Source organism: Zwartia panacis, from assembly GCF_030410395.1.
GTDB lineage: Bacteria > Pseudomonadota > Gammaproteobacteria > Burkholderiales > Burkholderiaceae_B > Zwartia > Zwartia panacis.
On record NZ_JAUHHF010000002.1, the window covers coordinates 55,815 to 284,431 of the forward strand.

The 228,617-nt window shown below is 53.9% G+C and carries 228 protein-coding genes, 5 tRNA genes and 1 pseudogene (2 of these 234 cut by a window edge); 105 read left to right on the plus strand and 129 right to left on the minus strand.

Annotated elements, in window-relative coordinates; genetic code table 11:
- Both leuC and QWY30_RS02765 read right to left on the minus strand, forming a co-directional pair.
- Positions 1–789 carry the 5' portion of a 3-isopropylmalate dehydratase large subunit gene (gene leuC / locus QWY30_RS02760; protein ID WP_290238045.1) on the minus strand. 645 nt of this gene lie to the left of the window's left edge, so the window shows 789 of its 1,434 coding nt (coding positions 1–789); it begins with the start codon at positions 787–789; its stop codon lies off the left edge, out of view.
- Positions 786–1,691, minus strand: a complete 906-nt coding sequence (locus tag QWY30_RS02765) for an alpha/beta fold hydrolase (RefSeq protein WP_290238047.1) — start codon at positions 1,689–1,691, stop codon at positions 786–788. The genes leuC and QWY30_RS02765 overlap by 4 nt, the downstream gene beginning before the upstream one ends.
- Before the next feature lie 107 nt (positions 1,692–1,798).
- Between QWY30_RS02765 and QWY30_RS02770 the strand changes: the two genes are divergently transcribed.
- On the plus strand, positions 1,799–2,731 hold the full coding sequence (locus QWY30_RS02770) for a LysR family transcriptional regulator (RefSeq protein ID WP_290238049.1): 933 nt from the start codon (positions 1,799–1,801) through the stop codon (positions 2,729–2,731).
- Between the two features lie 17 nt (positions 2,732–2,748).
- On the opposite strand, the gene katG is transcribed toward QWY30_RS02770, so the two are convergent.
- From katG to QWY30_RS02795, 5 genes are all read right to left on the minus strand, one after another.
- Positions 2,749–4,893 carry a catalase/peroxidase HPI gene (gene katG, locus QWY30_RS02775; RefSeq protein ID WP_290238051.1) on the minus strand — a complete coding sequence of 715 codons (2,145 nt, stop codon included), beginning with the start codon at positions 4,891–4,893 and terminating at the stop codon, positions 2,749–2,751.
- Positions 4,894–5,040: 147 nt separating this feature from the next.
- Positions 5,041–5,766 (minus strand): glutamine amidotransferase, encoded by a 726-nt coding sequence (locus QWY30_RS02780; protein ID WP_290238053.1) that lies wholly within the window; start codon positions 5,764–5,766, stop codon positions 5,041–5,043.
- Positions 5,767–5,780: 14 nt separating this feature from the next.
- Complete coding sequence (locus QWY30_RS02785; RefSeq protein WP_290238055.1) at positions 5,781–6,794, minus strand: Bug family tripartite tricarboxylate transporter substrate binding protein; 1,014 nt, start codon at positions 6,792–6,794, stop codon at positions 5,781–5,783.
- A gap of 62 nt (positions 6,795–6,856) precedes the next feature.
- Complete coding sequence (metC, locus tag QWY30_RS02790; protein WP_290238057.1) at positions 6,857–8,023, minus strand: cystathionine beta-lyase; 1,167 nt, start codon at positions 8,021–8,023, stop codon at positions 6,857–6,859.
- A 51-nt stretch (positions 8,024–8,074) separates the two neighbouring features.
- Complete coding sequence (locus tag QWY30_RS02795; protein ID WP_290238059.1) at positions 8,075–8,431, minus strand: hypothetical protein; 357 nt, start codon at positions 8,429–8,431, stop codon at positions 8,075–8,077.
- Between the two features lie 254 nt (positions 8,432–8,685).
- Here QWY30_RS02795 and QWY30_RS02800 point away from each other — a divergent pair, with 254 nt between their 5' ends.
- Both QWY30_RS02800 and QWY30_RS02805 read left to right on the plus strand, forming a co-directional pair.
- Entirely contained in the window at positions 8,686–9,654 is a 969-nt protein-coding gene (locus QWY30_RS02800; protein ID WP_290238062.1) for a Bug family tripartite tricarboxylate transporter substrate binding protein, read from the plus strand.
- 121 nt (positions 9,655–9,775) lie between these two features.
- Entirely contained in the window at positions 9,776–10,762 is a 987-nt protein-coding gene (locus QWY30_RS02805) for a Bug family tripartite tricarboxylate transporter substrate binding protein (RefSeq protein ID WP_290238064.1), read from the plus strand.
- Positions 10,763–10,773: 11 nt separating this feature from the next.
- Here the strand turns inward: QWY30_RS02805 and QWY30_RS02810 are convergent, their stop codons facing one another.
- The 4 genes from QWY30_RS02810 to QWY30_RS02825 form a co-directional block, all read right to left on the minus strand.
- The gene (locus QWY30_RS02810) at positions 10,774–12,117 is read right to left on the minus strand and encodes a hypothetical protein (protein ID WP_290238066.1); all 1,344 of its coding nucleotides are present in this window, start codon (positions 12,115–12,117) and stop codon (positions 10,774–10,776) included.
- Positions 12,118–12,121: 4 nt separating this feature from the next.
- Positions 12,122–13,219, minus strand: coding sequence for a branched-chain amino acid aminotransferase (locus QWY30_RS02815; RefSeq protein WP_290238068.1), 1,098 nt, complete (start codon positions 13,217–13,219; stop codon positions 12,122–12,124).
- Between the two features lie 87 nt (positions 13,220–13,306).
- Complete coding sequence (locus QWY30_RS02820) at positions 13,307–14,158, minus strand: PA4780 family RIO1-like protein kinase (RefSeq protein ID WP_290238070.1); 852 nt, start codon at positions 14,156–14,158, stop codon at positions 13,307–13,309.
- The gene (locus tag QWY30_RS02825; RefSeq protein WP_290238072.1) at positions 14,155–15,507 is read right to left on the minus strand and encodes an amidase; all 1,353 of its coding nucleotides are present in this window, start codon (positions 15,505–15,507) and stop codon (positions 14,155–14,157) included. Before QWY30_RS02825 ends, QWY30_RS02820 begins: the two co-directional genes overlap by 4 nt.
- A 212-nt stretch (positions 15,508–15,719) precedes the next feature.
- On the opposite strand from QWY30_RS02825, the gene QWY30_RS02830 reads away from it, so the two are divergent.
- Entirely contained in the window at positions 15,720–16,025 is a 306-nt protein-coding gene (locus QWY30_RS02830) for a high-potential iron-sulfur protein (RefSeq protein ID WP_290238074.1), read from the plus strand.
- 151 nt (positions 16,026–16,176) lie between these two features.
- On the opposite strand, the gene QWY30_RS02835 is transcribed toward QWY30_RS02830, so the two are convergent.
- Complete coding sequence (locus tag QWY30_RS02835; RefSeq protein WP_290238076.1) at positions 16,177–16,614, minus strand: glycine zipper 2TM domain-containing protein; 438 nt, start codon at positions 16,612–16,614, stop codon at positions 16,177–16,179.
- A 128-nt stretch (positions 16,615–16,742) separates the two neighbouring features.
- On the opposite strand from QWY30_RS02835, the gene QWY30_RS02840 reads away from it, so the two are divergent.
- Together QWY30_RS02840 and QWY30_RS02845 are read left to right on the plus strand one after the other, a co-directional pair.
- Positions 16,743–17,114: a Rap1a/Tai family immunity protein gene (locus QWY30_RS02840; RefSeq protein WP_290238078.1), complete on the plus strand. Its 372-nt coding sequence runs from the start codon at positions 16,743–16,745 to the stop codon at positions 17,112–17,114.
- A 60-nt stretch (positions 17,115–17,174) separates the two neighbouring features.
- Positions 17,175–17,405 carry a YMGG-like glycine zipper-containing protein gene (locus tag QWY30_RS02845; protein WP_290238081.1) on the plus strand — a complete coding sequence of 77 codons (231 nt, stop codon included), beginning with the start codon at positions 17,175–17,177 and terminating at the stop codon, positions 17,403–17,405.
- Between the two features lie 74 nt (positions 17,406–17,479).
- Here the strand turns inward: QWY30_RS02845 and QWY30_RS02850 are convergent, their stop codons facing one another.
- From QWY30_RS02850 to fabL, 7 genes are all read right to left on the minus strand, one after another.
- Positions 17,480–18,730, minus strand: a complete 1,251-nt coding sequence (locus QWY30_RS02850) for an LpxL/LpxP family acyltransferase (RefSeq protein WP_290238083.1) — start codon at positions 18,728–18,730, stop codon at positions 17,480–17,482.
- Positions 18,731–18,735: 5 nt separating this feature from the next.
- Entirely contained in the window at positions 18,736–20,013 is a 1,278-nt protein-coding gene (locus QWY30_RS02855) for a beta-ketoacyl-[acyl-carrier-protein] synthase family protein (protein WP_290238085.1), read from the minus strand.
- A gap of 5 nt (positions 20,014–20,018) precedes the next feature.
- On the minus strand, positions 20,019–21,332 hold the full coding sequence (locus tag QWY30_RS02860; protein WP_290238087.1) for a beta-ketoacyl-[acyl-carrier-protein] synthase family protein: 1,314 nt from the start codon (positions 21,330–21,332) through the stop codon (positions 20,019–20,021).
- Positions 21,329–22,261 carry an ApeI family dehydratase gene (locus tag QWY30_RS02865; RefSeq protein WP_290238088.1) on the minus strand — a complete coding sequence of 311 codons (933 nt, stop codon included), beginning with the start codon at positions 22,259–22,261 and terminating at the stop codon, positions 21,329–21,331. Before QWY30_RS02865 ends, QWY30_RS02860 begins: the two co-directional genes overlap by 4 nt.
- On the minus strand, positions 22,239–22,667 hold the full coding sequence (locus QWY30_RS02870; RefSeq protein ID WP_290193741.1) for an acyl carrier protein: 429 nt from the start codon (positions 22,665–22,667) through the stop codon (positions 22,239–22,241). The genes QWY30_RS02865 and QWY30_RS02870 overlap by 23 nt, the downstream gene beginning before the upstream one ends.
- 99 nt (positions 22,668–22,766) lie before the next feature.
- A complete protein-coding gene (locus QWY30_RS02875) occupies positions 22,767–23,525 on the minus strand; it encodes a 3-oxoacyl-ACP reductase family protein (protein WP_290238090.1) in 759 nt (252 codons plus the stop codon).
- A gap of 5 nt (positions 23,526–23,530) precedes the next feature.
- Positions 23,531–24,289, minus strand: coding sequence for an enoyl-[acyl-carrier-protein] reductase FabL (fabL, locus tag QWY30_RS02880; protein WP_290238093.1), 759 nt, complete (start codon positions 24,287–24,289; stop codon positions 23,531–23,533).
- A gap of 131 nt (positions 24,290–24,420) precedes the next feature.
- On the opposite strand from fabL, the gene QWY30_RS02885 reads away from it, so the two are divergent.
- Together QWY30_RS02885 and queC are read left to right on the plus strand one after the other, a co-directional pair.
- Positions 24,421–25,944, plus strand: coding sequence for a CoA-acylating methylmalonate-semialdehyde dehydrogenase (locus QWY30_RS02885; protein WP_435433352.1), 1,524 nt, complete (start codon positions 24,421–24,423; stop codon positions 25,942–25,944).
- A gap of 14 nt (positions 25,945–25,958) precedes the next feature.
- A complete protein-coding gene (queC, locus tag QWY30_RS02890; RefSeq protein ID WP_290238095.1) occupies positions 25,959–26,654 on the plus strand; it encodes a 7-cyano-7-deazaguanine synthase QueC in 696 nt (231 codons plus the stop codon).
- A 33-nt stretch (positions 26,655–26,687) separates the two neighbouring features.
- Here the strand turns inward: queC and QWY30_RS02895 are convergent, their stop codons facing one another.
- From QWY30_RS02895 to QWY30_RS02910, 4 genes are read right to left on the minus strand one after another with little or no spacing between them, the layout of a single operon-like run.
- Positions 26,688–27,962 (minus strand): TRAP transporter large permease, encoded by a 1,275-nt coding sequence (locus QWY30_RS02895; protein ID WP_290238097.1) that lies wholly within the window; start codon positions 27,960–27,962, stop codon positions 26,688–26,690.
- Positions 27,955–28,425, minus strand: a complete 471-nt coding sequence (locus QWY30_RS02900) for a TRAP transporter small permease (RefSeq protein WP_290238099.1) — start codon at positions 28,423–28,425, stop codon at positions 27,955–27,957. Before QWY30_RS02900 ends, QWY30_RS02895 begins: the two co-directional genes overlap by 8 nt.
- 27 nt (positions 28,426–28,452) lie before the next feature.
- Positions 28,453–29,448 carry a TRAP transporter substrate-binding protein gene (locus QWY30_RS02905; protein ID WP_290238102.1) on the minus strand — a complete coding sequence of 332 codons (996 nt, stop codon included), beginning with the start codon at positions 29,446–29,448 and terminating at the stop codon, positions 28,453–28,455.
- A gap of 42 nt (positions 29,449–29,490) precedes the next feature.
- A complete protein-coding gene (locus tag QWY30_RS02910) occupies positions 29,491–30,372 on the minus strand; it encodes an amidohydrolase family protein (RefSeq protein WP_290238103.1) in 882 nt (293 codons plus the stop codon).
- A gap of 211 nt (positions 30,373–30,583) precedes the next feature.
- Here QWY30_RS02910 and QWY30_RS02915 point away from each other — a divergent pair, with 211 nt between their 5' ends.
- Genes QWY30_RS02915 through QWY30_RS02925 form a run of 3 tightly spaced genes read left to right on the plus strand, consistent with a single transcriptional unit; the run spans position 30,584 to position 34,543 of the window.
- Entirely contained in the window at positions 30,584–31,393 is an 810-nt protein-coding gene (locus tag QWY30_RS02915; RefSeq protein WP_290238105.1) for an SGNH/GDSL hydrolase family protein, read from the plus strand.
- Positions 31,394–31,406: 13 nt separating this feature from the next.
- Positions 31,407–32,912, plus strand: a complete 1,506-nt coding sequence (gene glpK / locus QWY30_RS02920) for a glycerol kinase GlpK (protein ID WP_290238107.1) — start codon at positions 31,407–31,409, stop codon at positions 32,910–32,912.
- 8 nt (positions 32,913–32,920) lie between these two features.
- The gene (locus QWY30_RS02925; RefSeq protein ID WP_290238108.1) at positions 32,921–34,543 is read left to right on the plus strand and encodes a glycerol-3-phosphate dehydrogenase/oxidase; all 1,623 of its coding nucleotides are present in this window, start codon (positions 32,921–32,923) and stop codon (positions 34,541–34,543) included.
- 8 nt (positions 34,544–34,551) lie between these two features.
- On the opposite strand, the gene QWY30_RS02930 is transcribed toward QWY30_RS02925, so the two are convergent.
- Positions 34,552–36,150, minus strand: coding sequence for a GMC family oxidoreductase (locus QWY30_RS02930; protein ID WP_290238686.1), 1,599 nt, complete (start codon positions 36,148–36,150; stop codon positions 34,552–34,554).
- Entirely contained in the window at positions 36,150–36,947 is a 798-nt protein-coding gene (locus QWY30_RS02935) for a shikimate dehydrogenase family protein (protein ID WP_290238110.1), read from the minus strand. Before QWY30_RS02935 ends, QWY30_RS02930 begins: the two co-directional genes overlap by 1 nt.
- A 50-nt stretch (positions 36,948–36,997) precedes the next feature.
- Between QWY30_RS02935 and QWY30_RS02940 the strand changes: the two genes are divergently transcribed.
- The gene (locus QWY30_RS02940; RefSeq protein WP_290238112.1) at positions 36,998–37,888 is read left to right on the plus strand and encodes an alpha/beta fold hydrolase; all 891 of its coding nucleotides are present in this window, start codon (positions 36,998–37,000) and stop codon (positions 37,886–37,888) included.
- Between the two features lie 11 nt (positions 37,889–37,899).
- Here QWY30_RS02940 and QWY30_RS02945 read toward each other — a convergent pair whose 3' ends face one another.
- The 8 genes from QWY30_RS02945 to QWY30_RS02980 are packed head-to-tail and all read right to left on the minus strand — an operon-like array spanning position 37,900 to position 47,392.
- Entirely contained in the window at positions 37,900–39,006 is a 1,107-nt protein-coding gene (locus tag QWY30_RS02945) for a hypothetical protein (protein WP_290238114.1), read from the minus strand.
- A gap of 52 nt (positions 39,007–39,058) precedes the next feature.
- Positions 39,059–40,396: a serine--tRNA ligase gene (gene serS, locus QWY30_RS02950; RefSeq protein WP_290238116.1), complete on the minus strand. Its 1,338-nt coding sequence runs from the start codon at positions 40,394–40,396 to the stop codon at positions 39,059–39,061.
- An 18-nt stretch (positions 40,397–40,414) separates the two neighbouring features.
- Positions 40,415–40,516, minus strand: a complete 102-nt coding sequence (locus tag QWY30_RS02955) for a DUF2474 family protein (RefSeq protein ID WP_290238119.1) — start codon at positions 40,514–40,516, stop codon at positions 40,415–40,417.
- A gap of 7 nt (positions 40,517–40,523) precedes the next feature.
- Complete coding sequence (gene cydB / locus QWY30_RS02960; protein WP_290238688.1) at positions 40,524–41,522, minus strand: cytochrome d ubiquinol oxidase subunit II; 999 nt, start codon at positions 41,520–41,522, stop codon at positions 40,524–40,526.
- 2 nt (positions 41,523–41,524) lie between these two features.
- Positions 41,525–43,003 (minus strand): cytochrome ubiquinol oxidase subunit I, encoded by a 1,479-nt coding sequence (locus tag QWY30_RS02965; RefSeq protein ID WP_290238121.1) that lies wholly within the window; start codon positions 43,001–43,003, stop codon positions 41,525–41,527.
- A gap of 4 nt (positions 43,004–43,007) precedes the next feature.
- On the minus strand, positions 43,008–44,324 hold the full coding sequence (locus QWY30_RS02970) for a replication-associated recombination protein A (RefSeq protein ID WP_290238123.1): 1,317 nt from the start codon (positions 44,322–44,324) through the stop codon (positions 43,008–43,010).
- Between the two features lie 39 nt (positions 44,325–44,363).
- Positions 44,364–45,011, minus strand: coding sequence for an outer membrane lipoprotein periplasmic chaperone LolA (gene lolA, locus QWY30_RS02975; RefSeq protein ID WP_435433353.1), 648 nt, complete (start codon positions 45,009–45,011; stop codon positions 44,364–44,366).
- 5 nt (positions 45,012–45,016) lie between these two features.
- Positions 45,017–47,392: a DNA translocase FtsK gene (locus QWY30_RS02980; protein WP_290238692.1), complete on the minus strand. Its 2,376-nt coding sequence runs from the start codon at positions 47,390–47,392 to the stop codon at positions 45,017–45,019.
- Between the two features lie 43 nt (positions 47,393–47,435).
- Here QWY30_RS02980 and trxB point away from each other — a divergent pair, with 43 nt between their 5' ends.
- Both trxB and QWY30_RS02990 read left to right on the plus strand, forming a co-directional pair.
- Positions 47,436–48,395, plus strand: a complete 960-nt coding sequence (trxB, locus tag QWY30_RS02985) for a thioredoxin-disulfide reductase (protein ID WP_290238125.1) — start codon at positions 47,436–47,438, stop codon at positions 48,393–48,395.
- Entirely contained in the window at positions 48,307–49,092 is a 786-nt protein-coding gene (locus tag QWY30_RS02990; protein WP_290238127.1) for a Smr/MutS family protein, read from the plus strand. The genes trxB and QWY30_RS02990 overlap by 89 nt, the downstream gene beginning before the upstream one ends.
- On the opposite strand, the gene QWY30_RS02995 is transcribed toward QWY30_RS02990, so the two are convergent.
- Positions 48,989–51,121 (minus strand): sodium:solute symporter family protein, encoded by a 2,133-nt coding sequence (locus tag QWY30_RS02995; RefSeq protein ID WP_290238693.1) that lies wholly within the window; start codon positions 51,119–51,121, stop codon positions 48,989–48,991. The two genes, QWY30_RS02990 and QWY30_RS02995, sit on opposite strands and share 104 nt — an antisense overlap.
- Positions 51,122–51,126: 5 nt before the next feature.
- Complete coding sequence (locus tag QWY30_RS03000) at positions 51,127–51,402, minus strand: DUF4212 domain-containing protein (RefSeq protein WP_290238130.1); 276 nt, start codon at positions 51,400–51,402, stop codon at positions 51,127–51,129.
- A gap of 281 nt (positions 51,403–51,683) precedes the next feature.
- Between QWY30_RS03000 and QWY30_RS03005 the strand changes: the two genes are divergently transcribed.
- The gene (locus tag QWY30_RS03005; RefSeq protein WP_290238132.1) at positions 51,684–52,112 is read left to right on the plus strand and encodes a DUF1841 family protein; all 429 of its coding nucleotides are present in this window, start codon (positions 51,684–51,686) and stop codon (positions 52,110–52,112) included.
- Positions 52,113–52,125: 13 nt separating this feature from the next.
- On the opposite strand, the gene QWY30_RS03010 is transcribed toward QWY30_RS03005, so the two are convergent.
- Entirely contained in the window at positions 52,126–52,488 is a 363-nt protein-coding gene (locus tag QWY30_RS03010) for a c-type cytochrome (RefSeq protein ID WP_290238134.1), read from the minus strand.
- Between the two features lie 12 nt (positions 52,489–52,500).
- Positions 52,501–52,845 carry a c-type cytochrome gene (locus QWY30_RS03015; RefSeq protein WP_290238695.1) on the minus strand — a complete coding sequence of 115 codons (345 nt, stop codon included), beginning with the start codon at positions 52,843–52,845 and terminating at the stop codon, positions 52,501–52,503.
- Between the two features lie 198 nt (positions 52,846–53,043).
- Between QWY30_RS03015 and QWY30_RS03020 the strand changes: the two genes are divergently transcribed.
- The 4 genes from QWY30_RS03020 to QWY30_RS03035 all read left to right on the plus strand — a co-directional run bounded on the left by QWY30_RS03020 (position 53,044) and on the right by QWY30_RS03035 (position 58,529).
- Positions 53,044–53,943, plus strand: coding sequence for an AAA family ATPase (locus QWY30_RS03020; protein ID WP_290238136.1), 900 nt, complete (start codon positions 53,044–53,046; stop codon positions 53,941–53,943).
- Positions 53,933–54,550, plus strand: coding sequence for a GNAT family N-acetyltransferase (locus QWY30_RS03025; RefSeq protein WP_290238138.1), 618 nt, complete (start codon positions 53,933–53,935; stop codon positions 54,548–54,550). Before QWY30_RS03020 ends, QWY30_RS03025 begins: the two co-directional genes overlap by 11 nt.
- Positions 54,540–55,709: a vWA domain-containing protein gene (locus QWY30_RS03030; protein WP_290238140.1), complete on the plus strand. Its 1,170-nt coding sequence runs from the start codon at positions 54,540–54,542 to the stop codon at positions 55,707–55,709. The genes QWY30_RS03025 and QWY30_RS03030 overlap by 11 nt, the downstream gene beginning before the upstream one ends.
- 69 nt (positions 55,710–55,778) lie before the next feature.
- Complete coding sequence (locus QWY30_RS03035) at positions 55,779–58,529, plus strand: M16 family metallopeptidase (RefSeq protein WP_290238141.1); 2,751 nt, start codon at positions 55,779–55,781, stop codon at positions 58,527–58,529.
- On the opposite strand, the gene dnaJ is transcribed toward QWY30_RS03035, so the two are convergent.
- From dnaJ to hrcA, 5 genes are all read right to left on the minus strand, one after another.
- On the minus strand, positions 58,530–59,654 hold the full coding sequence (gene dnaJ / locus QWY30_RS03040; protein ID WP_290238144.1) for a molecular chaperone DnaJ: 1,125 nt from the start codon (positions 59,652–59,654) through the stop codon (positions 58,530–58,532).
- Between the two features lie 101 nt (positions 59,655–59,755).
- On the minus strand, positions 59,756–61,693 hold the full coding sequence (gene dnaK, locus QWY30_RS03045; RefSeq protein ID WP_290238146.1) for a molecular chaperone DnaK: 1,938 nt from the start codon (positions 61,691–61,693) through the stop codon (positions 59,756–59,758).
- 108 nt (positions 61,694–61,801) lie between these two features.
- The gene (grpE, locus tag QWY30_RS03050; RefSeq protein WP_290238148.1) at positions 61,802–62,365 is read right to left on the minus strand and encodes a nucleotide exchange factor GrpE; all 564 of its coding nucleotides are present in this window, start codon (positions 62,363–62,365) and stop codon (positions 61,802–61,804) included.
- A gap of 86 nt (positions 62,366–62,451) precedes the next feature.
- The gene (gene hemH, locus QWY30_RS03055) at positions 62,452–63,519 is read right to left on the minus strand and encodes a ferrochelatase (RefSeq protein ID WP_290238149.1); all 1,068 of its coding nucleotides are present in this window, start codon (positions 63,517–63,519) and stop codon (positions 62,452–62,454) included.
- A 1-nt stretch (position 63,520) separates the two neighbouring features.
- Entirely contained in the window at positions 63,521–64,540 is a 1,020-nt protein-coding gene (hrcA, locus tag QWY30_RS03060; protein ID WP_290238697.1) for a heat-inducible transcriptional repressor HrcA, read from the minus strand.
- 63 nt (positions 64,541–64,603) lie between these two features.
- Between hrcA and QWY30_RS03065 the strand changes: the two genes are divergently transcribed.
- Positions 64,604–65,503 (plus strand): NAD kinase, encoded by a 900-nt coding sequence (locus QWY30_RS03065; protein WP_290238151.1) that lies wholly within the window; start codon positions 64,604–64,606, stop codon positions 65,501–65,503.
- Between the two features lie 3 nt (positions 65,504–65,506).
- On the plus strand, positions 65,507–67,150 hold the full coding sequence (gene recN / locus QWY30_RS03070; protein ID WP_290238153.1) for a DNA repair protein RecN: 1,644 nt from the start codon (positions 65,507–65,509) through the stop codon (positions 67,148–67,150).
- Between the two features lie 29 nt (positions 67,151–67,179).
- On the opposite strand, the gene fur is transcribed toward recN, so the two are convergent.
- Positions 67,180–67,599: a ferric iron uptake transcriptional regulator gene (gene fur, locus QWY30_RS03075; RefSeq protein WP_290238155.1), complete on the minus strand. Its 420-nt coding sequence runs from the start codon at positions 67,597–67,599 to the stop codon at positions 67,180–67,182.
- A gap of 88 nt (positions 67,600–67,687) precedes the next feature.
- Between fur and QWY30_RS03080 the strand changes: the two genes are divergently transcribed.
- Together QWY30_RS03080 and dapB are read left to right on the plus strand one after the other, a co-directional pair.
- A complete protein-coding gene (locus QWY30_RS03080; protein ID WP_435433354.1) occupies positions 67,688–68,266 on the plus strand; it encodes an outer membrane protein assembly factor BamE in 579 nt (192 codons plus the stop codon).
- A gap of 30 nt (positions 68,267–68,296) precedes the next feature.
- Positions 68,297–69,088: a 4-hydroxy-tetrahydrodipicolinate reductase gene (dapB, locus tag QWY30_RS03085; protein WP_290238700.1), complete on the plus strand. Its 792-nt coding sequence runs from the start codon at positions 68,297–68,299 to the stop codon at positions 69,086–69,088.
- Here the strand turns inward: dapB and murB are convergent.
- Positions 69,085–70,122: a UDP-N-acetylmuramate dehydrogenase gene (murB, locus tag QWY30_RS03090; RefSeq protein ID WP_290238157.1), complete on the minus strand. Its 1,038-nt coding sequence runs from the start codon at positions 70,120–70,122 to the stop codon at positions 69,085–69,087. The genes dapB and murB overlap by 4 nt on opposite strands.
- A 115-nt stretch (positions 70,123–70,237) precedes the next feature.
- Between murB and QWY30_RS03095 the strand changes: the two genes are divergently transcribed.
- Positions 70,238–70,313, plus strand: a tRNA-Gly gene (locus QWY30_RS03095).
- A gap of 62 nt (positions 70,314–70,375) precedes the next feature.
- Here QWY30_RS03095 and QWY30_RS03100 read toward each other — a convergent pair.
- Positions 70,376–71,359, minus strand: a complete 984-nt coding sequence (locus QWY30_RS03100) for a Bug family tripartite tricarboxylate transporter substrate binding protein (protein ID WP_435433355.1) — start codon at positions 71,357–71,359, stop codon at positions 70,376–70,378.
- A gap of 154 nt (positions 71,360–71,513) precedes the next feature.
- Here QWY30_RS03100 and QWY30_RS03105 point away from each other — a divergent pair.
- The 7 genes from QWY30_RS03105 (at position 71,514) to QWY30_RS03135 (ending at position 76,824) form a co-directional block, all read left to right on the plus strand.
- Positions 71,514–71,587, plus strand: a tRNA-Cys gene (locus tag QWY30_RS03105).
- A 12-nt stretch (positions 71,588–71,599) separates the two neighbouring features.
- On the plus strand, positions 71,600–72,853 hold the full coding sequence (locus tag QWY30_RS03110) for an MFS transporter (protein ID WP_290238160.1): 1,254 nt from the start codon (positions 71,600–71,602) through the stop codon (positions 72,851–72,853).
- Positions 72,834–73,508 (plus strand): DUF2946 family protein, encoded by a 675-nt coding sequence (locus QWY30_RS03115; RefSeq protein WP_290238162.1) that lies wholly within the window; start codon positions 72,834–72,836, stop codon positions 73,506–73,508. Before QWY30_RS03110 ends, QWY30_RS03115 begins: the two co-directional genes overlap by 20 nt.
- Entirely contained in the window at positions 73,505–74,083 is a 579-nt protein-coding gene (locus QWY30_RS03120; protein ID WP_290238164.1) for an NUDIX hydrolase, read from the plus strand. Before QWY30_RS03115 ends, QWY30_RS03120 begins: the two co-directional genes overlap by 4 nt.
- 33 nt (positions 74,084–74,116) lie before the next feature.
- Positions 74,117–74,866 carry a leucyl/phenylalanyl-tRNA--protein transferase gene (gene aat / locus QWY30_RS03125; RefSeq protein ID WP_290238167.1) on the plus strand — a complete coding sequence of 250 codons (750 nt, stop codon included), beginning with the start codon at positions 74,117–74,119 and terminating at the stop codon, positions 74,864–74,866.
- A gap of 114 nt (positions 74,867–74,980) precedes the next feature.
- Positions 74,981–75,703 (plus strand): arginyltransferase, encoded by a 723-nt coding sequence (locus QWY30_RS03130; protein WP_290238170.1) that lies wholly within the window; start codon positions 74,981–74,983, stop codon positions 75,701–75,703.
- A gap of 71 nt (positions 75,704–75,774) precedes the next feature.
- Complete coding sequence (locus QWY30_RS03135) at positions 75,775–76,824, plus strand: quinone-dependent dihydroorotate dehydrogenase (protein ID WP_290238173.1); 1,050 nt, start codon at positions 75,775–75,777, stop codon at positions 76,822–76,824.
- 108 nt (positions 76,825–76,932) lie between these two features.
- On the opposite strand, the gene phaP is transcribed toward QWY30_RS03135, so the two are convergent.
- From phaP to QWY30_RS03155, 4 genes are all read right to left on the minus strand, one after another.
- On the minus strand, positions 76,933–77,508 hold the full coding sequence (gene phaP / locus QWY30_RS03140; RefSeq protein WP_290238174.1) for a TIGR01841 family phasin: 576 nt from the start codon (positions 77,506–77,508) through the stop codon (positions 76,933–76,935).
- A gap of 127 nt (positions 77,509–77,635) precedes the next feature.
- Entirely contained in the window at positions 77,636–78,391 is a 756-nt protein-coding gene (locus tag QWY30_RS03145; RefSeq protein ID WP_290238704.1) for an IclR family transcriptional regulator, read from the minus strand.
- Positions 78,392–78,534: 143 nt separating this feature from the next.
- Entirely contained in the window at positions 78,535–79,347 is an 813-nt protein-coding gene (locus tag QWY30_RS03150; protein ID WP_290238176.1) for a competence/damage-inducible protein A, read from the minus strand.
- A gap of 84 nt (positions 79,348–79,431) precedes the next feature.
- On the minus strand, positions 79,432–80,241 hold the full coding sequence (locus QWY30_RS03155) for an EI24 domain-containing protein (RefSeq protein WP_290238179.1): 810 nt from the start codon (positions 80,239–80,241) through the stop codon (positions 79,432–79,434).
- An 89-nt stretch (positions 80,242–80,330) separates the two neighbouring features.
- On the opposite strand from QWY30_RS03155, the gene QWY30_RS03160 reads away from it, so the two are divergent.
- Positions 80,331–80,717, plus strand: a complete 387-nt coding sequence (locus QWY30_RS03160; protein ID WP_290238181.1) for a thioredoxin family protein — start codon at positions 80,331–80,333, stop codon at positions 80,715–80,717.
- 81 nt (positions 80,718–80,798) lie between these two features.
- On the opposite strand, the gene QWY30_RS03165 is transcribed toward QWY30_RS03160, so the two are convergent.
- The 3 genes from QWY30_RS03165 to QWY30_RS03175 all read right to left on the minus strand — a co-directional run bounded on the left by QWY30_RS03165 (position 80,799) and on the right by QWY30_RS03175 (position 83,438).
- Positions 80,799–82,325, minus strand: coding sequence for a DEAD/DEAH box helicase (locus tag QWY30_RS03165; protein WP_435433356.1), 1,527 nt, complete (start codon positions 82,323–82,325; stop codon positions 80,799–80,801).
- Between the two features lie 97 nt (positions 82,326–82,422).
- Positions 82,423–82,752, minus strand: a complete 330-nt coding sequence (locus QWY30_RS03170) for an AzlD domain-containing protein (protein ID WP_290238185.1) — start codon at positions 82,750–82,752, stop codon at positions 82,423–82,425.
- Positions 82,752–83,438: an AzlC family ABC transporter permease gene (locus tag QWY30_RS03175; RefSeq protein WP_290238706.1), complete on the minus strand. Its 687-nt coding sequence runs from the start codon at positions 83,436–83,438 to the stop codon at positions 82,752–82,754. Before QWY30_RS03175 ends, QWY30_RS03170 begins: the two co-directional genes overlap by 1 nt.
- 182 nt (positions 83,439–83,620) lie before the next feature.
- Between QWY30_RS03175 and QWY30_RS03180 the strand changes: the two genes are divergently transcribed.
- From QWY30_RS03180 to QWY30_RS03190, 3 genes are read left to right on the plus strand one after another with little or no spacing between them, the layout of a single operon-like run.
- Entirely contained in the window at positions 83,621–83,830 is a 210-nt protein-coding gene (locus QWY30_RS03180; protein ID WP_290238187.1) for a zinc-finger domain-containing protein, read from the plus strand.
- A gap of 29 nt (positions 83,831–83,859) precedes the next feature.
- Positions 83,860–84,282, plus strand: a complete 423-nt coding sequence (locus QWY30_RS03185) for a YybH family protein (protein WP_290238708.1) — start codon at positions 83,860–83,862, stop codon at positions 84,280–84,282.
- Positions 84,283–84,295: 13 nt separating this feature from the next.
- On the plus strand, positions 84,296–85,396 hold the full coding sequence (locus QWY30_RS03190; protein WP_290238710.1) for a YheT family hydrolase: 1,101 nt from the start codon (positions 84,296–84,298) through the stop codon (positions 85,394–85,396).
- Here QWY30_RS03190 and QWY30_RS03195 read toward each other — a convergent pair.
- Complete coding sequence (locus QWY30_RS03195) at positions 85,386–86,891, minus strand: M48 family metalloprotease (protein WP_290238189.1); 1,506 nt, start codon at positions 86,889–86,891, stop codon at positions 85,386–85,388. The genes QWY30_RS03190 and QWY30_RS03195 overlap by 11 nt on opposite strands.
- Before the next feature lie 116 nt (positions 86,892–87,007).
- Here QWY30_RS03195 and galU point away from each other — a divergent pair, with 116 nt between their 5' ends.
- Positions 87,008–87,844 carry a UTP--glucose-1-phosphate uridylyltransferase GalU gene (gene galU, locus QWY30_RS03200; RefSeq protein WP_290238201.1) on the plus strand — a complete coding sequence of 279 codons (837 nt, stop codon included), beginning with the start codon at positions 87,008–87,010 and terminating at the stop codon, positions 87,842–87,844.
- On the opposite strand, the gene QWY30_RS03205 is transcribed toward galU, so the two are convergent.
- Positions 87,826–88,689 (minus strand): cytochrome c oxidase assembly protein, encoded by an 864-nt coding sequence (locus tag QWY30_RS03205; RefSeq protein ID WP_290238203.1) that lies wholly within the window; start codon positions 88,687–88,689, stop codon positions 87,826–87,828. The genes galU and QWY30_RS03205 overlap by 19 nt on opposite strands.
- 131 nt (positions 88,690–88,820) lie before the next feature.
- Here QWY30_RS03205 and QWY30_RS03210 point away from each other — a divergent pair, with 131 nt between their 5' ends.
- Positions 88,821–90,167 carry an aminopeptidase P N-terminal domain-containing protein gene (locus tag QWY30_RS03210; protein ID WP_290238205.1) on the plus strand — a complete coding sequence of 449 codons (1,347 nt, stop codon included), beginning with the start codon at positions 88,821–88,823 and terminating at the stop codon, positions 90,165–90,167.
- Positions 90,168–90,183: 16 nt separating this feature from the next.
- On the opposite strand, the gene QWY30_RS03215 is transcribed toward QWY30_RS03210, so the two are convergent.
- The gene (locus QWY30_RS03215) at positions 90,184–90,627 is read right to left on the minus strand and encodes a hypothetical protein (RefSeq protein ID WP_290238207.1); all 444 of its coding nucleotides are present in this window, start codon (positions 90,625–90,627) and stop codon (positions 90,184–90,186) included.
- Positions 90,628–90,711: 84 nt separating this feature from the next.
- Here QWY30_RS03215 and QWY30_RS03220 point away from each other — a divergent pair, with 84 nt between their 5' ends.
- Genes QWY30_RS03220 through QWY30_RS03250 form a run of 7 tightly spaced genes read left to right on the plus strand, consistent with a single transcriptional unit; the run spans position 90,712 to position 97,339 of the window.
- Positions 90,712–91,872: an FAD-dependent monooxygenase gene (locus QWY30_RS03220; RefSeq protein WP_290238209.1), complete on the plus strand. Its 1,161-nt coding sequence runs from the start codon at positions 90,712–90,714 to the stop codon at positions 91,870–91,872.
- A 36-nt stretch (positions 91,873–91,908) separates the two neighbouring features.
- Positions 91,909–92,955, plus strand: a complete 1,047-nt coding sequence (gene dusB / locus QWY30_RS03225) for a tRNA dihydrouridine synthase DusB (protein WP_290238211.1) — start codon at positions 91,909–91,911, stop codon at positions 92,953–92,955.
- Between the two features lie 21 nt (positions 92,956–92,976).
- The gene (locus QWY30_RS03230) at positions 92,977–93,222 is read left to right on the plus strand and encodes a helix-turn-helix domain-containing protein (protein ID WP_290238213.1); all 246 of its coding nucleotides are present in this window, start codon (positions 92,977–92,979) and stop codon (positions 93,220–93,222) included.
- A gap of 7 nt (positions 93,223–93,229) precedes the next feature.
- The gene (gene purH, locus QWY30_RS03235; protein WP_290238214.1) at positions 93,230–94,819 is read left to right on the plus strand and encodes a bifunctional phosphoribosylaminoimidazolecarboxamide formyltransferase/IMP cyclohydrolase; all 1,590 of its coding nucleotides are present in this window, start codon (positions 93,230–93,232) and stop codon (positions 94,817–94,819) included.
- A 39-nt stretch (positions 94,820–94,858) separates the two neighbouring features.
- Positions 94,859–95,410, plus strand: a complete 552-nt coding sequence (gene ruvC / locus QWY30_RS03240) for a crossover junction endodeoxyribonuclease RuvC (protein WP_290238216.1) — start codon at positions 94,859–94,861, stop codon at positions 95,408–95,410.
- 16 nt (positions 95,411–95,426) lie between these two features.
- On the plus strand, positions 95,427–96,011 hold the full coding sequence (ruvA, locus tag QWY30_RS03245; RefSeq protein WP_290238218.1) for a Holliday junction branch migration protein RuvA: 585 nt from the start codon (positions 95,427–95,429) through the stop codon (positions 96,009–96,011).
- Positions 96,008–97,339, plus strand: coding sequence for an aspartate aminotransferase family protein (locus QWY30_RS03250; RefSeq protein WP_290238220.1), 1,332 nt, complete (start codon positions 96,008–96,010; stop codon positions 97,337–97,339). Before ruvA ends, QWY30_RS03250 begins: the two co-directional genes overlap by 4 nt.
- Here the strand turns inward: QWY30_RS03250 and QWY30_RS03255 are convergent.
- Genes QWY30_RS03255 through QWY30_RS03270 form a run of 4 tightly spaced genes read right to left on the minus strand, consistent with a single transcriptional unit; the run spans position 97,336 to position 101,260 of the window.
- Complete coding sequence (locus QWY30_RS03255) at positions 97,336–98,307, minus strand: Bug family tripartite tricarboxylate transporter substrate binding protein (RefSeq protein WP_290238221.1); 972 nt, start codon at positions 98,305–98,307, stop codon at positions 97,336–97,338. The genes QWY30_RS03250 and QWY30_RS03255 overlap by 4 nt on opposite strands.
- Positions 98,304–99,338: an NAD-dependent epimerase/dehydratase family protein gene (locus QWY30_RS03260; protein WP_290238223.1), complete on the minus strand. Its 1,035-nt coding sequence runs from the start codon at positions 99,336–99,338 to the stop codon at positions 98,304–98,306. Before QWY30_RS03260 ends, QWY30_RS03255 begins: the two co-directional genes overlap by 4 nt.
- Before the next feature lie 11 nt (positions 99,339–99,349).
- Positions 99,350–100,270 carry a complex I NDUFA9 subunit family protein gene (locus QWY30_RS03265; RefSeq protein WP_290238226.1) on the minus strand — a complete coding sequence of 307 codons (921 nt, stop codon included), beginning with the start codon at positions 100,268–100,270 and terminating at the stop codon, positions 99,350–99,352.
- 18 nt (positions 100,271–100,288) lie between these two features.
- The gene (locus tag QWY30_RS03270; protein ID WP_290238227.1) at positions 100,289–101,260 is read right to left on the minus strand and encodes a threo-3-hydroxy-L-aspartate ammonia-lyase; all 972 of its coding nucleotides are present in this window, start codon (positions 101,258–101,260) and stop codon (positions 100,289–100,291) included.
- Positions 101,261–101,360: 100 nt separating this feature from the next.
- Between QWY30_RS03270 and ruvB the strand changes: the two genes are divergently transcribed.
- Positions 101,361–102,431, plus strand: a complete 1,071-nt coding sequence (ruvB, locus tag QWY30_RS03275) for a Holliday junction branch migration DNA helicase RuvB (protein WP_290238228.1) — start codon at positions 101,361–101,363, stop codon at positions 102,429–102,431.
- A gap of 28 nt (positions 102,432–102,459) precedes the next feature.
- Here ruvB and recQ read toward each other — a convergent pair whose 3' ends face one another.
- Entirely contained in the window at positions 102,460–104,343 is a 1,884-nt protein-coding gene (gene recQ, locus QWY30_RS03280) for a DNA helicase RecQ (protein WP_290238229.1), read from the minus strand.
- 136 nt (positions 104,344–104,479) lie between these two features.
- Between recQ and QWY30_RS03285 the strand changes: the two genes are divergently transcribed.
- Genes QWY30_RS03285 through minE form a run of 4 tightly spaced genes read left to right on the plus strand, consistent with a single transcriptional unit; the run spans position 104,480 to position 108,271 of the window.
- Positions 104,480–106,246, plus strand: a complete 1,767-nt coding sequence (locus QWY30_RS03285; protein WP_290238231.1) for a glutamine--tRNA ligase/YqeY domain fusion protein — start codon at positions 104,480–104,482, stop codon at positions 106,244–106,246.
- A gap of 20 nt (positions 106,247–106,266) precedes the next feature.
- Positions 106,267–107,166 (plus strand): septum site-determining protein MinC, encoded by a 900-nt coding sequence (gene minC, locus QWY30_RS03290; protein WP_290238233.1) that lies wholly within the window; start codon positions 106,267–106,269, stop codon positions 107,164–107,166.
- A 32-nt stretch (positions 107,167–107,198) separates the two neighbouring features.
- Complete coding sequence (minD, locus tag QWY30_RS03295) at positions 107,199–108,014, plus strand: septum site-determining protein MinD (protein WP_290238235.1); 816 nt, start codon at positions 107,199–107,201, stop codon at positions 108,012–108,014.
- Positions 108,014–108,271, plus strand: coding sequence for a cell division topological specificity factor MinE (minE, locus tag QWY30_RS03300; protein WP_290238712.1), 258 nt, complete (start codon positions 108,014–108,016; stop codon positions 108,269–108,271). Before minD ends, minE begins: the two co-directional genes overlap by 1 nt.
- Positions 108,272–108,275: 4 nt before the next feature.
- Here the strand turns inward: minE and ettA are convergent, their stop codons facing one another.
- Positions 108,276–109,949, minus strand: a complete 1,674-nt coding sequence (gene ettA, locus QWY30_RS03305; protein ID WP_290238236.1) for an energy-dependent translational throttle protein EttA — start codon at positions 109,947–109,949, stop codon at positions 108,276–108,278.
- Positions 109,950–110,058: 109 nt separating this feature from the next.
- Here ettA and QWY30_RS03310 point away from each other — a divergent pair, with 109 nt between their 5' ends.
- Entirely contained in the window at positions 110,059–110,559 is a 501-nt protein-coding gene (locus QWY30_RS03310) for a hypothetical protein (RefSeq protein ID WP_290238238.1), read from the plus strand.
- Positions 110,560–110,758: 199 nt separating this feature from the next.
- Here the strand turns inward: QWY30_RS03310 and QWY30_RS03315 are convergent, their stop codons facing one another.
- Positions 110,759–111,982, minus strand: a complete 1,224-nt coding sequence (locus tag QWY30_RS03315; RefSeq protein WP_290238239.1) for a CaiB/BaiF CoA transferase family protein — start codon at positions 111,980–111,982, stop codon at positions 110,759–110,761.
- Positions 111,983–112,088: 106 nt separating this feature from the next.
- Here QWY30_RS03315 and QWY30_RS03320 point away from each other — a divergent pair, with 106 nt between their 5' ends.
- Genes QWY30_RS03320 through QWY30_RS03330 form a run of 3 tightly spaced genes read left to right on the plus strand, consistent with a single transcriptional unit; the run spans position 112,089 to position 115,071 of the window.
- The gene (locus QWY30_RS03320; protein ID WP_290238241.1) at positions 112,089–112,904 is read left to right on the plus strand and encodes an IclR family transcriptional regulator; all 816 of its coding nucleotides are present in this window, start codon (positions 112,089–112,091) and stop codon (positions 112,902–112,904) included.
- Positions 112,901–114,061 (plus strand): acyl-CoA dehydrogenase family protein, encoded by a 1,161-nt coding sequence (locus tag QWY30_RS03325; protein WP_290238243.1) that lies wholly within the window; start codon positions 112,901–112,903, stop codon positions 114,059–114,061. The genes QWY30_RS03320 and QWY30_RS03325 overlap by 4 nt, the downstream gene beginning before the upstream one ends.
- A gap of 44 nt (positions 114,062–114,105) precedes the next feature.
- Entirely contained in the window at positions 114,106–115,071 is a 966-nt protein-coding gene (locus QWY30_RS03330; protein WP_290238245.1) for a Bug family tripartite tricarboxylate transporter substrate binding protein, read from the plus strand.
- 42 nt (positions 115,072–115,113) lie between these two features.
- On the opposite strand, the gene QWY30_RS03335 is transcribed toward QWY30_RS03330, so the two are convergent.
- The 7 genes from QWY30_RS03335 to QWY30_RS03365 form a co-directional block, all read right to left on the minus strand.
- Positions 115,114–116,118 carry an ABC transporter ATP-binding protein gene (locus QWY30_RS03335; protein WP_290238247.1) on the minus strand — a complete coding sequence of 335 codons (1,005 nt, stop codon included), beginning with the start codon at positions 116,116–116,118 and terminating at the stop codon, positions 115,114–115,116.
- A complete protein-coding gene (locus tag QWY30_RS03340; RefSeq protein WP_290238249.1) occupies positions 116,115–117,089 on the minus strand; it encodes an ABC transporter ATP-binding protein in 975 nt (324 codons plus the stop codon). Before QWY30_RS03340 ends, QWY30_RS03335 begins: the two co-directional genes overlap by 4 nt.
- 10 nt (positions 117,090–117,099) lie before the next feature.
- A complete protein-coding gene (locus QWY30_RS03345) occupies positions 117,100–118,014 on the minus strand; it encodes an ABC transporter permease (protein WP_290238250.1) in 915 nt (304 codons plus the stop codon).
- Positions 118,014–119,003: an ABC transporter permease gene (locus QWY30_RS03350; protein ID WP_290238251.1), complete on the minus strand. Its 990-nt coding sequence runs from the start codon at positions 119,001–119,003 to the stop codon at positions 118,014–118,016. The genes QWY30_RS03345 and QWY30_RS03350 overlap by 1 nt, the downstream gene beginning before the upstream one ends.
- Before the next feature lie 62 nt (positions 119,004–119,065).
- Positions 119,066–120,637, minus strand: coding sequence for an ABC transporter substrate-binding protein (locus QWY30_RS03355; protein ID WP_290238252.1), 1,572 nt, complete (start codon positions 120,635–120,637; stop codon positions 119,066–119,068).
- A 127-nt stretch (positions 120,638–120,764) separates the two neighbouring features.
- Positions 120,765–121,820, minus strand: a complete 1,056-nt coding sequence (locus tag QWY30_RS03360; RefSeq protein ID WP_290193817.1) for a cyclase family protein — start codon at positions 121,818–121,820, stop codon at positions 120,765–120,767.
- 186 nt (positions 121,821–122,006) lie between these two features.
- Positions 122,007–122,138, minus strand: a complete 132-nt coding sequence (locus tag QWY30_RS03365) for a hypothetical protein (RefSeq protein ID WP_259662067.1) — start codon at positions 122,136–122,138, stop codon at positions 122,007–122,009.
- Between the two features lie 102 nt (positions 122,139–122,240).
- Between QWY30_RS03365 and uvrA the strand changes: the two genes are divergently transcribed.
- The 3 genes from uvrA to QWY30_RS03380 are packed head-to-tail and all read left to right on the plus strand — an operon-like array spanning position 122,241 to position 129,666.
- A complete protein-coding gene (uvrA, locus tag QWY30_RS03370; protein WP_290238253.1) occupies positions 122,241–127,850 on the plus strand; it encodes an excinuclease ABC subunit UvrA in 5,610 nt (1,869 codons plus the stop codon).
- Positions 127,847–128,995, plus strand: a complete 1,149-nt coding sequence (locus QWY30_RS03375; protein WP_290238254.1) for an aminodeoxychorismate synthase component I — start codon at positions 127,847–127,849, stop codon at positions 128,993–128,995. Before uvrA ends, QWY30_RS03375 begins: the two co-directional genes overlap by 4 nt.
- The gene (locus tag QWY30_RS03380) at positions 128,992–129,666 is read left to right on the plus strand and encodes an aminotransferase class IV family protein (protein WP_290238255.1); all 675 of its coding nucleotides are present in this window, start codon (positions 128,992–128,994) and stop codon (positions 129,664–129,666) included. Before QWY30_RS03375 ends, QWY30_RS03380 begins: the two co-directional genes overlap by 4 nt.
- Here the strand turns inward: QWY30_RS03380 and QWY30_RS03385 are convergent.
- The 5 genes from QWY30_RS03385 to QWY30_RS03405 all read right to left on the minus strand — a co-directional run bounded on the left by QWY30_RS03385 (position 129,637) and on the right by QWY30_RS03405 (position 134,555).
- A complete protein-coding gene (locus QWY30_RS03385) occupies positions 129,637–130,617 on the minus strand; it encodes a tripartite tricarboxylate transporter substrate binding protein (RefSeq protein ID WP_290238257.1) in 981 nt (326 codons plus the stop codon). The two genes, QWY30_RS03380 and QWY30_RS03385, sit on opposite strands and share 30 nt — an antisense overlap.
- Positions 130,618–130,653: 36 nt before the next feature.
- Positions 130,654–131,679 carry a hydroxyacid dehydrogenase gene (locus QWY30_RS03390; RefSeq protein WP_290238259.1) on the minus strand — a complete coding sequence of 342 codons (1,026 nt, stop codon included), beginning with the start codon at positions 131,677–131,679 and terminating at the stop codon, positions 130,654–130,656.
- A 106-nt stretch (positions 131,680–131,785) separates the two neighbouring features.
- Complete coding sequence (locus QWY30_RS03395) at positions 131,786–132,457, minus strand: RraA family protein (protein WP_290238261.1); 672 nt, start codon at positions 132,455–132,457, stop codon at positions 131,786–131,788.
- Positions 132,458–132,543: 86 nt separating this feature from the next.
- Positions 132,544–133,713, minus strand: a complete 1,170-nt coding sequence (locus QWY30_RS03400) for an alpha-hydroxy acid oxidase (RefSeq protein ID WP_290238263.1) — start codon at positions 133,711–133,713, stop codon at positions 132,544–132,546.
- Between the two features lie 5 nt (positions 133,714–133,718).
- A complete protein-coding gene (locus QWY30_RS03405) occupies positions 133,719–134,555 on the minus strand; it encodes a tRNA threonylcarbamoyladenosine dehydratase (protein ID WP_290238265.1) in 837 nt (278 codons plus the stop codon).
- A 110-nt stretch (positions 134,556–134,665) separates the two neighbouring features.
- On the opposite strand from QWY30_RS03405, the gene QWY30_RS03410 reads away from it, so the two are divergent.
- The 8 genes from QWY30_RS03410 (at position 134,666) to QWY30_RS03445 (ending at position 143,693) form a co-directional block, all read left to right on the plus strand.
- The gene (locus tag QWY30_RS03410; RefSeq protein WP_435433357.1) at positions 134,666–135,922 is read left to right on the plus strand and encodes an MFS transporter; all 1,257 of its coding nucleotides are present in this window, start codon (positions 134,666–134,668) and stop codon (positions 135,920–135,922) included.
- A 13-nt stretch (positions 135,923–135,935) separates the two neighbouring features.
- Positions 135,936–136,601, plus strand: coding sequence for a gamma-glutamylcyclotransferase (locus QWY30_RS03415; RefSeq protein ID WP_435433365.1), 666 nt, complete (start codon positions 135,936–135,938; stop codon positions 136,599–136,601).
- 103 nt (positions 136,602–136,704) lie between these two features.
- A complete protein-coding gene (pdxH, locus tag QWY30_RS03420; RefSeq protein ID WP_290238271.1) occupies positions 136,705–137,340 on the plus strand; it encodes a pyridoxamine 5'-phosphate oxidase in 636 nt (211 codons plus the stop codon).
- Position 137,341: 1 nt separating this feature from the next.
- The gene (locus QWY30_RS03425; protein WP_290238273.1) at positions 137,342–137,851 is read left to right on the plus strand and encodes a flavin reductase family protein; all 510 of its coding nucleotides are present in this window, start codon (positions 137,342–137,344) and stop codon (positions 137,849–137,851) included.
- Between the two features lie 23 nt (positions 137,852–137,874).
- Positions 137,875–138,984 (plus strand): NAD(P)/FAD-dependent oxidoreductase, encoded by a 1,110-nt coding sequence (locus tag QWY30_RS03430; RefSeq protein ID WP_290238276.1) that lies wholly within the window; start codon positions 137,875–137,877, stop codon positions 138,982–138,984.
- Between the two features lie 14 nt (positions 138,985–138,998).
- The gene (locus QWY30_RS03435) at positions 138,999–140,666 is read left to right on the plus strand and encodes an acyl-CoA dehydrogenase family protein (RefSeq protein WP_290238278.1); all 1,668 of its coding nucleotides are present in this window, start codon (positions 138,999–139,001) and stop codon (positions 140,664–140,666) included.
- An 81-nt stretch (positions 140,667–140,747) separates the two neighbouring features.
- Positions 140,748–142,436 (plus strand): thiamine pyrophosphate-binding protein, encoded by a 1,689-nt coding sequence (locus QWY30_RS03440; protein ID WP_290238281.1) that lies wholly within the window; start codon positions 140,748–140,750, stop codon positions 142,434–142,436.
- 66 nt (positions 142,437–142,502) lie between these two features.
- A complete protein-coding gene (locus QWY30_RS03445; protein ID WP_290238283.1) occupies positions 142,503–143,693 on the plus strand; it encodes an acyl-CoA dehydrogenase in 1,191 nt (396 codons plus the stop codon).
- 57 nt (positions 143,694–143,750) lie between these two features.
- Here the strand turns inward: QWY30_RS03445 and QWY30_RS03450 are convergent, their stop codons facing one another.
- The 5 genes from QWY30_RS03450 to fba are packed head-to-tail and all read right to left on the minus strand — an operon-like array spanning position 143,751 to position 148,515.
- The gene (locus QWY30_RS03450) at positions 143,751–144,788 is read right to left on the minus strand and encodes an L-threonylcarbamoyladenylate synthase (RefSeq protein WP_290238285.1); all 1,038 of its coding nucleotides are present in this window, start codon (positions 144,786–144,788) and stop codon (positions 143,751–143,753) included.
- 27 nt (positions 144,789–144,815) lie between these two features.
- Entirely contained in the window at positions 144,816–145,943 is a 1,128-nt protein-coding gene (locus QWY30_RS03455; protein ID WP_290238714.1) for a 5-(carboxyamino)imidazole ribonucleotide synthase, read from the minus strand.
- A gap of 26 nt (positions 145,944–145,969) precedes the next feature.
- Complete coding sequence (gene purE, locus QWY30_RS03460; protein WP_290238287.1) at positions 145,970–146,476, minus strand: 5-(carboxyamino)imidazole ribonucleotide mutase; 507 nt, start codon at positions 146,474–146,476, stop codon at positions 145,970–145,972.
- 38 nt (positions 146,477–146,514) lie between these two features.
- Positions 146,515–147,396 (minus strand): phosphoribosylaminoimidazolesuccinocarboxamide synthase, encoded by an 882-nt coding sequence (locus tag QWY30_RS03465; protein ID WP_290238289.1) that lies wholly within the window; start codon positions 147,394–147,396, stop codon positions 146,515–146,517.
- Positions 147,397–147,450: 54 nt separating this feature from the next.
- The gene (gene fba, locus QWY30_RS03470; RefSeq protein ID WP_290238291.1) at positions 147,451–148,515 is read right to left on the minus strand and encodes a class II fructose-bisphosphate aldolase; all 1,065 of its coding nucleotides are present in this window, start codon (positions 148,513–148,515) and stop codon (positions 147,451–147,453) included.
- Positions 148,516–148,652: 137 nt separating this feature from the next.
- On the opposite strand from fba, the gene QWY30_RS03475 reads away from it, so the two are divergent.
- A complete protein-coding gene (locus tag QWY30_RS03475) occupies positions 148,653–149,813 on the plus strand; it encodes a methyltransferase (RefSeq protein WP_435433358.1) in 1,161 nt (386 codons plus the stop codon).
- Here QWY30_RS03475 and mog read toward each other — a convergent pair.
- Genes mog through QWY30_RS03490 form a run of 3 tightly spaced genes read right to left on the minus strand, consistent with a single transcriptional unit; the run spans position 149,810 to position 151,718 of the window.
- Positions 149,810–150,433 (minus strand): molybdopterin adenylyltransferase, encoded by a 624-nt coding sequence (gene mog / locus QWY30_RS03480; protein ID WP_290238293.1) that lies wholly within the window; start codon positions 150,431–150,433, stop codon positions 149,810–149,812. The two genes, QWY30_RS03475 and mog, sit on opposite strands and share 4 nt — an antisense overlap.
- On the minus strand, positions 150,430–150,756 hold the full coding sequence (locus tag QWY30_RS03485; RefSeq protein WP_290238295.1) for a chaperone modulator CbpM: 327 nt from the start codon (positions 150,754–150,756) through the stop codon (positions 150,430–150,432). Before QWY30_RS03485 ends, mog begins: the two co-directional genes overlap by 4 nt.
- Positions 150,753–151,718, minus strand: coding sequence for a DnaJ C-terminal domain-containing protein (locus QWY30_RS03490; protein ID WP_290238296.1), 966 nt, complete (start codon positions 151,716–151,718; stop codon positions 150,753–150,755). The genes QWY30_RS03485 and QWY30_RS03490 overlap by 4 nt, the downstream gene beginning before the upstream one ends.
- A gap of 94 nt (positions 151,719–151,812) precedes the next feature.
- Here QWY30_RS03490 and QWY30_RS03495 point away from each other — a divergent pair, with 94 nt between their 5' ends.
- Entirely contained in the window at positions 151,813–152,142 is a 330-nt protein-coding gene (locus QWY30_RS03495; protein ID WP_290238298.1) for a DHCW motif cupin fold protein, read from the plus strand.
- Here QWY30_RS03495 and QWY30_RS03500 read toward each other — a convergent pair.
- Genes QWY30_RS03500 through tkt form a run of 3 tightly spaced genes read right to left on the minus strand, consistent with a single transcriptional unit; the run spans position 152,129 to position 156,442 of the window.
- Complete coding sequence (locus QWY30_RS03500; RefSeq protein WP_290238300.1) at positions 152,129–153,331, minus strand: phosphoglycerate kinase; 1,203 nt, start codon at positions 153,329–153,331, stop codon at positions 152,129–152,131. The two genes, QWY30_RS03495 and QWY30_RS03500, sit on opposite strands and share 14 nt — an antisense overlap.
- A 23-nt stretch (positions 153,332–153,354) precedes the next feature.
- A complete protein-coding gene (gene gap / locus QWY30_RS03505) occupies positions 153,355–154,368 on the minus strand; it encodes a type I glyceraldehyde-3-phosphate dehydrogenase (RefSeq protein WP_290238302.1) in 1,014 nt (337 codons plus the stop codon).
- Between the two features lie 28 nt (positions 154,369–154,396).
- On the minus strand, positions 154,397–156,442 hold the full coding sequence (tkt, locus tag QWY30_RS03510; protein WP_290238304.1) for a transketolase: 2,046 nt from the start codon (positions 156,440–156,442) through the stop codon (positions 154,397–154,399).
- A 102-nt stretch (positions 156,443–156,544) separates the two neighbouring features.
- Between tkt and QWY30_RS03515 the strand changes: the two genes are divergently transcribed.
- Positions 156,545–157,285, plus strand: coding sequence for a 16S rRNA (uracil(1498)-N(3))-methyltransferase (locus tag QWY30_RS03515; RefSeq protein WP_290238306.1), 741 nt, complete (start codon positions 156,545–156,547; stop codon positions 157,283–157,285).
- Between the two features lie 12 nt (positions 157,286–157,297).
- On the opposite strand, the gene QWY30_RS03520 is transcribed toward QWY30_RS03515, so the two are convergent.
- The 3 genes from QWY30_RS03520 to QWY30_RS03530 form a co-directional block, all read right to left on the minus strand.
- Positions 157,298–157,765, minus strand: a complete 468-nt coding sequence (locus tag QWY30_RS03520) for a barstar family protein (protein WP_290238308.1) — start codon at positions 157,763–157,765, stop codon at positions 157,298–157,300.
- A gap of 177 nt (positions 157,766–157,942) precedes the next feature.
- Complete coding sequence (locus QWY30_RS03525; protein WP_290238311.1) at positions 157,943–160,258, minus strand: NADP-dependent malic enzyme; 2,316 nt, start codon at positions 160,256–160,258, stop codon at positions 157,943–157,945.
- A gap of 23 nt (positions 160,259–160,281) precedes the next feature.
- The gene (locus QWY30_RS03530; RefSeq protein ID WP_290238313.1) at positions 160,282–161,130 is read right to left on the minus strand and encodes a hypothetical protein; all 849 of its coding nucleotides are present in this window, start codon (positions 161,128–161,130) and stop codon (positions 160,282–160,284) included.
- 113 nt (positions 161,131–161,243) lie between these two features.
- Here QWY30_RS03530 and QWY30_RS03535 point away from each other — a divergent pair, with 113 nt between their 5' ends.
- Positions 161,244–162,401 (plus strand): pyridoxal phosphate-dependent aminotransferase, encoded by a 1,158-nt coding sequence (locus tag QWY30_RS03535; RefSeq protein WP_290238315.1) that lies wholly within the window; start codon positions 161,244–161,246, stop codon positions 162,399–162,401.
- A gap of 27 nt (positions 162,402–162,428) precedes the next feature.
- A complete protein-coding gene (locus tag QWY30_RS03540; protein ID WP_290238316.1) occupies positions 162,429–163,973 on the plus strand; it encodes a UbiD family decarboxylase in 1,545 nt (514 codons plus the stop codon).
- Positions 163,974–163,977: 4 nt separating this feature from the next.
- Here QWY30_RS03540 and QWY30_RS03545 read toward each other — a convergent pair whose 3' ends face one another.
- The 3 genes from QWY30_RS03545 to dacB are packed head-to-tail and all read right to left on the minus strand — an operon-like array spanning position 163,978 to position 167,171.
- Complete coding sequence (locus tag QWY30_RS03545) at positions 163,978–164,985, minus strand: FecCD family ABC transporter permease (protein WP_435433366.1); 1,008 nt, start codon at positions 164,983–164,985, stop codon at positions 163,978–163,980.
- A 5-nt stretch (positions 164,986–164,990) separates the two neighbouring features.
- On the minus strand, positions 164,991–165,704 hold the full coding sequence (locus QWY30_RS03550) for a hypothetical protein (protein WP_290238318.1): 714 nt from the start codon (positions 165,702–165,704) through the stop codon (positions 164,991–164,993).
- 15 nt (positions 165,705–165,719) lie between these two features.
- Complete coding sequence (dacB, locus tag QWY30_RS03555; RefSeq protein ID WP_290238320.1) at positions 165,720–167,171, minus strand: D-alanyl-D-alanine carboxypeptidase/D-alanyl-D-alanine endopeptidase; 1,452 nt, start codon at positions 167,169–167,171, stop codon at positions 165,720–165,722.
- A 109-nt stretch (positions 167,172–167,280) separates the two neighbouring features.
- Between dacB and queA the strand changes: the two genes are divergently transcribed.
- The 11 genes from queA (at position 167,281) to QWY30_RS03610 (ending at position 179,505) form a co-directional block, all read left to right on the plus strand.
- On the plus strand, positions 167,281–168,321 hold the full coding sequence (gene queA, locus QWY30_RS03560; RefSeq protein WP_290238322.1) for a tRNA preQ1(34) S-adenosylmethionine ribosyltransferase-isomerase QueA: 1,041 nt from the start codon (positions 167,281–167,283) through the stop codon (positions 168,319–168,321).
- On the plus strand, positions 168,318–169,493 hold the full coding sequence (gene tgt / locus QWY30_RS03565) for a tRNA guanosine(34) transglycosylase Tgt (protein ID WP_290238324.1): 1,176 nt from the start codon (positions 168,318–168,320) through the stop codon (positions 169,491–169,493). Before queA ends, tgt begins: the two co-directional genes overlap by 4 nt.
- A gap of 32 nt (positions 169,494–169,525) precedes the next feature.
- Positions 169,526–169,867 (plus strand): preprotein translocase subunit YajC, encoded by a 342-nt coding sequence (gene yajC / locus QWY30_RS03570; protein ID WP_290238326.1) that lies wholly within the window; start codon positions 169,526–169,528, stop codon positions 169,865–169,867.
- Between the two features lie 66 nt (positions 169,868–169,933).
- Complete coding sequence (secD, locus tag QWY30_RS03575; RefSeq protein WP_290238327.1) at positions 169,934–171,802, plus strand: protein translocase subunit SecD; 1,869 nt, start codon at positions 169,934–169,936, stop codon at positions 171,800–171,802.
- A gap of 2 nt (positions 171,803–171,804) precedes the next feature.
- On the plus strand, positions 171,805–172,746 hold the full coding sequence (secF, locus tag QWY30_RS03580) for a protein translocase subunit SecF (protein ID WP_290238328.1): 942 nt from the start codon (positions 171,805–171,807) through the stop codon (positions 172,744–172,746).
- A gap of 125 nt (positions 172,747–172,871) precedes the next feature.
- Entirely contained in the window at positions 172,872–174,263 is a 1,392-nt protein-coding gene (gene miaB / locus QWY30_RS03585) for a tRNA (N6-isopentenyl adenosine(37)-C2)-methylthiotransferase MiaB (protein ID WP_290238329.1), read from the plus strand.
- Complete coding sequence (locus tag QWY30_RS03590) at positions 174,260–175,288, plus strand: PhoH family protein (protein WP_290238331.1); 1,029 nt, start codon at positions 174,260–174,262, stop codon at positions 175,286–175,288. Before miaB ends, QWY30_RS03590 begins: the two co-directional genes overlap by 4 nt.
- Positions 175,254–175,757 carry an rRNA maturation RNase YbeY gene (gene ybeY, locus QWY30_RS03595; protein ID WP_435433359.1) on the plus strand — a complete coding sequence of 168 codons (504 nt, stop codon included), beginning with the start codon at positions 175,254–175,256 and terminating at the stop codon, positions 175,755–175,757. The genes QWY30_RS03590 and ybeY overlap by 35 nt, the downstream gene beginning before the upstream one ends.
- 69 nt (positions 175,758–175,826) lie before the next feature.
- Positions 175,827–176,714 (plus strand): CorC family transporter, encoded by an 888-nt coding sequence (locus QWY30_RS03600; RefSeq protein WP_290238333.1) that lies wholly within the window; start codon positions 175,827–175,829, stop codon positions 176,712–176,714.
- Positions 176,711–178,360 (plus strand): apolipoprotein N-acyltransferase, encoded by a 1,650-nt coding sequence (gene lnt, locus QWY30_RS03605; RefSeq protein ID WP_290238335.1) that lies wholly within the window; start codon positions 176,711–176,713, stop codon positions 178,358–178,360. Before QWY30_RS03600 ends, lnt begins: the two co-directional genes overlap by 4 nt.
- A complete protein-coding gene (locus QWY30_RS03610) occupies positions 178,357–179,505 on the plus strand; it encodes a GNAT family N-acetyltransferase (RefSeq protein WP_290238338.1) in 1,149 nt (382 codons plus the stop codon). The genes lnt and QWY30_RS03610 overlap by 4 nt, the downstream gene beginning before the upstream one ends.
- Before the next feature lie 31 nt (positions 179,506–179,536).
- Here QWY30_RS03610 and QWY30_RS03615 read toward each other — a convergent pair whose 3' ends face one another.
- Positions 179,537–179,968 (minus strand): helix-turn-helix domain-containing protein, encoded by a 432-nt coding sequence (locus QWY30_RS03615; protein ID WP_290238340.1) that lies wholly within the window; start codon positions 179,966–179,968, stop codon positions 179,537–179,539.
- Positions 179,969–179,983: 15 nt separating this feature from the next.
- Complete coding sequence (locus QWY30_RS03620) at positions 179,984–180,295, minus strand: DUF4258 domain-containing protein (RefSeq protein WP_290238342.1); 312 nt, start codon at positions 180,293–180,295, stop codon at positions 179,984–179,986.
- A 254-nt stretch (positions 180,296–180,549) separates the two neighbouring features.
- Here QWY30_RS03620 and QWY30_RS03625 point away from each other — a divergent pair.
- The 3 genes from QWY30_RS03625 to QWY30_RS03635 all read left to right on the plus strand — a co-directional run bounded on the left by QWY30_RS03625 (position 180,550) and on the right by QWY30_RS03635 (position 180,853).
- Positions 180,550–180,625 (plus strand) — tRNA-Ala (locus QWY30_RS03625).
- Positions 180,626–180,653: 28 nt separating this feature from the next.
- Positions 180,654–180,729 (plus strand) — tRNA-Glu (locus QWY30_RS03630).
- Between the two features lie 47 nt (positions 180,730–180,776).
- Positions 180,777–180,853 (plus strand) — tRNA-Asp (locus QWY30_RS03635).
- Positions 180,854–180,910: 57 nt separating this feature from the next.
- Here the strand turns inward: QWY30_RS03635 and QWY30_RS03640 are convergent.
- The 7 genes from QWY30_RS03640 to QWY30_RS03670 form a co-directional block, all read right to left on the minus strand.
- The gene (locus QWY30_RS03640) at positions 180,911–182,152 is read right to left on the minus strand and encodes an MFS transporter (RefSeq protein ID WP_435433360.1); all 1,242 of its coding nucleotides are present in this window, start codon (positions 182,150–182,152) and stop codon (positions 180,911–180,913) included.
- A complete protein-coding gene (locus tag QWY30_RS03645; RefSeq protein ID WP_290238344.1) occupies positions 182,124–183,215 on the minus strand; it encodes a metal-dependent hydrolase in 1,092 nt (363 codons plus the stop codon). The genes QWY30_RS03640 and QWY30_RS03645 overlap by 29 nt, the downstream gene beginning before the upstream one ends.
- On the minus strand, positions 183,203–184,339 hold the full coding sequence (locus tag QWY30_RS03650) for an MFS transporter (protein ID WP_290238345.1): 1,137 nt from the start codon (positions 184,337–184,339) through the stop codon (positions 183,203–183,205). The genes QWY30_RS03645 and QWY30_RS03650 overlap by 13 nt, the downstream gene beginning before the upstream one ends.
- Before the next feature lie 118 nt (positions 184,340–184,457).
- On the minus strand, positions 184,458–184,961 hold the full coding sequence (locus QWY30_RS03655; protein ID WP_290238347.1) for a peroxiredoxin: 504 nt from the start codon (positions 184,959–184,961) through the stop codon (positions 184,458–184,460).
- Positions 184,962–185,153: 192 nt separating this feature from the next.
- Positions 185,154–185,627, minus strand: coding sequence for a universal stress protein (locus QWY30_RS03660; protein WP_290238724.1), 474 nt, complete (start codon positions 185,625–185,627; stop codon positions 185,154–185,156).
- A 92-nt stretch (positions 185,628–185,719) separates the two neighbouring features.
- Entirely contained in the window at positions 185,720–186,064 is a 345-nt protein-coding gene (locus tag QWY30_RS03665) for a protein tyrosine phosphatase family protein (protein ID WP_290238349.1), read from the minus strand.
- Positions 186,065–186,116: 52 nt separating this feature from the next.
- Positions 186,117–186,815 carry a formylglycine-generating enzyme family protein gene (locus QWY30_RS03670; protein WP_290238351.1) on the minus strand — a complete coding sequence of 233 codons (699 nt, stop codon included), beginning with the start codon at positions 186,813–186,815 and terminating at the stop codon, positions 186,117–186,119.
- A 124-nt stretch (positions 186,816–186,939) separates the two neighbouring features.
- On the opposite strand from QWY30_RS03670, the gene QWY30_RS03675 reads away from it, so the two are divergent.
- Genes QWY30_RS03675 through QWY30_RS03690 form a run of 4 tightly spaced genes read left to right on the plus strand, consistent with a single transcriptional unit; the run spans position 186,940 to position 189,911 of the window.
- Positions 186,940–187,551: a glutathione S-transferase family protein gene (locus QWY30_RS03675; RefSeq protein ID WP_290238353.1), complete on the plus strand. Its 612-nt coding sequence runs from the start codon at positions 186,940–186,942 to the stop codon at positions 187,549–187,551.
- A 4-nt stretch (positions 187,552–187,555) separates the two neighbouring features.
- On the plus strand, positions 187,556–188,803 hold the full coding sequence (locus QWY30_RS03680) for an MFS transporter (RefSeq protein WP_290238355.1): 1,248 nt from the start codon (positions 187,556–187,558) through the stop codon (positions 188,801–188,803).
- Positions 188,800–189,666 carry an alpha/beta fold hydrolase gene (locus tag QWY30_RS03685; protein WP_290238357.1) on the plus strand — a complete coding sequence of 289 codons (867 nt, stop codon included), beginning with the start codon at positions 188,800–188,802 and terminating at the stop codon, positions 189,664–189,666. Before QWY30_RS03680 ends, QWY30_RS03685 begins: the two co-directional genes overlap by 4 nt.
- A 26-nt stretch (positions 189,667–189,692) precedes the next feature.
- Positions 189,693–189,911, plus strand: a complete 219-nt coding sequence (locus QWY30_RS03690) for a SlyX family protein (protein ID WP_290238359.1) — start codon at positions 189,693–189,695, stop codon at positions 189,909–189,911.
- 37 nt (positions 189,912–189,948) lie between these two features.
- Here the strand turns inward: QWY30_RS03690 and QWY30_RS03695 are convergent, their stop codons facing one another.
- The 7 genes from QWY30_RS03695 to QWY30_RS03725 form a co-directional block, all read right to left on the minus strand.
- Positions 189,949–190,572 (minus strand): glutathione S-transferase, encoded by a 624-nt coding sequence (locus QWY30_RS03695; protein WP_290238362.1) that lies wholly within the window; start codon positions 190,570–190,572, stop codon positions 189,949–189,951.
- A 14-nt stretch (positions 190,573–190,586) separates the two neighbouring features.
- On the minus strand, positions 190,587–191,669 hold the full coding sequence (locus QWY30_RS03700; RefSeq protein WP_290238364.1) for an amidohydrolase family protein: 1,083 nt from the start codon (positions 191,667–191,669) through the stop codon (positions 190,587–190,589).
- Positions 191,670–191,705: 36 nt separating this feature from the next.
- Positions 191,706–192,182 (minus strand): ureidoglycolate lyase, encoded by a 477-nt coding sequence (locus QWY30_RS03705; protein WP_290238366.1) that lies wholly within the window; start codon positions 192,180–192,182, stop codon positions 191,706–191,708.
- Positions 192,179–193,429 (minus strand): PrpF domain-containing protein, encoded by a 1,251-nt coding sequence (locus tag QWY30_RS03710; protein ID WP_290238369.1) that lies wholly within the window; start codon positions 193,427–193,429, stop codon positions 192,179–192,181. Before QWY30_RS03710 ends, QWY30_RS03705 begins: the two co-directional genes overlap by 4 nt.
- Before the next feature lie 109 nt (positions 193,430–193,538).
- Positions 193,539–193,814 (minus strand): CREC-EF hand family protein, encoded by a 276-nt coding sequence (locus QWY30_RS03715; RefSeq protein ID WP_290238371.1) that lies wholly within the window; start codon positions 193,812–193,814, stop codon positions 193,539–193,541.
- A gap of 102 nt (positions 193,815–193,916) precedes the next feature.
- The gene (locus QWY30_RS03720; protein WP_290238373.1) at positions 193,917–194,648 is read right to left on the minus strand and encodes an alpha/beta fold hydrolase; all 732 of its coding nucleotides are present in this window, start codon (positions 194,646–194,648) and stop codon (positions 193,917–193,919) included.
- A complete protein-coding gene (locus tag QWY30_RS03725) occupies positions 194,645–195,868 on the minus strand; it encodes a pyridoxal phosphate-dependent decarboxylase family protein (RefSeq protein WP_290238375.1) in 1,224 nt (407 codons plus the stop codon). Before QWY30_RS03725 ends, QWY30_RS03720 begins: the two co-directional genes overlap by 4 nt.
- Before the next feature lie 130 nt (positions 195,869–195,998).
- Here QWY30_RS03725 and QWY30_RS03730 point away from each other — a divergent pair, with 130 nt between their 5' ends.
- Positions 195,999–197,051 (plus strand): glycosyltransferase family 4 protein, encoded by a 1,053-nt coding sequence (locus QWY30_RS03730; RefSeq protein WP_290238378.1) that lies wholly within the window; start codon positions 195,999–196,001, stop codon positions 197,049–197,051.
- Here QWY30_RS03730 and trxC read toward each other — a convergent pair.
- From trxC to QWY30_RS03745, 3 genes are all read right to left on the minus strand, one after another.
- Positions 197,040–197,465: a thioredoxin TrxC gene (gene trxC / locus QWY30_RS03735; RefSeq protein WP_290238380.1), complete on the minus strand. Its 426-nt coding sequence runs from the start codon at positions 197,463–197,465 to the stop codon at positions 197,040–197,042. The genes QWY30_RS03730 and trxC overlap by 12 nt on opposite strands.
- 64 nt (positions 197,466–197,529) lie before the next feature.
- The gene (locus QWY30_RS03740) at positions 197,530–198,435 is read right to left on the minus strand and encodes a DUF2950 domain-containing protein (protein WP_290238382.1); all 906 of its coding nucleotides are present in this window, start codon (positions 198,433–198,435) and stop codon (positions 197,530–197,532) included.
- A gap of 52 nt (positions 198,436–198,487) precedes the next feature.
- A complete protein-coding gene (locus QWY30_RS03745) occupies positions 198,488–199,765 on the minus strand; it encodes a DUF3300 domain-containing protein (protein ID WP_290238384.1) in 1,278 nt (425 codons plus the stop codon).
- A 191-nt stretch (positions 199,766–199,956) separates the two neighbouring features.
- Between QWY30_RS03745 and QWY30_RS03750 the strand changes: the two genes are divergently transcribed.
- Positions 199,957–200,937: a hypothetical protein gene (locus QWY30_RS03750; RefSeq protein WP_290238385.1), complete on the plus strand. Its 981-nt coding sequence runs from the start codon at positions 199,957–199,959 to the stop codon at positions 200,935–200,937.
- Positions 200,938–201,005: 68 nt separating this feature from the next.
- Positions 201,006–202,391: a TAXI family TRAP transporter solute-binding subunit gene (locus QWY30_RS03755; protein ID WP_290238387.1), complete on the plus strand. Its 1,386-nt coding sequence runs from the start codon at positions 201,006–201,008 to the stop codon at positions 202,389–202,391.
- On the opposite strand, the gene QWY30_RS03760 is transcribed toward QWY30_RS03755, so the two are convergent.
- Genes QWY30_RS03760 through QWY30_RS03770 form a run of 3 tightly spaced genes read right to left on the minus strand, consistent with a single transcriptional unit; the run spans position 202,392 to position 204,987 of the window.
- The gene (locus QWY30_RS03760; RefSeq protein WP_290238389.1) at positions 202,392–203,132 is read right to left on the minus strand and encodes a YdcF family protein; all 741 of its coding nucleotides are present in this window, start codon (positions 203,130–203,132) and stop codon (positions 202,392–202,394) included.
- A gap of 41 nt (positions 203,133–203,173) precedes the next feature.
- Entirely contained in the window at positions 203,174–204,094 is a 921-nt protein-coding gene (locus QWY30_RS03765; RefSeq protein WP_290238391.1) for a cyanophycinase, read from the minus strand.
- Positions 204,091–204,987, minus strand: a complete 897-nt coding sequence (locus QWY30_RS03770) for a LysR family transcriptional regulator (protein ID WP_290238394.1) — start codon at positions 204,985–204,987, stop codon at positions 204,091–204,093. Before QWY30_RS03770 ends, QWY30_RS03765 begins: the two co-directional genes overlap by 4 nt.
- Positions 204,988–205,072: 85 nt before the next feature.
- On the opposite strand from QWY30_RS03770, the gene QWY30_RS03775 reads away from it, so the two are divergent.
- The 9 genes from QWY30_RS03775 to cuyB all read left to right on the plus strand — a co-directional run bounded on the left by QWY30_RS03775 (position 205,073) and on the right by cuyB (position 213,725).
- Complete coding sequence (locus QWY30_RS03775; protein ID WP_290238396.1) at positions 205,073–206,017, plus strand: sodium-dependent bicarbonate transport family permease; 945 nt, start codon at positions 205,073–205,075, stop codon at positions 206,015–206,017.
- Positions 206,018–206,084: 67 nt separating this feature from the next.
- The gene (locus tag QWY30_RS03780) at positions 206,085–206,663 is read left to right on the plus strand and encodes a TMEM165/GDT1 family protein (protein ID WP_290238398.1); all 579 of its coding nucleotides are present in this window, start codon (positions 206,085–206,087) and stop codon (positions 206,661–206,663) included.
- A gap of 78 nt (positions 206,664–206,741) precedes the next feature.
- On the plus strand, positions 206,742–207,911 hold the full coding sequence (locus tag QWY30_RS03785; protein WP_290238399.1) for an ATP-binding protein: 1,170 nt from the start codon (positions 206,742–206,744) through the stop codon (positions 207,909–207,911).
- A gap of 99 nt (positions 207,912–208,010) precedes the next feature.
- Entirely contained in the window at positions 208,011–208,994 is a 984-nt protein-coding gene (locus QWY30_RS03790) for a Bug family tripartite tricarboxylate transporter substrate binding protein (RefSeq protein ID WP_290238401.1), read from the plus strand.
- A gap of 100 nt (positions 208,995–209,094) precedes the next feature.
- Positions 209,095–210,450 carry an acyclic terpene utilization AtuA family protein gene (locus QWY30_RS03795; protein WP_290238403.1) on the plus strand — a complete coding sequence of 452 codons (1,356 nt, stop codon included), beginning with the start codon at positions 209,095–209,097 and terminating at the stop codon, positions 210,448–210,450.
- A 3-nt stretch (positions 210,451–210,453) separates the two neighbouring features.
- Positions 210,454–210,810 carry an AtuA-related protein gene (locus QWY30_RS03800; protein WP_290238405.1) on the plus strand — a complete coding sequence of 119 codons (357 nt, stop codon included), beginning with the start codon at positions 210,454–210,456 and terminating at the stop codon, positions 210,808–210,810.
- An 86-nt stretch (positions 210,811–210,896) separates the two neighbouring features.
- Positions 210,897–211,889 (plus strand): Bug family tripartite tricarboxylate transporter substrate binding protein, encoded by a 993-nt coding sequence (locus QWY30_RS03805; RefSeq protein ID WP_290238407.1) that lies wholly within the window; start codon positions 210,897–210,899, stop codon positions 211,887–211,889.
- A 75-nt stretch (positions 211,890–211,964) separates the two neighbouring features.
- Positions 211,965–212,924 (plus strand): amidohydrolase family protein, encoded by a 960-nt coding sequence (locus tag QWY30_RS03810; RefSeq protein WP_290238409.1) that lies wholly within the window; start codon positions 211,965–211,967, stop codon positions 212,922–212,924.
- Positions 212,925–212,996: 72 nt separating this feature from the next.
- The gene (cuyB, locus tag QWY30_RS03815; RefSeq protein ID WP_290238411.1) at positions 212,997–213,725 is read left to right on the plus strand and encodes a cysteate racemase; all 729 of its coding nucleotides are present in this window, start codon (positions 212,997–212,999) and stop codon (positions 213,723–213,725) included.
- Between the two features lie 40 nt (positions 213,726–213,765).
- On the opposite strand, the gene QWY30_RS03820 is transcribed toward cuyB, so the two are convergent.
- Positions 213,766–214,332 carry a DUF4136 domain-containing protein gene (locus tag QWY30_RS03820; protein ID WP_290238413.1) on the minus strand — a complete coding sequence of 189 codons (567 nt, stop codon included), beginning with the start codon at positions 214,330–214,332 and terminating at the stop codon, positions 213,766–213,768.
- A 138-nt stretch (positions 214,333–214,470) separates the two neighbouring features.
- Here QWY30_RS03820 and QWY30_RS03825 point away from each other — a divergent pair, with 138 nt between their 5' ends.
- Positions 214,471–215,403 carry an AEC family transporter gene (locus QWY30_RS03825; RefSeq protein ID WP_290238415.1) on the plus strand — a complete coding sequence of 311 codons (933 nt, stop codon included), beginning with the start codon at positions 214,471–214,473 and terminating at the stop codon, positions 215,401–215,403.
- A gap of 58 nt (positions 215,404–215,461) precedes the next feature.
- Here QWY30_RS03825 and QWY30_RS03830 read toward each other — a convergent pair whose 3' ends face one another.
- The 5 genes and pseudogenes from QWY30_RS03830 to QWY30_RS03850 all read right to left on the minus strand — a co-directional run bounded on the left by QWY30_RS03830 (position 215,462) and on the right by QWY30_RS03850 (position 219,028).
- Positions 215,462–215,920 (minus strand): Ltp family lipoprotein, encoded by a 459-nt coding sequence (locus QWY30_RS03830; protein ID WP_290238726.1) that lies wholly within the window; start codon positions 215,918–215,920, stop codon positions 215,462–215,464.
- Between the two features lie 30 nt (positions 215,921–215,950).
- A pseudogene (locus QWY30_RS15920) lies at positions 215,951–216,262 on the minus strand (lysozyme inhibitor LprI family protein); the annotation flags it as partial.
- A gap of 129 nt (positions 216,263–216,391) precedes the next feature.
- Complete coding sequence (locus tag QWY30_RS03840) at positions 216,392–217,276, minus strand: nucleotidyl transferase AbiEii/AbiGii toxin family protein (protein ID WP_290238417.1); 885 nt, start codon at positions 217,274–217,276, stop codon at positions 216,392–216,394.
- Positions 217,273–217,872: a type IV toxin-antitoxin system AbiEi family antitoxin domain-containing protein gene (locus tag QWY30_RS03845; RefSeq protein ID WP_290238419.1), complete on the minus strand. Its 600-nt coding sequence runs from the start codon at positions 217,870–217,872 to the stop codon at positions 217,273–217,275. The genes QWY30_RS03840 and QWY30_RS03845 overlap by 4 nt, the downstream gene beginning before the upstream one ends.
- A 328-nt stretch (positions 217,873–218,200) precedes the next feature.
- Positions 218,201–219,028 (minus strand): cupin domain-containing protein, encoded by an 828-nt coding sequence (locus tag QWY30_RS03850; RefSeq protein ID WP_290238421.1) that lies wholly within the window; start codon positions 219,026–219,028, stop codon positions 218,201–218,203.
- A gap of 109 nt (positions 219,029–219,137) precedes the next feature.
- Between QWY30_RS03850 and QWY30_RS03855 the strand changes: the two genes are divergently transcribed.
- From QWY30_RS03855 to QWY30_RS03870, 4 genes are all read left to right on the plus strand, one after another.
- Complete coding sequence (locus tag QWY30_RS03855) at positions 219,138–219,686, plus strand: peroxiredoxin-like family protein (RefSeq protein ID WP_290238423.1); 549 nt, start codon at positions 219,138–219,140, stop codon at positions 219,684–219,686.
- A 14-nt stretch (positions 219,687–219,700) separates the two neighbouring features.
- Positions 219,701–220,579, plus strand: a complete 879-nt coding sequence (locus QWY30_RS03860; RefSeq protein WP_290238425.1) for an AEC family transporter — start codon at positions 219,701–219,703, stop codon at positions 220,577–220,579.
- Positions 220,580–220,585: 6 nt separating this feature from the next.
- Positions 220,586–221,074: a DM13 domain-containing protein gene (locus tag QWY30_RS03865; protein WP_290238426.1), complete on the plus strand. Its 489-nt coding sequence runs from the start codon at positions 220,586–220,588 to the stop codon at positions 221,072–221,074.
- Between the two features lie 719 nt (positions 221,075–221,793).
- Positions 221,794–222,063 carry a helix-turn-helix domain-containing protein gene (locus tag QWY30_RS03870; RefSeq protein ID WP_290238427.1) on the plus strand — a complete coding sequence of 90 codons (270 nt, stop codon included), beginning with the start codon at positions 221,794–221,796 and terminating at the stop codon, positions 222,061–222,063.
- 80 nt (positions 222,064–222,143) lie between these two features.
- On the opposite strand, the gene QWY30_RS03875 is transcribed toward QWY30_RS03870, so the two are convergent.
- From QWY30_RS03875 to msrB, 10 genes are all read right to left on the minus strand, one after another.
- Positions 222,144–222,635, minus strand: coding sequence for a DM13 domain-containing protein (locus tag QWY30_RS03875; protein WP_290238428.1), 492 nt, complete (start codon positions 222,633–222,635; stop codon positions 222,144–222,146).
- A gap of 8 nt (positions 222,636–222,643) precedes the next feature.
- A complete protein-coding gene (locus QWY30_RS03880) occupies positions 222,644–223,345 on the minus strand; it encodes a haloacid dehalogenase type II (RefSeq protein WP_290238429.1) in 702 nt (233 codons plus the stop codon).
- Positions 223,346–223,365: 20 nt separating this feature from the next.
- On the minus strand, positions 223,366–224,064 hold the full coding sequence (locus tag QWY30_RS03885) for a glutathione S-transferase N-terminal domain-containing protein (RefSeq protein WP_290238430.1): 699 nt from the start codon (positions 224,062–224,064) through the stop codon (positions 223,366–223,368).
- A gap of 3 nt (positions 224,065–224,067) precedes the next feature.
- Entirely contained in the window at positions 224,068–224,763 is a 696-nt protein-coding gene (locus tag QWY30_RS03890; protein ID WP_290238431.1) for a glutathione S-transferase family protein, read from the minus strand.
- A 33-nt stretch (positions 224,764–224,796) separates the two neighbouring features.
- Positions 224,797–225,672 (minus strand): AEC family transporter, encoded by an 876-nt coding sequence (locus tag QWY30_RS03895; RefSeq protein ID WP_290238432.1) that lies wholly within the window; start codon positions 225,670–225,672, stop codon positions 224,797–224,799.
- A gap of 70 nt (positions 225,673–225,742) precedes the next feature.
- The gene (locus QWY30_RS03900; protein WP_290238433.1) at positions 225,743–226,006 is read right to left on the minus strand and encodes a pentapeptide MXKDX repeat protein; all 264 of its coding nucleotides are present in this window, start codon (positions 226,004–226,006) and stop codon (positions 225,743–225,745) included.
- A 55-nt stretch (positions 226,007–226,061) separates the two neighbouring features.
- Positions 226,062–226,829: a molybdopterin-dependent oxidoreductase gene (locus QWY30_RS03905; protein WP_290238434.1), complete on the minus strand. Its 768-nt coding sequence runs from the start codon at positions 226,827–226,829 to the stop codon at positions 226,062–226,064.
- A gap of 1 nt (position 226,830) precedes the next feature.
- The gene (locus tag QWY30_RS03910) at positions 226,831–227,430 is read right to left on the minus strand and encodes a cytochrome b/b6 domain-containing protein (protein ID WP_290238435.1); all 600 of its coding nucleotides are present in this window, start codon (positions 227,428–227,430) and stop codon (positions 226,831–226,833) included.
- A 57-nt stretch (positions 227,431–227,487) separates the two neighbouring features.
- Positions 227,488–228,003, minus strand: a complete 516-nt coding sequence (msrA, locus tag QWY30_RS03915; protein WP_290238436.1) for a peptide-methionine (S)-S-oxide reductase MsrA — start codon at positions 228,001–228,003, stop codon at positions 227,488–227,490.
- Positions 228,004–228,007: 4 nt separating this feature from the next.
- The gene (msrB, locus tag QWY30_RS03920; protein WP_290238437.1) at positions 228,008–228,451 is read right to left on the minus strand and encodes a peptide-methionine (R)-S-oxide reductase MsrB; all 444 of its coding nucleotides are present in this window, start codon (positions 228,449–228,451) and stop codon (positions 228,008–228,010) included.
- 123 nt (positions 228,452–228,574) lie between these two features.
- On the opposite strand from msrB, the gene QWY30_RS03925 reads away from it, so the two are divergent.
- Positions 228,575–228,617, plus strand: partial view of an AraC family transcriptional regulator gene (locus QWY30_RS03925; protein WP_290238438.1) — the 5' portion only. Its footprint extends 791 nt past the window's final position; the window shows 43 of its 834 coding nt (coding positions 1–43); the start codon lies at positions 228,575–228,577; its stop codon lies off the right edge, out of view.

The window sequence follows — 228,617 nt, forward strand, 5'->3', positions numbered from 1 at the left end:
GAGATCCCATTGCGCGTCAGTCGGCACGCGAGGCTTTCCATGCAAATAGTTAAACAAACGATCATCCGGTGCCACAATACCGCCGCGCGCGGCGGCTTCCACGGCCATATTGCATAGAGTCAGACGTCCTTCGACATCCATCTGCTCGATGGCCGACCCCTGAAACTCAATCACATGACCTTGTGCGCCATCCGCACCAATGCGTGCAATCAACGCGAGAACGACGTCCTTGGCGCTCAAGCCCTGCGCCAGTCTTCCACGAACGGTCACGCGCATATTTTTCTGTGGACGATAGACGAGCGTTTGCGTCGCTAACAAATGTTCGATCTCGCTGCTGCCGATTCCAAATCCAAGCGCCCCCATCGCACCATGCGAGGTCGTGTGGCTATCCCCTGCCGCAATCACCATGCCAGGCAAGACAAAACCCTGCTCGCTCACGACGACGTGCTCAATACCCTGTCGAGGATCGAGCATATCGATGCATTCGATACCATAGCGTTTGCAGTTTTCAGCAAGCAAACTCACCTGACGGGCGCGCGCTTCGTCAACAATACGCATGGTGACCGCCGTCCTGAGCGGTGTCGTCGCATTGACATGGTCCACGACGGCAAGATGCGCTTCTGGCCTCCAAACAGGACGATCTTGCGCACGCAAGGCAGCAAAGGCCTGCGGGCTTGTATATTCGTTCAGGACTTGCCTGTCTATGTAGAGCAAGATCTGACCGCTGTTGCCGATATGTCGGACGGTGTGCGCGTCGACGATATGCTGGTACAGGGTTCGAGCGCTCATGAGTCTGAGCCCAAACCAGGCTGGCTAAAAAATGTATTCAGCTCCTGAAATGTTTGCTCAGGGGCCTGCTCGGTAGGGTAGTGGCCGCAAGTCAACTCAGCCATGCGCACGATGTTCGCACAATACTTTGGCCATTCCACGCGTGGATCATGATGATGCGCGGTGTGACTTTTCGCACCCCACAACACAAGCGCAGGCGGTTGCACTTTGCGACCCGCTTCAAAGTCAGCCGTATCCATGGGTAAATCAATCTTGAAGGCGGCTCTGTAATCCTCACAGACACTATGAATATTCTGAGGCGTACACACGCGGATGTACTCGAGTATTTCCGTTTCCGTGAACCCGCCCTTGCCAGGCCCCTGCTTCATCAGTTTGTCGCGGATGTAAAACTCCTCATGGCCTCGCAATAACGTTTCCGGAAAACCTTTACGTTGTGCCATGAACCACCAGTGATAGAGGTCCATCGCCATTTGAGCCTGAATATCTTTGAATACACAGTGCGTAGGCAAAATATCCAGAAATGCCACACGGGTGACTTTCTCGGGATGGTCCATCGCCAGGCGAAACGCGGTACGCGCACCGCGGTCGTGACCAGCGACTGCGAATCGTTCAAAACCGAGTTGCTGCATGACTTCGACTTGGTCTTGCGCCATGCGACGAAACGAATAATTACTGTGATCAGGCAGCCCCTCGGGTTTACTGCTATCTCCATACCCACGCAGATCAGTCGTGACAACGGTAAATTTTTCAGCCAAACCAGGTGCGATACGGTCCCAGCTCATCTGAGTCAATGGATTACCGTGTAACAACAATAATGGTGGACCCGAACCTCGTTTACGCCCAATGATGCTCACGCCTGGGTCAGACGTAGGGAGGAAAAAGTTTTCAACAAAGTCGGACATATGAGTCTCACTCAATACAAACAAGACCAACAATAACGTCTCATTACAGTTTTAACAATTGCGATTATCAGTTTGAATTGTGTGGATTAATCACATAAACTTTACGGATGGATATCGGTACCCACCTCAACTATCGCCTCCTGCACAATTTTGTTCAGGTGGCACAGTCATCAACCTTCAGAGACGCCTCCGGAAAGATTCATCGATCAACCTCGGTCGTGAGCGCCCAAATCAAGCAACTTGAACAACAAATCGGTGCCAAACTTTTTCATCGAACCACACGAAGCGTCGCACTCACCCCGGAGGGAGAACTTCTGCTGCAAGCCGTGCGCAATGGATTTCGTGAAATCGAGTCTGGACTGAGACAACTGCAGGAAACTCTTGATCTGCGGATCGGCCGCATTACAGTCGCCTCATCACCCATCATGGCTGCCACGCTGTTGCCGCCGTTGTTAGCGGAGTTCGAATCACACCATCCCAGCATTCGCATTTTGGTGCGCGAGCTGACACCATCTGAAATCGCCAACAGCATTAAAAATGGAGAGGCTGACTTTGGGATTGGTCCGCGCCCCGAAGACAAGGACCTGTCCTTTCAACCTCTTTTACAAGAAGAGGTCATGGCGCTCGTGCCAAAGAAATTTAAGTCCGGTGCCGCGGAGACGATCAGCTTGCGCGAGCTGTCACGCATCCCGACTTTGCAATTAAGTCAGGCGACAGCCCTCAGAAGTATCTTGCAAAAAGCTGCCGATCAACACGGCATCGAGCTCATACCAAAGTACGAAAGCACACAAGCCCAAACACTCATCGCCATGGCCGATGAAGAACTTGGCGCTGCGATATTGCCAGCCTCGATCATGCCAGCCCGTCCAGACAAGCGCGTGCAGGCATTACGTATCGTTCAACCAACGTTGAAACCTCCGATCGGATTGATCCAGTCACCTTTACGCGCGTTGTCTCCTGCTGCGGCAAGGCTTGCGGCCTTGAGCCTTAAAAAATTCGATGCAAAGTCATTGAGGCCAGCTTTAAACCGGTCTCAATGACTGACTCAAACAATCATTCAAACATCAAAGCGATCTGCGTTCATGACTTTTGTCCATGCTGCGATAAAGTCCAGAACGAATTTCTCTTTATTGTCATCCTGCGCATAGACTTCTGCATAAGAGCGTAAGACCGAATTTGAACCGAAAACCAGATCGACGCGTGTTGCTGTCCATTTGGTTTTGCCGGTCTTGCGTTCGACGATATCGTAACTATTGCGACCCGTGGGCTTCCACGAGAAAGCCATATCGGTCAGATTGACAAAAAAGTCATTTGTCAGAGCGCCTTCTCGCTCCGTCAAGACACCGTGTTTCGTTGCGCCATAGTTCGTACCCAAGACGCGCATACCACCGACCAGGACTGTCATTTCCTGCGCAGTCAATCCCATGAGTTGGGTGCGATCGAGCATGAGCTCTTCTACAGTGACTGCATAGTGCTGCTTGCACCAGTTGCGATAGCCATCATGGATCGGCTCGAGGACATCGAACGACTCCACATCAGTTTGCTCTGGTGTTGCGTCGCCACGGCCTGGCGTAAACGGGACTGTTACGACGTGACCCGCAGCCCGAGCGGCCTGTTCAATGCCTACGTTGCCCGCCAAAACAATCACATCGGCAATACTTGCGCCAGTGTCTTTGGCGATGACTTCCAGTACACCAAGGACTTTCGCCAAACGCTTCGGTTCATTTCCCTCCCAGTCTTTCTGGGGTGCCAAACGAATACGTGCACCATTTGCGCCACCGCGTTTATCCGAGCCCCGGAAGGTACGTGCGCTATCCCAGGCTGTTGCGACCATCTCGCTGATAGACAATCCACTCGCGGCAATCTTTGTCTTGACTGCATTGACATCGTAGCTCTTGTTGCCTGCGGGGACGGGATCTTGCCAGATCAAATCCTCTTTTGGCACTTCGGGTCCGATGTAGCGCGTCTTGGGTCCCAAATCACGGTGCGTAAGTTTGAACCAGGCACGTGCGAACACCTCAGCAAAATACGCAGGATCTTGATAAAAACGCTCAGAAATTTTGCGATACTCAGGATCCATTTTCATGGCCATATCCGCATCGGTCATCATCGGCTTCACGCGGATCGATGGATCCTCGACATCCACGGGTTTGTCTTCTTCCTTGATGTCGATGGGTGCCCACTGCCAGGCACCCGCCGGGCTTTTTGTCAGCTCCCACTCATGGTTCAACAACATGTGAAAGTACCCGTTATCCCATTGCGTAGGATGCGTGGTCCACGCACCTTCGATTCCACTTGTCACCGTGTCACGACCCACGCCTCGGGAGGTGTGATTGATCCAGCCAAGACCTTGCTCCTCGACATCAGCGCCTTCCGGCGCGGGTCCCAGGTTTGCTGCGCTGCCATTTCCGTGCGCCTTTCCAACCGTATGACCACCCGCGGTCAGTGCGACAGTTTCCTCATCATTCATGGCCATCCGCTTGAATGTCAAACGGATATCTTGTGCTGTACGCAATGGATCAGGCTGACCATTCACGCCCTCGGGATTCACATAGATAAGCCCCATTTGGACCGCGGCGAGTGGATTTTCGAGAGAGGCACGGTTGTCACCATCGTAACGACTGGAGCCCAGCCATTCTTTCTCAGCACCCCAGTAAATATCGAGTTCAGGTGCCCAGATATCCTCGCGACCAAAAGCAAATCCAAACGTTTTAAAACCCATTGATTCATAGGCAACGTTGCCAGCCAGAATCATCAGATCCGCCCAGCTCAACTTATTCCCGTATTTCTTTTTGATCGGCCATAACAAGCGACGCGCTTTATCCAGATTGCCATTGTCAGGCCATGAATTCAATGGTGCAAAACGTTGATTGCCCGTACCGGCTCCACCACGACCATCTGCGATTCGATAGGTGCCCGCCGAGTGCCAGGCCATACGGATCATCAGGCCACCATAGTGGCCCCAATCTGCGGGCCACCATTCCTGACTATCGGTCATCAGCGCAGTGAGGTCTTTTTTGAGGGCTGCGACGTCAAGCTTTTTGACCTCTTCGCGATAATTGAAACCTTTGAGCGGATGGGTCTTTGTGTCATGCTGGTGCAAAATTTCCAGCTTCAGTGCATTGGGCCACCACGCCATAGGAGACTGACTTTCGGTGGTATTACCTCCGTGCATCACGGGGCATTTCGCTTGATTCGACATGATTGACTCCTTAATCTGCTGAATCCTTAGATTAAAGCTATTCGAAACATAATCCTAATTGTTTTTATTGATTTGGATCATAGTCAGAACAACGCATGAACTGTACTTGACAATCATACGCCTCGCAGTCGAAATACAAGGAAGTTTTTATCGTGTGAAGGCTTGACGCAAGAATGCTTGCATCAAGCGGTGTGCCTCATGAGCTGGTTTGAGTTGCTGCACAATCTCCTCAACATCCAGTCCATTTCGACGTAAGGCGTCAGCGCGTCTGGTGACACAAGCTTTCATCAGAGGCGGGGTGAACTCTGGATGAAACTGCACGGAAAAAGCCGTGGGTCCATAACGCAAAATCTGGTGAGGATCGTGGTCTGAGTGTGCCAAGACCACTGCACCGGGTGGCGGTGACACCACGGTTTGCTCATGAGACAAATTTGCTTCGAAGCTTTGGGGGAAAGTCGACAGCAAGGGATCTTGGAGAGCGGCGTCAGTTAATGTGACGGTTTTTAAACCAATTTCTCTGCCCCGAGGGTGATAATCGACGTGCCCGCCCAAGGCATCGGCCATCAACTGATGACCGTAGCAGACACCCAGCATATGTTTACCAGTTGGCAACACTTCAAGAATCCATTTTTTGGTGATCTCGCTCCAATCCTCCCGATCAGTCACCATTGACCACGAACCACTCAGGATCGCGAGGTCGAAATCCTCCACATTTGGCAAAGTTTGTCCATCCGCAGGGCTGACAACAGCGATCTCAACATTTTCCGAGGCAAGCGCACGCTTGAACCACTCGCCCTGATCACCAAACACCCGAGAAATATCCTCGGGTGCCCGCCCCATCTGGATCACCACAACCCTGCAGCGTGAAGTCATATTGTTCAGACCCTTTAATCGACTTTGAGACCTGCAGCTTTAACGACTGCGCCCCAATCAGCGATCTCCTTGTCGACCGTTTGAATAAAATCCGATCGAGCACTTGCCACGACTTGAGAACCACTTTGATTGACCTTCAGTTTCATCTCAGCGGACGCCATGGCTTTGCGAACTGCTGCCTCAAGGTAACGCACACGATCTGTAGGCGTCCCTTTTGGAACAAATACACCATACCAGTCCGTCACCCTCATATCCTTGATGCCTTGATCCTCAAGGGTCGCTACACCTTTAAACACACCTAGAAGGTCGCTATTGGTCGAGGCAATGACGCGTAACTTCCCGCTTGCAACCAGTCCTTCCACGGATGACGGTGATGTGACCACCATGGCAACCTGACCACCCATCAAATCGGTCACCGCAGGACCCGCGCCCTTATAAGGAATATGTGTGAGCTGTAGCTTTTCCTGCGTGGCCATTCTCGATGTGGTCAGATGCGACAGCGTTCCGTTACCTGGAGTCGCGAAGGTCAATGTGCCAGGTTTGGCGCGCGCATCCGCAATGTAATCCTTCATCGTTTGATAGGGGCTATCGGCACGGACGACAAACACGACCGGTGCGCTCGTCAATTGGGAAAGAGGCTCAAAATCCTCCTTGGGCTTAAAGCCGGCATTCGCGTACAGCGCTGGATTGACACCAATGATGCTAGTTTGCGAAGTGAGAATGGTGTAGCCATCAGGTTTGGCCCTTGCAACCGAAGAGGTTCCAAGATTTCCGCCTGCCCCGCCTCTGTTTTCAACCACGACTGGTTGCCCCACAATCGGCGCCAGCTCTGCCGCGAGCAATCGGGAAATCTTGTCATTCCCTCCTCCCGGTGGAAAAGGCGAAACGATTGTGATGGTCTGTTTAGGAAAATCAGCCAAAGGCTTGAGTTCCTGTGCATGACTCTTCGTCACAATGGCACAGGCCAAAAGAGCCGCTGAAAATATGCCAAAACCCACGTGATGCGTCTGTCTTTTGAAATCGATCATTGCTTGTCTCCGATGCTTATATTCATCTTCATATTTCGATTTAAAAATAATTGTTATTTTTTTTAAAGGTGTAATGTTTTAAAAGCCTGGTCTAAATCCTCAATCAAATCATCCGAATCCTCTAATCCGATGTGCAACCTCACCACGACACCTCTCTGACTCCAATCACTCAAGACCCGGGTACTGGCAAGATCAGCAGGAATCACCAAGCTTTCAAAACCACCCCAGGAAGCGCCTAATCCGAACATGGACAACGCATCGATCATACGCTCGACAGCATCCCGGGAATGCTCACGCTGGAGTTCAAAAGATACAAGACCATTACTCCCCGAACAATATTTTTTCCAAAGCTCATGATTGGTATCGCTTTCAAGCTCAGGAAAGAAAACGTGACGAATCTCTGGTCGCGTCGATAACCACTTTGCAACTTTCAAAGCACCCTCGCCATGCGCTTTGAGACGCAGAGGCATCGTACGCAATCCCCTCAGTGCGAGAAACGCATCATCAGGACTTGTGGTTTGTCCCAGACCCACCACTGATTTCTGAAGCGCTTGCCAGGTACGTTTGTTTGCAACCGCCGCCCCCATCATCACATCCGAATGACCACCGACATATTTTGTGGTGGCCATCACCGAGATATCGGCGCCCAGCATGAGCGGCTGATACAGCCATCCTGAGCCCCAGGTATTGTCCGCGACGATCACCAGATCGCGGCCAGCGACCAGCTTGGCAATTTGCGGCAGGTCAACCATGTCGTAGGTCATGGTGCCGGGTGCTTCGACATACAGGACACGTGTATTGGGACGAAGCTGGCTGTTGATGTCACTGCCATCTGGAGCATAAAAAGAATACTCAATGCCAAAACCCGCTAATTGATGTTTGCAAAAATTACGGACAGGTTCGTAAACAGCGTCGCTGAGTAACAAATGATCGCCAGGCTTCAAAAATGCCAAGAGCGTAGCCGCAATCGCAGCTTGACCCGTCGGGAATAAAAAACACCGATATCCCTGTTCGAGCTCAACAAGCGCATCCTCAAGCGCGTGTCCCGTATCGTTTCCACGAGCGCCATACGAGGGCAAGCGCTCAAGATCTCTGCGTGCCCGCGTATCTTTCCAGTCTGCGACTGTTTTAAAAACATATGTGCTGGCCCGAGTGGGGGGTACATTGACCCAACCGCTTTTGGGTCGCCCAGAACGCAACAGTTGGGTGATTCGCTTTTTATTTCTCATACATTACCTTGAGCCCTTGAGCGTCCATGCCGAAGGTAATGTTAGCTTTCTTTACCCGTTTGAGGAACGCGCCACCCTCTCAATAATTCCCTCGACCCGAGGACTCAAGGACTTTTGATGAACGCCACAGCGCTCGAGCTCTTTGACCAGACCGAGATAATCTCCGTAGTATTTCATAAATAATTTGTGAGAGATCTCTATGGACATCGCCTCATCATGAAGCGCGCCAAAAGGGGGGCGGGTTTTTTGAAGCTCCTCCCAGGCAAAGTCCACATAACGCTGCAACGTCGCACACGACTCATCATAACGAGAGACGACATCAGCTGCCGACAGGTGACTGAAATCGGTCACGGCCACTTGTTCGAGGGATGAACGTAAACGAAATTTGGATAGAAGGTTTTTAAGCACGCACGAGTTCCATGCACATCAGTTAAGTAATTTTTGGGACGGCATTTTACTTAGAGAATAACCTTAACCAAGCCGCACCCCCACCCCGTTTTTATACGTAGGCACAATGGCGTACGAAGATTGCAACTCCTGATAAAAATGCCGAAATACGCAGTATTTTCATCACAAGGCATGCATGTCTTTACATAGGGGGACACGCGAGATCTAATTGGCTGATACACGTTAGTCGGTGTACGCTCATCTGTGGAGACCTTATGAAAATCAAACAATTCCTTGCAGCGCTTGCGGCGATCTGTCTGACAAGCATCGCTGCTGCACAGTCTTATCCGAACAAACCCATCAAAATCGTCGTGCCCTATCCCGCAGGCGGAAATGCAGACATTACTGGCCGCGTTCTTGCCAAAAAAATGTCCGAGATCCTCAATGTAGCGGTTGTGGTGGAAAACAGAGCTGGTGCAAATGGCGGGATCGGGACAGATGCTGTCGCCAAAGCTGCGCCAGATGGCTACACACTCTTGCTTGCTGCAAGTGGCCCCATCGTGATCAATCCGGTGCTCTACGCAAAAGTCCCCTACGATCCGATCAAAGATTTACGTCCCATCAGTCAAGTACTGACGTTTCAATATGTCTTGGTGGTTCCCACGACATCTTCGATTAAAAGCATTCAGGATATCGTGACACAAGCGCGTCAGCAGCCTGGCAAGTTGAGCTACGGCTCGACAGGCATTGGAGGTGGCGGTCATCTTGCAGGCGAAATGTTTGCCATGCTGAGCAATACCCAATTCAATCACGCACCTTATAAAGGAAGTGCGCCCGCACTCGTGGATCTGATGGGCGGTCAACTCACATTCACTTTCGATACCGTTCTAACCGCTTCACCCTTGATCAAGGACAATCGTCTGCGTGCATTTGCAGTCTCTGGCCCCAAGCGGGCGAGCTCATTGCCAGAGGTCCCCACCATGGCCGAGGCCGGCTTCAAAGACTTTGACGTGACGCAGTTTGTTGGACTATTCGCCCCCGCAAAAACAGATACTGCCATTATCCAAAAGCTCAACGATGCCGTCGTCCAGGCCGTTAAAGATCCAGAAGTCATTCAGGCTTTGCAAACCAAGGGGGGCAATGATCTTGTCGGTAACTCACCAGAAGAGTTTGCCACGATCATCAGTCGCGAACTCAAAATGTACGACGCCTTAATCCAGAAAGCCAAAATCAAACAAGAGTGACGATATCCAAGCTTGCCTTCAGATCGTCCAACGAACGATTCTCAGGCATGAAACTTGCTTAAGATTTATTCACCCCCATCATCGGGGATAGGATTTCATTCAAAATTTTTAAGGAATGCGTGTGAAAGTTTTATCGAAAATTTTTAAACTGACGCTGGCTAGCTTTGCGCTGTCATCCGCGCTCACCGCGACGGCTACCGCTCAAGATGCTTATCCCTCCAAACCCATCAAAGTCGTTGTTCCGTTTCCTGCCGGTGGTGCCACTGACATCCTGACCCGTGCGATCACAGAAAAACTTGCGCAACGCATCGGTCAATCTGTCATCATTGAAAATAGACCCGGTGCGGGTGCCAATATTGGTGCAGCGACAGTTGCCAAAGCTGCTCCGGATGGCTACACCTTGCTGATGGGCTCGATCGGCTCGCATTCGATCTCGGTGACTTACCATAAAGACCCAGGTTACAGCTTTCAAAAAGATCTGCTGCCGATCTCCATGGCAGGTACGCTGAGTAACATCGTAGTAGTTGGCAACGAAGTGCCGGCAAAGAATCTGGCTGAATTGGTCGCCTACGCCAAAGCCAATCCAGGCAAGCTGAGTTGTGGCTCCTCAGGGACTGGTGGACTCATCCACTTGACTTGCGAAATGTTCAAATCAGCCGCAGGCATCGATGTGCTGCACGTCCCCTACAAAGGCACCTCTTTATTGATGCCAGACCTCATCTCGGGTCGCGTGACCATGGCGCTCGACACACTGCCTCCATATTTGTCCATGCTCAAGGACAAGAAAGTCCGGGCTCTGGCCATCACGACCGCCAAGCGCTCACCTTTGGTACCCGATGTACCAACAGTCGCGGAGTCCGGGTATCCCGGATTTGAGTCGGTGGCAAGCTATGGCTTTTTCGCTCCGGCAGGAACGCCCAAAGCAATCGTCGACAAGTTGAACAAAGAAATCAACGTTGTCTTACTTGATCCGCAACTTAAGGAAAAACTGCTGGCTCAAGGCATTGAGATCGAGGGCAGCACACCTGAAGCACTACAAGCATTTGTCAAGGGTGAAATTGACAAGTGGGCACGCGTGATCAAGACCAGCAACATCAAGCCCGAGTAACACTCAGTTTTTCAAGCTGAGCGACTCTGCATCGTGGAGTCGCTCTTTTTATTTCTGGCCAGCAATACAAGAGGTGGCAATACAAGTAGCCAGGCAATACGCGTCTGATAACGATAATGCGGCTTAGACAACGCACCCGTTGCGAAAGCATTTGCCAACAAACCAATCCAGACCATCATAATCAACGCGAGCACCGTCCAATCGCGTCTGCGCCAGGCCTGTAACAGGAGATTGATGCTCCATAAAAAGCCTATCACCACAGCAACGGCCCCAGTCGCGCTCACAAAGGATACGCGCTCGAGCATTGTTCCCTGTACTTGCCTGGATTGGTTGTACCGCTCCAGCTCAGCGGGTGTGAAAAACTTTTCGATGCTTTTCGCGACAGTGAGATCAAGCCAATCAGAGTTGACCGTATCCCCGAGCTTGACCATCCAAAGCTGAGTCGCCGTATTTTGTATGGCAGACCACAGTACCGGGAGTGGTCTGTGACGGACAGTCAGTGCCACAATTTCAGATGCCTCAGGCGCCAGACCAATCGGGCCACCAGGATGACTCCATACTGGACCATTCGCATCCCACATGAATGAGTCGCTGTCTTGAGCCAGACGCTCCGTCCATGCACATAAATGCCAGGATTTCTCAGGGCAGTATTTCTCCAGGATACTTTTAACGTTACCGTCCGCTGACATACGCGCCAGCATGAATACTGAACCAAAAGGAGAAACGGCAACCTTGTTGAAGGCATAAATGGTCGTTCCAACAAGAGCCGCCAGAGCCAACACGAGAGGGATCAGCGCATAAAGCAGACGGCGCCATTTCAGCATCAGCACCACGAGTAGTGAAGCTGCCGCAATCACAAGATGTGAAAGATGCACGGAGATGGCGAGTGCTCCAACCAAACTGATCCAAACCGTCATAGCCCGACTGAGCTTGGTCGAAAAGCCCAGCACGAATATGCTCAACACCACCATGCCAGAAAAAATATCCGGCATGACGAGGGAGACAAACCAGGAGGCGCCCGTTAAAAGCGATACAGCGAAACAAATCAGTAGATGTCGAACAGCTGATGCGGGACGAACAGCTTGTTGTGTCAACCAGATGAGCTGTGAAAGGAGGATGCCTTGAACGAGAACCACACCCCAAAGAGATTGCCAGGCATGAAAGGGAAGCATCCAGGGGCCGTAAATGAACGGCTTGTCCCAGTTAAAGTGGCCGGGAGTGGGCTGAGTGATAAAGACATGGGTATCGCTGTAGAGCAGCGGGTAGCCATTCCAGAGGGCGGGCCAAACAAAGAGCACGCCCCCGCACAAAACGGCCAGAAGGTTCAGGACACGGGAGGACTTGAAAAAGTCCACGCGCCTAGACCAACCGCTTGAGCCAACCGTGGCGATCAGGTAACCGTCCGTACTGAATATCAGTGAGCTCTTGGCGTAATGCCATGGTCAGCTTGCCGGCAGGTGCGGACTCATCGCCGGCGATAAACCCACGACCTTTGAGGGCGGCGATTGGCGCAACCACTGCCGCAGTCCCGCAAGCGAATGCTTCGGTAAACTCACCCGAAGCCATTCCCTGGCGCCACTCGTCAATTGAAATCTTGCGTTCTTCGACTTTGTGGCCACGGTCTTTTGCGAGCTGGATGATGCTCGCACGCGTCACACCCTCGAGGATGCTACCAGTCAACTCGGGCGTCACGAGCGTTCCGTCTTTTTTGACCAGGAAAATATTCATCCCGCCCAATTCCTCAAGATACTTGCCTTCTTGAGCGTCGAGGAACAGAACTTGGGAACAACCGTTTGCATAGGCTTCTTGCTGTGGCAACAAAGAAGCGGCGTAATTACCACCGCATTTTGCCGCGCCTGTTCCACCATGCGCCGCACGTGAATAATCCTCGACCAACCAGATGGAAACTGGGGCGACTCCTTTGGCGAAATAAGGACCTACAGGACTTGCGATGACGTAGTACGCTGCTTTTTGCGCCGCACGAACACCTAGAAAGTTTTCATTGGCAATGCTGAAAGGGCGCAAGTAGAGACAGGTCTCTGGTGCCGACGGCACCCAGAGAGCATCCATGGTCACGAGTTGTTTAATGGATTCCAAAAATAGTTCGGTGGGTAACTCAGGCAACGCGAGCCGATGGGCGGAGCGTTGCATGCGGGCCGCATTTTGTTCCGCGCGAAAGGACCAAATTGAACCATCCGCATGTCGATAGGCCTTCAGACCCTCGAAAATTTCCTGAGCGTAATGCAGCACTGAAGCAGCCGGGTCAAGAGAAAGCGGACCATACGCCTTGACCTGCGGGTCATACCAACCCTTCTCGACGGTCCAGTCGATCGAGACCATGTGATCCGTGAAATATTTACCAAAGCCGGGATTCGCCAAAATGGCTTCGCGCTCAGCTGTCGAGCGAGGATGCGATGAGCGTATTGCCTTGAAAACCAGAGGTGTGTTCGCAGTCATGGAATGAATCGAGTGGTTGGAATGATAGAGGTTGATTATAGCCACGCCCGAGCGCTTGAGCGGGCCGATGGCAAGCATTCGTAGCGCTTAGTCCTGACGCTCTTGCAAACGTCTCAAAAGCGCCTCTTGTTCGCGCCGGGTTTCTTCGATTTCATGCATCAGCCCTGCCATATCCACTGGGGTGGTATCCGCCTCAAATTGGCCAGTCAGGGCATATTCAGGGGTCAACTCCCCTGCTTCGTAGAGCTTCCAGATTTCTTTGCCAAAATCCGTGGCCAGCAACTCCGGGGCGAATTGCCCAAAGTACACCGCCAGGTTCTGAACATCCCGCAACAACATGGGACGGGCCTCATTGTTACCGGCCGCGTCAACGGCCTGAGGTAAATCGATAATGACCGGGCCGTCCGCAGCCATCAGAATGTTGTATTCAGAAAGATCACCATGAATGATGCCGGCGCACAACATGCGAACGACCTGATTGATCAGATAGGCGTGACATTCGCGCGCACGCTCCGGTGTCAACTCGACATCATTGAGACGAGGCGCCACATCACCCTCAGCGTCGGTCACAAGCTCCATCAGCAACACACCATCGGTGCAAATGTAGGGCTGCGGGACTCGGACACCCGCATTGGCCAAGCGAAACAGTGCGTCCACTTCGGCATTTTGCCAAAGTTCTTCTTGCATCTGCCGCCCGTAACGCGTGCCCTTTTCCATCGCACGCGCCTGACGGCTATTTTTGACCTTGCGACCCTCAGTGTAGGAAACCGCGTTTTTAAAGCTGCGCTGTTTCGCGTCTTTATAGACCTTGGCGCAACGGATCGAGTCCCCACTGCGCACAACATACACAGTCGCCTCTTTACCACTCATCAATTGGCTCAGCACTTCATCCACGAGCCCCTCTTCCACGAGGGGTTTGAGCCTCTGAGGAACTTTCATCGGTGCGCACGCAAGGCGTCTTCGACCGCCAAAGCGACTGCCGACAATCGTGCATCGTCTCCATGCACAGACGACAACATGAGTCCCACAGGTAACTCATCATCGCGATGGCAAGGCAAACTATATGAACAGCCATCAAGCAAATTGATGATGAATGTATTGCGAAGCATCTGGCCATTGGCTTTGAAAAAAACCTCATCGGAGGCGACGAGTTTTTCAATCTCCGGGGCCACCGCTGGAACGGTCGGACACAAGAGCGCGTCATAACCTTCCATGGCACGCTCCACGCTGGCAATCCAGGCACGTCGCTTGTCCAGCAAGGCAATGTATTGCTGCGCCGTGACAGACGCCCCCATCATCACGCGAGCTGCTACGCGCTGATCAAACTGGGCCTGTGCGCGCGCCAAACGCTCATGGTGCACAGCGTAAGCCTCGATCGGGGAGAGTCCGCCGGGCGAATTCACCTTGGGGATATCTGCGAACTCAGTCAGCGCAATCTCAATAATCTGCGCGCCCGCCTCGGACAATATCGACAAACTGCGATCGAAGGCCTGAGAGACGGTTTTATCCAGCCCATCGAGCACAACCGTTTGCGGGACGGCCAAACGCATTCCCGTGAGAGGACGGCGACGCACGGGCAACATGGCACCAGAGAGCACGGCATCGACAGTGATGCAATCCTGAACACTTCTGGTCATCGCGCAGACGGTGTCTAGCGAACGTGAAAGTTCGAGCGCGCCTTCCAGGGGCACCCGATTTTGCGTGCTCTTAAAGCCCACAATGCCGCATAACGCTGCGGGAATGCGAATCGAGCCTCCCGTATCGGAACCCAGACCTGCGACCGACAACCCGAGCGCGACTGAAACGCCAGCACCCGACGAGGAACCACCTGGAATACGCGCCACATTCGAATCGGAAGGATTGACGGGCGTACCATAGTGAGGATTGATACCGATGCCTGAAAAAGCGAACTCAGTCATGTTGGTCTTGCCGACAATGGCAGCGCCTGCGCTACGCAGCCTTGCGACGACCGGAGCATCCTGTTTCTGTGGTGGTTCACCCTGACACACGATTGAACCGGCCATTGTGGTTTCCCCGGCGACCCCATAGAGATCCTTGATGGAAACGGGCAAACCCGCCAAGGCAGGCTGGACCACACCCGCTTTTTGGGCCGCATCGGCAGCGCGGGCCGCCGCAAGTGCAGCCTCCGGATACAACTTTGTAAAGACACTTTTAGCAGCCGGCTGCGCAGCCGCTTCGAGAGCACCCGAAACAAGTGCCTCGCGAGTGGTCTCACCTCGCGCCAAACGCTGATTTAACTGGTCAATTGTTTCTTGAATATAGATCATCAGAAAGACTCTTTGTTGAGGGCGCCTGCGCGCGAAGCTAATCCGACAATGTAAGGAACAACAGCTCTCGGGGTCAAGCAAGCTTTTGCGGACTGTTTGACCTACGCCCGACTATCCCCTATCGAAACAGGTCTATTCAGGCTCCCGTCCTGCCGGAAGGGGATAAAATGAAATGTGCATCGTTGGGATGCAACCTCATACAGGATACGACTATGCAATCATCACGTCGCCAGTTCATCATCTACTCGACAGCCGGCCTAGCCTCCCTCACGATGGCAAGCCAGGCGCAGGCACAGGCCATGCTGGGCGAAGCTGAGCCAACAGCCGTTGCTTTGGGCTACAAGGCTGACGCCAAGACAGTCGACAAGGCAAAATTTCCCAAATATGCTGACGGTCAGCTTTGTTCGAATTGCCAACTGTACGCCAGCAAATCGGCTGATGCCGGCACCTGTACCATCTTCCCAGGCAAATTGGTTGCCGGTCCGGGCTGGTGCAACGCCTACATCAAAAAGGCTTAACGCCTAGCATTTAAGTGAAGTTGAGTCAGTCAACTGAGTCAGTCAAGTTCGTCAATTTCACTTGAATCATTAAAAAAAGCTGCAACAGGAAACTGTTGCAGCTTTTTCACTTTACCCGAATTCACAAGCCGCAATAGCCGGCTCGAGTCATTTACTGGGCAACGACACGTGCTTCTGTGCCAGAACCTTCGATATAAACCTTCTGACCCACGCGCAAATTGCTGGTAGGCTGAGTCACGCTGACCAAGACACCGCCGCTCGTGCGAACGAAAATCTGCTGACCCTCGACTGGTTTGTCGTAGTGTTTCTGGATTTCATTACCCGCCACCGCACCGCCGATTGCGCCGAGCACCATCGCCACTGTCTTACCTGTGCCCGCACCGATCAGGGCGCCAATCCCGAGACCGCCCAAGCCACCCACCACTGCGCCCACGCCAGTTTCATGACTGCTCTTAATCTGAGCGGCATTAATCTGCTCAATCACGCCAGAGCGAATTTCCATCGGGGCACTGGGTCCTGTCGGCGCGCACGCAACCAGTCCGATCGTAACCAAAAGTGATAGCGCAATTTTAGAAATCTGTCTTAACATGTCCATTCTCATTAAATTTGTTAATCTTTGTAAAAAGATGCAGTTGGAGTGTAACGCCAAGCTGGTCATTTTGACTATCTCATGTCGTATCAAAGCACTTTCAACCTCTTCACCTTCAGGAGACTGATATGAAATTGACCTTTGCCGCAGCAGGAGCCTGTGTGGTGTTGTTGAGTGCAACAGCCCCCGCGCAGGCACAAGTTCCTCGTGCCTCAACAACGACACAAGAGTATGTCGCCATGTGCGCCAAAACAACCGATGTATCGGCACAAAACTTTTGCCATGGTTTCGGGCAAGGTGTGTATGAAACTTATTTGATCACTCGCCATCCAAAGAAAGCCCCACCATTCATTTGCGGGGAAAACTCCAAGAGCACTCGCCAGGATTACATTAACGGTTTCATTAAGTGGTCTGCCTCCAATCCTAAATTCAATCAAATGTCGGCTGCCGACACGATTTTGCGTTATCTGGCTGAAACCTTGCCATGTAAAAAAGGCTAATACGTACTTAAGCCTTTGAGCACAATATCGTTTGAATTCAAGCACTTTAGGAGCTTTATCATGAAAAGAACGCTACTCGCACTTCCTCTTGTTGCCGCACTGACCCTGACGGGCTGTTCGGGCATGACAACCACACAGCAACGTGAACTCTCCGGTGGCGCAATCGGTGCCGCGGCAGGTGCCGGCATCACTGCAATCGCGGGTGGGAATCCGATTTGGGGCGCGATCGGCGGTGCCGCAGTCGGCGCTGTTGGTGGTTTTCTCTATGACAAACATGAACAGGGCCAATAAGTCCTGATTGTTTTGTCAAGGATGCTCCCCAGGCACTAGACTGGGGCAGATATCCAGTTTTGCTCAAAGCCCCGCTATCTACGGGGCTTTTGATTTTTCCAGCGACGGTGCACCCACCACCATTGCTCAGGATGCCGAACGATGGAGAGCTCAATGGCCTGGTTATAGGCTCGGGTATTTTTGATGATTTCCTGACCGACATCGTCATCAAGCAGCGGCTTGAGCGGCGCGAAAAATTTAAGGACATGCGTACCGTCGGGCTCTCGCCACGAAGCGGCAGGGATGACGGGTGCGCCGGTCGCCATGGCAATCACAGCCATGCTTTTATAGGTGCCCGCCGCTTGCCCAAAAAACTCGACTTCGATGCCTTCAGGTCGGCGTGCGTATTGATCAAAAGGAAACACGATCGCATCACCGGCCTCAATGGTCGAGACGATTTCTTCGAGCGATCCGCGCCGACCGACCACTCCAAAACCCGCCTGATTAAAACGTCTGGTGAGCAAGTCACTCAACCATTTGGGTTTGATCGGGCGTCTGAGAAAATGAATCCGCCCTTTGACCTGCGGAAAGTGCTCGATTCCCGCAACGGTGGAAACTTCGAAATTTCCAAAATGTCCGGTCAGAATCAAGATTCCCCGACCGGCTTCGAAAGCCTCGATCATCCCCGGAACACCCTCGACACGAACGATAGATTTTTTACGTGCCGCCGATAAAAATCGAAACTGGATAAGCTCTTTGAGTAGCTTGAGCAAATGGCCGTAGTGCGCCTGGGCTAGCAAGTCTATTTGAGAGGCCTCTACATTGGCGCCATACACGCGATTGAGGTTTTCTAAAATCACTTTGCGGCGATACGGTAACCAGCGGAAAATAAAACGACCGCCCCAGGATGGCTTGATCGTGCGCTGAATACGCAAAGCGACAGCTGTTGCCGTCGTTTCGCTATGTGTGAGTGATATTTTGATTTCGGCCACAAGGTGGCGCCCAAGCACGATTTCAGCTGCGGGCGTCACAGATATATGAGGAGCCCCATATTCATCCTTGACGACGGAGAAATCCATCGCAGTGATGGTGTTCAAAGCCGTCTCGCGTGGAAAGAGCTTCAGACAAGCTTCTTTTGCCGCGAATCGCGCGGCCAGACTAGCGATGCGGCCAGGCCCCTGTCCAGCATCCTCAATCTCTTGATGCGAGAATAGCTTGTCGAGCTCGCCCGACATGGCCTCAACCAGACGCGCGACCCGCGCAATTTCAACGGTGTCGACTGCGCAACGATCGGGTGCAGTATCGCTGACAGCCTCAGCAGCAGACAGGTGATTAGGTGTGGTCACGCCATTCAACGCGCGCGCGCAGCGCGCAGCAAGACAGCGGCATTTGTGCCTGCAAAACCTCTGCACAACACCAAGACTACATCACTACGCGCGGGACGATTTTCTTTGCTGACATTGAGACCTGCGCAGGCAGGTGCGAGCTTGTCGAGCGTTGCGATACCTGGCACAACATTACGACTGCAGGCCTCCAGCCCTAAAGCCACATCGATGGCGCCAGAAGCTGCAAAGAGGTGACCAATCGACCACTTGAAACCAGTGACGGGGGGCATGTCAGAACCAAATACGCGCAGAAGCGCAGCGGCCTCTGAACTGTCTGAGCCCTTTGTGCCATTGGCATGCGCAACGATCATGCCGACATCGGCAGGTTTCAAACCAGCATCGGCCAATGCACACTCGATCGCACGACTCAAACCATCTCCATCTGTGCGCACATCAAAGATGCCCTCGCCCTCAGATGCGTCACCGCCACCGAGATATTCGCCCAACACCTTGGCACCACGTTCTTGGGCGGAAGCTTCTGTTTCCAGGACGAGCGAAGCTGCACCCTCACCCAGCAAGCAGCCATCATGGCGCTCATCGTAGGGACGCAACAAATCATTTGAAATCAGGCCGACTTTGTCGAGATAAAGAAGCGTTTGAGGTTCGATCGGCGCATCGTGTCCAATAGCCACGACGCGTTGTGCATCGCCCTCACGCAACGCCCAAGCACTCTCGATCACGGAGAGCACGCCACTCGTGGTGTGGTTAGTGATGCAACCGTTGGGGCCTTTGAGCTGGTTACGAATACTCACATGGCAAAGCACGTTGTTCGGCAAAGAACGCAGGAGCCACATGGGATTGACCATGTTCGACAACTCTTGGCCGAACTTGGGCAAACTCCCACCCGTCTCAGCCATCAAGGGGAAAAAATCATAGTTGACTTCAAACGCGCCACCACCAGATCCAACGTAACAGCCTGTCTGGTCTGCATAGTCATTTGCGGCTGACTCATCCAGCGTTTCGCGCCAGGCCGGCAACCCTGCCTGCTCAATCGCCTGGGTACCCGCGTAAATACCAAATACATCGGAACGTCTGACCAGCTTGAGCAACTTGCGATCGCCCAGCAATTTGCCGCCGTTGTAGTCCTTGACCTCAGCGGCCAGCTTGCCCACCCAGGTCTGGGCATCCCAGGCTGAAATGGGAGCCAGAGCAGATTGGCCCTCAAGCAATGCATCCACAATGCTGGCTGGATCTTGGCCTGCGCCACAAATCGCACTATTTCCGGTGATTACGATACGGGTCATCACTATTACCGTCCTGCAGCGATCAACGCTGCGGTTTCTTCGGGGTGACGGAAAGCCAGACAACTATTGCTGCCACCAAAGCCGAGTGAATTAGAGAGTGCCATGCCGATGCGCGCTGGACGCGGTACGTCACGAACGATATCGACATCGCAATCGGGATCGAGTTCTCGCAAGTTCGCGCTGGGAGGCATCAAGCCATCCCGAATCGCCAGCGCACAAAAACCCGCTTCAACGGCGCCAGCAGCGGCAATCAGATGACCCGTCACGCTCTTGGTCGAGCTCACACCCACTTGTTTGGCGCGTTCGCCAAATACGGCATGAACAGCCGCGCATTCGCTTCGATCATTCATCGGCGTAGAAGTGCCGTGCGCATTCAAATAATGAATATCTTGCTCCGTGGCACCCGCATCGTAAATAGCGCGACGCATGGCCTGAATCGGCCCATCACCCGAGGGGTGTGAGTCCGTGATCCGGTATGACGACAGGGAGTTTCCATCTCCTGCCAGTTCAGCGTAAATGGTCGCGCCGCGTTGAACGGCGCTATTCCATTCTTCGAGAACGAGAAAGCCAGCACCTTCGCCTAAAACGAAACCATTACGCGTCAAATCAAAGGGACGGCTCGCACGCTCTGGAGCGTCATTGTCCGGCGAAACCGCTGATAGCAAACAGAAGCCAGATAAACCAACGGGCGAAATCATTGAATCAAAACCACCGGTTAGCACGCGGTCCGCGACACCTCGACGAATCAACCTCAGCGCCGTGCCAATGGCTTGACCGCCTGAGGCACATGCAGTGTGAACAGTCGAGGCATAACCCCTGATTCCGAAACGACGCAAGAGCAGCGACACGCCAGCGGTCGAAAGGCTGCGGCTAAATGCCATCACATCATTGGCGACCGGCTCGGCCAAAATAGCGGAAGGCTCAAACTCACCCTGAGGTGCCGCGGCTTGTTGAATGGCGGCGATCTCTTCGTGCGCGACAGTCATCATGCCCGCACCCACCACACACCCCCAGCGGGCGGCATCTTGCTGGGTTGGACGGATGCCGGCATCTGCCATTGCCTGGTCTGCAGCACCGATCGCGAAACGATGTGCCCGGCTCGCATATTTAAGGAGCTTGCGATCATCCAAGGGAGGAAGATCATCAAATCCTTTCACCTCGGCGGCGATACGCGTGGAAAAACCAGACGCATCAAAAATAGTGATCGGACCTGCGCATCCCTTGGCGGCTTTGATACGCGCCCAAGTTGATGCCACATCCAGACCGGCTGGCGTGACCAGCCCAATGCCTGTAATCGCTACGCGACGTCTTGCGGTCATGCGGTGTCTCCGGTGTCAGGCACAAAAAACATCTTGGCGCCTGCAATCGTGCGGCCCTCAGCCTGAGCGCCGACTTTGATCATAATAGGTTCGGATTCTGTCTGGCCAGATTCAGTGTGCTCGGCAAACAACGTGAGTGTCGCGCCCGGGGCTGTGAAGGCTCTGACTTTGACGTTCGTAATACTCTGGACGCGAACAGGCCCTGCAGCCTGCGCACTGGCCAAACGCTGCGCCAACTGAAGTTGAGCGTCGAGCAAAAGGGTGGCGGGAAAAACAGGACGGCGGGGAAAATGATCCAGGAAAAAATCAGCCTGCGCAGGCACAGATAAATGCGCCTCAAGACGCTGCGGAGTCGAACCCGGAATATCCTCAAGCACAGGACGCGGCACGCCCTTGAACGCGCCAGGCGCGCGACCAGCATGTGTCAAGAGGTCGAAATCCGCGCGTAGCGCATCGGGCGCGTCAAACTCATGAATATCGAGCATCGAGCCCAAGGTATCGCTCAGCTCAAGGATCAGATTTCCGTCAACCAAGGCGCGTCCACGATACTGGATCGACTCGGCATCGCAAGATTCAATCTCGACCACGAGTTCCAGTGTGTCGCCTGCACGCGGCAAACGATGCATCCTGGTATCTCCGGCCAAAGCAGCGACTGGACGATGCGTAAAATCGACCACCGACATCGCCACCCAGGCAGCGAGTTGTCCGATCGCTTCAGCAACCAGACTGACAGGAAAGTGGGAGACTTCAGGCGGGATAGTGTAGAGACCGCAAACGCGAGAGGTCCCTTCGATCTGGGTGATGCGATCAACGAACGAGAAAGCCGCGAAGCGACTCGAGCGACCCAAGCAACCCGAACCATCATTTGGCGAGGCCGAAGCGGCCTGCGCCATGGACTCAACCATATCAGCCAGCGGCTTGTGACTCACGCTGAGCGCGGATCACGAGCTTGCAGAACGTTTCGGGTGTGTAGAGACGGGCGATGTGATCCACACGCATCGGTGTCTTGAAGCGAGAAGCGTCAATCTCAGACAAATACTCGCGCAAACGGGCCAAGCCCTTTTCAGTCAGAACACCATTTTCCTCGAACTCGGAAACGGGCATGTCGCCGCGTACATCCTCGATGATCTTGCCACGTGGCACTTTAATCTTAAAGGCACGCTCAAGACGGAAAACCATGTCTAGAAAGTCGATCGATTCGGCATCGAGGCCTTCGATCAGGGAGACATCGAGTTTGATGTCATCAACGTCACAGCCAAGTGCATCGGCCATCGTTTTTTGAACGGTCGGGAAAACCGCCATGATTTCTTCTTTCGAGATGACTGCTTCAGCCATGATTTACTCCGTATGTGTATCAGCGCGCGCTATTTTAACCCAACTATCAGGGAAATCCCGCCCCGCGAAACCGCTTAGACAAGAGTGAATTCCCCTGTTTCAGCCCATTTTAAAACCGCCATCGACATAAAGAATCTGTCCGGTGACGTAGCCAGCCATGTCTGACACCAAGAATGCTACTGCATTTGCCACATCCTGAGCCGCACCATACCGTTTTAACAGAATGTTGCCCTTTACCTCGTCTTCGGCCAAATCCCTGACTTGTTGGGACATTTCTGTCTCGATCACACCGGGTGCCACCGCATTGACCAGGATCTTGCGCGGTGCGAGTTCAACCGCCATCGCACGGGTTAAGGCATCGACCGCACCCTTGCTCGCGGCGTAATTTGCCTGCCCACGCCCAGCTTTGGCACCTGCGACAGAGGAAAGATTGACAATTCGGCCGGCGCGCTGCGACATCATGTAAGGAATCACCGGGCGCGTGACGTTGAACACGCCGCCAACATTGGTGTTGAGGACAGAAGAGATTTCCTCGTCTTCCATCGCGGCCATCAGGTTATCGCGCACAATTCCGGCATTGTTGACCAGAATATCAATCCGCTCGCAGCGGTCAGCAACGGCCTCGACCGCAGCAGCGCAGGCCGCCGCATCGCTGACATCGACTTGCACAGCCGTCGCCTGGCCACCTGCAGCAGAAACGGCTGCCACGACCTCGTCGGCCGCGGCTTGATTGCCTTTGAAGAAAAAAGTGACATTGACCCCTTCAGCCGCGAGTGTTTCCACGATCGCACGGCCAATTCCACGAGACCCACCGGTCACAATCGCGACTTTTCCCGACAAACCTGATTTGAACGTCATGATTTTTAACCCGAAATGGCGAAACCGCCGTCGACAACCAAAGTATGTCCATTGACCCAGGCAGCCTCGGGCAAGCACAACAGATAGACCGCATCCGCGACATTGGCAGGCAATAAACTGGGGCCTGCTGGCGTACGCGCCGCGAATTCAGACAGCACTTGATCGCGATTGGGAAAATGGCTCAACGCATCGGTATCGACCACACCGGCAGAAACGGTGTTGACACGGATACCGCGTGGACCCAGCTCTTGGGCAAGCGTGCGCACCAGGGACTCCAGTGCGGCTTTCGAGGCACCAATAAAACCATAATGCGGCATCGCGCGCTGGGCGCCAAGACTGGACATAGCAATAATTCGACCTCCGTTTTTCATCAACGGCGCGGCGTGCTGGGCCAGTAAATTCACCGCAAAGGCATTCGTCTCGAGACACCAGCGAAAATGCTTGAGTGTCATATCCATCGCGGGTTTGAGCACACCCGAAGCTGCATTGCTGATGACGATATCGAGATGACCAAACTCTTTGGTGATGACCTCGAACATTTCCGCCACGCTGTCTGGCACACCAACGCTCGCCTGAACCGCGATCGCGCGTCGGCCCATGGCGCGCACCTCGGCGCACACCGCCTCGGCTTCGTCAGAGCTGTTGTAGTAGTTGGCAACGATATCGCAACCGGCGGAGGCCAGTTTCAGGGCACATGCACGACCGATGCCGCGTGCGGCGCCGGTCACCAAAGCCACTTTACCTGACAGAGGCAGACTCATCATGGGGGGGATCACTTGTAAGAGAAAGCAAAAGTTTAACCAAGATCACAAAAAGCGACCAATCAGGACCGCAGAGACGATCCAGCCATCTTACAATGGAGAATTGACTGATCACTTACGCTAAAGGAACATGCATGTCCAAGCAGCCTCCAATGCCCGCCATTCCCGCCATCGTCTCCCAATGGATTCATGGCCAATCCGTCACGCACCCAGGGGCACGGACTCAGGATGTGTTCAACCCGGCGACTGGACAGGCCACCCGCAAAGTTGAACTTGCGACGCTGGAAACCGTCAACGAGGCTGTCGCGAGCGCAAAAGCCGCCTTCCCCGCCTGGTCGGACACCCCACCCATCCGCCGCGCCCGCATCATGAACAACTTTCTGGCGCTGCTCAATACTCACAAGGATGAGCTCGCCTCGATCATCACCCAAGAGCACGGCAAGGTCTTTACCGACGCCCAAGGTGAGGTGATGCGCGGCATCGATATCGTCGAGTTCGCTTGCGGCATGCCCCAGTTGCTCAAAGGCGACTTCACGGATCAGGTGTCGACCGGCATTGACAACTGGACTTTGCGCCAGCCTCTTGGCGTGGTTGCGGGCATTACCCCTTTCAACTTCCCATGCATGGTGCCTTGCTGGATGTTCCCGGTCGCGATTGCGGCAGGCAACTGTTTTGTACTCAAGCCGAGCGAACGCGACCCTTCCGCCTCGATTTTCATGGCTGAATTATTTAAAAAAGCCGGTCTTCCAGATGGCGTTTTCAACGTCGTCCAGGGTGACAAGGTCGCGGTTGACGGTTTGCTCGAGCATCCTGATGTCAAAGCCATCAGCTTTGTGGGTTCGACCCCGATTGCACAGTACATCTACCAGCGCGGCGCCGATCTCGGTAAACGCGTCCAAGCGCTTGGGGGTGCGAAAAACCACATGGTCGTCATGCCAGATGCGGATATCGAACAGGCGGTCGACGGACTGATTGGCGCGGCCTACGGTTCCGCCGGCGAGCGTTGCATGGCGATCTCCGTCGCGGTGCTGGTAGGTGATGTCGCCGACAAGATCGTGCCCTTGCTGGCCGAGCGCGCTAAAAAGCTCAAAATTAAAAATGGACTGGAGCTCGACGCTGAAATGGGTCCGATCGTGACTCGCCAGGCTCTCGAGCGTATCGAGGGCTATATCGACATTGGCGTGAAAGAAGGCGCCAAACTGGTGGTTGACGGTCGCGGCCTCAAGGTCCCCGGGCACGAGCAGGGTTTCTTTACCGGCGGTTCACTGTTTGACCATGTCACGCCCGAGATGCGCATCTATAAAGAAGAAATTTTTGGACCTGTCCTGGGCTGCGTTCGAGTCAAGGATTTTGCACAGGCTGTCGATCTCATCAACGCCCATGAGTTTGGCAATGGCGTGTCTTGCTACACCCGCGATGGAAACGTCGCGCGTGAGTTTGGTCGCCGCATTCAGGTCGGCATGGTGGGTATCAATGTTCCCATCCCTGTGCCCATGGCCTGGCATGGTTTTGGTGGGTGGAAAAAGAGCTTGTTTGGCGACATGCATGCCTACGGCGAAGAGGGTGTGCGTTTCTACACCAAGCAAAAATCCATCATGCAGCGCTGGCCCGAAACCATCGGCAAGGGCGCTGAATTTGTCATGCCGACCGCCAAATAACAACGGAAACAGGCATGACAAAAAGAGCAGTATGTTTACTCAGCGGTGGTCTGGACTCGACCACCGTACTTGCGATCGCACAGGATGAAGGCTATGAGGTCTTTGCCCTGAGCTTTCGTTACGGTCAGCGTCACTCCGTCGAGCTTGAAAAGGCGACGGAGTTTGCGCGAGCCCGTGGCGTGTCTAAACACGTCATTCTTGATTTGGATTTACGCAGTTTTGGCGGGTCTGCGCTAACGGCCGACATTCCCGTACCCAAAGGGCACTCTGTTGACGATATTAGTGCAGGGATTCCCATCACATATGTCCCCGCAAGAAATACGATTTTTTTAAGTCTTGCTCTAGGTTGGGCTGAGGTGCTTGGCGCACAGGATATTTTCGTAGGCGTCAATGCGATGGACTACAGCGGCTATCCGGACTGTCGGCCCGAATACATCGAAGCCTTTGAACACTTGGGCAACCTGGCCACCAAAGCAGGTGTCGAAGGCCGTCAGCGCCTCAAAATTCGAGCCCCGCTAGTCAAAATGACCAAAGCGGACATTATTCGACGTGGTATGGAGCTAGGGGTCGATTATGCTGAAACCACAAGCTGCTATGACCCCAGTCCACAGGGCGCACCTTGTAAACAATGCGATTCGTGCCTATTGCGCGCCAAAGGTTTTGCCGAGTTGGGCCTGACTGATCCGCTTGATTTGAAATTCTCGGCCTGACACCAAACCGCTCGGGCTCTGGCGAGCAAAAATCTAGCGGGTCTGCAAGGCAAGCGAAAATTCTGGCACGTAGGTCACAAGCATCAACACCACCAGCATGATCGCGATAAAAGGCCATATTTTCGAGGCCACTTCGCCAAGCTTCAGTCCGCTGATCGCCATGCCGACAAACAAGCAATAACCGATGGGAGGCGCAGCCATTCCAATCGCAACGTTCGTCACAATGATCGCGCCAAAATGAATCGGATCGATCGCAAAGCTCTTTGCAATCGCAATTAAAAGTGGGCCCAGAACGACCATGATGGCAATTTCATCCATCACGGCTGCCAACAAGAAAAACGCGATATTCAATACCAGCAGCATTAACCACTTTTGCTGAATATTTTCTGACAGCCAAGCCGCCAATTTCGGCGCAAGTTGCTCCTGCGCGATCAAGATGCCAAAACCTGCCGAAAAAATCACAATCGACATCACGATCGCCGTGATTTTGAGAGAACGCCAGATAATGGGTGAGAGGTCTGCAAACTTCAGCTGCTTTTCAATCACCATTCCTACAAATAGTGCATAGACACAGCTCACAACAGCCGCTTCAGTGGGAGTAAACACACCGCCGTAAATACCACCCAGCACGATCACCGGTGCCAGGAGCGCCCAGACACCCTCGCGCAAAGCGAGTCGAATTTCCTTGAGACTCGCACGCTTTTGAGTGGGGATCTTATTGCGCTTGGCATACCACCAGCACACAAGCGTCAAACCAAACGCCATCACTAACCCGGGAATAACACCCGCACTAAAAAGTCTAGAAATAGATTGCTCGGCGATCACCCCCCAAATCACAAAGGCGATAGAGGGCGGGATCAGGGGAGCTAACACACCGGCACTCACCGCGAGCGCTGTTGCGAAGGCTTTGCCATAACCACGCTCCGCCATCGCGGGGATCATGATCGCGCCAATCGCCGCTGTCGTTGCGGGAGCTGATCCTGAAATCGCTGCAAAAATAGCCGCGGCCAATACCGTGACATGGCCCAGGCCACCTGTTAGATGCCGTACAAAAACATCTGCAACCCTGATCAGGCGCGCCGATAAACCGCCGGCCGACATCAACTCTCCGGCCAGCATAAAAAAAGGAATGGCTAATAATGAAAAAGACTGCGTGCCCGCCAATACCGACTGTGGCATCAACAAAGGTTCAATACCGGCCACTAACAAAGATACCGCAACGACAATACCGATCGCAAAAGCAAACGGGACGCCGAGCAGCATGAGCACACCAAATCCGGCCGACAACAGAAATGCCACACTACTCATTGAGGGACTCCGCCCAAGGCATCAGCCTCTCAAACGAAAACAAAGCGATCAGTACGCCAAAAACAGGTGCGGCGGCATAGAGTAGCTCGATCGGGAAACCCACCGCAGCCGAGGTCGATCCTCGCGTTTCCTGCAGGTAACCCCAGCCGGAGTAGGCGATAAATAGACCCAGCGCGAGCAAGAGCAAGGCAATCAGTCGCTCCAGCCATTTGTGCATTGACACCGGCAAGACATTGATCAGCAAGTCCATCCGGGCATGTGTCATACGACGCACCCCGATGGAGGTAGAAATCACAATGACCCACGCAAACCCGAGCAGGGCAAGCTCTTCGCTCCAGCTCAGAGACTTGCCAAAAACATAACGCAAAAACACCTGCGCCGCCAAGGCTAAAAGCATCAGCATCACGAGTGTGACAGCAGTGAGCTTTAAAACCTTTTCGAGCAAATCAAAATAGCGGCGCATCGGTGTTTCCTAACATGTGCTCGAAGATTACTTCACGGAGTCGAGAGCCTGATTCACCATGGACTCGCCCACAGTCTTTTTGGCCTTTTCATACATAGGCTGAACAGACGCGCGGAAAGCACTGACGTCACCAACAGTATTGACTTTCATGCCCTTCTTTTCGAGACCGCTCAACAACGCTTTTTCATTTTTATTCACGGCGATACGTTGCGCTGCCGTCGCCTGCTTGCCCGCCTCGATCACCGCCGCGCGCTGCTCTGCATTGAGCTTGTCAAAGCTTCGCTTGGACATAATCAGCTCAATCGCCGAGTAGGTGTGATTAGTCAGAGAAAGGAACTTTGTCACCTCGTACATTTTGCTGCTGTCGATCACAGCGATCGGGATTTCAAGACCATCGATTGTGCCTTGCTGGACTGCGGTGAAAGTTTCACCCCACGCCATTGGCACGGCAGCACCACCCATCGAAGTGAACATATCAATGAACACAGGGTTTTGCATCACACGGTATTTCACACCCGATACGTCAGCAGGTGCGCTCACTGGTTTTTTGTTATTGATCATCTGGCGGAAACCACCTTCCATATAGCCTAGCACCATGATGTTTTTCTTGGCGAGCAAGGCAGACAGGTCCTGTCCGACTTTTCCGTCCAGAGCTTTCTGTGCCTGTGCCTCATTTGAATAAAGGAAAGGCAGGTCATTGATCTGGAAAGCAGGCTCGATCTGCGCGATCACAGCGTTTGTAATAATCGCTGAATCGACCGTACCAAAACGCACACCCTCCATCATCTGCTTTTCGTCACCAAGTTGGCGATTGGGATAAAGCTGCACCTGAACAGATCCTTTGGTCAGCTTTTCAACAGCATCTTTAAAAGCGTGCGCACCCACGGCGTACGGATCGGTTGGGCTATCTGCGGTGGTCCAGCCCAGTTTGAGCACAGTTTGAGCACTGGCGACAGTCGGCATGGAAAAAGTGAATGCAGCTGAAACAATAGCGGATAAGGCCAGCAAGTGACGACGTTTCATTTTTTATCTCCTGAATGAATTGAAAGCAATGACGATATGAAATTAAGCACGCGCACCAGAAAATGGGGCGAAACCGTACAGCACCTCGGGATTTTTAACCAAAATCTGCTGACGCAAAGCCTCAGTCGGTAACCAAGTAAAAACAGTGTCCGCAATATCGCCATCATTGGGCATCGGCGCGGGAATATTCGGATGAGGCCAGTCTGTCCCCCACACTAACCGGTCGGTGCGTGTATCCAGCAAGGTATCGACAAAAGGCTGAATCGCTGACCATTTATTAGCGGGTTCAACGACTCGGTATGCGCCTGACAATTTCACCCAAGCTGTGCCTTCCCGCACGAGTGCGCACATATTCTGAAAGCCCGCATCTTTGACATCCGGTTTCGAGGGATGTCCAAAATGATCAAACACCACGGGCACACCCAGCTTGGAGGCCCAAGCGGGGATATCGGGCTGCGCGGCGACATCGACCAAAAACTGAATATGCCAGCCAAAAGGTTTGATCCGGCGCGCAAGTGTTTCGGCGTCGCTCAACTGATTGCCGCCAGCGAACAAAATATTGACTCGTGTACCACGCGTACCGGCCTGATGCAGCCGCTCAATCTCTGCATCAGAGCTATCCACAGAGAGAACTGCCACTGCACGCAAACGATCTGCATGGGCACGCATCGTGTCATAGAGCGTGCTGTGATCATGGCCATAAACGGAAGGATGCACCAAGACTGCGCGATCCGCGCCGATCTTGTTGTTCATCGCTTCGAAAGCCGCCCATGGAGCAAGGGTAGGCGTATAAGAACGATTCGCCGTGTGGGGATAAATCGCCGGATCTTCAAAAACATGGAAATGGCAATCGACTGTACCTGCAGGCAAACGATTCCTCGGCGCCACCACAGGATCGAAAGGTAAATATTCTGAAGTCATCATGTCGCGCATTGTCCCCAATATATTTTTTATATGACTGATTTGTCTGTCCGTGATTTAAGCATTTCTAGCGCACAAATGCGATTGACACCTTCTTTGAACAGATCGAGAGGCTCTAAAACTAGGGTAAACGCTGAGATATTTTTTCTTGCATGCAAGCACCCTCCTCCGGATGCATAATCCACACATCATCTGCCCAACTTTGGAAAACATCATGAAAACTATGACAATCCGTTTACTGGCTGCCAGCTTGTTCGCTTTGGTTTTAAATTCGGCACAAGCCTATGAGGCGCCAAAAGTCACGCAGACCACGCCAAGCGTTCCGAAATCAGGCATCTTTATCGGAAATAGCTTTTTCTATTACAACAACAGCATGCATGGCCATTTACGTAACTTTCTCAATGCCGCCGACCCCAAGCTGCCATTTCGCGGCACCTCTGTCACGATCAGCGGCGCGGGTCTAGACTGGCATAACGTCGAGGCTTACTTTGCGCCTAATGCGATCGGTCGCTATTCCTTCATCGCCAACAACGAGGTGCGTTTCAACAAAAACGACAAGCTGTTCGACATTGCGATCATGATGGACTGCAGTCAATGCCCCGTGCATCCACAACTGAAATCCGTGTTTACCGAGTACGTTAAAAAGCACGGCGACACGATTCGCAAAAATGGGGCGGATCCCATTTTGTTCATGTCCTGGGCTTATGCGGACAAACCTGAAATGACAGAAACCCTCGCAGACGCCTACATCAAGGCCGGCAATGAAAACAACATGATGGTGATCCCGGCTGGAATCGCGTTTGCCAATTCCATCGCAGGTCGCAAGGACATCGATCTTTATGTCAAAGACAAGCGCCACCCCAGTCTCGCGGGCACTTACTTGGCCGCGGCAGTCACTTACGCATCGCTTTTCAAAAAATCGCCCATCGACAATAGCTACACTGCGGGGCTTGATCCTGAGGTGGCCAAATACCTGCAAACAGTTGCATGGAACACAGTAAAAGATTTTTATAAATTGCCATAAGCACTCAACGGACATGAAATATATCCTTGCGCTGGACCAGGGCACAACGAGCTCGCGGGCGATACTTTTTGATGCAAACGGTTCGCTGGTCGACTCTGCGCAACGCGAGTACGCACAACACTTCCCCCAGCCAGGGTGGGTCGAACATGATGGTCGGGATATTTGGACTTCGCAACTTGAAGTCGCACAAACGCTCATCAATCGCTGCCCAGATCCAGGCAGCATCGCCGCCCTTGCGATCACTAATCAACGCGAGACGACCGTGGTGTGGGACAGACTCACGGGGGAACCTGTGGGTCCGGCGATCGTTTGGCAAGACCGGCGCACGGCGGATCAATGTGCCGCCATGCGGCAAGAGGGCCTCACCGATCTGATTCAGACTAAAACGGGACTCGTGCTTGATGCCTATTTTTCTGGCACAAAACTGGCTTGGTTACTCGACAATATCGAGGGTGCGCGGTTTCGCGCCGAACGCGGCGAACTCGCCTTTGGTACGGTCGATACCTGGCTTGTCTGGAATCTGACTCGGGGCGCCTCGCATATTACAGATGTGAGCAACGCGTCACGGACGCTTTTGTTTAACTTGCACACCCTGGACTGGGACGACGATCTGCTGAGGTTGTTCAATATCCCTCGCGCCATTCTTCCAAAAGTTGTGCCAAGCGCTGGTCAGCTCGCTCAAACAAATCCTTCAGTACTGGGACGCTCTCTTCCAATCGCCGCAATGATCGGAGATCAGCAAGCTGCAACGTTTGGTCAAGGGTGTTTTCAGCCTGGAATGGCCAAAAATACCTACGGCACGGGATGTTTCATGCTGCTCAACACTGGTTCTGAACCGATCGCGAGTGGCCATCATTTATTAACAACGATCGGCTGGCAGCGCCCGGACGTATCGTCGGCCGGCTTACACACCACCTACTGTCTTGAAGCTTCAGTCTTTATGGGGGGCGCAACGATCCAGTGGCTGCGCGATGGTCTCAATATCATCCAAACCGCCGCGGAAGTCGAACCACTGGCGCTCAGCGTTCCGGATGTTGGAGACACCTATCTCGTGCCAGCCTTTACTGGCCTAGGCGCACCACATTGGGACGGACACGCGCGGGGCACCTTGATCGGCATGACGCGCGGCACAAGCAAAGCGCATATTGCGCGCGCAGCGCTAGAGGCGATCGCGCTGCAGGTCGCGGATGTCTTTGAGGCGATGGAAAAAGACGCGGGTCTGACTCTCACAGAACTACGGGTGGATGGTGGAGCATCGAAAAATAATTTGCTATTGCAAATGCAAGCCGACATTCTCGGCATACCTGTGACGCGTCCAAAAATTGTCGAGACGACTGCGCTGGGTGCCGCCTACCTTAGCGGGCTGGCGGTTGGCCTTTGGTCAAGCACCTCTGACATTTCTGCGCTGTGGCAAGAGGACAAGCGGTTTGAACCACAATGGTCAGACGCACAACGAAAGACTAAACGCGCACGCTGGCATCAGGCAGTCGAACGCGCCAAATCCTGGTCAGAGGACTAAACGATCACATGACCTCATCACAAGCGGATCTTTTTGACGATTCACCACTGGCGCCTTCAACGACCGAGCGGCGCGCATTACTTGCCAAGCTCGAACGGCCTGAGCCATACGATCTCGCGATTATTGGCGGAGGCGCGACAGGTCTTGGACTCGCTCTAGATGCTGCCGCACGTGGTTTTACGGTCGCCCTAATCGATGCCACCGATTTCGCCAAAGGCACTTCTTCGCGCTCAACCAAACTTGTTCATGGTGGAGTACGTTATCTCGCTCAGGGCAACATCTCACTGGTCTACGAAGCCCTGCACGAGCGCGCTACGCTTTTGCATAATGCGCCTCATCTCGCACGAGCGCTGTCTTTCGTGATGCCCTGTTATCGTTTCTGGGAAATGCCTTTTTACGGTGCAGGCCTGCTTTTATACGACTTGCTGGCTGGTCGCCGAAGTCTGGGCCGCACACATTTCCATGGCGTAGCTGCGACACAAACTGCACTTCCCAATCTCAATTCCAATCGACTAAAAGGCTCAATACAGTATTGGGATGGACAGTTTGATGATGCGCGACTCGCTTTAGCCTTGGCGCGAACTGCCGCCCAACACGGTGCCACGCTGGTGAATTATTGTCGCGCGGTCGAGTTACTGCATGATGAAAACAATCACGTATGTGGTCTCTTGGCCCAAGATGTCGAGAGCGGACTGCCCTATACGATTCGCGCCCGCTGCGTCGTCAATGCCACAGGGGTTTGGGTCGATGAAATACGCCAACTCGATGATGAGGCGCGCGGTGAGCCGAGCCAGTCAATCGTCTCGCCCAGCCAAGGTGTTCATGTTGTGGTTGACCGGGAGTTTCTTCCGGGCGATCAGGCATTGATCGTTCCCCACACAAGTGATGGCCGTGTCTTGTTCGCCGTGCCCTGGCTTGGCAAAGTCATTCTGGGCACGACAGATACGCCACGCCATGACTTGAGTCAGGAACCGGAGCCTTTTCACGAGGAGCTCGAGTTTATTTTGCGAGAGGCCGCAAAATATTTGCAACGTCCACCGACCAGGGCCGACATCAAAAGTATCTGGGTTGGACTCCGCCCTCTTGTCAAACCACCCACCGATGCGGCGGGTAATACTAAAAAAATCAGTCGCGAGCACACCGTACTGGTTAGCCCAAGTCAACTCGTCACGGTGACGGGTGGGAAATGGACGACCTATCGCGCCATGGCTGCCGATGTCCTCAAACACTGCTATGAAGCAAAACTGCTGGTCGAAAAAGCGCCCTGCACGACCGAAAATCTCTTACTCATCGGTGCGCAAACTGGTCAAGCCGTTGAGCACTCGCTGCATGAGATGCCGGGTTTGGCAGCCTATGGTGATGAAGCCTCTTTTGTCCAGACACTGCCTGGCGCAGGACAAGTACTCGGTGCGGGAATCACTGCCGCAATGGTCAGGTTTGCCGTACGTTACGAATATGCGCGTACCGTCGAAGATGTGTTGGCCAGGCGCTCAAGGCTACTCTTTCTCGATGCGCGTCTTGCCGCTTCGATTGCGCCCGCAGTCAGTCAAATCATCGCCGAGGAAACTGGTCAAGATCCAGGCCTTGCAGCTTTCTTGGCACTTGCATCACACTACACAACTTTGCCGTAGTGGATCGTTCAGGCTTTTGCAGCATCCTCAAGAATGAAATCCGCTGCACGCTCAGCCACCATCATCACTGGAGACTGGGTATTACCCGACACCATCGCGGGCATGACCGAGGCATCGACGATCCGTAAACCTCTCAAGCCTTTAAAACGCAATCTGACATCCACAACGGCTTGCGCATCAGAGCCCATGCGGCAAGTGCCGATCGGATGATAGATAGTCTGACCATTGGCACGTCCAAATTCCAACCATTGCTCATCGGTCTGAACACCTGGTCCAGGGCTCATTTCAAAATCAATGTAGTTGGACAGTGCGGGCTGCCCCACGATTTTGCGGGCAATCTTCATCCCGTCGATCAAAGTTTGACGATCCTCTGCTGTCGCTAAAAAATTAGGCCGGATCGCAGGTCCCTGGGTTGGATCTTTCGTTTTGCTGTGGATACTACCCTGTGAAGTCGGTCTTAACCCCGCAACACCTATCGTCATGCCGGGCGCATTGTCGAGCTTGCGGATTGCCGCATTGGCATAACTCGCATGCATGAAAAAATACTGTACGTCCGGCGTAGGCATGTGTGGTTGTGTTTTGACAAAACCATGTACCAGACCTGTTCCGAGAGTCAGCAAACCTTTGCGGCGAATAAAGTATTGAAGCGCTGCGACACCCACGCGCCAGCCCTGAGCAAGCTCGTTCAATGTCTGTGTGTTTTTGACACGCCAGTTCATCCGAGTGGCGAAGTGATCAATATAGTTTTCTCCGACTCGCGGCGCCGCACATACCAGCTCGATCCCTAAACGCTGCAACAGCGCAGGATCCCCTATTCCTGAAAGCTCGAGTAACTGCGGTGTTTGTACGGCACCCGCTGAAAGAATGACCTCACGATGCGCTCGCACAGTGAAAGTACCGGACGCAGTCCGATATGTCACACCGTCGCAGACGCCCTCGGTGACATTCACTTTTGTGACCATGGCGCCGGTACGGACAGTCAAATTTTTACGCTGCCGGACAGGCTTCAGATATCCCTCGACCACACTCCAGCGTTGTCCGTCTTTTTGAGCGACCTGATAGTAACCAAAACCTTCTTGCGTGCGACCGTTGTAGTCGTTCGTCAAAGGCTGACCGTCTTGTGCAGCCGCCTGCAAGAGAGCATGCGCCAAAGGATAACGCTCGCTGACTTGATGAATATGCATCGGACCATTTTTGCCGCGCATCTCATCACCAGGCAGGTAGGTTTCCATTTTTTTGAAATAAGGTGCGACATCCTGCGCGGACCAACCTGTCGCGCCAAGACGGGCCCAATGGTCGTAATCCTCTGGCTGACCATGCACATAGATCATGCCGTTGATCAGGCTTGATCCACCCAATCCTTTACCGCGCGGAATCGCGATTTTGCGTCCAAGCGTATTGTCTTCAGGTTCAGTTTCAAAACGCCAGTTGTAAACCGGATCGTTGAGCAATTTGGTAAAACCTGCCGGGATTTTGATCCACATGCTTTTGGGCTCGCCACCTGCTTCGAGCATCAGCACGCTCAAGCGTCCACTGGCCGTCAAACGATTGGCTAACACGCAGGCCGCCGTGCCCCCTCCGACAATCACGTAGTCGAACTGTTCCATTACTTCGCGACTCCCATAAAGTCCGCCATCAATTCGATCTGACACTCCAGCATCGGCAAACCATACTGTATCCGACAACCCATCTCCCGGGCAGCCGCCAGCAAAGGTGTGAGTGCAGGTGTCATAATGATTTCAGCCACCGTCTGCTGCGCGCTTAAACCCTTTACATCAAAGGGCATTGGATCGTCAGACTTCATGCCCAGCGAAGTCGCGTTGATCACCAAATCATAGCCAGTGGGACTCGCGCCGACTGCCGACATCGGCACTGACGGATAAACGCCTTGTAGACGGGTAATGATGTCTTGGGCTTTGCTTTGCGTACGGTTGTACAAATCCAGACGTGCAACACCCGCATCAGCCAGTGCAAAAGCGATCGCTTTCGCGGCACCTCCCGCACCACAGAGAAATACACTCAACCCTCGCGGCTCGATGCCATGTTGACGCAAACCGCCCACAAACCCCTGTCCATCCAGAATATCCCCTGACAGGGTTCCATCCTCATTACGTCGAACAATGTTCACAGCACCCACCAAACGTGCTGCGGGCGTGACGTCATCACACAGATCCAGCATGGCGGTTTTATGCGGAACCGTTGCGATCATGCCACCGAAATTCATCACTCCCCTTAACCCTTGCACAAAGACAGCCAAGTGCTCTGACCTGACATGCATCGGCACCAGTACGCCGTCGGTTCCTCTTTTTTCAAATACTTTGCGCATCGTCTGCGGGGTCTTGACCTGTGCAACGGGGTCGGCCACGATGCCATACAGTCGCGTGTGTCCTGTAATTTCCATCATAATGTCTGCTAGTGATTGTTTTTTTCAGGCTTAGATGCTGAAGTGTACCTATGAATCGTCTTAAAAGACTCGCTCGCATTCTGTCTATCGCACTCTGGCCGGCACTCTGGCCGGCGCTGGGATTGACTGCCCCTGTTCAGCACCATACTTTTAAAACCTCTGACGGTGTTCGACTCCACTACATCGAGGCAGGTCGTGGCGACAAGACAATCGTGCTGATCCCTGGCTGGCTGATGCCAGCCGCGGTTTTTGAAAAACAATTCGAAGCTTTGTCCAACTCGTATCGGGTGCTCGCCCTTGACCCAAGGTCTCAGGGGCTCTCTGAGGTCACCAAACGATCCCATGCACCCAAAAGACGCATTCAAGACATCGCGGAGTTTTTAAAGGCTGCTCAAGTCAAGGATTTTGTTCTGGCTGGCTGGTCTCTGGGCGTGCTGGAATCGCTGGACTACATTGCAAACTACAAGCCTAAGGGTTTGCGCGGCCTGATTCTGATCGACAACTCGGTCGGTGAGGGTCGGCCTCCCGCCTCGCGCCGCTCGAACTTTGCGCAAACCATGAACGATCCTGTCAAGCGTGAACAATACATGCGCACATTCAGTCAGGATATTTACCGCAAACCACCTCCACCTCTGGTCGCACAAGCAGTGCTCGACTCAGCCCTTCAGGCGGCGCCAGACGTCGCCATTCAGCTGTTGAATCAACCCTATCCTCGCACGTACTGGAGCGAGACCCTCCAGAAGCAGCAGATTCCGGTGCTATACGCCATCAGACCTTGGCTCAAAGAGCAAGGAGATGCCCTTCAAAAGAAACGTGCCCGAGACCTGATCACCGTTGAGATGTTTGACCAGGCAGGGCACGCTTTATTCGTGGACGAGGCTGAAAGCTTTAACCAGGCCGTTCTGAAGTTTAGTCAGCAAGCCTTCGCTCGCAAGCAATAGACAGCAAACCTTTAATTCTGACGACGCACGATCTGCACGCTACGTCGCTCATTTGTTTTGTTGTAACTGAATGCAAATGGCAACGGTTTGACGTTCTTGGATTCACGATACGCCTGCGCCAGGGATTCCTGCTTTTTGCGATTGAACAACTCATGGGGATACAAGAACCCGCCATAGAGGTCGACAGGGCCAATTTGAGCGAAATAGCTATAGTTCAAGCCTGTTTCATCTTGAACCACCATCGTTGCGTGTGCGACCAAAATGTCACGCAAAATTGAAAAGTATGTTTCTTGAAGCAAATGTGAAGCCGCTTTGATCAATACAGGATTGCTCGCTTCGCGTGCCAGCCATTTACGCATGGGTTCGTTTTTGCTCAGACTTGCATCGGACAAGTCCAGGCTCACATAGTCCAGCGTGACAGGCTTGCCCGCCTTGCTGAGTACCAAACGTACCGATTTCCAGGGACCTGTTTCGCTCTTGATGAAGTCGTCCGTCTTTTCGTCATAAACGATAGGATAGATTTCCATCACATCAAAACCAGAGTACAACGCGAAAGTGGACAGAATTGTGGTGACACCAATCGGTGCGAACTGATCACGCTGATCTTCGTTCAGATCATCCGTACGAAAAAAGGCAAGACGGCTGAATTTCATCCATTCGCGAATAAATTTCGACTGAAAACCCTGAACTCGGGCGGCAGGCATGGTCGCCAGTGTGACTGGAGCGCCAGCTGCCTGCATCGCGACCATTACGTAACGATCGGCATTCGGAAACGCATGCGCAACCGTCACAAAGTCAGGACCAGAAAAGGGATAAAAGACCGTGCCACCGGCTTTAGGAGCAATCTCTGCAGCCGCCCAAGTCGACAACGGCTGTCCGATCGTCTTTTGATAGAAGCCCCAGGCATCATCAGCCTGTGTTTTAAGCGCTCCCTGTAAAAACGGAAAGGCGGGCGCTGGCTGTTGCGCGGTCGGCAAGTAGAGACCTTGCGACTGAGCTTGCGACTGACCTTGAGATTGGGTCGTTGATGCAGCGCCGATGACCGGAAGCACGCTCAAGACCGTCAGTGCCGCAACAGCCGCTAGTTTGTTTGCAATACTCGTCGACCAAGACTTCATGACGCTATAGACCTTATTCAAACCACACTAGAACCAAAAAAAGTGACCCGGCTTATTTGAGCAAGCTCAAACCACCCATGTAGGGACGCAACACCTCGGGCACGACGATGCTTCCATCCTCTTGCTGATAATTTTCAAGCACAGCAACCAGCGCACGACCCACAGCCAGACCCGAGCCGTTCAGCGTATGCACGTACTCTGGCTTACCGCCATCGACGCGAGTGCGAGCCTGCATGCGACGCGCCTGGAAGGCCTCGCAATTGGAGACCGAAGAGATTTCACGCCAGGTATTTTGAGCGGGTAACCACACCTCGAGATCATAGGTCTTGGTTGCGCCAAAACCCATGTCGCCGGTGCATAACAACATCACTCGGTAAGGCAGTCCTAGAAGCTGCAATACTTTTTCAGCATGACTCGCCATTTCCTCAAGTGCTTGATAGGAGGCGTCAGCTGCGACTATCTGCACCATTTCAACTTTATCGAACTGATGTTGACGAATCAGTCCACGGGTATCGCGGCCACCGCTACCGGCCTCAGAACGAAAGCAAGGGGTATGTGCCGTCAGACGAATCGGCAACTCCGCAGCAGGCACAATGGTATCCCGCACCATGCTGGTCAGGGTGATTTCGGATGTCGAAATCAAGTACTGCTCCTCTCCAGCTACGACATTGCCTTGCTCGTCGAGCGTCGGTTCGTCACCACCACGCGTCACCCAGAACATGTCGTTCTTGAACTTTGGAAGTTGTCCGGTTCCCATCAGGGTGGAGGCATTCACAATGTAGGGCGTGTAGCACTCGGTGTAACCATGCCGTTCAGTTTGCAGATCAAGCATGAACTGAGCAAGCGCCCGGTGCAAACGCGCCATGGGGCCGCGCATGAAACTGAAACGCGCGCCGGAGAGCTTGGCAGCGACATCGAAGTCCAGACCAATCTTTTCGCCAAGCGTGACATGGTCGCGCGGCTCAAAGCCCAGAGGCTGAGGATCACCCGAGACAGGATCGGGGTGAGGCACCCACCGACGCACCTCGACATTACCCTCGCTGTCCGCACCCACAGGCACATCCTCGTGAGGCATGTTGGGAATCGACATCAGCATGTCGCTGAGTTGTGACTGAATGGTCGAGAGATCTTGCTCCAACGCTTTGAGTCGACCCGGAATCGCCTGAGACTCTGCGAGCACGGCTGAGGCGTCCTCGCCCCGCGACTTGAGCGCGCCAATCTGCTTGGCGAGCGCATTGCGCTGGGCCTGAAGATTTTCTGTTTCGGTCTGAACGGATTTGCGACGGGTTTCGAGACTGTTGAAGTCGTCCATCGGGAAGGCAAAACCGCGGCTGGCTAGTCGGCGAACAACGGAATCGAGGTCTTTACGTAACAACGCTGGGTCAAGCATGATCTTGGGGGAAAAAGACTAGTGAATTGCATATTGTATCCGCCGCAGCACCCACGCCACAGCCGATAACGCCCCCACACTTAATAACCAGATCAATAACAACCAGCCCCAGCGTTTCATGAATGTCCTAGTGATAATCGTGTGTCGGACCCACTTTGCCCCGGAACACCCAATAGGCGTATGCGCTGTAAGCCAAAATGATGGGGATCAGAAACACCGCGCCGACCAATAAAAATTTCAGACTATTGTCGGGCGCGGCAGCCTGCCAAAGCGTGACGGACGAGGGCACCATATAGGGAAAAAAGCTAATGACAAGTCCGATATAAGACAAAATGAACAGACCCTGAACCGCTAAAAATGACATCAACGGCCGATCCCGATGGATCCCGCGAAACAAAGCGATCGCACAAACGAGTACCAATACAGGCACTGGCGCGACAATTAGCATGGCCGGCCACGCGAACCACTTTTGCATGAAATGTTCGTGCAAAAAGGGAGAAATGAGGCTCACCAGAGCAATGAGGCCCAGCATCACGACGCCTAAATAAAAAGCTGAACTCTTGGCCCGTTTTTCAACGGACCCCTCAGTTTTGAGCATCAGCCAGGTCGATCCAAGCAAGGCGTAACCCACCACCAGGGCGACACCGGTCAGCAAACTAAAGGGGGACAACCAGTCCCACCAGCCACCGGCATAGGCGCGTCCGGAAACCTGTATCCCTTGCACCAAAGCACCCAAGGCAATACCTTGGGCAAAGGTTGCCACCAGGGATCCGCCGGCGAATGCCCAATCCCACAGGTATTTGCGGTGCTGACTTTTCCAGCGAAATTCGAAAGCCACACCCCGAAAAACCAGGGCAAGCAACATGATGATGATCGGCGCATACAGGGCAGGCATGATGATGGAATACGCCAGCGGAAAAACAGCGAACAATCCTCCGCCGCCAAGCACAAGCCAGGTCTCGTTGCCATCCCACACAGGGGCGACAGAATTCATCATCAGGTCGCGCTCTTGCTCAGTGCGCGCCCAGGGAAACAGTATGCCGACCCCTAAATCAAAACCATCGAGGACGACATAGGCCAATACTGCAAAAGCAATCAGTCCGGCCCAGACCAAGGCGTAATCGATTGTCATGTCCGATCTCCCCGTGAACCTGTCACACCTGTTTGAGTGGTTTTCGCAGCCAACGTCGACCCGGGCACAATACCAGCAGCGCGAACGGGCTCATGGATGGAAAGATCTGCCGCACCTGAGCCCACGCCAGGTGCGCTCCTCATCAAACGCAAGATGTAGTAGACCCCTGCGCCAAACAATGAGAAATACACGACGACAAACGCGGCGAGCGAAAACGCGATGGCCGTCGCATCAATCGGCGAGTGTGAGTCCGCGGTTCGCAGCAGGTTGTACACGGTGAAGGGCTGTCGACCGACTTCGGTCACAATCCAGCCAGACAACACTGCAATAAAGCCGGAAGGCCCCATCAGGACAGCCAATCTATGCATCAGCGGGGTGTCGTACAAGCGTCCGCGATAACGCAACCACAAACTCCAGAGCCCCACGCACAGCATCAACATGCCGATGCCCACCATCGAGCGGAAGGCGAAAAACACGATACCTAAAGGAGGACGGTCCGCCACAGGAAACTCTTTGAGACCTGGCACCACACCATCGAGTGAGTGCGTGAGAATGAGACTGCTCAGATAGGGAACCTTGACTGCGTAATCAATTCTCTCTTCCTTGGCGTTCGGGATGCCAAATAAAACCAGCGGAGCACCTTTTTGAGTTTCGTAGTGTGCCTCGATCGCCGCGATCTTGGCAGGCTGATGCGCGAGGGTATTCAGTCCGTGGGCGTCGCCCGCCATGATTTGAATAGGCGCCACGATCGCCGCCATCCACATCGCCATCGAAAACATCACGCGGGTCGCCTCGTGAGAGCCCGGTGAAGGCACTGCACCAGGCTCGCCCATGCGCTTGCGTTCTTTGAGTAAATGAAAAGCCGCGACGCTTCCCACCACAAAAGCAGTCGTCAGATAAGCCGCCAACAACATGTGGACCAGTCGATAGGGGAACGACGGATTAAAAATGACTTTGAACCAGTCTTCGACAATAAATTGTCCGACATCGTTGATCGCATAACCAGCAGGCGTTTGCATCCAGCTATTGACGGACAGAATCCAGAAGGCCGACATGAACGTGCCCAGCGCGACCATTGCGGTTGCGAAGAAATGCAGCTTGGGCCCTACCCGCGCCCGTCCAAACAGCATGACCCCCAGAAATCCAGCCTCCAGAAAGAACGCCGACATCACTTCGTAACCCATCAGGGGACCCAGTACAGGTCCGGTCTTGTCCGCGAAGACGCTCCAGTTAGTGCCGAACTCGTAACTCATCACGATGCCGGACACCACACCCATCCCGAAGGCTACGGCAAAGATTTTTTTCCAATAGTTGAAAAGAGTCAGGTAGACCTCTTTTCCAGTCCAGAGATGGAGACCATTCAAGACGGCCAGATAGCTGGCCAGCCCGATTGAAAACGCTGGAAACACAATATGAAAGCTGACTGTAAACGCAAACTGAATTCGGGCGAGCGTGACCGCATCTAACCATTCCATCGCACTACTCCTTGGTTTTCTTCCGAGCTTGTCGATCCATTTCACGCAGATGCGAAAGCTTTTCTGCAATCTTTATTTCCAGGCCGCGAGGGACTGGCTGATACCAGCCTGGTTCGCGCATCCCCTCCGGCAAATACGTTTCACCTGCCGCATACGCGTCAGGTTCATCATGCGCATAGCGATAAGCATGACCGTGACCAAGTTCTTTCATCAGTTTGGTCGGGGCATTTCGCAGATGAATGGGCACTGGCAAAGAAGCACTCTGTTTAATGAAAGCGACAGCTTGATTGTAGGCTTGATAACCCGCGTTACTCTTGGCTGCCACTGCTAAATATAAGGTCGCCTGCGCCAATGCCAGCTCTCCCTCGGGAGAGCCCAATCGCTCATACGTTTGAGCGGCATCATTGGCGATTTGCATCGCACGGGGGTCAGCCAGGCCGATATCCTCCCAAGCCATTCGTACGATCCTGCGGGCGAGATACTTCGGGTCGGCTCCACCATCAAGCATTCTCGTCAGCCAATACAGCGCTGCGTCAGGATTGGAGCCGCGCACGGACTTGTGAAGCGCAGAAATCTGGTCGTAAAAATTATCACCTCCCTTGTCGAAGCGACGCGCACTCATGCTCAATGCATTTTCAACAAGGCCGGCATCCACCCGAGTCGTATGTGCATTCTCTGCGGCAACGCTGGCTTGTTCTAGCAAGCTCAAAAACCTGCGCGCATCACCATCTGCGTAACCAATCAACGTATCAATCGCGGCATCTTCAAAGCTGAGGTCTTTGAGAACGGTCTGCTGCGCGCGCGCCAGCAACTCGCGCAACTCAGTTTCATTGAGCGATTGCAAAACATACACCTGAGCCCGCGACAGCAAAGCCGCATTCACCTCGAACGAGGGATTTTCCGTTGTAGCACCAATAAAGGTCACCAAACCCGACTCGACAAAGGGGAGCAAAGCGTCCTGCTGCGCTTTGTTGAAACGATGAATTTCGTCGACAAACAATAGTGTCCGACGATGATATTGGTCCAGGGTGAGTTGTGCCTCGTCCATCGCCGCTCGGATTTCTTTGACGCCGGCAAACACGGCGGAGATGGCGATAAAGGCACAATCGAAAGCGTTGGCGGTCAATCGGGCAAGGGTTGTTTTTCCCACACCTGGCGGGCCCCACAAAATCATTGAATGCGGACGACCGGACTCGAACGCGACACGCAAAGGTTTACCGGGTCCTAACAGGTGCTTTTGTCCAACCACCTCCTCAAGAGAGTGGGGACGCAGCGCCTCCGCCAACGGGGGTCTGGGAACGGCTTTAAATAAATCAGCCATCGTAAGAAATACAAATCTTGAACTTGGCTGAGCAAAACATCATTGCATCCTGACGACATCCGCCCCTTTGGGGGGAATGAAGTCGAAATTGCTCGTAGACAGTCCGGGATTACGGATCAACGCGGACAACTCGACATGCGTGGTCTGACCAAAAGCATCCAGCAAAATGATCCGGTGCGGAATACCGTCTCTAAATCCAAGATCGACGTGTACAAAACCAGCATCGGCCTGTTTGGGTTTAGCACGCAGCCAGACCAGCATATCTTTGTCCGGAAGTGGCATGACTTCGAACGACTGCTCAAGTGAACCTGAGCCGAACAAGATCGCAGCGGGTGAAGCCCCGATCGCCTGGTCCACCTTGCGCACGGTCACCTGGTTAAGATCAGGGTCAAACTGAAAAATTTCTTTTCCGTTCGACACGATCTGTTGTTCATAAGGCTTCAACACATCCCACTTGAAGCGACCTGGTCGCATGAATAAAAACTTTCCCCGTTGAGCAGGTTTGGTTTGCCCTTGCGGCCCAACGGTGTATTGGGAAAAGTCGCCACTGGCCACTTGCACTTGTTCGACAAATGCCCTGAGCTGTTCTCGGGCATTCTGCGCATGCGCAGGCAGCGACGCAAAGACCCCGGCCAAGGCAAGCGTACCCGCCATCGCAAGTCGCCGCACTTTAGAGAGCTGAAGCATTCGCGTTACTCCTCACGAGGAACGTTAGGGGCGAGAATTTCGCGATTTCCATTAGACTGCATCGTCGAAACCAAACCGGAATTTTCCATTTGCTCAAGCAAACGGGCCGCTCGGTTGTAACCAATACGCAAATGACGCTGCACCAGAGAAATCGAGGCACGGCGATGCTTGAGCACCACTTCGACTGCCTGATCGTACATCGGATCTGCTTCGGCATTCGCCATCCCGGTCACACTCCCCAGGCCGTCCCCGGTTTCACCCTCGGAACTTCCCTCAAGCAAACCATCGATATAGTCGGGCTCACCTTGTGACTTGAGTGATTCCACCACGCGATGGACTTCTTCATCCGAGACAAAGGCGCCATGCACGCGGACAGGTAATCCGGTACCGGGTGGCATGTAAAGCATATCGCCTTGTCCCAGCAAAGTCTCTGCACCCATCTGGTCAAGAATCGTACGCGAGTCGATCTTGGAAGAGACCTGGAAAGCGATCCGCGTTGGAATATTGGCTTTGATCAAACCGGTAATCACATCCACGCTTGGACGCTGTGTCGCCAGAATCAGATGGATTCCGGCGGCTCGCGCTTTTTGAGCCAAGCGCGCAATTAATTCCTCTATTTTCTTGCCGACGACCATCATCAAGTCTGCCAACTCATCGATCACCACGACAATCGTTGGCAATTCTTTCAGAGGCTCGGGGGCATCGGGGGTCAACGAGAAGGGATTAGGGATAGGCTCTTCACGTTTGATCGCCTCGCGGATCTTGTTGTTATATCCGGTCAGGTTACGCACCCCCAGTTTGCTCATGAGGCGGTAGCGTTTTTCCATTTCGCCCACGCACCAGTTCAGTGCGTTCGCCGCCTGCCGCATGTCTGTCACGACAGGGGCAAGCAAGTGCGGAATACCCTCGTATACGCTCATCTCGAGCATTTTCGGATCGATCAAGATCAGACGTGTCTGCGAAGCGTCTGCTTTGTACAAAAGAGACAAAATCATCGCATTAATACCCACAGATTTGCCAGAACCCGTAGTACCCGCAACGAGCAAGTGAGGCATCTTGGCCAGATCTGCCACGACAGGATTGCCGGCAATATCCTTACCAAGCGCCATCGTGACCACCGAAGCGCTCGAATGGTAAACCTGGGAGCCCAAAATCTCCGAAAGCTTGACCATTTGGCGACGCGGGTTGGGCAATTCAAAACCCATCAGATTCTTACCAGGTATCGTCTCAACGACCCGAATACTGACCAGGCTCAAGGCACGGGCCAGATCCTTGGCCAGATTGACAATTTGGCTACCCTTGACGCCCGTCGCTGGCTCAATTTCATAACGCGTAATCACTGGGCCAGCCTGAGCCGCCACGACCTGGACCTCGACACCGAAATCGGCCAGCTTTTTCTCAATCAGTCGGGAGGTGTATTCGATCGTTTCATCGGAAACCGTTTCGAAAGCTTCGCCCGGCTGATCAAGCAAGCTCAGTGCGGGCAAATCACCCGTCACAGTCGGCTCGACGAACAATGACTGTTGCTTTTCTTTTTGCACCCGCTCGGATTTTGGAACCGCGACAATCGCGGGTTCAATGCGAATAGGTTGCTCATGAACAATTTTTTCATGCTTGGCTTCGACCTGTTCGTGCCGCACGGCTTGCGCGACCTGACCCGCGCGACGATCCTGTCGGGCTGTCCTGCCCTCCTTGAGTTTGAACCACACCCACTCAAGGCCGGCGCCTACTTTTTCAGCGATGGCCAGCCAGGAAAAGCCAAAAAACAGACTGCATCCAAAAAGGATTAAAGCCAACAAAATCAATGTACTACCGGAAAAACCAACGGCTGCGGACAGGAAACTGGACCAAGCATGTCCAATCACACCACCCGCTCCGCTGGTGAAGTCCGTGCGACCAGGTAACTGCATTCCCCAGGAGCTCAGGCGGTAGGCCTCCAGACCGACCGAACCCAGCATCACCATAAAAAAGCCAATACCCTGCTCCCAGCGAACCCGGGCAAGTGTTTCCGGCTCTCCGCGAGTACGAATCTGATTCGCCAACCTGAGATAACCCGCGCGGACCCGGTGCAGCAATAAAATCACCAGCCACCAAGCGGAAAAACCAAATAAATACAACAAGACATCGGAAATGTAGGCACCAATCAGACCGCCGCGATTATGCAACTCGGTCGCATCACGTCCAAAAGAGTGCGACCAGCCAGGATCGCTCCCATTCCACGTCGCCAGGACGAGGGTTAACCAGGCGGCCAGGGCTGCAAAGACGATCCAGCGCGCCTCTCGAAGGATCGAGAGAATCCGGGTTTGCATCACCGAGGGCCCGTTTCGGGTATTTCGGGTCGTTCGCGAAGTCCGCGTAGTGGCTGGGGAAAGTCTAGGCATAGTCGCCATTATAATTTGCTGGTCAATCTAGAGGGAAAAACTGATGTCAACGCCAAAACATGCCAAAGTTCTCATTCTCGGCTCGGGACCTGCAGGCTACACCGCCGCAGTCTACGCTGCTCGCGCCAACCTGAATCCCGTCATGATCACAGGACTTGCCCAGGGCGGTCAACTCATGACCACCACAGAAGTTGACAATTGGCCTGCGGATGCCGCTGGTGTCCAGGGTCCGGAGCTGATGCAGCGCTTCGCAGCCCACGCAGAACGTTTCAATACTGAAATGGTGTTTGATCATATCGCCAGCGTCGATTTCACGTCCCGCCCCTTTCGGCTCACCGGTGATGGCGGCGCGCAATACACCTGCGATGCCTTGATTATCGCGACAGGCGCCTCCGCCAAATACCTCGGTTTACCCTCTGAACAAGCGTTTATGGGCCGTGGCGTCTCTGGATGCGCGACTTGCGATGGCTTTTTTTACAAGAACCAGGACGTGGTCGTTGTCGGTGGCGGCAATACCGCTGTCGAAGAGGCCCTTTATTTATCCAATATCTGCCGCTCAGTCACCGTCGTACACCGCCGTGACAAGTTCAGGGCCGAACCCATCATGATCGACAAGATGATGGACAAGGTCGCAAACGGCAACATGAAACTCGCGACCTTTCGCGAGCTCGATGAAGTGCTCGGCGATGACACCGGCGTCACCGGTGTGCGGTTGCGCGCAACGGATTCTGGCAAAACCGAAGAATTGTCTGCGACCGGGGTTTTTATCGCGATCGGACATCAACCTAACACCTCTATTTTCGAGGGCAAACTTGACATGGCGAACGGCTATATCGTCACACGCAGCGGTTTGTCCGGTCTGGCCACCATGACCTCGGTACCAGGTGTGTTTGCCGCAGGAGACGTCCAGGACCATGTCTACCGTCAAGCCATCACCAGCGCAGGCACTGGCTGCATGGCTGCGCTGGACGCCCAGCGCTGGCTGGAGAATGCGGAGCAATAAAGCCGGGCTAGCCGACCTCAAACGCCTTCACCAGAAAGCTATTGAGGAGCAGCGCGCCCGGCAAGCTCAGGAACAGGCCAGACTTCAGTCTCAACACAGGACTGTCAAATCCGGTCCTGCCTCAGTCATCTCAACTGAGGAGGCCAAACTGTTCTCGCGCGCGACACAAGCTGTCACGCCGCTGAGATCTGAGTCGCGCGTGCCACACCGCCCGACTGAGGCGCGGCAAAGCGATCTGATGGCACAACGCCGTCTGCGAGCGCTGGGTCAGGATCAACCACCCGCTCCTGCCCTGTCTGATACGTTCTCTCCTTTTGCGGATCATGAAGCAGAGCTTGCATGGCTTGCGCCGGGCATTGGCCCGGAGGTCCTGAGACAACTTCGCCGCGCCTTTTGGCCAGTTGGCGCGCATCTCGATTTGCACGGACTCAACAGCGACGAAGCAAAGCTTGCGCTGACCCGTTTCATTGACACCAGTCGAACCCACGGGACACGCTGCGTACGCATCGTCCATGGCCAGGGTTACGGTTCAACAAATGGGCAGTCTGTTCTAAAAGCCCGCGTCGCTCAATGGCTCACACAAATGAATGCGATCAGTGCTTTTGCGTCTGCTCCGACTGCTCATGGAGGGCGCGGTGCACTGCTGGTGTTGCTCCGACTGACTCAGGCTGACGCAAATAATCAACCAACTGATTAGTCAGGGCGACAGGTTTTGGGGTCAAGTACGACACCAGCACGATGACGATAAAAGCGACAGGCGCACCAAACACGCCCGCAGCGATTGGCTGAATTCCCCACCATAATTCGACGGGGGTGCTGCGCGGCACACCCAGCACGAGTTCGCGCAACCAAGCCTGGGTTTGCACCATATAGAAAACAGTCATCAACAAACCCGAAACCATCCCGGCGGTAGCGCCCCACTGATTGGCGCGTTTCCAAAAAATACCCATCACAAGCACTGGAAAAAAGGTCGAGGCGGCGAAAGAGAAAGCAGCGCCCACCAGGAACAAGATGTCAGCGGGTGTGCGTGTCGCAGCCCAGGCCGCGGCAAACGCCACCACCAACAACAAGACCTTTGACAAAATCACCTGTCGTCCGCCCCCCATGCGTGATGACACCACACGCAACAGCGTGTCATGAGACAACGCGTTGGAAAGCGTCAACAACAAACCGTCTGCAGTCGACAGGGCAGCCGCCAACGCGCCCGCAGCCACCAGCCCGGAAATCACATAAGGCAAACCACCAATTTCAGGTGCGGCCAGCACAATCACATCGCCACCGATTTGAATTTCTGAAAGTTGGACAATGCCATCATGGTTGAGATCCAGGATGCTGATGAGCGCCCGATCCACCGCCGACCAGGCACTCACCCAGGCCGGCAGATCAACAAACGGCATACCGACAAGATTGTTGTATATCTCCGACTTCACCAGTATCGCCAGTGCCGGAGCCGTCATATAAAGAAGCAAAATGAATAATAAAGACCAAAACACCGATTGCCGCGCCGCCCCGACGGACGGTGTCGTCAGGGAACGCATCAGTATGTGTGGCAAACCCGCTGTCCCCAGCATGAGACAAAGGACTGTCGCGAGAAAATTGTTTCTGATCGCCTGGGGTGACTCTTCTGTTTTGCTGGAAAAGGGTTCCGCTTGCGGCATGGGCGGTGCAGCTCGCGCCGCGAAATCATCTCGCGCCTTGGTCCAGGCAGTACGCGCCGCTTCCACAGATTTTGGATAGGCGGCGTACTCACGCTCAAGTGAACGAATCTCAACCATCGGCGCATCGTTGGCACGCGCACGCAGTAACTTGACGCTCAGCTGCTGCTTTTCAAACTCCCAAGACTCAGGCAGTTTGGAGATCCTGGACTGCATCAGATCAGCGCGACTTTGCCAGATATTTCTGACTTCCAGCTCAGCGGCGTCCTGGCTTAACACTTGCTCCCGTTCCACGACTTGGGTCAGCACTGAACTGGCGGCAAATTGCGGTATCGGATCGCCAGTTTGTTTGACGGCCAGCCAGATGACTGGAACGAGATAAGCGATGACAAGAATGATGTATTGCCCAACCTGCGTCCACGTAACCGCCCGCATCCCCCCGAGAAACGAGCAAACCAAAACGCCACCCAAACCGATAAAAATCCCAAGCTCGAATGAAATGCCAGTCATCCGTGTCGTAATGATGCCCACTCCATATATTTGGGCGACCAGATAGGTAAAAGAACAAAGCACTGCGCACATCACCCCCACCAGGCGCGGCATATTTCCATCAAATCTTGCTCCCAGGAACTCGGGGATGGTGTAGCCACCAAACTTACGTAAGTAGGGTGCCAGCAACAAGGCGACAAGCACATACCCGCCTGTCCATCCCAATATGTAAGCCAGACCGTTGTAACCGGACAGATAAAGGGTTCCGGCAACACCGATAAAGGAAGCGACGGACATCCAGTCCGCCGCGGTTGCCATGCCGTTGAAAATGGCTGGAACACGGCGGCCTGCAACGTAATATTCGACTGGATCGGAGGTGCGGCACATGATGCCAATACCTGCATACAGTGCGACCGTCGAAAGCAAAAAAGCGTAGCCAATCCACTGCCGCTCGAGTCCGAACACTTCGAGCATTGCCAGAAGGAGGACCAGGACCACAAAGCCCAACGTGTAGGCGGCATAACCGCGAAAGAGCTTCGCGTTAAACGCCTTTTGCCGACCCAGTCCGGTCGTGTCTGAAATCCGATTCAATTCTCTGCCGCCTGGGCAGCTCTGCGCTGCTGGTCCACACATTCCATCTTCCAGGCATACACACCCACAAGAATCAGAAATGCAGACGGCGCACCGAAAGCAGCCGCCCAAAAGGGAAACGGCCATTCTAAAAACGTGAAGTCAGAAAACGACAGGGCGTAATAAGCCGGTAGAAAAGTGACAAGCGCCCAGATCGCAAGCAAAATACCGACCAGTCGCAGATTACTGCGCCAGTAGGGTGTCGATCTGCCAGAGTCGGGCTTAGCAATCATGAAGTTGTCAGGCACGTAAAACTAAAGTCTGGGCCGCATGCGACAACGGCCGACACCTGAAGTGCCAGCCGTTGTGCGTTTCTTTTTTATTCTGAGTACTGCTTTTAACACTGCTTATTTTTATAATGCCGATGATGCTGGCGCGCCCTTTTTGAGCTTTGTCTCCTCACCTGCATGTCATGGATTCTGCACCACAGTTCAACACACCGCATCAGGGAATGCCCTAATTCAGGGCCAAAAGTATCATTTTCTTTTCACTCACAGAGGTTTTAGCCCCATTTATGTTCAATCCCTCGCGCGATCAGGTCCGCCAATTTTTCATCGATACATGGCGCAAACATCAAGAACTGCAAGTTTTGACTCCGCTTGAGGACATCGCACTGAATTGGATCGAACAACATCCCGAATACCACGACGTCCTCATACAACCGGATGCCATGACCCGCGAATTTAACGTCGAGGAAGGTCGGACCAACCCCTTTTTGCATTTATCCATGCACTTGGCTATCGCAGAACAACTATCGATTGATCATCCGAGGGGTATTCGTCAGGCTTTCGATAAATTGGCATCGCGCACCGATCCACATCATGCAGCGCATGAGATCATGGAGTGCCTGGGGCAAGTGGTTTGGGAGTCTCAACGCCTGGGGACCGCTCTGGATAGCGAGGCGTATATAGAACTAATCAGACAAAGGGTCAGCCGAGACTGACCCTCAGAGCGATTTAGCGACGGACGGACAACGGGCCTGGCTGGGCGGCGAGCCAAGCTGACACGTTTTTGATGTCCTGTGGGGACAATTGCTTGGCAAAAGCACCCATGATGGCATTTTTACGAACGTTGGCCGAAGCTGGAGCGCCAGAGGCGCCGCGCTGGTAGGCTTTGAGTGCGTGTACCAAAAAGTCGGCGTGCTGACCTGCCAGAATCGGGTAGGCGGGATCAACTGATTTCACTGCATCGGCGCCATGACAGGAGGCGCAGTTCAGCTTTTCCCAGACAGCTTTTCCAGCAGCCAGATCAGCAGCCTGTGCCAGCGTAGCCGAACCGAACAAAAGGGCCCCGGTGAGGGCGATCTTGATGTATTTCATATAAGCCCCCGATTATTTGAGATTTGCGTAGTAAGCAGCCAGATCGGCGATGTCCTGATCCGACAAGCTCTTGGAAATCGCATCCATCGTGGGATGAGTCCGCTCGCCTGTTGCATAGGCACGCAAAGCAACCTGAATGTACTTGTCATTTTGCCCGGCGATCTTGGGGACTGAATACACCTCAGGGAAACTGGCGCGGTAGCCAGGGATCCCATGGCAACCAATACACATTGACACTTTGGCCTTGGCGGCTTCGATGTTGCCTTTTGGGGGGTCTGCTGCGAGGACCGGAAAGGCCACTGCACAGGTGCCTGCAAGGGCCAATCTGGCGACCTTGGCCGAGAACGGCAGATGCATCGAGGCGCGCTTGGTCGTCGCACCAACAAACAGAGACTTCAAATTGTTCGGAAACTTCATAATCGACTCTTGGTCTGGCAGGGAAAAGTCCCGGGATCATCTCCCGGCCGCAAAACGTTAGGATTGTACGATAATTGGGAAAAATAGACTTTAAATATGTACTGCGACCGACCCTGATCACCTTCATTTTGGCAAATAATGACTTCCCAGACCCCTTCTCAAGCACAAACCACCCGCTTTGACGGTACCGAGCGCTATGTGGCCACAGACGATCTGAAACTGGCCGTCAATGCCGCACTCACTCTGCAACGCCCCTTGCTCATCAAGGGCGAGCCGGGAACTGGCAAAACCATGCTGGCCGAAGAAGTCGCCCAGGCACTTGGACGCCCTCTCCTGCAGTGGCATATCAAGTCCACCACCAAAGCTCACCAGGGCCTCTACGAGTACGACGCCGTCTCAAGGTTGCGGGATTCGCAGCTGGGCGATGAAAAAGTCAAAGACATCCGAAACTACATCATGCAAGGTGTCCTGTGGCAGGCGTTCGAATCACCCGAACCTGTCGTGCTCCTGATTGATGAGATCGACAAGGCTGACATCGAGTTTCCGAATGATTTGCTACGCGAACTCGACCAGATGGAGTTTCACGTTTACGAGACACGCTCGACGATCAAGGCACGCCATCGTCCTCTTGTGATCATCACATCGAACAACGAAAAAGACCTCCCCGATGCCTTCCTGCGTCGCTGCTTTTTCCATTACATCCGGTTCCCCGATCGCGACACCCTGCGCAGCATTGTCGAGGTGCATTTCGCCAATCTGCATGCCGACGTCCTGCGCGCAGCACTCGATACTTTTTTCGCCCTGCGCGAAGCGCCTGGTCTGAAAAAGAAACCATCCACCTCTGAGTTTCTCGACTGGTTGCGCCTGTTGATTGCCGAAGATGCGACCGCCGAGCAAATTGATGCCCACGCAGCCACTTCAATCCCGATGCTGGCCGGTGCGCTACTGAAGAACGAGCAAGATCTGCAGCTGCTGGAACGCCTTGCCGCAGTGACGCGCTCCACCCGCCGTCCTCCAGGATCCCCCAATGGCGCCTAATCAAGGTTTTTTACACCCCCCAAAACCCTGCACGCTGTCAGGGCATGGCGTGCGCCTGGAGCCTTTATCACTGAGCCACGCCGAGGCACTGACCCGCGCAGCCCGTGATGGAGAGCTCTGGAATTTGCGCGTCACCTCTGTGCCAGAACCTGACCAGACCGCAAATTACATTCAAGCGGCACTCGATGGGTATCAGGCCGGACACATGTTGCCTTTTGTTGTGATTCACGCGGGCACTGGGCAAATCATCGGCTCCACCCGTTATCACGACATCATTACCTCGGTCGCGCGGCTTGAGATTGGTTACACGTGGTATGCCAAAAGCCACCAACGCAGCCATGTCAACACCGCCTGCAAGCTTCTTCTCATGGAACACGCGTTTGATACGCTCGGCGCAGCGGTCGTGGGCTGGAGGACAGACAACTACAACTTCGCCTCGCAACGCGCCATTGAGCGACTGGGCGCCAAGCGGGATGGTATCTTGCGCCATCATGCGCTGCGACGGGACGGCACGGTCAGAGATACCGTGATGTACAGCGTGATCGCGGGCGAATGGCCCGAAGTGCGGGAGCACTTGAACTATCAACTCAAACGCCATGCTTGTTGACTTCTTCTATCACCTGCGCTCGCAAAAACTCCTGGTCTCCGTCAAGGAGTATCTGACATTGCTCGAGGCGCTGTCGAGTCCGATCATGCCACCCACGCTTGAGGATTTTTACTACCTCGCGCGCACCACACTGGTCAAAGACGAGACGCTATTCGACCGCTTTGACAGGGCTTTTGCCAGCTACTACCGCAGCCTTGAACAAAAGCTTCCCCCGGGCAAAAAAATCCCACTCGACTGGCTGGTAGCTGAGCTTGAAAAGCGCCTCACCCCGGAGCAAAAAGCCGAGTTGGAAAAGCACGGCTGGGACAAGCTCATGGAGATGTTCAAAGAACGACTCGAGGAGCAAAAAGGTCGCCACCAGGGGGGGAACAAATGGATCGGCACAGGCGGCACCTCCCCATTCGGCAATAGCGGCGCACACCCGGAAGGCATCCGTGTGGGTGGCTCGGGAGGCAACCGTTCTGCGGTTAAAGTCTGGGATGAGCGTAATTTCAAGGATTACGACGACTCGATCGAACTTGGCACACGCAACTTTAAAGTGGCTCTGCGCCGGCTCAGACGATTCGCGCGCGAAGGCTCAGATCTGGAACTCGATCTGGGCGACACGATCAGCAGCACGGCGCGCAATGCCGGTTACCTCGATATCAAAATGGTGCCCGAACGCCACAACAACGTCAAAGTCCTGATGTTGCTGGATGTTGGTGGCAGCATGGATGACCACATTTCGCGCGTCGAGGAGTTGTTTTCGGCAGCCAGCAGCGAATTCAGGAATCTCGAGGTTTACTATTTCCATAACTGCCCCTACGAACATCTCTGGAAATCAAATCGACGTCGACAGATGGAGCGCTTTGAGACGTGGGATGTCCTACGTAAATTCAACACTGACTGGCGACTGATTTTTGTGGGAGACGCCACCATGAGTCCCTACGAAATCCTGCAACCCGGCGGCTCTGTCGAGCATTACAACAAGGAACCCGGTGCGGAATGGCTGCAGCGCATGGTCAATGCCTGGCCCAAAGCCGTATGGCTCAATCCGGAACCACAGGCCTCCTGGCAATACCGTCAATCAATATCCATCATCCGCAATATTGTCCAGAACAAAATGTTCCCAGTGACCGTTGCCGGCATTGAACAGGCCATGCGTTTGCTTTCCAAGTAGCTTGTCAAAAGTGAACCATTTCGGGCGTCCGCGCTCCAAATGGTTCGTTGTTTCTTTCAGGACTCTCAAATGTCGCTGTTCACTGATGCCCTGAAGCGCGCCTTTCTAGGTGTCGCATTCGCCTTTATTGGAAGTCAATCAATGGCCTCTGCCATTCCAGCAGGTATCACCCAAGTCACGAGCGTCGAAGGCATCACCGAGTACCGACTCGACGCCAATGGCCTGCGCATTTTGCTCGCGCCCGATGAATCCAAGCCAACCACCACCGTCAATATGACCTACCTGGTGGGCTCTCGCCACGAGAATTATGGTGAAACGGGAATGGCTCACCTGCTCGAGCACATGCTGTTTAAGGGTACGCCCACGATGCCCAATGCCCTGGGTGAGTTCTCCAAACGCGGACTCCAGGCCAATGGTACGACATCGGTCGACCGCACCAACTACTATGCGAGTTTCGCTGCTAATCCAGACACACTGGCCTGGTATCTGAACTGGCAAGCCGATGCCATGATCAACGCCACCATCAAGCGCGAAGATCTCGATACTGAAATGACCGTTGTGCGTAACGAGATGGAGAGCGGCGAGAACAATCCTTTCCGCATCTTGTGGCAGAAAATGCTCAGCATCGCCTATGAGTGGCATAACTACGGAAAAACTCCGATTGGTGCGCGCTCCGATGTGGAAAACGTGGATATCGCGCAGCTTCGGGCATTTTATAAAACCTATTATCAGCCCGATAACGCGGTCCTGATCGTGACGGGCAAGTTTGACACGTCCACCGTCCTAGCCGATGTGATGAAGTCATTCGGTAAAATCCCTCGCCCCACACGCACCCTCCCACCCGAATACACCGTAGATCCTGTTCAGGACGGCGAACGCAGTGTCATTCTGCGACGCGTCGGTGGCGCGCCTTTGGTCGCCGCGATGTATCACGTGCCCTCCGCCGCCCACAAAGACTTTGCGGCGATCGATCTGGCCAGCATGATTCTTTCGGACACGCCATCCGGGCGTCTTTACAAAGCCATGGTTCCTTCCAAGCAAGCCGCAAGCGTGTTTGGTTTCACAATGGACCGCACCGCACCTGGTACCGTGATGTTCGGCGCAAGCTTGCAGCCCGGAATGGATCAGGCAGAATCGCTCAAGACGTTGACGAGCACGCTCGAGTCCATTTCCAAACATCCTTTTACTCAAGAAGAATTGGATCGAGTACGCAATCAGTGGCTCAAATCCTGGGACCAAATGTTCAGCGACGCCCAGAAAGTCAGTTCTGGTCTGTCTGAAGCAGTCGCAGTGGGCGACTGGCGCCTTTGGTTTCTGGCACGAGACCGTATTCGCGCGGTGACGCTCGCTCAGGTGCAACAAGCCGCTGATCAGTACCTGACCCAATCGAATCGGACTGAGGGCCAATATATTCCGACTGAAAAGCCGGTGCGCGCACCCGCTTTCAGCAAGCCTGATCTCGCCGCCGAGCTGAAAGATTACGTAGGAGACACTCAGCTCAAGCAGGCAGAAGCTTTTGATCCGGATCCGAAAAACATCGATCAACGTACACAACGTAAAACGGTCAAGCTTTCAAATGGCACGCTCAAACTGGCTCTGCTGCCTAAAGAGTCGAGAGGAGAACGCGTGCAGACTGTGATCCAGTTGCAGTTTGGTGATGTGGATTCACTCAAAGGTCAACGTATCGCCTCAATTGCAACACCTGATTTGCTCTTGAGCGGTACGGAAAAACTGACACGCCAACAAATCAAAGATCAAATTGACGCGCTGGGTGGTCAAGTCGGCATCTCCGGATCTGGCGGTTCTGTCAACATCAGCTTATCCACGACTCGCGCCAATATCGACTCTCTGGTGAAGCTCGTCCTGGACGTCGTGCGTCAGGCAAATTTTCCACAAACAGAAGTGGATGAGTACAAAGGCAAGTTGCTGACCTCGATTAAAAGTTCAATGACCGAACCCACGGCGATTGCCTCGCGCATGCTTGCCCGCCACGACAACCCGTGGCCCAGGGACGATATCCGATATCAACCGAGTTTCGAGGAATCGATCGAGGCTGTGTCAGAACTCAAACGCGAGACTCTTTTGGCATTTCACAAAAAGTTCTATGGCGCCAATCAAATCATGACTGCCGCAGTCGGCAGCTTCGATCCGGTCAGCCTGGAAAAGACGCTCAAACAATCGCTTGATCAATGGACCGAGGGTGTCGCCTACAAACGCATTCCCAATCCTTACCGTGACATCAAGCCTGCGCAAATGCAAGCACTGACACCGGATAAAGCCAATGCGTTTTATACAGCAGCCATGCCTCTGAAAATGCAGGATACCGATCCAGACTATGCTGCGCTTTCACTCGCGAACTTTTTACTGGGTACCTCAGAGACTTCCAGACTGTGGATGCGTGTGCGCGAAAAAGAAGGGCTGTCCTACAACGTCCGGACACGACTGAACGTATCGGCTTTTGAGCCCAGCGGCTCCTGGGGCGTGTATGCGATCTTTTCACCTGAAAATCGCAGCAAAGTCGAAGCTGCCATTCGCGAGGAGTTTGAGCGCGTGCTGAAGGAAGGCTTTGGTGAGGCCGAAGTGCAAGATGGCATCAAAGCGCTACTCAACTATCGCAAGCTCGCACGGGCTCAGGATAGCGGTCTGTCAGGCGCATGGATCAACTATCTCGATACCGGCCGCACATTTGCCTGGGCCGCGGAGCTTGATCACAAAATGTCCAAGCTGACTGCAGACCAGGTCAATGCGGTGGTTCGCAAATACCTCAAACCCGCAGAGTTCAGCAGTGTGGCTGCGGGAGATTTCGAGAAGAAAAAGTAATCATGAGAAAAAGTCCTTGACGCGATCCGTCCAGGACTTGCTCTGAGGAGAATGACGTTCACCACCCTCGCCCAGCGAAGCCTCGAACTGGCGCAGGATTGATTTCTGCTCATCCGTCAGCTTGACGGGTGTTTCCACCACGACGTGGCAATACAAGTCTCCTGGGTATGCGCCTCGTACACCCTTGATACCTTTGCCACGCAGTCTGAATGTTTTACCCGACTGTGTGCCTTCGGGAATGGTGATCTCGGCTTTGCCATTCAAGGTTGGCACCTGAATATCGCCGCCAAGCGCAGCGGTCGTAAACGGAATGGTGAGCTCGCAATGCAAGTCATCATTTTCACGCTGGAAGATCTTGTGCTCCTTGATGTGGATTTCCACAAACAAGTCGCCCGGGGGGCCGCCATTGATGCCGGGCTCGCCATTACCCGAGGAACGGATACGCATCCCGTCATCGATTCCCGCAGGTATCTTGACTTGCAAAGTCTTGTTGCGGCGTGTGCGTCCGACGCCATCGCAAGACACACAAGGATCAGTGATTTCTTTGCCGCTGCCGTGACACGTCGGACATGTCTGCTGCACGCTGAAGAAACCCTGTTGCATGCGGACCGCACCCGAGCCACCGCAAGTGCGGCAAGTTTTGGGCGTTGTCCCTGGCTTGGCGCCACTGCCTTTGCAGACCTCGCAATTCTCCCAGCTCGGTACGCGAATTTCAGTATCGAAACCGTTAGCCGCCTGTTCAAGGGTGATTTCCATCGCGTATTTGAGGTCAGCGCCACGATAAACCTGAGGTCCACCGCCGCCACCACGACGACCACCCCCGAAGATTTCACCGAAAATATCGCCGAAGGCATCGCCAAAACCAGCACCACCCGCGCCACCCATTCCGGCCGCGTTGGGATCGACACCGGCGTGCCCATAGCGATCGTAGGCAGCACGCTTGCTGTCATCAGACAAAATCTCATAAGCCTCTTTGGCTTGTTTGAATTTCTCTTCGGCTTCTTTGCTGTCCGGATTGCGATCCGGATGGTATTTCATCGCCAACTTTCGGTAGGCTTTTTTAATCTCATCATCCGAGGCATTTTTAGCAACGCCAAGGATTTCGTAAAAATCACGTTTTGCCATGATCTCAGGCTCTTTAAGTCAAACAGAAGGAACTAAGGCAAAAAAATGCGCCCGGGTTGCTCTGAAAGAGTCCCGGGCGAATCGCTTTGAAGGCTAGGCGATCACTTCTGATCGCGCTTGACTTCTTTGAACTCAGCGTCGACGACGTTGTCATCGGCTGGCTTGGCACCAGCTTCTGAACCTGCGCCGCCTTGCGCTGCAGCCTGAGCGGCCTGGGCATCGGCATACATCTTCTCACCAAGCTTTTGCGAGGCAGTCGAAAGTGCTTCAACCTTGGCATCGATGGCTGCTTTATCGGCACCGCTCTTGAGCACTTCTTCAACCTCGGTAATCGCAGCTTCGATGGCGGTTTTTTCAGCCGCATCGAGCTTGTCACCATACTCGGTCAAGGACTTGCGGGTGGCATGAACCAAAGCGTCCGCGCCATTTCGAGCAATCGCCAACTCAGCCATGCGGTGATCTTCCTCGGCATTCGCCTCGGCATCCTTCACCATACGCTGGATCTCTTCTTCGGTCAGACCAGAGTTTGCCTTGATCGTGATCTTGTTTTCCTTGCCTGTGCCCTTGTCCTTGGCGGACACATGCACGATACCGTTCGCGTCGATATCGAAGGTCACTTCGATCTGGGGTGTGCCACGTGGTGCTGGTGGAATACCCTCAAGATTGAACTCACCCAGCGTCTTGTTACCGGCGGCAATTTCACGCTCGCCCTGAAACACTTTGATGGTCACGGCCGGCTGATTGTCATCGGCCGTCGAGAACACCTGCGAGTGGCGTGTCGGGATGGTCGTGTTCTTGGTGATCATCTTGGTCATCACGCCACCGAGCGTTTCAATACCAAGCGACAAAGGTGTCACGTCCAACAACAACACGTCTTTACGATCGCCAGACAAAACCGAACCCTGAATCGCGGCACCTGCAGCCACAGCTTCGTCCGGGTTCACGTCTTTACGCGGATCACGACCAAAGAACTCTTTGACCTTCTCCTGAACCTTGGGCATGCGGGTCATACCGCCCACCAGAATCACGTCGTCGATGTCGCTGACCTTGACGCCTGCGTCCTTGATCGCGATGCGGCAAGGTTCGATCGTACGGGCGATCAGTTCCTCGACCAGCGACTCAAGCTTGGCACGTGTCATTTTCAGGTTCAAGTGCTTGGGACCTGAGGCATCCGCTGTGATGTAAGGCAGATTGATTTCAGTCTGCTGGCTGGAGGACAACTCGATCTTGGCCTTTTCAGCGGCTTCTTTCAGGCGCTGCAGCGCAAGGACATCCTTGGACAGGTCCACGCCCTGCTCTTTCTTGAACTCGGCGATCACATATTCGATGATGCGTTGGTCGAAGTCTTCGCCACCAAGGAAGGTATCGCCGTTGGTGGACAATACTTCGAACTGCTTCTCGCCATCGACATCCGCAATTTCGATAATCGAAATATCGAACGTACCACCGCCCAGGTCGAACACCGCGATCTTGCGATCGCCCTTTTCCATCTTGTCCATACCAAAAGCCAATGCGGCAGCGGTCGGCTCGTTGATGATGCGTTTGACATCCAGACCCGCGATACGACCAGCGTCTTTGGTTGCCTGACGCTGGCTGTCGTTAAAGTAGGCAGGAACCGTGATCACAGCCTCAGTGACCTCTTCGCCGAGGAAGTCTTCCGCTGTCTTTTTCATTTTGCGCAATACATCGGCTGCGACCTGCGAAGGCGCGAGCTTTTTGTTCTGTGCCTCAACCCATGCATCACCATTGTCAGCCTTGACGATTTTGTAAGGCATCAGGTGGATGTCTTTTTGCACAGCATCTTCAGTGAACTTGCGACCAATCAGACGCTTCACGGCGTAAAGCGTATTTTTGGGGTTAGTGACTGCCTGTCGTTTAGCAGGCGCGCCAACCAGCGTCTCGCCGTCTTCCATATAGGCGACGATCGAAGGAGTGGTGCGGGCGCCTTCGGCGTTTTCCAGGATTTTGACCTGACCGCCATCCATGACGGCCACGCAGCTGTTGGTGGTGCCAAGGTCGATACCGATAATCTTGCTCATGGTGAAAGTACCTTTAAAGAATCAGAATTAGATGAAATGCTTGGTTGAGGAACAGATGGGGCACAAATTGATGATTTCAAGCCCAAACCACCTGTTTTCTTCCTGAAATCAGGCCGCAACCGTAACTAAAGCAGGTCTGAGTACGCGGTCCGCGATGAGATAACCCTTTTGCAAGGTCGCCACCACCGTGTTGGCTTCTTGCTCGGCCGGAACCGTAGCGATCGCCTGATGGTGATGCGGGTCAAACTTAGTGCCCGGTGCTGGTGCGATTTCCTTAAGATGGTTGCGCTCAAAGCCGCTGACCAATTGCTTAAGGGTCATCTCGATACCCGCACGCATGTCCACTTGGGTTTGCTCGCCCTGGGACAACGCGGCCTCCAGACTATCCTTGACCGGCACCATGCTCTCGGCGAAAGACTCGATTCCGAACTTGCGCGCCTTGGAAACCTCTTCCTGAGCGCGTCGTCGGACATTTTCCATTTCGGCGTGCGCACGCAATACCTGGTCTTTGTGCTCGGCAACCTGAACAAGCGCTGCGGCCAACTCGGCCTCCAGTCGAGCGACAGGATCTTGATGTTCGACACCTTGGGTGGCTGAGGGATCGCCCGCAGGCTGTTGATCTTGAGGGGCTGTGTCGGGCTTAGAATCAGCCGAACCGTTTTGAGCCGTCATTGTGAACTTCTCCAGAAAAGTGCTTCATTAGCTATGCACTTGGGGACAAAATCCCCACTTTCAAGAGAAAACTGGAAAAATTTCACTCACTCCGGACGAATCGGCCAACCTTGCAAGTGTTCCTGGACCAGGTCGGCCAAACCGCTCAGCCAGGCTGGGTCATCATTTAAGGCCGAGATATAACGAAACTGCTTTCCACCGGCGTGTTTAAACGTTTCACCCACCTCGATTGAAATTTCCTCCAGAGTTTCCAGGCAATCCGCCAAAAAACCGGGACAGACAACATCGACCTCAGTCACGCCCTCTTTGGCTAAACGCTCAAGCGTGGGCTCGGTGTAGGGCTCCAGCCACTTGGCAGGACCAAAACGGCTCTGAAATGTGACCAGATACTGGTCATCAGAAAGACCTAAATGGGTGGCAAGTGCACGCGCCGTCTCGTAAGAGTCCCTGCAATAAGGATCACCCATGTTCACACATTGCTGAGGCAACCCGTGAAAACTCATCACAAGCTTCTGTGGTCGACCATGTTGAGCCCAGAAAGCTGCAATTTTGTCACCAAGCGGCTGGATAAAAGAAGCATGCGTGTGAAATCGCTTGATGAACCGCATGGCGGGCTGATCACGTAATCGGGCCGCCACCTGCGTCACCGCATCCACGACCGTTGCGGTCGTACTGGATGCGTACTGAGGATACAACGGCACGACCAGAATGTGTTCGCACCCTCGATCACGCAGGGATAACATGGCGTCCTTGATGGACGGATTGCCATAACGCATCCCCGTCTCTACCTCGACCTCAAGACCGCGCTGCGCAAATATCTTTCGCAAACCCTCTGTCTGTCGCTGGGTATAGACTAGGAGTGGTGAGCCTTCTTTCATCCAGATACTTTGGTAACGCGGCGCGAGCTTGCGGGGCCGTGCCAACAAAATGGGACCGTTCAGAATCGGCCACCATAGCAACTTGGGGATTTCGATCACACGCGGATCGGACAAAAACTCACGCAAATAACGCTTGATTGCAGGTGCAGTCGGCTCGTCAGGGGTACCTAAATTGACGAGTAACACCCCTACGCGGGCTGTTGTAAAAGGCTTTGGCCAAGGCACAAAACGTGTTGCAGGAGCGCTTGCACGCTTGGGTTGAGGCCAAAATCGCATGTTAGGAACGCTCGGAGGAGTTGTGGCTGAGCGCGTTGGAAAGCAAGCGCGCTGTAATGTCGACGATCGGAATCACACGTTCATACGCCATACGGGTCGGACCGATGACGCCAAGCGTCCCGATCACATGACCATCAATACTGTATGGTGCCGTGATGACGGAAAGATCGGAAGTGGGAACAAGGTCGGAGTCCCCGCCGATGTAAATCTGCACACCCTGCGCGCGGCTAGAAACCTCGAGCAACTGCAACAGGTCGGTCTTTTTTTCAAACAAAGAAAAAGTTTTACGTAAACGATCCATATCGGAGGCGAGCTCATTCACATCGAGAAGTCTGCGCTCACCGGAAATGACCATTGTTTCGACCTCGTCCGCAGCCTGCGCGCCCGCCTCGACGGCAGCCTGCATGAGCCTGGACATGTCTTCCTGAAGGCGGGCCAGATCCTGTGAAAGCGTCTGACGCACCTCCGCGAAAGACTTGCCCGCGAAGTTGTGATTGAAAAAATTAGCCGCTTCGATGAGTGCGGTGCTGCTGTAATCACGCGGCGTCAACAAGATACGGTTCTGAACGTCACCGTCCGGCGTCACGATGATCAGGAGAATACGCTTTTCAGAGAGCCGGATGAACTCGATCTGGCGAAAAACCTGAGCGCGCCTAGGGGATAACACCACGCCGGCAAACTGGGTCAAATTGGAGAGCATCGATGCCGCGGCATTGACCGCGCGCGATGGATCGGAAGCAGACTGGAGATCCCTGACGTTGGAAGTGGAGGCAAGCTCGAAAGGCTTGGCTGTCAGCATCGTATCGACAAATAAGCGGTAGCCCTTGGGTGTCGGCACACGGCCAGCCGAAGTATGGGGGCTGTGGATGAGTCCGAGTTCCTCCAGATCGGCCATGACATTGCGGATCGTGGCAGGAGACAGGTCGAACAACTTTGAAAGCGTACGGGAGCCGACGGGCTGGCCGTCATCAATGTACCGCTCGATTAAAGCTTTAAGAAGCGCGCGCGCACGATCATCCATCATGACCCTATTTTACCTTCCTCACCTCTATAATCGAATAGTTTTTCGTCGATTGGGCTTTGCATGCATTTTCCCATAATTGCTTTAGTAGGTCGTTATCAAGACTCGGGCTTGCATGCTCCGTTACGGGCGCTTGCCACCCTGTTGAGCGAAGCTGGCCGACAGGTCCTCATCGAAGCCGAAACCGCACGCCACACTGGGGTATCCGAATACCCTGCCGCCGACTTTGCCGAAATCGGCCAGCGAGCGGACCTCGCGATTGTGATGGGAGGCGACGGCACGATGCTGGGCGCGGCCCGGCATCTCGCGCCTTTTGATGTCCCTGTCGTCGGCATCAACCATGGCAGACTCGGATTTATCACCGACATTCCCGTCCACGATGCAAACGCGGCGCTCACGGATTTGCTTGAGGGCCGCTACGATACCGAGGAGCGCATGCTGCTGAGCGCGACCGTATGGCGTGGTCAGGAACAAATGTTTGCCGCGACCGCTCTCAATGACGTGGTGCTCAACCGTGCAGGCCGAGGCGGCATGATCGAGGTCCGCGTCGAGGTCAATGACGCTTTTATGTATACCCAGCGCGCTGACGGGCTCATCGTTGCCACGCCGACAGGTTCGACCGCCTACGCGCTCTCAGCGGCAGGGCCGATCTTGCATCCCTCCGTCAGTGCGATGCTCTTGGTCCCTGTCGCCCCCCAGACGCTTTCGAACCGACCGATCGTGATTCCCGCCGACAGCGTGCTCAACATGACGCTCAGCTCGATGAGCCGTGTCGAACTTGGCGCAAGCGTGCACTTTGACATGCAAACCTGGTCGGACCTGACATCCGGCGACCGGATTGTGGTGCGCCGCGCACCTCATACGATCCGCTTTTTGCATCCGGCTGGGTACAGTTTTTTTTCCACGCTACGACGCAAGCTTGACTGGAATCGACTCCCGCAGTCCGGCAACGAAGGAGAGTAAGCCATGCTGCGCGCGCTTCACATCCGGGATTTCGTGATCGTCACCGAAGCCGAAATCAATTTCGAAAACGGCTTTACTGTCTTTTCGGGCGAAACGGGCGCGGGCAAATCCATCCTGATCGACGCACTCGCACTGACTTTGGGTGAAAGAGCGGACTCCTCTGTACTTCGCAATGGGGCAGCGCGCGCAGAAATCAGCGCAGTGTTCGACCTGCCGCCTGAATTGACGAAATGGCTTGACGAGCATGACCTGAGCGGCGAAGGCGAGCTTGTCTTGCGACGCGTTGTCGATGCGCAGGGTCGCAGCCGGGGATATATCAATGGCTCGGCTGTCACCATTGCCCAGCTTCGCGAAGTCGGGGAATATCTGGTCGACATCCACGGCCAGCACGCCCATCAAAGTCTGTTACGCACCGAAAGTCAGCGTGACATGGTTGACGCGCATGGCGGACACCAGACGTTGAAACAGCAAGTCGCGCTGGCATGGAAGGCCTGGCGCAAAGTTGAAAAACAACTCTCCCTTTCCGAACAAGATGCGAGTGCCCTGAACGCTGCCCGCGAAAAACTCGAGTGGCAGCTCGCCGAGCTCGACCGCCTCGCGCTCGGTGCGAACGAATGGGATGAAGTGTCAGCCGAACAAACACGACTGGCAAACGCGCAATCGTTGCTGGATGGTGCCGCGCATGCTTTGGGGCGTCTGGACGAAAATGAAGACTCGGCCCATCACCAGATAGTCGGCGCACTCCAGAAAATTTCCCAGTTGCTGCGTCACGATCCCGCTTTGCAGGCAGTTCACGAATCTCTCGAATCCGCGCGCATCTCCGTCAGCGAAGCCGTGTCCGATCTCAATGCTTACCTTTCACGCGTCGAGCTGGATCCCGAACGACTGGCGGTTGTAGACGAAAGAATGCGCACTATCTTTGATCTCGCGCGCAAATTCAAAACTGAGCCTGAACAACTCTACGCATTGCATGCTTCCCTGCGCCATGAGCTGGAAGCACTCAGCGCATCGGCCGATATCGAAACGTTGCGCGCCACTGCGGCAACGCTCAAAGCAGAATACCAAGCCCATGCGAAAGCACTGACAACCGCGCGACGCAAGGCCGCTCTCGATCTTGGCAAACAAGTGACCAAAGCCATGCAGACTCTCGCGATGGAGGGAGGACAGTTTAGTGTTGCACTTTCCGAAGGTTCTGCCTCAGCGCAAGGTCAAGACAATGTCGAGTTTTTAGTTGCTGGACATGCAGGCACCTCGCCCAAGCCACTCGCAAAAGTCGCCTCGGGTGGCGAGCTTGCCCGTATTTCTTTGGCGCTGTCCGTCATTGCCAGTCGTGCCGCACGTGTGCCCACTCTGATTTTTGATGAGGTCGACAGCGGAATTGGTGGCGCCGTGGCGGAAGTAGTTGGCAATCTTCTGCGCGAATTGGGCGCACGCCATCAGGTTCTGTGTGTCACACACCTTCCTCAGGTCGCTGCGCGCGGGCAACATCACTTTCAAGTCAGCAAGCAGCAATCCAAAGGCAGCACCGAATCCTCCATTGCAAAACTGGATACTGAAGCACGCATCGAAGAAATCGCCCGCATGCTCGGGGGAATCAAAATCACCCCGACCACACTCAAGCATGCCCAGGAGCTGCTTGAAGCTTAAGCTTAAAAAATCGATTTTTGACTGCAATTTCAACTGCAGTTCTTACAGACACCGTACAAGACCATGTCATGGCTTTCGAGCGTAAAGCCGTTGTCGCGGGCGATTTTGTGCTGGCGTTTTTCAATCTCGGCGTCCGTGAACTCTGTCACTGAGCCGCAATGCGTGCAGATCAGATGGTCGTGATGATCGCCATCGTTGAGTTCAAAAATCGACTTGCCACCGTCGAACTGACTCCGCGCAAGAATCCCCGCCTGTTCAAACTGAGTCAGAACACGGTAGACGGTTGCCAGACCGATATCGATATTTTCAGCGATCAAGGAACGATAGACATCCTCGGCACTTAAATGTCGCTCATCCGACTTGCGAAAAATGTCCAGAATCTTCAAGCGCGGAAACGTTGCTTTCAAACCGACGTTTTTTAAATCACTCTGATCGTTTTCGAGATCCACGGATTGTCCTGTAGGGTGAAGACTTCAGCTCTGTAAAGCTTTATGATAACGTCTTTGGTCCTTTACCCATCAGAGGTTTGCATTGTTTATGCTTCGTCGATACACCTCTCCTTTGCGCGCCGGCTTGACTGTAGTTGCCCTGGCGGTTGGAATGGTCGCACTTACAGGTTGCACCTCCAGCAAATGGGGCTTCCCCTACAAGGTAGGGGTTCAGCAGGGTAACTGGGTCACCAAAGACCAGGTTGCACTTCTTCGTCCCGGCATGACGCGTGAACAGGTTCGTTTTGCGCTCGGAACACCGACACTGACCAGCGCTTTGCATGCCAACCGCTGGGACTACCCTTACTACTACCGCTCCGGAAACGGCAAAGTCGAGGAGCGCGTCTTCACCGTATTGTTTGATGGCGGACAACTCGCAAGCTGGAAGGGTGACGAACAACCGGATCTTCAACCGTTCCAGATCGCGAAAGATGAAGTCGGCATTTCCAAGCGTGAAGCCGCCCAGGACGCCCTCTTCAAAGAGCGTCAGGCGAATGACGCTGGACTGGGAGCACCGATTGAAGTGGCGCCAGGTTTAAGCCTGGGCCAAACAATTGGCGACACCTCGATTTCCGACCCGGCAGCGATTCCTGGCGCGCCAGACGACGCTCCCGCCCCACTGCAATAACCACTGTTTACAACTTAGAAAGAGTCCATGATGCGAATTGCAATTGCAGGAGCCAGTGGCCGTATGGGGCGCATGCTCATTGAAGCGGTCTCCCAGTCCTCTGATCTGAAACTCACCGCTGCGCTTGATATCGCTGGCGCCCCGATGCTGGGTCAGGATGCATGCGGCTTCCTGGGACAAAACAGCGGCGTACTCATCACGGATCAATTATCTGCCATCCAGCAGGCTGATTGTCTGATTGACTTCACCCGCCCGGAAGGCTCTCTTGAGCATCTGGCGGCCTGCGTACAGTACGGGGTCAACATGGTGATCGGCACAACGGGTTTCGACGAAGCCGGCAAAGCTGCCATCACCCAAGCATCTGAGAGCATTGGTATCGTTTTCGCACCCAACATGAGCGTGGGCGTCAATGCCACTCTCAAACTGCTCGACATGGCTGCGCGCATCCTGAATTCTGGCTATGACGTCGAGGTTTTTGAGGCGCACCATCGTCACAAGGTCGATGCCCCCTCGGGCACTGCCCTCAAAATGGGCGAAACAATCGCCCAGGCCTGGGGTAAGCCACTGGACGAAATCGCCACCTGGACACGTCACGGACATACCGGTCCACGCAAAACAGGTGAAATCGGCTTTTCAGTCGTGCGCGGAGGGGATATCGTGGGCGATCACACAGTATTCTTTTGTGGCACAGGGGAACGCATTGAGATCTCCCACCGGTCAAGCAGCCGCGCGGGTTACGCTGAAGGGAGTCTGCGGGCCGCTCGCTTTCTCGAGGGCAAGCGCAAAGGTCTCTTTGATATGCAGACTGTTTTAGGTCTCTAAACTCGCGGCCCGCTTACTCCGGGGACTACAACGGGTTCTATTTCGAGTTTGACCCCAAAAAGCGCCTCTACCGAGGCGCTTATTTTTTGAGCCAAGTCCAACAGCTCTGCAGCATTCGCTTGGCCATAGTTCACTAAGACGAGAGCCTGACGTTCGTGAACGCCAACATGTCCAAGACGTCTGCCTTTCCATCCGCAGCGCTCAATCATCCAGCCGGCTGCGAGCTTGAAACTTCCATCATTTTGGGGATAGGCAATTAAATCGACAAACTTTTCCTTGAGTTGTTGATGCAACGCGGCCGAGACAACTGGATTTTTAAAAAAGCTTCCTGCATTGCCTAACACCTCAGGATCCGGTAATTTGGCTCGACGAATCTCACATACGGCATCCAGAATATGCTGTCCCGTGACACGCTCGAGCTCCATTGTCGAAAGAACCGGATGATTTCTTAAGTCCGGGTAGGTCAATACGGGCACCCACCGCTTGGGTAACATAAATCGTACCGAGACAATCAGCCATGTTCCGGGTGCTGCGCGTTTAAAGATGCTGTCACGGTAAGCAAAAGCGCAGTCCTGGGCAGGCAGAGTGATCAACCGACCCTCCGGAATATTCCAGGCTGTCACGGATTCGATTCGATCCTGTAACTCGACACCATAGGCACCAATATTTTGGACAGGCGCGGCACCCACCGTCCCGGGAATCAGGGCAAGGTTTTCCAGTCCGAACCAGCCATGTCGGGTTGCAGTCTGGACCCAGTCATGCCAGTTCTCACCCGCGGCAACGTCAATTCGCCATGTCTGGGCAGAACTGTGATCAGGATCTTCAACTGGAGTCATTCCCTTGAGGGCAACACGTACAACGAGTCGGTCAAGCACCTCTGGCAAGATGACGTTACTGCCGCCACCCAGCACCACCACTGCTCCTCTGGTACGTGACCACTGCGTCACTTCGGGACACTGCTCGAGCGATGACAAGGTCAATACGTGCCGGGCCTGACAGACCAGACCCAGCGTATTTTGTCGGGTCAATGCCATTGAACATGGCGAATGGCCAAATTGAGGGGAAATCTGGGTTGGATTTGACATGCAGGTGGGTAGTTATGATATAGTTTTGGTCTTCGCACAAAACAACGTTTTTTGTGATGACCAAGCGGGAGTAGCTCAGTTGGTAGAGCGCAACCTTGCCAAGGTTGAGGTCGCGAGTTCGAGACTCGTCTCCCGCTCCAAATTCGGCAAAAAAAGCCTGACACAATGAAATTGCGTCAGGCTTTTTTCTTTAGTGCATGAATTAATCAAGCTTGGCACCAGAAGTTTTCACAACATCCGCCCAGCGCTTGATTTCACTGTCGACAAAGGCACCGAACTGCGCACCAGTCAAATCTGGAAACTCGGCGCCGTTTGCAGCCCAAACTTTCACGATCGTGTCATCCTTGGCGAGCTTTTTGATTTCGTCGATTAGCTTGGCCTGAACAGCTGGTGGTGTGCCCTTAGGTGCCCAAATGGCGTACCAGGTGCTGACTGTGTAATCAGGCAGGCCAAGTTCGGCAGCGCTCGGGACATCCGGGATAGCGGGATTTCGCGAGGAGCCCGCCACCATCAATGGCTTGATGCGACCGGACTTGATATGCGCAGACGAAGAACCCAGGCCATCGAACATCATATCGACATCACCCGCCATCAGGCCCTGCAAGGCCGGGCCTGCGCCACGATAGGGAATGTGCGCAATGTCGGTTTTGGACTGGATCTTGAAGAGCTCGCCCGCGAGATGATGGGAGGTACCACTGCCAGCCGAACCGTAATTCAGCTTGCCTGGATTTGTGTTGACCTGATTCATGAAGGCTTTAAAGTCGCCTGGAACCTTTTGAGGATTGACCACCAGCACTTGCGGGACGCGCGCGACCAATGCGATCGGCACAAAATCTTTTTGGAGATCGTAGTCGAGCTTGGGGTACATCGAAGGCGCGATCGAATGATGAACTGCGCCCATGAATAAGGTGTATCCGTCCGGAGCCGCCTTGGCTGCGATGCCCGCGCCAAGATTGCCGCCCGCGCCACCCCGGTTATCGATCACGATTTGCTTGCCGATGGATTTACTCAGTACGGCCGCCAATGGTCGAGCGAAGGCATCTGTACCGCCGCCAGCCGGAAAGGGCACGATTAACGTCACCGGCTTGGTCGGCCAATCGGTCTGAGCATGCGTGACCGTTGCGCACAATGCCAGCGCACACGCACCAACTTGCATCAGTATCCGACGCTTAATGATTGTTTTCATGGATGTCTCCAAATTGAATGATCAATTGAACCGTTGCCACGGGTCTGCTCGACACAGACACAAAGCGACAGGCGTGGGTGCGAGTATAGTTTGTAGTGGCGGCTAATAAAAAGCGCTTTTGTAGTATGATCTGCGCCTGCGTAAGCTTCGTGTTGGCGCAATGGCAGAGTGGTTATGCAGCGGATTGCAAATCCGTGTAGCTCGGTTCGATTCCGGGTTGCGCCTCCAACACACATAAAAATGACCCTCCCCCCCACTGATCCTCATCAAACTCCCAAAGGCTTTGCCGCCTTCAGGATCATCCTAGTATTCGCCTGTGGATACTTTCTTTCCTATGTCTTGCGCTCCGTCAATGCCGCAATCGCACCCCTGCTTGCGGATGATCTGAAACTATCGGCAGGTGAGCTCGGCTGGCTGACTTCGGCATATTTTCTGGCTTTTAGCGCGGTTCAAATTCCTGTCGGCATCTGGCTTGACCGCCACGGTGCAAGAAGAACGGAGTCCTCCTTACTATTGGTCGCCGCCCTAGGGGCGTTATTAATGGCCACCAGCGAAGCGCTTTGGTTACTGTCCGTGGGTCGCATGCTGATCGGTGTTGGTGTGTCGGCCTGTCTGATGGCTGCTTACTCCTATTTCAGACGCTGCTTCCCTGCGCATCAACAGCCACGGCTGGTGATGTATATGTTGGTCGCGGGCACTTCGGGTGCGCTTGTGGCGAGTCAGCCAGCTCTGGCACTGGCCGAGTGGATCGGCTGGCGTCATTCCTTCGGATTGATCGCGCTTTTGCTCGTGTTGAGCGCCTTGGCGATTTTTCTGTTTGCTGGCGATCTTGACCGAGCGCAGTCCACACCTGCGAACGCCAATCAACGAGAGGGGGGATTTTTAACCCTTTGTAAAGATCCTCTCATGGTGCAAGCAATCCCACCGACGATTTTCATTGTTGGCGGTTTTGGCGCCCTGCAAACACTTTGGGCAGGACCTTGGTTTACAGGTGTACTCGGTATGACGCCCGACCAGGCAGGTCAAACTTTGCTTTACCTGAATGCCACCATCCTCGTTGCCTACATTTTGATGGGCACCATTAGCCCCTGGCTGATCAAAAGAGGGGTGGCTCTTCTCACGCAATCACTTTGCGCGCTGATCTGGATTCCGATTTGCTTTGCCATCATCGTATTCTGGCAGGGTTCGCTATCGTGGATCGTCTGGCTGATTCTTTCGCTGATGGTACCTGCGATGTTTTTGCTACAGACCCAAATCGCGCTTGCTTTTCCCAAACACATTTCCGGCCGCATCCTGACAACCTATAACCTGATGGTTTTTGTGGGAGCGTTTGCGGTGCAATGGGGGTTTGGTTTAGTCACCGATATGTTTGTCGCCTTTGGCTATGAACAGTCCCAGGCACTGACCGGCGCGATGAGTTGCCTGGTCATTCTGCAATTTATAAGCGTTTTGTGGTTTATAGCGAGAAAACCTGATGGATCAATCCGTACTTGACGCAGTCAAGCGCTGGCCAAATGTGCCGGCAGTTTACGGCTGGCTCTCGCTCAGTGCTCGAGGTGAATGGAAACTCCATCCCCTGGGCGATGCTCAGCTTGGCGGTCCGGGTGAAGGCATCAGCAACATCCAGATTCTGGGATTCATCAATCGCAATTATGCGGATCAGCCCGACGGCGCATGGTTTTTTCAAAACGGGCCGCAGCGTGTCTATGTCCGTTTGGATGCGGCGCCCTTGATTGTGCATGTTGACCCGACCTCGCACACGCTCGCCACTCACCATCAAAAGACTGTTCATCGCGTCCTGGAGTGGCTATGCGACGAGACCGGGCAACTGTATGCCAATACGGACTGTGGTCCTGCTCGCATCGATGACCGTGATCTTCACACACTGGGCGAGGCGCTCCTGAGCCCCGAGGGCTCATCCTTGCTTGACTTGTTTGATCAGTTTGGCTCAAGCATTGTTGAAAACGCAAACCATCTCGAGACGGGCATCGCGCTCTCCGACCCCCATGAGTGCTATCCCGCTCTGACTCAGCCCGCACCGCTGAGTTTTAGGCGCTCAACGACAATTGCCCAAGCGATGCACTTTATCCCCAACCCTGGGCCCCCTTCTGTCGATCCCTCCTCGCTTGGCCGTAAAATAGAGCCATGAGCCACGATCCAAGTTTTTATTTTCCAGCGCCCCGCGAACAAAAGTTCTGCAGTCAATGCGGGACCCTCAACACCAATCGTTTACTCGAGGGTGACAACCGCAAGCGCGATGTTTGCGAAAACTGCGGCGCTGTTCATTATCAAAATCCCAGAATTGTGGTTGGGACACTTCCTGTATGGGGCGACAAAATACTCCTTTGTCTGCGAGCGATCGAGCCGCGCGCCAATACTTGGACACTGCCGGCTGGTTTTATGGAGCTCAGCGAAAGCATGGCACAAGGTGCCGAACGCGAAACACAAGAAGAAGCGGGCGTCAAAATTGCGCTCGGTAAACTCTACACAGCGATCGACATTCCTCAAATCGATCAGGTGCATGTGTACTTTTTGGCCGAGGCCTTAGGACCCGAACTTGATCCTGGTCCAGAGACACTTGAGGCCCGTTGGTATGGTCTGGACGATATTCCCTGGGATAACCTTGCCTTTCGCTCAGTGTCCACCACGCTGAAGCACTACATTCGCGACCGCTCCCATGGGCATTTCGACATGCACCATTACTCTCTTGCGTTTAATCGCTAGACGTGACAAGCGGCGCGTGACGCGGGCATCCTCGTGAAGCTAACCTGGCTCGACACTGATACCCCTTTTCCACCGGTCTCGCAGGCCCTGACGGATCCTCCTGGTTTACTCGCGGCTGGCGCCGATCTCTCTGTCGAGCGCTTACGTGCCGCCTACTCCCGGGGAATTTTCCCCTGGTTTTCTCAAGACGAACCTCCTTTGTGGTGGTCACCCGACCCCAGGATGGTGTTGAAGTGTGACGAACTTCATGTTTCACACTCACTCGGAAAACGTTTGCGTCAAATATCCCGCGCTCAGGCATCCGGAGATTTTTCGCTGGCAGTGACCGTTGATACGGCTTTTGGATCTGTGATTCGCTCTTGTGCCAGATCCGCGATCAATGGTCAGCCTGGCACCTGGATCACAGAGGAAATGCAACTCGCTTACGAGACATGGCATTTATTGGGGCAAGCCCACAGTATAGAAACCTGGATCAATGGAAAGTTGGCAGGTGGACTCTACGGTGTGAACCTGGGCAGGATGTTTTTTGGTGAATCCATGTTCAGCCGTGCCAACGATGCCTCCAAGATTGCGTTTGTTCATCTGGTGGCTTTTTTAAAACGTCGTGGCGTAGAGTGGATTGACTGTCAAATGCAAACGAATCATCTCGCCTCGCTAGGGGCTCGGACCGTTCCGCGTTCGGAGTTTCTCCAGCATGTCGAGGCACGTGTCCAAGAGCCTGATGTGTCATGGCAACCTGGACTGCTCGATCAGGAAGGTGGGTTGCACCCATTACCTGTTTGACATCCCTGACCACTGTAAAGTTTTTGGAGTCAGTCCTGTGGGCTCTCCCCTACTTCGCCCGGATCTGTAATATTCTCGGACAAATATATTTTGTTTTAAAACCGGGTGGCATCTATGAGCCAAATCAAGGAACTCCCTTTCGCCACGCTGCAGTTTTACGCCACGGCACCCTACCCTTGCAGCTACCTGCCGGGCAGACTGGCGCGCTCTCAAGTCGCAGCCCCTGGCAACTTGATTCACTCCGACACCTATTCGCACCTGATCGACCAAGGCTTTCGTCGCAGCGGATTGTTTACCTATCGTCCCCATTGCGATGACTGCAAAGCCTGCGTTCCAGTCAGAATTAATGTGGAGCAATTTGCCCCATCCCGGACGCAGCTGCGCGCGCTGAAGCGTCATCAAAATCTTCGCCCTCTGGTGGCTGAACTCGCCTGGTCAGAAGAGCATTACGACTTGTACACGCGTTATCAGGCACGACGCCACCCCAACGGGGGAATGGACGAAGACAGCCGCCAGCAGTATGGAGAGTTTCTCTTAGCCAGCAGGGTCAATACGCGGCTCGTCGAGTTTCGAGATCAAGAGGGCCAACTGCAAATGGTGTCTATCATCGACGTTCTGGAGCAAGGCCTCTCGTCCGTTTACACCTTTTACGATCCTGACACCCGAGGCAGCCTGGGCACCTACGGCATCTTGTGGCAGATCAATCAATGTCGACAACTGAAGTTGCCTTGGCTGTACCTGGGCTATTGGATCGAACAAAGCGAAAAAATGGCTTACAAAGCTCTTTTCAAGCCTGCAGAATACAGAGTTGACGGGCAATGGCAAGCAGCCCGTTAAAATGCTGCTGATTTCACTTTTAATCTTGTCCTCGACCCCAGTCGCGACACCTTTCGAGTAGCCACCGTCCCATGTCCATTCTTTTTCAAGCCTACCCTCTTGCTCGTCACGCGTTATTCGCGATGGACGCAGAAGCTGCTCATGAAGCGACCCTCGGCGCTCTTCAGCGCGCGTATGACTGTTCTCTGACCCGCGGCCTGATGCACAGCCAAGTTTTAGTGCCCACAAAGCTCATGGGTCTGTCATTACAAAATCCCGTGGGTCTTGCAGCCGGATTAGACAAAAATGGCGCGCATATCGACGCGATGGGCAACCTCGGTTTTGGCTTCATCGAAGTCGGTACGGTCACTCCACGTGCTCAGCCCGGCAATCCCAAACCGCGCATGTTCCGCCTGCCTGAATCTGAGGCGCTGATCAACCGGTTAGGTTTCAACAATCAAGGGCTTGACGCTTTTTTGGCCAATGTGCAACGCAGCACCTGGCGAAAGCGTGGTGGAATCATTGGTCTGAACATCGGGAAAAATGCGGATACACCGATTGAACAAGCGGCAGATGACTATCTGATTGGCTTATCCGGCGTTTATCCGCATGCAGACTACATCACAGTCAATATTTCCTCGCCTAACACCAAAAACCTGCGTGCACTGCAAGGCGAACACGAGCTGGATCAATTACTCTCGCAGTTGGCCACACGCCGTCTGGCGCTTGCGGAACAACATCAAAAACGCGTACCCCTTGCTGTCAAAATCGCACCGGATTTGTCTGAAGAACAAATAGACATCATTGCCGAGGTCTTACCGCGGCATGGGATTGATGGAGTCATTGCCACCAACACGACGTTGGCGCGTGACGCTGTGGCAGGTCAAAAACACGCCGAAGAAGCGGGTGGTCTTTCGGGCGCCCCCTTGCATGCTCGCTCGCTCGAAGTCATCAGACGACTTCGGTCAAAAATGGGGCCTGATTTCGCGATTATCGGTGTCGGCGGGATCATGTCAGGGCAGCATGCGGCAGAAAAGATTGCCGCGGGTGCCAATGCTGTCCAACTTTATACCGGTTTGATCTATCGCGGCCCGAGCCTAGTCGGCGAATGCGCTAAAGCGATTGGTCGACAGCGTACCTAAATTCGCACCTATTTCGAGCAAATTTCGAGCAAATAATGTGAAAAACCGCCTGGATGTTCTCCATCCAGGCGGTCTTTTTTTTAAACTGAACTGCGTGAGCGAGAAGGCTTAGGCAGCGCGTCGGCCACGTGCTGCTGACTTGGCGACTTCAGCGGCTTCACCAGCTGCTTTGAAAGTTGCGCTCGTAGCAGCTGCCAAATTCTTTTCAGCGACTTCTGCTGCCTGCTTGGCGGCTTTGGTCATCGAATCGAAGGCGGTATTGGCTTGTGTCAAACCACTTTTGAGCATGGCAACAGCGCTTTCCGAACCAGCGGGTGCGTTTTTAGTCAGTTGCTCAATCGCGTCCTGCATATGCTTTTGACCTTCAGCAAGCTGAGCTTCGCCGAGCTTGGCTAAATCAGCCTGGACGGCAGACACGATGTCATACACGTGCTTGCTGTAAGCCATTGCTTTTTCAGCGTTAGGCTGAACCAGACTCGAAGTCATGGCAACAGCTTCTTGCGCGTCTTTGACAGCGGCGACTTGTTGTGACTTTTCGGAAACTTCGTCGAGAGTGGCTTTGATCGCCTTGAGGTTCAAGTCGACCAGCTTTTCAAAGCCGCCGAAGACTGAGCCCTGGATTGAAACCAGTGCTTCGATTGCTGCTTTCTGGCTATTTAAAACTTGCTGAGGAATCGCTGACATGGTGTTCTCCTGAAATGGGTTGGGCATCTCTACATCTAGATTTGCTGCACTGCACAAGTTCTATTGTAGGCCCCTAAAACCCTATGTCAACACTTTTTTGTTGCAACGCACCAAAAAAGCAACAAAATCAGGTCGCCAGGCCCGCATCATAGCCAAGCGCCTCGGAAATCTTGGCTGCGGTCTCCACTAGCTGGGGAATCCAGGCATCCTCCAGCCGACCGGAAGGCGCCGAAATGGAAAGACCCGCCACAAGTTTGCCGGCATCATCATAAATACCCGCAGCGATACATCGAACACCGAGCTCAAGCTCCTCGTTATCGCGGGCATAGCCATGTTGACGCACCAGGGACAGCTCGCGTTCCAGCGCTTCGAGAGAGGTAATACTGTTGACGGTGCTGCCGACCAGTTGCGTACGTGCCGCGTAGGCCCGGACTTGGCGCGTATCGACGGCGGAAAGAAAAAGCTTGCCTGTCGAGGTCAGGTGAAGAGGTGCCCGGCCACCAATCGCGCGCACAACTTGCATCCCCGAGCGCTCACTCCAGGCGCGATCGATGTAGACAATTTCGTCACTTTGCTGGACGGATAAATTAACTGTCTGCCCGGTCAAGGCGTGGAGCGCTTGCATCGCATCCTGCGCGGCTTCACGCACATTGAGGCGACCTTTGACGAGTGAGCCGAGTTCGAGAAGACGCATCCCGAGCTGATACAGACCACTGTCCACGCGATCGACATAGCGCCCAAGGACCAGATCATTCAAAATACGGTGCGCCGTCGAGGCATGAAGGCCCGTGGCTTTGGATAAATCTTTCAACGCGACAGGATCAGGCTGTGCAGCCAAAGCGTCAAGCAAAGCCGTTGCGCGCTCGAGCACCTGGATCGCCATACCCAAACCGGCGTTTGGCTCCAAGGGCGACGGCGACTGACTCGTTGAAGATGCCTGCGGCCGTGCGGAATGAGATGCACTCATGGAACAAAAAACCTCTATTGCAATGCAACAGAATTTATTTTATCCCATATCGTGAAAAATCACTGACCCGGTGGGTCAAACCGAGCACCAAGCCTCAAAGCCTCATCCCGCAGAAACTCAAGCGCCTCGGCAGCTGCAACAGGTTCGCCCTTCACACCAAGTTCAATATGTGGAACGCCACCCCCGTCTCCAACCGAGGGCAAACTAAAGGCTTTCACGCTGGGCCACTTCTGCTCGAGTGCTTCGAGCGCTGGGGTGATCCGGGATTCAGGCATGCTGTAGACGACAAAGGAGTGCTCAGTACGAATTTCTTTGTTGTGCAAATGCGCATAACGCGTATCGAGAGTGGCCTCGAGCATCGGCCAAGCCATCACGGGAAAACCAGGCACGAACGTGTGGTTTTTAATAAAAAATCCGGGAATGCGATTGAAAGGATTCACCACGGCCTCACAACCCTGCGGGAAAAATCCCATCTGCAGGCGTTGCACGTTTTCGGGTGCGGTCATATCTGCCGTACCCTGACCTTTTGCGGCATTTTCCGCACATATCAAGGTGATTTGCTCTTGGGCAAAGGGATGGAGCACCAAAGGAAGGCCGAGAGCCGCCGCAGCGGCCTGCCGAGTGTGATCATCTGGCGTGGCACCAATCCCGCCACAACAAAACACGATATCGTTGCCGGCAAAACTACGCGTCAGCGCCTCGGTCAAAGCCGCGCGATCGTCTGACAGGATTTCGACCCAGGAAAGCTGGAGTCCCCGGGCGCCAAGTAACTCCACAACCTTGGGAAAATGCTTGTCCTGGCGGCGGCCGGACAAAATTTCATCACCGACGACAATTAATCCAAAACGGGCTTTTTCTTGAGAAACCGACATGTGTTTTCCATTAAAAACAGAGAAGTAATCCGACATTTCAGCACAAAAGAGGCTGGCTATCGAGACCGAACAAAGTTTAAAAGCCTAAATATCGAGGGTTCTTTCGGCACGCAGTTTTTGCAACGCCTCCAAACCATAGTGCGTGTATACCAATCCTGAAAAAACGGGCAGAAAAATCCACGCCGGCGGGACTAAATTCAAAACAGCGCAAATCATGCCGATCGTCCAAAAACCAGTGCTGTGACGTTGAATCAGCAAGGTTCGCTCCAGTGTCGTTGCGTGTTCGACAATCGCATCGATGCGCATGATGCGAGAGAAGGCGAACGTCCACCACAGCAATGACACGAGTAAGCCAAGCGGGGGAAACAACCAGAATGGCAGGGTCAATAGCCAGCCCAGAACAAACACCACGCTGACCCAAACTGCGTTCCAGACACTCACCACCAGCGCATTTTGTCCTTGAAGTGCAAGGCCGGGAAAATGTTGTCTGGAAACATGCGTCACCACCATCGGCATCACAAAAATCGCCGCCACCGTCAAACCCAAGATACCCGAAACAGGGAGCAAGACGATCGCGACAGCAAAAGGCACGAGCCAGGCCTGGACACCGTCAAGCGAAAACAAGCCTTTGGAAATCATCCACTCGTTGACTGTGATCAACGTCGCCGATTCGCTCAATTGTTGATTGAGCCATTGCGTCAGGGGACTGAGCGCAAATAAAAGTAACAGAATGGCACCGGCCAGCATGATTAAAAAAGGCAGCAATAACGCGAAGAGCATCCGCGGGTGCAACTGTGACACCAGTGCCCGCCAGAAGGCCTGACCGACGCCAGAAAGTCCGACAGACGTGACGGCAGTCGAGTGCGTCTGAGAAACTGAATACTGCTTTTGCATGGCGCCCATCCAATAAAGATCTGATCCAAGTCAACATGAAATTTGAATAATCCCGGCTATCATAGACAAACATTTTGTCTCATGCTGACATGACTTGTTATTTTCCTGATACCCCAGCCCTGACTGAACGCCTGACACGCGAAGATCTGACGCTTGTGCTCTGTTTTTGCGCGGCGTGGTGCGACACGTGCAAAGAGTATCAACCCAAGTTTGAAGCACTTGCCACGCAACATCCCGAGACTTGTTTTATCTGGATCGACATTGAGGATCACCCGGAGTTGTTAGGCGATGAGGATGTTGAAAACTTCCCTACGATCGCCATTATTCAGGACAGAGACGTACGCTTCATGGGGACGATTTTGCCGCACATCGAGCACCTTGACCGCTTGATCGCTGCCATGCAAGCTCCTGGAAAGGCTCAGCGTACGGAATTGCCTGACGACTTGTATGCGCTGTTGAAAGGTGCGCCCCGCTGAGGGCGCCTCGCTCAGGGCCCCATGCTCAGGGCATACGCCTGAATTCACAAATCACAAATCACATCACCAGACAACCAAAACTTATTCAGGCTTTTTAGATTTTCCACCAAGCAGCAACCCAACGGTTCGCTTGGTTTGAATCGCCGGCTTTTTCTCGGTTGAGGCGGAAGTGGACGCTGCAGCCACTGCAGCGGGGGAAGGCTCATAAGGCTTGAGAAAAAACTCGTCGATGGGTTTAGCCGGAGCGCTGTAGCGACTGGGACGGGCACTGCGCTCAGACCCGCGATCACCACCGGAACGTTCATTGCTATTGCGTTCGCTGTGGCTGCGGACATGACGCGCGGGGCGCGCCTCATCTCTGGACGATGCGCGGGCCAACAACTCGCCAGGGACCTGCAAGACTGCGCGCGTCACTGGCTTCTTGGTCAGTTTTTCAATATCAATCAGGTATTTCTCTTCGGCAGGCGAAAACAGTGAAATCGCCTCGCCGCTCGCACCCGCGCGACCCGTCCGGCCGATACGGTGGACATAATCTTCGGCGCTATGTGGCAAGTCGTAATTGATGACACAGGGCACTCCCGCGACATCGAGACCGCGGGCAGCCACGTCGGTCGCCACCAGAACTTCAAGTTCACCAGCTTTAAAGGCCTCGAGCGCTTTCATGCGATCAGCCTGCGACTTATCACCGTGTATCGATTCAGCTCGCACGCCGTCAAGCTCAAGCTGACGGGCTAAACGGCTGGTACCGATTTTGGTGTTTGAAAAAACAATCACTTGCTTGAGGCCGCGCGACTTGACCAGATGCACAACCGCCGCGCGTTTAGCTTCGCCAGACATCGCGTAGGCGATCTGGGTCACCGTATCAGCCGTCGCGTTGCGCTTGGCCACTTCTATTTCGACCGGATTTTTCAAATAGGTGCGACCGAGTTTGCGAATCTCGTTGCTGAATGTGGCAGAGAAAAGCAAAGTCTGACGTTGCGCAGGCAACATGCGCATGATGCGATCGAGATCGGGTAAGAAGCCCATGTCGAGCATGCGATCTGCTTCGTCGAGGACCAAAATACCGACTTGACTCAAATTCACTGTGCGTTGCTCGACGTGGTCGAGCAAACGACCCGGCGTCGCGATCAACACCTCACAGCCGTTTCGCAGCGCTTCTTTTTGAGGACCGATATCGACGCCGCCAAATACCACCGTTGATCGCAAAGGCGTTTTCAATCCGTAGCGCTTGACACTTTCGTACACCTGGTCGGCGAGCTCACGGGTAGGCGTCAAAATCAAGGCGCGTACAGGATGGCGGGCGGGCGAAGCACTGGAATTGGCCATTGGCATCAGGCGATGCAAAATTGGCAACGTGAATGCCGCGGTCTTACCTGTTCCTGTCTGAGCCGCACCCATGACGTCGTTACCTGCCATCACACTAGGCAAGGCCTGGGCCTGAATCGGTGTCGGAATGGTGTAGCCCGTATCGGCTACTGCTTGCAAAATAGACGGATGAAGTCCGATCTCGGCGAAGCTAGGAATGACCGCTGGAGAGACATCGTCTGCGGGTACCGCAGCGGTCTGTTCCAACTGGGGTTGAATTGTAGTTTGAGTGTTTGAAGTCATTGAATTATTTAAAGAAATCACCCACCAGTGTAACGCAGCCCGGCATCCTTCAGGCATTTTCGAACGAAATGAGAGGATCTTTCGGTGCTCAATCGGGTTAAAGCCCAAAAACCCAGCGGGAGATCCACAAAGCCGCCATTCCGGAGACGATGAGCAAAAAACCATTGCGCGTCCACAAAAAGACCCCGGTGGCAATCGCGGCGGCAAGCAAACGCAAATCGACTTGTGGTCCTTCTACTGGATGCCAGGGAAGCAACTCTGGAATCACGATTCCCGTGAGCGCCGCAAGTGGGGCGTACCGCAACGCGCTGCGTAAACCCTCGGGCAACGTGATGTGATGCCCAAACACAAAATACCCTGCCCGGCATATCGCCGTGCAAATCGCCAGCAAAATAATTGCGGTATAGAGGTATTCGGTATTGTCCATTAGCTTTTATCCTTGACCTTGAGGCGGCGCTCAGTCCACATCCCTGCTGCAATTCCAACTATCACGGCGGCAAGCAAGCCCAGCCTGAGCGGCCACAACTGTGTCAGCCAGGCTGTCAGACCCGAGGCCAGCACCGAAACAAAAACAGGCCAGGATGTGATGTGAGGCAACATCATCGCCATCAGCGCCAGCACCGCCCCGAACTCCAATGACCAGGAAACCGGTACGATCGCGCCAAGCGCAATACCGACCATTGAGGCGGCCTGCCAGACAATCCAGGCGGGCAGGATCGTGCCAATAAAAAACCAATGCTGCTCGAACGTCCCTTTTTTAGGAGCGTCCGCGAAACGTGACATGAACACGATAAAAGAGACATCGACGCTCAAGTACCCCAAAAACAAGCGCTTGCGCCAAGAGAGGTCGCGAAAAAAAGGATGCAGGGCTGCGCCGAAAATAAGAAATCGCAGGTTCACGATGATGCCCGCCGCGAAAATCAGCCAGATGGGTGCGCCCGCGGCCATGAGAGGCAGCGCGGTGAGCTGGGCTGAGCCTGCGTAAACAAGCAGTGACATCACAATCGCCTGGAACTCTGTCAGACCGGCTTTAACCATCGCCACGCCCGTGACGACTCCCCAGATCCCAAGTGCGATCAAGCCCGGACTGACGGCCTTGAGACCTTCGCGCATTGCGGCTTTACGCTGCGCGCTCAACGTGGGGGGAATGGGGGGAGAAGCAGAGGAGGAAGACAAAGTAATGACTGTCGGAAAAAGTGATGCGAATGGTCAGTAGAACTTCATGAAATTTTCACTATTGTAGACCTCGCGCATTGGTACAATGGAAAGATCAAATTCGAGTTTCGAGAAGACTGATGACACAAGCATCCAACGCTGGCAAAACTCAAGACCCGGTGATCGTCACCGCCGAAGATTTACCGCTTCACTGTCCCGGAGACAAGGCACCTCTCTGGAGCATGCACCCACGTGTGTTTCTTGACGTGGTCGATACGGGGTCGGTCAAATGCCCTTATTGCAGTACGGAGTACAAACTTGCCGAAGGGACCGTGGTCCACGGCCATTAAAAGCTTTAAAAAGACATCCTGTGCCCAATATTTTTGCCACCGCCGAAGAAGCAGAGCTCGCTTTTTATGACGCACTCGAACGTGCGGACTTGACGCGTCTGATGCAGGTATGGGCCGACGACGAGGAAATCGTGTGCGTGCACCCGGGCGGCCTTCGCGTCGTAGGTTTACATGCCGTCAAAGAATCCTGGCAAGAAATTCTGGCCAATGGTGGCTTGGCTATCCGCCCCTCCTCTCCAACCGTGCTGCACAGCATGATGGGGGCCGTCCATTCTCTGGTTGAACAAATCACTGTTCATGGCACGGAAAGCACAGAAGTCGCCCACTGCTATGCCACGAACATCTACCACAAAGGTCCAACGGGCTGGCGTCTTGTGATGCATCACGCTTCAGCTGCTCCAGCTCAGGTAGACGCATTTGAATTGCAAGACAGCCCGGGGCTTCTACACTAAACCTCAGCCTGCCGTGACCGTAGCCAAGCTCGACCTTGCCGCCTGCCCCGTACCCGCCTGGTTGCCTGAACGGCAAACACAAACACTGTTTGGTGCGCTCGCAGCCCCTGTCAATCGCATCAGATTTATTCGCGAGCGTGTCGATACGCCCGATGGCGACTTCATTGACCTAGACTGGAATGCTCCGGCTTTGCAGTTACGCTCTCGTCGCAATCAAGATCCAACGCTGGCGCATACGGCTGCCGTGCGCTGGATGACGCCCGCAGACCAGGCACTCCTCAATTCGGATACGCAACAGCCCGCACTGATTTTGTTTCATGGCCTCGAGGGCAGTAGTCAAAGCCGCTATGCGCAATCCATTACCCAGTATTTTCTTTCTCTGGGATGGCTTGTCGCCGTTGCGCATTTCAGAGGCTGTTCGGGATTTCCTAACCGTTTGGCACGAGCCTATCACTCCGGTGACTCAGAAGAAATCACCTTTATCCTGGAAACCGTTCGCCAACGCGCACCCCTCGCGCAGTGGTGCGCGGTCGGTGTCTCCCTGGGGGGGAACGCCTTGCTGAAAAGGCTGGGCGAAGCACCTGACCAATATCACTGGCTTCATGCCGCCGCCGCAGTATCCGCTCCAATTGATCTGGTGGCAGCTGGTAACCATCTCTCTGACAATCTCTTTAATCGTGAAATATATTCACGGCACTTTTTGCGCACGCTCAAACCCAAAGTGCTTGAAAAATCTCGCAGATTTCCCGGTGTGATCGATGTCATGCGCATCAATCAGGCCCGCGATTTGAGGGACTTTGACAATGCGTACACGGCGCCGATGCATGGATTCAAGGATGCCGCGGACTATTGGTATCAGTCCTCAAGCAAGCCCTGGCTCAAAAAGATTCAAATCCCGACGCTTGTTTTGAATGCCCGCAATGACCCGTTTTTACCGGAGCAAGTCTTGCCTGGACCGGAGTATGGAAGTCCAAGCGTTGTTTTTCATCAGCCTGCTCAGGGTGGCCATGTCGGTTTTGTCACGGGCATGTGGCCAGGCAATCTCACATGGCTGCCAAAGCGTCTAGCCCGGTTTTTTAGCGAATCGCAAAAAACGGAAACACTCAGGACCTAAAGCGCTCGAGCAATTTGCGATCCTCCGCAATTCGGCTGGAGAGTTCCCGCATCCTGACATCAATCTGGGACTGCACGTAAAAATCCGTAGAAATTGTTCTGGCCTGTTGCAGTTGTGTAAACGCCGAAGGCAAAGCGCCTAACTTCTCATAATAGGTTGCCATCGTTTGACGGGAATCGACGCGATCCCCCAAGCGATCCTGACTGATCGCCAGCATCTTATACAGTTCGGGCTCCTGGGTGGGCCAGCGCTTGAGTTGCGCCTTCAGAAACGTCACGGCTTCAGCATCCCTCCCCAACATTTGCTGACTCTGCGCGATTTTCAACACAAAAGAACGTCTTTGTGGCCAGCGTTTGTGCGCGGCTTGCGCCAGTCCCAGCGCGCTCGCCACCTGACGACGAGCCAGCTCAATGTCCACGCGCTGTAATTCAATGTAGGGTGAATTGCCCATCAGCCCCTGTGCCTGATCGAGTGCCTTGGAGGCGGCTGCAGGATCCTGGCGCGCGAGCGCGGCAAGGGACACCCCATACCAAGCTGCAGCGCGGCGTGCAACTGACGGTGGCGGGCCCTCGCGTTGCGTCGGCGCCCGCGCCTCGTCTTCCAACTGTTCGTGCGCTTGGCGCAGCGCGCGTGGATCCAGGGCCTGCAGGACACGCGATTTCGCACGGATAAACCAGTATTCGTCCTCATTCTGCGCTCCCGCCACGCCATACTGACGAATCCGGTTTTGCATATCGCTCATTCGTTGAAGACTCAGCGGGTGCGTCGATGCGTAGGCGCCCCCGCCCCGCCCTTCATTGAGACTCGACGCTTTGGCGAGTCTGCCAAACATGATGGCCATACCGTTCGGGTCGTAGCCGGCCTTGCGTAACATTTCAATTCCATTGCGGTCGGCTTCCTGCTCCGCCTCGCGGGAGAAACCCAACTGACGATCAATGGCGGCCGCTTGTCCAAACACCGCAATCCCCATTGCAGCCTGACCGGAACCTGGTATCAAAGCAGCCAACAACGCTGCAGCAATCGAAGCTAAAGCGATGTGCCCGCTCTGGCGCTGTTGCGTCAGTCCCCGGGCGATATGTCGCTGTGTCACGTGCGCGATTTCGTGGGCCACGACACCTGCCACCTCGGACTCGGAATGCGACCCAACAATCAAACCTGTGTTGACACCGATAAAACCACCCGGCATGGCAAAGGCGTTGATTTCAGGATTGCGCACGCCAAATACCTCGATCTGAGGCGCACCACCGGGTGCAAATGCACCCAGTTTTCGACCCATATTCTCCAGATACTGGCTCATATCCGGATCACCAATGTATTCGGGATCACGTCGACCCTGAACCATGATGGCTTCGCCCAGCTTTCTCTCAAGCGCAGGGGATAATTCAGCGGAAGAGGAGGAGCCCATGGAAGGGGCCGCGGAGGGCTGAGCCGAAAGTGGTGAGCAAGCAATGCTTAGTGATAGGGCACACACCACACTGCGTTGCAGGACGCTCATCCGGTGTCCCAGCCGAGGAGTCGAGGTCAATTTTGGATATTGTCTGGCCATACGCTTATGATAGCGGCAGTTGAGATTGGTTCCACCCCAGTCGTGGAATGCTTCAAGGATGATTCATGCGCCCCGTTCGTAAAGCTGTATTCCCCGTTGCCGGTCTTGGTACGCGTTTTTTACCCGCTACCAAGGCGATGCCTAAAGAAATGCTCCCAGTCGTGGATAAACCTCTGATCCAGTACGCGGTCGAAGAAGCCATCGCCGCGGGCATTACTGACCTGATTTTTGTCACGGGACGGCACAAGCGTGCGATCGAGGATCATTTTGACAGCGCGCCTGAAATGGAGGCCGAGCTGGCCCGCAAAGGAAAAAAGGAATTGCTGGCAATTGTTCAGGAAGTGCTGCCCTCAAATGTCAGCTGTATTTACATCCGACAATCCGCCCCCCTCGGTTTAGGTCATGCTGTATTGACTGCTGCGCCGATTGTGGGCGACGAGCCTTTTGCGGTGTTGTTGGCCGACGACCTGCTCGACGCGGACCGCCCCGTCATCGGACAGTTGATCGATGCTGCGCTCACCCACCAAGGCAGTGTGTTGGGTGTGCAAGAAGTGCCTCTGAATGACACAGACAAATACGGCATTGTCGCAACCGATCCAGTCTCCGCGCTCACCGAGCGCGTGCGCCATATCGTCGAAAAGCCTAAACCCGATGTTGCGCCCTCTACCCTTGCGGTGGTGGGTCGCTATGTACTGGATGCGAGAATTTTCGCGCATTTGCGTCAGACGCAGGCGGGTGCTGGAGGAGAAATCCAGCTGACAGACGGAATTGCATCGTTATTGAAAGAGCAGTCGGTGTTTGCCCACCGTTACGAGGGCATCCGCTATGACTGCGGCAATAAGGAAGGCATGTTCAAGGCAACCGTTGCGCTCGGCCGCAAATATCACGGCTTGATTCCTTGAGCGGTTCGCCCAGGCTTGAGCACGCGGGGCTTGGGTGAGCCCCAGCGTCCTTTTGCTGAAAGCCGCATCAGCGTCCGTAACGCGACAAGCAAGCCAATCACTTCTGTCATCGCGGCGGGAATCCACATCGTCAAACCGCCAATCATCTGATCAGTCTGGGGGCTCATGGCGATGGCGCGACCGCACAAATCAAAAAGCGGATAGAGATCACGTTCAGTGAACGCAATAATGGCCCCTGCCACCATCTGTGGCGCCATCGTCAGGATGGGTGAAATGACGCGCCCGCCGGGTGTCATCGCCGCAGGTGGGTTGGGGCGACGATCAAGAATCAGATTCCAATACATGAAGCCTGTGATCACGACCGACCAATTCATCAGTCTGTAAAGACGCCAGTCGAGCATCGAATAAAACTGGACAGAGGGCACCAGCCAGATCACGACCAGAAACACAAACAAGGTCGGCACGATAATCGGGTTGGTGAATACAGAGATCAGCGCACGACCCGCCGTGGTCTGATTGAAACGATGCAGGCGTACACGCCAGGAAAGAGGTAACCCCGCCCGCATGACAGAGCCGGGATAAGCGGCCATGATCACCAGAGGTCCCAGGTGATGCAACACAAGATGTTGCACACGGTGAATAAAAAACATCCGTTCAGCGTAGTAGTCCAGCAAGGTATGCATGGACAGATACAACATCACCCAGCCGAGCCAGAAAAACGTCTGACGGGTGCGAGAAACGGCGTGCACACGCTGACCGCGCACGAATAACCAGGCGCTGACGATAAAACACGCCACGAGCACTGGAGAAAATTCCCAAGGCTTAAACCAACCGAGCCAATCCATCGATACAGCCTTTTAGTGAATACGCTTTTCCGAACAAAACCACTTTTGAATTGTAGTATGTTGAGGATAGTGCGAATCAGATTCCCCTTGCCTGTCCTGACATTCAATTGACTTTTAAACGCTGCCAAACCATGCAAACCCCTGTTCAAACGCCTCAATGCTTCAAGTCACGTCGAGATCGGCTCTTGGACTGGATGAGCGACCAGGATATCGGGATTGCGATTCTACCTACGGCTATCCCGCGCAATCGCAATCGGGACAACTATTACACCTTCAGGCATGACAGTGACTTTTTTTATCTTACGGGTTTCAAAGAAAGCGAGGCCTGGCTGATACTTGTCGCGGGTGATACACGTCAAAGCATTCTGTTTTGCGAAGAAAAAAATCCCGAATATGAAATCTGGAACGGCAAGCGCTGGGGACCTCAGGCGGCCGCCGAGCATTTTTGTTTCGATCAAGCCTTTGACGTCGCAGAACTGAACGAGCGTATGCCTGAACTCTTGATCGGGCATCAAAAACTCCTGACGCCTCTTTCCAATTTTTCAAATCAACAACTGATCCAAAAAGTGCATGACTGGGTGGCTGCAGCTCAACGCAAAGCGCGCGGCGCGCGGGCCACGCCAACACAGTGGCTGGATCTGTGCGAGCCTCTGTCTGAAATGCGACTGATCAAAGATGCGACAGAAATCGCGATGATGCGCGAGGCTGCCAACATTTCTGCGCAGGCGCATGTACGCGCGATGCAAGCGACCCGCCCGGGGATGCGAGAGTACGAACTCGAGGCGGAGCTTCTCTACATGTTTCGCAAAAAAGGAGCACATGGCGTCGCATATGACAGCATTGTTGCGGCCGGAGCAAACGCCTGTGTCTTGCATCATCCCGCCGGCGACAGCATCATGCAAGAAGGCGAACTGGTTTTAATTGATGCGGGTTGCGAACTGGAAGGCTATGCGTCTGACATCACACGCACCTTTCCAGTCAACGGGCGCTTCAACGGGGAACAGCGCGCGCTCTACGAAATTGTCCTCGAGGCTCAGCGACAGGCCATTGCCCACACGTCCCCGCAACACCACTGGAACGCGGGACATGAAGCCGCAGTGCGCGTGTTGACGCAAGGTCTGCTGGATGAGGGTTTACTGAAGGGCACGCTTGAGCAAGCGCTGGACGCGAGCGCATATAGTCGTTTTTACATGCACCGCACCGGACATTGGCTGGGCATGGATGTGCATGATGTCGGCACCTATCGCACACCACCTCTGGGGGCTCAAGAAAAACCGTGGCGGATGCTTGAGCCCAATATGGTGCTCACTATTGAGCCCGGATTGTATGTTCGCCCGGCGGATGATGTGCCAGAGGCTTTTTGGAATATTGGCATCCGTATCGAGGATGACGCTGTCATCACTCCCCAAGGTTGTGAACTCATCACGCGCGGGGTGCCTGTCGAAATCGCCGAGATAGAAATGCTGATGAAACCATGAAGTTGTGGCTTAAAAATCAGCCTTGCAAGTTCAACCCTTCGAGCCATCCCAGTGCCGACCAGATGTAAATCACAATCATCGCGATCCCGAACATAAATGCGACGGTGCCGATCAACAAGGTAAATGAAGCCACCAAAATGGCACCCCAGCCGCTGGGATGCTCGCGCGTGAGTCCGGGATTGAAACGCGCATCGAACTTGGCGTCACTCATCAAACACCAGACAATCGCTTCGATAAAACCATTGAGTATCGGGATGAACAGAAGAAAAAATGCGGGATTTTCCCACCACACCTCGGCAAAAGCGCTTAGCACCATGAGCACGACACTGTAAGTGGTGACGAGCCAAGCGTAAGGTCTTTTGAGATACCACCATTGCGCGCCCACGACACCAAGCAAGGCGGCAAGCAATCCGACTGTGACTTTGTGGCGAAATTTAGGGGCAGCGTGTGTTGTTGTCATGGCGCGTGATCGATCAAATATTTCGAGCATACCCGATTCAGGGTCATCCTCCGGGCCGATTCGCCCCAGCGCTAAAATACCCCTATGTCTCGAACAGATTTCGATGTTGCCATTATTGGGGGCGGGCCAACAGGCTGCGTACTCGCTTTGCTATTGGCGCGCTATACCGCGCACCCTGAACGGATCGTACTGCTTCAATCCGGCACGGCTTCCCAGTATGGCTATGCCCCCGAAAAGGATCCCAGAGTCTTGGCTCTCAATCACGGGAGTCGGGTGCTGCTCGAATCACTGATGGCATGGCCCGCACACACTGCGCCGATCCAGACCATTCATGTTTCGCAAAAAGGTCGCTTAGGTCGAACCATCATCCAGCACCGAGACTTTAACGTCCCGCAACTGGGCTCCGTCGTACACTATCCCAGCCTCTACCAAAGCCTGATGCAGGCTGTTGAGCTTTCGGGCATCGAGATTCTTTCGGGACGTTCGGCCCAGGTCAGCCTACAAGACGACCATGGCGTCAGCATTGTTCAAGACGGGCGACTCATTCGCACTGCGCTCGCTGTCCAGGCGGATGGTCATCCAAATTCACCCGTTCAACGGGAATACCCACAGATGGCTCTGCTCACACGAGCCCGAGTCAGTTTGCCACGCAGAGGCTGGGCCTTTGAGCGTTTTACCCGGGAAGGCCCTTTAGCTGTGCTGCCGCACCCGCATGCCACCGATGCCCAATCGATTGTGTGGTGCTGCGCCCCCGAACGGGCACGTGCACTCTGTGCAATGTCGCCTCAGGATTTTTCAGCGGCTCTGACGGACATGTTTGGAACGCGTTTAGGCAAGTTCACGATCGACGGCACGCCTACGCCCATCCCGCTGCGTTTGAATGTGCGCGGCAGCACGGTAGAGGGTCGCTGTGTCGCGATTGGCAACGCCGCTCAAACACTGCATCCCGTCGCGGGTCAAGGTCTGAATCTGGGATTCAGAGATACCGCAGCACTCGCGATTGCTCTTCGGGACTGGATCGCGCAACCTCAACATGATGTCAGACCCGCCTTGAATGCCTTCCAAAACAGCCGCCAGGCGGATCGCCAGCTGACCGCCATGCTGACTGACAGCATGGCCCGTACGTTCACGTCCGGAATGGCGCCTGTCGAGCATCTCGCAGGGTTGGCGCTTTTAGGCATGGACGCTATTCCGTTGGCGCGCGCCCCCCTCGCACGCCACCTGATGCAAGGATTAAGACGCTAAACGCGTAAGCTTGCGGCGAACGATTACAATTTCGCCATGAAAATTGGCGCCTGGTCTCTTCCGAACAATGTCTTTGTCGCCCCAATGGCTGGGGTGACGGATCGCCCGTTTCGCCAGCTTTGCAAAAAGCTCGGCGCCGGTTATGCCGTATCGGAAATGGCGGCCAGCAACCCTCAGCTTTGGAAAACGGTTAAATCCTCGCGCCGTTTGAATCACGATGGCGAAATCGATCCCGTGGCCGTTCAGATCGCGGGCGCAGACCCCGAGATGATGGCGCAGGCCGCTGTTTTTAATATCGGCAAAGGCGCGCGCGTGATCGACATCAATATGGGCTGCCCGGTTAAAAAAGTCTGCAATGTCGCTTCTGGCTCAGCGCTGCTGCGCCACGAGGATCTGGTCGCACGCATCCTGTCCGCGGTCGTCGAAGCGTGTCTACCTCACGGTGTCCCAGTGACTCTGAAAACCCGTACCGGCTGGGACAGGGAACACCGTAATGCGCTGCGTATTGCCAGACTCGCGCAGGAATCCGGTATCGCGGCGCTCACCCTGCACGGCCGCACACGCGCAGACCTGTATCTGGGCGAAGCCGAATACGACACCATCCGTGAAGTAAAAGCCAATCTGTCCATACCCGTTGTTGCCAATGGCGACATCGACAGTCCTGCCAAAGCTCGCGATGTACTTGCCTACACGGGAGCCGATGCCGTCATGATCGGCCGGGCAGCGCAAGGTCGGCCCTGGATCTTTCGCGAAATCGATCATTTCCTGAAAACCGGAGAATACCTACCTCCCCCAACCTGGCTCGAAATGCGTGATTTATTACTGGCCCATTTGGCGGATCATTACCAGTTTTATGGCGAGCTCCCGGGTGTACGCACCGCACGCAAACACATTGGTTGGTATGTCAGCAGCTTGCCCGGCGGCAAAGAATTCTCGGACTTTATCAACACAATCGAGTCCACTCGCGCCCAATTTGATGCTGTGGATCAATGGTTTACGCATCAACACCATATTTCGCCAGACATCCCGGCAGCAACCTGCGACAATCAGATTCTTCGCGCAGGCCACCTTCAGGCAGCCTGAGTGCCTTATACCTGTCAATCCATGAAAAAAAACAATATTCTCGAAGAATCTGTCCGCCTGAGCCTGGAGCAGTATTTCAGCGACCTCGGCGACACAGATCCGAGCGATATGTACGAGATGGTCATTCGCTGCGTCGAACGCCCCATCCTGGAGGTCGCGATGGAACGGGCGAACCAGAATCAGTCAAAAGCCGCACAAATGCTTGGCATGACGCGCAATACGCTACGTAAAAAACTCATTTTCCATAAACTTATCCCTCAAGACTAACTCAGCAATGAATATTCAAACCGCTCTGCTTTCCGTTTCCGATAAAACCGGCATCGTCGATTTCGCCAAAGCGCTCGCCGCGCGCGGCGTGCGCCTGCTTTCCACGGGCGGGACCGCCAAACTTTTAGCCGAGTCGGGACTCGACGTCACTGAAGTGGCGCAGCACACCGGATCGCCCGAGATCCTGGATGGTCGAGTGAAAACCTTGCATCCAAAAATTCATGGCGGTTTGCTCGCACGACGCGACAGCGCCGAGCACCTGAAAACAATCGAACAGCACGGCATCGACCGCATCGACTTACTGGTCGTCAACCTCTACCCCTTTCGTCAAGCTGTGGCCAACCTGGATTGTTCATTCGAGGATGCGGTCGAGAACATCGATATCGGCGGCCCCGCCATGCTGCGCGCTGCTGCCAAAAACCATGGAACCGAAGCCGGCGGTGTCACGGTCGTGATCGATCCAGCCGACTATGCGGCAGTCCTGGCTGAAATGGATCAGACGGGCGGCACGTCATACGGCTTGCGTCTGCAGCTCGCCACCAAAGTTTATGCACATACCTCCGCCTATGACGGTGCGATTGCCAACTATCTCAGCAGCCTGAACGTCGCCGAACCTGCCCAAGAGACGGCGCCAGCCCGCAATACATGGCCCAATATCCTGACTTTGCAGGTGTATCAAAAACAGGTCCTGCGTTATGGTGAAAACTCGCAACAACGTTCGGCGTTTTACGTGGATCCCTATTGCCCGGCCGGACTACTTTCGAACTTTGTGCAACTTCAAGGCAAAGAGCTTTCCTACAACAATATCGCCGACTCCGATGCGGCCTGGGACAGCGTACGCAGCTTTGAGGCACCCGCATGCGTGATCGTCAAACACGCCAATCCATGCGGTGTCGCAACTGCCGAGGGTCCGCTCGAGGCGTATCTCAAGGCCTTCAAGACAGATCCAACCTCGGCTTTCGGTGGCATTATCGCCTTTAACCGCAAGGTCGATCTCGCGACTGCCCAGGCTGTCAGTGGTCAGTTTGTCGAGGTTCTTCTGGCGCCTGCCTATGATCAAGACGCGCTCGCCCTTCTCGCAAGCAAAAAGAATGTTCGTGTCCTGGAAGTCCCCATGGGCGACGGCCAGAACGATATCGATGTCAAACGCGTCGGTGGTGGCTGGCTTGTACAAACCCCCGACTTCGAGACCGTCAAGGCAGAAGATATGCGTGTTGTCACGCGTAAACAACCGACCGCCGAACAAATGCGCGATCTGATGTTCGCCTGGAAGGTCGCCAAATACGTTAAATCCAACGCGATCGTCTTTTGTGGAGACAGCATGACGCTCGGCGTAGGCGCCGGACAAATGAGTCGTATCGACTCCGCGCGCATCGCCTCGATCAAAGCTGAAAACGCTGGCCTGACCCTCAAGGGGTCGGCTGTCGCGTCGGATGCGTTCTTTCCCTTCCGTGACGGGCTTGATGTTGTTATCGATGCAGGCGCGAGTTGCGTCATCCAGCCAGGCGGCAGTATGCGAGACGACGAAGTGATCTCTGCCGCCAACGAACGCGGTATTGCGATGGTTCTGACGGGCATGAGACATTTCCGTCACTAAACCACATCACAACATGTCACGACCAACGGAGCAAAGCTGATGCGCATTCTTGGGGTCGATCCCGGACTTCGCCGAACAGGTTTCGGGGTCATCGACGTCAAAGGCGCAAAGCTGAGTTACGTTGCGAGCGGCACGATTGTCGTGCCGACTGATATCACCCTGCCCTTGCGTCTCAAGGTTATCCTGGACAATCTGCGCCAAGTCGTCCAGGACACACAGCCCGATGTCGCCGCGCTTGAAATCGTCTTTATGAATACAAACCCGGCAACCACGCTACTGCTGGGTCAAGCGCGCGGAGCGGCTCTTTGCGCCTTGGCCGACCGAGATCTGGCCGTGCATGAATACACGGCGCTGCAAATCAAAAAATCAGTGGTAGGTGCTGGTCGCGCCGCCAAAGAACAAGTGCAGTTGATGGTGCAGCGATTACTCATGCTTGATGGTGTCCCTGCGCCAGACTCCGCAGATGCCTTGGCTTGCGCGATCTGTCATGCGCATGTTGCACCCTTGACAGAAAAACTTGGTCAAATGAACTATCAGACGCGCACGTCGCGTGGCCGCACACGCGTGCGCGCAGGCAGATTGCTGGGCTAGCCCCAAAGGACTCAGAATGATTGGTCGCCTCACCGGTACATTGTTTGATAAAACGCCTCCTCGCATCGGACTCGATGTGCAAGGCGTCGGTTACGAGATCGATGTTTCAATGACCACGTTCTATGCCCTGCCGGAAGTAGGGGCGCAGGTCACGCTCCTCACGCATCTCACTGTGCGTGAGGATGCGCATATCTTGTTTGGCTTTTCCACTACCCAGGAACGCGCGACGTTCCGGGAGCTGATCAAGGTGAGCGGCATTGGCGCGCGAACAGCATTGGCGGTTCTGTCCGGCATGTCTGTCGAAGAGCTCTCGCAAGCCATCACACTGCAGGAGCCAGCCAGACTGATGCGGGTACCGGGCATTGGCAAAAAGACCGCTGAGAGACTGCTCCTCGAAATGAAAGGCAAACTGGGTGCGGACCTGGGGCACTCCCTCAGCGCCAATACTGCGGCCAGCTCCAACACACAAAGCGATGTCATCCATGCGTTGACTGCGCTGGGCTACTCTGAACGCGAATCCTTATCCGCCGTGAAAGGATTGCCAGAAGGGCTGAATATCTCCGATGCGATTCGTCATGCGCTCAAGGGGCTCTCAAAATGACTCACATTATTCATCGTTCATTGCGTCATACACCCTTGGTCGCTGCGCGCTCGCAAGGCATTCACATTATCGACGCGCATCATAAAAAATATATCGATGCCAGCGGTGGTGCCGCGGTTTCCTGTCTGGGGCATGCCCACCCTGATGTGCTCGCCGCCATGCACGCACAAATCGATCAGCTGGCCTATGCGCACACTGGTTTTTTTACATCGGAAGTCACGGAGGCGCTCGCCGATCACCTGATCGAGCACGCCCCAGGGGATCTGAGCGACGTGTATTTTGTTTCCGGCGGATCCGAGGCTGTTGAGGCTGCGCTCAAGCTTGCCAGACAATATTTTCTCGAAATCGGACAACCTGAACGTACGGTATTTGTTTCAAGGCGCCAAAGCTATCATGGCAATACGCTGGGTGCACTCGCCGTGGGCGGTAATGAATGGCGGCGTCAGCCCTTCGCGCCACTCCTCATGGATGTCCCGCGTGTGTCGCCTTGTTTTGAATACCGCGATCGGCTCGCGCACGAAACACAAGACGCATATACCCATCGTCTGCTGACCGAGATCGAAGAGACATTTATCGCGACAGGACCCGAACGCATTATTGCTTTCTGCGCGGAGACCGTCGTGGGTGCCACCACGGGTGCAGTACCGCCAACCCCCGGGTATTTGCAAGGCGTGCGCCGTCTGTGCGACAAATACGGAATCCTCTACATCGCAGATGAAGTGATGTGCGGAATGGGTCGGACCGGAACGCTTTACGCATTTGAACAGGACGAAACCCTGCCAGATATCGTGATCATCGCCAAAGGCTTAGGCGGCGGATATCAGCCCATTGGCGCGCTGCTTGCACGTGCGCACGTAGTGGATGCCTTGCGCCGCAAAAGCGGGATGTTCCAGCACGGTCATACCTATCTGGGTCATCCCATCGCATCTGCCGCCGCCCTGGCCGTGCAGCGCGTGATTCAGCGCGATCGACTGCTTGAGCAGGTTCGTGCGCGCGGGGAATATCTGAGGAAAGCACTCGTTGCCGCGCTCGGCGATCACCCCCATGTCGGTGATATTCGGGGACGCGGCTTATTCATGGCTGTTGAACTCGTGCAGGACCGCGCGACTCGCACCCCCTTCGATCACAACAAAAAACTTCATGCCGTGATTAAACAGCAAGCCATCGACAATGGTTTGCTGGTTTACCCAATGGGTGGAACGATTGATGGAAAAAGCGGCGACCACGTCCTCGTGGCGCCGCCTTTCATTGTGAGTGAGGCCGAGATCGATCAGATCGCTCAATTACTCAGACAATCGATCAATCAGAGCTTGCGTCAAATCGCTTAGTCGATACGGGCACCCGACAAACGAACAGCTTCGGACCAGTTTTTGACCTCAGCATCGATCACTTTCTGAAAACCCTCTGGGGTACTGTTGTTGACCTCGCCCCCCATGTCACGCAAACGCTGCGTCATCGCAGGTTCAGCGACGATTTTCTGGATATCCGCAGATATTTTCTGACGGAGCGCTTCGTTCATCGTGCCAGGGCCGTAGATCCCGAACCAGGTTGCTGCGCTGAAGTCGGGAACACCCGCTTGAGCCATGGTGGGCACTGAGGCGATCGCGTCCACACGCTTGGGATGGGCCAAGGCGATAGGCTTGAGCTTGCCAGAGTTGATATAGGGCAAAGCTGCAGAAAGGGTCACGAACGCCACTTGTACTTGACCACCAATCAAATCCGTCAACATTGGCGTATCACCCTTGTAAGGAACATGGGTGAGTGGTGTACCTGTTTTGGATTTGAACAGTTCACCCGCAAGATGTTGCGGGGTACCGTTGCCAGGCGACGCCATGGTCAATCCGTTTTTTTGTGCCTTGGCATATTGGATCAACTCAGGAAGCGTATTGACAGGCAGGCTTGGATTGACCAGCATCACCAAAGGAATCGTGGAAATCAGTGTGATCGGGGCAAAATCTTTGACAGGATCGTATTTCAGCTTGCCGTATAAGCTCGCGCTAATCGTATGTGCCGCTGTAGTGATGTAAAGGGTGTAGCCATCTCCAGGCGCGCGGGCAACCCCTTCGGCGGCAAGCGTTGTTCCAGCTCCGGGGCGATTGGTCACCACGACTTGCTGTTTCCACTGCGCGGGGAGTTTTTCAGCCACCATCCGGCCAATCACATCCGTCGCACCGCCGGCAGGATAAGGCACCACAAGTGTGACCGCTTTTTCAGGAAAATTCTGAGCGAGGGTTGGTACAGAAAAGCTTGCGCCCATCAGCAACGCGGCACCGATCAGTATGCGATTGATTTTCATTTTGTCATCTCCTTTTTTTCCTGTGCTTCGCGCCACGCGAGCAGTCGTGTCACACCTTCGCGCATCTGGACTAGGGGTTTCCAGCCGATCGCTTCACCCGCCTTGTCGTGCGGGATATGAAAGGCTCCGCCAGAGGTCAATCGAACCTTGCCTGGAGGATCGGGTCGAACTTCGGGCTTGAGGTCGCTCTTGCAGTACTCAAGCACCAATTCCACGAGTTCGCCAGTCGTGATGGGGGCAGGACCCGAAACGTTCACAGCCACATCAGTCGCCGTGCTTTGCAGAGCCGCCAGGTTGGCACGCGCGACGTCCGAGACATGCACGAAATGCTTGGTGTCCTTGCCGTCTCCAGGCAAAACCGGCGCCTGTCCTTTCCGCACCAGATCATAGGTCTCCATGATGTAGAGCGAATTCGCGGCGCGATAGTGTTGTCGTTCACCATAGACGGTCGAATAACGCAGGACGACATAATCCTGACCGAAGGTCTGGTGATAATGACGGCACAACTGTTCGCCCATGATTTTTGAAGCGCCATACAGGATCGCAGCGGGTGGCGCACCTACGGAATGGAAGGGGATTTCTTCGGACAACGCGCCCTTGATCCCTGAGCCATAGCCATAAACAGCATTCGAAGAGGCAAAGATCATTTTCTTGACCTTGTTCACACGGCAAGCTTCGAGCATATTTTGCGCGCCGCGTATGTTCACATCCACCGCTTGCCATGGCGTTTGGGAAAAGCCCAAGGTCATATAGGCGGCAAGATGCACCACGCCATCGACACCTTCGGTTGCCATCAATAAATCGGGCAATCTCATTAAATCCGCACGCACGATCTTGATGCGCGGATCGTCCTGGAGATGCTGGATCGCTTCCATCGAACCAAAGGAAAAATTATCCAGCAGTAAAACTTCTCGGGCGCCCTCCTTGAGCAGCAGATCCGCGGTATGCGAACCAACCAGGCTCGCGGCACCGGCGATCAAAATACGTGAGTCTCTAATGTTTAAGGCTTGACCTTTTTTTATCGTTGTCATCGTGCATCAACTCAGGCAGTGGGTTTCAAATAAACGGGCGCAATCGACTCCAGGGCCGTCGGCACAATACCGAGCATCGGATTGATGGGTGCCGAACTCGTATTGTCTACGGACAGTGAGGCCAGGTTGTCGCGAGACATCAGTGGCTCTCCAGGCAGACACTCGAAAAAGAATGCCTGCACGCGACCAATCGAGAGTGGCAGATCAATGACCGAACGGGGATGACCGCTCCACAAAGCCGCGAGTTCGACGAGCTGTCCAAGGGTATACACCCGCGGACCGGCCAAATCGAAAGTTTGACCGCACGCCCAGGGCTGCGACATCGCATTGAGGATTGCCTCGGCAACATCCATGACAAATACAGGCTGCATTTTGGCTTTCGCGCCCGCGATCGGCAAAACCGGGAAAAAACGGGCCAAACGCGCGAACATGTTCATGAACTGATCTTCAGGGCCGAACACCACTGAAGGCCTGAAAATCGTGAAGCTGTTGCTCTGGGCTGCGGCGTAAGCATCGTGGATAGCCTGCTCGCCTGCAGCTTTCGAGCGCAGATAGCCACTCGGCCCCTGAGCGTCGGCACCCAGGGCACTCACGTGGACAAAGCGCTTAGTGCCATGTTTCAAGCAAGCTTGAGCAATACGCTTAGGTAACTGGACATGCGCCCGGTCGAAATCAGGCCCATAAGGCTGACCGGATCGGCTGTGCAAAATACCGACCAGATTAATCACCACGTCACAACCGGATACCAAGCGATTCAACGTCTCATCGTCATTGATGTCAGCCTGCATGACCGTCACGGTAGGATGCACCAAGAGGGCTCGACCGTGTTGGTATTGTCTCGTCGGCACATGTACGACATGCCCTTGGGCAACCAGACGACCGACGATCTGTCGGCCCAGAAATCCTGCACCACCAATCACCAGTACACGCATAGGTCACTCCAAAAATACTTAAACTTGCGTCAAAAATCCTGCATAAGCTTGCAAGTCTACATTACCGCCACTAATGATCACGCCCACGCGCGCGCCCTGTTCGACTGGCAAAACACCCTGTAACAGTGCAGCTGCGCCCAGACAACCCGTCGGTTCGACGACAAGCTTCATGCGCTCGGCAAAAAACCGCATCGTTGAAAGCAACTGTGGATCCGTCACGGTCAAAATGTCCGTGACACGCTGTTTGATCACTCCAAAGGTCAATTGACCTAGATAAAGTGTCAGGGCGCCGTCGGCGATGGAGCGTGGCGGATCAATATGCACAACCTCGCCCTTGCGAAGCGATTGTTGGCCATCGTTCCCGGCTTCGGGTTCGACGCCGTAGACTTTGCATTTCGGGCTCAATGCCTGCGCAGACAACGCGCTACCCGCGAGCAATCCGCCCCCGCCCAGGCAAACGAGCAAATAATCAAGCTCGCCGACATCTTCGAGCAATTCCTTGGCGGCAGTCCCCTGTCCGGCAATGACGTGCAAATGGTCATAGGGCGGGATCAGCGACATACCGGTCTTTTTTTGCATTTCACGGGCGATGTCGTCGCGGTTTTCCTTGTAGCGATCGTAATTCACCACGGTAGCGCCATACTCTTGTGTCGCGGCCTTTTTAGCTGCGGGCGCGTCCTGAGGCATGATGATGGTGGTGGCGACTCCAAGCAATTTGCCTGCCAGCGCAATCGCCTGGGCGTGATTGCCAGAAGAGAATGTCAACACACCCGCGCGTCGTTGCTCCGGGGTCAAGTTGGCAATCGCGTTGTACGCCCCGCGGAATTTGAACGCCCCCATGCGCTGAAGGTTGTCGCATTTGAAAAAAACCCGCGCTCCAGTCATCCGGTCGGCTGTAGCCGAGGTCATGACGGGTGTGCGGTGGGCGACGCCTTTGAGCGTCTCGGATGCGCGGATCACATCTTCATATGTTGGCAACACGATAGACATTGCTTTCCTCTCATTATCAGATCCAAGATGCCGGATAGTGTACGATTGTCCGGGCATCATTGCGCAGTCCCCGCTTTTAATGGATTAAATTTTTACTTTCATGGCCATTCAGTCGGATTCCCTAAATTCACGCGCCGAGGCCTCGCGCCTCGTCACGCCCCAGGCCACGACGCCCAACGAGGAAACCATCGAACGGGCGCTTCGCCCGCGGGCGCTCGAGGAATACGTAGGTCAGCAAAGGGTGCGCGAACAACTGCAGATTTTTATCGCTGCGGCGCGCAATCGTCAGGAATCTCTGGACCATGTGCTGCTCTTTGGACCGCCGGGACTCGGTAAAACGACGCTTGCACACATCATCGCCCATGAAATGGGAGTGAACATGCGCCAGACTTCCGGCCCTGTTCTGGAGCGCCCGGGCGATCTTGCGGCCTTGCTGACCAATCTCGAACGAAATGATGTGTTGTTTATCGACGAAATCCACCGTTTATCGCCAGTGGTCGAGGAAATCCTTTACCCCGCGCTCGAAGACTTTCAAATCGATATTCTGATCGGCGAGGGTCCTGCAGCGCGCAGCGTCAAACTAGATCTGCAGCCCTTTACGCTTGTGGGTGCTACCACGCGGGCCGGCATGCTCACCAACCCGCTTCGTGACCGTTTCGGTATTGTGTCCCGTCTGGAGTTCTATACGCCCGACGAGCTCACGCGTATCGCCACACGCAGCGCGGGTTTACTCCAAGTCCCCATCACGCCGGATGGCGCATCCGAAGTGGCCAGACGCTCCCGTGGCACGCCGCGAATCGCCAACAGACTCTTGCGTCGCGTGCGCGACTACGCTCAGGTCAAGGCGAAAGGCACGATCGATGCGACAGTCGCCAACGCCGCCTTGTCCATGCTCGAGGTGGATCCGCAAGGTCTCGATCTGATGGATCGCAAATTGCTCGAAGCAATCGTGCACAAGTTCGACGGCGGGCCTGTCGGCGTTGACAGTCTGGCCGCGGCGATTGGCGAAGAGCGCGACACGATCGAGGATGTGATCGAGCCCTACCTGATTCAGCATGGCTACCTGCAGCGTACACCGCGTGGCCGAATGGCCACTCAAACAACCTGGCGACACCTTGGCTTGACGCCACCTAAGACACCCCCGACAGACGGACCGCTATTTGCCGAATAATTGTCGAGGCGCGAGCTTCGGTCCGTGCTCAGCGATCCTGGTGCTCTGCAATGCACGCCAGGATCGACTCGCCATATGACTCGAGCTTGCGAACACCCACGCCATTGACATGTCCCAGGGACGCAAGACTATCCGGTCGAGCCATCGCGATTTCACGAAGCGTTGCATCATGAAAGATGACATAGGCGGGTACACCATGACTGCGTGCGATCTCGGCGCGCCACTGGCGTAAAGCCTGAAAAATCTCTTGTGCACCCTCAGGTAAATCAGGCTGCAACACTTTGGATTTTGGCGTGGCGGTACGCGCGGTGCGCTCAGCCTCCCGGCGCAGCATCAACGTGCGCTCGCCTTTGAGCACCGCACGGCTTTCTTCGGTGAGCGCAAGCGTGCCATACCCCTCCTGATCCACCACCAGCAGTCCATGTGCGAGCAATTGTCTCAGCACACTGCGCCAGGCCTGATCAGACAAGTCCTGACCAATCCCAAAAACAGTCAGTTTTTCGTGTTCATTTTCCAGCACGCGAGGCGTGGCTTTACCGCGCAAGATATCGATCAGATGACCTGCGCCATAGCGTTGACCACGTTCTTTCATGAGACGATAAATCGCCGACAACATCTTTTGCGCAGCGACGGTTCCATCCCAGGCCTCGGGCGGTTGCAAGCAATTATCACAATTGCCGCAAGGCTCGATCCGCTGTCCAAAATATTGCAGCAAGCGTTGCCTGCGGCACGCAATCGCCTCGCACATTGCCAGCATGGCATCGAGCTGGGCACCCAGCCTGCGTCTGAAAGCATCATCGCCAGCAGACTCGTCAATCATGCGCCGCTGTTGCACCACGTCTTGCAAACCGTATGCGAGCCATGCTGTAGCGGGCAAACCATCCCGGCCCGCGCGGCCCGTCTCCTGGTAGTAGCCTTCCACGGACTTGGGCATATCGATGTGCGCGACGAAACGCACGTCAGGCTTATCGATACCCATCCCGAAAGCGATGGTCGCCACCATGACGATGCCGTCTTCACGCAAAAATCTGGACTGATTTTGCGCGCGAACCTGCGCGCCCAAGCCCGCGTGATAAGGCAAGGCCTCGATGCCGTTCGCACATAAGAATGCCGCAGTTTCCTCGACCTTGTTGCGCGACAGGCAATAAACAATGCCGGCATCGCCTGCATGCTCTTGTTTCAGGAGCTGTAGCAGCTGCTTTCGAACATCTTGTTTTTCAACGATGTTGTAACGAATGTTGGGTCGGTCGAAGCTGGCGACAAAATGCCTTGCATCGTCTAGTGAGAGACGCTCGGCGATTTCGCGTCTGGTGACATCGGTCGCGGTTGCCGTCAGTGCGATACGCGGGACATCCGGCCAGCGTTCGTGCAGCATGGACAAACCAAGGTACTCGGGCCTGAAGTCATGTCCCCATTGCGACACGCAATGGGCCTCGTCGATGGCGAACAGCGCGATTTTGCCCCGTTCGAGCAACTGGATACACCGGTCAGTCAGCAAACGTTCGGGGGCGACATAAAGCAAATCGAGCTGACCACTCAGAAATGCCTGCTCGACTTCTCGGGTGTCTTGCCAATCCTGAGTCGAATTGAGAAAGGCCGCACGCACGCCAAGCTCGGTCAGCGCATCGACCTGGTCTTGCATCAGCGCAATGAGCGGTGAAATCACTATCCCTGTGCCAGGGCGCACAAGCGCGGGGACCTGATAACACAGGGACTTGCCGCCTCCGGTCGGCATTAGCACGAGGGCATCGCCTCCCTGAATCACATGCTCGACAATGGCATGCTGATCGCCGCGAAACGATTCGTAACCAAACACCCTCGCCAACACGTCACAGGCGTCCGGCTGATGGACACCATTGGATACGCTGCGTGGGAGAGTGGGTTCTGAAGCGAAAGCGCTTGGCTTAAGCATGAGAGGCTTTTATTAACAACATGCCGAGATTGTAGAGGAACAAATTGGGGGTATTTCCATCTACCGCAGGTGATCGGGTGCTCCTCATGGCAAAATATGCCCTTATCGCTCGCAATGGCCGACCCAACATTCTTGTATGACCTCTGAAACCAACGCCCCCGTTACGACTAATTTTCTGCGCAACATCATCGAGTCCGACCTCGCCTCCCAGCGATTTGCGGGCAAGCGCTGGGCAGGTCACCCCGGTCCGGCACAGGTGCAAGCGACGGGGGCACTCGACTCCGCACGGATTCGCACGCGCTTTCCGCCCGAACCGAATGGTTACCTGCACATCGGACACGCCAAGAGTATCTGTCTGAATTTCGGTCTGGCGCGTGACTATGGCGGTATTTGTCATTTGCGTTTTGACGATACGAACCCCGAAAAAGAAGAGCAAGAGTATGTGGACGCCATCATCGATGCCGTCAAATGGCTCGGCTTTGACTGGACCGTGGATGGCAAAGAGCATCTCTATTACGCCAGCAGTTATTTTGAGGACATGTACGCCTTTGCCGAGGCGCTGATCGAAGCCGGACACGCCTACGTCGACGAGCAAAGCCCAGAGGAAATGCGCGCCATGCGCGGCACTCTTACCGAACCTGGTCAAAACTCGCCCTACCGTGATCGACCCGCAGCCGATTCAGTGCGCCTGTTGCGCGAAATGCGCGCAGGCAAGCACCCCGATGGCAGCATGGCGCTGCGGGCACGCATCGACATGGCCTCGCCCAACATCAACATGCGCGACCCCGTGCTCTATCGAATCCGTCATGCCGCGCATCACCGAACTGGCACGCAGTGGTGTATCTACCCCATGTACGCCTTTGCGCATCCGATCGAAGACGCCCTTGAGGGCATCACACACAGTATTTGCACACTTGAGTTTGAAGACCAGCGGCCCTTTTACGACTGGACACTCAACCGTCTGCAGGAGTTAGGCAAGTTTTCCTTGCCTTTGCCCCACCAGTACGAGTTCGCCCGTCTCAATATCAGTTACATCGTCACCAGCAAGCGCAAGTTATTACAGCTCGTCAAAGAAGGTCACGTGAATGGCTGGGATGATCCGAGGATGCCGACACTGGCGGGCCTGCGCCGGCGTGGTTACACTGCGGCCGCGCTCCGCCTGTTCTGCGAGCGCACGGGCGTCTCCAAATCCAATTCACGCATCGATTACAGTCTGCTGGATCAGGCTTTGCGCGAGGATCAAGACCCTCTGGCACCCCGTTCCGTGGCGATCCTGGATCCCCTCAAACTGGTGATCACCAATTTTCCCGAAGGACATGCGGAAATCTGCCATGCGCCTCGCAACCCGCATGATCCCAACGCCGGTCAGCGTGAATTTCCACTTACCCGCGAGGTCTGGATTGAGCGTGAAGACTTTGCCGAAGTTCCACCTAAAAAGTACTTTAGATTATTCCCCGGCAACTCGGTCAGATTGAAATATGGTTATGTCGTGACATGCACAGGCTGCGTCAAGGATGCCGCGGGCAATATCATCGAGGTTCACGCTGAGTACAACCCGGAGACCAAAAGCGGTACACCGGGCTCGGATGCGGTCAAGGTCAAGGGCAACGTCACCTGGATTAGCTGCGCGTCGGCTGTACCCGCGGAAATCAGGCTGTATGACCGGCTGTTCTCTGAGCCCTTCCCGGACGCCGGAGACCGGGAGTTTCTGGACTACCTCAACCCGCTATCTGTCCAAACCGTTCAGGCGTGGCTTGAGCCAGGCACTTCCCTTGAACCCGGCATCGTCTCCCAATTTGAGCGTCTGGGGTATTTTGTGATCGACACCAAGGACTCGACGCCCGAGCGTCCGGTCTTTAATCGCGTGACGACCCTCAAAGACACCTGGGCGAGCGCCAGCTAGGTAAGGTATGATCCTCGCCAATGACGACTGAACTCTCCCCCCTCGAATTTAAAAGCGCCACACTGTATGCGATACGTGTGGTGCTTCAGCACTCCGACACAAAAGTACTGATCAAAGCGCTCAAAAAACGCATGGCCGATGCGGGTGCGTTTTTTGAAAACGAGCCTGTCGTGATCGACGCCATGCGTGTGGAAGAATCGATCGACTGGGCGCCGCTCATCGAGGCGTTCAAAAAGCACAAGCTGCCCGTGATTGGTGTCGTGGCCCAAGGCGATAATTTGGTTCAGGCACAAGCCTGCGGCCTCACGCCCGTGGACCTATCCGCAGCGCCGGCGCGGCATGCGTCCGATACGCAAACCGCTGCCTCTGTAGCCGAGCCTGTTACAGCGAGCTTGCCCACACCCGCGGCATCTGCTGAACCGACCGATTCAGCCGATTCGCAGTCCCGGACTGAGACAAAAGCCACTGTGGCGAGTACCACTGAAGCGAGTACCACTGACTCAAGCACCGCTGAGGAAAGTACCGCTTCAGCCAGCACCCCACATGCGGCAGCTACGCCGCAAGTTGCCCAAAATGCCTCGGCTGCGCCCACCATGGTCATCAAAGGACCATTGCGCTCCGGACAACGGGTCTACGCACGCAACAGTGACCTGATTGTGATGGGTGTGGTGAGTCGCGGCGCCGAAGTCATCGCCGATGGCAATATCCACATTTATGGCCCACTGCGTGGCAAAGCCATGGCAGGTGCGCGCGGTGATGTCGCCGCAAGGATTTTCACGACCGGCTTTGATGCCGAACTCGTCGCGATCGCTGGTATTTATCGCGTGATCGACACTAAACTTTCAGCCGAACTGCATCAAAAACCCGTTGTGATCCAACTGGAAAAAGATGCGCTTCATATCAACGCCCTCGGGCAGTAAAATTAACATTTCCATTTAAAGGTTCTCGCGTCATGACTCGTATTGTGGTGGTGACTTCAGGCAAGGGTGGCGTCGGCAAGACCACCACGAGTGCCAGCTTTTCCTCTGGTTTGGCCATGCGTGGTCACAAAACAGCTGTGATCGATTTTGATGTGGGTCTGCGTAACCTCGACCTCATCATGGGCTGTGAGCGTCGCGTGGTGTATGACTTTGTGAATGTGATCCAAGGTGAAGCCACCCTGAATCAAGCGTTGATCAAGGACAAAAACCTTGAAAACCTTTTTATCCTCCCCGCCTCGCAGACGCGCGACAAAGACGCGCTGTCCCTCGAAGGCGTAGGCAAGGTCATCAACGATCTGAAAGAAATGGGTTTCGAGTACATCGTGTGTGATTCGCCAGCTGGGATTGAGACGGGTGCGCTGCTGGCAGCCTATTACGCCGATGATGCGCTCGTGGTCACCAACCCCGAAGTCTCCTCTGTACGCGACTCCGACCGGATTTTAGGCATCTTAGCGTCCAAATCACGCCGTGCCATCGAGTCTGACGAGCCCATCAAAGAATATCTGTTGCTGACGCGATACAACCCCAAGCGTGTCGAGGACGGCGAAATGCTGTCGCTCAAGGATATCGAGGATATTTTGCGGATCAAACTGATCGGCGTGATTCCAGAGTCCGAGTCGGTGTTGCAGGCCTCCAACCAAGGCTTGCCTGCCATTCACATTGAAAAAAGCGATGTTTCCGAAGCGTATCGCGATGTTGTGTCACGCTACCTCGGCGAGGAAAAGCCCCTGCGTTTCGTGGATTACGAAAAGCCAGGCTTACTCAAGCGCTTATTCGGAGGTAAATGATGTCATTTCTGTCGTTTTTGCTTGGTCAGAAAAAAACCTCCGCCAACGTTGCCAAAGAGCGTCTGCAGATCATTCTGGCCCACGAACGTGTCGGTGGCGGCAACAACTCCCCTGACTACTTGCCCGCACTCCAAAAAGAGTTGATGGCCGTCATTTCCAAGTACGTGCAGATCAACCCCGAAGACATCAAGGTCCAGTTCGATAGACAGGATAGCCTTGAAGTCCTCGAGGTCAAGATCGAGATGCCTCAGCGTTGATCGATTAACGCAGCGCCTTGTAGCGGATTCGCTTGGGCGCTGCGCCCGCCTCGCCTAAGCGGCGTTTCTTGTCCGCTTCGTATTCCTGATAATTGCCATCAAAGAACACCACCTGGGAGTCGCCCTCGAACGCGAGGATATGCGTGGCGATACGATCCAGGAACCAGCGATCATGACTGATCACCATCACAGAGCCTGCAAACTCCAGGAGTGCGTCCTCGAGCGCGCGCAAGGTTTCCACGTCCAGATCGTTTGACGGTTCGTCCAGCAGCAACACATTGCCACCCGTAATGAGCGTTTTGGCCAAATGCAGGCGCCCTCGCTCACCACCCGAGAGCTGACCGACCATCTTGCCCTGATCTGCGCCTTTGAAATTGAAGCGTCCCAGGTAGGCACGCGCAGGCATTTCAAAACGTCCAACCGTGAGCAGATCGGCACCGTCAGAAATCGTGTCAAACACAGTTTTGCCGTCAGGCAACGCGTCACGAGACTGATCCACAAAAGCGATCTTGACGGTCTGACCGATTTTGACCTCGCCACTGTCAGGTTTATCCTGGCCCGCGATCATGCGGAACAAAGTCGATTTACCCGCGCCGTTTGGACCAATGATGCCGACAATCGCGCCTGGTGGAACACGGAAACTCACGTTATCCATGAGCAGCTTGTCACCAAAGGCCTTGCTGACGTTCACGAACTCAATCGCCTCGTTACCCAGGCGCTCGGCCACAGGGATAAAGATCTCCTGGGTTTCATTGCGCTTTTGATATTCGTGCGAGGAGAGCTCCTCAAAACGCGTCATACGCGCTTTGGCCTTGGCCTGACGTCCTTTAGCGTTTTGGCGCACCCACTCCAGCTCTTTCTTGATGGTTTTCTGACGCGCCGACTCGCTCGCCTCTTCTTGCTTGAGTCGGTCGTTCTTTTGTTCGAGCCAGGAGCTGTAATTGCCCTTCCAGGGAATGCCGTGACCACGGTCGAGCTCGAGAATCCACTCTGCGGCGTTATCCAGGAAATAACGGTCGTGGGTAACACCCACTACGGTTCCGGGGAACTTGGCCAGAAACTGTTCCAGCCACTCGACGCTTTCGGCATCCAGGTGGTTGGTCGGCTCGTCTAGCAGCAGCATATCTGGCTTGGAAAGCAACAAACGGCAGAGCGCCACACGACGCTTCTCACCACCGGAGAGCTTGCCAACATTGGCGTCCCAAGGAGGTAGACGCAAAGCATCGGCGGCGATTTCCATTTGTGTTTCAGTATCGTCTGAGCCGCTTGAGGCCGCAGCGGAAATGATGGCTTCGAGCTCAGCCTGTTCGGCTGCAAGCGCATCAAAGTCTGCATCAGGTTCCGCATATGCGGCGTACACCTCGTCGAGACGCTTTTTAGCCGCAACGACTGGGCCCATGCCCTCCTCAACCGCCTGCCGGACAGTGTGATCGGGATTGAGTTTGGGCTCTTGCTCCAGATAGCCGATATTGAGCCCCGGCATCGGAACGGCTTCGCCCTCGATTTCCTTGTCCACACCCGCCATGATCTTGAGCAAGGTGGACTTGCCTGAGCCATTCAGACCCAGCACGCCGATTTTGGCACCCGGGAAAAATGACAGGGAGATATCACGAAGAATCTGGCGCTTGGGGGGAACAATTTTGCCCACGCGGTGCATGGTGTATACGTATTGAGCCATAGGTCCATCAAAGAATAAAAGTCAATGCGCTATTGTAGGGCTTGGAGGGCGCTATGATGACGGCTGGATCGATTTTTACCTGGCCTGAACTGCCCTGAACTCCACTCCTATGACGACACCTGACCACGCGCTTCGCTTTACCGAACAAGAACTCGCCATGCTGGGTAAAACCGCGGACGGCCTGAGTGCCTATATGGGCAAGTCTGTTTTGGCTGAAATCGGGATGGATGACGATGCTGAATGGGTCATTTTTGCCATTCCGCTCGGTGTCGACGAAACCCCCGATGAAAAAGCCACGCACGTTCAAATGGGTGGGCCAGGTGCGCGCTTTGTCGGAAACCGGGGCGGGCTCGATCTTGATACGGAAGTCTATGACTGTCAGTATCTCTGGGCCATCCAGATTACCGAAGATCCCGAAGCACGTTTTGTGCGTCTGGACCAAAACGGCGATGAGTTTGACTTTGCTATGGAGCTTTCAGAGCTCTTGCCGTTTGACCTGACGGACGAGGCGCTGCCGGACCCGGACCTCGAATTGCTCGAGGATCTGGACGATGATGAAGATGATGAGCCCTCGAACGACTCAAACGATGCCCCCCCCTCTATTCACTGAGTCGTCATCAATCATGGATATCCTGGCTCTTATCATTACAGGCCTTTTTATTTGTTTCATATTATGGGTTACAACCGCATCCTTGGGGTTCCCTCTTGGAACACTCGTTGGTGTCGCAGCTGTGGCCATCATTGCTGGTGGGTATTTCTTATTTTTTTCTTCTCTATTTTCACTAGCAAAAATATTAGGTCTTCAATAATCAGATCACGCCCTTTACTTTTAAGCGCTGGATATCGTTCGCGGACAAACCGAGCGCACCAAAAAACGATTCGTTATGCTCTCCCACTGAGGGGCCACTGCGATGCGCTTGGGGCGCAGCACCACTGACTCTCGGCACCACGCAAGGCGCGGGGATTGTCCCCAAGTCGGGATCCTCGATTCGCATCACTGACTGTCGATATTTCACCTGTGGATCAGCCAGCACATCTTTGATATTGAACACCTTGGTGTAGGGTACGTCGGCCTGACCCAAAATCTGCTCAATTTCACTGAAGTCGTGACAGGCGAACCATTCAGAAATGCCCTGATCGATCACCTCGACATGACGACATCGTCCCGGATTTGTCTCAAAGCGCGGATCAGATAACCACTCAACATGACCGATCGCGTGGCAAAGACGGCTAAAAATGGGATTGGAGGAGGCCACCAGGGTCACCCAGGTATGATCTTTACTGCGATACATGTTGGATGGCGCGGTGTAGTCGGCGCGATTTCCGACATGACTGCGGGTGTAGCCCAAGACTTCTTGCTCAACCGCGAGTGGATCGAGCAAGCGGAAAATCGCCTCAGTCGCGGACAAGTCAATTTCAAAACCGCCCAACTCAGGACGCGCGCGAAGTGATGCCATCGCGGACGCGATACTGAAAGCGCCGAACACACCTGTGATCAGATCACCAATTGGCAAGTTGGGATGCTGGGGACCACTTTCAGGTGTACCAATCAGATTCGTCAAACCACTCATGGCTTCAAATATCCTGGCAAAGCCCGGACGCTTGGCATAAGGGCCCGTTTGACCAAAGCCCGTGATGCGTAACACGACTAATTGAGGGTTGGCCGCATGCAATGTCTTTAAATCCAACCCCCACTTGTCCAGCGTGCCGGTGCGAAAGTTTTCGACGAGCACATCGGTGCGGGCAATCGCTTTGAGAAACAATTCGCGTCCCTCTGGCTTGCGCACATCGAGCGTGATGCCCCGCTTGTTGCGGTTGACGACTTTCCAATACAGCGCATGCTCAGGCGTCGTGGGCGCCAGCCCTCTCAATGCATCCGAGCCATCGGGCAATTCAACTTTGGTGACATGCGCGCCAAGATCGGCACAAAGTGTCGCGGCAAAAGGCGCAGCAAGGACAGTCGACAGGTCCAGGATATTGACACCCTCAAGCATGGGGCGGCGGGCGGGCGAATGATCAGTTTCTGGTTGCATGAGGATATTTGAGCAGATTCGCAGGCATCTGAGACGGCTGTTTCGCACAGCGAAACACTAGTAAATTTAGGTTGTTCCCCATTCGACAATCCCTCAAGATATGAACATGAACCAAGCGCCCCAATCGATGGAGACCGATCGTCAGTTTGCAATCAACCTGAGCCGCGGGCTACAGGTGTTGCGCGCCTTTACGCCTTCTGACTACCTGCTTGGCAATCGGGAACTCTGTGAAAAGACGGGATTGCCCAAAGCGACGATTTCGCGGCTGACCTATACCCTAGATCAGCTGGGCTATCTCACGCGCATCGATCGTTTGCAAAAATACAGACTTGGACCCGGCGTCCTGATGCTGGGTTATCCGATGCTGGCCAGCATGGAAATCCGCCACCTGGCGCGACCCCACATCGAAAAACTCGCTGCCCAGACAGGATGGACCGTCAATCTGGGCATGCTCGGTAAGCTAGAGGTGGTGTACATCGATGCGCTGCGTATTGATCGGGGAAATTTTTTAAAACCCGATATCGGAAGTGCGCGACCTTTACTCACCACCGCGCTTGGGCGAGCGTTGCTCTTCGCAAGTCATCCCGCGCAACGCGACTCGATCCTGAATCGATTGAAAATCGAAGATTCCGCACAATATGCCGCTGACTTTCCCTATTACGAGAAAGATCGGTCGTTCTACGAAAAAAATGGCTTTTGTCTCAGTCGTGGTGACTGGAAACGCAATGTACTGGCGGTTGCGGTGCCGCTCAATGTCGCGTCTGACGACCACCTGCAGATCGGTATGAACTGCACGATCAGTACCGCTCGACTGACAAAAGCTGAACTTCTTAAAAACATCATTCCCTATTTATTTGAAGCCCGTCACAACATTGAGCGCGACAGCGGAAAAATTGTGACCCCTGCTGGAACATCATCATGATTAATGACTCGACATTGAACGCCAAACGCCTCGAAGATATACGACAGTTTGTACGCGACATCGCCATTCCCGCAGAAGCCCAGGTCGTCAGAGACAACCAGATCCCCGAGGACATCGTGCAAATCATGCGAGAGCGTGGCTACTTTGGCTGGAGTATCCCGCTTGAGTATGGCGGTGCGGGCATGACAACAGAAGAGCTCGCACTCGCCAACATGGAACTTTCCAAGGCAGCGACAGCCTTTCGCGCCCGGGCGGGCACCAACACGGGTATTGGTGCCGAGTCGATCATTCAGGACGGTACGCCAGAGCAAAAACGCGAGTGGCTACCTAAACTCGCCAGCGGTGAGGTCACAGGCTGCCTTGCATTGACCGAGCCCGATGCAGGCTCGGATGCAACGGCTTTGAAAACTTCCGCGATACCCGTCGCGTCGGGGGGCACTCAGCAATGGCGGATCAATGGCACCAAACGCTACATCACCAACGCACCGCTTGCCGAACTGTTCACGGTATTTGCCAGAACCGATCCCGATGACTTGTCACACCGTGGCATCAGTGCGTTTTTAATCCCGAGACATACACCAGGCCTGAGCACCGGTCCTGAACATCGAAAAATGGGTCAATCAGGGTCTCCCGTATCCGAGGTTTATCTCCACGATGTGCTGGCGAGCAGCGAGCAAATTGTCGGCGGGATTCCTGGCAAGGGGTTTGCGACCGCCATGAAAACACTGAACAAGCAACGCATCAATCTGGCAGCGCTTTGCATCGGTCCCGCGATGCGGCTGCTTGATGAAGCACTTGTCCATGTCAAGAAGCGCGAGCAGTTTGGCAAACCCATCGCGGAGTTTCAGCTTGTCCAGGCCATGCTGGCAGAAAGCCAAGTTGAAATCTCGGCCGCGCGCAGTCTGGTGCTGGAGACCGCACGCGCACGTGATAACGGTGAGGATGTGACGACACAAGCCTCAATTTGCAAATACTACGCCTCAGAGATGTGCGGGCGTGTCGCAGATCGGGTTGTGCAGATTTTTGGTGGAGCAGGTTACTGCGCGGATATCGGCGGTCCCATAGAAATGCTGTACCGGGATGTCAGGCTGTTCCGCTTGTACGAAGGGACCAGTCAAATCCACTTGCTGAACATCGCCAAGCGGATCATGAAGTAGTTTTTCTTTCAATTAGCAGAATAACGAGTTTTCTGGAGGTAGACATGAAAATAATGACCCGTATCGCCTTAGCTCTGAGTTTGACCTTGAGCGCGTCAGGCTTGGCGCTTGCTCAAGATTGGCCTGTCAAACCCATCAAACTGATCTCCCCCTTCCCGGCGGGTGGTTCAAACGACATCGCCACACGAGTCATTGGCGAGCATCTGGCGACCCGACTCAAGCAACCCGTGGTCGTGGAAAACAGACCAGGAGCGAATACACGGATCGCGTCCGCACAGATCGCGAAAGCCGATCCGGATGGCTACACCTTGATGATGGCCGCAGCCCCACACACGACCAACCCCGCTTTGTTTGGACAACTGCAATACGACACGCTTAAGGACTTTACGCCCATTATCCAAGTCGTTCGTGCGCCTCTTTTCTTGCTGGTGCCCGCATCCTCACCGATTAAAACGACAAAACAACTGCTCGAACTCGCCGCCAAACCCGAGGCTGTGAATGTCTCAAGTCCTGGTAATGGAACAGGTCCACATTTGGCGATCGAGTTGTTTAACTATCTGGCCAAATCGAACATGACGCATGTACCCTATAAAGGCGATGCACCCGCGATGACAGATCTCGTGGGTGGTCAACTGACTGCGGGTGTACATCCAATCGTCGCGCCTCTGCCCTTCATCAAAAATGAACGGCTTCGTGCGATCGCCGTGTTTGGCTCACAGCGCTCGGCCTTGTTACCTGACGTGCCTTCGCTTGGCGAGCAAGGGTTCAAGGACACAGATGTCTATACCTGGTTTGGTCTGGTCGGTCCGGCGAAACTGCCAGCGAATATCGTGACGCGCCTGAACAAAGAGATTAATGAAATCCTGGCGCAGCCCGATGTGAAAGAGCGCTTTGTGTCGATTGGCATGGAGCCTGTCGGCGGTAGTTCAAAAGAGTTTGAACAATACATCGAAACAGATATCAAGAAATGGAACGAGCTCGTCAAGGTACGTAATATCAAGACGAACTGATTTTCCGTTCAGGCTGACCGGTGCATGGACTGAACACCACGTTTAGACCTGCATCGGCCAACCTTCTGCGACACCATGACAGGCGATTTCCACACCTTTGAAGTTCTGTGTAGCAGGTGCTTCACTTTTGCATCGTTCGCGGGCAAAGGGACAGCGTGGATGAAAGGTGCAGCCTGAGGGCGGATTCAGCGGATTGGGCACTTCACCCGCGACAGGGGTGCGCTTGCGTCCCTGCCCGGTCATATCGGGGATCGCCGAGAGCAACATCCGCGTGTAGGGATGCTGGGGATTGGAGAATAAAGTGTCCCGATCCGCGATTTCGACAATGCGACCGAGGTACATCACACCCACGCGGTCGGCGACATGGTGGACCACCGCGAGGTTGTGTGAAATGAACAGATAAGTCAGGCCAAGATTTCTCTGAAGATCTTTCATGATGTTCAGGACTTGTGCCTGAACTGAAACGTCGAGTGCGGAAGTCGGTTCATCACAGACCAGAAACTCAGGATTGACCGCCAAAGCTCGCGCAATCGAAATGCGCTGTCTTTGTCCGCCAGAAAATTGATGCGGAAAACGTGACTTGTCCGAGGCGTGCAGTCCCACCTGGGTCAACAACACATCCACGCGGGCATCGCGTTCCTGCTCGGTCATATTCGTGTGTGCCAGCATCGGCTCGGCAATAATGCGCCCGACCCGCCAGCGCGGATTCAGACTCGCATACGGATCCTGAAAAATCATCTGCAGACGCTTGCGCAAAGCCAGACCCGAGCGACCCTGCATGTTTGAAATCGGCTGGCCATCAAAAGTAATGGTCCCACGCGTGAGTGGATAGAGTCCCACCAGCATGCGGGCAATGGTCGACTTTCCGCAACCGGACTCGCCTACCAGTGCCAGGGTTTCGCCCTTGCGGATGCCGAAAGAAACACCATCGACTGCGCGCAAGATACTACGGGGCTTGCGAGACAATACACGCTCGAGCCATGGCGCCGAGACATCAAACCATCTGGCAGCATCGTGAACTTCAACCAAAGGACGCTCTGTGCTCATGACGCCTCCTGGGGTGCATGTAACCAGCAGGCGGCTTGCGACGTCCCGACCTGGATAATTTCAGGGCGCTCTTCGCGGCAGCGATCCATGACTTTAGGACAACGCGGATTAAACGCACAGCCCTGTGGAATGGCCGTCAATCTTGGCATCGAGCCATCAATCTGCACCAAACGCTCAACATGATGATGAATCGAAGGAATCGAACCCATCAAACCGACAGAGTATGGGTGTTTGGGGGAGTGAATCACATCACGTACTTTGCCGATTTCGGCCACACGCCCCGCGTACATCACGACCACGCGATCTGCGGTTTCAGCAATCACGCCCATGTCATGCGTGATCAGCATCACAGCGGCACCTTGTTCACGGCACATCTTTTTCAGCAATTCGATAATTTGCGCCTGGATGGAAACATCCAGCGCAGTGGTGGGCTCATCTGCCACGATTAATTTTGGTTGCGCGGCAAGTGCCAGCGCGATCACTACGCGTTGGCGCATGCCACCCGAAAATTGGTGGGGATAATGATCGATACGCTCACGCGCAGCCGGAATGCCGGTCGACTCGAGCAGTTCGATGGCGCGCTGACGTGCCTGCGACCACGTCATGGGCAAGTGCGTCACAATCGTTTCCGCGAGCTGATGACCCACGGTGTAAAGCGGATTTAACGAGGTCAGCGGATCCTGAAAGATGGCACCGATCTCGCGGCCACGAATGGTGCGCATCTGATCGTCGGTCAGGTTATCGATCCGTCTACCCTCAAGCAGGATCTCCCCGCCTGAGACACGACCAGGAGGTTCAAGCAAACCGATGATGGCTGCGCCTGTCAGGGATTTTCCCGCCCCTGATTCGCCTACCACGCCAACCACCTCGCCCGCAGCAATTGAAAAGGAGACGTCGTTTAGAGCTTTCAAAGTACCGCGTCGTGTCGGAAACTCGACACTGAGGTTTTTGATTTCCAGAATATTAGACATGTCTGTGCCCTCAACTCAAACGGGGATTCAAGGCATCACGCAGCCAATCCCCAAGCAGGTTGACAGACAACACCAGCAACACCAGCGCAGCACCCGGGAAAATGGTGATCCACCACTCCCCGGAAAATAGAAAATCATTCCCGATCCGGATCAGCGTGCCCAAAGAAGGCGAAGTCGGCGGCACACCGACTCCCAAAAAGGACAGCGTCGCTTCGGTAATGATCGCGGTCGCCAGATGAACTGTTGCCAACACCAATACAGGACCCAGGACATTCGGCAACACATGACGGAACATGATGACAGGCGAGGAAATGCCGATCACTCGCGCAGCCTGGACGTATTCGCGATTTTTTTCAACGAGTGTGGAGCCTCGGACAGTACGGGCATACTGTGGCCATCCCGCCAGTGCAATCGCACCGACCAGTACAGGGAAAGCGATCACCTCATGCATATCACCGGGGACGACTGCGCGTGCCACGCCATCGATTAATAAGGCGATCAAAATAGCAGGGAACGACAGTTGCACGTCGGCCACGCGCATGATCAAGGCATCGATGCGACCACCTGCGTAACCCGAAATCAGACCCAGCACAACGCCCAGCAGCATGGCTCCAGCGACAGAGGCCAAACCAATCAACAACGAAACCTTGGTGCCGTACATCAGGGCTGATAGCAGATCGCGACCCTGACTATCTGTGCCCAACAGGTATTTGGCGGTGCCATCCTCATGCCATACCGGTGGCTTGAGCGCATCGAGCAAATCGATGGTTGCCAAATCAAAGGGGTTGTGAGGTGCGATCCAACCCGCGCCAAAAGCAGCGATCAGCATGACCAGCAAAATAATTGTGGCAATAATCGCGACTGGCGTGTGACGCCATGACCACGCAAGATCACCGTCCCAGAATTTCGAGAATGAGGCGCGCATCAATGTCCCCCTCCCGATTTGCCAAGTCCGACGCGCAATCTTGGATCAACGGCGAAATACAACAAATCAACGATCAGATTAATCACCACAAAAATAAATGAGATCAGACATAGGTAGGCGGCCATCACCGGGATATCGGCGAACTGAACGGCCTGGATAAACAACAACCCCATACCCGGCCACTGAAACACCGTTTCCGTCACAATGGCAAAAGCGATGATGCCGCCGAGCTGCAAGCCCATAATCGTAATCACAGGCACAAGTGTATTTTTAAGCGCATGACCAAAATGAATCGCTCGCTTGGTCAGACCTCGGGCGCGCGCGAACTTGATGTAATCGGCGCGTAACACCTCCAGCATCTCTGAGCGCACCAGGCGCAAGACGAGGGCAACCTGAAAAAGCGAGAGTGTGATGGCCGGCAAAATGAGATGTTTCCACCCGCTCGCCGTCAACAAGCCCGTCGTCCACCAGCCCAGACGGACCGTTTCACCCCGACCGTAACTCGGTAGCCAGCCAAGCTGGACAGAGAACACCAGAATCAACAAGATGCCGATGAGAAATGTCGGTAAAGAAACGCCGAGTAATGAAAACGCCAGAAAAGCTTGCGATAACTTGCCGTTTCGCTTGAGCGCAGTGTAGACACCCAGTGGGATGCCGACGACCAAAGCAATCAACGCAGCAGCGATGGACAGCTCTAGTGTGGCCGGTAGTCGATCGCTCAAGAGTACGGAGACCTTTTGCCCTTGGCGCAGTGACAAACCAAAATCACCCTGCACAGCATTAGCGAGAAAGTGATAGAACTGCACGATGATCGGATCGTTCAGCCCGAGATCCTGGCGCAATTGCTCACGCTCTGCGGGCGTACCCTCTTGACCCAGCATGATCATGACAGGGTCGCCGACATACTGAAACAGGATAAAAGCCAGCAGCGCAACGGTCAACATCACGCCTACGGCCTGAAGCAACCGTCGAATAATAAAAGCGAACATGCAATCTCACAAAGATGCGAGCCTCTGCTCAGTTGCTCAGAGGCTCGCTTTAAAAACATCGATTAATCGATGCGTATCCACTCAATCACGGGACGATTGTCCGGACGGTGGATCATCTTGACGTTTTTCTTCATGGCCCATGGAATGATCTGATCATGCAGAGGAATCGCGCCAAACTCCTTGGCATGAATGCTCAGGGCTTCCTGAATCATGGCAGTGCGCTTGGCATCATCGGTTTCTGTCTTGATCGCATCGATCAGGGCATCAACCTTGGGGTTGGAGTAACCGCCATAATTGAACGCGCCACTTGCGCCGGTACCCTTTGTACGAATCAGGGACTCAAGCGTGTAGTACGCATCAAAGGTTGGAACGCCCCAGCCAAAGAGATAAATGCTGGTGTCGCCATTGGCCAGCTTCGGGAAGAATGTCGCGCGCGGCATCGCATTGAGCTTGGTTTTCACGCCAATCTTGGCCCACATTGCCACAACAGCCTGACAAATCGCTTCGTCGTTGATGTAGCGGTTGTTCGGGCAGTCGATTGTGAACTCGAGGTTGTTGTCGTAACCCGCTTCTTTGAGCAACTCGCGAGCCTTGACGGGGTCATAGGGAACCCGCTTGCCCAGTGCCTCTGAATATCCATTCACCTGAGGGGAAATCATGGCGCCTGTTGGCAAAGACATGCCACGCATCACAGACTTTTTGATCGCCTCGATGTCGATTGCGCGATAGAGCGCCTCACGCACGCGCACATCGGCGAGAGGATTTTTACCTTTGATGTTGCTGTACTTCAGCTCAGGACTTTTAACATCCATCGCAATGAAAATCGTACGGTACTCATTGCCGTCCAGCACGTTAACTTGTTTGCGCAAACGGTCCAGATCCTGTGCAGGCGGGTCGAGCACAAAATCTACTTCGCCAGAGAGCAACGCGGCGGTACGTGTCGCGTTTTGCTTGATCGGTGTGTAGACAATTTCAGTCACGTTGCCGGTTTTGGTGGGCTTGCCCCACCAGTCTGGATTTTCGACATATACCGTTTTAATGTCGACTTCGCGTGACTTGAGTTTATAAGGGCCTGTTCCCATCGCATTGCGGGCAGAGAAGCTCTCTTCTTTCTTGTTGAAATCCTGGGGTAATGCGGCGTTGTTCTTTTCCGCCCAGGCTTTGCTCATAATGCCGAGTGAGGGCAACTGACGCAGCAAGACAGGGTTAGGACCGGCTGTAATGACATCAACAGTCAGAGGATCAACGGCGACCACATCACTGATGCCCGCTACGTATGACTTGAACTGCGAAGAAGGCGCCATGGCGCGCTTAAGCGAAAACACCACGTCATCCGCTGTGAAAGGCGTGCCATCCTGAAACTTGACATTCGGACGCAACTTGAAACGCATCGTGGTGGGATTAATACGCTCCCACGAGGTTGCCAGCGAGGGGACAACTTCGTACTTTTCGTTGTATTTGACAAGAGGGTCATACACCCACAAGTTGGCCGCAATGTTCAAGCCTTCGTTTTGTGAATGAGGATCCAGTGTCAGGATATCGCCCTGACTGGTCCATTTGAATGTTTTGGCAAAACCCAAACCGGGCAACAGCATTGCCGCTGAGAGCGCGGCAGCAATAAAGGTACGGCGCATGGCACGCTCCTGAAATAGTGAAATAACTTGGTCATATTGCCCCACTCGCGATGCGTGCGTCAACCATAAGCTTATTCAAGCTTTCGTCAAACTTACAACATCGTCGAATAGGGTCTTGAAGGCATACTTAAACTGTTGCGACTGCCGTGGCGGGTGAGCCCACGGCGCCAGGTAAACGCAGTGGGGGCGCGGTCAGCAAGAAGCGATTACGACCATTTTTACGCAACCATTGCGCCAGCGGTGTCAGATAAAACATCTCACCCAGGTGAACACCCAGCTTGAACAAGCAATGCTCGTGCAAGGGCAGTGTCGCGCAACAACCAATGTGGCTGGTCGCTGGGTAAGTTTCCACCGCATAGTTGTCGGCCATCAATACAACCAGCTGGCTGTCGGTAATCCACTTGAGAAGCTTTTGATCTCGACCGTCGAGCGCCGCGCAGCTGTTTTCAAGCGTATGCAGATCTGGGTTGCCCTTCATGTCCATCAGCAGCTGTGCGAAACCTGTGTGCAGACACACCATGTCGCCAGGCTCGACGACGACTTTGTCCTGTTCCATCACCCGCATCAGTGTGTCGTAACCGATGATTTCACGCTTGTTACCAAAGTGCGCATGGAAATCAATCATGACGCCTCGACCTTGCACACAAGACTCGGCCATGTTTTGGATCCCAAGGGCCATGGCATTGGAAGTGGATTTATTTTCACCCGGTCCCGGTACGCCAGCATCTTTGCCATCGGTGGGTCCGATGATGTGCTCTCCTGCACGATAGCCGTTGTAATACACCGACTCTGGAATTCCGTCGCCATTGGCATCAAATCTTGAGCCCACGTGAGCCAGACTGTCCCATTGAGTGGAGTACTGAAGATGCATCACGACCAGATCATCGCTGATCACGTCGGTTTGCTGGTCGTTGTCACGAAACAGACCGTAGTTCATGTTGGGGCGATCGCCACGCAAGGTGGGACGGATTACAGGTGGAAATCGCCGTGGATTCAACAAGTTACCGCCTGGTAGGTCAAGTGGCAGGCTGAGGCAGAAAGGCTGAAACTCTTTAACCTCGGCAATACCTTGCTTCAGTTTTTCAGGAGTCAGCAAATTAATCCGACCGCGTTGGTCGTCCTCACCAAAATCACCCCAGGTCGATCCCTCTGGACGGTTGACCCAACGTTTATTCCCACTCATATTTGTTCTCCTGATGTTATTGGTGCATTCAATGATTTCAATCATAAACGAGTGCGACGGACGCCTCGGTGCAAAGGGAGTATCTGAAAAAGTAAAAGGGCCGCAAACCTAATGGTTTGCAGCCCAGTACTTGATTCAACTACTTTGATTCAAGCGCTCAGAGTAAGCGGTCAGAATGCCAAAAACTCAGGCTTTCTTGACTTTTTCCAGCATTTTGAACACGCCTTTTGGAGCGTTGACGAACAGGCGCTTAAAGGCCTTGCCCAAGCAACGACGCTCAAGTGTGTTGCGACGCGTACGTTTTGTTTCTGAAGCCATAGCAATTCTCCGGTAACGAACCTCGTATATTACCCTATATCCGGCCAGAGTATTCGTCTGGTTTTCCATGTTGCCTGCGGGCCGCCGCTCTATGATTACGGTATGAACCCAACCATTCGAATCACTGGCGCACGCCAGAACAATCTTAAAAACCTCGATTTGACCCTGAATACGGGCGAATTGACCGTGATCACGGGTGTCAGCGGCTCAGGCAAGAGCTCTCTGGCGTTTGACACTCTTTATGCCGAAGGCCAGCGACGCTATGTCGAAACCTTCTCGCCCTATGCGCGGCAATTTCTGGACCGGATGGATAAGCCTGTTGTCGATCGCATAGAGGGCATTTTGCCCGCGATCGCCATCGACCAGACCAATCCCGTGCGCAGCTCTCGCAGCACAGTCGGCACGATGACCGAGCTGAACGACCATCTCAAGCTGCTGTTCGCGCGAGGCGCTCAGCTCATGTGCCGCGGCTGCGGTCAGGCCGTCTGCCGAGACAGTACTTCTTCTATTTTTTCTGCCGTGAAAGAGCGCGCTGAAAAAGCGGGAGATCCGCGACTAGTCGTGACTTTCCCCGTGCAAGTACCACTGAACTTTACCGAGGAAGAGGTACGCGGCTTTTTAGAGCAGCAGGGTTACACGCGTGTCCACGCGGATGAAAGCCCGCTTCAGTCCACAACCTCCGACACCGCGTCCGCTGCGCCTGCTGCCAAAGCCTCTAAAAAGAAAACAGCGACCCTGTCACCACTGTTACGAACCTTGCGCGTGGTGCAGGATCGCTTTCGTTTTTCCAGCGCGGAGCCCTCTCGCGTCATGGAGGCGTTCGATATCGCCCTCAAAATGGGCAACGGCCTGATCTCTGTGCATGCTGTCGATCAGGATGGAACGGATACGGCTGTCTGGAAATTTAGCGACAAGCTGCACTGCGCGGATTGCAACATCAGCTACAGCGACGCTCTGCCCAGCACGTTTTCTTTTAACTCGCCCCTGGGCGCTTGTGAGGCGTGTCGAGGTTTTGGTCGGGTCATCGGCATCGACTTTGGCTTGGTGATCCCTGACGAGAATAAAACCCTCGAAGGCGGTGCGATCAAACCCTGGCAAACACCAAGCTACAAAGAATGTCAGGTTGAAATGGAAAAGTACGCCAAGCGTGCCAACGTTTCGATCAATACACCCTGGAAATACCTGCCCCCCGAACATCAAGAGTGGGTGCTGCATGGTGACCCGCTCTGGAAAGGCGGCAATCAGGCCTGGAAAACTCAGTGGTACGGCGTACAGCGCTTTTTTGACTGGCTTGAAACCAAGTCATACAAAATGCACGTGCGGGTCTTGCTCTCCAAATACCGCAGCTACACCCCCTGCCCGACCTGCAAAGGTGCACGCCTCAAGCCAGATGCCTTGCTCTGGCGTATTCAAGGCAAGTCAGTGCAAGATTTGATGCTGACCCCGATTGTTCAGTTACGAGCCTTCGCCGATCAATTGACTTTTCCGGGCGCGATGGATGCGGCCATGGATCTGGTGCTGACCGAAGTGCGGGCGCGTCTGAAGTTTCTGTGTGATGTGGGGCTGGGCTACCTGACACTTGATCGGCAGAGTCGAACGCTTTCCGGAGGCGAGGTCCAACGCATCAATTTAACAACGGCTCTGGGCACCTCTTTGGTCAACACGCTGTTTGTCTTGGATGAGCCCTCTATTGGTTTGCACCCGCGCGATATTCACCGAGTAGTCGAAGTCATGCATCGACTGCGGGACGCAGGCAACACCTTGGTGGTGGTTGAACATGACCCTCAGGTGATGGTCGCCGCCGACCGTGTCATCGACGTGGGACCGGGTCCAGGCGAACGCGGTGGTCAAATTGTGTTTGACGGAACACCCACCGCACTGAAAGACGCGACGACATTGACGGGTCAGTACATGGGCGGTCGCCTCAAAGTCGAGGCGCCGCGCCCGATGCCTGTCGCGGACAATACGCCACGACTGATCCTCGAGGGTGTCACCGCGAACAACCTGAAAAATGTCTCGATCGAAATTCCTTTGGGTCGTCTGGTATGCGTCACGGGTGTTTCTGGCTCGGGCAAATCCACCCTTATTCAAGACGTCCTGTATCCGGGTCTGCTCAAAATCATGGGCAAGCCCACCGAAGCGCCCGGCGCCTTCGATCGCATTCTGGGCGCCGAACAACTTGCCGATGTCGTCATGGTCGATCAGGCGCAAATCGGCAAGACCGCACGCTCCAACCCTGCGAGCTACGTGGGTGCGTTTGATCCAATCCGTAAACTCTTTGCGCAGGCACCGGTGGCGCGCGAGCGCGGCTACACGGCAGGCACCTTTAGTTTCAACAGCGGTGATGGCCGCTGCCCCACGTGTGGCGGCACAGGCTTTGAGCACGTCGAGATGCAGTTTTTGTCGGACGTCTACATTCGCTGCCCGGATTGCGATGGCAAACGTTTCCGCCCCGAAGTGCGAGAAGTTCAAATTGAGCACTTGGGACGACGTGCCTCGATTGATTCCGTGCTCGACATGACCGTGTCAGAGGCTCTGGAATTTTTCAAAGGCTTGCGCGATGTGCAGCTGGGACTCGCACCGCTGGCCGATGTCGGTCTGGAGTACGTCAAGCTGGGTCAACCGGTCCCGACGCTCTCGGGGGGTGAGGCCCAGCGCCTGAAGCTGGCGGGTCACCTCGCAGAAGCCGCCCGCAGCGGGATTTCCACAGCCAAGGTCGCTAAGAAAGGCAGTCTGTTTTTATTCGACGAACCCACAACAGGCTTGCACTTTGACGATGTCGCGCGCCTGATGCGCGCGTTTCGCAAGCTGCTGGGGGCCGGGCACACTCTGCTCATCATCGAACACAACCTCGATGTGATTCGCGCGGCCGATTGGGTCCTCGACTTGGGTCCTGAAGGCGGCGATGGCGGCGGCGAGCTCGTGGCGGTCGGCAGTCCGGAAACCGTGATGGCGAATCCACGCTCTCATACTGGTGCGGCGCTGCGTGAGTATGCCGTCGCCATGACCCCCGACGCCATCAGTGTCAGCACCACGGGCGTGCAAGCTTCAGAAGGTGGGGGCCGTCCGTTGCAAAGTGTCCTCAAGGAAAGACGTCGTGCGCACAGCATCGATATTTTGCATGCGCGGGAACATAACCTCAAAAACATCAGTGTCAGCATCCCGCACGATAAATTCACTGTCATTACAGGCGTCTCGGGTTCGGGCAAGTCCACGCTCGCTTTTGACATCTTGTTCAACGAAGGCCAGCGTCGTTATCTCGAGTCGCTCAACGCTTATGCCCGCGCGATCGTGCAGCCCGCAGGCAAACCCGATGTCGATGCGATTTTCGGCATTCCACCCACCGTGGCCATCGAACAGCGCACGAGCCGGGGCGGTCGCAAATCGACAGTTGCGACCATGACCGAGATTCACCATTTCTTGCGACTGATGTACATGAAGCTTGGCACACAGATGTGTCCGACATGTCAGGTCAGCGTCGAACCGCAGAGTGCGGATCAGATTGTCGCGCGCATCATGCGAGACCACAAAGGCGAGCGTATCGGCCTGATGGCGCCTCTGGTCACTGCAAGAAAGGGCTTTTATACCGATCTAGCCAAATGGGCCTCAGGCAAAGGCTTTACCCACCTGCGTGTGGACAACGCGTTTATCGGGACGGCCAAATGGCCGCGCCTGGATCGTTTCAAAGAGCACACGATCGAGTTGCCAGTCGCCGATCTGGTGGTCAACACCAAAGATGAAGCGCCTTTGAGAGAAGCGGTCCGCAGTGCGCTCGAATATGGGCAAGGCGTGATGAGTGTTCTCTGGCCGTTGGGCAAACTCGAAAGCGATATGTCTGCGCCACTTGAACAAACGCACTTCTCCGTCAAGCGCGCCTGCCCCAGCTGCGGCACCAGTTTTCCCGAACCTGATCCAAGGATGTTTTCGTACAACTCCAAACACGGCTGGTGTCAGAGTTGCTATGGAACAGGTTTGCAACTGCAAGGCTTCGATGGCGAACAGACGGGCGAAGAAGCCGCCTGGAACGCGTCCTACGACGGTGAGACACAGACCTGTACGAGCTGCCATGGCGCGCGCCTTAACCCGATTGCGCGAGCGGTGTTATGGCGCGACAAGTCAATCGCCGAACTCGCCTCGCTACCTGTATCGGATGCACATACGTTTTTTACGGGTCTGGTCTTGCGCGGTCGCGATGCGGAAATTGCGCGCGACATTCTGAGCGAAATACGTGGACGTCTGCAATTTATGCAGGAAGTCGGCTTGGGTTATCTCGCACTTGATCGGGCCGCACCCACACTGTCCGGGGGAGAAGCGCAACGCATTCGTCTCGCCGCCCAGCTCGGTTCAAATATGCAAGGCGTCTGCTATGTGTTGGATGAGCCCACTATTGGCTTGCACCCACGCGACAATCGCATCCTACTTGGTGCGCTCTCCAAACTCGAAAAAAATGGCAATACGCTTGTGGTCGTTGAGCACGATGACGACACGATTCGTCGCGCCGAGCATGTGATCGATATCGGTCCCGGAGCCGGTGTGCGTGGCGGGCGCGTCGTCGCGCAAGGTACGCTCGAAGACCTGATGACGGCGCCTGAATCCACCACAGGCCATTATTTACGTCACCCCTTGGCGCATCCGCTCCAGCCCAGACGCCCAATCGCCAAAGACACGCCCATGATCACGGTCAAAGGCGCGTCCTTGCACAACCTGCGTCACGTGACCGCGCATTTTCCGATCGGACGGCTCAGTGTGGTCACGGGCGTCTCCGGCTCGGGTAAGTCGACGCTGGCACGCGAGGTATTGCTCGACAATCTTTCTACCGCGATCGCCGCGCGCGGCGCGCAGCCGTGGCATGGCTGCGATGACATCACGGGCTGGGATGCGCTGGATCGCGTGCTTGAGGTTGATCAGACACCTATCGGCAAAACACCGCGCTCTTGCCCGGCGACCTATATCGGTTTTTGGGATGATGTGCGCAAGCAGTTTGCCGAGACCAACGAGGCGCGTATTCGTGGCTGGGGCGCTGGACGTTTCTCCTTCAATACGGGCGATGGTCGCTGCCCGATATGCGAGGGACAAGGTATGCGCACACTGGAGATGAGCTTCTTGCCAGACGTCAAGGTTCCTTGCGATGCCTGTCACGGCGCGCGTTTCAATACCGATACGCTGGGCGTGCGCATGCGCGAAAAACATGCCGGCGAAGTACTCTCGATGGAGGTCGATGATGCGATTGATTATTTCGCGGCACATCCGCGCATCCAGCATCCCCTGAAACTGATGCAAGATGTGGGACTCGGCTATCTCACCCTGGGTCAACCCTCCCCCACTCTTTCCGGTGGCGAAGCGCAACGTATCAAGCTGGTGACCGAACTGGCCAAAGCCCGGATGACCGAAGGCGTCATCACAACTGGTCGCGCCTCGCGCTTGCCGCATACGCTTTACGTCCTTGACGAGCCCACAGTCGGGCTGTCGATGGCGGATGTGGAAAAGCTGATCCGCGTCTTGCATCGACTGGTCGAGGCGGGCAATACTGTCGTGGTGATCGAACACAACCTCGATATCATTGCCGAAGCGGACTGGCTCCTGGATCTGGGTCCCGAGGGCGGATCGGGCGGTGGCCAGCTGGTCATTGAAGGGACGCCCGAACAAGTCGTCGCCGCGCGCAACAAGTCGCATACAGGTGAAGTACTTCACGAATTTTTGAATCGCTCATGAGTCAATGTCGCTTCGAAGATCGACTGTCGCAACATGCCCGCGTGTTAACCGGGCCGTGCGGGCGGATCGTTGCCCACACAGCCAGCGAACTCGAGGCTGCTTTCTCACATATCGAAGCGGCAAGACGGGCGGGGCACTGGGTTGCTTTAGTGCTGGAATATGAGCTGGGTGAGTGGTTAGAACCTGCTTTGCTGCGAACAGCGCCACAACAACCTGCTTTAACCGGACGCAGGCACCCACGACTTACTGCACTGGTGTTTGAGCAGATGCAAGAACAGAGTCCCTGGACGCTCGGCACTGAAACAGCCAGCGAAACAACAGCATCAGTGACTTCCGTTCAAGCTGGCATGGATAAACAAGCTTACCTCTCGCGCATTCATCAAATTCGCGAATGGATTGCGCAGGGCGAGGTTTATCAGATCAATTCGACGTTTCCTTTAATCGTCGAAACAGAAGGCGATCCCGCTCAACTCTACCGGCAAATCGCCACGCGACACCCGGTCGCGCATGCGGCCTTCATCGAAGACGAAGGCAGGACAATCCTGTCGTTCTCTCCGGAGCTTTTTATTCAGCGCACCGGCAATACGCTGATCACTCGTCCCATGAAAGGAACGGCGCCTCGCTCACCTGATCCTGAAACCGATCGACGACTCGGCGAAGCTTTGCATGCGAGCGAAAAAAATCGTGCTGAAAATCTCATGATCGTCGACTTGCTCAGAAACGATCTTGGACGTCTGGCACTTCCCGGAAGCGTCCGCGCAGAGCCGTTATTCCTGCTGGAAAAATACCCCTCGGTCTGGACGATGACCTCAACTGTTCAGGCTGAAATCGCACCCGAAACGTCCTTTGCTGAAATTTTGAGAGCGCTTTTCCCCTGTGGATCAGTCACTGGCGCGCCCAAAATCGCTGCCATGAAACGGATTCAAGAGACCGAACCCGAACCTCGCGGCATTTATTGCGGAAGCTTGGGATGGCTCGCGCCGAACGGAGACTTTTCCCTGAACGTGGCGATCCGCACCCTGGTGCTGGATGATCAAGGACATGGACGCTACCATGTCGGCGGAGGAATCGTCTACGACTCCGACCCTGAGCAAGAGTGGGACGAGTGCCATTGGAAAGCACGTATTTTGAACACTCGCCTATGACCCAGACCGCATCACCCAGCTTGATCGAAACCATGAAGGCGGACGCGCAGGGGCGGATTGCTTTGTTGCCCTATCATTTGCGGCGCTTAAAACAATCGGCCCAAGCGATGGGCTATGTCTACCCTGGCGATGATGTGGTCAACGCAACGATTCAAGGGGCCTTGAACGCAGCATTAAACGATACGGCTTTGCGCATCAGACTCTTGCTGAGCCCTTCAGGCACGCTCAGCATTCAGACGGCGCCTCTTCCCGATTTGCAAGGCATCCCTTTTATCGCTCTGACAAACCTAAGACTCGAAAGCCACGAACCGCTCCTGCAGCACAAGACCACGCATCGTCCCTGGTATGAGGCGGCTACTGAATGGCTGACTCACCATCCCGATTTTTTTGATCTGATTTTTTTGAATGAGAAAGGTGAGCTTTGCGAAGGCAGTCGCTCGAATATCTACGTATTGAAAAATGGCGAATGGCTGACACCACCGCTGTCCAGTGGACTGTTGGGTGGCGTGCTTCGCACCCAACTGCTTGAGACCCATCAAGCCAGGGAGGCGATCCTCACCCCCACCGACCTGTATGCCAGCAAGGTTTCAATCAGGTTATCGAATGCCTTGCGTGGCTGGTTTGACGTACAAATGAGCCCCTCAGTCCTTCCAGGGCATTTCCTTCCATAACTGGCGCAACTGCTTGTCAGTATTTTCCAGTTCGATCGCATACTCTTTCGGTGCGAGGTAGCGGATCGGTGCGAATAACTCGCCCGCTTTCTTGATGTACTCCGGATCTGCAGCGGCTTTGGCAACTGCGGTGACGAGCTTTTCACGCACGTCTGCCGGCAGGCCTTTAGGTGCTGCCAATCCGCGCAAAGAAGCGCTCTCGATGTTGTATCCCTGTTCGGCGAAAGTAGGCGTATCGGGCGCCAGGACCGTGCGCTTGGCCGACATCTGGCCAATCATTTTGATCGGTGAACCGCCCTTGATATAAGCAAGCGCTTCGCCCACATTGATCGCGCCAACCATGACTTGACCACCCACAACAGCGGCGCGCGTTTCGCCCGAACCTTTATAAGGAATGTGTGTCATTTTGACGCCAGCCGCACGCTCAAAAAAGAGCATGGCAATATGGTCATCAGAGCCGACACCTGTTGAACCGACCGTCACTTTGCCGGGATTCGCCTTGGCGAAGGCAGCGAGCTCTTTCAGATTATTAATCGGAGAGGAAGTGTTCAGCGTGAAAGCACCTGGGTCATCAATCAGATTGCCAATCAGATCGAAGCTCTGCCAGGTGTAGTTGGATGGACGTTCGATTGGAATGGACAACATATTGGGCGTGTTCACAAAACCAATGGTGTATCCATCAGGCGTCGCCTTGGCGATCTCAGTAAAACCTATGCCGCCACCCGCACCTGGACGATTGGTCACAATGATGCGCGCATTGTTGCCTAGGTGTTTTTCAATATAAGGGGCGATCAAACGCGCGATCAGGTCGGTACCTCCACCTGGCGCGAAGGCGATGATCATCGTGATCGGTTTGGTCGGGTACTGGGCTGCCGCAGAGCCAGACCAGGCTGCCGCGGCTAACAAGGCCACGCAGCTCAGACGACCCAACTTATCAATGATTTTTTTCATACTCCCTCTCCTCGGTTTAGTGCTGTTTGAGTGTTGTTATCCGAACATCTTTTTGTATCTTTCCAAAAACACTGGAAATACTTCTGGGTTGACCAAACGTGGTGGACGCTCTCCACGCAAGATCACTTCAATTTGAGCCGCCCCCATGGCGGCAGCATTACCACGTGCCTCGTGTTTAACACCCGCCGTGTGATAAGTCGCCGTGACGTTGGGAAGACTCAATAGAGGATTGTCAGGAGCGGGGGGTTCGACAGACCAGACATCGAGCCCTGCCCCTGAAAGATGTTTGTCTCGCAGCGCCTCGTAGAGCGCCGTCTCGTCGTGAATCCCACCACGCGCGGTCGCAATGAAGACAGCGCCTTTTTTCATGGCGCGGAACTCTTTTGCACCAATCCAGTTCAAGGTTTCAGGTGTGCGGGGACAGTGCACAGTCACCACATCCGAACGGGAGAGCAAGTCTTCGAAGCTCACAGGTGTAGCGCCACGTCGTTTGATTTCCTCATCGGACAAATAAGGGTCGTAACCCAGTACGGTCATGTCGAAAGCTTTTGACAGCTCTGCCATCCGCGTGCCGATATTGCCCACGCCAACGATGCCAATGGTGAGGCCGCGTATGTCATTACCCATGAGGTCTTCACGCGTTGTGTAGGCGTTCGCGCGCATGACACGGTCAGACTCGGTGATCCGATGCTTGACGGAGAGCAACAAACCCATCGCATGCTCGGCAACAGAGTTGGCGTTACAGCCTGACTGGTTGACCACTAATACGCCATGGCGATTACAGGCTTCGACATCGACTGGATCGTAGCCGGCACCTGAAGTCGACGCGCACAGCAGATTGGGCATTTTGCTGAGAAGCGCCTCGTTGACCCACCATTGTGAAGGCACCTCGTCGCGCGCCGCACAGATGTGATAGACGTGCGCCTCTTTGAACAGGGCAAGCGTTTTTTGTTCGTCATCCGAGTACTGACAAACTGAGACATCAACGTCCTTGAGACCGCTCATATGGCGATCGAAAGCGGGATTCAGCCAAAAATCAAACCGCACAACCTTTTTTTTCATTGTCTCCGTCCAAGAATGAACTGCCCACCGTAGTGGGCAGTGTGTCTGATTTTTATTGATTCAGCGCATACTGGGTATCAGGGTATGCGCTTATAGCGGTGATGGATTACTTCAGAACGCCTTTGGCGCGCAAAGCCTGATCGACCCAGCTGCGATCCAGCGTGCCCTTGGCGATTTTGGCGAAAATCTCTTTTTCTTTCTTTTCGATTTCGGCGACTGTTTTTGCGAGTTGATCGGCGATTTCAGGACGAATCGCGAACACCCCATCGTGATCACCCACAATGATGTCGCCCGGATGCACCACCATGCCATCGACACAGACGGTGACATTGATCTCGCCGGGGCCTTCTTTGTAAGGACCGCGATGGGAGATTGAACGCGCGAAAACAGGGAATTTACCTTTGCTCAACGCGTCATAGTCGCGGATGGGGCCATCGATCACAAAACCAGCGATTTTGCGACTTTCTGCGAGAGTCGACATGATTTCACCGATGATGGCGTTGCGCTGGGGACCGCCTGCGTCCACCACGATCACGTCGCCAGGCGCCGCCATATCGATCGCTTTGTGCACCATCAGATTATCGCCAGGCGCAGTCTTGACAGTGAAAGCGCGGCCGAGAATGCGGCCACCTTTGTGGATCGGACGCAGATCAACCGTGCCGTTCGTGCGACTCACCGCGTCACTGATGTTTGCGACTGCGAATTTAGCGAATTTCTTCAGCGTGGCATTGCTGACGGTGTGCTTGTGTGTATTGACTGCGAATCCTAGATCTGCCATGTTGACTCCGTTTTGAAAAAATGAATACCGTGAAAAAACGACAAAAAATTTAATACCTTTAAAAGTCTAATGCATCAGCGTGATGCTCAAGAGCGTCCCACATGAATCAGTGAGGCTGGAGTCAGCTCATCAAGACGATTCACACCCATCATCGCCATGTTTCGCGAAACTTCTTGCGACAGCAAGGAGATCGCATGATCAACACCCGCCGGTCCTCCCACTGCGGCAGCATAATTGAAAGGACGACCTAAAAATACACAACGCGCGCCGAGCGCCAAGGCCTTGAGCACATCCGTTCCGCGTCGCACTCCACTATCGAGCATGACAGGACCGTCTTTAAATTGTTCGAGGATTTGCGGCAGCATCCTTAAAGGGGCCACGGCGCCATCCAACTGACGACCACCATGATTGGAAACAATCACACCATCCATGCCGTACTGACGGGCAAGCGCTGCATCTGCCGGATGAAGAATGCCTTTGATGACCATCGGTCCCTTCCAGCGCGCCCGAATCTCGCGCACATGATCCCAGTTGAGATGACCACGCGAGGAAAAGTCGCGCAGTACATTTTTAGACATGATGGGTGCACCGCGTGTCGCAAAAGAGTTTTCAAAATGCGGCATCCCATGGCGCATCAGGGTTTTCAAAAATGTGCCGAACAACCAGCGTGGATGGCTGATGCCCTCCCAGGCCAGTCGCAAGCTGGGGCGCAAAGGCGTCGAAAATCCTGTGCGAACATTATTTTCCCGGTTTGCCGATGACGGCGTGTCGACCGTAATCACCAGTGTTTTGAAACCCGCGGCGGCGACGCGATCGATCAATGGGGCGATCTGATCGACTTTGCCAGGCAAGTAGGCTTGAAACCATGCATCTGGTGCCACAGCGACAAGCTCTTCCATTTTGATGAGGGAAGAACCACTCATGATCATTGGAATGTTGGCGCGCTTGGCAGCCTCAGCCAGCACAATATCGCCGCGATATGCGGACATCGCGGTAATACCCATCGGTGCCATCCCAAACGGCGCATCGTACTGCTTGCCAAAGACCTCAACGGTCTGGGTACGCTGGGAAATGTCAACCAAAATACGAGACACAAACTCGTACTCGGCGAACACATCGCGGTTGGCCCTCAAGGAATGACAATCCTCGCAAGCACCTGAAACATATCCATAAATCGGTTTGGGTAATCGCTTGGCTGCAGCCCGCTCAAAATCCGCTAAGGAGAGAATCTTGGATAAAGCACGTGTTTGAGTCATGATTTTTATTTTGATTTTCTGTGAATAATCTTGTTGACGGCCTCCGCTGCCGCCGCAAGGCCCATGGATGCCGTGACAGTAACGCTTGAGCCGTACCCAGCGCAAGAGAGGCCTTGCAAGGCAGCGTCGGAATCCTTCTGGGGAGACTGCCAGGCTTGCGGCAAAATCGTGGGCTGATCCAGCCACAACACCCGTACGCCCATTTTTGGAACGCGTTTGCGCGGTTTGCCCGCCTCGGCCGACGCTCGCGCAAAGCCATGCTGCTTTCTGAGCATATTGCGTAAACGTGCCAGCAAGGCATCATGGGTCGCCTCGGACAAATCTCCCGCCCGTAAAGCAAGCAGATCGGTTTTGCCTCCTGCTCCCCCGCACACGACAAGATGCTGACGACGGGCGCGCGCCTGCAACACCATGGCCACTTTGGCGCTCATCTGGTCTGTGCAATCGATCACCACATCCAGTGATTCAGGTAAAACTTCGGACACATTGTCTGGAGTCAGGAAATCGTCTACCAGGGTCAGTCGACACTCGGGGTTGATACCCCGAATCCGGCTCGCCATGGCCTCGACCTTGGCTTGACCAAGGGTCTCGGAGAGCGCGTGTACTTGTCGATTGATATTTGATTCGGCAACATGATCAAGGTCGATCAAGGTCAAAGCGCCCACACCATGACGGGCCAAGGCTTCAGCCGTCCAGGAACCGACGCCGCCGACACCGACAATCGCCACTTGGGCATGACGCAAAGCATCACAAGCCAGAGGGCCAAACAGTCGAGCTAGACCACCAAAACGGCGCTCCGTCTCGCTTTCATTTGCTTGAACATCTGCATGAAGACCTTGCATTGAGTATCCCGGGGTCTGCTGAATGATGCATTTTTGCATGATCCGGCAAAAAAACTGCCAATCGCTCTCGACAAGAGCCTGGTAGAGGAACACAATTTACCCATAACACCGTGAGCATGTCGTCCCCACCCGCCCCATCTTCTGCCAAATCGTCCGCTTTCGCCGGGCCGATTGTCCTGTGTCTGCTCGTCTTGCTGATCCACATGGCGATATCGGGCGGTCGCGTCGCAGTTTCCCTGACCGCTCTTGAACTCAAACGCTCGACTTTCGAGGTCGGTATTCTGATCGCCGTGTTTGCCTTGTTGCCCATGTTGCTCTCGGTCAAGGCGGGTCGTCTACTGGATCAGATCGGCCCCTGGCGTCCGATGCGTGCCAGTGCTTTTGTCGTGATCTTCGGCACCATCCTGCCTTGGATTTGGCAAGATTTTGCAGCACTGGTCATTTCTGCCGCCTGCGTCGGTATCGGTCACATGATTTTTCAAATCGCTGTGCAGCGACAAATGGGGATGAGTGCCGGCGAAGAAAGGCTGCGCAACTTCTCCTGGCTGTCCCTTTCCATGGCGACCTCAGGTTTGCTCGGCCCCTTGCTGGCGGGGATCTCCATTGACTACCTTGGCCACCGGGCCGTGTTCGCGCTACTGGCCATTTCTCCGGTGATCTGTGTGTTTGGGCTCTATCGCGTTCGAACATATCTTAAAACCTCCCACAAACCACCCGCAGCAGTGAGTGAAACTAAACAAAGTGTCACTGATCTGATATCCAGCCCAAAACTTCGCCGTGTCTATATGGCGAATATGCTGCTCTCGAGCGCCTGGGACACGCATATGTTTGTCGTGCCGATTTTTGGCGTCATGGTGGGTCTGTCTGCCACCACGATTGGTTTGATTCTGGCCGCCTTTGCCGCCGCGACTATCGTGATTCGTTTGGCCCTGCCTTTGCTGCAACATCGCGTCCGACCCTGGCAACTGATCCATTTTGCGTTGTTGGCAACAGGTCTGAACTTTGTGCTCTATCCTTTCTTCGAGCAAGTCTGGATTTTGATGACGCTGTCTTTTGTCCTGGGACTTGGCTTAGGTTCAACGCAGCCAAGCATCTTGGCGCTGCTACAGCAAAACGCTCCGGCTGGACGAGCAGGCGAAGCCTTTGGTTTACGGATGGCTTTAATCAACGGCTGTCAGGTCACCTTGCCTCTTGCCTTCGGAGCGCTTGGCGCGATCATCGGGATCATGCCGCTTTTCTGGCTCACTGCAGTAGGACTGGGTGCCGGTCGCTGGTTCACCCGCCATGCTGAAACAGACAAGAAATCCGAGGGTGGCCCACCCTCTTCGGCGCCCCCGCCACCCCCGAACCCAACCACAACGACTTAGTGCCCTCATGAGCATGTCCTCGCACATCCCTGCCGCACCGCCCGCCAGCACGTTTGCACGCTGGTCGGACGAACGACTGAAGGCGTCGCGCGACGCCGCACTCAAGGACTGGAGCCACACTCAGGATGTTTGGGTGTTTGGCTATGGCTCACTGATCTGGAAACCTGAGTTCGACTTTATCGAACAACGCCCAGCCTTGCTGCCTGGTCATCACCGGGCGCTCTGTCTGTGGTCTCGCATCAACCGGGGTACACCCGAGTTACCGGGACTGGTGTTCGGGCTCGAGTCAGGTGGTGAATGCCATGGCATGGCGTTTCGCGTCGCCGCGGAACGGGTGAATCCAATTTTTGAAACTCTCTGGCGTCGGGAAATGTCTACGGGGGCCTACCACCCCAGCTGGATTGATTGCCAAACACCTCAGGGCACCGTCAAGGCGTTGGCTTTTGTCATTGATCAAAATGGACCCGCGTACGTTCCTGAGCCTTCCGAAGAAGCCTTGATCGACATTGTCCTGAGAGCCTCGGGCATTTACGGCTCTTGCCTCGACTATGTGACACAAACAGCGGATGCGCTGCATGCAGTGGGCATCCATGACGCCAGACTGTCGACGTTAGTGACCCGGCTCAAAGAAAGACTTGAGCAACAGCGGCATGATAGACAACAGCACTCCCTTTCCTGACGACAGGTCTATCGAAGCAGCACACTCGATGTCACGGTACACTCAGAATTACCTTTAACACCAGTTGGCGGCTGATTTCGGCGCGCCGTATCGGATCTGAATCATGTCTATTGCCGATATTCGACAAAGCTACGAAAAATACACACTGCTCGAAAAAGATGCGAAAGCTTCTCCCTACGATCAGTTCTCTGTTTGGTTCGACGAGGCGCTACGCGAGAATGTGCCGGAACCCACCGCGATGACACTCGCCACTGCCGATGCACGAGGACGCCCGTCTGCGCGTATTGTCCTGCTCAAAGGTGTGGACGAGACAGGTTTCCTGTTTTTTACCAACTACGAGTCACGCAAAGGCAATGAACTCGCGGTTCAACCCTGGGCCAGCCTGTTGTTTTTCTGGCAACCGCTTGAGCGGGAAGTTCGGATCGAAGGCATTGTTGAAAAAGTCTCCGAAGCCGAATCCGACGAGTATTTTCAGACACGTCCCGTTGGCTCACAAATTGGTGCCTGGACCTCTCCACAAAGCAAACCCATCACGCTGGAGCAGCTTGCTGCGACAGAAAAAGCGCTCAAAGAAAAGTACGGTGATCGCAAACCGCCCCGCCCTCCTCACTGGGGAGGCTACAGGCTCAAACCCGAATACTTCGAATTCTGGCAGGGACGTCCTTCGCGCCTGCACGACCGTCTGACTTATCAAGCCACGGGTGCAGGCCTGTGGAAGATCGGACGCATCGCACCCTGACATGAATACGACCCCACCTTCGTTTGATTCAACGTATTTCAGAGCAGCACTCGGCAGGTTTCCAACAGGCGTCACGGTGATCACCGCTGCGGCTGAAGGTATGGCGCCTGTCGGGCTGACTGTCAGCTCGTTCAACTCAGTGTCTCTTGATCCACCTTTGGTGGTCTGGAGTCTTTCGCGTCGCTCATCCTCACTCAAGACACTTGAGCAATGCGAGCGTTATGTCATCCACGTGCTGAGCTCGGAACAAATGTCTGTCTCGCAACGTTTTGCTAGCGGAACGGCGGCTGAGCGTTTTAACGGCATGCCAATGACTCACGCACCCAACGGCTCACCAAAACTTGACCTGCAGTGTGCCGCTTGGTTTGAATGCGCCAATCATCGTCGCTACGAAGAAGGTGACCACATCATTTTTATCGGTGCGGTGGAACATTGTGCACGCACTGAATCTCTCCCCTTGGTTTACCACGCTGGAGGCTATGATCTGACCCCCGCAGGCGTGGGCAAGTAAAAGCTAGAGCACAAAGAGACATCATGAGTACAGATATTGATTGCATCGTTGTTGGAGCCGGTGTCGTCGGCCTGGCGATCGCACGCGCGCTTGCGCTTTCGGGACGCGAAGTCATGGTGGTCGAGGCCGCAGAAGGCATCGGTACCGGCACTAGCGCGCGCAACTCCGAAGTCATTCATGCAGGCATTTACTATCCTGCTGGCAGTCTTAAAGCCAAGCTCTGCGTCAAAGGTCGGCACATGCTTTATGCCTACTGCGCAGAGAAAGGCGTGGCTCACAAAAAGATCGGCAAACTCATCGTGGCGACCAGCGAAGAGGAAATCCCCAAGCTCACGGATATTCTGCAAAAAGCGCGTGTCAACGGCGTCGATGACATGGAGTTGTTGACTGCCGCTCAAGCCCAGGCGCTCGAGCCTGCGCTCTTTTGCACCGCTGCGCTTCTCTCCCCCTCAACAGGCATCATCGATAGTCATGGCTTGATGCTCGCCTATCAGGGTGATGCGGAAAATGCAGGTGCCCAGTGCGTATTTCATACGCCACTTTTGTCAGGCAAGGTTCGTCCCAACGGTGGTTTTGAACTGGAGTTTGGCGGCGCGGACGCCATGACCCTGTCTTGCAACGTGTTGATCAATGCTTCGGGTCTGCACGCCCCAACTCTGGCCAGACGAATCGAAGGGATCCCGGAATCTTCCATCCCGACCGAATATCTATGCAAAGGAAGTTACTTCACCTTGCAAGGTCGTGCACCTTTCACGCGACTCATTTATCCCACCCCGCATCATGCGGGGCTCGGTGTTCACCTCACACTCGACCTCGGCGGACAAGCCAAATTCGGGCCCGATACAGAATGGATCGACCGCGTCGACTATGACATCGACCCCAGCCGCTGCGATGGTTTCTACGAGGCGGTGCGCAGTTACTGGCCAGGCATGAAAGATGGCACATTGTCCCCTGGCTACACCGGCATACGGCCCAAGGTTTCTGGTCCCCACGAACCTGCAGCCGACTTTATGATTGTCGGACCTGCCACGCATGGCATTCCTGGCTTGGTCAATTTATTTGGTATCGAATCCCCAGGCTTGACCTCCAGTCTTGCCATCGCCGAGGAAACGCTCGCGCGCCTGAACCCTTAAGTTGGAGACTTCCCATGTCGCACCCCGTTCCTGATGCTCATGGACTGAACCTTTTTGCGGCAGACCCGGGGCGCGATTTGCTGGCCTGTTATTTGCCTCAAGACCTGCATGCCCATCTTTTGCCTCACCTGGAAAGGCTAGGAGGGCTTGCCGGATCGTTGCTGGACGATCTGGCGGGAGTCGCAGACAAACATCCACCGAGCTTATCTGTGCGCACACGCGCAGGCATTGACACCAATCAAGTCTACAAACACCCTGCTTATGTCGAGCTTGAGCGCTATGCCTACAGCGAATTTGGCCTGGCAGCGATGTCCCATCGAGGAGGCGTTCTTGGCTGGCCCACACCGATGCCTCCTGCAGCAAAATATGCGTTGACCTACTTATTTGTTCAGGCTGAGTTTGGACTCTGCTGTCCGGTGAGCATGACGGATTCTTTGGCACGGACTTTGCGCAAGTTTGGCGCACCGGACCTGATCGAGCGCGTGCTTCCCATGGTCACGACCCAGGATTTTGACGCGCTTCATCAGGGGGCCATGTTCATGACTGAACAAGGTGCGGGTTCGGATGTAAGTGCGACAGCGACCGAAGCTTCTCTCGGCGCAGACGGTCAATGGCAACTCTCTGGAGACAAATGGTTCTGTTCAAATCCCGATGCGGGGTTTGCAATGGTGCTGGCGCGCTCCGAGCCTGTCGACGGACTCAGAGGTGTCTCGCTGTTTCTCTTGCCTCGCACCAAACCCGATGGCTTACCGAACAACTATCGCATTTTGCGCTTGAAAGACAAGCTCGGCACACGCTCGATGGCGAGTGGTGAAATCCGTCTTGAAGGCGCGTTCGCTTGGCTCGTGGGTGAGCGCGGCCAGGGGTTCAAGCAGATGGCAGACATGATCAATAACTCGCGGCTGTCCAATGGCGTGCGTGCGGCAGGTCTGATGAGACGTGCCCTGACCGAGGCCCTGTATGTTGCCAAGCACCGTCAGGCTTTTGGAAAGAGTCTGAACCAAATGCCCCTGATGCAACGACAGTTGAGCAAAATGGCGATGCTGACCGAGCAAGCCCGCACCATGGTCTACCAAACTGCGCAGGCCTTGGCCGCTTCGGATGAAGACGCGTCCAAGCGTCCCCTCATGCGCATCATGACGCCACTGATCAAGTTTCGCGCCTGCCGCGACGCACGTAAAGTGGCGGGTGACGCCATGGAGGTGCGCGGAGGATGCGGCTATATCGAAGAGTGGAGTGACCCAAGAGTCTTGCGCGATGCGCATCTGGGATCGATTTGGGAAGGCACCAGCAATATCGTGGCGCTTGATGTGATCAGAGCCATCCAACGAGAGGATTCGCTTCCCGCTTTGCGCAACCATGTGGAAAAACTACTTGCGCAAGGCGCACCCGTGGCTCATCACCTCGCGGCACTTCAGGCCGAGCGAATCGAACGCGTATTTGCTTTTGCGGAGTCAGCAAGTACATCCAATACCTCCGAGCAAGCACGCCAAGTCGCCACGGCGCTCTACAACGTGGTCACCATGGCCGGTATGCGCTGGGAAGCCAAACGCGCAAATATGCCTATCCGCAGCCTTCTTGCTGACATTGTCTTGCAACATCGCCTAGCGCAACGGGATCCGGTTGCTGATCCGCTTTTGGCAGACCCTCGCTTGGTTGAATGGTTGTCCACATCACTTTAGACAACTCCTGCCTTCAGGAAATCATCCTCTCAACGGGATATGATTAGACTTATCCCTGTTCTCTATGAAAAGAAACGAAAAATGAGCCAAGCACCCTCTCCCAGCCAGCCACGTACGGGCGGTCAGATTCTCGTCGGTCAACTTGTCAGCCATGGCGTCAAGCACGTATTCTGTGTACCCGGCGAAAGCTTTCTCGCGGTGCTCGACGCACTGGTCGATGTCAGTATTGACGTCACGGTTTGCCGTCAGGAGGGTGGCGCCGCCATGATGGCGGATGCTTACGGCAAGCTCAACGGCGCGCCCGGCATTTGCATGGTCACTCGTGGTCCCGGCGCTTCCAACGCCCTGGCTGGCATCCATATCGCCAAGCAAGACTCCACTCCAATGATCGTCTTCGTTGGTCAGATCGAACGCGGCATGCGCGAGCGCGAGGCCTTTCAAGAGATGGACTATCGCGCGGTCTTTGGACAGGCTGCCAAATGGGCCACCGAGATTGATGATGCAGCGCGCATTCCCGAGATCCTGTCTCGCGCCTTTCACGTGGCGACCTCCGGTCGCCCGGGTCCCGTCGTCATTGCGTTACCTGAGGACATGCTGGTCGAGATGGCTACTGTCCCCGATGCTCCACACTACGAAGTCATCGACTCGGCCCCTGCCGCTGGTCAAATGGCTGCGCTGGCAGAGCGCCTCGCCAAGGCAAAAGCACCCGTCGCCATCTTGGGTGGCGCACGCTGGAACGCCCAAGCAGTCGAGCAATTCGCCAAGTTTGCCGAGCGTTTCAAGCTGCCCGTGGCAGTCTCATTTCGCCGTCAAATGCTTTTTCCGGCCAATCATCCCTGCTTCATCGGTGATGTCGGCATCGGCCTGAATCCAGAACTCCTCAAGCGCGTCCAAGACGCTGACCTCGTGCTGCTGGTGGGTGGCCGCATGTCGGAAATGCCCAGCCAGGCCTACACGCTCTTTGACATCCCAGTTCCTAAACAAGATCTGGTGCACGTCCACCCTGACAGTGGCGAACTCGGTCGTGTGTATCGCGCCTCGATCGCGATCAACGCGTCGCCGATCGCCTTTGCCGCCGAGCTTGCTGCACTCCCCACTCCCGCAGCGACACCCTGGGCAGCAGGCACCGAGGTCATGCATAAGAGCTACCTCGCCTGGAGCGATCCAGCCCCCATCAAAACCCCTGGTGCAGTTCAAATGGGCGGCGTGATGGAATACCTTGAGGCGCACTTGCCTGGCGACGCGATCATGACCAATGGAGCAGGCAACTTTGCGACCTGGTTGCATCGCTTTCACCGCTTTACCCAATACGGGACGCAGCTTGCCCCGACGTCTGGCTCAATGGGTTACGGATTGCCTGCCGCAGTCGGTGCCAAACGCTTTTCACCTGACAAACTTGTCGTGTGCTTTGCGGGTGATGGCTGTTTCATGATGCATGGCCAGGAGTTTGCGACAGCCGTGCAGTACAACCTTCCAATCGTCGTTGTCATCATCGACAACGGGATGTATGGCACGATCCGGATGCATCAGGAAAAACATTACCCTGGTCGTATCTCTGCGACACAGCTTAAAAACCCTGATTTCGCGGCCTACGCGCGCGCTTTTGGCGGCCATGGTGAGCGCATCGAAAAAACCGAGGAGTTCGGACCCGCGTTCGAACGCGCAGTCGCAAGCGGCAAGCCCGCCATCTTGCATCTGCTGATCGACCCCGAGGCAATCACCCCGACCACAACCATTTCCAAGCTTAGAGCGGCTGCCCAGAAAGCCTAAGGCTTTCTGGCTCGCCAGAGCAGGTATTTTGTACAATTTTGAATAGATTTTAATTTGGAGCATGACATGGCTGAAGCCTCTTTCAACTGGGAAGACCCACTATTGCTGGATAGCCAGCTGACCGACGAGGAGCGCATGATTCGTGATGCCGCGCGCTCCTACTGTCAGGACAAGCTGGCTCCGCGCGTCCTCGAGGGTTTTCGTCACGAGAAAACTGACGTCAAGATTTTTCCTGAAATGGGTGAACTCGGTCTCTTGGGCCCCACCATTCCTGTCGAATATGGTGGCTCTGGATTGAACTACGTCAGCTATGGTCTGATTGCCCGAGAAGTCGAGCGCGTAGACTCTGGTTACCGTTCAATGATGAGCGTGCAGTCCTCGCTTGTCATGGTGCCGATCAACGAATTCGGTAGCGAAGCCCAAAAGCAGAAATATCTCCCCAAGCTTGCGCGTGGCGAATGGATTGGCTGTTTTGGCCTGACCGAGCCAAACCATGGTTCCGACCCCGCAGGTATGGAAACACGCGCAGTCAAAACTGCCAATGGCTATTCACTGACCGGCAACAAGATGTGGATTTCCAACTCCCCTATCGCTGACGTATTCGTCGTCTGGGGCAAGTGTGTCGGTGGCGATCATGACGGCCGCATTCGCGGCTTCATCCTTGAAAAAGGCATGAAAGGTTTGTCAGCTCCGGCGATTCACGGCAAAGTCGGTTTGCGCGCCTCGATCACGGGCGAAATCGTGATGGACAATGTCGAAATCAGCGATGAGCAGATGCTGCCCGGCGTGACTGGCTTGAAAGGCCCCTTTACCTGCCTGAACTCCGCACGTTTTGGTATCGCCTGGGGTGCGCTCGGAGCGGCTGAGTTCTGCTGGCACATGGCGCGTCAGTACACTCTGGATCGCAAACAGTTTGGTCGCCCACTCGCAGCCAACCAGCTGATCCAGAAAAAACTCGCCGACATGCAAACAGAAATCACACTCGGCCTGCAAGGCTGTTTGCGTCTGGGTCGCATGAAAGACGAAGGGACTGCGGCTGTCGAGATCACCTCGATCATGAAGCGCAACTCCTGCGGCAAAGCGCTCGACATCGCTCGCATGGCGCGTGACATGTTGGGTGGCAACGGCATTTCGGATGAGTTCGGTGTTGCACGTCATTTGGTCAACCTCGAAGTGGTGAACACTTACGAAGGGACTCACGACATTCATGCCCTGATTCTGGGTCGCGCACAGACGGGGATTCAGGCGTTTTTCTGATTTTTAAACGTCTTGTCAGTCTGAATTCATACGCACTCTTCGGGGTGCGTATTTTTTTTAAAAAGCTGCTGCCGCTCGACCCAATCGATCTTTGATGCCCAGCCATTCAAGGCTGTCGGGAACGTTCTCCCACACCATTTCAGCATAGCCGCCCTGATCAAGCGCACGTAAAGTTGCATACAGCGCATGGCTATACGCTGCGGGTTGTGCGGACATTGCAACCCAATCCACTCCCGGCTGGCGCGGCAATTTGTCTTGCGCCAACGAATGAGACACAAAAACAATAGGCTTGGATGGATGACGAAGGGATTGAGTCGCCGCGGCTAGCATCTCTGCTGCCGTCGCCAATCTGATGGGAGTATGCGGTGCGTAATGGGACTTCAATGCACCAGACACTCTGGGAGCGTTTGCATCGGCATCTTGAACAGCTCTGTTCAATACTGCGGCGATTTGTTGCGCCGTGATCTGTCCAGGTCGTAACAGCACAGGACCAACGCCCTGATCCAGGCGAGACAAATCCACAATCGTCGATTCGATCCCGACTTCACTCGCACCACCCTCCAAAACAGGCATCCCCTGCGCGACCAGCTCGGGGAACTCATCGCGTACATGTGAGGCTTGTGTGGGCGAGACTTGACCAAATTTATTCGCAGAGGGACCAGCGATACCGCCCTGCCCCGAGGGCTTGGCAGCCGCGAAAGCACGAATCAAACGCTGAGCCACTGGATGCGAAGGACAGCGCACACCCACGCTATCCTGGCCACCACTGACCACATCAGAGATATGCGCCGCGCGTTTGAGTATTAGGGTCAAAGGTCCTGGCCAAAAGGCATCAATCAGCGCATGTGCTTCGTCCGGAACGTGTGCGGCCCAATAGGACAAATCCGCCTCTGGTGCGATATGAACAATCACGGGATGATTGGAGGGGCGACCTTTGGCCTGATAGATCCGTTCAACGGCTTCGCGACTTTCTGCATCCGCCCCCAGTCCATAAACCGTCTCGGTCGGAAACGCCACCAGACCACCCTTGAGCAATACTTGAGCGGCCTGATTGATTTCTTGATCTGAAGAGGTGGTCGCTGAAGAGGTGGACACAGGAGTGGTCGTCACTGAACCATCGACTCAAAGTGTTGCCGAAACAGGCAATCGCAAAACCTGAACGACTTGATTGGCATGACTGACGGCATCGGCAAGCGTTGTTCCCGTGCAATTCACGTGCCCCATCTTCCGGGCACGTCGGGCCTCGCGCTTGCCATACAGATGCAAAGACGTACCGGGCACAGCTAATACGCCCGCCCAGTTGGGCTCGGCTTGCGTATCGTCGACGCCTGGATACCAGACGTCACCCAAAATATTGAGCATCACAACGGGAGCGAGTAAACGCGTGCTGCCAAGTGGCAAACCAGCCATCACCCGCGCCTGCTGTTCAAACTGACTGGTCACGCACGCGTTCATGCTGAAGTGTCCGCTGTTATGCGGACGAGGTGCGATCTCATTGACGAGCAGCTGACCATCACCCAGCACGAAAAACTCCACACACAACACACCTTCGTACTTGAGGCCGCGCGCGATCGCCAAAGCGGCTTCGGTCGCACGCGCGGTCATTGGGGCTGCCTGCATATCGACTGTCGTCACGGCGAGGATACCTTGTTCATGCACATTACATGCCACGGGAAACACGGCGCACTGACCATCGAGTCCACGCGCCAATACAACCGAAAGTTCCTGTTTGAGATCAAGCATGGCCTCGAGCACGCAAGGCACGCCACCAAATTCAGCGAACGCCTTCAAAGCTTCGTCCAGCGAACGCACACGCGCCTGACCCTTGCCGTCGTACCCCAGTCTTGCGACTTTCAAAATCCCGGGGAAAAGATGCGGTCCTGCCGCACGCAAGTCAGACTCCGCGCGAATCGCTGCATAGGGCGCCACTGCGACACCCTGACTCACGATGAATGCCTTTTCCGCAATACGATCCTGAACAATTTCGACCGCATGCGAGCCTGGTGTCACGCGACAATGCGCCGCCAGCGTCAGCAAGCTTTTCGCTGGAACATTTTCAAACTCTGTCGTCACGGCGCGGCAACGCTGCGCCAACTTGATCAGCGCGGTTTCATCATCGTAATCCGCCTGAATGTGCATATCGGCCACCGAGGCTGCCGGCCCCTCTGGCGCAGGATCCAACACGGCGACACGATAGCCCAGAGATTGCGCGGCGTGACAAAACATGCGACCCAGCTGGCCACCGCCCATCAAACCCAACCACTCACCCGGTGCGATCACAGTGGCACCCGCATCGCGCGCGCAGCCTCAGTCTGTCGTGTGCGGAAAGCGATGAGCTTTTCGCGCAACACGGCATCGGTTGTTGCCAAGTTTGCGATCACATGCAAAGCGGCATTGGCTGCGCCGGCCTCTCCGATCGCGAAAGTGGCTACGGGCACCCCCTTGGGCATTTGAACAATGGAAAGCAGCGAGTCTTCGCCACGCAAATATTTCGAAGGAACAGGCACTCCAAACACCGGCACCTCAGTGAGCGCAGCCATCATGCCTGGTAGGTGGGCAGCACCACCCGCACCTGCAATAATGCCACGCAAGCCACGTGCGGCAGCCTGGGCGCCATACTCCGCCATATCCTGCGGCATCCGGTGCGCGGAAATGACGCGTGCCTCACAAGGCACACCAAAGTCTCCCAGCATATTGACAGCATGCTGCATCACATCCCAGTCACTGGATGAACCCATGATCACGCCGACAACCGGCGCACCAGCAGAAGATAAAGAGGTCATGACAGAGCCTCGCAAATTAAAAATGGGCGGTCTGGCTGTTAAGCGGTTAACCGGTCGAGAGCTTCGCGATACTTGGCCGCGGTTTTAGCGATCACGTCCGCAGGCAGACGTGGTGCAGGCGGCGTTTTGTCCCAGACTTGCGTTTCGAGCCAGTCACGAACAAATTGTTTATCAAAAGACGGAGGACTGATGCCCTCGCGATAACCATCCGCAGGCCAGAAGCGCGAAGAGTCGGGTGTCAGCACCTCGTCCATCAAGTGCAGCGTACCATTCGCATCCAAACCAAATTCGAATTTCGTATCCGCGATTATGATGCCTTTGGTCGCGGCATAGGTTGCGGCCTCGGAGTACAAACGCAAGGTGACGTCACGAATCCTCTCGGCCATCTCCTGGCCAACTTCTTTGATCACGTGATCAAAGTCAACGTTTTCATCATGCAGTCCCATTTCAGCTTTGGCAGCTGGCGTGAAAAGCGGCTGAGGTAACTTACCAGCTTGCTTGAGACCGGCCGGTAAGCGAATCCCGCAGACCGAGCCGGTGGCCTGATAATCTTTCCAGCCAGATCCGATGAGATAGCCACGAGCGACAGCTTCGACCATGATAGGCTTGAGGCGTTTAACGACCACGGCACGGCCGATCACCTGGTCACGCTCATTCGGCGCCACAACATCCTCAGGATTGACACCTGTTGAATGATTGGGCAAAACGTGCGCAAGCTTTTCAAGCCAGAAATCGGTGAGTTCCTTGAGAACCTGGCCCTTGCCAGGAATCGGATCATCAAGGATCACATCAAAGGCAGAGATACGATCAGTCGCGATGATTAAAAGCTTGTCATCGCCTACGGCGTACATATCGCGGACTTTACCGCGCGCAAGCAACGGCAGAGATTGGATACTGGATTGATAAAGCGCTGCAGTCACAGTCGGGCCCGTCTTAAAAGGCGGGCCCGAGGCCCGCGATGAACAGAGAAATGTTTATTGCACAACCTGGGACAACTTGCCGGCTGCGTACTGAGCCGCCATGTCCTTCAGTGGCACAACCTTGATTTTGCTTGCATTGCCAGCCGTACCGAACTGCTGGTAGCGCGCGACACAGATCGCCTTGGCGGCCTCGCGTGCAGGCTTGAGGTATTCGCGTGGATCGAACTTGCCGGGATTTTCAGCAAAGAAACGGCGAATCGCACCCGTCATTGCCAAGCGGATATCGGTATCGATATTGATTTTACGCACGCCGAATTTGATGGCTTCCTGGATTTCTTCGACAGGAACACCATAGGTTTCCTTCATGTCGCCGCCAAACTGACGGATCTCAGCCAGCAGTTCCTGAGGGACGCTGGAGCTGCCGTGCATCACGAGGTGCGTATTGGGCAAACGCTTGTTGATTTCCTTGATGCGGGAGATGGACAGAATATCGCCTGTGGGCTTGCGTGTGAACTTGTAAGCGCCATGGCTCGTACCAATCGCAATCGCCAGTGCGTCGAGCTGCGTGCGACGTACAAAGTCAGCAGCCTGCTCAGGATCTGTCAGCAGCTGATCCATGGTCAGCTTGCCATCGGCACCGTGGCCGTCCTCTTTGTCGCCTTCCATGGTCTCGAGCGAGCCCAGACAGCCCAGCTCACCCTCGACTGTGACACCGAGCTTATGCGCCATATCCACGACCTGCTTGGTCACTGCGACGTTGTAGTCGTAGTCAGCAATCGACTTGCCGTCTTCTTTCAGTGAACCGTCCATCATCACACTGGAAAATCCCAGATCGATCGCGCCCTGGCAAATCTTGGGGGACTGGCCGTGATCCTGGTGCATCACAACAGGAATATGTGGATAGGACTCGACAGCAGCCTGAATCAGATACTTCAGAAAGCCTTCGCCCGCGTATTTGCGCGCACCTGCGGAGGCCTGCATGATGACAGGGCTGTCGGTCTGGGCCGCAGCTTCCATGATGGCCTGCACCTGTTCCAGGTTATTCACGTTAAACGCGGGAATGCCATAACCATGCTCGGCGGCGTGGTCCAGAAGCTGGCGCATGGAAACTAAAGCCATGAGAGATCCTTTTTTAGAGCAAAATGTCGGGGTTGTTAGGAATTTCCTGAGTATTTTACGGCAGCACGGGCGTATTTGCCCCATGCCCCGCAAAAACTCGGGTCCAAGCTCTTTTGCCCCCCTTTTGAGAAGCCTCCATGCCCCACGGCCAACCCGCCACCAGCAGTTCACCTCCAATGATTTCATGGGTCGCCGGTGAGCAAACGCTCACCTCATCTTGGCGGTCTGAAAACGGCTGGGCACCTCCAAAGAGAACCGTCTTGGCCGACGACACGCTGAGCGCTGACAGTGCTTACAGACTCGCCAGCGAAGGGGTCGGCCTGATCTGGACGGGTGATTTTCAAAACGCCAAACAGCTACTGCATGCGCTGGCTCGACGGACTGCCAAACGCCGCACCAAATACCTAGACCTGCCGTACCCGGAACGTTTCCACCAAGTCAGGCTGGCCCGCGCGCAACGCGCCCGCACCCTGGGCATGCTGTGCCTGCCTGTTGATCCCCATCACGTGCTCAAACACCGTCGCGCCCCCGATGTGAAAGCGGCCTGCCTGGCCGCCCACGGCGACACCAACAACAGCTATGTACTGCCTCTGACCGAACTGCTGGGTCTCATCAGCGCCTACGAATGGCGCAAAAACGGCATTGAGATTCCGGCATTGGGTACCCGCATTCACGCTCATTACGGAGTGTTTGCCCCAACGCGCTCCGAATATCTGGAGCTCATCGCACAAGCCCCTTTACCGCAAGGTCCAGGGATGCTTGGGCATGCTTTTGATATTGGGACAGGCACGGGCGTCATCGCGGCGCTGTTACTTCAACGCGGCCTCACCCACGTGACTGCCACCGACACACAAGTGCGCGCACTCGACTGCGCCCGAGAAAACATCGAGCGACTAGGATTGTCCTCAGGCGTGACATTCAAGCAAACGGATTTGTTTCCCGAAGGACAGGCAGATCTGATCGTGTGTAATCCGCCATGGCTGCCGGGCCGGCCGTCGTCCGGGTTGGAACATGCGATCTACGATCAAGATCAGCATATGCTCAATGGCTTTTTAGAAGGTCTGCGAGCACATCTCACCCCGCAAGGCGAAGGCTGGCTGATTTTGTCAGACCTCGCAGAGCATTTGGGTTTACGCACGAGAGAAGAATTACTGGACAAGATCAACGCCGGCGGGCTCCGGGTAAAGGAACGTCTGGATATCCGCCCAACGCATGCCAAAGCTAAAGACGACGACGATCCACTCGCCGATGCGCGTCGCCTGGAAACCACTTCGCTGTGGCGCCTGCGCGCCGCTTAAGCCGCAGGTGGTCGGCGGGCGGACTTCGGTCTGAATGCCTTGACCACAGCATCGTTGGTCTCGATATACGGACCACCAATCAGGTCGATGCAATACGGTACCGCGGCGAAGATGCCTGATGCGACCACGCTACCATCCTCACGCTTGAGCCCCTCGAGTGTTTCACTGATTGCTTTAGGCTGACCAGGCAAATTAATGATCAGCGCTGCGTGATCGTCCGTCTCTCTGAGCACAGCGACCTGGCGAGACAAAATCGCCGTGGGTACAAACTGTAAACTGATCTGTCGCATCTGCTCACCAAAACCTGGCATCTCGCGCGTCGCGACCGTTATGGTCGCTTCAGGCGTCACATCGCGACGAGCAGGTCCTGTGCCGCCTGTCGTCAGCACCAAATGACAGCGCTCCACATCAACCAACTCGACTAACGCAGCTGAAATCATGGGTGCGTCATCCTGAATCAAACGCGTGACAAATTCGATCGGAGTCGTGACGGCCTTTTCCAGCCAGGCTTGCAAGGCAGGGATTCCCTGGTCCTCGTAGACACCTTTAGACGCGCGATCTGAAACGGAAACAAGCCCGATGCGTATCGTATCGGGATGGCGACTCGTACTGGCATTCATTTTTGGTACACCTCGAGCTGCGCTCTCAACTCTCTGACTTCATTCATTAAATCAACCATCAGCGCGGCAGCATCCAGATTGACGTCAAAATCCCGCTGCACGCGCGCGATCTGACGGGCACGCGCAGCGGCGGCGCTTGCGAACAACCACTCCTCGGGGGAGGTCTCAGTCACAACCACATTTCGTTCAACGCACACCAGACCTTCGCGGACCAGAGTCACCACCCAGTCGCTGTGCTGCTCGCAGAAACAGGCCATTTCATGCAGAGAAAGGGGCGCTCCGTCGTCCACCATCACCGCCGAATAAATCGTCACCGAACTCATCCTTGTACTCCCAAATGACGACGCGGATTAAACGGCGCGGCCTTGGCCAACGCCTGATAGGCAGCCTTGGCCGCATCCGATGTCGCAGGTGGCCACACCACATCCAAGACAAGATACAAATCCCCTGCCGGCTCGCCTGGCAAGCCCTTGCCTCGCAGTCTGAGCTTGCTGCCAGGCTGACTGCCGGCGGCAATACTCACCTCGACCTCGCCTTGTAAAGTCGGCACACGCACCTGGCCACCGCACGCGGCTTCCCATGGAGCAACGGGCAGTTTCATGGTCAAGTCCCGTCCCTGCACCTGATAAATCGGATGGGGCGCAAAATGCACCGTCAAAAACAAGTCTCCCGGCGGTCCGCCTGCCTCGCCAGGCATGCCCTGGCCAGACAAACGGATCATCTGTCCTGCGCGCACGCCGACAGGGATCTTGACGCTCAACGTGCGGTTGACAAGTTGTGGGCGACCCTGGGCATCGATCTGGACCGAACGCAGGCCAAGCTCGCGCGTCGCGCCATGCAAGGAGTCTTCGAGCGAGATTTCGATATCCGCGTGGTGATCTTCACCTTTGTAAGGTTGTGCGCCAGCCTGACGCGAATCAGCACCCTGGCTGCGGCGCTGTCGCTCCGCTTGCTTGAACAAGCTGGATAAGAAATCTTGAAAATCCGCATCCCCAGGGGCATGACCATCGGCCCCCGAAAACTCGAAACCACGATCCCAGCCCGGCCCAGGTGCCCCACCCCCGGAGGATACATTCAACCTAAGCTGGTCATAGGCCGCACGCTTTTCCTCGTCGCGCAGGACGTCATTGGCTTCGTTGACCTCGCGCATGCGGGTTTCAGCGTCTTTTTCCTTGCTGACATCGGGATGGTATTTACGGGCAAGCCTGCGATAGGCTTTGCGGATGTCATCCTGCGAAGCCTCTGGCGTTAACTCAAGAATTTTGTAATAGTCTTTGAATTCCATGTGTGTGGCCGCAAAAAATGCGCCAAAAAGGTGGATATGCCTTCACAATGGGGCCAAATTCGCAAAAATACAAGTCCAACTTTCGTAAAACCTGATGCAAATCGATCATATTCCCTTTGGCACGACAGACTGGTCCACCATCCCTGCGACCGAACATCCCGGCACAACCGGCAAAGCGTTTTGGCGCACCCGGCAATTCGGCAGCATTCGGGTCAGAATGGTCGAGTACACACCCGGCTATCTTGCCGATCATTGGTGTGAGAAGGGCCATATTCTGCTCTGTCTGAGTGGGTCACTGCGAACCGAACTCAAGGATGGTCGTGTCTTCGACTTGAAACCCGGTATGAGCTACCAGGTCGCGGATGGTGCAGAACCGCACCAGTCCTCGACTCAGACTGGCGCGACGCTGTTTATTGTGGATTGACCGCGCGCTTTTGCAAAATATCCACAGCAGGCAGAGTTTTCCCCTCGAGGAACTCAAGGAAAGCACCGCCACCCGTTGAGATATAGCCGACCTTGTCGGTGATCCCAAACTTGGCTATCGCGGCAAGCGTGTCGCCGCCACCAGCGATTGAAAAACCAGCTGAATCGGCGATTGCGCGTGACACAGACTCTGTGCCTTTGGCAAAGGCTTCGATTTCAAACACACCAACTGGACCGTTCCAGACAATCGTACCGGCATTTTTCAAAATCTCTGCGAGTTGCGCGGAGGTTTGAGGACCAATATCCAGAATCAGATCATCCGCCTCGACATCTTTCGCGGACTTAGTCGTGGCCTTGGCTTGTGCTGAAAACTCTTTGGCGCAAACAACATCCACCGGAATCGGCACCGCTGCGCCGCGCGCCTGCATTTTTTGCATGACCGCGAGCGCCTGATCAACCTGATCGGGCTCGGCAAGAGACTTGCCGATGGGCAAACCTGCGGCGAGCATGAACGTGTTGGCAATCCCCCCACCCACGATCAGCTGATCGACTTTGTCAGCCAGCGACTGCAAGATGGAAAGCTTGGTTGAAACTTTGGAACCCCCAACAATCGCCACCAATGGGCGCTTGGGTGCCAACAGGGCGCGACCTAAAGCTTCGAGTTCGGCCTGCAACAAAGGTCCCGCACACGCGACTGCCGCGAACTGCGCCATGCCATGCGTGGTCGCTTCGGCACGGTGCGCGGTGCCAAAAGCGTCGTTGACATACACGTCGCACAACGCCGCCATTTTTTTGGAGAGTTCTGGATCGTTTTTCTTTTCGCCCTTGTTCACACGGCAGTTTTCAAGCAAAACAACTTGTCCAGGAGCAACTGAAACACCGTCCACCCAATTTTGTACGAGCTGTACGGGCATCCCCAACAATTCGGAGAGTCGCTTGGCAATCGGTGCCAGCGAATCTTCTGTTGTCAGCGTGCCTTCAGTCGGACGCCCCAGATGCGAGGTCACCATCACGGCAGCGCCGGCATCGAGCGCCAGGCGAATGCCGGGCACGGATGCGCGAATCCGCGTGTCTTCAGTGATGTGGCCTGCGTCATCAAAAGGAACATTCAGATCAGCGCGAATAAAGACGCGCTGGCCTTTCAGTTTGCCGGCTTGAGCGAGTGCAGAAAGAGTGTGAACGGTGGTCATGATCAGCTTATTTTTACAGGCAATTATTTAGCAGACATCAAAGCAATGGTCGTGTCGAGCATACGGTTGCTGAAACCCCACTCGTTGTCGTACCAAGAGTTCACTTTCACCAGATTGCCCGAGACCTTGGTCAAGGTTGCATCGAAGTTGCTCGAAGCGGGGTTGTGGTTAAAGTCGACCGACACCAATTGCTCGGTGTTGTAGGTCAGGATGCCCTTGAGCGGACCGGATGCAGCCGCATCTTTCAGAATGGCGTTGACTTCTTCGACAGTCGTATCGCGCTTGGCTGTGAAAGTCAGATCAACGATTGAGACGTTGATCGTGGGCACGCGCATCGCAAAACCATCCAGCTTGCCATTGAGCTCTGGCAAGACCAGGCCGACAGCCGCCGCAGCGCCTGTTTTGGTCGGGATCATGCTCATGGTGGCCGAACGTGCACGGCGCAAGTCCTCGTGGTACACGTCAGTCAACACCTGATCATTGGTGTAGGCGTGAATCGTGGTCATCAGGCCCGTCACAACACCCAGTTTTTCATGCAAAGGCTTGACCAGTGGTGCCAAACAGTTGGTGGTGCATGAAGCGTTGGAAATCACGGTGTGCTCTTTTTTGAGCACGTCCTGGTTGACACCATAGACGATCGTCGCGTCCACGTCTTTGCCGCCAGGCGCCGAGATAATGACTTTTTTAGCGCCTCCTTTGAGGTGGGCCGAAGCTTTTTCTTTGCTGGTGAAAAAGCCTGTGCACTCGAGCACCACATCGACTTTCAGGTCACCCCAGGGGAGTTCGGCTGGATTACGATTGGCCAGGACACGGATTTTGTCGCCATTGACGACCATGTAATCGCCTTCAACGCCGACGGTGCCAGGAAAGCGGCCGTGCGCGGTGTCGTATTGAGTCAGATGGGCATTGGTCTTGGGATCACCCAAATCATTGATGGCCACGATTTCGATATCGTGCTTTTTGCCACCTTCGTAGTGAGCACGCAAAATGTTGCGACCAATACGACCATAACCGTTAATAGCGACGCGAATTGTCATGAGACCAAGCTCCTAAAGTTTGGAAAATTTATAAAACGTTCTTGACTGCCTGCGCAACTTTTTCCGCAGTCAGTCCGAAATGCTTGAACAACGCGCCAGCAGGTGCCGACTCGCCGTACGTATCAATACCCACTACTGCACCTTCCAGTCCGACATACTTATGCCAGAAGGCTGTGACGCCAGCCTCGACTGCCACGCGTGGCATGCCCTTGGGTAAAACCGAAGCGCGCCAGGCAGCGTCCTGTTTGTCAAACACATCTGTGCTCGGCATGGAAACCACACGCACGGCGATGCCTTCTGCCGCCAGGAGTTTTTGTGCTTCGATGGCAAGAGCGACCTCCGAGCCGGTGGCGATAATCGCCGCCCGCGCACCCTCTGCGTCTTGCAGCACATAGCCGCCGCGAGAGACCTGCTTAAGTGTCTCAGCGCTGCGAGGCACGAAAGGAAGATTTTGTCTGGACAACAACAATGCAGTCGGTCCACCCGCATGGACATCCATGCCTATGCTGCTTGGGCGCTCGACAGCGGCCAACCAAGCGGCCATCGTCTCGACTGTGTCGCAGGGACGCCAGACAGACAGGTTGGGGATCAAACGCAAACTGCTCGCATGTTCGATCGACTGGTGCGTCGGTCCATCCTCACCTAAACCAATGGAATCATGGGTAAAAACATGGACCACGCGCTGCTTCATTAGCGCGGCCATACGCAAGGCATTACGCGAATAATCCGAGAAGGTCAGGAAGGTTCCACCAAATGGCAGGTAACCGCCATGCAGCGCCATACCATTCATGATCGCAGCCATGCCGAACTCGCGGACACCGTAATTGATATGGCGACCAAACTGAATACCATTGGCTCCGGCACGTACTGCCGCCACACCTTTCCAGTCGGTAAAGTTCGAACCCGTTAGATCGGCCGATCCGCCAAGCATTTCGGGCAAGATCTTGACCAGAGCGGTAATCGCTTGCTGAGAAGCTTTACGCGATGCGACAGTCTCGGCTTTTTCGTTAGTGGCCACGAGCAATTTTTGAGCGGTCGCTGCAAAGTTGGCAGGCAACGCACCTTTCATGCGACGCGTAAATTCAGCGGCTTCAGTGGGGAATTTAGCAGCATAGGCATCGAAGGTTTTTTGCCAAGCAGCTTGAGCCTGAGCACCCGTGGCGCGTTGATCCCAGCCCGCATAGACGGCCTGAGGAATCTCGAAGGGGGCATGGGACCAGCCGATCGCGGCACGCGTGGCAGCGATTTCGTCAGCACCGAGTGGTGCACCATGTACTTTGTCAGTACCCGCAACAGTTGGGGCGCCCTGACCGATCACCGTGCGACAAATGACAAGCGTGGGACGACCATGCTGTGCACCGAGCTTGCGAGCCTCTGCCAACGCAGTATTGACAGCCTCGACATCATGGCCATCGGCCACACGCACAACATTCCAGCCATAGGCCTCAAAACGCTTGGCGGTATCGTCGGCAAACCAGTTTTCCACTTTGCCATCGATTGAAATCCCGTTGTCGTCGTACAGCACAACCAGCTTCGACAAGCGTAACGTACCCGCCAGAGAACACACCTCGTGCGAGATGCCTTCCATCAAACAACCATCACCGACAAACGCATACGTGTGGTGGTCGACAATCGTATGGCCGGGACGATTGAATTCCGCAGCGAGCAAGGACTCAGACAATGCCATACCTACCGCATTGGCCAGGCCCTGGCCCAGAGGACCAGTGGTGGTCTCCACACCCGGGGTGATACCGACCTCGGGATGACCTGGCGTCTTGGAGTGCAGCTGACGAAACTTGCGTAGCTCTTCCATGGGCAGGTCGTAGCCCGTCAAGTGAAGTAAAGCGTAAATCAGCATTGAACCGTGACCGTTGGACAAAACAAAACGGTCGCGATTGGCCCACGCAGGATCGGCGGGATTGTGACGCAAATGTCGGGTAAACAATGCTTCGGCCATCTCGGCCATCCCCATTGGGGCTCCGGGGTGACCCGAATTCGCTTGTTGTACGGCGTCCATAGCAAGGGCGCGGATGGCGTCTGCCAGTTTGATGGGGGCGGCGATAGTTGAGCTCATGCGATGGTTCCCGGCCGGTCACTCACGGGATCAGAAAAATGGGTTACAAAACGTAGGAGTTTAGCACCCGTACATCCACCAAGACATCACCGAGCACCCTGCATGGCTGACCCCCGCTTTTACTGCCCAGAGCCGATTTCACCCCGGCAAACGCTCATTCTCCCCCCTTCGGTCGCGCACCACGTCAGGGTCAGGCGGCTTGAGGCCGGATCCACCGTGATTTTGTTCGATGGCCGCGGTGGCGAACTGCCTGGAACCCTTGATTTTCAAGGGAAAATTGCCTCTGTCACGCTTGGCGACTTACATCCAAGGGAAAGTGAGCTCGCAGGCGAACTGTGCCTGTTTCAAGGACTGCCCACGGGTGACAAAATGGACTGGGTGATCGAAAAGGCAGTCGAACTTGGCGTCAACCGTATTGTCCCAATCAGTGCGCATCGCAGCATTCTCAAACTGTCAGGTCCGAGACTGGAAAAGCGTCTGGCCCACTGGGCAGGCATCATTGAATCCGCCTCCGAACAGTGCGGTCGCAATCGGCTGATGCAGATTTCGCCTCCACAGTCGCTGGAGGAAGCCCTCAATGCGCGGACAATCGGCGAACGCTTGCTATGCGACCCCGCGGCCAGCGAAGACCTCGAAACCCGCCTCTCAAATCCGGTTTGTCAGGCGAAAACCCAGCGTGCATTAACTCTGCTGGTGGGTCCGGAGGGGGGATGGAGTCCACAGGAAATCCAGAGCTGCGAACGCAGCCAAGTGCATGCCATTCGCTTTGGTACCCGCGTATTACGCACCGAAACAGCGGGTCTGGCTTTAGTCGCCGCCGCGACGGCTTTGCTGCGCTGGTAGACTAGACAAACTTCAGGCTGGCTCATCGCTCCAGGCATTGACCTTGCCAGGCATAGCTTCGGGATGTTTGCCCGCGTGATGGATTCCGTAAATGAAGACCCGGTTGTTTTCACGGGCAAATTCAACTGCATCGTTCAAAACCTGCAAAAACTGCTCTCCATCTGTCACGATCGCGGGATCAGCGGAATGCAGATTATTGAGAATCAAAACGAAACCGCCTTCTTTTTGATCAAGAAGCGTATCGCACAGACAGTCGTATAACCCATCGAAGTCTGCGCCGAAAAACTGCGGATAGTCGACTGCTTTGACAATAGCTCGAAACACTGCCGAGCGACTGCGCGCTTTGTCGCAGTCCGCTTCGAACCATGCAAGCCCGGCGTCTTTGGCCGCAGCTGCGACCACATCCAATCCACTTTGAGGATCAAAGTCTCCACCGCGCTTGATGAGTTGTCGCAGTTTTGGCTCAAGTGTCTTACCCATACCGATGGCTCCTTCAAGCAGGCCACTCTATTGGATCACTTCATCACAGCATCACCACTGAACGAATTGTCTTAAATGATCGTTCAGTTTTTATACTGGAAATATCGCAAACAGTCACGAGAATAAAACTGTTATTTCAGACGAACGTGATGCGGTGCAAGAAAGATCATGAGCGCGTTACAACAATTTCTTTTGTAAATTGTCGTGACGCGGATCATTGGCTTCGACGACTGTGAGTGCAGTCATGTTGACGATTCGACGAACTGTCGCGCTCGTGGTGAGAATATGCACGGGCGCATTCGCTCCCAACAAGAAAGGTCCCACTGCGACGTTGCCGCCCGCAGCAGTTTTGAGCAGGTTGTAAGCGATGTTGCCAGAATCTACGTTTGGACACACCAACAAATTGGCCGCACCCTTGAGCGTCGAAGAAGGCAGGATCTTTAACCGAAGCGCCTCGTTCAGCGCGCAATCTCCATGCATTTCTCCGTCAACTTCAAGTTCGGGCTGCTGAGCACGAATCAACTCGAGCGCCTTTTGCATCTTGCTGCCGGAAGCGGAGCTGCCGGATCCGAAATTCGAGCGGGATAAAAGCGCAACCTTGGGAATCACATTCAAACGACGCATTTGATCCGCAGCCGCAATCGTGAATTCCGCGATCTGCTCAGCAGTCGGATCGTCATTGACGTGCGTATCCACCAAAGCAAGTGTCTGTTCGGGCAACAGCAGGATGTTCATCGCCGCATAGGTCGAGGCACCTGGTCGCTTGCCGATCATCTGATCGACATAACGCAAATGATCAGAGTAGCCGCTCACCGTCCCGCAAATCATGCCATCCGCATCGCCCATGCGCACCATCGTGGCACCGATCAAGGTCAGGCGACGACGCATTTCAATACGCGCCATTTCTTTCGTCACGCCATGGCGGCACATCTTTTCCCAATATGCCGTCCAGTACTGATGAAAACGTTCGTCAAACTCAGGATTGGTGACCTCGACATCTTCGCCGAGACGCAAACGCAAACCAAATTTTGTAATACGGTCCGCAAGCACCGAGGGACGCCCCACCAAAATCGGTTTGGCCAGCTTCTCATCTACAATGACCTGAACAGCGCGCAACACACGCTCATCCTCGCCTTCGGTAAACACGATTCTAGACTTGGCACCCGAACGCACGAGCGCTTTCGCCGCCGAAAACATCGGACGCATGAATGCGCCCGAACGGTACACAAACTGTTCGAGTTGTTCGACGTAAGCATCGAGATCCGCGATCGGACGCGTGGCCACACCGCACTCCATCGCGGCTTTGGCCACGGCTGGAGCGATACGCACAATCAATCGAGGATCAAAAGGCTTGGGAATAAAAGATTTTGGACCAAACGACACGTCATAGTTGCCATAAGCCGCTGCGACCACTTCGCTTTGCTCTTCCTGGGCCAGATCGCCAATCGCGATGACCGCTGCTTTTTCCATTTCACGCGTAATGGTCGTAGCACCCACATCCAATGCGCCGCGGAAAATATACGGAAAGCACAAGACGTTATTAACCTGATTAGGATAGTCGGAGCGTCCGGTCGCCATCACGATGTCGTCACGCACAGCGTGTGCGTCCGCGGGCAGGATCTCTGGATTGGGGTTGGCCAACGCCAAAATCAGCGGCCGCTTGGCCATCACCTTGACCATCTCGGGCTTGAGCACTCCGCCCGCAGACAAGCCTAGAAAAACATCGGCATCAGCGATGATGTCGCCCAATTTCCGCGCATCCGTTTTTTGAGCGAAACGCGCCTTGTCCGGATCCATCAGCGCTGTGCGTCCCTCGTAGACGACACCCTCGATATCAGATACCCAGATGTTTTTCAGCGGCAAGCCCAGGTCCACCATGAGATCCAGACACGCAAGCGCCGCGGCTCCTGCACCCGACACCACAACCTTGACCTTGTCGATGTCTTTGCCGACGACTTTCAGACCGTTGATGAAGGCAGCCGACACGCAAATCGCCGTACCGTGCTGATCATCGTGAAAAACCGGGATTCGCATGCGCTCACGCAACTTGCGTTCGACTGTAAAACACTCGGGGGCCTTGATATCCTCGAGGTTGATGCCACCAAAGGTTGGCTCCAGACCCGCAATGATTTCGACAAGCTTGTCGGGGTCCTGTTCGTTGATTTCGATATCGAACACATCGATACCGGCGAATTTTTTAAACAAAACCGCCTTGCCTTCCATGACGGGCTTGGAGGCCAATGCCCCGATATTGCCCAAGCCCAGAACTGCTGTGCCATTGGTGATCACACCGACCAGGTTGCCCCGGGCGGTGTAGCGAAAAGCATTCGCCGGATCGGAAACAATCTCCTCGCACGCTGCAGCCACACCCGGTGAGTACGCCAGTGCCAAATCCCGTTGATTGGATAGCATCTTGGTGGGCGCAATCGAGATTTTGCCTGGACGTCCCTGCTCGTGATAATCAAGAGCGGCTTGGCGAAAAGTTTTTTCCATATCTGTGATGGCCCTTTGTCAGGTCAAGTGAATTGAAGGGATTCTAGCCCTTTTGCTGCCGGAGTCTTGCCAAATAACCCCGCTGGATCTAGGGTCTGTTTAATCGCTTGTTCGAGCTTGTCTGCAGCATCTGCGATCAAGGCCGTGTTTCGATCAGAAGAACTTTGCACAAAAGGAGCATACTGGTCGTCAGGCGCCCGCAACCATAAGGTCTGTAACCATGCAAGACTACCACCGTGGCCTTGAAACAGCCAAGCCAAATTGAGCGAATCACCCGATTGCGACATCAAGGCGTCCAGCCGATAACGCATCGGCCAAGGGTCGCACTGCGCGCATAACACTGCTTCGGGGGACTGCGCCAGCTCGAAAAGTTTCGGAATTTTCTTTTGTACAGACAAACTCCTGAGTGGAGTACTTGCCTTGGCGCCGAACGGTCCCAACAACTCAAGTGTTCCGTCGGCAAGCATCACCTCTGCCTGCACAATGCCGCTGTGCAGGAGATTTCCGGCAAAAGGACTCGCAAACCACTGCGCCAAAGTGCGGTCGGCATGGCTCGGGTCGTAAGACTCGGCAAATACACCCACTCCATTGTGATGCAACGATCCAAGCGTCACGCCCGCATCGACCCGCCACAAACCTGACGCAGAATCGACGCACTCAAGCTGCGCCCAAGACGCACGCGAGTCAACCCATAGCACCGGACGGCTTTCATCCGGACGGGCGTCGGAATGCAGCAAGATCAGCTGCGCCCCAAACTCACTGCACAAAGCTTGAGCGTGCATGATGTCCACCGCGCGAGCGGGTTCCAGCCAGGCTTGTGAAGTCTGCGCATGCTGATCCCACCTGACTCGCCCCAGGCAGGTGCGCGACAATCGGGCACAAAATTGCCCCCACGGCGAGGCAGGCGTTCTGCGCCCTGTGAGAAAAGCCCTTCGAGACGGTTGGGTAACCACTACAATTCTGCTCCTGGATGGAGAATGGCAAGATGACGGCACTGGCAGCACGGACACACGATACAGTCACATTTCACGCAGTCGAGCTTTTAAAGGAAGCCTCGGCGCTCACACGTGCCGGCATCGACATTATCAGCCTGGGTGTCGGTGAACCCGACTTTACCGCAACACCCGCTGTCGTGGCTGCCATGGAGCGAGCAGCTCGAGCAGGTCTCAGCGGTTACTGCCCACCCGCGGGACTTCCGGAGTTGCGCGAGGCGATCGCTGGATTCTACGCCACCCAGCTTGGCGCAATCGTCGATCCCAGCCGCGTAATCGTCACTTCGGGAGCCAGCGGCGCATTGCTGCTCGCAGCCATGGCACTTGTAAATCCAGGTGACGAAGTACTCATGCCCGACCCGTGCTACCCACCTAACCGAAATTTTGTCGGCTCTGCGGGCGGCACAACCAAGCTCATTCCCACAACAGCTGCATCTCGGTTTCAGTTATCGGCCGAGGACGTCGCACGCAATTGGGGACCGAAAACGCGTGGCGTGCTCATTGCCTCGCCGAGCAATCCGACGGGCACCTCCATCGAGAGACCCGAACTCGCGCGCATTTTCAAGGAAGTCCGCGCGCGAGGCGGCTTTGTCATGATGGACGAGATCTATCTCAGCCTGTCCTATGATGGATTGAGACAATCAGCCTTGGGTCTGGACGATGATGTCATTATCCTCAACAGCTTTTCCAAGTATTTCAATATGACTGGCTGGCGACTGGGCTGGATGATCGTGCCTCCGCATCTGGTCGCTCCGATTGAAAAAATGGCCGCCAGTCTCGCGATCTGCGCCCCCACCCTCGCACAATACGGCGCGCTAGCCTGCTTTGAACCCGACACACTCTCCGTCTACGAACACCGTCGCGAAGAGTTTCGAAAGCGTCGCGACTTTGTTGTGCCGGCTCTCGAGGCACTCAACATCACCGTGCCCGTTAAACCAGATGGTGCGTTCTATGTATATGCCGACATTTCCGCCCACTCGCGCGACAGCTACGATTTCTCCCAAGCGCTGCTTCACGGCGCACGCGTGGCCGCGGTACCGGGACTCGATTTCGGTCCCGCCCATGCCGCGCACACCATGCGCTTTGCCTACACCACCAGCCTGGATCGCCTGCAAGAAGCCATGCAGCGCATCAAGACCTATCTCGGTTAATCCACACGCACAGCCAGGAAGCACATCTTGAAATACAAAGACCTGAGAGACTTTATCTCCCAACTCGAAAAAAACAACGATCTCAAACGCATCCATGCCCCCGTTTCGAGTGTGCTGGAGATGACCGAAATCTCCGATCGTGTCCTCAAAGCTGAAGGGCCTGCATTGATTTTTGAAAATACGCTGCATCACGGTAAAAAAAGCGACATGCCGGTGCTGACAAACTTGTTTGGTACACCCACGCGGGTGGCGCAAGGCATGGGGGCAGCGGACACCACCGCCCTTCGCGACATCGGTGAATTGCTCGCCAGTTTGCGCGAGCCAGAAGCGCCCAAAGGATTCAAGGACGCTCTTGCCAAAGTCTCCATGCTCAAAGCCGCGCTTTGGGACATGAGCCCCAAAAATGTTCGCGGCGCGGCGTGTCAGGAAATCGTATGGGAAGGCGACAATGTCGACCTGGCCAAGCTCCCCATCCAGACTTGCTGGCCCGGCGATGTTGCCCCACTGCTGACCTGGGGACTCGTGATCACACGTGGACCCAATGCAAGACGACAAAACCTCGGCATTTACCGTCAGCAAGTGATCGGTCGAAACAAGCTCATCATGCGCTGGCTCTCGCATCGTGGCGGCGCACTCGACTTTAGAGATCACGCGCTCGCGCATCCCGGCACCCCTTTTCCAATCGCCGTCGCGCTCGGCGCGGACCCCGCCACCACCCTTGGGGCCGTCACGCCTGTACCCGACTCGCTCTCCGAATATCAGTTCGCTGGATTGCTCAGAGGCGGTCGCACCGAAGTGACTTCGGCGCTGGGCAGCAACCTGTCGGTACCGGCAACCGCAGAAATTATTCTTGAAGGACACCTGTTGCCGAGCAGCGATCCGCGCGCGATCCGTCCGAGTATTCCAGAGGGTGTGAATCCACCTCCCTCATCGGACTACGAGCTGGCCCTCGAAGGTCCCTATGGCGACCATACCGGCTACTACAACGAACAAGACTGGTTTCCTGTCTTTACCGTCGATCGCATCACCATGCGACGCAATCCGATCTACCACTCGACCTACACGGGCAAACCGCCCGACGAACCTGCCGTTCTCGGTGTCGCACTCAACGAAGTGTTTGTCCCGATCCTGCGTCGGCAACTCCCTGAGATCGTGGATTTTTATCTGCCGCCCGAAGGTTGTAGTTATCGACTAGCCGTCGTGTCGATTCGCAAACAATACCCAGGACATGCCAAACGCGTCATGTTCGGTTTATGGAGCTTGCTCAGACAGTTCATGTACACCAAGTTCATCGTGGTCGTCGATCAGGATATCAATCCACGCGACTGGAAAGAGGTGGTCTGGGCCATGACAACGCGCATGGATCCCGTCAGAGACACGCTGTTGGTTGAAAACACCCCGATCGACTACCTGGATTTCGCCTCGCCCGTCTCGGGCTTGGGTGGAAAAATGGGGATGGATGCGACCAACAAGTGGCCTGGCGAAACGCAACGTGAATGGGGCAAACCGATCGAGATGGATGCTGCGACTAAAGCCCATGTGGACGCGATCTGGGGATCGCTCGGGCTTTGAGTTGCTAGCGAGTGCGGGCGGTTTGACTCAATAGCAACCAGAGAAAGAAAGGTCCGCCTACAAGACTGGTGATGACACCGACGGGAAGCTCGGCGGGCATCACCATCAGTCGCGCCAAGCCATCTGCAAGTAACAAAGCTGTCGCGCCACCAATCCAGGACATGGGCAACAACAAGCGATGATCCGCACCTAGCCACAGTCTCAGCACATGCGGCATCACCAGACCAATGAAAGCAATCCCCCCAGTCACGGCGACAAGGGGTCCCACCAACAAACAAATCGCAATAATGAGTTCCCGACGTACTCGATCCAATGCGAAACCAAGATGCTGTGCTTCACGTTCCCCAAGCAAGAGCGCATTGAGTATGCGCCAGCGCGCACATAGCCAAAGCGACAATAAAACTGACCAGGGCATGAGCCAAGCCAGACTGGACCAGCTCGCATGCGTGAGGCTGCCAAGAGACCAGAACGCGAAACTTCGAAACTGAGCGTCTGCCACGAAAGTAATGAGCAAACTCACCAGACTCAGCGCGAACGCGTTGATCGCTATTCCCGCCAGCAGCAGTCCAGCCAAGCCCGGTACGCGCCGTCCCACTAAATAAACGGCAAACGTCGCTATCACGGCACCTGTGAATCCCGCCAAACTCATGAAGAGCAGGCTTCCAAAACCAAACAGCAATGCGGTGACAGCGCCAAGCGAGGCGCCAGACGAAATACCAATCAAGGTAGGTTCAGCTAGAGGATTACGAAACAGCGCCTGCATGACTGCACCACTTAAGGCCAGAGCCCCACCCACAATGATCGCGAACAGCACACGAGGCAGTCGTAAATCGAAGAGTACGGTCTGCAAAAGTGGATCGCCGACATCCCGCCCGGCAATCAGCGCGAAAAATTCAGACCACGCCAAATCCACTGCGCCTGATCGTAGCGAAAGCAAGGCGAAACAAAACAAAACAAACAAGCCACCCGACAACAATCGTAGCGGGCTTGTCTCGGTCCTCTTGCCATGCATACGCATTAACGAATCGATTTGACTTCGATCACGGAGCGCTGGCCAGACTGCATGATCTCTTGCTTCATCACAAGATTGAGACTGGGACAAAACCAGTCAGTGACTTGCGACTGAATGTTTGGAAGGGGAATCATGGCTCCTCTGACATGCACAACCGTCGGATCCGTGCCGCGCGAATATCGCACCGGCCAGCAGGATTGTTGTCCAGCCGCAGTTTCAATACGCTGCTGTGCGCCCACTGTTTTTTCTCCCATGCGCACGGTCAAAGGTGTCGTAGGACCTCTTTTAGGATCCCCAATTGCCAGTCGGAAAGATTGCGGGGCAAAACGCTGTCCGGCGGCACGGACAGGCTCGCCATAACCAAAGAGGCTCAGCATCTGCACATCCACATCCGCGTCGCCCGCTTTTTTCGGAACGCCGGGTTTGGTCAAGCTCGATTTGACCCCATTCACGTGCATGACGTGATCCACATCGGTTTCCCCGGACAACATGCCAAGCAAGGCGTAATTGGCATAACCCTTTACCAAAGCCTGACATTGCTGTGCAGAAGACTTTTTCACTTGGCTGAAATTCAGTTTGGCGGCAACTTGTATCAAGCCAGAACCTACAATTTCTATCTCGCCACCATCATGGAAAAATTTCGCCTGACAGACTTCGGCCATGGCTGAAGGGGCAAAGCCTAGCAAGGCCAGCGCGGGCCATAAATATTTCAGCTTCATGGTGACCTCTCCCGATTACTTGGCTGTGAGCCACGCAATCAATGCGTTTTCAAAAGAGCGCGCTTCGTGCGCACGCTCGTGATTCACCATACTGACTACGATATAACGTTTACCGCTTGTTGACCAAACATAACCTGCAATAGAACGGACATCGCGTAAGGCACCCGTTTTCAAATGCGCAAGCGATTTAGTCGCGGGATCACGCAAACGATAACGTGTTGTTCCATCGACACCAAGAATCGCCAGAGAAGACACAAACTCGGGCATCACCGGTGAAGTCCAGGCGCGGTTGAGCATCTGCGTCAAACTCTCTGCAGAGACTACGCCATTTCTGGACAGTCCGGAGCCGTTATCCAACACCATACCCTTCATTGGCAAACCTTGCCGGGATAAAACGTCTTGTGCGACTTGAACACTTCCCGCGACGGTCGCAGGTTTGCGACCCGCCTCGGCGCCCAGTGTCAACAACAGCACGCGTGTCATCACATTGTTACTACGCTTATTAATCAGGCGAATCACCTCGGAGAGGGGCGGCGATTGGTGAGAAGCCACCGCAATCGCACTGCCAGGGATAGAACCTGAACGGACTTGACCCGTCATCGTCCCGCCCACTTCACGCCAGATTTCGCGTAATACCCGCGCGCCGAACTCTTGCTGCGACAAGGCTAAACGAAACACATCAAACTCGCCACAGGAGCCCGCGCCACGTCCAGTGACACGAATGCGAACCTTGTCTCCCAAGATAGTGGTGTCAGTCGTGACATTCGGCGAGCCGGGACATTGACCATCCTGCCAGGCCACATTGGCCTCAAGCTCGACACCTGGCAGAGGTGGATCGACAAAATATTTCCAGGACTTAGTTGCGGGATCAGGTGAGAACACCAGACGCATTGCGCCAAAGCCCACCATGAAAGCATCCGGACTGGCGTTGTAAGGCCGGTCAGCCGAACCATCGAAGGTCGAGGGATCAATCGTCACGTCACCAAAAATGGACCGATCGATCACGATGTCTGAAATTTCTTTAATACCCCGCAAACGCAGATCACGCATCAGACGCCAGACATCTGGCAACATCAAGACCGGATCGCCTCCAGCCCGTAAATATAGCGGGCCGCTCAGCACACCCTTTTCATTCACGCGGGACTCTGCATCCATCATGAAATTGGTATGCCAGACATAATTCGGTCCCAACCGAGACAATGCGGCGTACGTCGTCACGAGCTTCATGACCGAAGCGGGGTTGCGGGGAGTCTCTGAAGATACAGCAGCCAAACGCGGTCCACCGATCTCCTGAACCACAAGCGAAAGCGCAGACTCGGGGAGCTTGGTCTGCGCCCATGCACGGGCAAGCTCAGGCGGCAGGGAAACCTGGGTCGCGGTTTGGGCCTGGACACCTGAAAAAAATCCAAGCGCGATCAGACATTGAATGCCTAAGAGTTTCCATATCCGCAAATTGCCACCTTGCATACCATCACCTATTTGAGAGTCCAAGTCCACAGCATACAAAAAAAGTACGACGACGCGCTTAAAATGCCCGATTACGTTTGTTCTATTGCCCCTTTTTTCTGGTTATCGCGTGCCCACTCCTCTTTCCCTCGCCGATTTTGATTATGCGCTACCGCCCGAGCTGATTGCCCAAACGCCCGCCGCGACGCGCACAGCCAGTCGCTTGTTGCACGTCGATGCAACGGGCAAGCTCCAGGATCTGAAGTTTTCCTCTCTTCTATCCTTACTGAAACCCAACGACTTGCTCGTGTTTAACGACACGCGCGTCATGCAAGCGCGACTATTGGGTCATAAAGCGACGGGCGGCAAGGTCGAGGTTCTGATCGAGCGAATCACAGCGACAGATGAAGCGCTCGCGCATGTTCGCTCAAGCAAGTCGCCAGGCGCAGGGACAATGCTCAGGCTTGCCGATGCAGTGGATGTGACGGTCCTCGGACGTTCAGACGACCTCTTTGTCTTGAAATTCCAATCCCCCGTCCTGGACATCCTCGATCAATACGGATCATTGCCCCTGCCACCCTACATTACCCACCAGCCGGATGCACAAGACCTGCAGCGCTACCAGACTGTGTACGCACGCGAACCCGGCGCAGTCGCAGCTCCTACAGCCGGCTTGCACTTCGATGAAGCCTTATTCAAAGAACTCGAGCGTCTAGGAATTGCACGTACATTTGTCACATTGCATGTCGGGGCGGGAACTTTCCAGCCTGTCAGAGATGGCGATCTGGCTAAACACGTCATGCATGCGGAGTGGTACACCGTACCCGAATCGACCATTGACGCAATTGCCCGGGCACGCGCGACGGGCGGACGAGTGATCGCGGTTGGCACCACAAGCGTCAGGGCGTTGGAATCGGCAGCCAAAATCGATCCCACGATGAGCGCCCCTCAATCAGGGGACACGCGCTTATTCATTACGCCAGGCTTCGAGTACAGAGTCGTCGACGCGATGATCACCAACTTTCACCTGCCACAATCCACGCTGCTGATGCTGGTTTCAGCTTTCATCGGCTTAGACAGGATGAAACATGCTTACCAGCACGCCATTCAAGAGCGCTATCGCTTTTTCAGCTATGGTGACGCCATGTTTCTCGAACGGACAAAAAATTGACGCAACCAGACGCCCCTCACACTCCAGCAACTCAGTCTGGATTGACATTTGAACTGCTTGCCACGGACGGACAAGCACGTCGCGGCCGCATGACCCTGAACCACGGTGTCGTGGAAACTCCCATTTTTATGCCAGTTGGCACATATGGCACGGTGAAAGCCATGTTGCCCCATGAGCTCGAGGAGGTTGGCGCCCAGATTGTGCTGGGCAATACTTTTCACCTTTGGTTGCGCCCTGGCACAGAAGTCATCGCCAAACATGGCGGCCTTCATGGCTTTATGAAATGGTCGAAGCCCTTACTCACCGATTCGGGTGGCTTCCAGGTCTTCAGCCTTCAAGGCATGCGCAAGATCTCAGAGGAAGGGGTGAAATTCGCCTCCCCGATCGATGGCGCCAGGCTATTTTTAACCCCTGAGGAGTCCATGCGCATCCAGACCGCGCTGAACTCGGACGTGGTCATGGTGTTTGATGAATGCACGCCCTACATGATCAATGATCGCCCCGCGACCACCGAAGAAGCCGCCCGCTCGATGCGGATGTCCCTGCGCTGGGCGCGACGTTCGCGCGAGTCCTTTGATGCCTTGGGCAACCCGAACGCCTTGTTCGGGATTGTTCAAGGAGGCATGTTTGAAACACTGCGCGACGAATCCCTTGCAGGTCTAAAAGAGATCGGATTTCATGGTTACGCGATCGGAGGCTTATCTGTTGGCGAACCCAAAGAAGACATGCTGCGCATCCTCAACCATGTCGCTCCGCGCCTTCCCGAGCACTCGCCCCGTTACCTGATGGGTGTGGGTACGCCGGAGGATCTGGTCGAAGGCGTGGCGCAAGGCATCGACATGTTTGACTGCGTGATGCCCACCCGCAACGCTCGCAATGGCTGGTTGTTTACCCGCTTCGGCGACGTGAAGATCCGCAACGCCAAGTATCGCGACGACACCCGCCCGCTGGACCCAAGTTGCGGCTGTCACACCTGCCAGAACTTTTCCCTGTCATACCTGCACCACCTGCAGCGCGCGAACGAAATCACAGGCGCACGTCTCAACACCTTGCATAACCTGCATTTCTACCTCACCATCATGGCTGAAATGCGCGAAGCGATCGCAAAAGGGGCATTTAACCCTTGGCGAACAAAGTTTGCCAAAGATCGCGCCTCCAAGTCGGTACAATAGCGACCACCTTACTTTTTATAAAGGAGACCTTAATGTCTGCTCAAGCAATATCCGGCCTCGTGCTGGCACAGGCTGCTGATACAGCTAGCTCACTGATGGGAATGGCTCCCATTCTCCTGATGTTCGTTGTGCTGTATTTCCTGATGATTCGTCCTCAGATGAAGCGTCAAAAAGAACACAAAGCACTTTTGGCCGCACTGGCCAAGGGCGACGAAGTCATCAGCGCAGGCGGCCTGCTCGGCAAAGTCACCAAGGTCACCGACAACTATGTCACGATCGAAGTCGCTGAAATGGCTGACAAGCCAGTTGAAATCATTATGCAAAAAGCTTCAGTGTCGGCCGTCCTGCCAAAAGGCACGATTAAAGCGCTGTAATAAAGCCTGAACATCGCCCCGCAGCGTGTTGCTCGGGGCGCAATCCCTTTTTGATCCCCGTCGGCAATGAACCGCTATCCCCTTTGGAAATACCTGACGGTGCTGATCGCGGTTGTGATCGGCCTGCTCTATACACTGCCTAATTTTTATGGTGAATCACCTGCCGTGCAGGTGTCGAGCGCCAAGGCAACCCTGAAAATCGATAACGCCACCCTCGATCGCGTACAAACTATTCTGCAGCAAGCGGGTATCCAGAACACTGGCGCCACTTTCGAGCTCAATGGCACAGTAGGAACCGTTCGCGCGCGATTTAGCAGCACGGATATCCAACTGAAAGCGCGCGATCTCCTTGAGAAGGCGCTAAATCCGAATCCCGCGGATCCCTCTTACACCGTTGCACTGAATCTCTTGCCTGCATCGCCTTCCTGGTTGAGCGCGATCGGTGCACATCCCATGTATTTAGGCCTGGATTTGCGCGGAGGCGTGCACTTTCTGTTGCAAGTCGACATGCAAGGCGCACTGAGTTCACGCTACGACGCCCTGGTGACAGATTTGCGTGTGGCCTTGCGCGATCAACGCATTGAATCAACCGGTATCGAGCGTGAAGGCATGTCAGTTGTCTTGTCCTTCAACACTGACGCGCTGCGTGACCGTGCGATCTCTGCACTGCGCACCCGCAACCCCGACTTGCAAATGATCGAGCGAACAGAGGGCGGTCGTCTGCAGATCGTTGGACGGTTAAGCCAGGCTGCCATCACGGCCGTTCAAACCAGTGCGGTCAAACAAAACATCACGACTCTGCACAACCGTATCAATGAGCTCGGCGTTGCTGAGCCGATCATTCAACAACAAGGTGCAGACCGCATCGTTGTCCAGCTGCCTGGCGTTCAAGACGTTGCCAAAGCGAAGGACATTCTGGGACGCACCGCGACCCTTGAAATCCGGATGGTGGACGACTCGCCCGCAGCAGCCAGCGCGCTTGCCGCCGGCACAGTGCCTTTCGGTCTCGAGCGTTATCAGGATCGTGATGGCCGACCTCTGCTGGTGCGCCGCCAGGTTGTCCTGACCGGCGAAAATCTTCAAGATGCACAAGCCGGTCGTGACAGTCAGAACCAGCAGCCTGCCGTTCATCTGACCTTGGACGCGAAAGGCGCCCGCATTTTCCGTGACGTTACCCGCGACAACGTCAACAAACGCATGGCCATTTTGTTGTTTGAAAAGGGTCGTGGTGAGGTTGTCACCGCGCCGGTCATTCGAGGTGAAATTCCTGGCGGCCAAGTGCAGATCTCCGGCAGCATGACCGCCGAAGAAGCTGCCGATACGGCCCTCCTGCTGCGCGCGGGCTCGCTTGCGGCTCCAATGGAAATCATCGAAGAACGCACAATCGGTCCGAGCCTGGGCGCTGAGAATATCGAGAAAGGTTTCAACTCCACACTCTACGGTTTTATCGGTATTGCCATTTTCATGGTGATTTATTACCACCTGTTTGGGGTGTTCTCCACTGTGGGTCTGGCGCTCAACGTCTTGTTACTGCTTGCCCTGCTATCCATGCTGCAAGCGACACTGACCCTGCCTGGTATCGCTGCGATTGCACTGACACTGGGCATGGCGATCGACGCCAACGTACTGATCAACGAGCGAATACGAGAAGAACTGCGTAACGGAGAGTCGCCTCAAAACGCCATCAATCTCGGTTTTGAGCGCGCCTGGGGCACGATTGTCGACTCCAACCTGACAACGCTCATCGTGGGCGTCGCCTTGCTGGTGTTTGGTTCAGGACCGGTGCGGGGCTTTGCGGTCGTTCACTGCCTGGGCATTCTCACCTCCATGTTCTCAGCGGTGGTCGGCGTGCGCGCCTTGGCCAACCTCTGGTACGGACACAAGAAAAAACTCCAGTCGATCTCGATTGGAACGGTCTGGAAACCCAAGGACTGATCATGGAACTTTTTCGAATCAAACGCACCATCCCGTTCATGCGCCATGCTTTTGTGCTGAACGTCATCAGCGTGGTTGTTTTCATCGCTGCTGTATTTTTTATCATCACACGCGGTTTTCACCTGTCGATCGAATTCACAGGCGGAACCGTCATGGAAGTCAGCTACACGCAATCAGCACCTCTGGATCAAATCAGAAGCTCCGTATCTGGTTTGGGCTATTCGGACTTTCAAGTGCAAAACTTCGGCACATCCCGTGACGTCATGATTCGTTTACCTTTGGGTGCAGGACAAACTTCTGCGGCCCAAAGTGAAACTGTCATGCAAGCCTTGAAAGCGACCGATTCTTCGGCTGAGTTGAGGCGAGTCGAGTTTGTCGGACCGCAAGTCGGACGCGAGCTTGTCGAAAACGGGCTGCTCGCGCTGCTTTTCGTTGTGATCGGCATTGTGGTCTACCTCGCCGTGCGTTTTGAATGGAAGTTTGCGGTCGCGGGTGTGTTGGCCAACTTGCACGATGTGGTCATTATTCTGGGCTTTTTTGCTTTCTTTGGCTGGGAGTTTTCTCTCCCCGTGCTTGCTGGCGTGTTGGCGGTCTTAGGTTACTCCGTCAACGAATCCGTTGTGATCATGGATCGTATCCGTGAAAACTTCCGCAAAGAGCGCGACATCCCGGTCACTGAAGTCATCAACAGCGCGATTACACAAACGATCTCCCGCACGGTCATCACGCACGGCTCGACTCAGATCATGGTGCTCACCATGCTGATCTTTGGCGGTCCCACACTGCACTATTTTGCCCTGGCGCTGACGATTGGTATCTGGTTTGGTATTTACTCCTCCGTTTTTGTGGGTGCCTCCATCGCAATGTGGTTGGGCGTGACACGCGAAGACATGATCAAACCCGTCAAAAAACGTGACGAAGTCGAAGAGGTTTATCAGGAATAAATCCTGACCATTTTTCATATCAGCAAACAAATGGGCGCTCAGGCGCCCATTTTGTTGTCGACACGGTAAACTACGTCTTTACTTTCAATATTGCCCACGGGATTAACACCCGCTCCGGCACCATCATGCAAAACACAGACAATCCAAAAAAAGTATTCATCCGCACCTTTGGCTGCCAGATGAATGAGTACGACTCAGACAAAATGCTCGACGTTCTTGGACAGGAGCGCGGCGTCGTCGTCACGCAAACGCCCGAAGACGCGGACGTTATTTTGTTCAACACCTGTTCCGTTCGTGAAAAAGCGCAGGAAAAAGTCTTTTCTGACCTGGGTCGGATCAAACACCTGAAAGCGCTCAATCCCGATCTCGTCATTGGGGTGGGTGGATGCGTCGCCAGCCAGGAAGGCTCGGCCATTGTCGATCGCGCACCTTATGTGGATGTTGTGTTTGGACCTCAGACCCTGCACCGCCTGCCTGAGATGATCGCCCGCCGTCGCTCGGAGGGACGTTCCCAAGTCGATATCAGTTTCCCCGAAATTGAGAAATTCGATGCCATGCCACCACCGCGCGTCGAAGGCGCGACGGCGTTTGTCTCCATCATGGAAGGCTGCAGCAAATACTGCAGTTTTTGTGTCGTGCCCTACACACGCGGCGAGGAGATCTCCCGTCCTTTTGAAGATGTGCTCACCGAAGTCGCCGACCTCGCGGATCAAGGTGTCAAAGAAGTTACCTTGCTCGGTCAAAACGTCAACGCCTATCGCGGACGCATGAGTGCAGACGAACACGCTGAAATCGCCGACTTTGCCACGCTCCTTGAATACGTTCACGAAATTCCAGGGATTGAGCGTATTCGCTACACCACCTCTCACCCAAAAGAAATGACGACGCGCATGATTGAGGTCTACGCGCGACTACCCAAGCTCGTTTCCTTTCTGCATTTACCAGTTCAGGCCGGCAGTGATCGCGTACTCGCGGCCATGAAACGCGGCTATACCGCGATCGAGTTCAAATCAGTTGTGCGCAAATTACGCGCCGCCCGCCCGGGACTGACACTTTCTTCCGACTTTATCGTGGGCTTTCCCGGTGAAACCGAAGAGGATTTTGAAAAAACCATGAAGCTGATCGAAGAAATCGGCTTCGACACCTCGTTTTCCTTTGTTTACTCGCGCCGTCCTGGCACCCCGGCTGCCGACCTTGTGGATGACACGCCACAGACAGTCAAACTACAACGCTTGCAACGCCTCCAAGCCCTGATCAACGAACAAGCCCATGCGATTGCGCGCAGCATGGTGGGATCGACACAACGCATTCTGGTTGAAGGCACCTCGACACGAGATCCCAACGAGCTCAGCGGACGCACTGAAAACAACCGTATCGTCAATTTCCCCGGCAATCCCCGACTCATCGGACAGATGATCGATGTCGTGATCACGGACGCGATGACCAATACCTTCAGAGGTCGAGTGGCCATTCAGGACGATGCGATGACGAGTCCAGTTAGCGGAGCGGCATCATGAGTCGCCCTCCCGTTAAAACCTCATCGCGTGCGCGTCCGCTTCCCGTCAAAATGACGCTCGACGGCAGCAACCAACAGTTGGCCAACCTCTGCGGCCCTCTGGACGTGAACCTGCGTCAAATCGCCGATGGCCTCGATCTCGAACTGACCAGACAAGGCAGCAAGCTCACCATCCGCGGTGCGCACGCTGAGGCTGCCAGCAAAATGATTTTCGCGTTTCATGACCGCGCCGCCCAGCATGCGTTATCCGTCGATGACATTCAGCTTGGCCTTGTCGAAATTGGCGTGGGTCGTTCTGTGACGCCCACCATGCCTGCTTTTGATCCCAGCGAGTTTCCGCCACTGGACGACGAAAGTGGCACGATCGCCTTGCGCACGCGGCGCAGTGACTTGCGTCCACGCACACCGCGCCAGCGCGACTATCTCAACAACATACTGAAACACGACATCACGTTCGGTGTGGGCCCTGCCGGAACAGGCAAAACCTGGCTGGCTGTTGCATGCGCAATCGATGCGATGGAACGCGATACGGTTCAACGTATCGTTCTGACACGTCCTGCGGTCGAGGCAGGCGAACGTCTGGGATTTTTACCCGGCGATCTCGCGCAAAAAGTCGATCCCTATCTGCGCCCTCTTTACGACGCGCTTTACGACTTGATGGGATTCGAGCGCGTGCAACGTTTGTTTGAAAAACAAACCATTGAAATCGCACCGCTCGCATACATGCGCGGACGTACACTGAATCACGCTTTCGTGATTTTGGATGAAGCGCAAAACACCACGCCCGAACAAATGAAAATGTTTTTAACGCGTATCGGCTTTGGTAGCAAAGCAGTCATCACCGGAGATCCGTCCCAGGTTGATTTACCAAAAGGCCACAAAAGCGGTCTCGCACACGCTGTAAAAGTGCTCGAGGATGTCAAAGGCATCGCCGTCACAACATTCACGAGTCGAGATGTTGTGCGGCATCCTCTGGTGGCACGTATTGTCGATGCGTATGAACAAGCCGAACAAAACGCCAGCTGAGCTGTCCCTCACGATCCATTACGCGGTCGAGGTCCCAGCCTTGCCACGTTGGAAAATTCGTCGCTGGATACACCGCGCCATGCTCGCGGCACAGGTTGATGGCAAAGTTTCTTTCACGCGTATGCAAATCGGGTTGCGTCTGGTCGGCTTGAAAGAAGCGCAAGCACTCAATGCCGGATACCGTCACAAAGACTATGCCACCAACGTGCTGACCTTCGAGTATGGCGTGCAACCGGATGGGACCGCTGCAGGCGATATCGTGCTGTGTGTTCCCGTCCTCACACGCGAAGCCAAAGAGCAGCGCAAAGACTTTCTTTGCCATGCGGCGCATTTAATGATTCACGGTACCTTGCATGCGCTTGGCTACGATCACATCAAAGCGCGTGAAGCCAAGCACATGGAAGCATTGGAAACAAGAATCCTCGCCGCGATGGGGATCGATAACCCTTATCTGATTCAAGAGAAATGACACGTTTTTTAACGATCAACAGGTCACTTTCAGGTTATCCTTAACTCTCCTAAACTCTGTCCCCGGACGATGTCAGATCCCTATCCTGCTGCCGATCATTCAACACCTTCGGCCAAGCCAAGCCGCCCCCGCCTCCTAGATCGCCTTTTGTCTCTGGTTCGGCGCGAACCCGAAGACCGCGAAGGCATCATGGCCGTACTGGATGCGGCCCGCGAACGCGAGCTGATTGATGCGGACGCCTATTCGATGCTCAAAGGCGCACTGGCGGTCTCTGAACAAACAGCTGTCGATGTCATGGTGCCACGCGCACGCATGGACTTGCTCGATGTGTCGCAACCGATCGCGACACTGATGCCGGAGATCATTGAAACCGCCCACTCGCGTTTTCCCGTGTTCGAAGGTTCCCGCGAGAACATCATCGGCGTGGTCATGACCAAGGATTTGTTGCGTCATCTGCTCAACACAGAACTGACTTTACGTGACCTCGTCAGACCAGCTGTATTTATCCCCGAAACGAAACGACTGAACGTCTTACTCCAAGAGTTTCGGCGTAATCGTAACCACATCGCCGTGGTCATCGACGAGCATGGCGGCATCACCGGCTTGGTCACCCTCGAAGATGTGCTGGAGCAAATCGTCGGCGCGATCGAGGACGAATACGATGTGGATGGCGAGAAAACGATTTTCCCGGATGGTGTACGCGCCTGGCGTCTGCTGGCGACCACCGAGATCGAAGCCTTTAACGAAGCACTTGGCGCCGATCTGCCAACCGGCGAATACGACACAGTCGGTGGCTGGCTGGCGCATGAGCTTGGCCATATCCCCAAAAGAGGCGATGCCTGCCAGCACGGTGATTTGCGTATCGAAGTGATGCGCGCCGATGCACGACGCGCGCTCTGGTTGCGCGCCAAAGCACGCGGCAAGGCCGAACCTGTTCGCGTGACACCGCCAGCGTGAACACACTCTGGCTGAAATGGCGACTCGTCCTCGGGTTGCTCATTGGCGGCGCAGTCCACGCATTAAGCTTTGCGCCCAATCCTCTCCCCCAGTGGGCACTGAGCCCCCTGCAGCTTTGCACCATGGCATGGCTCGTCACATGCATCTGGCGCGCGCCAGGCGGCCTCTACGCGGCCCGTAGAGCCTGGTTTTTTGCTTTGGGTCACTTTGTAGTTGGTCTGTATTGGCTCACCATCAGCATGCATGTGTATGGCTACATGCCCATGCCGCTTGCGATCGTCGCGCTTGTCGCGCTCAGCGCCTATTTAGCTTTGTTTGCCAGCCTCGCGGCCTGGCTCGTACATCAAGTCAAAGCCGTCTCCAGATCGTCATTGTCTGCGATGCTCTGGGCATGCTTTGCCTGGGCCAGCGCCTGGACCCTTTCTGAGTGGCTGCGTGCCACACTTTTTACAGGCTTTCCCTGGCTCAATATCGGTTATGCGCATGTCGATAGTTGGTTCGCGGGTTGGTCGACCGTTTTAGGCTTGTATGGTGTGACCTTTGTCACGGCGTTTAGCGCAGCGGCGATTGCGGCGCTTGTTGGAACCCGATCGGACACTCGAAATAAAAAGATTATCGACACTCTCGACATACCATCGAGTTCGCAATCACCTCTCCACGCCCTGACTGGTGTGCTCGCGTTCGCGTTTGCGCTTATCGGTCTGGTCCTCAGTCAGGTCCAATGGTCTACTCCCGCTGGTACCCCGCTTGTCGCACGGCTCGTTCAAGGTAACGTCGACCAAGGCATTAAATTCACACCAGACCATCTCTATAAAATTATTCAGGAGCACCTGCGCCTGGCCGCCACCCCTGTTCCCATCGGCAGTCCGCAACCGCAAGTGGTGCTGTTACCTGAAACCGTGATGGCCGTTTTTCAACATCAAATCGCACCAGCCGCCTGGCAAGCCTGGATTGATGTCGCCAACGCTCAGAAGAGCACGATCCTGATGGGTGCGGCCTTATTTAATAGCAAAACGGGCGATTACACGAACAGTGTCATTGGCATCAATGATAAGACCACCGTACAGCAGCTATCCGAAGCAACCATGGCGCAACGCTACGACAAAAGTCACTTGGTACCATTCGGCGAGTTCGTGCCCTTTGGCTTCAGATGGTTCGTCAATCTGATGTCCATTCCGCTCGGTGACTTTACGCGTGGGGCGTCCACTCAAAAACCATTTGCGATTGATGGTCAACAGATTGCACCCAACATTTGTTATGAAGACGTCTTCGGTGAAGAGTTGCTGCCAGCCGTGCGCGACGGTGCGACTATTTTGGCCAACTTCAGCAACCTCGCTTGGTTTGGTGACTCCTGGGCGCTTAGACAGCACTGGCAAATGTCTCGCATGCGCGCCATCGAAACATCCCGCCCCATGCTGCGAGCAACCAATACCGGCGCCACGGGCGCGATCGATCATCGCGGTCAAGACATCTCACAGCTTCCTGCCAATCGCGTAGGCGTGCTCGACACCACCATTCAAGGTCAACAAGGACTCACACCCTATGTACGCATGGGGAATGGCCTCATCCTTGGCCTGTCAGTCCTGATACTTGTCGCCGCTTGGCTGCGACGCCAGCGCTTAAAGCAACACGCGCAAACCAGATGAGCGCCCTCAGACTCCAAGCGATCGAACGTATCGCCGAGATCGAGCCGGCGCTTTGGGACCGACTGGTCAAAAACTCCGGCGGCTCGGTGCTGAGCCAACATGCTTTTCTACATGCCTTCGAAACCTCTGGGAGCGTTGCTCCTGATACTGGATGGCAACCTAGGCATCTTTTATTGTGGGGAAACGACCAGCTCGTCGCGGCCATCCCGCTTTATGCCAAGGGACACTCCTATGGTGAGTTCGTGTTTGACTGGGCCTGGGCGGACGCCTACCAGCGTAACGGTCTGGAATATTACCCAAAATGGCTCTCAGCCATCCCCTTTACTCCGGTTCCCGGCGCGAGGCTCCTGACCACCGACGCCTATCGCGCACTGGCTGCTGCCGCACTTTTGCAATGGACTCAAAAAAGCGGACTTTCCTCGCTCCACGTTCTCTACACGACCCCCGAGGACACCGAAGCCCTTATACAAGCGGGCTGCCTGCTTCGCACCCACACTCAGTTTCACTGGTTTAATCGCGACTGGCCCGATTTCGACAGTTTTCTATCGAGCCTGACTCAACCCAAACGTAAAAAAATCCGCGCCGAACGCCGCAAAGTCCGCGACGCGGGAGTCACCACAAGCGTGCGCACAGGTAGCGAAATCACCTCAGAGGACTGGGCGTTTTTTTATCGCTGCTATGCCAACACCTATCACGTGCGTGGAAACACTCCCTATCTGACGCCAGCGTTTTTTCTGACTGTTGGTGAAAAGCTTTCAGAGCATTGCGTCATGGCCATTGCGTCCCGCGGTGAACAACCCATCGCCGCCTCCTTGCTGTGGCTGGATACGGTCAACGGCCAGCGCAAACTCTATGGTCGCTACTGGGGCGCTCTCGAACACGTCGATTGCCTGCATTTTGAACTGGCCTATTACACCCCTCTGGAATGGGCGCTAGCCAACGATATTGACGTTGTCGAGGGCGGTGCGCAAGGTGAACATAAACTCGCCCGTGGCTTTGAGCCTGTTCAAACCCAGTCCGTCCATTGGCTTGCACATCCAGGATTTGCAGATGCTGTAGAAAAGTTTCTCGAGCGTGAAAGGGCTGGCGTGGATCATTACCTCGGGAGCCTGAGCTCGCCTTTTCGGGGAGAAGTGGGGGATTAATTTTTAGACTGAGTCTTGATACATCCCGACTTTACGCAGCCAAACGCCAACCCAAACGCGTATCCGACAATATGAGCTTTTCACTTTGATGAAAATCAAGCTCAATCAAACGATTGATGATTTCCTGAACTTTGACATTGCCGTCAATTTTTTCAAGATAAAGAAGCCTGATGAGGCGGTCATATCCCTTTGGCATTCGACCTCGCCGCTCCCAAAGAGAAACTGTTTGCTCCGTGCTACCCAAGAGATCAGCCATACGCTTTTGAGAGAGTCCTAGCTCTTTTCTTAAAAATCTAATTTCTGATGCATTCAAATTGGACTTGGCCGCAACAGCTCTGCCAATGACCTCGTGCAACTCGTCCACATCGCTGATTGAAATAGCCTCCTCTCCGTCAATCTCACAAATGTCGTAGCCATTGGTCAGCCAGACATTTTGCAAACCACATTCTTTGTAGTGATACATGTGAGTTCTTCCCATTCAAAATACTGTGATCACAGCGATCATCCTTCCCTGGTTACCTTGCTTGATAGCGACGGCGATTATTACTTCATCTCCAGCAATAGAGTGGCGCATCGTGAGCTTCCAATCTCCTTTGATATCCAGATGAACACTTTCATAAATGAAACCCGACCTCAAGCAACACAAAACTTGCTTTAACGTAATTTTTCGCTGTTGCATGCGAAGTTTTGCGTGCGCTGTCATATAAACATTTGCACTCTCAACAGCGAGCATGCGAACGAGGCGTAGAGCATTTGCGTCATTAAGACGAAGAGGGATGACGTTGATCATACCCATAATTATTATGGGTATTGTATAAGCATCCTAATACTTTTACACATCCAAACAGTCATTACATTTCGAATAATCCAAGCACTTTAGACTGTATGAACAAATGGACCGACTTGCACGAACGCCAAATTTTGTGCATAATCCCGTTTCTTCGCTGTCGACACATCCAACAGAAATGTCGGGTGCCTTAATCGAAGTCAGCACCACCAAAGTTCTCTCAGTTCGGTTCTTTTGCGGTCTGTACTGAAATTTTTGGGGGTATAGCTCAGCTGGGAGAGCGCTTGCATGGCATGCAAGAGGTCAGCGGTTCGATCCCGCTTACCTCCACCAGTTAATGCGAAGAGAAGTTGTTAGTCCTGTCCCCTTCGTCTAGAGGCCTAGGACATCACCCTTTCACGGTGAGTACAGGGGTTCGAATCCCCTAGGGGACGCCAGTTTTTCTGGCTTTTAGGGTAGTTTAAGTAATAGTTTTTACCGCTGCGGAGCGGTAGTTCAGTTGGTTAGAATACCGGCCTGTCACGCCGGGGGTCGCGGGTTCGAGTCCCGTCCGCTCCGCCAAGCACACATCAAGCGCCTCAAGGGCGCTTTTTTGTTGCCTGATGAAAATGTATAGCGCTACCCACGCACTGCATTTTTCGGCAGAGTCATCGAGATCAGCCCAGCGATAATCAGCAAGCTGCCCGACATCCCGAACGCGACCCAGTGCGTGCCAAAAGTCTCATACCCCCAGCCACCAAGCCAGGAGCTGAACGTCGCACCGAACTGGTGACCTAGATAAGCCAAGCCGTACAGCACGCCCACGAGCCTCACGCCATAGGTATCGGCCAAAATTGCAGAAGACATCGCGATACTGCCGGCCCAGACCAGTCCACCAATAAAGGATGCCGCCACAAGCTCGACGTGCGTGCCCACCATCACCAACGCAAAAAACCCGAGTCCGCGAACAAAATAAATCACCGCCAAAATACTGCGGCGCTCAAGCTTATCCGCTAGCCGCCCCAAAATCAGTGTGCCAAAGATCGCCACGATACCGATGATGCTGATCCCCATCGCACTGGTCGCAGAATCAAAACCATGGTCCATGAGCATAGGCATACCGTGCGTCCCAAGCAAATTCATACTGAAGCCGCAAACAAACAGACCCAGACAAATTTTCCAGAATACAACCGTACGGACAGCCTCGGAAAAAGTCATCGCAGAGGCCGCAGCGGCTTTCTTTTTATTTTCAGCATTGATCTGCGAAGGCAGGAGATCCGTATTTTCGGGAGCTACATCACTGATGATAAAAAGCGCAGATGGCACGGTTAGCAGGGCAAATACGACGGCAAAGGCGAGCAAGGTGGCCTGCCAACCATAGGACTCAATGGCCCAGGTCATCAGCGGGGTCATTATGGCTATACCGGCCATCGAGCCTGTAGACAGATAAAACAGTGCCATGCCGCGCTGGCGTGTAAACCATCGGCTGATCACGGGTGTCAACGCAACCGGACTGGTAAATGCCAGTCCCACAGACATCAGCACACCAAACGACAGCATGAAAGACCAGGGCTCACGCGCCACGATCGCCCAAAGTACCGAACCCATCACAATGGCGGTACCGACCAACAACACAAAGCGTGTGCCGAAACGAGCGACCAGCATGCCTGCTACAGGCATACCGATTCCATAGAACAGCATCCCCACCGCGATAATCGTCGCGAGCAAGGTTCGGCTAAAGCCCAGATCATCGGCCATCGGGATAAAGAAGGGGCCAATCCCCAATCTCATCCCAACCGTGAGTAATGTCACAAACGTCGCAGCCGCAACGATGTTCCAACCGAAATACCACCTACCTGGTCTTGCCTGCACCTGAGTCAATCTCGTCCCCTCTATTTTTTATGGAATATCCGCAACGTTCTAACTGTACATCCTGAATGGATCGACCTGCATGATCCGCGGCAGGTAAAGGCACATCATGGCCAGTCAAGCGCGTCCACAGCCATGGTAATGCAGTCGCGATATCAGGTCTCTGCCCAACCGCGCGGGCTACATTTTCATTACTCACATCAAACCTGAAAAAATAATATGGCTCCTGTCCCATACGCAGGTCCGTCACTGTCAAGCGTCCATCCTGCTGACCAAGACTATAAAAACCGTGACTGAATTTCGCGATCGCGGCGACACCCGCATTGCTCGTAGCGAAACGCGCCAGCGCATCGCAGCGCGGATACTGTCTCCAGGTGATCTGTTTTTTCTCATCCAGGAGTGACCGGAAACCCTCGTAATAAGCATCTGGCGTCATCGCAACCATTCGCCAGAGGACTGAATTGAACGCGGTGGGATTCACTAACAAACGTTCAGCTTGAATGCCGGACTCTTTCAAAGAAGCTTGCGCGAGCTTGGTGACATACGCTTGCGCTGCGATACCCCACACGAGATACAAGGTACTCAAAGCGAGACCGACCCAATTCCATCTCAAGCCGCGAACTGACTTGAGCACCAATGCAGCACCTAGTCCGATTAACAGCGGAACGGTATACAGAGGATCAATAATAAAAATACTTCCCACACCATACGGATAATCCGTCAACGGGAGCAGGAGTCGCGTGCCGTACACCGTCATCACATCGAGCAGAGGATGGGTAAAGAGTGCTAGCCAGAAAGCAAGCGTCCATCTTTTCCACAACGTCATGTTTCCTTGCAGTCTCGCCAAGCCCCAACCCAGGAACGGTGAGAGCAATGTCAGATAAAGCAGAGAGTGACTTTCAGCACGATGGCGGACCATATTCAAAATAGGATCACCATGATTAATGATCGCATCCAGATCTGGCAGGGTACCCGCAATGCCACCCCAAAGCGCGGCTTTCCATACCGCAGTGCGCCGTCCCATCACGCCAACCGAAAGGGCGGCCCCGAGGGCGATCTGACTTACCGAATCCATTTAGGCCGCCACATCAACAAAACGAGGATCAAGGCACACACCGAACTGAATACATACAACATGTTCGGCCCGCCAGCACGCATTAACGCGCCAGCAATCGTGGGACCGATCGTGGCACCGACTCCATAGGTCATCAGCACCACCGCGGCTAATCCCACGCGCTTTTCCGCACTCACGCGGTCATTGGCAAAGTTCGAAGCCAAAGCGTAAAAAGTGAACTGAATCACACCAAAGCCTGCAGCAAAAATAAGCATCACCCAGTACGGCCAACTCATCCAGCCCCACATCAGCACTGCGATCACGGTGTAGATCACTGCGTTATTACGAATCAACTTGGCGCGGTCTGTCCGATCAGAGAGCCACCCCATCGGCCACTGCGCGAGAAGACCGGCAATCACACTGGTGGCTGTATAAAGCGCGATCTGTGGCGTGCTGAGGCCTTGTCCGAGCGCGAACACCGCGGCCAAACCATAAAACGACGCTGAAATATTTCCAGCTAAAAATACCGTGAACAATGCCTGAGGCGCTGCTTTGAAAAAATATGGGAAATCGATCGGCGCGGGCAATTGTGGAATGGGAAGCTTGCGCTGAGTCAGCACAATCGGCAGCAAGCTCAGTGCCTGACAAAGCGCGACAAAAATCAACGGGCGTAAATCCAGCGTTGGGTAAAGCGTAATCGCGAGTTGTCCAAGTGCGGTGCCTGAACCAGACATGACCATATAGACGGACATGACACGTCCGCGATGACTGTTTTCTGTCTGCTCGTTGAGCCAGCTTTCCACCACGATGTATTGAACGGACATCGCTACGCCAACGATCAAGCGCAAAGCAATCCAGACAGGCAAGGACTCGAACAGGCTTTGTGACAATACGGCGCAAATCGACAAGATCGCCGCTGTCGCACAGGCGCGAATGTGTCCTACACGGACAATCAGCCGATGTCCAATACGAGCACCAAAAACCAAACCAAGGTAATACGCCGAGATCAGGGTCCCGATCCAAAAGGCGCTCACTGACTCCGCTGACAATTTCAACGCGATATACGTGTTGAATAGCCCGGTACTTGCCAGCATCAGCAAGGTGGCAAGATACAGTGAAGGGAAGGAACCGAGAGTTGAAATCATCTGAACAAGAAAACATCCCGCCCACGCAGGACACCAGTCCCCATTAGGCGGGATGACATGCGCGATGAGCGTGACGAAACCAGTCCGTCAGGCCCAACCCGCAAATAAAGCAATTCGCTTAGATCGCCTTGAGCATCGAAGCCGCATCGCTGACTTCGTACTTGCCTGGACCTTCGACATGCAAAACTTTCACCACGCCGTCAACGATGTAGGCGGCGTAGCGTTGTGAGCGAATGCCCATGCCACGTGCATTGAGGTCAAGCTCCAGACCCAGTGCTTTGGTCCATTCGGCCGACCCATCCGCCATCATGCGAACCTTGTTGCCGACTTTCTGATCACGGCCCCAGGCACCCATCACGAATGCGTCATTGACTGCAACGCACCAGATTTCGTCGACGCCCTTGGCTTTGATGGCATCGAAATGCTCAACGTAGCTTGGGACGTGTTTGGCGGAGCATGTTGGCGTAAAAGCGCCAGGCAATGCGAACATCAGAATTTTCTTACCCTTGACCAGGTCGGAAACTTTGAAAGCGTTCGGACCGAGGGTGCAACCCGCTGTTTCGGTTTCGATGAATTCTGTGAGTGTGGCATCGGGTACCCGATCACCGACTTTGATAGTCATATGCGCTCTCCTGAGGCTTCACGGGCAGCGACGGCTGCCACACTTGAGCCTAGCGTGTGCACTATCATAAGCCACCAAATCGCTCAGTGCGAGTGCAAGCGCTCAACAACCACACGCCAAGACTCAATCACCACACAGAGCGTATGGTTTTATCAGGCAAAAGCGCCACTCAACAGCAGCGCACCAACCGCTTTACTTGGAAGCCTTGGGTTCGTCTTTGACGCGATAGACCAGCACGGCCGTATGAGTGAGTGCCAGAACCTTTGTGGTCACACTACCGAGCAACAAACGTGACAGTCCGCTACGGCCATGGCTGCCAATAAAAATCATGTCGCACTGATAATCGGTCGCCGCCTGAACAATACCGTCTGCGATATTGAAATTGGAGACTGCGTGTGCAGTCGCTTTGACGCCCGCAGTTTCGGCGCGATCCATGACGCCTTTTAGATAAACTTTGGCCTGTTCAGCGTTGGCCTTGTCATAGTCCTCGTCCGTGATCGCATAAGCGGCGGACATTCCGTCGAAACCCATCGTTGCCGCAAAAGGCTGAGATACATGCAGCGCCACAATCTCGGCACCCGTCGAACGGGCGAATGAAATGCCCGCGTTGGCGGACTGCGCTGACAGGGCTGAGCCGTCAGTTGGAATCAATATTTTTTTGAACATCATGGTCTTGCCTCCTGAGAGAACTACATGGCTGAATACTAGACCTTAATCCGCGATATCCCAACAGGGATTACGCGGGGGATTGATCCAAATCAAGAGTTTCCAGTCGCGGCGCGGTACAAAACAGTACAGCGGGTACCCGAACGGCAATACGCCAAAATCGGCTTGGGCATCGTCGCGAGCAGCTCGGTAAAGCGTGCGACGTCCTGAGCGGTCATCCCACCACTGATGACCGGCTGGTATTCGACAGCCAGGCCAGCAGCCTTTGCCGCCGCGCTCACCTCGGCCGCCGTCGGCTGATCGGGGCCCGCCTCGTAATCCGGGCGGTTAATGATGACGCTTTTAAAGCCCGCTGCGGCAACAGCAGCCATGTCACCCGGCTGTAACTGAGGTGCGACGGCAAAATCGGGGTTCAAGGCACTAATGGGCGTTGACACGGAGGTATCTCCTAAAAATAGACGAACTGAATCTCGTTAATGCTCCAAGAGCTTAGTATACGCAGCGAAAGCCAATGTAGACCACATAGACATCGTCTGGCTTGTACTGCATGCCCTCTAACCGCATCTGGGACGGACCGTACCACCAGGAGCCGCCGGCTGTCAGATGGGATTTGCCCTGCGTGTCCAGCAACCACTCCCAAACATTCGCCCCCATGTCATACAACCCGTTGACTCCGGCACGCGTACGACCCACTGGTGCGTGGCGCTCCCAGCCGTCGGCGCCACCCTTCACGTTAGCCCCTTCCCCGGTGTCTCCCGTCGGATACTCATAGGTTTTGCCTTGAATGTAAGGCGCAGGGGGGTTCTGACGCTGTTCTGTGTAAGCAGCGCGCTGCCACTGCGCTTTTGTGGGTAAATCCCCGCCCGCATCCTGACAAAAAGCCCGGGCTTCGTCCCACTTCAGGTGCACGGCAGGCTCATCAGGTTGGGCGGGACCACCAAAAGGAGTCCTCCAATTCCACCCTTTGCGTTTTTGCCAACCCATGACATATTCAAAGCCACCACCACTTCGCTCGGCTTCAGTCTGTATGCCCTTACGCTGGGCATACTCGGCAAAGCGCCCGATACTGACCTCAGTAAGATCGATTTTGAAATCCCCCATATCGATCCTGGGGGTTGGCGTGGTCGTTTGAGCCTGTCCGACAGAGGCTAAACCCAGCAATATCAACAACATGAGAGAATTTTTCATGGCTCGAGCTTGTGTATTCAAAGGCATATTCCGGATCTCTTGGTAGAAGTACAAATATGAGCGATACTCGACTGTAAATCAAACAACAACACTCATATACAACATCCACACACCGGAGATCACAATGATTTTGGTTGGCCGCTACGTTTCACCCTTTGTTCGCCGTGTTGGCGTCGTTTTACAAACCCTGGGCATTGCTTACGAGCACAAAAGCCTGTCGACTGCCAAAGACGTCGAAGCCATCAAGACGTACAACCCGATCGCTAAAGTGCCTGTCCTGGTGATGGACAATGGTGAACACCTGGTTGAAAGCTCCGCCATCATCGATACCCTGCTTGAGATGACACCCGGTCAAAAACTCTTGCCCGCAAGCGGTGCTGAGCGTCGCCATATCCTGCAGCACTGCGCCTTGATGACTAGCGGCTTGGACAAGGCGATTCAGATTTTGTACGAACCCCTCAAGCGCCCTGCTGAAAAAGTCCATCAACCCTTCATCGATGGTCTCGGCGCACAAGTTCGCGCCAGTCTGGTCATGCTTGAAGAACTCGCGGCCAAAAATACTTTTCCAGGTGGCGACAAAGCTCGCCTCGATTGCCTGACCGTCGCGGTCGGTTGGTTCTTTCTCAACAAAATGATTCCAAAAGTGGCAGTCGCCGCCGACTTCCCCAACCTCGTTGCGTTGTCCGCGCGTTGCGAAGCCTTGCCAGCCTTTAAAGCCTGCCAACTCGAGGCATAAACTGATGTCCTGGGCAACACCAGCCTTGAAACAAAAAGTTTTTCATGGCTGGTGGATGGTCGCAGGCTGCATGGCGATTGCGATCGTCGCCTGGTCTTTCGCTTTATACGGGCCGAGTGTCTATCTCCATACGATTAGTCGGATGCACGATTGGTCGATTGGTTTAGTCTCCTCCGCCCTCACCCTTGCCTTTCTGGTGAATGCCTCTGTACTGAGCTTCGTGGGCAGTGCCATCTCCAAATACGGTCCGCAAAAAGTCATGGCGCTCGGCGCCACGGTCATGGCGAGTGGCTTCATCGCCATGAGTGGCATCACCCAAGTCTGGCATGTCTACGCCTGTTTTGCCTTAATGGGGCTTGGCTGGTCTTGCTTGTCGACCACTGCGATTACTTCATCGCTCGCCCCCTGGTTTGATCGCCATCAAGGACGCGCCGTGTCCACCGCCATGCTGGGGGCCAGCATCGGAGGGATGGTCGGTGTGCCAGTTTTGCTCGCCTTGATTGGTGCGTTCGGCTTTGCGAACGCCATGATTATGGTCGGACTCATCGTATTGATGACTGTTTGGCCGATCAGTATTTTTATCTTGCGCCGCCACCCGCAAGATCTCGGCTTATATCCTGATGGAGACGCGCCGACGGGCAAGACACCCTCTTCGTCCTCGCGGACCTGGACGCGCGCGACTGCGCTTAGCACAACCGCCTTGCGGACGGTCACTCTCGCCTTCGGTTTCGCTCTCATGGTGCAAATCGGCTTCCTCACCCATCAAGTATCTTTGTTACTCCCCGCCATTGGCGCCTCGGCGACAGCGTTATGCGTGACACTGGCCGCAGTACTGGCATTTTGCGGACGGATTTTGCTGGCGCGCTTTTCCGATCATGTTGATGTTCGCCTGATCGCCTGCGGCGTCTTAGTCAATGCCGCCATCAGTTTGAGTCTGGGCGCTCTTTTCAATGACCATACTTGGGCACAAATCATCGCAGTGCTAGGCTTTGGCCTTTCGGCGGGAAACATCACGACACTGCCACCACTGATCGTGCGTCGTGAGTTCGGCGCGGCTTCGTTTGGTGCAATCTTTGGGATCGCCGCGATGCTGATGCAACTGATGTCTTCCCTGGGACCCGCTTTTTTTGGCGTGTTATTTGACTTGAGTGGCGGATATCAGCTGCCACTCGCCCTGGCCGCCGGCCTGAATTTTTTCGCCGCAGCAGTCATCCTGCGCGGCCGCCATACCATCGACAAGGAGACGATATGAGTTGGGCTATCACCAAAGACAATATCCGCCTGCACTATGAAGAAGCGGGCCAAGGAACACCCATCGTATTCGTGCATGAGTTTGCGGGAGACTGGCGTGCCTGGGAGCCCCAGATGCGCCATTTTTCACGTCGCCATCGTTGCATCACCTATTCCGCGCGTGGCTACCTGCCTTCGGATGTCCCCAAGGATGTCAGCGCCTATTCACAGGAAAATGCAGTGCAAGACATCCTCGCGGTGATGGATGCCGCCAAAATTGAACGCGCGCATATCGTCGGCTTATCAATGGGTGGTTTCGCGACCTTGCATTTCGGCCTCACCGCACCCGAGCGTGCGTTATCACTCACCGTCGCAGGCGCGGGTTACGCCGCAGAAAAATCCACGCAAGAGATCATGCGCGCCAAATCACGCGCCACCGCGGATCAATTTGAAAAAATTGGCGCAAAAGAGCTCGCAAAAACCTATGCCCTCGGTCCCACTCGAGTGCAACTCCAGAATAAAAGTCCGCGCGGCTGGCAAGAATTTGCCACTCAACTGGGCGAGCACGATAGCCTCGGTGCTGCCAATACCATGCGAGGTGTCCAGGCTTCACGCCCGTCGATCTACGATTTTGAGTCTCAACTCAAAAACATGCATGTCCCGACACTCGTCATCAATGGGGACGAAGACGACCAATGCATCGCACCAGGGATCTTTCTGAAAAAGACTATTCCCGCTTGCGGTCTCTTGATGCTACCCAAAACCGGACACACGATTAATCTGGAAGAACCAGACTGGTTTAACCTGTTTTTGGCAGACTTTATCGCGACGGTTGAAGCAGGTCGTTGGACTGTTCGCGATCCTCGCTCGTTGCCCCATCCTTGAGCAACCTCACGCTTCACGAGACCAGCATGCACAGTCAAACCTCCATCGAGCAACGTCTGACGGACCTGGAAATCAAAACAGGGCTCGCGGACGATATGCTCGATCAATTGAATCAAACTATATTTCGACAGCAACAGCAGATTGATGCGTTAGCGCGTGAAATCAGTATCCTGCGCCAACAACTGCCTCAGGATCGCAACTCAGGTTTGCAGAATTTGCGTGATGAGCTGCCGCCGCATTATTGACGCAGAGGATCAAGCCAGCACTTTCAAAGTACCGCTTTCAAATCACCACTTGCGGCTTGGCCATGATTTTCTTGAACAAGTCGCTCTCCACCCAGCCGCGCAACCATTTCCTCGTTGCGGGATAGGGACTGGATTCAAACCACTGCGCATCCACTGCGGCGAACTGCCTGACAAAAGGAATTAAAGCCACATCACTCAGCGCAGCAGTGTCACCGCCTAAAAATGGAAAATGAGACAAGCGCTGCTCCAGCACATCGAGCTGACAACTCAGCGCTTGCTGGCGATAGTATGCAGCATCAAACTCCGGATAACGCTCTGCATACTTGTATCGATCCAGCCAATACTTGAAGGTCGAATCATTGCAGGTAATTAATGATTCTTGCAGCGCAAACTCCTCAGACCCCGGCTGCCAGCGCAACCATCCCGAAGGATCGTTCTGGGCGAGTGCCCAACGCATGATGTCCAGACTCTGATCAATCACACGGCCGTCCGCACAATGCAAAACGGGAACTGTTCCCTTGGGAGACAAGGCAAGCATCTCTGGAGGTTTGTCGCGCAGACTAATCTCGCGCAACTCAACCTGTATCCCTGCGCACCATAAAGCCATCCGCGCGCGCATCGCGTAAGGACAACGACGATAAGAGTACAAAACAGCAGGCAAAATCGCAGACCTTTCTAGAGTGACACTTTCAAACGATAGGCTTTGGCAGCCGTATCAAAAAATAATGCGTGCTTTTCATCAGACGTATACGGCATCGCAATGCGCTTAAAAGCATTCCACACAACGTGATATTCGACCGAGTCGCGGTCAGGAGGAAAATTGCTTTCAAACATGCAACGCTCAGGCCCAAAGGTTTCAATACAGAAATTAAAGTAAGGACCCCAAACTTCGGCTAATTTTTTTGAATCAGCAGGACGCTCAAGCGCATTCATTCCAAAACCAAGATAAGGCATACCCAGCCCGCCTAGTTTGACGAACACATTCGGACAACGCGCCAGCTCGCGCATCGAAGCTTGCCATTGCTGGGTTGCCTCAGCCTCGTGGGAGAGGTATGTGCGAGTTTTAGCAATCAAACCACCAATATGATTCAGATTGATCGTCGTCTCAGGAAACGCACGCGCCAACTCTGCAAGCTCAAGGAGTTGAGGGTGATAGACCATCGCATCAAAACTCAAACCACGAACACCCAGCTGGGCATAACCGGCGAGAAACTGAGGATGGCTCAACAACCCCGGCGGGATCACGTAACGACTATTGTTGAGCGCTTCATCCGCATCCCATTTGGTGATCAAACGAATGCCGCGATATCGCTTGGGCGCAGACGCGGCCTGTGCATCGAGTAGCTCGGCAATCTCGGCACCAAACGTCAAATCTGCTCCACCCACAATACCGGACGCGACAAGGGTCGTGCCATACGCCTGGCTGTCAGCCACAGCGGCCATGCCATTGGCAAACTCGACCTCCCCGAGATGCTTCATCATCTCAGGTACGCTTTTCCCATAGTACGATCCGCCTTCGATGTAGACAGTCCCTTTAATATTGTGCCCGGACTGAGCATCCGCTAAAAACTCACGTATGAGGTAGGTCTGACCGGGTTTATCCCAGAGATGGTGATGCGCGTCAATAATCGGCCGCTCAGGTTCGATAATCTCCTCTCGGTGCAAAGCACGCCAGGCCGAGTTGTCCTTCAAAACATGCGCAGGTGCCGGCGTCCCATCCGGATTTTTATGTTGTCTGACCTGCAGGATAGATGGCATCGAAGAATCCCCTGATGAAAAAATGCATAAACACGATCAAGCTTGAGTCACCACAAATGGCTCGATGGAGAAAAACTCTTCATCGCCGGAGCTGTTGTCACGCCACATGAAAATATTGAATTTTCCGGGTGCGTCAAAAACTGTCAGGCCATGATGCCATGTGTTCGGTTTATAGGTGATCCCCTGCGTGTCATCGGCCAGAAAAGCCTGGACGCGTTCAAGATCTGGCTTGCCTTGCGCATCATGGGGGGCAACGACAATCATCCAGCTTTTCACCTCTGCGGGCATAAAGCTTTGAGAGGAAAATTCATGCCGCTCCAGCATCGATACCTCGAAAGGCATGGCGGGGCTAGGTTCTTTGTAAACCGTTGACAGGGAAGCCGCCGCATGCGGACGTAAATTCCCCAACGAATCCTGAAAATAGACGCGTCCCGGCTCTTTGGGCATATCCAGCACATCACCAAACGGCGCGAAATCTTTGGCATTTAAGGGTTTGGCAATGATCGTTTTCAATTCTGGACTCCTTGAAAGAAAGCCATGAGGGCGGCAGTGGGTTGATAAATCGGCACATAACCTCGCATCAACACCTGCGTATTACGCGCATAGGCGGCCCAAGGGATCACAGCTCCGTCAACCGACAACGCGCCGCGGATCCGCGCGCGCAAGGTACCCGCAGGATTTTCCATATCGACAACGATTTCTCTTTCCTCGTCGGAAAAACCAGCAAGATTCTGCGCGATCTCATGTGCCACAGTACCAGGCAACAAACACGCCGTTGCCAGACAGCATCCGCCCGTCACAGCAAGCGAACCGTGTGCGGACTGCGGAGTGAAATATCTGACAGAAATATGACCCGAACCTCTGGGAGGCGCGACCATGCAAATCTTCGGTATCGTCTCGCTGTTTTCAAGCTCTGTACGCGTCATGGGCTCGCCATTGCGCTTCTTCAAGCCCATTTTCAAGCCCGCCTCGACCCATATTTCACGCAACCGGACTTTCAGATCATGATCCTGATTCAGCGCATCGACTGATTCATCACCCTTTTTACCCAACTCGGCTGCGCTCACGATCACCATTGGCACCGCGACATCCAGACAACTTGCCGACACGCCGGCGAACACATCTTTTCGATTGCCTGTGGGAAAAAGCTTGCCAGTCTTGGCGCCCACAGGGTGCCTCAAACTGAGCTCCACGCCGGGAAAGGCGCCCATCACCCCGGGAATCTCTGTATCCGCAGGGACGTGAGCATTTCCCGCAGGCGTATTGATTCGCGCATCGGTGATCACTTTTGTATTGGTATTAAAAATTCTCACGGTTGTCAGCGGTTTCTGCGCCTGAATCAACCCAGTCTCCAGCGCATATAACGGGAGAGCCGATGACATGTTTCCGCAATTCACGCTCCAGTCGATCGCAGATTTGTCTGCAGCGAGCTGTGCGAGCGTGCTGCTCAGGTCAGCCTCGGGACCATCATGCATGTCCAGCATGAAGACTTTATTACTTGTCGCCGGACCTCGGCCCAGACCATTGATTTGCTTGTTGCCCTTTGTTTCGCCTGAGACAGGCACACCCATGATGCGTCTGATCAATTCTTCTTTCAGTTCAAGCGTCCCGGGCAGATGCGGCTCCCACAAGACAACCCCTGTGGAGGTGCCACCGCGCATGTAATAAACGGGAAAATGCGCGACCCCATTCAAAAGTCTGGGTGCAAAAGCATCTAAGCCAGGCGGCTGAGGTGCGTGGGGAGTCTGGGTATTCGACATATTCAGCACTCTTGATGGGCGATATCAGAAGAATTATTTGCCACATCATAGCTGCTGAAACAGGCAAACGCTATGGCGTTCGCCTGCACTGAAGCACATCCATCAAGACTTATTTGAGAATCATGACCTTGATTTCTTCGATCGTCACAAAACCATCATTATTCGTGTCGATTTTGCTGAAATTTGAAGCAATACGCGGCATTCCGGCTTTTGCTTCTTCGAGCGTGAGTTTGCCATCGGCGTTTTTGTCAGCGGCGACAAATTTTTCCTCCGCTTCCTTGATTTGCTTTTGCTGGCTGGCAGTCGGTGTCTGCGCGCTAGCAGATACTGCGAAAGCCATCGCGGTCACGGCAAAAATACCAGAAAGAATATTCCGAACGTTCATGAGATCAATCCTGTTAAGTCACACTGCGAAAAAGAGACAGTGAAGGACTGTAGCACCCGTGCACCTTGACTCAGCATGACTTACTCGCAAATGCTGACACGCTTATGCGGATATCCCGTGAGGACTGTCATGTCGCCCTAACTTTTTGGAGAGCCAATCCAACACGACCTCTGCCAATTGCTCAGGCTCCTCCATCGGCATCATATGTCCACAATGTTTCAGGACAACCAGAGGCGCACCCGCCGCTTCAGCCATTTCAGTTGCCTCCTCCATCGAGCGCAGACGATCCTGATCCGCCGTCACGACGAGTACGGGACACGCAATCGAACGCATATTTTCAAGATCTGACTTGCGCTCCAGTGCGGACAATCGGGTAAACACCTCTGCACCCAGCCGCTCACCCATATCTTTCAATCGATTGATCAGTGTCTCGTCATTTTCGCGATCAACATGAACTGCGCGCTTGAGCGCCGTTCGACTCATGCCTCGAAACATCTTTGTAGCGGGCCCCTCTGACACGGGTGGCGTCGTCGGTCTCGTCGAAGTTCCAATCAGGACCAGAGCCTGCACACGCTCAGGAGCCTGATACAACATATGACGCGAAATATAACCACCTAATGAAAAACCGATCAGAATAAAACGCTCGGGACACCGACTTAGATTACTGGCGGCCAACTCTTGCAAAGTCGTGCCTTCCCGGAAGTCTGCATACATGACGTCGTAGTCCTTTAAAAAAGGAACAAAATCCCGCCAAATATCGTCATCCGTCATAAAACCAGGGGCCAGAACGATGGTGGGTTTAGTGTTTTTCTGCGTACTCTTATTCGCACTCATGACTCGCCTAATACCTTTTTAATTGTGTGAATCATCAACTCGATGTCTGCATTTGGATTGGCCGCCGTATTTCGCAGCCACTTGCGCTGTCCAATCGTGACGGTGGACGTCATACCTATCGGCAACTCTGACAATAAACGTTCAAACATTCTTGGATCACGCGCGCGCCACACGACAAGACCTGTTGTCGGCATCGCAAATAACTCAAGCCGATCGTCCCCTCGAATAAAATCAGCCAACTTTTGCGCCATCATCATGCAATGCTCAATACGCTGCGCAACCCCTGCCCGACCCCAGCTCAACAGCATGGCCAGCAAGGGAACCGCCGTCGCACCATGAGAGCCCAGCAGCCCTACATTAGGCTCTGTCAAATATGCCCCACCAAAACTGATGGCCTCGGTGGCTTTGAGCGAATCACGAAAAAATACAAGCGCGGACTCTTTAGGTTGAAACAACCATTTATGGGAAGACACCGCAACCGAATCCGCATGTTCAATTCCAGCCAGCCGGTCTGCATAACGCGTTAAACGCAAGGGCCCGCCCCACGCTGCATCCACATGTGTCCAGGCAGCTCGACCAATGAGTGTGAGAGGATCCAACGCGCCGACGCTTGTCGACCCGGAGGTCAATACAAGTGCGGCTTTATGCATATCTGTTGGCAAAGCTTCCTCACGGATCACGCCTGCATCGTCCACAGGAACAGCCGTGAAGCGTAATCCCAAAATATGTGCGGATTTTTTAATAGAAAGATGCGCCGCCTCAGAAGCTATCACCTCTGAGATATCAGCGCACTCGCGCGCCGCCCAGAGCGCAGTCAGATTTGCAGCGGAAGAGCCAGGCGTCATATGTCCACCCGACATGCCGAAATAAGGCGCGAGCCATTCAATCACTTTTTCTTCAAGCTCGCGCGCGACAGGTGCCGTCGCGGGGTGCAACAGGTTCTGATTCAGCGAGGCATTCCAGAGCGTGGTGGCCCAGGTTACCCAAGGCGTCGGAGGATCCTTGTGGGCGAACGCTGTCGGCGCATCCAGTCTGGCGGCACGACCCAGCACGATCGGTGCAAGTTGATCCAACGTTTCAATTGAACCGATTCCAGACTCAGGGAGTGTGGTGCCAAGCTTGGCGAAATCACTTGCAGTAAAGGTCTGTCCCATCAGCGCCACAGCATGGGCAAGCGCCTCGCGATCGAGCATAAATTCCTGATCCAGCTCGCGTGACATGTTTAATCAATCCTTGAAAATGAAACCCTGATTTAAAAAAGTTCATCTGGCTATTATCGCCGAGCTGAGCAGGTGTGCGAAGCATGTTTCAAGCCTGAACCCCATCCTCTGCCTCTGTTATTCTTGAAGCATGCAAATACTTCAAATCAATCTTGAGAGAGGCTGGCGTGGCGGAGAGCGTCAAACGCTTTTAACTGCTTGCGCGCAACGAGAGCTCGGACATGATGTCGAGATTATCGCGCGCGCGGGGAGTGAACTTGCACAGCATGCAAGAGAATTAGGTTTCACCGTGCATCACGCCCGCCAAGCGGTATCCTTGGCATTGTGGTTAAGCTTGCATGGCGCGCGTTTTGATATTTTGCATGCACAGACCGCCGGAGCAGTCACAGGAACGGTGCTGGCCAAACCTTTTCACCGCAGACCCATCGTTTTTTCCAGACGGACTGAATTCCCCGTGTCGTCCGGACAGCTTTTCACCAAACTGAAGTGGAAATGTGTCGACCAGCTTGTCGCCATCAGCCAGGCAGCCGCAGCAGAACCTCGCCGATTTGGCCTCGCACCCATCATCATTCCGAGCGCGACACCGCCCATCACGCCTGACACCCATAGAATCAACACGCTGATTTCCACCCATCAGCTACAAGGTAAAAGACTCATCGGCACAAGTGCTGCCCTGAGCGTCGAAAAGGATCCCCTCACACTGATCCAAGCTGCAGCCCTAGTCTGTCAAGACCATCAGGATGTCGTCTTTATTCACTGGGGTGCTGATGGATCCTCTTCTGAGGCGTCCCGTGCACTCATCAAGAAACTTGGAATCGAAAAAAAATACTTACTCCTGGGTTTTCAGCACAGCCCTGAACGACTCTATCCAGCTTTGAGTGCTTTCGTCCTCTGCTCAACCTATGAGGCGCTCGGCAGTAGTTTGCTCGATGCAATGTCGCTCGAAATACCAGTCGTTGGTACCCGCACGGGTGGAATCAAAGAGGTACTCGCAGACGGACGCGGACTGCTCGCCACCGTTGGCGACGCGCAGGAAATTGCCAAACATCTTGACTGGGTATTAAGTCACCCTGCTGAGGTCAGCAACATGACTGCGCTGGCAGCTCAATACGTGAGAAACGAGCACGATGTCAGCAGAATGGCTCAAAAGTATTTGGCACTTTATACCCATTTAAGCCGCTAGCGCTCTTTGCACAAACTGCTCAAGCGAAGCAGCAGGCAAAGCACCGCTGACACGATTGACTTCTTTGCCACCCACATATGCGGCGAGCGTCGGAATCGACCTGATATTCAGTCGCTGAGACAACATTTGGTTGTCTTCGGTATTGATTTTGACATGAAGTACACGATTGGCGTGCCGAGCCGCACTCGCTTTGAAAGTGGGCGCGAACATTTGGCAAGGACCGCACCAAGAGGCCCAAAAATCAACGACAACGGGTAGTGGAGAGCTTGCCAAAAGCTCATTGAAGGTCAGTTCGTCGACATCAACCGGTGCGGTTAACAAGTCTTTTTTGCAAGCACCGCAAATCGGCGAGCTCGATAACCTGTCAACAGGCAACTGATTGATTTTTTGGCAGTGCGGGCAAGTCATTCTCATGAGTTTCTCCGAGAGAGGGTAGTCATCCACAACCTCTGACTACACCGCTCTTACAGGATGTCACTCAGAGATCGTCTTTTGAGACCTTTTGCCAAGTAGCGTCTGGATTGAAAGACTTAATTTGTTTCGCCAATCGCTCCGTGGCGGGTCCCAGGTTCTTTTGATAAACCTGTCCAGCCTGGTTCACGATAAACGTCATCACACCTGTCTCGCCGTATTCAACGGGCCAGGCCAACAAGGCATATCCGCCAATCATACGTCCATTTACAACATAGTCGAATGCACCACCCGGTGCCGCAGGACCCTGAGAAGTCAAGACACGGAAAAGATAACCATGGAATCCACGCTCATCGATACCGTCCACCGACTTTGACTGCGCGAAATACTCGCCGATCGGACTTAAAGGCTCATCCGCGTTTGTGGGCCAGTACAGTCCATCACGTTTGCCCGGAGTGCTTTGCAAGCGTTGGGCATACTGCAATACACCGTCACCCATCCGATCTTTTTCAGCGTATTCCATTTGAGCGTCGCCGTAGGCAAGCATCGCCTTGATCGCAGCGAGTTCATTGACACCCACTGTACGCTGTCTCATTTCCTGGGCAGCCAAATCCAAATCGAAGCGCCAGTCATTGCCCTCTTTGACCAGAGGGATCGGCAACGTCCAACCCTTTTCACCCACACCGATATGTGCGAGTTGCGGATTGTCCATCAAAATTTTGTGCGACTTATCCCATGCACTTAAAAACCGCTGATAGTCCTCCTTGGTCGGTGAGGGAATATAGGATTTGTAATCCTCTCCCAGCATCAGACGAAATAGCAGGTCATCCTTGTTTTTAACCGCATAGCCGAATTCTTCCATTGCGGCCTCTGGTGTTTTGAAAACCTGCTGAACACGTTGTGCCTGAGTGGTGGCAGAGGCCATCAACAGCCCAATCGTTAAAAGTAATACTGAACCAATACGTGCAATCATGGTGGTCTCAATAAAAGTCTGAAAAATATTTTTGGACAAAATGCGCAAGGTATTAACCACGACCGTGGGCCCTACCACCACCGCCACCCCCGCCGCCTAACCTGCCACCACCACCGCCACCGCCATGACCCACATTCGGACGTGACGCTGCGGCCACACTTGAGCGACCACGATCAATAGACTGTCTGCCAGCCTCAACTCCTTTGAACGCATCCCCTCTCGCCACAGGTGCTTGCGCCGCGCGGTTTTGCAAGGCATCGCGCTGAGTGGCCGCAGCGGGACGGTTTTGTTCAAGATTTCGTACAGGAGCGGCAGCCGCTGCGCGCACAGGCGCATTGCCAGCATTGGCTGCATTCCTCACCGGCGCGTTACCCGCACCCGCCGCAGGACGTGCGGGTGTGTGACCACGCATTTCATTGCGTGCATTCACAGCATTGGCATCTCGTGTCGAGTAACGTTGCCTTGATCCGTTATCGCGATATGCCACTGCACCACGATGCTGTGGATTGTGTTTCCAGCTGCTATTACCTTGACCGGAATAAAAATTATTGCGATTGATTCGATTGAAATTATTGACGTTGATATTGACGTCGCGATTGTTCCAGTTAAATCCACCAAAAATCGCGCCCGCTGCGGCCACACCTGCTCCCCACATCAAGCCATTCACCATCGCCTGACCGGGATACCAACTCATCACGCCGGGATAATAAACAGGCGGGTACGAAGGGTAAGCCCACGCGCCGTACACCACAGTCGGGTTATAGGCAGGCACATACACGACATTCGGTTGCGCTGGTTCGATGATGATCGTCTGTCCTTGCGTGGAAACGTTTTGCTGAGTGTTGGATGCCAAATTGCCGGCCTTTTGCGCCTGTGCGCGCAAGCGCTGAACCGAATCCATCACATCGCCTTGCTGAGCCAAGAAGGCGTCACCGAGTTTTTGAGTCCAATCGAGCTGCTCGCTCATCATGGTTAGCACTTGTGGAAACGCGACGAGAGATTGCACACTCGGATCCCAGGTCTGATCACTGACTTTGGCGAGCGCGGCATCACCGCCTTTATTTCCAGAGGACTTCGACCAACGTGCCGCTTGAACGATTTCGAGCGGATATGTCGCTGCCATCAATACCTGAGATAACAGCGCATCCGGGTAGAGCGCAATCGGCGCCAGCATGGCGTCGATTTCTTGTGCAGAAAATACTGGCGCAGCTGCATTTTGTGCTTGCGGTGCTGTTGTTGAATCTGTTGCGGCAGATTGTCCGACTGAGGGTGCGGCCCAAGCGACTGAAAGGGCAAAAACAATTGTTGAGACACGATATGGAGTCTGCATAAGTCATCCTAAGAGGAGTCAATCTTGCTTACAGGGCAACGATTAATTACACACATCGCGCCTTCGAGTTGCAAATATTACAATCGTTGTCGATCGCATAATTACTCAGAAACCATTAATCTATTTACTTATCTAAATTCACTCACCGCAAACACCTGAGGCGTACGCCAATCGAGCTACGAAGCCCGTCAATGTTGAAGTTTTTAAACAACATCATGTGTAAAAACGCTTTTCAATCCTTGTTAAAAATCATTGTTTTACTGTTGTGCAGCCTTGCCTTCAGTCAAACATCCGCACAAGGTCGCGGTCTTCTACCGGCAGCAAAAATCAAAAAAAGTGCAGACGAGATTCTTGCCATAATGTCTTATTCAGTCGTGCCTGATCTGACCAGTAGTTTTCTTTCCATTCAAGACGATCAAGTCGGTCAAAATCGTATGTTCATGACTCAGTTTGCAGGTGGGGAGACAATCAGTAAAAAGGTACCCGTCTATCTTGAGGGCTCTGCTGCGTTCATGCGCTTTGATCCAGTTTTTGTTGCTGAACGTGGACAGGATTTCCGTTCAGTTCCCGCGCGCTGGAATTCCGTCGCCCTCTCCGGTGGTGTGGGCTACGACTTCCCAATTGCTCCCAACCTTGTCTTACGCCCCATTTTTAATTTCTCGCTCGCGCACCTCGAATCCGACGCCTCGCTCGCGGGCCGTTTCATCGATGACTATATCGATCCCTCTTTGGACTTTCTCAAAAGAGGTCGACTCAACGCCTACGGTTTGGGCGGCTCGCTCATGCTCGACTACACGCTTGTGAAACCTGAGCATGAGATTGATCTCGAGCTGCGCTACACGAATATTCGATTGCGCACGTTTGACTCATCTGCAGTAGTCAGTGGCTCAGCCTCAGCAGAAGCCGCCAGTGTTTATGCGCGCTACCGAGCACCGACTGGCTTGCAGTTGATGGACAACCCACTTCGCTACGTTCTGGAGGCGGCCAATACGGTTTACCTGGGTGACCAACGCGGCTTGCTCGGGTTCAACAATCTGACCTCTGTCGGCGTGGGGATCGAGTTCGACTCGAGCAAGTACAAAGCGGTTGTTACGCGTACAAGGCTGGTCGCCCGCTACGCCTTTGGTGATAATGTGCGAGGCTTTGCGATTGGTTTAGCGGTCAGTTTCTAGTCTGGCTTCCTTGATTTGAGTGAAATAGCGCATAATGGTCTTCTTGGAAAACGAGCCTAAAACGCCCTATGACCTCCAACAGAAAAAAGAACCAAGACCCCTCACTGACCATTTATTCCTTGAAGTCTCTGATTCAGGAAATCAGCGATTGGCGCAATCTCCTGCGCACCGAATGGCCCATGCTCTTGTTGTTAGTGGCGGGTCTCAGTGTTCTTCTGTTTGTCACCGATCCGTTTCCACCCCGTAATGTTTACCTGGCAGTCGGCCAGCCCGACTCGAGTTTTGAAAAACTCGGTAAAAAATTCCAATCCTATTTCGAAGCGGAAGGGATCACTCTGCATTTGGTCAATACAAGCGGCTACACCGAAAGCATGCAAGAGATCACGGACCCCAGATCTCCAGTGACCGCTGCGTTCGCCCTGGCTGGTATTGCCCCTAAAGGTCGCTATCCCCAACTTCAAACTCTCGGTAGCATTGAATACGTTCCATTATGGTTATTCCATCGCGGAGAAGAACTTGATGCCAAAGCCATCATTGCAGCCTTGAGTGACAAAAAAATTTCAATTGGTCCCAAAGGAAGCGGCACCGATATTCTCAGCGAAAAAATCTTATCTCTGACTAACCTAAATGTTAAAGACAATCCAAACTTTCTTCACTTGAGTAATACCGAGGCGACTCAAAAAATAATCGATGGCGAAATTTTTGCCATGTTTATTGCAGATGCGGAAAATGGTCCGAACCTGCAAAAACTACTGAATCATCACGAACTGAAAATCTTTAATTTTGATTTCGCCCAGGCGATCTCGAAAAAGATCCCTATCTTGAATCCAATCACGCTACCCAAAGGAGCCCTGGATCTGAAACATCGGATTCCCGCTCAAGATGTCAACATGCTTGCCACAACGGCAACGCTGCTCATCAGTAAAGACATGCATCCTGCCATTCAGTATCTTTTTATGACTGCGGCAGAACAAATCAGCCGGGACCTCGAACCACTTTTCAACAACCCTGATTTTTTTCCAACTTACCTCGACCGTAATTTTCCGTTAAGCCAAGTCGCCTCACGCTATTACGACAAAGGGGCTCCCGCTCTTGATGGAAAACTCCCGCTTTGGCTGGTGAGCTATCTGGACAAAATCTGGCTACTGCTGGTCGGTGCTTTTGCAGTGATCTATCCACTCTTCAAATTGTTTCCAAACTACCGGCATACCCGCGCAGTGATTCTTATATCTAATGCCTATGAAGAAATCTTGGAGATCGAACGAAATGCCGTCTATAACGACAACCGTCAAGAGCTTCAGCAAATGCTTTCGCGATTAAATGACTTGAATCTGGAAATCCTCAATATCTCTATTCCCACCGACGATATGAATCGTTTGTATTCACTGAAAAGCGCGCTAGACGCTCTTCGTAAACTTATTGCCAACAAGCTCGTTGATATTGAAAAGAATTGACTACAGACCTCTGAGGATTCGGTAGTAGAGTCCGCCGAGCCATTCGCGCACAACGATATCTGTCAGTCTCAGTGCGCGTGGATCGGGCATGAAATCCATTGGCGTCATCGCTATGGCGCGAACTTTGAAATCCACTGGAAAAGCCTCGACCTCAAATCCCTGGGTCTCAAACTGACGCTGGGCCCGAGGCATGTGATAGGCAGAGGTCACTAATAAAATTTTTGCTTCACCCAATAGCTCTTTGACAGCATACGCTTCTTGCTGAGTATTTTGAGCCTCGCGTGTCACACTGATGTTCTTTTCAGGCACACCAAACCGTAATGCTAAGGACCGAAGAATCTCGCCCTCACTTTGCGACAATTTTTCCCATGGCAGGACACCACCCGTGAATATCAAACGCGGAGCTTTTCCAGCCTGATAAAGATCCAGACCAGCAAAAAAGCGATCTGCATCATCCCATTCTGCGACTGGGCCTGTTTCACTATTTACATGGACCAGCATTCCGCTCAATACGACAATCGCATCAGCAGGTTTCGCTTGTTGAGCTTGCTTTTTAAGGTTGCGTCCTTCCAGTGACTCGAACAAAAAATCCGCCACAATAAAAGTACTAGAACCATAGAGCAGGATTAAACCTATTAACCCATAACGCTTTTTTTTAGTGATGACACCAACTGCCAAGAGGAGTATCGCCAGCACGAGTGGCGAGAGCAAAAACGGCAGTATTTTGTGTAGATAAATCATCAACTGAAGCACCCATCAAATCATACCTATTCGGCGCAAAACTAATTTCGCCAGGAACCCAGTCTTCCAAGTCTTGGATCAAAGCGTGAACCGCGCGGCAACACATGCATTCTGATTCCCGAGGCACCTACAGTATCATCCTCCTCATTCACAATGTACGCGCGTCTGGCGTCATAAATTTTTACGTGACCATTTCCCATGATCTCCCAACGACCATCGGGACGGACGATCAGTGCAGTTTCCTCGTCGATCCCCACCCCCAATAGTTGAGGGCTATCTAGAACGGCGCTGACTAACCGGTTATCGCGTGAACGACGACTGAAATGCTGATCAATGATCGCGCCGGGGAGTAATCCGAAGCCAAGGGTGACCTCTGTGCTGCGCAAAGCAACCGCGTTAGGGTCATCATTGATTCGACCGCTTGCCGTTCGACGCTCTCCTGTCAACATGGTTGCTGTCATCACTGCCGCTCCCGCAGAAGTTCCCCCGACCACCGCGCCTTGCTCGTAGCGAAACTCAATCGTGCGCAACGCCCTTGTCCCCAGAAGTGATGACGCCAGTAAATTTTGATCGCCTCCCAAAAACCAAAAACCCGTGAATTTTGAGAGGATGGCATCCATTGCTTTGGATTGAGCATCCTCGCGGTCAAGATTCAGCACCTCAACCTCGGCACCCAGCAAACTGAAATCCGCCAGCACTTCGTCCAGCTCCTCGTCGAATTCAGTTTTAGCCATGGGGAAAATCGCGACCCGCGCGCGTCCAGCTCCGCCGGCAAGCTCCACGAATCTTTTTTGAATCGTGTAGGGCGTATCGCCTCCCCCAACGATCATCAATGACCCCCGCTTGTGCGGCTCCACATGCACCTCAGCACTTGCGGATCCGACCATGATCAGACCTAGGAAAGCCAAGGCGCACATCATCACCAGACGTGAACCAAAAATTCCGAAATCCTTTTTAATCATTCGTGTGGCCTTATTTCCTTGCGCATGTGAAGCTTGAACGCCGTCGCAATCGGCGACAATTTTTTGCTCGCGGGGTGCACAATATGCCAATTAGAGAGAATCGGGAAGCCCTCCACATCGACCACAGTCACGCCATGCTCTTTCTGGTGACCATGCAAGGAGTGACGGGATACGATTCCGATCCCGAGTCCTCCCGCGACAGCTTCTTTAATAGCCTCATTACTCCCCAACTCCATGCGGATATCCGGCCGAAATTTATTTTTATTAAAGAACTGATCCACACCCATTCTGGTTCCCGAACCCTTTTCCCGCAGAATAAAACGCTCCTTTCCAAGGACAGTCAAAGATATCCCCGCCTGCTTGACAAGCGAAGACCTAGCAGCGGCCACCAACACCAACGGGTTTGCCATAAAAATCTCATCATTTAAATCCAGATCGCGTGGCGGCTGGGACATGATGTACAGGTCATCCAGGTTTTCACGCATCCTCTGCACGACACCATCTCGGTTCAAAATCTCCAGCGATACATCGATTTCGGGATATTTCTTGCAAAATGAACCAATGAGGCGTGGCATGAAGTATTTCGCTGTGCTCACCACAGCAACCTTGAGCTTGCCGCGTGCGAGGCCCTTGACGCTATCCACTCCTTGCTCAAAAGTATCCCAAGTCTGAATCATTTCTCTGGCGGTTTGGGCCAGCTCGCGTCCGATCTCGGTGAGATGCACTTTCTTTGAAATCACCTCATAGAGAGGAACGCCTACAGCCTGCGTGACCTCTTTGAGCTGCATGGATGCGGTCGGCTGGGTGACATGCATTGCACGCGCCGCGCCACTCACACTTCCGGTTTCGGCCAAGGCGAGAAAAAGCTTGAGTTGCCGAAAAGTAATATTCATAGACTTTTATCTATATATCAATGCATAAGAATCGATTTTACATTAGTTATGTCCTCGCTCTACGATCTTGCAAAGGACTCAACCCATGCAAAATCTTCTCGACCCCGCTATTCTATTTTTCATTTTTGGCGTACTTGCGGGCTTCGTGCGCTCCAATCTGGAAATTCCCCCCGCGATCTCACGCTTTTTGTCTCTCTATCTCTTGATGGCCCTGGGCCTCAAAGGCGGCTTCGCGCTTGCACAATCAGGCCTGACCTACGAGGTCGCAGCGAGCCTTGGCGCCGCGATTTTGCTCGCACTCATCGTCCCGGCACTCGGCTACTGGACGCTCAAACGCTTCCTGTCAGGTTTTGATGCCGCCGCGATCGCCGCCACCTACGGTTCGGTGAGCGCAGTGACTTTTGTCACGGCCGTTCAGTTTTTAGAGAACCAGGGCGTCGAGTATGGTGGTCATATGGCTGCAGCGATGGCGCTCATGGAATCCCCCGCCATCATTTTGGCTGTGATTCTCGCCAATACGCTCAGACAGAACAAATCGGTGCCCATCGGGAAAATCTTGCACGAGTCCTTTACGGATGGCGCACAACTCTTGTTACTCGGAGCCATGGTCGTCGGCCTCCTGACAGGCGAGGCCGGTCAGGCCGCCATGCAGCCCTTTTCCGGTGATCTGTTCAAAGGCATGCTGGCGTTTTTCTTGCTGGATATGGGCTTGATGACCGCGCGCAACCTTCCTCAACTCAAAGGCATTTCACCAGGACTCATTGGCTACGCTGTTTTAGGCCCTTTGTTGCATGCAGCGATTGCGCTGGCATTGGCGCTCCTGCTCAACCTATCGCCCGGTAACGCCACCCTGTTGATGGTGCTTGCCGCAAGTGCGTCTTATATTGCCGTCCCCGCTGTACTGCGCTATGCGGTTCCAGAGGCCAATCCGTGCCTGTATTTTGGTTTGTCGCTCGGACTGACGTTTCCGTTTAATTTGATTGTCGGGATTCCCCTGTACTCCAGGGTTGCGGCGTATTTTCTGGGGTGACGTCAGGCTCTGCTAAGATCGTGACTTCACTCAGAGATCATCCAGCTTGTTGCTGGCGCATATACTAATGGAATCCCTGCTCGTATCAACCGGCGTGGTCGCTCTCGCCGAAATTGGCGATAAAACTCAACTTTTAGCCTTCATTCTGGCTGCGCGTTTTAAAAAGCCGGTACCGATTATCCTCGGGATCCTGGTCGCGACCATCATTAACCACGGCCTGGCTGGTGCCCTCGGTGCATGGATCACATCGGTTGTCACGCCTGAGATTTTACGCTGGGTGTTGGGCCTGTCCTTTATCGGTATGGCGATCTGGACCATGATTCCCGACAAGATCGAGGAAGAAGAAACCAAAGTCGCACAGAAATTTGGCGTGTTTGGGGCCACACTCATCACCTTTTTCCTCGCCGAAATGGGCGATAAAACACAGATTGCCACAGTGGCCATGGCTGCGCATTACGCTGCCCCACTCATGGTGGTGATCGGCACCACGCTTGGCATGCTGATTGCGGATGTCCCAGCGGTTTTTATCGGAGATAAGTTGGCGAACAAGATCCCGATGAAGCTTGTGCATTCGATTGCCGCTGCGATTTTTGCCATACTCGGTATTGCGACATTGTTTGGAGCAGGTGCTGGGTTTGGGTTTTAGAAAAATCAATTAAATCAAACATCTAAATCATTTTCACCCTATAATTTACAAATCTAAAGTTGAAACTTGGATTTGTAAATGATCCCTCGTGATGCAGCACATACCTTGGTTCGCCTTGCCAAGGGATTCCCGGTGATTGCGATTACCGGACCACGTCAAGCGGGGAAAACCACGCTTGCACGTAATATTTTCAAAGACAAACCTTATATTTCTCTGGAGAACCCAGATGAGCGGGATTTTGCCCTCACTGATCCAAAGCGATTTTTAGCACGCTTTCCTCAGGGAGCGATTCTGGATGAGGTTCAGCGCTGCCCTCAATTGCTGTCCTGGTTACAAGGTCTGGTCGATGAACGACAACGCATGGGCGATTTTGTCCTGACAGGCTCGGCACAATTCAGTTTGATTGAAAGCATCACACAAACGCTCGCAGGTCGCGTTGCGCGCGTTGAATTACTTCCGTTAAGCGCCTCTGAACTCGGACAAGTCAACAAGCTCCCTGAGACGCTCACTCAAACGCTTTTTCAAGGGGGCTATCCAACACTGTATGACCGTCCTGTTAGCCCGCAAGACTGGTTCAGCAATTATGTCGCGACCTATGTCGAGCGCGACGTGCGGCAATTGATCGCGGTGCGCGATCTCGGTCAGTTTCAAACCTTCGTCAAAATGTGTGCAGCCCGAACGGGGCAGCTCCTCAACCTCACCGCGCTTGGAGCAGACTGCGGTATTAGTGCCGTCACTGCCAAACAATGGCTGACCGTACTCGAAACCAGCTATATCGTCACCTTGCTGCGGCCACACTTTCGCAACTACGGCAAACGACTCGTCAAAACGCCAAAACTTTACTTCTTAGACTCGGGTTTAGCGACATGGCTCATGGGCATACGCGATGTCCAAACCTTAGAGACACACGCAGCACGAGGCGCACTATTTGAAACCTGGGTTGTCAGCGAGCTTTACAAGCAACGTCTGAATGCAGGACTTGCACCTGATCTCTACTTTTGGCGAGACAACTCAGGCCAGGAAATTGATGTCTTGTGCGAAACAGCTCAAGGGCTTCAAGCCATCGAAATCAAATCAGGCAGCACCTACGCTTCAGACTGGGCTCAGAATCTTAAAAAATGGCAGACACTTGCAAGCTCCGAGTTCCCCAACTCCACCATCATGTATGGTGGAGAGAGTAATTTTGAGCGCGATGGCATCAAAGTATGGGGATGGAGAGACGTGACTCAAGCTTCGCCACCTTCTTAAAGTTCCAGATCCATTTAGCCATTAGCACTCACAATTAACAGCCCAAAGTGATACTCATGCTGTATAAAAGCAATTCTTATTAAAACACCGGAGATTGACATGCGCTTTATTTCGACCATGACCCGTGCCCTTGTCGCAAGCGCCGCCCTCGTCGCGTTCGCGCATGGCACAGCCTCGGCTCAAACTGATTATCCAACGCGACCCGTAAACGTGATCGTGCCCCAGGGCGCAGGTGGCGCCAACGACACGATTGCCCGCATTATTTCCGCCAAGCTCAGCGAGGTTCTAGGCCAACAATTTGTTGTTGAAAACCGTACGGGCGCTGGCGGCAACATCGGTACCGCCGCTGTCGCAAAAGCCAAGCCAGACGGCTATACACTGATGCTGACGACCAACGGTGCTCAGGTCATCAATCCCTGGCTCTACAAAACCACAGGTTTTGATCCCATCAAAGACTTCACACCTGTTGGTCTGGTGGCCAGCGCAGGTTATGTGCTTGTCGCCAACGCTGCCTTTCCTGCCAATAATGTCAACGAACTGATTGCTCAACTCAAAGCCAACCCAGGCAAATACAACTACGCTTCGGCAGGAAATGGCACGCTCAATCACCTGATCATGGAAATGTTCAAACAGCAGGTCGGCTTGAACATTCAGCATGTGCCCTACAAAACTGCTTCTGCAGCCGCAGCAGATGTGGCGGGCGGAATAGTTCCCGTCTCAGTACAAAGTGCGCCCTCCTCCCTGGGCTTAATTAAAGCTGGAAAAATCAAAGCCTTGGCTGTGACCAACGAAAAGCGCATTGGCGCCCTGCCTGACGTACCCTCCATTAGTGAAACCATCCCAGGCTTTGGCTCAACCCCATGGTACGGTATTCTGGCTCCCGCTGGCACACCTGAAGCGATCGTGAACAAACTCAACGCTGCCATCAAAACAGCATTAGCTGACAAAGATGTACAGGAACGCCTACTCAAGCAAGGTTGTGAACCACTTGAAAGCACTCCCCAGCAGTTTGCCACGCTGATCAAAGACGATTTGGCGAACTGGCAGAAAATCGTCAAGAGCTCTGGCGCAAGCGTGGATTAAACCCACACCACCCTAACCTTGTCGCTCACACATCGACGACATTTCAAAAGCTGCAGCCTTGTTCATCAAGGGTGCAGCTTTTTTTTCGAGGAATCAAACAATGAAAGAAACCATCCGCATCGGATCAGGTGCTGCTTGGTGGGGCGATCGCGTCGAGCCTGCTGCATTGAACGCGGAAAAAGGCGATCTGGATTACCTGTGCTTTGAAACTATGGCCGAAGCCACCGTCTCGGCCGCACAAGTCCGCGCCAGGCGCGACAAGTCTTTTCCCGGCTACGACACATATCTGGATGATCGGATGAAAGCCGTTCTGCCTGCATGCATGAAGCGCGGAACCAAAATCGTGACAAACCAGGGGTGGATCAACCCCGATGCTGCAGCGAGACGTGTCGCCGAACTACTCAAAGAGATTGGGTACACGGGCGTCAAAATCGCCTCGGTCAACGGCAGCCTCATTACCGAACACGTACTTGAGCTAACCGACACCATCATGGAGACAGGCGAAAAAACCTCCACCCTCAAATCCACACTGATCTCAGCCGAAGCCTATCTCGGTGCAGAACCCATCGTCGAGGCACTCAAGGCAGGTGCCCAAATCGTCATCACTGGTCGTGTCGCGGATCCATCGATTTTCATGGCACCCATGATGTATGAATTCGGGTGGGATCCCTTGGACCACGTCAAACTTGGCCAGGGCACAGGAATTGGCCACTTGATGGAATGCGGTGCGCAGGTCACGGGGGGCTATTTCATGGACCCTGGTTTCAAGGACGTACCCGAGCCCTGGAAATTCGGTTTCCCCATCGCGGAAGTCAGCCGTGATGGGAGCGCCATCATCACCAAGGTGGCAGGCACTGGAGGTGCGGTGAACTTGCAGACGGTTAAAGAACAATTGCTTTACGAAGTCCACGATCCAGCCAACTACCTCACACCAGATGTCGTGGTCGACTTTACGACCGTCAAGCTCGAGCAAGTGGGTCCTGATCGTGTTCGGGTCAGCCATATTGGCGGCAAGCCCCGCACACCGACGCTCAAGGTATCGATTGGCTGCACCGAGGGACATATCGGGGAGGACATGTTTTTTTATGCAGGCCCCGGCGCATTGAGACGTGCGCAAATCGCCAAAAAAGTGCTCGAAGAAAGATTCAAGATTGTCAATCTTCAGGCTGAAGATCTTCGCATCGACTTTCTAGGCTTGAACGCCATCCATGGTGCTGCCACGCCAGCAGACGCCCCCGAGCCTTACGAGATTGCAGTGCGCGTCGCCGCTCGGACCAAGACCAAAGAGGAGGCCGCCAAAGTTGGCCGTGAAATTGATGGGATGGCAGTCTCAGGCATTGCTCACACGGGCAAACGCGTGCCGCATCAAGATCGCACACGCGAAGTCATCGGCGTTTGGTCCTCACTCGTGCCACGCGAAAAAGTCCCTGCCTCTGTTACCTATATCGAGAGCTGATCCATGAAAGTCAAATTACAACACGTTGCGCATACGCGCTCTGGCGATAAGGGCAACACCTCTAACATCGCAGTCTTTGCCTATACCCCTGAGCTTTATCCCTTACTCAAAGAGCAACTCACCGAAGAGCGATTCAAAAAATTCTACGGCGATGCCATCACAGGTTCAGTCACACGCTATGACGTCGACAACATTCATGCGATGAACTTTGTCTGCCAAGGCGCGTTGGGAGGAGGCGTGTCTAGAAGTCTGTGTCTGGATAACTATGGCAAGGCACTTTCCGCTGCGGTGCTAGGCTTTGAAATCGAGGTGCCCGAGCATTTAAAAACATTTCTTAAAGCCCCGGAACTGATTGCCTGACATCGTAAGTAATCGTTACTGACTGCCCTGACTGTTCCGACTGTTTCGATCATTTAATAAAAACCTCATAATAATTAGGAGACACCATGAATCATCTACATCACGTACATACACGTCGCGTCACACTCAAAAGTCTTGCACTCGCCACACTCATCGCGTGGTCTGCCCTAGCAGGTGCTCAAACCGCCGACAAGACCTTGCGCATAGTTGTCCCTTATCCCCCGGGCGGCACGACAGACCTCCTCGCCCGCAACCTTGCGCCAGGCCTTCAGCAACGCACCGGCTTGACCGTCGTGATTGAAAACAAAGCAGGTGCAGGCGGCGTGATCGGCTCACAACAAGTATCAAAAGCAGCTCCCGATGGCCGCACGCTTGTCATGGGCACGATCGCTTCTCACGGGATTATTCCTGCGCTCCAGTCGCCCCCACCTTACGATCCCACCAAAGATTTTGTGCCTGTGACGCTTGTCGCCAGCACACCGAACGTTTTATTGGCGAGCCCCACGTTCCCAGCCAAAGACGTCAAAGAACTAATTGCGTTAGCCAAAGCAAAACCAGGCTCGATTAATTTTGGCTCGACCAGCCACGGTGGCTCGCCACACATGAGCGGCGAACTGCTCAAAACACTCGCACAAATCGACATCGCCCACATCCCTTACAAAGGTGGCGCGCCGATGCTGAGCGATCTGATGGGCGGACAAGTGCAAATCGGCTTTGACAACTTACCGTCATCGATGAGTCTGATTAAAGCCGGCAAAGTGCGTGCACTGGCTGTCACCACCAATACACGCTGGCCTGCCGCACCCGACATCCCGACCTTGGCCGAGGCAGGTGTCCCCGGTTATGAAATGTCAGCATGGTTTGGATTGTTTGCGCCTGCGGGCACACCAAAACCACTCGTAGATGACTTAAATAAACACATTGTTGCGATTTTGAAAACGCCTGAGATGCAACAGAAAATGCTTGAGCTAGGTGCGCAGCCTGTCGGCGATAGCCCAGAACAGTTTGCTGCCTACGTCAGGTCCGATAACAAAAAATGGCAAGAAGTCGGAAAAGCAAACAACATTAAACTCAACTAATCTGCGACTGCTCTAATTGACAAAGCGTGCCGTTTTTTCAATCATTTGAAACCCCACACCGCACCGCGCGTAACCATGACGAAAAAATATATACAAACTCTACTTCTCTGCATATGGATAGGTGGCACTTCACCAAGTTTTGCTCAATCGCCCGACCCAAAATCTGCCGCACTCGCAAAAATCGTCCCCATTGCAGATGTACATCTGCACACCTACTCCCGCAATGGTCCCGCTCGCGACGATATTGTTCAGAGGATGAACGCCAATGGTGTCCGCTGGGGGGGAGGTGTCGGCGACCTGCGCCATGACATTGCTGAGGCTCTAGGTAACCGACATATCCCGGCGGCCGGTCAGCGAGAGTTTGCTGAGAGCTTTATTCGCCAGGGATCTGTCACACTTGTTGAGAAAGAAAATATCTATTTTCGTGATCTATTTAGGAATGCCCGTGAAATGTTTGCGGCGGGTACCATCAAAGGTTTTGGCGAACTACACACAAATAATGAGTCAAGTGGTCCTCCACCCTTTCGTCGAAAAATAAAAACTGACAATCCTGCAATGCGAAAGTTTTATGAAATCGCGAACGATTACGGTGGATTTATACAAATTCATTCTCAGCAAAATCCAGAGTTCACAGAAGACATTCTGCGCCTCTCTGCAGACTTTCCAAACACCCTCACGATTCTTTCTCACTGCTTGCCACTAGCGCAACCAGAGGATCTCGCAAATCTCTTTAAACAGCGCAAAAATATCATGTGTGAAATGTCGGCTTCGGGCGAACTGCACAATCGTTTAGCAAAAATCAACCGACCAGGTCGCGCTTATACAACAGAGGGACTTCGTCCAAAATGGAAAGCACTGATCGACGCCTACCCAGATCGAATCATGCTTGGCTCGGATACATGCTGTGGCTGGGATGCTTATTATGACGAGGCCATTGCTGAAATTCGTACCAATCTGCTGCCCTATTTGCGTTCAGACGTCATCGAACTCGTCGCGTATAAAAATGCCTTGCGGGTTTTTAAACTTCAAATGTAGAAATACTTGCTAAAGTGTCGTTCATGCATTCGGTTTTCGGAAATCAGAATAGCGCCGTCAAGGATCAGCAATATGACATCTCTTAACGCTTCCATTCAATTACCACCTGGCTGGCTAGGCGTCATCGGCGGCATGGGGCCGCTCGCCACTTCAGACTTTCTGCGCAAACTCACTCTTTCCACAACAGCGCAAACCGACCAGCAACATATTCCTGTTCTTTTATATGGTGATTGCACGACCCCCGACCGAACAGCATCCGTGCTCGGTGAAGGCCCGAGTCCGCTCCCGCAACTGCTCGCAGCGGTTGACTTCCTGAACGCGGCGAACGTGCAAGTGATCGCCATGCCTTGCAACAGCGCGCATTGCTGGTACGAGGATTTGGCCAAGCGAGCGAAGATGCCTTTTCTGCATATCGTGGATGCGAGTGCCCAACAAGTTCTGGCTCGCAACCCTCATGCGAACACTATCGGTGTGCTTTCAACTGAGGGCACTGCACACATGGGTATTTACAGTCAACGCCTGTCGGCCTTGGGCCTCAAGCCTTTAGTCCCGAGTGAAGAGGATTTTCATCAGCTGGTGTCACCCGGTATCGCTTTTGTGAAGGCTGGTGACCTGGAGGCGGGAGGTGCGTTGTTGCGACAAGCAGCCAATGTGCTTTTCAATAGAGGCGCTGAATCCGTCATTCTTGGATGTACCGAAATTCCGCTAGGCATGATCCACGAACTGGAAAATGATCCACTGCGATTTATAGACTCCACACAGTCTTTGGTGGATGCAACGCTGTTACACCTGAGAGGCTAAGCCTACAGAGGACATTCATACTTTCCTCTAACTCCCAGAGTCATTTGCTGCCCGCTACAAAGGGGTAGCGGGCAAAAATCGATGCGATCATGTTCTGAACAGCCTGATCTGAGGCTGTTTGCTGGATGTTATCGACGATCGATGTGCCCACACCTTCCCACACCATCTGCCTGCGCTTGGCGTCGATCAGATCAACTTTCATCGTGCCTTCGTTGTACTGAATCACGTCCGGTCCAAACGCATAGCCCGGCCAACCGCCATAAAACCCATATCCATAACCATAGCCCCACATCATCGGCGGAGGCGCAACGTATTCGGTTCTGCTTTGAACATGAGATTGAAAGTTGATCAACAAATCAGGATCTTTCTCGCGATAGACATAACCACGCGACTCCATCTGCAAGGCAGCGGCTCGCTTGAGTCGTTCCGTCAAGAGCGTCGTGTAGCCCGCCCGATCGGTCCCAAGTGGCTCAATGAAAGCGAAAGTACGATAGGAGGCGAAATCTGCACGAGGATCAAAATCGCTGCGCACGACGGGTGCGTTAATGCAAGCCGCCAATAAAGCGCAAATCACCACTGCAAAAAAGAGACGAATATGAGATGCCATCTCTATCTTCCTTAGTTTAAGTATCTGACTCACATCATAAGCGCTGAAATCCCTTCAGGCTCACATACAATCACCAAATTGAAAAGATTGCGATCCTGCTCTGCGCAATTTTTGCCACCACCTAATGGAAAAGAGGCCATGGTTCACTTGATTTTTTCCGCCCTTGCGCCTGTTGCGTTCGTCATTGTGCTTGGCTATTTTGCGGGTTTGACTAAAGTCATCAACTCAGAAGGTGCGCGCAGCCTGTCCACTGTGGTGGTGAGCTTTGCCTTGCCCTGCGCATTGTTCGTCTCGATTTTTAACTTCAGCCCCAGCCAGCTTGAAAACATTCCCTATGCGCTGACCCTGCTGCTAGGCATCACAGTGCCTTTTTTCATCGCGCTTCTCCTGGCGTTGTTCGTTTGGAAAAAACCCGCTAACGAAGCATCATTATTCGGGAGCAACTGTGGCTTTCCAGACATGGCGTATTTCGGGATGCCTGTCGCACTGACCGTGATTGGTCCGCAGGGCATGCTACCCATTATTGTGGGCAACATCATCGCCAGCATCATAGTGATTCCGGTGATTATGGCTTTGCTCAACAAAGGAAATGAAAGCGGTGCCTCTGCGACACTTCCTCACATCTTGCTTGATACGATTAAGCAACCCGTCGTTTGGGCACCCCTGCTTGGCATGTGCATGGTGCTTGCAGGCATTAAACCGCCTGAGCTCGCGACCGATTCCATCAAACTACTCGGCAGCATCTCTGGCGGTCTTGCCCTGTTCACTCTGGGAGTACTTCTTTCTTTCCTGACACCGCGCGTGGACAAACAAGTTGTCCTCGTCGTCTTGATTAAAAATATCCTGATGCCAGGGCTCGTGGTCTTGCTCGCGCTAGTGTTCAAGCTGGATGGGATACTTGCCAAGGGTGTGGTGATCATCGCCGCATGTCCGGCCGCCACGATGGGCGCGATGCTGTCGTCACAATTCAGAGTGGCACAAGACAGCATCCCTGGACAAATTCTGGCCAGTAACATCGCGGCAATCTTTACGATGGCAATGTGGATCGTGGTCGCAGAAAAGGTTTTTTAACCCAGCTTTGATCGACTTCAATCCATCGTGACGGATGGCAAGATAGAAACCTCACTAACTAGCAGGCTCCAGCCTGTTTGGCTCCAAAAGCAGCCTGCTGTTCAGTGAATTTTCCCCCTGCACGAGAGGAAAGCTGTTGAATCAAACCCTTGCATGAAAATCCCATCATTTGGAGATATTGCTTGGCAGATTTCACAGCCTCTTGATTCCAGTCGATGTTCATGCTGTCCACGGCGATCGTTGCATCAGCGATGTTAAAGCCGCTTCCCGCAGATGATGAAAGTTGTTCGATCAACCCGTCTCGCGAAAATGCACTGATGCTGAGATAGGACTGCGCTGCCCGCAAAGCGTTTTTCTGTGGACCCGTTAAAACTGGCGGAACGTTTTGTGCGACAGAATCATTGGATGCGGGTCTTGCTGGTTGAGCCGGTGGTTCGGATGTTTTTGCTGCCGATGGTGTAGAGTCAACGCCAGAAAAGGACTCTATTTCTTTGGCACGAGAAGCAGTCTCTGACATCAAACAATCTGCTGCACTGACTCTAGCCAATGAACCTCCATCTGGATCATCATAAAATTTACAGTTAGCATCACGGTAGTTTATCCAAGCACGCTGAGCATGCTGAAGTTGTTTTTTACGTTCTGGAGACAGTTGATCCATGACATCTTTGTAGGCTTTGTTGAGTCTTCTGTCTTGACGTTTTATTTCCGCGTCAATGCACTCGAGCATTTCGACAGTGACACCGTTGGATTTATCCATACAGCCGGAGAACTGCTTCGTGAGTCCAATATCCTGGGCAGAGGCAAGCTGGAAAGCGCTCGACAGAATCAAAGCCGCTAAGATTTTCAAGTTTGAAGCCATGTCACATCTCCCGCTCAAGGAATTCAAAATAAAAAGTGAATGTAGCTTTTTACTTTTAAAGATTATCAAAAGTTTTATTGTTGTCTATTTTGTAATATTTTGCAGGCGATGGTTTCAAGAACGAAATGTTCAATCAGGCTTGAAATCATGCTTCACTTCATGCTTGAAGTCATCAAATAAGAAAGCCAAGGTATTACGCAGGTAATCGACGGTTGCGCCCAGAGATGTTGCTTTCAATTTGTTGCGATTAACAAACGCATTCCACTGGGTATTTTTCTGAGCATTCAATGAAAATCGCTCGCTCAGTCCAGTTGGTACGTCTTTAGGTCTCGTCGTTTTTCGACGATTCAGGGTGGCAGTTACCGCTTGACTAAGAACCGTTCGATCTATGTCGGTATCCTGCAAAATGACGTACAGATCAAAATAGTCTTTCATTCGCGTGTTCGCCATCCCCAGCGTAATGATGGCCTCTAACTTTTCTGCTATCACCGTATATCTGGGATACACCCGTAAGCAAGGTGCTGGCATATCATCCAGCATGACTGGATACAGCACTGACTCTGGCGCTGGAGTCACTGCATCTCCATATCCAATGTCGACTTGTATCGGACATTTCGCACCATCAATTAAACCGAGTAAAGTGACTCTGATACCGGAGTAATTTGCTTCTTTACGAATCTCTTCGACCTTAATGGATTTCAAATCGTAAAATATTCCATCATCTAACTCTAGATTGCAGAGTTCTTCAAAGATATCAATAAGATGCGGAATTTCTGCAATCCCAAATCCTAATAAGTCGATGTCATGAGTTGGACGCAATGGGACGTCATACCAAAGATCAAAAAGCAAGGCGCCTTTGAGTAAGAAATACTCTTTCTGAGACGAAATGCTTAATCGATATAACAAACGCTCTAACGCATAACGCGTGAGGACCAGTTGATAATCTACGGATTTTTCGCGAGCCTTGCTCAGCAAACGCGCACGCACGGACGCACTTCTATTTTTTAATGTCATACAAGACTTTCTAAATACGGTCTCATGACATTGGCTACTCTGCAAAGCTCAGCAGCCTTCCACAGCTCATCCATTGAAACCTTTTTTTGTTGCCATGCATCCCTCAACGCTTCCAGAGCCACATCGAATCCAATCTTGTTACGAAATTTAAAACAATCAGCGATTGTTTTTGCCACTGATGTGACAGGGATATAAACGACTCCATCAACAGACTTTTGCTCAATGCATAGTCCGGGGTTGCTCAGTCGAAATATGCGAAGTGGTGGATATGCTAGCTTTGGAGCACGAGCCTTCGAAGGGATGGCAACCCAGACTTCATGTGGTGCTTGCGTTGTCAGGCCGTGAATTTGAAGTGCTGTGAGCAGACAAAATACTAAATGCGGATGACTGATTGCAATCAGTGCAAGTTGATCTTTCTCGGTAACAACCCGGTCGGGGGACGAATAGATTCCGCGGCTGACTCTAACCAGCGAGCCGCGATTTAATAGTTGTTGGAGTTTTTCACCTGCGATTCCGGCGAGGGCAAGCTCACCCGCTCTTACCAGACCTTTGGTGCGAGTCAGTTCAAATGCGGGATTGTTAAGTTTTGTTTGCATATCATTATTTTATGAAAATGTCGTAAAAAGTAAATATATTTCAACATTTTCATATTTCCTAAGTCCTCAAGGTCAACCTAATAGTTTCTGAAAGGCTGAATAAACTGAATCAAAAAATCAGTCCCGAACTGACCTACTAGGATCAGCCGCATACATTACAAGTAGCGTGACTTAACGAGTATCTTTTTTATTATTGTTTTATGATTTATCTATCAAGATCAGTAATTTACAAAAAATTACTGGCGGCCCAAGAGGAATTGTTTAAATAACTTGCTCAGGTCAGAAAGCATCGACTATTGGTGGCGCTAGGGATTCGAACTCTCCCCAATCAATTCGCCTGCCTAGGCAACATTGACTTGGCCAAAGCACGAGACAAAGCTGAGCTGTTTCCATACCCAGCCACTTTGGCTGCCTCCTTGAGTCCCTTGCCCAAATCAACAGCCCGCTGTGCCAAGGCCAGCCGGATTGCAGCCAAATACTTTCCTGGCGGCCTGCGCATTGTTAGATGAAACTTGGTCGCAAATGCCGTCCGCGACATACCGGCCTCTTTGGCCAACAGTTCCAAATCCCACCCAAAAGCTGGACGTTGGTGCATGGCCACCAAAGCTTTGGCAATTCGTGGATCGGCCAAACCATTGAAGAGGCCACTCTCTTGGTCACTGGGATGTGCCACGAGGTAACGCAACAAGCCGATGAACAGAATGTCGCCTGCGCGGTTGAGCAATGCCGGTTGTCCGCAACGGGGTGCATCCAATTCAGACTCGATCATGGCGACAGCCAATTGCAACGCGGGCTCATCATCAGCCAGTGAGACTGTTCGCGGTTGTGCGAACTCCTCCAAGAACAAGGTGGCCACAGGTCCAGTCAATTGGACACGCGCCTGCACCAAGCGGCAGGCATCCTTTGCCGAGAATCTGTGAAAGACGAAGGGCTTGCTGGCATGCACTGCAACCAAGGCTGGGGATTCGATCGTTTGTCGCACACCATTGATCTTCAACTCTGCGCGCCCTCGCGTCAAAAAGAACAACTGCAGATCGGTGTCGTTGTCTCCACTGGGTGCGCCATCGACACGGGCGTCAGAAACGAGCCCCAGCGTGACCAAGGGGGCCAAACCCTCCAAAAGCGCAGACAGGCGATCGAGTTTGACATCACTCATATTGTACGAATTGCAAATATTTTTGAATTTTCAATTGCACATAGTACATCACAATGGCATTCATCGTTCCCACTCAACCTCTTTTCACGCATCTCCAAAAGGACACTTCATGAGCACAAACGCACTGACACCCCGGCAGCCTGTTCCCGCATTGCACGTTCCGCTTGTCACGGGAGGTCACTTTGCTCTGGGGGTAGCACCCGCAGAGCGGTTTGACTTACTCGTTTTTTACCGAGGCCTGCATTGCCCCATTTGTGCCAAGTACCTGATGGAGCTCGAGGCCTTGACGCCCGAGTTCCACCAGCGTGGCGTTCAGGTTGTGGCGCTCAGCAGTGACAACGCCGAGCGTGCGCAAGCCATGTCGGAGAAAATCAAGGCTACCCACCTACAAATTGGCTATGGTCTGAGCTTGGCCAGTGCCCGCGAGTGGGGTCTTTACATCAGCGCATCCAGGGGCAAGACATCGATTGGCATTGAAGAACCCGCACTGTTTAGCGAGCCGGGTGTTTTCATCGTGAGACCCGATGGGACGCTTTACTACGGCGCCACACAAACCATGCCGTTTGCCCGTCCGCAGTTTCAGGACCTGCTGGGTGCGATTGACTTCGCCATTGCAAAAGACTATCCCGCGCGCGGCGAATACACAGGCTTAGTCTGAATCTAGCGCCCGCCATGTTTCAAAAAATCATTGAAATCACATTGCCCATTTTTTTGATTGCGTGGTTGGGCTTTGCCTACAGCCGTCGGTTCAAGCCAGACCTGGGAGGCGCCAACAAACTGATTGTTGATCTTGCATTGCCCATTCTGATCTTCAGTTCTCTTGCGTCGAAAAGTTTTGATCCACAGTCCGCCATCACATTCACTTTCGCTTCGATGACGTTGATTGTCTTAAGTGGATTACTGGCCTGGCCTGTGGCTCGATTCTCGGGGGCTTCTGTGAAGGCATTTTTACCCTGTGTCATGTTCACAAACGTTGGGCCGATTGGCATTCCACTCATCGCATTGGCCTATGGACCTGAAAGCTTGCCGCTTTCAATTGTGCTGTTGGTCATATCGAATATTTTGCATTTCACACTGGGGGCGATTGTCATGAGCGGCCGCGTGGACTGGCGCTTGGTCTACGCCAATCCACTCATATGGGCCACGCTGCTGGGCTTGTGGGTCTCGCACATGCAATGGGAGATTCCTTCTCCCTTGCAAACTGCATTGACCATGGTTGGCAATGTATTGGTTCCGATGATGTTGCTGTCGCTGGGTTCTAGACTGGCAAGCAGCCAGTTACATGATGTGCGAGTGGGTGTGAACGCGTCGATTTTGACATGGGTCATCCGGCTGGTGTCAGTTTTGCTGCTCTTGCAACTGTTGACACTCCAACCGATTGAGCGCGGGGCGATGATTTTGTTTGCTTGCTTACCCCCCGCAGTGTTTAACTTTTTATTGGCCGACAAGTTCCATGTTGAACCAGAAAAAGTGGCCTCCACAGTGGTGATGGGACATATATTCAGCATGGTCTTTTTGCCATTGGGCATCTGGCTTGCTTTTCTAAAATAGGTCTCTATGAACAAAAAAATATTGGCCCTTGTCTGTCTGCTCTTCGTAAGCAGTGTCCACGCACAAATACTGGAGGCGATCACAGGACATGCCAAAGACATCAAAGCACGTTTTTCAAAGGACACGTTCATCCATGGTGTGACACTGAAACAAGGCGACATTGATACCACGGCCAAAGGGCAAGATCTCATTCACAACTCATCTGGGACATGGTTGCTGATTCGCGCTGGCAACGATCTTTACTTGCAATCTGCAGCCAATTTCAAATCCAGCCCAGGGCCCGATTACCACGTGTACATCAGCACATCGGCCGCCATCAAAGACAACCCCGAATTCGATGCCAAGCAAGTTGAAGTCAGTAGGCTTTCAAAGCCCAACGGCGCTGCCTATTACAAACTCACGACAACCAATGCTGAAGATGTCAAGAGCGTTTTGATTTGGTGCAAACAATTCAAAGAGTACATTGGGTCTGCAGACCTGATTGAATTGAAGTAAGCATTGATTGCGGAGGCACCTTACGCATTGGCATTGGCGTTGGCACTGAATAGTCAGTTGTGTTTGGTGAGTGCAGATCGCCCGTTGGTGGGGAAGATCTGAAACTTTGAAGAAAGTTTGCTTGGCGGATTTATTGGGATTCGAAACCTCAATCAGGGTATCGGCTAAATTGAGAGTTGCAAACAAGTTCTCTAATGCTCTCCACTTTTTCCATCACTCCTAAGCACCCACCAAGCCAGCATCTTCCTGCACCCTGCCGCGAAGAGTTGTTTTTATTGCTCAACTATCCTATGCACGGCATCAAAAAGAATGGCGCTTTTCGAGAGACCGTAAGTTGTTGATTTTTATGACTTCAGACTTGTAGACTGCCTTCTATCAAGTCCACAACTTTTGGAGAATGGAGAGTAAAAACAGGCCCGTAAGGTGTTTTACAGGGGATCGTTTTAGGGCGAAGACAACATCTAAAAACGGCGAAACCCCGCAGAGACTGGGCCTCAGCGGGGTTCTTCAAAAAATGAGAGAGTGCTTTCTCACTTTGCATATGGTGGTGCATTGTGGACTCTGGTTCAATTCCACACCAACAGCACTTGAATACTGCTTGACCGGTAGTTGCGTATGCAGTGCATAACATACAAATTTCCGCAACAGACTCTTGAATTAGCTGGCTTTTTCCTCGAATCTACGCGTCAATGGGCTTCCCAAAAAAAAAGGAAAAAACCATGACAGACTCCGTGAAACACCTAACTCAAAACGATCTAGCCAACAGGTGGAATAAATCAGTCCATACCATCGAACGTTACCGTTGCGAAGGCAATGGTCCAGTTTATCTCAAAATTGGCGGCAAAGTAATGTACCGACTGGTTGACATCGAAGCATTTGAAGCTAAGCATCGCTACGAAAGCCCGAAAGTTTCCGCCTCTCAAACTAAGCTCAATGAATCTGGATTAAAGCTCCACGAAGCAATGAAACAACTTCACGAATTCACATAAACCTCAATTTTTTCTTATTAACACTTGTGCCGGCCGAACAACTTAGCTTAGATTGATAGCAGGCGTGCTGTTTATGTGACCTAGTTAGCAGGACGTAAATCAGCCGATCCGATGTACTCTTTGAACTGCTTGCACCAAATCAGCACGCTGCTTACATCTTCTGGATTTTGCGTCGGTAAGAGATAGTAAGCAGCACCATTAGGCTTTTTCAGTCGGCTGACTTCAATCTGTTGGGCGCTAAATTCATCGTTGTCTTTGATGGCAGATTTGCTGCTGATGTAGACGTGGTAGTCAGGGCCTGGACTGGATCTAAAGTTCTCGCTAGATTGCAAAAATAATTGATCCCCTACCTTGATGACAGACCACTCACCAGAAGAGTTGTGTATCAAATCCTGCCCCTTTGCAGTTTTGTCAATCTGCCCTCGCTTAATGAGTTCGCCTTCAATCTTTTGATGATCGTCAAACCGCACTCTTAGGTCTTGAACATGACCACGAATGGCATCTAGAAGCTGAGCGCTTGCGTTGTGTCCCATGCAAAGCAGGAAGAAACTTAAAAGTACTTGAAATTTCATAGCGATGATTACTCTGTGAGTTTCAACGATTGAAGGACTGACTTGAGATCTGCCCCCGAGTAATTAGGGCGCGGTGTTAAAGCCTCAAACGGCAAACCTTGCCGGTTGACCCAATGCGTTGTAAAGCCAAACCAATTTGCACCTAGTGCATCCCATGCATTGCTTGATACGAACAGAATTTCATCTTTGTTTATGGGAATCGTCTGTTGTACAAGTCCATAACTTTCTGGAGAGGTCTTGAAAAGACGTATCGGATCGACAGATATGACATGGTCTAAAACATCCTCCATGCCTGCGCTCTTGACTGCAGATGCCAGCATATCCTCGCTGCCATTTGAGAGGATGGCAGTCGTAAAACCACTAGCCTTGATTTTCTGAAGGACCGCCAAATTTTCAGTAAACGGGGTCAGATGAGCGTATTGCTGCATCAGTTTTTCTACCTGACTCGATTCACGATTTAGCTTTAGTCGGTCTAGGGTGTACTCCAGCGACAGGCGCGTCAGCTCCCAAAATGGACGGAAGTATTGACTGCCAGATGCGTTGTGCGGATCAGACTGCGTGATCAACCTTGTGTACTCAATTTGCTTGTCGCGCCACTTCAGCGCAATGTCAGCCCCATGGTTTGGGTAGAGCTCTTCAGCTAATACTTGGATGGAGTAGACATCAAACAATGTGCCGTAAGCATCAAAAACAACCGCTTTTATAGTCATAAATATTTCCTAGCGGGCAATCAAACTACTGTCTTTGCATCTTGGCCAAACAAAATAGATTTGGCGTTTTGGTCCACAGTAGGCGCAGTATTGATCGACTTGGCAATGTCATATGCCTTTTGTGTTGCTGGACGATTTCCAATCCGTTCAAACCATGAGGATAGATAGGGAAACTGGTTCATGTCTTGACGTTGCCGTTCGTGTGGAACAACCCATGGATAGCACGCCATATCGGCAATAGAGTAATCACCGCAAATGTATTCACGACCATCTGAAAGAAGCTTATTCAGCACGCCATACAGGCGCGACGTCTCTTTGACATAGCGATCAATGGCATAAGGCAGTTGTTCTGGTGCGTACTGCACAAAGTGGTGGTTCTGACCTGCCATTGGGCCTAAGCCCCCCATCTGCCAAAACAACCATTGCAGGCACTCATTTCTTCCACGTAAGTCCTGAGGAATAAATTGTTTTGTCTTGTCTGCCAAGTACAAAAGAATGGCACCCGATTCAAAAATACTAATGGGTTCACCGCCACCTGATGGCGAGTAATCAACGATGGCAGGTATGCGATTGTTGGGCGCTATCTTCAAAAAATCAGGAGCAAATTGCTCACCTTTGCTGATATTGATAGGTTTGATGTTGTAGTCAAGACCTGACTCTTCCAAGAACATCGTGACCTTATGGCCGTTAGGTGTGGTCCAGTAATAGAAGTCAATCATGTTTCACACTCCAGAGGTTTTGAGGCGTTCGTTAGATGGGAAAAGCTTTTTGCGAGCATCCTCATCCATTTCAGTTTTGAAAGCAAACTTCGTCTTCAAGGCCTCTGCTCGTTGCGCAGCAGGGCGAGCGTTGATTTCATCAAGCAAGCGTTTGACGTTCGGGAGTTTTTCCCATGCGTCTGCCCCTAAAACAAAGGGCGCAACGCGTGCCCAGCCCCAAACAGACATATCCACAATGGTGTATTCATTGCCCATCATGTAGGGCTGATTTGCTAAGTGGTCATTGATGATGTGCCAATGACGCCAGGCTTCAAAGTCATAACGATTCACTGCATATTCTTTGGGCTCTGGCGCAAAGTGCTTGAAATGGACCGCTTGCCCACAGTATGGGCCGATGCCCGTAGCTACAAACATCAGCCATGAGTACATCTCAGCTTTGTTCTTGGGTGTATCTGCAGGAACGAACTTGCCAATCTTTTCAGACAAATAAAGCAACATGGCATTGCTATCGAAAACTCGAATGTCGTCATCCAGCATTGCTGGCGTCTTTGCATTCGGGTTGATCACCTTAAACGAATCTGCGTGTTGGTCACCTTTGCGCGTATCCACGGGAATGAGCTCGTAAGGCTCACCTGTCTCTTCAAGGAACAACGCAACCTTCAATGGATTGGGTGAGGGATGAAAATAAAACTTGATCATGACGGTTGTCCTTATGTTTATGAAAAATGAAAACTAAATGAATGCCAGCCAAATCCCGAGAGGCAGGAAAGCCAAACTCAAGATATGGCCAATGATGACAGTGGACGCCACCTTGTTGGGCTCCACCTGAAATTTGTCTGCGAGCATAAAATTAAAAACTGCCGATGGCAAGCATGCAAAAAGGATCAATGCACCGCGCTCTAGACCTTGCAACGGAATGAACCAAAGCGCCATAAGCACAGCCGCAAGCCTGATGATCAATATGAGAACTCCTGAGCGAGCACCTACCCATGCGTCTGCCACTTGACTGCTGGCCAGCCTTACACCGAGGGACATCAACATCATCGGGACCAACACACTGCCAATCAAGGTGCAGGATGTTTGAATCCAATCTGGAAACGCAATTTGAAATTGCGAACTAGCGACACCCAACACTGTTGACCAAACAAGTGGGTTGGCATACACCATACGCCAGTCGACTTTGCCGCTCATCACGCCAGCCCCAAGCGTGAAGTGCAAAATATTGGAAATGACTAGCAAAACTACAGCGGGCGCCATTCCCTCGGGCCCATAAGCAAGTGCTATCAAGGGAATCCCAATAGGACCTACGTTGGTGAACATGGCGCATGGCAAAAATGCTTGCATTGTTGCGCCTGAAAATCTTGTGAATGGCCAAGCAATCAAGCCAGTCAGAAGAATCAACACGATCGATGCACCGGTAAATGACAGGGCTGAAACGGGATCGAAAGATTTAGCGGACAACGAGATAAAAATCAAAGCAGGCAGTGCGATGTCCACAATCAGTTTGTTGGCTCCACCGAGGTCAGGTTTAACACGTCGGCCGTATAAGAAACCAACAAGAACAATCGTAAAAATTGGCAACGTAATGGAAGCGATTTTGGAAAACATCAAAACTCACTATCAAAATCCAAATTAAAAATCCCGCACTTTGGCGGGATTGCACCTAGCGTAAGGCAGATTACTTTGACATACCGTCTTTTTTCATGTCATCTTTTTTCATGCCATCTTTGGCCATAGCATCTTTCTTCATACCGTCTTTGGCCATGGCATCTTTCTTCATACCGTCTTTAGCCATAGCATCCTTTTTCATGCCATCCTTTGCCATGGCGTCTTTAGACATAGCGTCTTTTTTCATACCATCTTTGCTCATGTCATCAGCTTGCGCGACTTGAAATGTGCCAGCCATGACCAAACAAGAAATCAAGGTTGCGATTTTTTTCATGTGAATCTCCAAAAGTTAAAAGCACAAGCGTGCGAAATAAGGCGGCAGCTGATGATCAGCTACCACCAAACCAGTTGTAACCTTGGTCTTCCCAGTAGCCTCCAGGATTCACGTTAGTCACAAAAATTTCTTGAATGTATTTAGGATTTTTATAGCCCAATTTTGTTGGCATTCGCAGCTTCATCGGGTAGCCATACTTAGGCGGCAGTACCTCATCAGCGTAAGTCAAGGTGAGCAATGTTTGTGCATGAAGCGCTGTGGGCATGTCGATGCTTGTGTAGTAGTCGTCATGACATCTAAAACCTACAAATTTTGCAGTGCTATCTGCTCCTATGCGCTTGAGAAAATCACTGAACCGCACGCCACCCCATTTACCTATTGCACTCCAACCTTCAACACAAATGTGTCGCGTAATTTGACTGGTTTGTGGAAAAGCACGCAGCTCAGTAAGCGTCCAATCTTTCGTGTCTTGAACTAAGCCAGATACTTTTAATTTGAAATTGTCTGGACTGGGGCGTATCTCATCTTCAGTGTAAAACGCATTGAATGGAAAAGGTTTTGTCAACATCTCTTCCGAATACGTTGGAGCCATCTTGTTAGGATCAAATAACCAGCTTTGCACGCCGTCATTGAAACGAGACATCACCATCAGGGCTTCTTCAATAGAGTCCTCGCTTGTTAAGCTGCACCCAGTGAGCATAGAGATGGCACCCAAGCTGAGTGCTCGCTTACCAAATAAACGTCGCGTCGGAAGATCTAGACCTTTGTAAACGTCTTTGATTATTTCTTTTTCATGGGGATTAAAAATCTTTTTATCTGGCATGTCATTTTCCCCTGGTCATGATCAAAAGCGTTCTAGGTACAAGCGCAACCATCAATAAGTGCACAAGGATGAAAAAGACCGCAAAAGACATGGCTGCAAAGTGCACCACTCTGGCGTTATCAAACCCGCCCATCAAATCTCGAAGAATTGGAAACTGAACTGATTTCCAAATGGCCAAGCCAGAGGCAATCAAGATGACGATGTCAAGGATCACCGACAAATAGGCTAGCTTTTGAATGGTGTTGTACTTACTTAAATCTTCATGCGCAAGCTTGCCTTTGAGCGTGTCTAAAACGTCTTTGATGAGCTCTTTTGGACTTATTGGAAAAAACTTCTTCCAGGCACGACCTGTGTAGAAATTGAGAGTGAGATAAATCAGTCCATTGACCACCAATAACCACATGAAGGCAAAGTGCCAAAGTAACGCACCGCCTAACCAGCCCCCTACGGTCAGCTCTCGCGGGAACAGAAAATCAAAGATCGGGGATGCGTTGTAAATCTTCAATCCACTCATGATCATGACAATGACAGCTAAGGCGTTGAGCCAATGTGTCACTCTGACAAAGAGTGGAGCTATTGTGTGATGAGCTTGGTGATCCATGGACCCAATGTAAGAGTCCACCGATCACGATAAGTCCCAATTAATGTACTTTTCATCTCATTTAAGCCTTGCCTCATTCTGGTGCGGCAGAACCCAATTTGATCGTGGATAGTGACATGTGTAGCCATTGGGGTGTCTCACTAGATAGTCTTGATGCTCAAGCTCAGCCTCCCAGAAATCTCCCACTGGCTCCAACTCTGTAACAACCTTCCCCGGCCAAAGGCCCGAAACATTAACGTCATGAATGGTTCTGATGGCTTCTATCCGCTGGGCTTCACTTGTGTAATAAATGGCTGAGCGATAGGACATGCCGATGTCATTACCCTGGCGCTTTGGCGTTGTTGGGTCATGAATTTGGAAAAAGAATTCCAAAATGCGTCGATAGCTAATCAAACTGGGATCGAAATGAATTTCGATGCCCTCCGCATGTGTGCCGTGGTTTCGATAAGTGGCGTCTTTAACATCGCCACCTGTGTACCCTACTCGCGTGCTGAGCACTCCTGAGAGTTTTCGAATTAAATCTTGCATGCCCCAAAAGCAACCTCCTGCAAGAACAGCTCGTTCAGTTTTCATGTCATTAACCTTTCACTTGGTCTAGGTAGTCCGTATAGCCTTCGGCTTCCATTTCAGACTTTGGGATAAATCGCAAGGATGCTGAGTTGATGCAGTATCTGAGCCCTCCGCGGTCAGGTGGGCCATCTTCAAATACATGCCCAAGGTGACTGTCTCCATAGGTCGACCGGACTTCAACACGACGCATGCCGTGACTCAGGTCAGTACGCTCTTTCATAAATTGTTGTGCGATGGGTTTTGTAAAGCTAGGCCAGCCACACCCAGAGTCAAATTTGTCCGATGACGCGAACAAGGGCTCTCCAGAGACAACATCCACGTAAATGCCTTGCTGCTTGTTATGAAGGTATGCCCCGGTGCCCGGTAACTCTGTTCCATTGCGTTGCGTGACATCGAACTGCTCTTTGCTAAGGGCAGCGATAGCCTCACTTGACCTCTGATAGCGACCCATATATGCCTCCTTTACAAATAAATTTCCAAAATTTTTTAGCCGATCTGTTGATCAACTTGTTTAGGGATTCATCTTATGAGATGATTTGATTCATTTAATCTCATTTTGTGAACAATAAATCCCATGGATCGGCTCTCATCACTTTTACAGCACTTCAAGATTAAAA

Excerpts from the sequence above, each read along its gene's own strand:
- QWY30_RS02765 (WP_290238047.1), bottom strand. The coding sequence starts at position 1,691 with ATGTCCGACTTTGTTGAAAACTTTTTCCTCCCTACGTCTGACCCAGGC.
- QWY30_RS02770 (WP_290238049.1), top strand. The coding sequence starts at position 1,799 with ATGGATATCGGTACCCACCTCAACTATCGCCTCCTGCACAATTTTGTT.
- katG (WP_290238051.1), bottom strand. The coding sequence starts at position 4,893 with ATGTCGAATCAAGCGAAATGCCCCGTGATGCACGGAGGTAATACCACC.
- QWY30_RS02780 (WP_290238053.1), bottom strand. The coding sequence starts at position 5,766 with ATGACTTCACGCTGCAGGGTTGTGGTGATCCAGATGGGGCGGGCACCC.
- QWY30_RS02785 (WP_290238055.1), bottom strand. The coding sequence starts at position 6,794 with ATGATCGATTTCAAAAGACAGACGCATCACGTGGGTTTTGGCATATTT.
- metC (WP_290238057.1), bottom strand. The coding sequence starts at position 8,023 with ATGAGAAATAAAAAGCGAATCACCCAACTGTTGCGTTCTGGGCGACCC.
- QWY30_RS02800 (WP_290238062.1), top strand. The coding sequence starts at position 8,686 with ATGAAAATCAAACAATTCCTTGCAGCGCTTGCGGCGATCTGTCTGACA.
- QWY30_RS02815 (WP_290238068.1), bottom strand. The coding sequence starts at position 13,219 with ATGACTGCGAACACACCTCTGGTTTTCAAGGCAATACGCTCATCGCAT.
- QWY30_RS02820 (WP_290238070.1), bottom strand. The coding sequence starts at position 14,158 with ATGAAAGTTCCTCAGAGGCTCAAACCCCTCGTGGAAGAGGGGCTCGTG.
- QWY30_RS02825 (WP_290238072.1), bottom strand. The coding sequence starts at position 15,507 with ATGATCTATATTCAAGAAACAATTGACCAGTTAAATCAGCGTTTGGCG.
- QWY30_RS02830 (WP_290238074.1), top strand. The coding sequence starts at position 15,720 with ATGCAATCATCACGTCGCCAGTTCATCATCTACTCGACAGCCGGCCTA.
- QWY30_RS02835 (WP_290238076.1), bottom strand. The coding sequence starts at position 16,614 with ATGTTAAGACAGATTTCTAAAATTGCGCTATCACTTTTGGTTACGATC.
- QWY30_RS02840 (WP_290238078.1), top strand. The coding sequence starts at position 16,743 with ATGAAATTGACCTTTGCCGCAGCAGGAGCCTGTGTGGTGTTGTTGAGT.
- QWY30_RS02845 (WP_290238081.1), top strand. The coding sequence starts at position 17,175 with ATGAAAAGAACGCTACTCGCACTTCCTCTTGTTGCCGCACTGACCCTG.
- QWY30_RS02855 (WP_290238085.1), bottom strand. The coding sequence starts at position 20,013 with ATGACCCGTATCGTAATCACCGGAAATAGTGCGATTTGTGGCGCAGGC.
- QWY30_RS02860 (WP_290238087.1), bottom strand. The coding sequence starts at position 21,332 with ATGACCGCAAGACGTCGCGTAGCGATTACAGGCATTGGGCTGGTCACG.
- QWY30_RS02870 (WP_290193741.1), bottom strand. The coding sequence starts at position 22,667 with ATGGCTGAAGCAGTCATCTCGAAAGAAGAAATCATGGCGGTTTTCCCG.
- QWY30_RS02875 (WP_290238090.1), bottom strand. The coding sequence starts at position 23,525 with ATGACGTTCAAATCAGGTTTGTCGGGAAAAGTCGCGATTGTGACCGGT.
- fabL (WP_290238093.1), bottom strand. The coding sequence starts at position 24,289 with ATGATGAGTCTGCCTCTGTCAGGTAAAGTGGCTTTGGTGACCGGCGCC.
- QWY30_RS02885 (WP_435433352.1), top strand. The coding sequence starts at position 24,421 with ATGTCCAAGCAGCCTCCAATGCCCGCCATTCCCGCCATCGTCTCCCAA.
- queC (WP_290238095.1), top strand. The coding sequence starts at position 25,959 with ATGACAAAAAGAGCAGTATGTTTACTCAGCGGTGGTCTGGACTCGACC.
- QWY30_RS02895 (WP_290238097.1), bottom strand. The coding sequence starts at position 27,962 with ATGAGTAGTGTGGCATTTCTGTTGTCGGCCGGATTTGGTGTGCTCATG.
- QWY30_RS02900 (WP_290238099.1), bottom strand. The coding sequence starts at position 28,425 with ATGCGCCGCTATTTTGATTTGCTCGAAAAGGTTTTAAAGCTCACTGCT.
- QWY30_RS02905 (WP_290238102.1), bottom strand. The coding sequence starts at position 29,448 with ATGAAACGTCGTCACTTGCTGGCCTTATCCGCTATTGTTTCAGCTGCA.
- QWY30_RS02910 (WP_290238103.1), bottom strand. The coding sequence starts at position 30,372 with ATGATGACTTCAGAATATTTACCTTTCGATCCTGTGGTGGCGCCGAGG.
- QWY30_RS02915 (WP_290238105.1), top strand. The coding sequence starts at position 30,584 with ATGAAAACTATGACAATCCGTTTACTGGCTGCCAGCTTGTTCGCTTTG.
- glpK (WP_290238107.1), top strand. The coding sequence starts at position 31,407 with ATGAAATATATCCTTGCGCTGGACCAGGGCACAACGAGCTCGCGGGCG.
- QWY30_RS02925 (WP_290238108.1), top strand. The coding sequence starts at position 32,921 with ATGACCTCATCACAAGCGGATCTTTTTGACGATTCACCACTGGCGCCT.
- QWY30_RS02930 (WP_290238686.1), bottom strand. The coding sequence starts at position 36,150 with ATGGAACAGTTCGACTACGTGATTGTCGGAGGGGGCACGGCGGCCTGC.
- QWY30_RS02935 (WP_290238110.1), bottom strand. The coding sequence starts at position 36,947 with ATGATGGAAATTACAGGACACACGCGACTGTATGGCATCGTGGCCGAC.
- QWY30_RS02940 (WP_290238112.1), top strand. The coding sequence starts at position 36,998 with ATGAATCGTCTTAAAAGACTCGCTCGCATTCTGTCTATCGCACTCTGG.
- QWY30_RS02945 (WP_290238114.1), bottom strand. The coding sequence starts at position 39,006 with ATGAAGTCTTGGTCGACGAGTATTGCAAACAAACTAGCGGCTGTTGCG.
- serS (WP_290238116.1), bottom strand. The coding sequence starts at position 40,396 with ATGCTTGACCCAGCGTTGTTACGTAAAGACCTCGATTCCGTTGTTCGC.
- QWY30_RS02955 (WP_290238119.1), bottom strand. The coding sequence starts at position 40,516 with ATGAAACGCTGGGGCTGGTTGTTATTGATCTGGTTATTAAGTGTGGGG.
- QWY30_RS02965 (WP_290238121.1), bottom strand. The coding sequence starts at position 43,003 with ATGGAATGGTTAGATGCGGTCACGCTCGCCCGAATTCAGTTTGCGTTT.
- QWY30_RS02970 (WP_290238123.1), bottom strand. The coding sequence starts at position 44,324 with ATGGCTGATTTATTTAAAGCCGTTCCCAGACCCCCGTTGGCGGAGGCG.
- lolA (WP_435433353.1), bottom strand. The coding sequence starts at position 45,011 with ATGCTTCAGCTCTCTAAAGTGCGGCGACTTGCGATGGCGGGTACGCTT.
- QWY30_RS02980 (WP_290238692.1), bottom strand. The coding sequence starts at position 47,392 with ATGCCTAGACTTTCCCCAGCCACTACGCGGACTTCGCGAACGACCCGA.
- trxB (WP_290238125.1), top strand. The coding sequence starts at position 47,436 with ATGTCAACGCCAAAACATGCCAAAGTTCTCATTCTCGGCTCGGGACCT.
- QWY30_RS02990 (WP_290238127.1), top strand. The coding sequence starts at position 48,307 with ATGTCTACCGTCAAGCCATCACCAGCGCAGGCACTGGCTGCATGGCTG.
- QWY30_RS03000 (WP_290238130.1), bottom strand. The coding sequence starts at position 51,402 with ATGATTGCTAAGCCCGACTCTGGCAGATCGACACCCTACTGGCGCAGT.
- QWY30_RS03005 (WP_290238132.1), top strand. The coding sequence starts at position 51,684 with ATGTTCAATCCCTCGCGCGATCAGGTCCGCCAATTTTTCATCGATACA.
- QWY30_RS03010 (WP_290238134.1), bottom strand. The coding sequence starts at position 52,488 with ATGAAATACATCAAGATCGCCCTCACCGGGGCCCTTTTGTTCGGTTCG.
- QWY30_RS03015 (WP_290238695.1), bottom strand. The coding sequence starts at position 52,845 with ATGCATCTGCCGTTCTCGGCCAAGGTCGCCAGATTGGCCCTTGCAGGC.
- QWY30_RS03020 (WP_290238136.1), top strand. The coding sequence starts at position 53,044 with ATGACTTCCCAGACCCCTTCTCAAGCACAAACCACCCGCTTTGACGGT.
- QWY30_RS03025 (WP_290238138.1), top strand. The coding sequence starts at position 53,933 with ATGGCGCCTAATCAAGGTTTTTTACACCCCCCAAAACCCTGCACGCTG.
- QWY30_RS03030 (WP_290238140.1), top strand. The coding sequence starts at position 54,540 with ATGCTTGTTGACTTCTTCTATCACCTGCGCTCGCAAAAACTCCTGGTC.
- QWY30_RS03035 (WP_290238141.1), top strand. The coding sequence starts at position 55,779 with ATGTCGCTGTTCACTGATGCCCTGAAGCGCGCCTTTCTAGGTGTCGCA.
- dnaJ (WP_290238144.1), bottom strand. The coding sequence starts at position 59,654 with ATGGCAAAACGTGATTTTTACGAAATCCTTGGCGTTGCTAAAAATGCC.
- dnaK (WP_290238146.1), bottom strand. The coding sequence starts at position 61,693 with ATGAGCAAGATTATCGGTATCGACCTTGGCACCACCAACAGCTGCGTG.
- grpE (WP_290238148.1), bottom strand. The coding sequence starts at position 62,365 with ATGACGGCTCAAAACGGTTCGGCTGATTCTAAGCCCGACACAGCCCCT.
- hemH (WP_290238149.1), bottom strand. The coding sequence starts at position 63,519 with ATGCGATTTTGGCCTCAACCCAAGCGTGCAAGCGCTCCTGCAACACGT.
- hrcA (WP_290238697.1), bottom strand. The coding sequence starts at position 64,540 with ATGGATGATCGTGCGCGCGCGCTTCTTAAAGCTTTAATCGAGCGGTAC.
- QWY30_RS03065 (WP_290238151.1), top strand. The coding sequence starts at position 64,604 with ATGCATTTTCCCATAATTGCTTTAGTAGGTCGTTATCAAGACTCGGGC.
- recN (WP_290238153.1), top strand. The coding sequence starts at position 65,507 with ATGCTGCGCGCGCTTCACATCCGGGATTTCGTGATCGTCACCGAAGCC.
- QWY30_RS03080 (WP_435433354.1), top strand. The coding sequence starts at position 67,688 with ATGCTTCGTCGATACACCTCTCCTTTGCGCGCCGGCTTGACTGTAGTT.
- dapB (WP_290238700.1), top strand. The coding sequence starts at position 68,297 with ATGCGAATTGCAATTGCAGGAGCCAGTGGCCGTATGGGGCGCATGCTC.
- murB (WP_290238157.1), bottom strand. The coding sequence starts at position 70,122 with ATGGCATTGACCCGACAAAATACGCTGGGTCTGGTCTGTCAGGCCCGG.
- QWY30_RS03100 (WP_435433355.1), bottom strand. The coding sequence starts at position 71,359 with ATGAAAACAATCATTAAGCGTCGGATACTGATGCAAGTTGGTGCGTGT.
- QWY30_RS03110 (WP_290238160.1), top strand. The coding sequence starts at position 71,600 with ATGACCCTCCCCCCCACTGATCCTCATCAAACTCCCAAAGGCTTTGCC.
- QWY30_RS03115 (WP_290238162.1), top strand. The coding sequence starts at position 72,834 with ATGGATCAATCCGTACTTGACGCAGTCAAGCGCTGGCCAAATGTGCCG.
- QWY30_RS03120 (WP_290238164.1), top strand. The coding sequence starts at position 73,505 with ATGAGCCACGATCCAAGTTTTTATTTTCCAGCGCCCCGCGAACAAAAG.
- QWY30_RS03130 (WP_290238170.1), top strand. The coding sequence starts at position 74,981 with ATGAGCCAAATCAAGGAACTCCCTTTCGCCACGCTGCAGTTTTACGCC.
- QWY30_RS03135 (WP_290238173.1), top strand. The coding sequence starts at position 75,775 with ATGTCCATTCTTTTTCAAGCCTACCCTCTTGCTCGTCACGCGTTATTC.
- phaP (WP_290238174.1), bottom strand. The coding sequence starts at position 77,508 with ATGTCAGCGATTCCTCAGCAAGTTTTAAATAGCCAGAAAGCAGCAATC.
- QWY30_RS03145 (WP_290238704.1), bottom strand. The coding sequence starts at position 78,391 with ATGGCGATCCAGGTGCTCGAGCGCGCAACGGCTTTGCTTGACGCTTTG.
- QWY30_RS03150 (WP_290238176.1), bottom strand. The coding sequence starts at position 79,347 with ATGTCGGTTTCTCAAGAAAAAGCCCGTTTTGGATTAATTGTCGTCGGT.
- QWY30_RS03155 (WP_290238179.1), bottom strand. The coding sequence starts at position 80,241 with ATGCAAAAGCAGTATTCAGTTTCTCAGACGCACTCGACTGCCGTCACG.
- QWY30_RS03160 (WP_290238181.1), top strand. The coding sequence starts at position 80,331 with ATGACTTGTTATTTTCCTGATACCCCAGCCCTGACTGAACGCCTGACA.
- QWY30_RS03165 (WP_435433356.1), bottom strand. The coding sequence starts at position 82,325 with ATGACTTCAAACACTCAAACTACAATTCAACCCCAGTTGGAACAGACC.
- QWY30_RS03170 (WP_290238185.1), bottom strand. The coding sequence starts at position 82,752 with ATGGACAATACCGAATACCTCTATACCGCAATTATTTTGCTGGCGATT.
- QWY30_RS03175 (WP_290238706.1), bottom strand. The coding sequence starts at position 83,438 with ATGCGCGAAGGTCTCAAGGCCGTCAGTCCGGGCTTGATCGCACTTGGG.
- QWY30_RS03180 (WP_290238187.1), top strand. The coding sequence starts at position 83,621 with ATGACACAAGCATCCAACGCTGGCAAAACTCAAGACCCGGTGATCGTC.
- QWY30_RS03195 (WP_290238189.1), bottom strand. The coding sequence starts at position 86,891 with ATGAGCGTCCTGCAACGCAGTGTGGTGTGTGCCCTATCACTAAGCATT.
- galU (WP_290238201.1), top strand. The coding sequence starts at position 87,008 with ATGCGCCCCGTTCGTAAAGCTGTATTCCCCGTTGCCGGTCTTGGTACG.
- QWY30_RS03205 (WP_290238203.1), bottom strand. The coding sequence starts at position 88,689 with ATGGATTGGCTCGGTTGGTTTAAGCCTTGGGAATTTTCTCCAGTGCTC.
- QWY30_RS03210 (WP_290238205.1), top strand. The coding sequence starts at position 88,821 with ATGCAAACCCCTGTTCAAACGCCTCAATGCTTCAAGTCACGTCGAGAT.
- QWY30_RS03215 (WP_290238207.1), bottom strand. The coding sequence starts at position 90,627 with ATGACAACAACACACGCTGCCCCTAAATTTCGCCACAAAGTCACAGTC.
- QWY30_RS03220 (WP_290238209.1), top strand. The coding sequence starts at position 90,712 with ATGTCTCGAACAGATTTCGATGTTGCCATTATTGGGGGCGGGCCAACA.
- dusB (WP_290238211.1), top strand. The coding sequence starts at position 91,909 with ATGAAAATTGGCGCCTGGTCTCTTCCGAACAATGTCTTTGTCGCCCCA.
- QWY30_RS03230 (WP_290238213.1), top strand. The coding sequence starts at position 92,977 with ATGAAAAAAAACAATATTCTCGAAGAATCTGTCCGCCTGAGCCTGGAG.
- purH (WP_290238214.1), top strand. The coding sequence starts at position 93,230 with ATGAATATTCAAACCGCTCTGCTTTCCGTTTCCGATAAAACCGGCATC.
- ruvC (WP_290238216.1), top strand. The coding sequence starts at position 94,859 with ATGCGCATTCTTGGGGTCGATCCCGGACTTCGCCGAACAGGTTTCGGG.
- ruvA (WP_290238218.1), top strand. The coding sequence starts at position 95,427 with ATGATTGGTCGCCTCACCGGTACATTGTTTGATAAAACGCCTCCTCGC.
- QWY30_RS03250 (WP_290238220.1), top strand. The coding sequence starts at position 96,008 with ATGACTCACATTATTCATCGTTCATTGCGTCATACACCCTTGGTCGCT.
- QWY30_RS03255 (WP_290238221.1), bottom strand. The coding sequence starts at position 98,307 with ATGAAAATCAATCGCATACTGATCGGTGCCGCGTTGCTGATGGGCGCA.
- QWY30_RS03260 (WP_290238223.1), bottom strand. The coding sequence starts at position 99,338 with ATGACAACGATAAAAAAAGGTCAAGCCTTAAACATTAGAGACTCACGT.
- QWY30_RS03265 (WP_290238226.1), bottom strand. The coding sequence starts at position 100,270 with ATGCGTGTACTGGTGATTGGTGGTGCAGGATTTCTGGGCCGACAGATC.
- QWY30_RS03270 (WP_290238227.1), bottom strand. The coding sequence starts at position 101,260 with ATGTCTATCGTGTTGCCAACATATGAAGATGTGATCCGCGCATCCGAG.
- ruvB (WP_290238228.1), top strand. The coding sequence starts at position 101,361 with ATGGCCATTCAGTCGGATTCCCTAAATTCACGCGCCGAGGCCTCGCGC.
- recQ (WP_290238229.1), bottom strand. The coding sequence starts at position 104,343 with ATGCTTAAGCCAAGCGCTTTCGCTTCAGAACCCACTCTCCCACGCAGC.
- QWY30_RS03285 (WP_290238231.1), top strand. The coding sequence starts at position 104,480 with ATGACCTCTGAAACCAACGCCCCCGTTACGACTAATTTTCTGCGCAAC.
- minC (WP_290238233.1), top strand. The coding sequence starts at position 106,267 with ATGACGACTGAACTCTCCCCCCTCGAATTTAAAAGCGCCACACTGTAT.
- minD (WP_290238235.1), top strand. The coding sequence starts at position 107,199 with ATGACTCGTATTGTGGTGGTGACTTCAGGCAAGGGTGGCGTCGGCAAG.
- minE (WP_290238712.1), top strand. The coding sequence starts at position 108,014 with ATGTCATTTCTGTCGTTTTTGCTTGGTCAGAAAAAAACCTCCGCCAAC.
- ettA (WP_290238236.1), bottom strand. The coding sequence starts at position 109,949 with ATGGCTCAATACGTATACACCATGCACCGCGTGGGCAAAATTGTTCCC.
- QWY30_RS03310 (WP_290238238.1), top strand. The coding sequence starts at position 110,059 with ATGACGACACCTGACCACGCGCTTCGCTTTACCGAACAAGAACTCGCC.
- QWY30_RS03315 (WP_290238239.1), bottom strand. The coding sequence starts at position 111,982 with ATGCAACCAGAAACTGATCATTCGCCCGCCCGCCGCCCCATGCTTGAG.
- QWY30_RS03320 (WP_290238241.1), top strand. The coding sequence starts at position 112,089 with ATGAACCAAGCGCCCCAATCGATGGAGACCGATCGTCAGTTTGCAATC.
- QWY30_RS03325 (WP_290238243.1), top strand. The coding sequence starts at position 112,901 with ATGATTAATGACTCGACATTGAACGCCAAACGCCTCGAAGATATACGA.
- QWY30_RS03330 (WP_290238245.1), top strand. The coding sequence starts at position 114,106 with ATGAAAATAATGACCCGTATCGCCTTAGCTCTGAGTTTGACCTTGAGC.
- QWY30_RS03335 (WP_290238247.1), bottom strand. The coding sequence starts at position 116,118 with ATGAGCACAGAGCGTCCTTTGGTTGAAGTTCACGATGCTGCCAGATGG.
- QWY30_RS03340 (WP_290238249.1), bottom strand. The coding sequence starts at position 117,089 with ATGTCTAATATTCTGGAAATCAAAAACCTCAGTGTCGAGTTTCCGACA.
- QWY30_RS03345 (WP_290238250.1), bottom strand. The coding sequence starts at position 118,014 with ATGCGCGCCTCATTCTCGAAATTCTGGGACGGTGATCTTGCGTGGTCA.
- QWY30_RS03350 (WP_290238251.1), bottom strand. The coding sequence starts at position 119,003 with ATGTTCGCTTTTATTATTCGACGGTTGCTTCAGGCCGTAGGCGTGATG.
- QWY30_RS03355 (WP_290238252.1), bottom strand. The coding sequence starts at position 120,637 with ATGCGCCGTACCTTTATTGCTGCCGCGCTCTCAGCGGCAATGCTGTTG.
- QWY30_RS03360 (WP_290193817.1), bottom strand. The coding sequence starts at position 121,820 with ATGAGTGGGAATAAACGTTGGGTCAACCGTCCAGAGGGATCGACCTGG.
- QWY30_RS03365 (WP_259662067.1), bottom strand. The coding sequence starts at position 122,138 with ATGGCTTCAGAAACAAAACGTACGCGTCGCAACACACTTGAGCGTCGT.
- uvrA (WP_290238253.1), top strand. The coding sequence starts at position 122,241 with ATGAACCCAACCATTCGAATCACTGGCGCACGCCAGAACAATCTTAAA.
- QWY30_RS03375 (WP_290238254.1), top strand. The coding sequence starts at position 127,847 with ATGAGTCAATGTCGCTTCGAAGATCGACTGTCGCAACATGCCCGCGTG.
- QWY30_RS03380 (WP_290238255.1), top strand. The coding sequence starts at position 128,992 with ATGACCCAGACCGCATCACCCAGCTTGATCGAAACCATGAAGGCGGAC.
- QWY30_RS03385 (WP_290238257.1), bottom strand. The coding sequence starts at position 130,617 with ATGAAAAAAATCATTGATAAGTTGGGTCGTCTGAGCTGCGTGGCCTTG.
- QWY30_RS03390 (WP_290238259.1), bottom strand. The coding sequence starts at position 131,679 with ATGAAAAAAAAGGTTGTGCGGTTTGATTTTTGGCTGAATCCCGCTTTC.
- QWY30_RS03395 (WP_290238261.1), bottom strand. The coding sequence starts at position 132,457 with ATGGCAGATCTAGGATTCGCAGTCAATACACACAAGCACACCGTCAGC.
- QWY30_RS03400 (WP_290238263.1), bottom strand. The coding sequence starts at position 133,713 with ATGACTCAAACACGTGCTTTATCCAAGATTCTCTCCTTAGCGGATTTT.
- QWY30_RS03405 (WP_290238265.1), bottom strand. The coding sequence starts at position 134,555 with ATGCAAGGTCTTCATGCAGATGTTCAAGCAAATGAAAGCGAGACGGAG.
- QWY30_RS03415 (WP_435433365.1), top strand. The coding sequence starts at position 135,936 with ATGTCCTCGCACATCCCTGCCGCACCGCCCGCCAGCACGTTTGCACGC.
- pdxH (WP_290238271.1), top strand. The coding sequence starts at position 136,705 with ATGTCTATTGCCGATATTCGACAAAGCTACGAAAAATACACACTGCTC.
- QWY30_RS03425 (WP_290238273.1), top strand. The coding sequence starts at position 137,342 with ATGAATACGACCCCACCTTCGTTTGATTCAACGTATTTCAGAGCAGCA.
- QWY30_RS03430 (WP_290238276.1), top strand. The coding sequence starts at position 137,875 with ATGAGTACAGATATTGATTGCATCGTTGTTGGAGCCGGTGTCGTCGGC.
- QWY30_RS03435 (WP_290238278.1), top strand. The coding sequence starts at position 138,999 with ATGTCGCACCCCGTTCCTGATGCTCATGGACTGAACCTTTTTGCGGCA.
- QWY30_RS03440 (WP_290238281.1), top strand. The coding sequence starts at position 140,748 with ATGAGCCAAGCACCCTCTCCCAGCCAGCCACGTACGGGCGGTCAGATT.
- QWY30_RS03445 (WP_290238283.1), top strand. The coding sequence starts at position 142,503 with ATGGCTGAAGCCTCTTTCAACTGGGAAGACCCACTATTGCTGGATAGC.
- QWY30_RS03455 (WP_290238714.1), bottom strand. The coding sequence starts at position 145,943 with ATGGGCGGTGGCCAGCTGGGTCGCATGTTTTGTCACGCCGCGCAATCT.
- purE (WP_290238287.1), bottom strand. The coding sequence starts at position 146,476 with ATGACCTCTTTATCTTCTGCTGGTGCGCCGGTTGTCGGCGTGATCATG.
- fba (WP_290238291.1), bottom strand. The coding sequence starts at position 148,515 with ATGGCTTTAGTTTCCATGCGCCAGCTTCTGGACCACGCCGCCGAGCAT.
- QWY30_RS03475 (WP_435433358.1), top strand. The coding sequence starts at position 148,653 with ATGCCCCACGGCCAACCCGCCACCAGCAGTTCACCTCCAATGATTTCA.
- mog (WP_290238293.1), bottom strand. The coding sequence starts at position 150,433 with ATGAATGCCAGTACGAGTCGCCATCCCGATACGATACGCATCGGGCTT.
- QWY30_RS03485 (WP_290238295.1), bottom strand. The coding sequence starts at position 150,756 with ATGAGTTCGGTGACGATTTATTCGGCGGTGATGGTGGACGACGGAGCG.
- QWY30_RS03490 (WP_290238296.1), bottom strand. The coding sequence starts at position 151,718 with ATGGAATTCAAAGACTATTACAAAATTCTTGAGTTAACGCCAGAGGCT.
- QWY30_RS03495 (WP_290238298.1), top strand. The coding sequence starts at position 151,813 with ATGCAAATCGATCATATTCCCTTTGGCACGACAGACTGGTCCACCATC.
- QWY30_RS03500 (WP_290238300.1), bottom strand. The coding sequence starts at position 153,331 with ATGACCACCGTTCACACTCTTTCTGCACTCGCTCAAGCCGGCAAACTG.
- gap (WP_290238302.1), bottom strand. The coding sequence starts at position 154,368 with ATGACAATTCGCGTCGCTATTAACGGTTATGGTCGTATTGGTCGCAAC.
- tkt (WP_290238304.1), bottom strand. The coding sequence starts at position 156,442 with ATGAGCTCAACTATCGCCGCCCCCATCAAACTGGCAGACGCCATCCGC.
- QWY30_RS03515 (WP_290238306.1), top strand. The coding sequence starts at position 156,545 with ATGGCTGACCCCCGCTTTTACTGCCCAGAGCCGATTTCACCCCGGCAA.
- QWY30_RS03520 (WP_290238308.1), bottom strand. The coding sequence starts at position 157,765 with ATGGGTAAGACACTTGAGCCAAAACTGCGACAACTCATCAAGCGCGGT.
- QWY30_RS03525 (WP_290238311.1), bottom strand. The coding sequence starts at position 160,258 with ATGGAAAAAACTTTTCGCCAAGCCGCTCTTGATTATCACGAGCAGGGA.
- QWY30_RS03535 (WP_290238315.1), top strand. The coding sequence starts at position 161,244 with ATGACGGCACTGGCAGCACGGACACACGATACAGTCACATTTCACGCA.
- QWY30_RS03545 (WP_435433366.1), bottom strand. The coding sequence starts at position 164,985 with ATGCATGGCAAGAGGACCGAGACAAGCCCGCTACGATTGTTGTCGGGT.
- QWY30_RS03550 (WP_290238318.1), bottom strand. The coding sequence starts at position 165,704 with ATGAAGCTGAAATATTTATGGCCCGCGCTGGCCTTGCTAGGCTTTGCC.
- dacB (WP_290238320.1), bottom strand. The coding sequence starts at position 167,171 with ATGCAAGGTGGCAATTTGCGGATATGGAAACTCTTAGGCATTCAATGT.
- yajC (WP_290238326.1), top strand. The coding sequence starts at position 169,526 with ATGTCTGCTCAAGCAATATCCGGCCTCGTGCTGGCACAGGCTGCTGAT.
- secD (WP_290238327.1), top strand. The coding sequence starts at position 169,934 with ATGAACCGCTATCCCCTTTGGAAATACCTGACGGTGCTGATCGCGGTT.
- secF (WP_290238328.1), top strand. The coding sequence starts at position 171,805 with ATGGAACTTTTTCGAATCAAACGCACCATCCCGTTCATGCGCCATGCT.
- miaB (WP_290238329.1), top strand. The coding sequence starts at position 172,872 with ATGCAAAACACAGACAATCCAAAAAAAGTATTCATCCGCACCTTTGGC.
- QWY30_RS03590 (WP_290238331.1), top strand. The coding sequence starts at position 174,260 with ATGAGTCGCCCTCCCGTTAAAACCTCATCGCGTGCGCGTCCGCTTCCC.
- ybeY (WP_435433359.1), top strand. The coding sequence starts at position 175,254 with ATGCGTATGAACAAGCCGAACAAAACGCCAGCTGAGCTGTCCCTCACG.
- QWY30_RS03600 (WP_290238333.1), top strand. The coding sequence starts at position 175,827 with ATGTCAGATCCCTATCCTGCTGCCGATCATTCAACACCTTCGGCCAAG.
- QWY30_RS03610 (WP_290238338.1), top strand. The coding sequence starts at position 178,357 with ATGAGCGCCCTCAGACTCCAAGCGATCGAACGTATCGCCGAGATCGAG.
- QWY30_RS03615 (WP_290238340.1), bottom strand. The coding sequence starts at position 179,968 with ATGTATCACTACAAAGAATGTGGTTTGCAAAATGTCTGGCTGACCAAT.
- QWY30_RS03620 (WP_290238342.1), bottom strand. The coding sequence starts at position 180,295 with ATGATCAACGTCATCCCTCTTCGTCTTAATGACGCAAATGCTCTACGC.
- QWY30_RS03645 (WP_290238344.1), bottom strand. The coding sequence starts at position 183,215 with ATGGATTCGGTAAGTCAGATCGCCCTCGGGGCCGCCCTTTCGGTTGGC.
- QWY30_RS03650 (WP_290238345.1), bottom strand. The coding sequence starts at position 184,339 with ATGATTTCAACTCTCGGTTCCTTCCCTTCACTGTATCTTGCCACCTTG.
- QWY30_RS03655 (WP_290238347.1), bottom strand. The coding sequence starts at position 184,961 with ATGACTATCAAAGTCGGTGATCGGGTACCCGATGCCACACTCACAGAA.
- QWY30_RS03660 (WP_290238724.1), bottom strand. The coding sequence starts at position 185,627 with ATGTTCAAAAAAATATTGATTCCAACTGACGGCTCAGCCCTGTCAGCG.
- QWY30_RS03670 (WP_290238351.1), bottom strand. The coding sequence starts at position 186,815 with ATGAAAAATTCTCTCATGTTGTTGATATTGCTGGGTTTAGCCTCTGTC.
- QWY30_RS03675 (WP_290238353.1), top strand. The coding sequence starts at position 186,940 with ATGATTTTGGTTGGCCGCTACGTTTCACCCTTTGTTCGCCGTGTTGGC.
- QWY30_RS03680 (WP_290238355.1), top strand. The coding sequence starts at position 187,556 with ATGTCCTGGGCAACACCAGCCTTGAAACAAAAAGTTTTTCATGGCTGG.
- QWY30_RS03685 (WP_290238357.1), top strand. The coding sequence starts at position 188,800 with ATGAGTTGGGCTATCACCAAAGACAATATCCGCCTGCACTATGAAGAA.
- QWY30_RS03690 (WP_290238359.1), top strand. The coding sequence starts at position 189,693 with ATGCACAGTCAAACCTCCATCGAGCAACGTCTGACGGACCTGGAAATC.
- QWY30_RS03700 (WP_290238364.1), bottom strand. The coding sequence starts at position 191,669 with ATGCCATCTATCCTGCAGGTCAGACAACATAAAAATCCGGATGGGACG.
- QWY30_RS03710 (WP_290238369.1), bottom strand. The coding sequence starts at position 193,429 with ATGTCGAATACCCAGACTCCCCACGCACCTCAGCCGCCTGGCTTAGAT.
- QWY30_RS03715 (WP_290238371.1), bottom strand. The coding sequence starts at position 193,814 with ATGAACGTTCGGAATATTCTTTCTGGTATTTTTGCCGTGACCGCGATG.
- QWY30_RS03720 (WP_290238373.1), bottom strand. The coding sequence starts at position 194,648 with ATGAGTGCGAATAAGAGTACGCAGAAAAACACTAAACCCACCATCGTT.
- QWY30_RS03725 (WP_290238375.1), bottom strand. The coding sequence starts at position 195,868 with ATGTCACGCGAGCTGGATCAGGAATTTATGCTCGATCGCGAGGCGCTT.
- QWY30_RS03730 (WP_290238378.1), top strand. The coding sequence starts at position 195,999 with ATGCAAATACTTCAAATCAATCTTGAGAGAGGCTGGCGTGGCGGAGAG.
- trxC (WP_290238380.1), bottom strand. The coding sequence starts at position 197,465 with ATGAGAATGACTTGCCCGCACTGCCAAAAAATCAATCAGTTGCCTGTT.
- QWY30_RS03740 (WP_290238382.1), bottom strand. The coding sequence starts at position 198,435 with ATGATTGCACGTATTGGTTCAGTATTACTTTTAACGATTGGGCTGTTG.
- QWY30_RS03745 (WP_290238384.1), bottom strand. The coding sequence starts at position 199,765 with ATGCAGACTCCATATCGTGTCTCAACAATTGTTTTTGCCCTTTCAGTC.
- QWY30_RS03750 (WP_290238385.1), top strand. The coding sequence starts at position 199,957 with ATGTTGAAGTTTTTAAACAACATCATGTGTAAAAACGCTTTTCAATCC.
- QWY30_RS03755 (WP_290238387.1), top strand. The coding sequence starts at position 201,006 with ATGACCTCCAACAGAAAAAAGAACCAAGACCCCTCACTGACCATTTAT.
- QWY30_RS03760 (WP_290238389.1), bottom strand. The coding sequence starts at position 203,132 with ATGATTTATCTACACAAAATACTGCCGTTTTTGCTCTCGCCACTCGTG.
- QWY30_RS03765 (WP_290238391.1), bottom strand. The coding sequence starts at position 204,094 with ATGATTAAAAAGGATTTCGGAATTTTTGGTTCACGTCTGGTGATGATG.
- QWY30_RS03770 (WP_290238394.1), bottom strand. The coding sequence starts at position 204,987 with ATGAATATTACTTTTCGGCAACTCAAGCTTTTTCTCGCCTTGGCCGAA.
- QWY30_RS03775 (WP_290238396.1), top strand. The coding sequence starts at position 205,073 with ATGCAAAATCTTCTCGACCCCGCTATTCTATTTTTCATTTTTGGCGTA.
- QWY30_RS03780 (WP_290238398.1), top strand. The coding sequence starts at position 206,085 with ATGGAATCCCTGCTCGTATCAACCGGCGTGGTCGCTCTCGCCGAAATT.
- QWY30_RS03785 (WP_290238399.1), top strand. The coding sequence starts at position 206,742 with ATGATCCCTCGTGATGCAGCACATACCTTGGTTCGCCTTGCCAAGGGA.
- QWY30_RS03790 (WP_290238401.1), top strand. The coding sequence starts at position 208,011 with ATGCGCTTTATTTCGACCATGACCCGTGCCCTTGTCGCAAGCGCCGCC.
- QWY30_RS03795 (WP_290238403.1), top strand. The coding sequence starts at position 209,095 with ATGAAAGAAACCATCCGCATCGGATCAGGTGCTGCTTGGTGGGGCGAT.
- QWY30_RS03800 (WP_290238405.1), top strand. The coding sequence starts at position 210,454 with ATGAAAGTCAAATTACAACACGTTGCGCATACGCGCTCTGGCGATAAG.
- QWY30_RS03805 (WP_290238407.1), top strand. The coding sequence starts at position 210,897 with ATGAATCATCTACATCACGTACATACACGTCGCGTCACACTCAAAAGT.
- QWY30_RS03810 (WP_290238409.1), top strand. The coding sequence starts at position 211,965 with ATGACGAAAAAATATATACAAACTCTACTTCTCTGCATATGGATAGGT.
- cuyB (WP_290238411.1), top strand. The coding sequence starts at position 212,997 with ATGACATCTCTTAACGCTTCCATTCAATTACCACCTGGCTGGCTAGGC.
- QWY30_RS03820 (WP_290238413.1), bottom strand. The coding sequence starts at position 214,332 with ATGGCATCTCATATTCGTCTCTTTTTTGCAGTGGTGATTTGCGCTTTA.
- QWY30_RS03825 (WP_290238415.1), top strand. The coding sequence starts at position 214,471 with ATGGTTCACTTGATTTTTTCCGCCCTTGCGCCTGTTGCGTTCGTCATT.
- QWY30_RS03830 (WP_290238726.1), bottom strand. The coding sequence starts at position 215,920 with ATGTCAGAGACTGCTTCTCGTGCCAAAGAAATAGAGTCCTTTTCTGGC.
- QWY30_RS03840 (WP_290238417.1), bottom strand. The coding sequence starts at position 217,276 with ATGACATTAAAAAATAGAAGTGCGTCCGTGCGTGCGCGTTTGCTGAGC.
- QWY30_RS03845 (WP_290238419.1), bottom strand. The coding sequence starts at position 217,872 with ATGCAAACAAAACTTAACAATCCCGCATTTGAACTGACTCGCACCAAA.
- QWY30_RS03850 (WP_290238421.1), bottom strand. The coding sequence starts at position 219,028 with ATGAGTGATGTCAAACTCGATCGCCTGTCTGCGCTTTTGGAGGGTTTG.
- QWY30_RS03855 (WP_290238423.1), top strand. The coding sequence starts at position 219,138 with ATGAGCACAAACGCACTGACACCCCGGCAGCCTGTTCCCGCATTGCAC.
- QWY30_RS03860 (WP_290238425.1), top strand. The coding sequence starts at position 219,701 with ATGTTTCAAAAAATCATTGAAATCACATTGCCCATTTTTTTGATTGCG.
- QWY30_RS03865 (WP_290238426.1), top strand. The coding sequence starts at position 220,586 with ATGAACAAAAAAATATTGGCCCTTGTCTGTCTGCTCTTCGTAAGCAGT.
- QWY30_RS03870 (WP_290238427.1), top strand. The coding sequence starts at position 221,794 with ATGACAGACTCCGTGAAACACCTAACTCAAAACGATCTAGCCAACAGG.
- QWY30_RS03875 (WP_290238428.1), bottom strand. The coding sequence starts at position 222,635 with ATGAAATTTCAAGTACTTTTAAGTTTCTTCCTGCTTTGCATGGGACAC.
- QWY30_RS03880 (WP_290238429.1), bottom strand. The coding sequence starts at position 223,345 with ATGACTATAAAAGCGGTTGTTTTTGATGCTTACGGCACATTGTTTGAT.
- QWY30_RS03885 (WP_290238430.1), bottom strand. The coding sequence starts at position 224,064 with ATGATTGACTTCTATTACTGGACCACACCTAACGGCCATAAGGTCACG.
- QWY30_RS03890 (WP_290238431.1), bottom strand. The coding sequence starts at position 224,763 with ATGATCAAGTTTTATTTTCATCCCTCACCCAATCCATTGAAGGTTGCG.
- QWY30_RS03895 (WP_290238432.1), bottom strand. The coding sequence starts at position 225,672 with ATGTTTTCCAAAATCGCTTCCATTACGTTGCCAATTTTTACGATTGTT.
- QWY30_RS03900 (WP_290238433.1), bottom strand. The coding sequence starts at position 226,006 with ATGAAAAAAATCGCAACCTTGATTTCTTGTTTGGTCATGGCTGGCACA.
- QWY30_RS03905 (WP_290238434.1), bottom strand. The coding sequence starts at position 226,829 with ATGCCAGATAAAAAGATTTTTAATCCCCATGAAAAAGAAATAATCAAA.
- QWY30_RS03910 (WP_290238435.1), bottom strand. The coding sequence starts at position 227,430 with ATGGATCACCAAGCTCATCACACAATAGCTCCACTCTTTGTCAGAGTG.
- msrA (WP_290238436.1), bottom strand. The coding sequence starts at position 228,003 with ATGAAAACTGAACGAGCTGTTCTTGCAGGAGGTTGCTTTTGGGGCATG.
- msrB (WP_290238437.1), bottom strand. The coding sequence starts at position 228,451 with ATGGGTCGCTATCAGAGGTCAAGTGAGGCTATCGCTGCCCTTAGCAAA.